This window comes from Streptomyces sp. NPDC017448 (assembly GCF_044330565.1).
Classification (GTDB): Bacteria; Actinomycetota; Actinomycetes; order Streptomycetales; family Streptomycetaceae; genus Streptomyces.
On the sequence record NZ_JBIRLM010000001.1, the window covers coordinates 57,672 to 283,341 of the forward strand.

Here is a 225,670-nt window from a genome sequence, read left to right on the forward strand (position 1 = left end):
AGTGTCGACCGGATGACCGGCGGCGGGCGTATACCCGGTGAAGCGGAAGACCCGGGAGCGATTGTTGACCGTCGAGGAGTTCGAAGAGTTCTACGCCCAGGCGGTCGCGCGTCTCACAGGCCAGTTGTACGTGATGACCGGCGACCTCCAGGAGGCGCAGGACGTCGTGCAGGAAGCATTCGTCAAGGCGTGGGTCCGGCGCGGCCGACTGGAGCGTGAGGGGCAGCCCGAGGCGTGGATCCGTACGGTCGCCTGGCGGCTCGCGGTGAGCCGCTGGCGGTTCCGGCGGCGTTCGGCGGACGCGTGGGGGCGGGGGAGCGGAAGGCCTCCGGAGCACGTCGCCCCGCCGGGCCCGGACCATGTGGCGCTGGTCGCCGCGCTCCGGGAACTGCCCGCCCAGCAGCGGCGGACGCTGACCCTGCACTACCTGTGCGACCTCACGGTCGAGCAGATCGCGGGGGAGACCGGGCTTTCCACCAGCACGATCAAGACGCATCTGGTCCGCGGCCGGGCGGCGCTCGCGCATCGGCTGCGAGACCCCCGCATCGAGGAGGCACGTGATGTCTGAACGGCGGGATCCGTTGCGGTCCCTGTTCCGGGAGGCCGGTGAGTTCGGGCAGATCCGCGCCGACGCGGGCGACGCGTCGAGGATCGCCCGGCGCGGCATGCGCGCCCGGCGCCGGCGGATGGCCGCGGTGGCGGTGGGCGTCTGCCTCGTCGTCGGCGGGGGCGGGGCGGCGGCGGTGGGCATGATGCCGGTACGGCCGGAACCGGTCGCCCCGGCCACGGCCCCGACCCCCGCCCACCCGTCGCCCGGCCACCCGGCGCCCGTACCGTCCGACCGGCTGCCGACCGATCCGCCCTCCCCGCCGTCACCGGCCACGACCCTGCCGGGGGGCACGGGGGGCCCGGAGGGCACGGGGGGCCCGGGGGCGGAGGACCCGTCCGGCCGCCCCACGCGGACGAGTACGGGCATGAGCACGACCGGGTTGCCGCGGACCCCGCCGACGGCCACGGCTCCGGCGACCCGTGCGGCTTCCGCGACGACGGACGGGGCGGAGTCGATGCCCTGACCCCGAGCGGAGGGCGGCCCCCGCCCTCCGCCTTCCTCCCCGCGCCCCCGCCCCGGTGGTTTCCCCGGGCGATCCCGTACGTCTACGCCTCGGCGCGTCCGCGAGGCGCGCCCGAAAGGTGCCTGAGTTGACCACGCTTTCCCCCGGGCCGCGGCCGTCCGCCGCCCTCCCGGCGGCCCCCGGGCCCCGGACCCCCGTGCGCTCCGGGCCCCGGGGCCCCGTCGTACCCCCGGAACACCAGGGGCCCGACGGCGGTCCCGGGCCCGCGCCCGACCCCCGGGCGGGGTGGTTTCGCCGGGCGGCGGGGCGGGTGACCCCTGCCGACCGCACCGTGCTCGGGCTCTACCTCCTGACCCGAATATCCCTGGGGATCACGGCCCACCTGGCCCGGTGGCTGTTCCCCGCCCGGTCCGGCGCCCGGGAGGCGGCCCCGCTCCTGGCTCCCTTCCAGCAGTGGGACGCGAACCACTACCTCCACCTGGCGCGCGACGGTTACTTCCCGGCGGGCACGGGGCCCTGGACGGACGGCTGGGACAACCGGGAGGCGTTCTTCCCGGGCTATCCCCTCACCCTCCGGGCCGTGCACACGGTCGTGCCCGACTGGACGGCGGCCGGGCTGCTCATCTCGTTCGTCGCGGGGGCCGTCGCGGTCGTGGCCCTGGCCCGTATCGCCGGGGCGTACCTGCCTGCGGAGGCGGCGGGCTCCCGTACCGCGGTTCTCTTCCTCCTCTCCCCCTGCGCGGTGTTCCTGGCGGCGGGTTACACGGAGGCGCTGTTCCTGGCGTTCGCGCTGCCCGCCTGGCTGGCGGCGATGAGGCACCGGTGGGCGCTCGCCGCCGTACTGACCACGCTGGGGACGACGGTGCGGATCAGCGGCCTGTTCCTCGCGGCCGCCATCGGGCTGCTGTTCATCCTGACGGCGGCGCGGGAGCGCGAGGGCCGGCGGAGCTGGCGGGCGGTGGGCTGGACGCTGCTTCCGGCGCTGCCCCCGGCCGCGTACAGCTGGTACCTGCACGCGCACACGGGCGACTGGATGGCCTGGAAGCACGCGCAGGAACGGGGCTGGTACCGAACGTTCCACACGCCCTGGGAGGCGTGGGCGAACACGTGGACCGGGGCGTTCGGCCACACCCAGACGACCGGCTACGCGCTGATGTTCCAGGCGGAGTTGGCGGCGATGCTGGTGGGGCTCGCGCTGGTGGCCGTACTCCTGTACCGGCGCCACTGGCCCGAGGCGGTGTACGTGGCCCTCAGCCTGTGGGCGCTCGGCACCTCGTACTGGTACACGTCCATCCCGCGCGCGACGCTGCTGTGGTGGCCGCTGTGGATCGGTCTGGCGGCGCTGAGCCTGCGCCACCCGTGGTTCAGGACGGCGTACCTGTGCGTGGCGGCCCCGGTGACGACGCTGGTCGCGCTGACGTTCCTGACGGGGAGGTGGGCGGGGTGAGGCGCGAGCGGCCCGTGGCCGCCCCTGACCTGCGGGGTTCGGTGTGGACGGCTGGCTGCTGCGCCAGGTGGTGACGGCGGGGAAGGGGTGCGGCCGCAACGTGCTGTGGGCCGGCGCGGCCGGCGACGGAGAAACGGCCCGCCTCTGGCACTGACCGCTTCTGACTCGCGCAGCGGGCGGCTGGGGGCATGGCCCAGAGGAGCCCCGGGGGGCGCCCTCCCGTGCGCGGGGGCTCACTTCTGGGACCGGGAGCCTGTCCATCTGATGGAGTGACAGCCGCACGCAACCCGGAAACTTTGGTTTACGTAGACGGCTCCGTAAACTAAAGTTGCCGCATGGCAGCCTCTGAGATCACCCCAGAAGAGCAGGCAGAGCTCGACAAGGCCCTGTACGACGCCTTGAACCCCCTGGCCACGGCCCTCCGCTCCCGAGAGACCGGGTTGTCCGCCGACCGTATGTGGGACGCGAACCCCGTCGAAGTGGCACTGTCCGTCCTGGCCGCTTGGAAGGTGGTGGACGGTGAGGTCAAGCGGCTTACGGAGCGGGCGGCAGTGACCGCCGGCTCCTACGGCGCGAGCTACGAGCAGTTGGGAGCGGTCTGGGGCATCACCCGGCAGGGCGCCCGTAAGAAATGGCCCGATGCGGTAAGCCGACCGGCGTCCGCGTCGGCGGGCAAGAGCACGCTTGCGCTGTTCGGAGGGGCTGCCGAGCTGGTGCAGTCGCCTTCCGGTAGTTGGGACTGGACCGGCCGAGGCGCTGACGGGGCGCCCGGCGCGGGCGGCGAAGGGGCGCCGTACGCGACCGCAGAGGAAGCGGCGGCCCACGCGGGCGCGTTCCTCAAGGAACACGCCACCGGCACCGACGATCGGTCCTAGAACCCCCCAGACAAGTCACCTGCGGGCCCAGATGGGGGTCGCAGCGAGGCGAGGTGGGGCGGGGTGCGGTTCGGTAGGCGATGGCGAGCCTGGCGGCGCGCATGGCCGGGCCGTGCCCTTGCTTGAGTTGGCTGGCGCATCATTCGGCTGCGTTGCGCTGCTCGTACGTCTCGGCATCGAAGGCGGGCGGACGGCCTCCGGTGCGACCTTGCCGCGGAAGGTGGCCGAACCGGCCGAACCGGCTGAGCTGGTCGGACTGGTCGGACGGCCGGGGGATGACAGCAAGGATGCCGCGTCGACGGAGGTGGTCCCGGAACGCGCGGGCGCAGTACGCGCGTTCCGCCAGGACAACTTCTGGCCGAGTCCTTGACCTTCCGGGGTTGCCGCGCGGAACACGGACACCGGCTGTGACGGCCCCGAAGGCCGGGGTGCCACCCGCCTGACCGGCGGGGGTACGGGGGGCCAGGGACCGGGCACGGCTGTCGCTGACGGGGTGGACCTTCGTGCTCGGACCGCCGGACCACCCCCGCGCACGCGGGGAGCACACCACCGAGTAGCCGCCGGCGTTGTTGCCGAGGGGGCCACCCCCGCGTGCGCGGGGACCACACGAAGTTCTCCACGAACGACTACACCGCCCTGGGGCCACCCCCGCGTGCGCGGGGACCACTCCTTGCTCCGGGGCTCCGGGAGGTTGAGAACCGGACCACCCCCGCGTGCGCGGGGACCACGGCGTCGACATCACCCTCGACGGCGGACGCCTGGGACCACCCCCGCGTGCGCGGGGACCACCCGGCGATGCGGTGGCCGCGGACGCGGAAGTCGGGACCACCCCCGCGTGCGCGGGGACCACCTGCGGTGGCGGGCGGCGGCCCGGGCCTGGACGGGACCACCCCCGCGTGCGCGGGGACCACAGTTCGTGACCTGCGGATTTAGGTTGCCAGATAGCGGTTTTTGCTTACTTCTTGAGATACGGGCATATCGGGCCTGTCATGGTGAAACGGTCACGTTCGGGGTTTGGTAGCTGCAATTCTGCCTGCTGCTGGCTGAGTGGTGTGGCTTCCGTAAAAGAGGCCGGGGCGGCGTTGTGCTGACGTGGGCCCGGGTGCGGCGGTAGGCCGGGTGGCGGGCCCGGACGCTCAGACGGGTTTGAGGAGGTTGCGCAGGTTGGCCATGTGGGCTTTTACGGCGGCTACCTCGGTTGGGGTGGGTGTGGTTTCGCCACCATCGGCGTGGGTTTGGCGGCAGGGGCGGCAGAGGCCGTCCGGCAGTGCTTCCGGAGTGCCTGGGCGGCCGCAGTTGGTGCATTCCATGAGGAGGCGGCGAACCGGGGCGGGGGCTTCTGGAGCGGGTGACGTGGGGCCCGTCGCCGGGAGTTGGGGCGGGATCTTGTCGGTGAGGCGGCGGCGGAGGAGGCCGGCGGGGGAATCGACCTGCGCGGGGATTCCTGCGGTGAGGGCGCTGGTCAGGTAGTCGACGCTCACGCCTCGTGCGAGCCATTGCGCTGCCAGTGGTTCAAGGACGGTGCAGTCGGAGGCGGAGAGGGCGAGGCGGTGGTCGTTGCGTCCGAGGCGGGCCAAAGCCAAGTAGGCGGGAGATGGAGCAGGTTCGGAGGCGGTGCGGAACGCCTCAAGGGCTGCGCCTCGGGCGGGCTGCGCGGCGGCGACGGGCTGGGCGGTCGAAGTGTGGACCCCGTCCTGGGCGGACGGCGCGGGAGCCGGGTCCTGGAGGGGTGGTGTGTGCGTCATGGGCCGCGTGGGCGGTGCGGGTTCGGCGTCGCGGGTCCGGGGCGCATCGAGTACCGGGAGCAGGGGACGTTGCTGCGGGACGGTGGCGGGCTCGGGGGACAGGTCCTCGGCCGAGTCCTCCGGCTGTGAGGGCGGCGACAATTCCTCGGCAGGGGCCCACGACGGCGGTGCCACGGCGGGAGGCACTACAGGACCGGCAGGGGTAACGGCCCGTACGGCGTTCTCCGTGGCGAGGTAGGTGTTCCACCATTCGTTGTCGCGTGCGGTGCGGGACCAGAACGTGCGGTAGGCCCAGCGGACTTGGTCGCCCGTGCCGATCGGGCACCGTACGCGGCGGAGGTGGCCCGCGACGGAGAGGGCGGACAGGGAGGTGCTGATGGCCTGCTGGCCGTAGAGCGGGAGCTGTTTGGCCAGTTGCTTCACGCTCATCGCCGCGCCCTCGGGGAGGTGGTCGATGAATCCGGCCACGTACCGCTCGCGGGTGGGGAGTAAGGCGAAGTCCTCACGGCTGCGAGGCTGTTGGTCCGGCGCGGAGCGTTTGCCGTACCCCGGTTTGGCCATCGGGTAGGCGTGTGGGGCTGCTGGCGCGGGCGGGGCAGGGCTAAGGTGCTGAGTAGCCACGGGATCGGCTTTCTAGGTGAACGATCTTGCGGTTAGACCCTGGCGTGGTGGTGATGACACCGCGTTGGGGTCGTTTTGGTTCTCGCACCGTAGACAGTCGTCACGCTGCGCCGCAAGCCGTCACCATTAGTCATACTTGCTGGCCGCGACGGGGTAGGGAGGGCGGGGAGGTTTTCTCTACCCCCCCTGTTTTTCCCGCCGGTTAAAGAAGGCGCTCGGGTCTCGGGGCTCGTATCCCGACGTCTGAGACCCAGGACCCGAGCTTCGGGCCGCAGTCCCCGTTCCCGTACCCCGAACGAGCGACCCACCCAGCCCAACCCGTCTCGAACCCTGTATCCCGAAACTCGGGTCCCGAAGCTCAGACGCAGACGTGCTGGGGCCACCCCCGCACGCGCGGGGACCACAACCGGCGGATCGCGGACTTAAGCCATATGTCGGGACCACCCCCGCACGCGCGGGGACCACCCCATGTCGAGCACCTGCTTCAGCAGGTTCCTGGGACCACCCCCGCACGCGCGGGGACCACCTTCTGCTGAGCCCGGAGCAGCGAGCCCAGGCGGGACCACCCCCGCACGCGCGGGGACCACAGAGCGACGACGCCAAGCCGAAGCGGACCGTGGGGACCACCCCCGCACGCGCGGGGACCACGCTCCGCCGACGGTGAGGTAGCGGGCGATGACGGGACCACCCCCGCACGCGCGGGGACCACAGCCTGTCCCGGTCACCGACCTGCCCGTTGCCGGGACCACCCCCGCACGCGCGGGGACCACCTCCCAGCGCTTCCACTGCCGCACCAGGTCCTGGGACCACCCCCGCACGCGCGGGGACCACAATGCGGGTGCCCGCCTCGATCAGCCGACGGAGGGACCCCCCCGCACGCGCGGGGACCACACGCCGACAACCGGCACCTGGCCGCGATGAACGGGACCACCCCCGCACGCGCGGGGACCACCCGCCGCCGGTCGACTCGGAGGCCGCAGAGGAGGGACCACCCCCGCACGCGCGGGGACCACCCGACGCTGCTGATCATCCCGGAGGCGGCGGAGGGACCACCCCCGCACGCGCGGGGACCACGCAGCGCTGTCCCGCCGCACCGTCGCCTGGATGGGACCACCCCCGCACGCGCGGGGACCACCCCGCCCGGCGGCATCACGGTGCCGCAGGTCTGGGACCACCCCCGCACGCGCGGGGACCACAGTTCGTGACCTGCGGGTTTAGGTGGTGGGGTAGCGGTTTTTGCTTACTTCTTGAGATACGGGCATATCGGGCCTGTCGTGGTGAAACGGTCGTGTCGAGAGTCTGGAGGTTTCGATTCTGCCTGCTGTCGGCTCCACGAGGGGGGCTTCCGAGGAAGAGGGGTTCGCCGTCGTCCTGACCGTGTTGATGCTTGCTCCCGCTGAGCGTGGGCGGTGGTGTGCCGCTGTGGGACCGGGCGCAGCAACGCGTTGGTTGCGGGGGTTGAGGGTGGTCCTGGGGGCTTCCGCAAGGCGTTCAGGTGGCCCCCGGGCCGGCTTTCACGGCTTCTTGAGGGGTGGGTGCTCCCTCTTCCGCTTCACCTCGGCGGGTCTTCGCCCGTCAGGCCGTCGACCGATTCGCGGATGAGGTCGGCGTGGCCGGTGTGGCGGGCGTACTCCTCCAAGAGGTCGAGGAGGATGCGGCGGAGGTTGGGGCGTTCGCCGGTGCGGGTGGTGTAGGCGCCGGGTTGGTCCAGGCCGCCCTTGGTGAGTGCCTCGGCGACGGTGGCGCGGGAGCGGGCGACCGCTTCCTGCCAGAGTGCGTGCAGCTGCTCCGGTGTGTCGTCGGCGGCCGAGCGGTAGTCCCAGTCGGGCGTGGACTCCCAGTCGACGGTGTCCCAGGGGGAGCCGACCGGGCGGTTCAGCCACAGCCGGGCGAAGTGGCTGTCCTCCACGTGCGCCAAGTGCTTGAGGAGGCCGCCCAGGGTGATCGTGGACGTGCCGAGCGTGGCGCGGAGGCCGGAAGCGTCCAGACCGGAGCATTTCCAGGCCAGGGTGGCCCGTTGGCGTTCGAGTGCGCCCAGGATGGCTGCTGCCTCGGTGCCGGCGAGGGGAGGTTCCGGCCATGCTTCGGTGGGAGTCTCGGTCATGGATGCTGACCTTAACGACTCTGGTTGTCGGCGGTGCCGGGAGGTCATCCTGGAGCGACTGCCGACTGCCGACTGCCGACTGCCGACTGCCGACTGCCGACTGCGAAGTGCCGATCGGTCCGGGTCTGCCGTGGGTCGTTCCTGATGCGGAGCACGCCGGGACCGGTGGCGGGCGGGGCCGTCAGATGGCGCGCGGGACGGGCTCGTCGCGCTGGGCGGACCAGTGGGCGACGAGTGGCTTGTCCGCGGTGGGGCGTCGGGCGGCTCGACCTCGGCCGGGTTCGGGTCGTCCTCGGCGGGGGCGGGGCTCAGGCCGAGCCGCCCCGCCTCCTCGGGGGCGCTCCTCACGGACCATGGGCCCTTTCCGTCGGAAGCGTGGGCCTCCTGGGCGGGAGAAGGCCCATCCGTTTCCGACCGGCCCGCCGTGGGCCGTGAAGACGGCGGTGGCAGTGTCGGCGTCGGGGTTCGTCAGGGTGCGCCGGGGCCCCCGTCCCGCCCGTGCGACCGGTCCCCGCGGCTCCACTCGTGCGCGGCCACCACCAGGCACACCGCCACCAGGACCACGTTCTTGACGACGTACTGCCCCTCCATCGTCGGAGCGGGGGAGTGGGGTTGCCACATGGCGTCGGGGAGGAGGAGCAACGTGGAGAACACGCCGCCCATGTGGAGGAAGAACGCGACGAGGGCGGGGCGCAGCAGTCGACGGCCGATGGTCAGGCCGAGGCCGATGGCCGTCTCCAGTGCCGCGAGCGAGAGCAGCAGCACCGTCTCCGGCACCAGTCCCAGCGTCATCTTCGTCGCCGCGTCCACGGCCAGTTGTTCCGCCGGGCTCGCCGAGGGGAACAGTTTCAGGACGCCGAAGCCGACGAAGACGATGCCTACCGTCGCCCTCAGCAGGACGAGGGCGTGGGTGTTGACGTGGTCGGCCAGTCGTTGGAGCGCTCGTGCGCCGGATGCCGCCACAGCCATGCGCTCGCGGCCGACGCCGGATCGTGCACGGCCGGTTCCGGGGCGGTGTGCCGGGGCGTGGGGCGTTCGGCCGGGCGGGGGCGGGCTCGGCTCTGCCGTGTAGCTCCTCATGTGCGATCTCCCGCTGTGTCCGTGGGGGGTGGGAAGAAACGTGCATGACGGCGGCCCGCGCAGGCCCGCGGGGCGTCGGTGGGGCAGCGCGGGGAAGTGGCGGCTCTGCCGCTTCGCTGCGCGGGGTGCGTACGGGGCCGTGTGCGCGGGGTGGGCGCGGCCGACCGGGGGCCGTGGGCGAGGCGGGGGCGGCTCGGGTACGCGCCGCCGACCGCCTCTCACTGCTTGGTCTAGACCATAAGGGTGGGGGCTGGGAGGTCAAGAGGTGGGGAAGTCGGCTGCGGTCGGAGGGCATGCATTCGCGCCACGTTGCACCGGGGGAAAGGGAGTTGATCGGTGGGCGCTCGCGCGGCCCGCGACCGGTCGTCTCATCGGGGCGAGGGGTGCGACCCGCGGTCAAATTGCCGACCGGACCGACCGGACCCACCTCGGGCCAGCGCCGGGCCCACCCCGGACCGGCCCCGGGCCGCCCCTCGCTGATCAGCTCCGTTTCCTCGACGACACATCTGTCGTGCTCGGCCGGTCGTCGCCCTGCGGCCGTTTCCGGCCATACCGGCGGCCCCGCCGCCCGCCGGGTCTGCCCGCCGCCCACGCGCCGGGCGCCGCCGGGGGATTCATCCGGCCGAAAGTCGTCCGCACCATTCCGGGAGGAAACGCGCATCACCCGTACCGTTCATCCGGCCGCGTGGAGGAGCCCGTACTGTTCCCCCCGGCCGCGTGGGGGAGCCCGTACCGTTCCCCCGGCCATGGGGAGAAGTCCGGTGCCCTGCGCCCGGACATGCGGAGGGCCCGGAACAGACGTTCCGGGCCCTCCGCAGCCCCCCCGGCCCCAGGCCGCCCCGCCCTTCAAGCCGCCCCGCCTCTCAGCCGGCACCCCTCGGGCACCCCGGGAGCGGCCCTCCGAATCGGCGGCCCCCCCCCGCCTCAGCCCTCCAGGCCGCCGCGTGCGATCACATCGGCGTACCACCGCGCGCTGTCCTTCGCCGTGCGTCGCTGGGACGCGAAGTCCACGTGCACGATGCCGAACCGCTTGCTGTACCCGTACGCCCACTCGAAGTTGTCCAGCAGCGACCACAGGAAGTAGCCGCGTACGTCCGCCCCGTCCGCGATCGCCCGGTGCACCGCCGTCAGGTGCGCGTCCAGGTACGCCACCCGCTCCGGGTCGTGCACGTCGCCCTCCGGGTCCGCATAGTCGTCGTACGCCGCCCCGTTCTCCGTCACCAGCACCGGCAGAGCCGGGAACTCGTCGCGCAACCGCGTCAGCAGCTCGTACAGGCCGTTCGCGTCCACCGGCCAGTCCATCGCCGTGCGCGGGCCCTCCGCCGGGGTGAACGCCACATGCCGCTCCGCGCCCGCCCACGGCGACGGAGACTCCGAGGAGCCCGCCGAAACCACGCTCGGGGAGTAGTAGTTGATGCCCAGCGAGTCGATCGGCGTCGACGTCACCTCCAGGTCGCCGTCCTTCACGAACGACCAGTCCGTCACCGCCTCCGTGTCCGCCACCAGGTCCTGCGGCAGCCTGCCGTGGAAGACCGGGTCCAGGAAGATCCGGTTGGCCACCGCGTCGATCCGGCGCACCGCGTCCCGGTCCGCCTCGGTGTCGCTCAAGGGCCGCAGCGCGTGCAGGTTCAGGGTCAGCGAGATCTCCGCCGTCTCCGGGAGGAGGTCGCGCAGCACTCTCGCCCCCGCGCCGTGCGCCAGGTTCAGGTGGTGGGCGGCGCGCAGGGCCGCCAGGTCGCTGGTACGGCCCGGGGCGTGGACCCCGTTCCCGTACCCGAGGAACGCCGCGCACCAGGGTTCGTTCAGCGTCGTCCAGGTCGGCACCCGGTCGCCCAGCGCCCCCGCCACCAGGCCCGCGTACTCCGCGAACCGGTGCGCCGTGTCCCGGTCCGGCCAGCCGCCCGCGTCCTCCAACTCCTGGGGCAGGTCCCAGTGGTAGAGCGTCGCGACCGGCCTGATGCCGGCCTCCAGCAGCTCGTCCACCAGCCGGCGGTAGAAGTCCAGGCCGCGTTCGACCGCCGGGCCCCGGCCGGTCGGCTGCACCCGGGGCCAGGAGACGGAGAACCGGTAGTCGGTGACGCCCAGCTCCTTCATCAGCCGTACGTCCTCGGGCATCCGGTGCAGGTGGTCGGCGGCGATGTCACCGGTGTCGCCGTTGCGCACCTTGCCCGGCGTCCGGCTGAACGTGTCCCAGATCGACGGCGTACGGCCGTCCTCGGCGGCCCCGCCCTCGATCTGGTACGCGGCGGTGGCCGTGCCCCACCGGAACCCGGTCGGGAAGCGGAGCACCGTACCGGTCTCGGGGAGGGCGCCCGGGGAGGTCGCCGGGCGGGAATCGACAGCGGTCATGAGACGGACACTCCAGAGTGAGGGGAGGAGGGACGACGGGCAGAGGGTGAGGAAGCACTTGCGAGGGGGAGCGGGAGCGGGAGCGGGGTGAGGGCCAGGAGGGGACGGGAGGGAGCGGGACGCAGGCGGGAGAGGCGCCGGGGCCTGCGGGCGGGAGCCCAGGGGCGGGAAGGGGCCGCGGGAAGGGGCCGCGGGAAGGGAGCGGGCGGCGGCGGATGAAGCCGCGGATGAGGCCGCGGTCAGCCCTTCACCGCGCCCTGCATGATCCCGCCGACGATCTGCCGACCCAGCAGACCGAACACCAGCAGCACCGGCAGGGTGCCGAGCAGCGTGCCCGCCATGATCACCGACTGGTCGTTCACGTACCCGCCGCCGAGCTGCCGCAGCGCCACCTGCACGGTGGGTTCCTGCGAGGACAACGCGATGATCGGCCAGAAGAAGTCGTTCCACGCCGTCATGAACGTGAGCATCCCGAGCACCGCCATCCCCGGCCGCGCGATCGGGATCACGATCGACCAGAAGATGCGGGCCGTCGACGCCCCGTCCACCCGGGCCGCCTCGATCAGCTCGTCCGGCAGCGACTGCACCAGGTACTGGCGCATGAAGAACACCCCGAACGCCGAGACCAGGCCCGGCAGGATCACCGCCTGGAGCTGGTTCACCCACTGGAGCTCGGCGATCAGCATGAAGAGGGGGATCACACCGAGCTGCGGCGGGATCATCATCGTCCCGATCGTCAGCGTCAGCAGCGCGTTGCGCCCCTTGAACCTCAGCTTGGCGAAGGCGAATCCGGCCAGGGTGCAGCACAGGACCGTGCCGAGCGTGATCGACCCCGACACGATCAGCGAGTTCAGCAGCGCGGTGCCGATGTCCGCCTCTTCGAGGACCTGCTCGAAGTTCTTGATCAGGTTCGGCCCCGGCAGCAGGCTCGGCGGCACCTTCGCCATGTCGGCGTTGGACCGGCTGGCCGTGACGATCGTCCAGTAGAAGGGGAAAGCGGAGATCAGCAGCGCGAAGCCGAGGATGACGTACGAGAGCCAGCCGGCCTTCATCGTGCGGCCCGCGCCTCCTCTGCGGAGCCGCCTGCCGGGCGGCGGGCTCTGCGGCGGACCGTCCTTCTCGGGTGCGGTCGGCGGTGCGGCGAGCGCGGTCATCGGCCGGCCTCCTTGCGTGCGCGGCGGCGCACGAGCAGGGCGTTGGCCCCGACGAGCACCACGATCAGGACGAACATCACCCAGGCGATGGCGGCGGCCCGGCCCAGGTGGAAGAAGCCCCAGCCCTGTTCGTACATGTACAGGCCGAGGGTCTGGTACTGGTGCGAGATCCCGCCCGAGATCGACCCTTCGAACAGCAGGGGTTCACCGAAGAGCTGGGTCGCCCCGATGGTCGAGATGATCACGGTGAAGACGATCGTGGGACGCAGGCCGGGCAGCGTCACGTGGACGAACTGCCGCCAGCGCGAGGCCCCGTCCATCTCCGCGGCCTCGTACAGCTCGTGCGGGATGGACTGCATGCCCGCCAGGTAGATCAGCGCGTTGTAGCCGGTCCACCGCCAGATCACGATCGACGAGACCGCGATCTGCGAGGCCACCGTGCCGGTCTGCCAGTCCACGGGGTCGAAACCGACCAGCCCGAGCACGTAGTTGATCAGCCCGAAGTCCTTGCCGAAGAGTTGCGCGAAGACCAGGGTGGCGGCGGCGACGGAGGTGGCGTACGGCAGCAGGATCGCGGTCCGGACGAAAGTGCGCCCGCGCAGCTTGTAGTTGAGCAGGTGGGCGAGGCCCAGCGCCATCGCGAGCTGGGGGACCGTGGAGAGCACGCCGATGGTGAACGTGTTGCGCAGCGCGGTCCAGAAGTACTCGTCGGTGAACAGCGCCGTGTAGTTGGCGATGCCTCGCCACTCCATCTCGCCGCTCGTCTGGAGCTCGACCCGGTAGAGGGAGACGAACGCGGTGTAGAGGAGCGGGAAGAGGCCGAAGGCCAGGAAGAGCGTGAAGAACGGGGCGATGTAGGCGTACGGGGACGCCTTGCGCCAGGTGCGCCGCAGGGCGGCGGCCCGGCCGTCGTCGGGGCCGGGACCGGTTCCGGCGGGGCTGTGGGGCCCGGCCTTCGCGGTGGCGGTGAGGGACACGGTACGGCCCTTCGGGATCGGGGGCGGGAGCGGGCTGGTGGCGGGGGAGAGAGGCGTACGCGGGGGCGGCGCGCCGGCCGGGAGGGGGACGGGGGCGGGGCCGGTCCACCGCGGGGTGCACCGGTGGACCGGCGCGGGGAAGGAGCGGCGGAACCGGGCGGGCGGATCGGTAACCCGCGCCCGGACCGGCCCCGGAAAAGGGCGGCGGAACCGGGCGGGCGGGCCGGGAACCCGCGCCCGGACCGGCCCCGGAAAAGAGGGGCAGGGCCGCGACCGGCGTCCCCTCCCCGAGCCGTGACCGGCATCCCTCCCCGGGCCGTGACCGGCACCCCTCCCGGGCCGCGACCGGCGTCCCCTGCCCCCCCGCCGCAACCGGTGCCCCTACCCGGCCCGCGACCGGCGCATCAGCCGATCACGTTGTCCACGCCCTTCTTCGCCGTCCCCCACGCCTTGTCCGACGACACGCCCTTGCGCTCGACCTCGCTCAGCGCGTTCGTGATCTGCTGCATCACGTTCTGGTCGTGCACCCCCAGCACCTGCACCGGGGACGCCTTGGCCGCCTCACCGAAGATCCGGCCGATCGGGGCGCCCGAGAAGTACGCGTCCGTCGCGCCCGCGATCTTCTCGATGGCGCCCGTCGAGGACGGGAAGTTGCCCTGCTTCTGGAAGACCTTGGCCTGCTGCTCGGGGGCGGTCAGCCACTCGATGAGCGCGTACGCCTCCTTCTTGTGCTTGGCCGCACGCGGGATGGAGAGGTACGAGCCGCCCCAGTTGCCCGCGCCGCCGGGCAGCTTCGCGATGTCCCACTTGCCCTTGCCCGCCTCGCCGGCCTGGCCCTTGACGTAGCCGAGCATCCAGGCGGGGCACGGGATCGTCGCGAACGAACCGGCCGCGAACGCCTGGTTCCACTGCGGGGACCACTGGTCGAGCTTGGCGCTCAGCCCCGCCTCGGCCGCCTCGACGGAGGTGTCCCAGGCCGCCTTGACCGCCGGGTTCTTCTCGTAGATCAACTCGCCGGAGGCGTCGTAGTACCGCTCCTCCTCCTGGCCGATCATGATTCCGTAGAGCGAGCCGACGCTGTCCAGCCAGGCGCTCTTGGCGGGGGCCTTCTTCTTGTACTCCTTGCCCAGCTCCAGGTAGCCGTCCCACGTGGCCCACTTCTTCGCGAGCTCCTCGCGGTCCGTGGGCAGCCCGGCCTGCTTGAAGAGGTCGGTGCGGTAGCACATCGCCTCGGGGCCGACGTCCGTGCCGAGACCGAGGATCTTGCCGTCCTTCGTGGTCGCCGCCGACCACTTCGCCTCGGCGAACTCGCCCTTGAGCTTGTCGGCCCCGAACTCCTTCAGGTCCTGGAACTTGTCCGCCTGCTGCTGGGTGACCGAGGCGATGCGGCCGACCTCCACCCCCTGCACGTCCGCCAGACCGCCGCCGCCCGCCAGCCGCGTCTGGAGCGACTTCCAGTAGTCCGCCTCGTCCTGGGTGTCGCTCTGCTTGATCGTGATGTTCGGGTTGAGCTTCTGGTACTCCTCGTACAGCCCGGCCTCCTTGAAGCCGAAGGAGCCGAAGAGGTCGACGTTGAGCGTGACCTTTCCGCCCGCTCCGTCGGAGGAGTCCGCCGGGTCGCTGGATCCACAGGCGGCGAGGAGGGCCCCGGCGAGGACGACCGCGCCGAGGCGGGCGGTGGCTCTCTTGGCGGCTCGGGCGATGGGCATGGGAAGCCTCCCTTGGCTTCGGGATGAACCGAGCGCCTTGAGAGCGCTCTCAAAACCTGCGTCTGGAGCGTCCCCCACCGCCCCCGCCCCGTCAAGACTCGAACGCATAACGGCTTGGCTTTGCCCGGACGCCCGCCCAACTGCCGTGCGTGTGCGTTCTCTTGACACTCACGTTTCAGGAGTTTTACGTTCCTTGGCACTTGAGAGCGCTCTCGAACGCGCTCTCTCCCCCCATGATCGAGGTGCTGCTCGTGCGAACCTCCCTCTCCCGACCCGCTTTCCGCACCACTCCCAGACCTGTGGCCGCGACGCTCCTCGCCGTCGCCGTGGCCGCCGTGGGCCTGGGGCCCGCCGCCTCCCCCGCCGCCGCCGCCACCCTCCCCGCCGGCGCCGGCAGCTACACCGACTCCCGCCCCGCCGGCACCTCGGGCCCGACCACCAACACCGGCGCGCCCGTCACCCCGAAGCTCACCACTGCCGCGCGCGACAAGCCGGTCCCGACCAACGACTGGTGGTCCTCGCTCGCCTTCCAGCGCTACGGCGACAACCCGTACAGCACCCCCATGTACGGCCACCCGCTCACCTACCAGGCCAAGGCGTCCGGCCTGGAGGTCGGCTACCCGACCACGCCCGCCATCGTCGGCGACGGCCGCCAGTACGAGTACGCCCACAAGGCCGACCTGACCGTCGGGCTGAGCGGGCTGAACTCCCCGGACACCAAGGCCGACGCCTGGTCCGACTGGACGGTCACGCCCTACTGGGCCGACGGCTCCCGCACCTTCCGGGCCACCATCGGCCACGGCATGCCCTTCGTGTACGCCAAGGGCTCCGGTGGCGACGCCCGCGTCACCACCGCCTCCACGCCGACCGTCTTCTCCGACCAGGGCAACGTCCTCGGCATCACCGTCGCCGGGCACCACTACGCCCTCTTCGCGCCGAGCGGCAGCGACTGGAACGTCTCCGGCACCGCGATCACGGCCGGGCTCGGCGGGAAGGACTACTTCTCGCTCGCCGTGCTGCCCTCCCCGGACGCGCTCGCGACCTACCGGAAGTACGCCTTCAGCTTCGTCACCGGCTCCCAGGTGGCCTGGCAGTCCACCGGCGGAACGGTGAAGGCGACCTACAGCCTGACCACCGAGGCCAAGGAGGGCACCGAGCGCTCCACGCTCCAGGCCCTCTACCGCCACCAGTGGCTGCACACCACGGACGCGCTCACCCCGTACACGTACGTATCGCCGCGCGGCACGATGAAGGTGCGCGAGTCCGCTTCCTTCACCACCAGCCAGAAGAACAACGGGGTCGTGCCCGCCCTGCCCGCCTCCAGCGGCGTCGACAAGGCCCGGCTGACCGGCTACCTCAACGAGGTGGCGAACGCCGCCGACCCGTTCTCCGGCGCCTCGGACACCTACTGGACCGGCAAGGCGCTCGGCCGCCTCGCCCAACTGGTGCCCGTAGCCGACCAGATCGGCCAGACCGCCACCCGCGACAAGCTCCTCGGCCTGATGAAGGGCCGGCTCCAGGAGTGGTTCACGGCGGGCGGGCCCAGTGAGTTCAGCTACGACAAGGACTGGAAGACCCTCACCGGCTACCCGGCCTCCTACGGCAGCGACACCGAACTCAACGACCACCACTTCCACTACAGCTACTACGTGTACGCGGCGGCGATCATCGCCCAGTACGACCAGGCGTGGGCCGCCGACCCGGCCTGGGGCACGATGGTCAAGCACCTGATCCGCGACACCGCCAACCCCAGCCGCACCGACTCCGCCTACCCGTTCCTGCGCGGTTTCGACGTGTACGCGGGCCACAGCTGGGCCTCCGGCCACCAGGGCTTCGCGGCCGGCAACAACCAGGAGTCCTCGTCGGAGTCCATCAACCTCAGCGCCGGGCTCGTCCTGTGGGGCGCGGCCACCGGTGACAACGCGCTGCGGGACCTGGGCAGTTACCTGCTGACGACCGAGTCCGAGGCGATCACCCAGTATTGGTTCGACGCGAACCAGCAGGTCTTCCCCGCCTCCTTCGGCCACGACACGGTCGGCATGGTCTGGGGCAGCGGCGGCGCGTACTCCACCTGGTGGACCGCCAACCCCGAGGAGATCCACGGCATCAACGTCCTTCCCGTGACCGGCGGTTCGCTCCACCTGGCCCGGGAGAAGGCGGCCATCAAGCGGAACATCGCCGAGATGGAGCGCGAGAACGGCGGACCGGCCCAGGAGTGGCGCGACCTGCTCTGGGAGTTCGAATCGCTCTCCGACCCGGCGGCGGCCAAGGCCAAGTGGGACGGGGTGAACGGGAACTACACCCCCGAGCAGGGCGAGTCCAAGGCGCACACCTACCACTGGCTCTCCACCCTCGCCTCCGTCGGCGCGCCCGACATGGCGGTCAGCGGCGACCTGCCGACCTCCGCGGTCTTCTCGAAGGACGGCGTCCGCACCTACACCGCCCACAACCACGGCTCCACCGCCCGCACGGTCACCTTCTCGGACGGCAAGACCCTGTCCGTCCCCGCTCGTTCGACCGCCACGAGCACGGGGCCCGGCGGTACCGACCCGGGCCCGGGGGAGCCCGGCGAGCCGTCCACCGGGAACACCTTCCGGCTGAAGTCCGGGGGCCTCCTCACCACCTCCACCACCGACCCGGCGGGCGTGGACACCATCGCGTCGGCGGACGGCGTCAACCGGGACGGCACCCCGTACCGTCCGAACGTCTACGAGGTCAAGAAGGTCAACGGCAAGGTCGCCGCGGGCGCGGCCACCGCGTTCCGCCTCCGGGTGGACGCGGGCACGAAGGTCGGCCTCGCCCCGCAGGTCCGGGTCAGCTACGACCTGACCGGCGACGGCACGTTCGACCGGGCCGAGACCTTCCGCTACTTCGCGACCGACCCGGTCAACGGGTGGGAGGAGTACACCCAGGCGTCCGGCACGAAGGCCGTCACCGGAAGCCTGGGCGAGCTGAGGAACGGAACGGTCCGGCTGGAGATCTGGAACGCGCTGGGCAACGGCACGTCCCAGGTGCAGACCGGCACGGACGCGGCGGTCCTCAGAATCCCGTACGTGTAGGTCCTGTGCGGGACGGCATCCCGTACGCGTAGAACGACGGCGTACGGGCACGATCGGTGCGGCGGGTCTCCGGCTCCTCAGGGCGGCGGCCCGCCGCACTCGTGTCCGCGCACCCGTGTCCGCCGGGCCGCACCCGGCCAGGGGCCCCGGGCCCTCTCCCTCGGCGTCCGGTGTCCGCCCGGTCGGGGGAGGGCCCCTCAGGCGGAGGGCCCTCTCAAGGGCGCCCCCTCAGGCCGAGGCGCGGCGCACCAGGGTGGTCGGGGTGATCACCGACTCCGGGGCCTCGCCGTCGCCCGTACGGTCCCGGTCCAGGGCGCGCAGCAGCAGCCGGGCCATCAGCCGCCCCTGGCCCTCGACCTCCTGGGCCACGGTCGTCAGCGGCGGATCGGTCTCCGAGGCCACCGGGTCCATGTCGTCGAACCCCACCAGCGCCACCTGCTCCGGCACCGCGATCCCCCGCTCGCGCAGGACCCGCAGCGCGCCCGACGCCATCAGGTCGTTGGCGGCGAACACCGCGTCCAGGTCGGGGTGGCGCTCCAGCAGCTCCGCCATGGCGCGCGCCCCGCTCTCCACCGTGAACGCGCCGTCCGCGACGAGCGTGGGGTCCGCGCCCGGCAGCACGTCCCGGTAGCCGTCGAGGCGGTCCACCGCCGAGGTCTGGTCGGCGGGCCCGGCGATGTGCGCGATGCGCTTGCGTCCCAGGTCGCGCAGGTGGCGCACGGCCAGCCGCGCCCCGCCCCGGTTGTCCGCGTCGACGTACGGGACGGCTTGGTCGCCCGGGTCGGCGGTCCAGCTGGGGCGGCCCCCGTACACCGCCGGAATGCCCGCCCGCCGGGTGATCGCGGGCACCGGGTCGTCGGTGTGCAGGGAGAAGGCGAGCGCCCCGTCGACGTGTCCGCCCGCCAGGTAACGCGCTATCCGGTCGAAGTCCCCCGGCCCCTCCACCAGCAGCAGGACGAGCTGGGTGTCGTGGGCGGTCAGCTCCTTGCTGATGCCGCGGATCTGCTGGGAGAAGAAGGGGTCCGAGAAGAACCGGGTCTCGGGCTCGGCGACGACGACGGCCACCGCCCCGGTGCGCCGGGTGACGAGGGTCCGCGCCGCGTGGTTCGGGATGTACCCCAGCTCCTCGACCGCCTGGAGCACCTTGTCCACGAGCGGCTTGCGGACGCCGTCGCCCCCGTTGACGACCCGGGAGGCGGTGGCCCGGGAGACCCCTGCGCGCGCGGCGACGGCTTCCAGGGTGGGCCGGGATCCGCGGGACTGCTCGGGCAATGCGGTCGCTCCTTGTCGACGGGGCGGCGATACGCGGGCGGGTGCGGGGTGCGCAGCGGTGCGCGGGGCGGTGCGTGTGCTCGGTGTCGTCGCCGGACCTCCTACAGCCTAGCGCCGGGTGCCGACCACGTTGAGAGCGCTCCCAACCGCCCTGCCCGGGGTGCCGGGAAGCGGCGGGGCGAGCGCCGTTGCGGAGAGGGTGACGGTCGGTAGCGGTGAGGAGGTTGCCGGAAGTGCGCCTCTTCCGGGCGACCTGCGCGTTGGACACGCTGGGTATGCATGTCCATCACGCAGAGTGGAAGGTGTGCGGCATGGAAGCGATGGAGCGGCGCAGGACGGCGGCCGAACGGGTGCGGACGGCGGAGGACGCCGTGGAGCGGTTGAAGGCGGGGTTCGCGGGGCTCGGGGTGAAGCTGCCGTCCCTGCGGGTCGATCCGGTCTCGTGCGCGGGCGACGAACCCACGCCCCTGGTCGACCTGGGGCGCTGCAACATCGACACCGCGCTGCGGCTGTGCGAGGTGCTGGCGGAGAAGGAGAGCGGTCATGACGGGTGAGGAATGCGCACCGGGTGCTTCCGGGGCGGGTGCTCCCGAGACGGGTGCGCCCGGGGTGGGAGCGTTCGCGGTGGACGCGCGGGACGGCCGGGTCGGCCGGGTGGTCGGCCGGGCCGGGCCGACCGTACGGTTGCGGCCGCCCGGGGGCGGACCGGAGTGGGAGTGCCCGTCCGACGCGGTGCGGCCGGCGTCCCCGGGCGTGGTGCTCAGGGCCCGGGTGGCGGAGGCCAACAGGGAGAGTCAGCTGCCGCGTTGAGGCGGGCGCGCCCGGTGCGGAGGCGACGCGACGCGGCGGGAGGCGCGTGCGCCGCGTCGTCCGGAGGGCTGAGCCGGGTCGTGCGCCCGGCGCCCCGGACGGACGCGCGGGACGGCGGAGCCGACCCCTCCTCGGGGCCGGGCCCGCCGCCGTTCGTGGGCGCGCGCCGGATCACACGATGCGGAACGCCATGTAGTACGCGGACAGTTGCTCGTGGTAGGCCGGGTCCTCGGTCTGCTGGTGCCGGTCGAACTCCGGGGAGTCCTTGACCTGCTCCTTGGTGAGGTCGACGTAGACCTTCCGGTCCTCGGTGTCGATGCGCTTCACCGTGCCGGCGGGGAGCAGGACGTCCTTGCCGAAGATCCAGACGCCGGTGTCCACGAGCAGATAGGCCGAGCCCACCTCTTCGGAGTGCTTGTCGACCTTTCCGATGCTGCCGTCGGTCGCCTCGACCGAATAACCGGTCAGGTCGATGCCTGCGATATGACCGCTCGACGGCGGGTAGCCCCACAGGGAGTCGCTCATTGTGGCTCCTTTCGCGACGCCGCTCAGCTCGTTCTCTGCGGCGGACCATCGATATGGCCTTGATATCTCCGCTGACCTCCGTGTGCCCGTGAAGGGACGGCCCACACCTCGGCGGCGCCCCGGAGGGAGCGGGGCGGGCAGGGGTGGGACGGAAAGGAGCGCGGTGGATAGAGGCACGGGATGGAAAGGAGCGGGAAAGGAAGGCGCACGCCGGTTCCCGGTGTTTTCGGGCGCGGAAAATACGCGGCTGATTTCCGCCCCGACCGGTCGCCGCCGACCGGAACCGGAATGGTAGGAAGGGCTGACCCCGAAGGACGGAGAACAGACGGTGTCCGATGACGTACGGGGTTGGCTGACCCCGAGGGCGGTCGCGGCCGAGGCCGGTGTCAACCAGGAGTTCGACCTCTCGCAGTGCGTGCGCGAGCCGATCCACCTGCTGGGCGGCGTCCAGTCGTATGGGGCGCTGATCGCCGCGCGGCTGGACGACGCGGTCGTGGACACCGTGAGCCGGAACGCGGCGGACGTGCTGGGCCGGGCGGCCGGGGAGCTGCTGGGCCGTCCGCTCACGGAGCTGATCGGCGACGAGCAGTGGGCCCTGGCCCGGGAGAGCACGTCGGTCCTGGAGGCCGCGGTGGACCCCGCCTCGCCCGGGGCGGACCCGGACGGCGGTGCGCAGGACGGGCCCGCCTCCGCCGGTGTGCTGTCCCTGACGGTGGGGGGCGAGGGCGGGCCCCGGACGTACGACGTGACCGTGCACCGCAACGGGGACCTTCTGGTCCTGGAGTTCGAACCCCGTTCCGGGGGCGGGCCGTTCGTGTTCCAGAACTTCTACCCCAAGGTGCGGCGGGCCCTGCAGAAGCTCCAGGGGGCGTCCGACGTCACCGCGTGCTGTGCGGCCGCGGTCCGCGAGGTCCAGGCGCTCACCGGGTACGACCGGGTGGTGGCGTACCGCTTCGACGGCCGCGACGGGCCCGGCCAGGTGATCGCGGAGGCACGCGTCGAGGGACGTGAACCCTGGCTCGGGCTGTGGTTCCCGGCCGTCGACATCCCGCCGCAGGCCCGCCGCCTCTACGCCCGCAACTGGATCCGGGTCATCGGCGACGTGGACGACCGCACGGTGGGGCTCGTCCCCGAGCTGCGGGAGGAGACGGGGCAGCCGCTGGACCTCTCGGCGTCCGTGCTGCGCACGGTCTCCGGCTACCACCTGGAGTACCTGCGCAACATCGGGGTGGCCTCCTCCATGTCCGTATCGCTGCTGCACGACGGGGAGTTGTGGGGGCTGATCGCCTGCCACGGCGACGAGCCGAAGCGGCTGACGCCCGAAGTGCGGGCGGCGTGCGAGTTCTTCGGGATCGCGCTCTCCCTGCAACTGGCCGCCGTCGCCGGGCGCGAGGAGGCGGACGAACTGGCCCGCAGCCGGCGGACGCTCGCCACGCTGCTGGCCCGGTCGGCCTCCCTGGCGCCGGACGCGTTGATGCGCCCGGGGTCCGGAACGGCGGAGCTGCTCGACGCGGACGGGGCGGTACTGCTGCGGGGCGCGGAGACGCTGACGGTGGGCGATCCCGTGCCCGAGGCGCTGCCCGGCCTGCTGGCCCGGCTCGCACGGGAGGCGCCGGTCGGGGAGGTGTGGAGCACCGACCGGCTCCCCGAGGTGCTGGGCCTGGAGCGGGAGCAGGCGGAGGAGGCGGAGGAGCGGGGGGTTCCCGCCGGGCTTCTCTTCCTGCCGTTCAACCGGGAGGGCGACCTGCTGGCCTGGTGGCGCCACGAACAGCCCGCGCCCCGGGAGTGGGCCGCTGACCCGGCCCGCCCGGTGCGGACGGGGCCGGGCGGCGAGCGGCTGACCCCGCGCGGTTCGGCGGCGGTCTACCGGGCGACCGTACGGGGGCGGAGCGCCCCGTGGAGCCCGGCCCAGCGGATGGTCGCCGCCGAGCTGTGGCGGGAGGTGTCGGGGCTGCTGTCCCGGCAGGTGGTGGAGTTGGAGGCGCGGAACACGGAGCTGTCCCGGACCAACGAGGACCTGGACTCGTTCGCGCACGCGGCGGCCCACGACCTCAAGGAGCCGCTGCGGGGGATCTCCAACGCCGCGGCGTTCATCGTCGAGGACGCCGGAGCCGTACTGGACACGACGTCCCTGCGCCGCCTGACCACCGTGCGGCGGCTCGCGGAGCGCATGGACGGGCTGCTGGACTCCCTGCTGCACTTCTCCCGCCTGGGACAGGTGGGCCTGGTGCGGGAGACGCTGTCGGTGGACGAGGTGCTGGACGACGCGCTGGAGGTGGCCGGGGGGCGGCTCGCCGAGCGCGGGGTGACGCTGGTGCGCCCGGCGGCCCTGCCCCGGCTGCGGGCGGACCGGGAGCGGCTGCGCGAGGTGCTGGAGAACCTGCTCGTGAACGCGGCCAAGTACGCGGCGGACGAGGGCACGGGGGAGCGCCGGGTGTGGATCGAGGCGGTACGGGTTCCGGCGCCGGCCGAGGACGGTACCCGCGGAGAGGGCGACGGCGGCACGGACGCGGGCACGGGCGGCGGCGGGAACGCGGGCACGGGCGGCGGCGGGAACGCGGGCACGGGCGGCGGGAACGCGGGCACGGGCGGCGGCGGGAACGCGGGCACGGACGCCGGTACGAACGCCGGTACGGTGACGGCTCTCGTCGTCCGGGACAACGGCATCGGCATCCCGGCCGGGCAGCAGGCGGACGTCCTCCAGCTGTTCCGGCGGTTGCACCGCCGCGACGAGCGGGGCGGCGGTTCGGGCGTCGGCCTCGCCGTGGTCAAGCGGATCGTGGAACGGCACGGGGGCCGCCTGTGGCTGGAGAGCCCGGCTGCCGCACCGGACCCCGACTGCGGCGGCGGTCCGGGCACGGCCGTCTGGTTCACGCTGGGGGAGCAGTCCGAGGAGGGCCGGTGACCTGGGGTGCGTCCGCCTCGCGCGGCAGCCAGAAGTCGACCGCTCCCTGGAGGACGGTCCGGAACAGCTCGAAGTTGACCGGTTTGTAGATGTAGCTGTCCGCGCCCGCCGCGTAGCAGGCGTCCTCCTCGGCGGAGGCCGTGGAGGAGGTGAAGACGACCACGGTCAGCGACGCGAACGCCGTGTGGGCGCGCAGCTGCGACAGCAGCGTCAGGCCGTCCACGCCCGGCATGTTGAGGTCGAGGAGCAGCAGGTCCGGGGTCCGGGCGGCCGGGTCCAGGAGGCGCGGGAGCACCGCCTCGCTGCGCGGGGCGAACTCCAGGTCCACCAGGGGGCGCGAGCGGGACAGGGCGCGCTGGATGGCCTCGGTGTCCTCCTCCGAGTCCTCGACCACCAGGATCAGTCCGTCACCGGTCATCGCGTCGCCGCCTGTTCGAGCAGGGTGTCCAGAAGGTGGGGGCCCTCGGAGGGCGGGACGCCGTTCCAGCGGGCCACGAGCAGGGCGATGTCGTCCTGCCCGGAGGCGCGGAAGGCCCTGGCCTGCCGGGCCAGGGTCTCCGCGATACGGGCGGCGTCGCCGCCGCGCAGGGCGGAGAGGCGCTGCGGCAGGACGCTCTCGAAGAACGTGCCGTCCGCCTCCCGCGACTCCGTCAGCCCGTCGGTGAACAGCACGAGGGCGTCGCCGGGGCCCAGGGAGTCCTCGTGGCTCTCGTACGCGACGTCGTCCAGGACGCCGAGGAGCAGGCCGCCGGAGACGATCTCCCCGGTGGAGCCGTCCGCGCGGAGCACCAGGGGGCGCGGGTGGCCGGCGCTGCACGTGGTGAGCAGGGCGGTGCCGTCGGGGCGGGGCGCCATCGTCACGACGACCGCGGTGAGGAAGCGGCTCGCCCCCTCCTGGCGCAGCGCCCGGTTGAGGCGGCTCAGGGCGGTGCCCGGATCGGTGCCCTCCTCCAGCAGGGTGCGCAGGGTGTGCCGGGCCAGCCCGGTGAGGGCGGCGGCCTCCGCGCCGCGCCCGCAGACGTCGCCGATGAGCACGGCGAGGCTGCCGTCGGGGCGGACCACGGCGTCGTAGAAGTCGCCGCCCACGTCGAGCATCGGGTCGCCGACCTCGTAGCTCGCCGACAGGTCCCACCCGGGGGTGGCCGGAAGCGTCGAGGGGAGCAGGTGCTCCTGGAGCGAGAGGACGGCGTGGCGGCGCATCTCGTACAGCAGGGCGTTGTCGATGGCGAGGGCGGCGCGGGAGGCGAGGCTGTCGAGGAAGGCGCTGCCGGGCAGCCGGTCCTCGGCGCGCTGGTAGACGAAGGCGATGGTGCCCACGACGCGGCCGCGCGCCCGCAGGGTGCTGACGCTGACCACCGTGGGGTGCCGGCCGGCCGGTCCCGACCCGGCGGGGCCGGACACGGCGAACGGAGAGCCTTCGAGGGCGGCGCCGCTCAGGAAGACCGCCTGGTCGGCGTCGTCGCGGCGGTCGAGCAGGGCCGCCAGCCACGGGTCGTCGCGGCCCACGGCCTCCAGTGCGCGCTGCTGCCGGACGGCCACGTGGGTGGCGGCGACGAACTCGGGCCCGTCCTGGCGCAGCAGGTGGACGAGGCATCCCTCCGCGACGGCCGGGACCGCTATCCGGGCCACCCGTCTGAGGGTGTCCTCGATGTCGAGCGACGAGTCCATCTGGAGCGACGCCTCGGCGAGCAGCGCGTCGGAGGCGGCCCGGCGGGCCTCGCGGCCGCGCTGGAGGATGCCGGTGTGGCAGGCGACGATGACGTCGACGGCCTGCGCCAGGCGGCGGGCCACCTCTTCCGTGTCGGCCGAGGGGTCCACGGCGAGGCTGAGGGCCGCCCAGCCGCGACGGTCCAGCCGGAACGTGCACGCCACCACGGCGGCCCCCGGCGACTGCCGCAGGAACTCCGCCTCCGGCCACGCCCCCTCGTCGAGGTCGGCGACGGCGGTCCGGACCACGACCGGCTCCCCGTCGGGTTCGCGGGCGGCGGCCCCCGGCATCGAACGGGCCGCCGCGACGATCACCGGGGTGTCGCTCCCGGCGCTGAGGGCCCGCATGTACCGCAGGGTCGCGTCCTCGTCCCATCGGGTGCCCACGACGAGGTGGACGCCCGGGGTGGCGAGGAGCGGCGCGTAGACGTCGTCCGCCAGCGCGCCGACCTCCTCGGCCCGCGAAGCGGCCTGCCAGAGCCGGTGCAGCGCACCGGACCAGGCGTCGTCGTCGCCCATGCTCCCGCCTCCGCTTCCGTGGCTTTCGCGTCTCCACGGCCAGTATGACCGGAGGGTCGGACTCTCATACGTGGAGCCGGGGGCCGTACGGGGACCGCTCCGGCCGTTCGGCGGCGGCCCGGGGCCCTGGGTGTTACGGGTGCGGACCGGGGGCCCTGGGTGTACGGGCGCAGCCCGGGGGCCCTGGGTGTTACGGGTGCGGGCGCGCGGGACCGGACCGTCGCCGGGGCTTGAGGGGGCGGGGCGGAGGGGCGGACCGTCGGAGTCGCCGGTTTCCCCTCCACCGCCCGGTTCGAGAGCGGCGGGGCGCAGGGGGCCCGAGATGCGCCCCGGGGCGTGCTGCCTGCGCGGGGCCACTCGTCCGTGGGACGCTGGGGGAGAACGGCCGGCGGCCGTGACCCCCGGATCTAGCCTGCTCGGCAAGGCCACGGAAGAAGGGACCCGCGATGACCGCAGCGTTTGTCGAGAACGGCCAGGCATCGGATGGGCGCGCGTGGGACTACCTCCTGCAGACATGGCGTGAACTGGACGTGCCCGAGGGATGGCGCGCCGAGATCGACGAGGGGCGGATCGTTTTGGTACCGCCGCCGCACGCACATCACAACGGCATTGCTGCCAAGGTTCAACGCAGGCTCTACGCGACGCTGCCCGAGGATCTGGAGGTCTACCAGACCCTCGGAATCCACATCGCGCCCCTCGGCAGGCTGTACGTCCCCGACCTGGTCGTCATGCCCACCGAGCTGATCGCCGCCGCCGATCCGGAGACCAGCGACCCGATGGACGCTTCGGAGGCGCTGCTCGTCGTCGAGATCACGTCGCGCGGCAACGCCCGGGAGGACCGGACCAAGAAGTACCGCGCCTACGCCCGCGCGAGCATTCCGATGTACCTGTTGATCGATCGGTTCGACACCCGGGGGCCGATGGCCACCCTGTTCTCCGAGCCGAACGAGGACGGCACCTACAAGCACACGGACGCGGTGCCGTTCGGCAAGCCGCTGACGGTGCCGTCCCCGTTCGACGTCGAGCTGCCGACGGGGGAGTTCCCGGCGCCCGCCTGAGACGTGGCGCGATCACGGGCGGGCGACCACCTTGATGTTGAAGGTGTGGGATCCCACCCCGCCCGCGATCCCCATGAACAGGAACGCGAAGTGCTCCTGCCCGCGCGCGGTCGTGATGCCGCCGATGTCGAGCTGGGAGGAGACCGGCCAGCCGAGGTCGGTGAGCAGCTTTCCGGTGGTGGCCTTGGCCCCGGGGTCGTCACCGGAGAGGAAGACGGTGCCCGGTTCGGTGAGGTCGCCCGGCGCGACCATCGTGGTCGCGTCCATGGTGCAGAGCGTCTTGACGACGGGGGTGAGCGGGAACGCCTCCTGGATCAGTTCGCCCAGGCTGCTGTTGGGGTGGGTGAGGGCGCTGAAGTCGTCGGAGAGGCCGACCCCGACATCGATCAACACCGTGCCGGCCAGGGCCGGCGCCCCGATGGAGCGGAGCAGGTCCAGGGAGACGCCGCCGGGGGTGGCGTTGACGAGGACTTCCGCGTGCGCTGCGGTCTCGTCCAACCCGGCGACGGGCAGACCGAGTTCGCCCCGCTCCCGTGGATGACGCGATCCGAGGAGGACGTCGTGCCCTGCGGCGCGCCAGCGGTGGGCCAGCGCGCGGGCGACATTTCCGGTGCCGAGCAGTCCGATTCGCATGAGGGCGACGCTAGTTGGCGGGGCGGGCGGGCGTATCGGGCCGAGGGCGGGGGCGCACCGGACCGAAGACGGGGGCGCACCGGCACCTGAGACGTAGTCCACCGGTCACCGGGCGGGGCGAGCGGGGTGGGGCGGGCCGGGCGACCGTGTTGGGGGCATCCCGCGCGCGGGGACCACAAGGCCCTCGAACTCGGACGGATCATCGCGCCGGGACCACCCCCGCACGTGCGGGGACCACCCGAACTCCCCATGGTCGGCGACGCGCCGCCCGGGACCACCCCCGCACGCGCGGGGACCACCTTGACCACCTGGCGGACCTTGCGGACGTCCAGGGACCACCCCCGCACGCGCGGGGACCACAGTTCGTGACCTGCGGGTTTAGGCGGCGGGGAGGCAGTTTTTACTTACTTCTTGAGAAACCGGCATATCTGGCTCTCTGCTACGAAAAGGTCACGGGCGTGGTTCGGTCAGTGCCATTCTGCCCGCTGTCGCCGTGGCCGGTCTGGCTTCGGCGTAAGAGGCGGACTCCGCGTCCCGGAAGTGCAGTCCTGGGCGTGCGTTGTGGACACCTGACCTGCCCCCGGGGTATGGCGGCGGGTCGATCTGCTGGTCGGGGTTCACACGGGTTTGAGGAGGGTGCGGAGGGTGGCCATGTGGGCTTTGACGGCGGCGATTTCGGCGGTGGTGGGTGTGGTGTCGGCGGATCCGTTGTGGGTGTGGTGGCAGGGGTGGCAGAGGCCGTCCGGGAGCGCTTCCGCCGGGCCGGGGCGGCCACACGTCGTGCATTCCATGAGGATGCGGCGGGAGGGAGCGGGGGCTTCGGAGGCCGGTGACATGGTTCCCGCCGTAGGGAGCTGGGGCGGCATCTTGTCGGTGAGGCGGTGACGGAGGAGTCCGGCGGGGGAGTCGATCTGTTCGGGCAGCCCTGCGGTGAGGACGTTGGTCAGGTAGTCGACGCTGACGCCTCGGGCGAGCCATCGCGTTGCGAGGGGTTCGAGGGTGGCGCAGTCGTTCGCGGAGAGTGCGAGGCGGTGGTCGTCGCGGCCGAGGCGGGCCAACGCCAGGTAGGCGGGGGAGGGCTCCGGCCCGGTGGCTGCGCGGAGGGCCGCCGGGACTTCACCAGGGGCGGGTGGCGGGGGCGTCGGGGTGACAGGGGCTGCGGACACCGCGCCTCGTGAGAGCGGCCCTTGCTTGGTGTGCTGGGGCTGGGGGGCGTCGGAGGTCGGAAGCGGGGTGCGTTGCTGGGGGACGTCGGTGGGGTCAGGGGCCCATTCCGCGGTTGCGTCGTCCGACTGCGCGGGCGGCTTTGGGGGTTCCTCGGCGGTTGCCCCGGGCGTCGGGGGCTCCACTGTCGGGGCCCACGGCGGCGGGGGCGCGTCGGAACGGGGCGTTTCCGGCCCGGCCGGGGCAACCGCCTGTACGGCGTTTTCGGTGGCGAGGTAGGTGTTCCACCACTCGTTGTCGCGTGCGGTGCGGGACCAGAACGTGCGGTAGACCCAGCGGACTTGCTCCCCGTCTCCGACCGGGCACCGTACGCGGCGCAGGTGGCCGGCGACGGAGAGGCTGGACAGGGAGGTTCCGATCGCCTGTTGTCCGTACAGGGGCAGTTGCTTGGCTAACTGCTTCACGCTCATCGCCGCACCTTCGGGGAGATGGTCGATGAACCCGGCCACGTACCGCTCACGGGTCGGAAGTAGAGCGAAGTCGTCTCGCGATCGGGGTTGTTGGCCCGGGGCCGAGCGTTTGCCGTAGCCCGGATTGGCCATCGGGTAGGCGTGTGGGGCTGCTGGAGCGGGCGGGGCGGGGCTAAGGTGCTGAGTAGCCACGGGATCGGCTTTCTTGGTTGACGATCTTGCGGTGAGACCCTGGCCCGGTGGTTGCTACACCGTGTCGGGGTCGTTTAGTTCTCGCACCGTAGACAGTCGTCACGCTGCGCCGCAAGCCGTCACCATTAGTCATACTTGCTGGCCGCGACGGGGAGGGGAGGGTGGGGAGGTTTTCCTTAACCCCCTTATTTCCCTACCGGTTAAAGAAGGCGCTCGGGTCTCGGGGTTCGTATCCCGACACCTGGGACACGGGCCCCGAGCTTCGGGCCCGCACCCCCTTCCCGTACTTCGAACGAGTGACCTGCCCCGCCCGAAGCCCGGGGCTCGGATCCCGAAACCCGGGCCCCGAAACTCGGGTTCCGGGCTGTCAGAGGAGATGGCGGTTGGGGGCCTGTGCGGCGCTCGCGTACTCGGGTAGTGCAAGGACCGCTACTCCGGCGGCTTCGAAAATCGCACTGCCTTCCGCACCCGCGACGAAGGTGGCGGGCTCGCTCCAGGCGGTGACCACGCGGCCCAGGCCGGCGTCCTTTTTCCGACGCACCTCCACGGGGCCACCCCCGCGTGCGCGGGGACCACGCGCAGACGTGGTACCTGGAAACGACGACCATGGGACCACCCCCGCACGCGCGGGGACCACCCGCATTTGCGGAGGTGTTCCCAGTCTTTTTAGGGACCACCCCCGCACGCGCGGGGACCACCCACGCGGGCCCCGGCAGGAAGGACCCATCATGGGACCACCCCCGCACGCGCGGGGACCACAGCGCGGTCGCCGCCGTACGGGCCCGCTCCGAGGGACCACCCCTGCACGGGCGGGGACCACGTGGCGCCGCCGGGCCGGGTCGCCACGATCGAGGGACCACCCCCGCACGCGCGGGGACCACAGTTCGTGACCTGCGCGTTTAGGCGGCGGAGCGGCAGTTTTTACTTACTTCTTGAGAAACCGGCATATCTGGTCTTCCGTTACGAAGCGGTCAAGCGCATGGTTCAGTCGGTGCCATTCTGCCCGCTGCCAGTTTGGTTGGTCCGGCTTCGGCGTAAGAGGCGGGGCTCCACCTCTCGTAGGGCGTGGTCCCGGTCGGTGCGCACGCCGCGAGCGAGCCATGCGCTTCCGAGAGGCTCGAGGGCCGCGCAGTCGTGAGTGGAGAGGGCGAGACGGTTGTGGTCGCGGCCCAGGCGGGCGGCAGGACATGCAGGCGAGGCACGCTGTCTCCAAAAGGTGTGCTGAGGGGCAGACAGGTTGCAGGACGATGCAGTCGAGCGGAACGCGGCGACGTCGTCCTTGTTGCCCGCAGGGGCCGGGCCGGACTGCCGGGCGGGCGCACTCGTTCGAACTTGTGCGGCCTGGTGCCGGGCCGGGGGCCGGGATGAGGCGAACAGGTCCATCGGCCCGCACGTCGCGCCCCGGTCACTACGGAACCGGCCTGATTCGTAGCACTTGCGTGGTGTCGAGGCCGGGGTGCGTCAGACAGCCGCATGTCGTCCAGCGCCTCCTCGAAACGGGGCGGCCACCCGGCACGCAGGGAAGCGGTGCGTCCGCAGAGGAGCGAGCGAACGCCGACCGTGCTTCGCGTGACGGGGTTTGCCGCATTCCGGCATGGGGGGCGACGGGGTCGCCCCGGTTTCCGGATGGGTGTCATGCGGCCTTGAGCCGGGCCACTGCCTGGATGCGGTCCTGGAGCTTGCGTACGGCAGCCGAAGGTCGTGGTGTGCTCAGGCTGCGCAGCTTGTCGAAATGCTCGTCACCTCGTGCTGTCGACAGCCCCTCGTAGTCGTCGAGGAAGCGACCCCACGATGCGCATGCCTCTTCCACGTGCCCGTACTCGTGCTGTCGCTGCGCCAGCACCGCGTTCGCATGAAGCCTTCCCTGTCGCTCCAGAGGGGGCATGACCCGGATGGAGGACCGAAGTGCCTTGATGGAGGCCGCGAGTTCGCGCGATTCGTAGTGCACATGGGACACGTGGAAGAGGAACGCGGCCTGGTCGTACCCGCCCACGGCGTCCCGCCGGGAATCCGCCTGGGCCAGGGCTGTTTCCGCTTCTTTGAGCCGTGCGATCGCTCCGTGCCGATCACCCACCATGGCCGAAGCGTGAGCCTGCTGTCCACGCAGGAACGCAACGAGTCGCGGGCCCGCCTGGGGGGCCGCCTCGGCTGCTGAATCGGCGTAGTCCAGCGCCTTTTGTCCATACCGCAGGTGGGATGCCTGCAAGCTCATGCCGCGCAGGGTGCGGCTGTAGGTGAGCTGGTCACCCGACTCCTGAGCCAAGTCCAGCGCCCGCAGGTAGTAAGTCTGGCCGAGCCCGTGGGCGCGTTCGTACATCGCCATCCAGCCAGTGAGATACGTAAGGTCCGACGCGGCCGAAAGCATGTCGCGATGAACCTTCTCCGAGGCGGCGGCGCGCAAGTAGCCCGCGACTGTATTCACCATGAACGCGGCGGCCATCGGCCGGGCGTGCCCACCCCCCAGTTCATCGAGGATATCGGCGATCTTGCCCGTCATCCGGCGGACGGTCTCGACTTCTCCGGGACCAATTCTGCCGGTCGGCCGGGTGAAACGGTCGCGATCATCAGCATCCGCAGCGGAAGTGAGAGCAGAAAAGGCTGGAACGGTGAGGGCGGCGGAGTACAGGCCAGTGGTCAACAGTTTGCGGCGGGAGGGGTTCATGTCTTCCTTCCCCAGGTTGATCAGGGACTCCACGGTGTCGCGCCGAGATCCGCTCCGGCCGCCTTCCGGCGGTTGCAGCCCTGCTTCCGCATAGGTCACCGGCCGCCCCAGCCGGCGTTCGAGAACGGCCAGAATCACGGCTCTCACCTGTGGCTTCGGCTGTGTCCCCTGTTTCCACTGAGACACGGAGGGCTGCTTGTAGGCCAGAACCAGTCCAGCCTCAGCACCCACACGATTCACAGCGCGGGCGAATTTGGTTTCCGAGTATCCGGCCTGCTCAAGCAGGGTGCACAGTTCTTGGTTACGCCGTGCTCCTGGCTCTGCGACCATCCCAACCCCTAGGGCTTATGGATCTTATGATCCGGCGTCCTCTCAACGGTACCGGGCAACGTGGCTCGCACGGTTAGCTCAGCGTGCACGAACGAGGTGCACGGATGCAATCAAGCAAGTTCCCACGAGGGTGAAAAATGGAACAGAAAGCGAGTTCGCTGCCGAGGGTCGGCACGCTCGTGGTGGACACGGGCCGCTCCGATGGCGTGGGCGCCTTCCGTGGAGTCGCTGGTCCGTACTGGTCGTTGCGGCCCGTGTGCGGTGGTGTCGAGTGGGAGGCGGTGCCCGAGCGCGTGCGGCCTGCGACGGATGCTGAGCGTCTGCGTGCTCAGATCGCTCGTGTGAACGCCCGAAGCCGGGGCGAGGTGCTGTGACCGAACAGCGCTGGGTCCCCTGCAACCTCGCTGCGTACGGGCGTTGTTCCCCGGCGTGCTCGTGCGGGATGCGCCGTGTCGAGCCGGCCCGTATCGAGGCCGACCCCGCTTCCCTGGGCGCGGTCGGCGGCATGTTCTGACGACTTCTCCCGTGCGTGGCCAAATGAGGCCCGGGCGGGCGGTACCCACAGAGAGATGGATCGCGTGATGCTTCACCGCAACCCCGTGGATGGACTGGTCGTATGCGATCCGGTCGGCCCCGAGTACTTGGACGACCCGGACCGGGATGTGGCGGTGGAGGCCGGTGTCCGGCTCGTCAACGCGCTGCTGCGGTTCGGCGTGAACCTGGAGCAGGTTTCGGCCGAGAAGGTCTGTCACGCCTGCACCGACGTCAAGGACGCCTACCGCATCACGCTGGGCGTCTTGGCCGTGGACGAGACCCGTGCGATGGCGGCTCAACTCGAATCGTTCGCCCTGGAGTTCGAGCGGATGCGGGAACTGCTGTGTTCCCTCCCGCCCGGTCGGTCCGACACCGGAGAGGGTTTCTCCTGATCGGACACGTCACGGCAGGGAGCGTGCCCCGCGCGGGTGCCGGGCGACTGCCTGGCGCGGTGAGGGGGCGGGGCCTGCCGACGTACTGGCCCACGTACGCGTCGGCGGGGCATCGCGCTGCGCCGGCATAGACGAAAGAGATCCGACTCACCGTGCTGCAATGCACTGCCGTCACCGCCCTTCCGCCCCACCAAGCACTCGCAGCTCTCGTGGGCATGGAAGGAGGCCCCGACGACGCGGGCGATCTTCTTGGCGACCATCCTTACGTGCTCTGCGAGTTGGGCGAGCATGGCGAGGCGATCGAGCATGCCGCGCGCCTGTGGACCGCTGAGACTCAACCGCCCGCAAGCCTGTGGTTTCTGTGGACCGACAGTGCGGGCGGCCACCGCGTCCACCACCGGCTCGTCACCCTGCCCCTGTGCCCCGTCCGCATCCACCACGTCAGAGAGAGCTACCGGCAGTGGTGCGGCCTGTACGACGGCCACCCCGGCAACCACAGCTTCCACATCACAGACCCCCTGCGCGACGCCCACCACGCACAGATCCGGAGCGACGCCGAGCGGGCGCACGGAAGCGCCACCGATGACCCCGGCCCCCACGGCGACTGCGACGAGCGCTGACCCCTTGGGGATCATCCGTGTCGGGAGGTTCGGCCCCCCCGGCGTCCGCGACCGCCGTACAGGCGCGGGAGGCGCTTCAGGCGCACTTGGACGGCCGCAGCGGTGAGGGCGGCTGCCGGGATGCCGCAGGTCGGCTGCGGGCGCTGCCGCCCCGGCCCGACGACGTGTCCGTTCACGTCTCCGGGCGAAGCTGGTACGTCCGACCGGCCCACCAGGGGGCCCGGGTCTTCGCGGGCGACACCGTCCACACCTTCCGCCGCCCCGTCGCCCCGTCGCCGCCGAACCGGTCGGGCCGCAGCCCCCGAAGCCGCGCGGGAAGTGGCGGGCGGCGGCGGCCGACGCCGGGCCCGGCCAGATGCGCGGGCAGGTTCTCGGCTTCGTCGTGGGTGCCCTCGGCGGTGCGTCCGTCCTCGTCTCCGGCGGCGCCTCCGCGGGCAGCCGGCTCTTGGGGCCGGTCCTCGTCGCGGCCGGGGTCGCCCTCGTGTTCAACCGGGCGATCCGCGCGAAGCTGGGCGGGCCCAGGAGCTGAGCCCGGACCCACCGGGTGGATCCGGGCTCAGCTCGGTGCCGGCCCCCTGCCGGAGGCTGGTGTCAGCCCCTCACCGCTGCCCCGGTGTGGAGCGCGGTCACCGGGTGGCCAAGGAGTGTGCTCAGTGGTCGCCGTGGTCGCCGTAGCCGTAGTCCGGCTCGTGGCTGGGTCCGGGCTTCGTCGGCGTGGGGCTGGGCGTCGGGGGCTTGGTGGCCGGCGGCTGCGTCGGCGGGAGGGTGATCGGGGGGACCGTGACGGGCGGGACGGTGACGGGAGGGACCGTGACCGGCGGGATCGTGATGGGCGGGTCGGTCACCGGCGGCACGGTGATGGGCGGCACGGTGACCGGGGGCACGGTGATGGGCGGGATGGTGATGGGCGGTTCCGTGGGCGGAGGCGAAGTGACCGGTGGCGGCGAAGTGACCGGCGGTGAGGTGGGCGGGGGTGTCGTGACCGGCGGTGAGGTGGTGCCGTCGCAGGTGACGTCCACGTGCCCGAGCTCCACGTCGACCAGGGGCCCGTCGTACAGCTCTTGGCCCTCTTCGTCGCGCAGGACGCCCGAGATGGTGATGTCGAGGCCGGCGCGGGCGGAGCTCTGCGGCTGGTAGCCGCCGCCCGAGGGATCCTCGACCTGGTCGTACTGGATGGTGAGGGTGGCCGTGCTGACGCCGGCGGCGCCCAGTTCCGCTCCTGTGACCTCGATCTGCGTCGTACCGGTGGGCACCCGGCGTCCCAGGACGCCGATGGTGTTGGAGTCGGTGCGCGCGTAGGCCAGGGCGAGCGGGCCGATGGGAGCGGGGATGCACTCGGCGTAGGCGTCCAGGGACCCCACGGCGAGGAAGTCCCGCTCGTTCAGCGACAGGGTGAACCCGGACGCCTGCGCCTGGGCCCAGTTCCTCGCGGCCTCGGCGTTCGTTCTGACCACTGCCTGGCCGCGTACGGTCAGGTAGTTCAGGACCCCCGACGGGTCGGAGAGGTCTCCGTTGTCGAGCCCCCCGTTCGGAGGGGAGCCGGCGGTGCCGAAGACACCGTTGAAGGCGTCCAGTCCGGCCGCGGGTACGTCGGAGATGGTGAGGTCGGCCAGGACGCTGGTGGCCACGTCGCCGTCGGCGGCCCGGGCGCCGGTGCTGGTCACCGTGAAACCGGCGGCGGTCAGGGTCGCGGCCGCGGTGACGGCCAGCGCGGCACGGACGGCGGACCGTCGTACGTCGCGGCGCACGCCAGGGGGGAGGGGCAGGGTTTTCGGCATGCAGTAATGGGAGCGGACCGATGCCGCGAGGCGGGGGATTCACCGCCGAATAGGTGTGTTGCGCGGCGCCGCTCCCCGGGCGGCCACGCTCGTGGCCCGGTGGAGCCGCCCCGTGCGGTGCTCGGAACCGCCTTGTCGCGAAAGTCGAACGGATGAGGCTTCGCTGCTGCGTCGGGGTGAAACCGTCGCTGCGCTGTGCCTTGTGCGCGGACGAACCGGTGCGGCGGGACACGCAACCGGACGGGTCCGGACGGGTCAGGACGGGTCAGGGCCGGGGCGTGCGGGGCTGGGGGGCGGGACGGGCTTCTGGGTCCCGGGGCCGGACACAGGTGAGTCCGGACCCGCCGTGCGGATCCGGGCTCACCTCGGTCTCGGCCCCCTGCCGGGCCCGGCGTCAGACCCCCGCCGGAGCCTTCGCCGGGTCGGAGCCCGGGTCCCGGCGGTCCGGGTGGTCCGGGCCGGTCGCCGTCGGGGCCGAGGGCGTGCCGCCCGTCGCGGCGACCGTGGACCGGGACGGTTCCTGGGAGACGTTGAACTCGGCCAGCAGCTCCTTGCCGAAGCCGAAGAAGTACGTGGCCAGGAAGCCGGCGACGTACCCCACCAGCAGGCCGCCCCCGTAGATCGCGATCGTGGAGCCCAGGCCGTGGTTGCCGTCCAGGAGCGGGAACAGGGCCCAGCCGGACGGGCCGATGGCCGTCGAGCCGACCGTGTCGCCGAGCTGGTTGAACAGGCCGATGAACCCGCCGCCGAAGGCCCCGCCGACGCACGCCGTGATGAACGGGCGGCCCAGCGGGAGCGAGACGCCGTAGATCAGGGGCTCGCCGACGCCCAGCAGCCCCGCCGGGAGCGCGGACTTGATCGTGCGGCGGATCGACTCGTTGCGGGGGAGGCGGAAGTACACCGCCACCGCCGCGCCCACCTGGCCGGCCCCCGCCATCGCCAGGATCGGGAGCAGGACCGTGTAGCCCTGCTGCTCGATGAGCGTCGTGTGGATGGGGATCAGCGCCTGGTGGAGCCCCAGCATGACCAGCGGGAGGAACAGGCCGCCGAGCACGAAGCCCGCGCCCGCGCCGCCGGTGGACAGCAGCCAGTCCGCGAACGTCCCGATCGCGGACGAGACCTCTCCCGCCACGTACATCAGGCCGAAGATCGTCACCAGGCCGGAGATCAGCACCGTCAGGGTCGGGGTGACCAGGACGTCCAGGGCCTCCGGCACCCAGCGGCGGCACCACTTCTCCACGTACACCGCCAGCACCGCCGCGCCCAGCGCGCCGAGCACCCCGCCCTGGCCGGGCGAGAGCGTCTGGCCGAAGGCGTCGATGTTCGCGACGCCGGGGAAGACGATGATCGCGGCCACCGCACCGCCCAGGATCGGCGTGCCGCCGAACTCCTTCGCCGTGTTGTAGCCCACGAACACCGCGATCAGCGCCATGAAGCCGGACGCCATCGCCGCCAGCGCGGGCGTCACGGCGGGCAGCCACTCCAGGTTCACCAGCAGGCCGTTGAGGCCCGCGATGATGCCGCAGCCGATGAGGGCGGGGATCAGCGGGACGAAGATGTTGGCGATCTTCCGCAGGAACAGCTTGAACGGGGTGGCGTTCTTCGCCTTCCGCTCCGCCCTGATCGCGGCGCCCTGGGCCGCCAGCTCCTCCGCCGTGGCGGGAGCCGCGCCGGGCTCGGGGGCCGGCGCGGGCGCTGCGGCCGGGGCGGCCTCGCGGCCCTCCTCGACCAGCTGCTCGAACTCCGGGGTGACGCGGGCGACCGTCCCCGGACCCAGCACGATCTGGTACGTGTCGTCCTCGACGACGCCCATCACGGCGGGCAGGGCCTTCAGCGCCTCGTCGTCGACGAGGGACCGGTCGTGCAGCCCGAGCCGGAGCCGGGTCATGCAGTGGGCGACGGAGGCGACGTTCGCCGCCCCGCCGACGAGCGGCAGGATCGCGGCGGCGGTGGCGCGGTTCTTGTCTTCAGTGGCCATGGTGCTCGGTGCCTTGCTGTGCGGGGGGTGGGGGGTGCCCCTGGGGTGGGTCAGGTGGTGCGGACGGCCGTGAGGGCGGCGCGGAGGTGGCCGTTCGCCTCGGCGAGGCGGGCCGCGGCGGTGGGGCCGTCGACCTGGCCGAGGACGACGAGGATCGCGTTCTTGACCTCGCCGTCGGTGGCCGCGAGGGCGGCCTCGATCTCGGCGTCGGACGCGCCGGTGGCCAGGGAGACGATGTGCCGGGAGCGGGCCCGCAGCTTCTCGTTGGAGGCGCGGACGTCGACCATGAGGTTCCCGTACGTCTTGCCGAGCCGGATCATCGTGATCGTCGAGATCATGTTGAGGACGAGCTTCTGCGCGGTGCCCGCCTTGAGCCGGGTCGAGCCGGTGAGCAGCTCGGGTCCGGTGACGACCTCCAGGCCGTGTTCGGCGGCGGCGCCCAGCGCGGAACCGGCGTTGCAGGAGAGCCCGATGGTCAGGGCGCCCCGGGCGCGGGCGTGCTCGACCGCGCCGATCGCGTACGGCGTGCGGCCGGAGGCGGAGATGCCGACCACCGTGTCGTCGGCCGTCAGCTCCAGCCCGTCCAGGTCGGCGGCGGCCAGCTCCTTGCTGTCCTCCGCGCCCTCGACGGCGGTGACCATGGCGGAGGGGCCGCCCGCGATCAGGCCGACGACCTCGGACGGGTCGGTGTTGAAGGTGGGCGGGCACTCGCTGGCGTCCAGCACCCCGAGGCGGCCCGCCGTGCCCGCGCCCGCGTAGATCAGCCGGCCGCCGCGGGCCATGCGCTCGGCGGTGGCGTCGATGGCGGCGGCGATCTGCGGCAGCCGCTCGGCGACGGCGGCGGGGACGGTGGCGTCCTCGCCGTTCATGATCCGCGCGATCTCCTCGGTGGAGAGCCGGTCGATCTCGGCCAGCTCGGGGCGGAACGCCTCGGTGGCGAGGGTGGCCAGCTGGGCGCGCAGCTCGCCGTAGCTCCCGGAGGCGTCGGGGGCGCCGGGGGCGGGGGTGTTGGCGTCGGTGGTGGAGGTCATGGGGTGCGGCTCGGCTTTCTCGGAGTGCTGGGTCTGTTCGGGGGTGCTGGGATGCGTACGCGTACGGGTGCGGGCCCGGTCAGCGGGCGCGCGGGGTGTGGCGGTGGGCCAGCGCCTCGTAGGAGGCGGCGAGGGCGGGCGCGGCGGTCTCGTACGTCCGCTGCGCGACGCCTATGAACAGGCAGTCCACGACGAGCAGCTGGCTGGTCCGGCTCGACATGGCGGCCGGGCGCAGCTCGCTCTCGCGCGCGGTGGACGTGGTCAGTACGTGGTCCGCGTACTGCGACACGGGGCCGTCGGGCCGCCCGGTGATCGCGATCGTGGTCGCCCCGCGGTCGAAGGCGACCCGCAGCGGCTCGATGACGTCGCCGGTGGAGCCGGAGTGCGTGATCGCGATGGCCACGTCGCCGCTGCGGAGCTGCACGGCGTTGGTCACCGCGAGGTGCGGGTCCATGTGGGCGTGGGCGATGAGGCCGATCCGGAGCAGCTTCTGTGCCAGGTCCTGGCCGACGAGGGAGGAGGCCCCGACGCCGTAGACGTCGATGCGGCGGGCGGTCGCCGCGGCGGCGACGGCGGCCCCCAGCTGTACGGTGTCGAGCCCGGCGGCCGTGTCGGCGAGGGTCTGCTGCTCGTCGTGGGCGAGCTTGGCGACGACGTCGGCGATCGGGTCGTCCACCGCGATGTCGGCGGTGACGGCGGGGGGCCGGCCCGACTCCTGGTGCGCGGCGAGGCCGGCCAGCGCGAGGCGCAGGTCCCGGTAGCCGGGGTAGCCGAGGAGCCGGGCGGTCCGGACGACGGTGGCCTCGCTGGTGCCCGTGCGCTCGGCGAGGCCGGTGACGGTGAGGGCGGCGCAGCCGGCCGGGTCGCCCGCCACGGCTTCGGCGACCAGCTGCATCGAGCGGGTCATGGAGGGGGCGAGGGTCCGGACCTTGGCGGCGAGCGCCGCGGGGGCGGGCGGAGAGTCACCGTTGAAACTTTCCTTCACGTCACTGGTCACATGTGAAAGATATTTTCAACCCCGGGGGTCGTCAAGCCCCCGCGGTCTCCACCTCTGGCGGAACCCCCGGCGGGACGTTCCGCGTGCGGGCGCACAATGGGGGCATGGAGCTGAACCCCCTGGAGCAGGCACTGCACACCGCCCGCGCGCTGGTCATGGCCGACCTGGCGGCGGCCGACGTGGCGGAGGCGGACATCGTCTCGCTGGTCGAGGACGCGGTGACGCACCGGCGCTGGTGGGTGGAGCAGTGGCCGCAGGGCACGGAGTTCGTGGCCGGTCTGATCGCCCAGGACGTGCAGGACGCGCTGCTGGAGCGGTACGGGCGGTGGCCGCTGTGCCCCGCGTGCCCGGCGGAGGACGAGCCGCACGCCCTGGACGTGGAGCCGGAGCTGGGCCCCGACCCGCACTGGGTCTGCACGAAGGCGGCCGTGGCGGTGGCCCCCGTGGGGGCGCTGAGCGAGGTCCTGCGGCGGTGACGCTCTACATCGACCCGCCCACCTGGCCCGGCCACGGCCGCCTCTGGTCGCACCTGGTCAGCGATGTCTCGTTCGAGGAGCTGCACGCCTTCGCCGCCGCGATCGGCTGTCCGCCGCGCGCGTTCGAGCGCGACCACTACGACGTACCGGAGGCGCACTACGCGGACGCGGTGCGGGCCGGGGCGCGGGAGGTCGGATCGAAGGAGCTGGTCCGGCGGCTCACGGCGGCGGGGCTGCGAAGGCCGAAGGGGCGGCCGGCCCCGGGGTGATTCCCGGGGCCGGCCGCCCCTCCGGCCGGGAGCGGCGTCACGCCGGGGCCGCGCCGCCCGCCGCGCAGTCGGCCGCCCGGGTGTGCTCGGCCTGCTCGACGGGGTCCGCGACCCGGGTCCGCCCGCGCGGATCGGCGTCCGCCGCGCGGCCCGTACCGTCCGCCGCGCGGTCCGTGGAGCCCCCTGTGCTCTTCGCGATCAGCCGCGACCGGGAGCGGCCGCTGCCGCTGCCGCCCGGGGCCCCACCGCGCTGGAGACGCAGGGCCACGCCGACCGCCGCCAGGGCCACGGCCGTCATCGCCGCGCCCGCCCAGGCCGTGGACGCGAAACCGAAGTCGAGGTCGATCACCGTGCCGCCGAGCCAGGGGCCGGTCGTGTTGCCCAGGTTGAACGCCGCCGTCGTGGTGGCACCGGCCAGCGTGGGGGCGGCCCCGGCCACGTTGAACATCCGGGCGTTCAGCGCGGGGGCGGTGAAGAAGGCGGACAGGCCCAGCAGGAACGAGAGCGCGACCACCGCGACCTGGCTGGAGGCGAACAGCGCCAGCGCCACCAGGAACACCGTGGACGCCGTGATGCCGCTCAGCAGCACCCCGAAGAGGTGCGCGTCCGCGACCCGGCCGCCGGCCATGGTGCCGATCAGCGCACCCGCCCCGAACAGGCCGAGGATCCACGGCACCCAGCCGGACTCCAGCCCCGCCACATCCGTGAGCAGCGGGGCGAGGTAGCTGAACGCGCAGAACACGCCGCCCGCCGCGAGCGCGGTGATCACGATCGCCAGCCAGACCTGGCGGTCCCGGTAGATCGCCAGTTCCCGCTTCAGCTCGGGCTTCTTCTCGGGCAGCGGGATGGAGGGGATGCGCGTGACGACGCCGACCAGCGCCACCGCCGAGGCCGCGCCCACCGCCCAGAACGCCGAACGCCAGCCGAAGTGCTCGCCGAGGAAGGCTCCCAGCGGCACGCCCAGCACGTTGGCCACGGAGAGGCCGCCGATCATGACGGCCATCGCGCGGGCCCGCGCGTTCACCGGGACCATCGCGATGGCCACGGCCGCGCCGACCGCCCAGAACCCCGCGCACGCGAGCGCGCTCAGCACCCGGGAGGCGAAGAGGATCTCGTACGTCGGGGCCAGCGCACCGGCCACCTGGCCGACGCCGAACACCGAGATCAGCCCGATCAGGGTGGTGCGGCGCGGCAGCCGGAGGGTGGCGACGGCCAGCAGCGGGGCCCCGACCACCATGCCGATCGCGAACGCGGATATGAGGAGCCCGGCCTGCGGGATCGACACGTCCATGTCGTCCGCGATCGGCGGGAGCAGGCCCGACAGCATGAACTCGCTGGTACCGAGGGCGAAGACCGAGAGGCCGAGAATGTATACGGCCAGGGGCATGGGAGTGCGGCGTGAGGGAGAGTCGGGCATGACTCGTCCCAACGCCGGGGAACGTGTCCGCATTCCCGGTACCGGGACGGGACCGCGCCTGTTCACGGCCCTGTGATGACCCTGGGCGGACCCGGGCCGCAGGCCACCGCCACCGAGCAGAGGCTGGTGTCCGGCGTCGGCCTGACCCCGTGCCGCGACGGCCGTGCACCGCAGGACCTCCCCCGGGAACAACCGGACGGCGTCAGCACGGTGCGCCGGGACGTCACCGGCGTCATGCCGGCGACCTCGGCGGTGATCCTCGCCGTGTCCACCGCCGTCACCCGGTTGGTCGCCGGGCGCCGGGAACAGCTCGCCGGGCACCCGTGCCGGTCCGCCGCGTTCCTGTCTCAGGAGCTGCCGGGCCGGTCGGCGTCGTTCGTGCCGTCGGGCAGGCCCGGACCGTGCCCGAGTTCCGGCCGGTACGTCCGTGCCGCAGCCGCCTCCCGGCGTCGTGGCGCCCCTGCCGCTCATCCGCGGACGCCTCGTCCGGCGATCGGGTAGGGTCGCCGAACTGCCAAAGGAGGAACGGGTGTTGGACTCCGAGATGGAGCGCTTCCTCGCACAACCGCGCTACTGGTTGATGTACGCGCTGCCGTGGCCGACGACGGACCCGAACGTCGGGATGGCGGAGGCGGCGCACGTCATCGCGCCCTCGACCGTTCCCTCCGGGCAGCGGGACCGTCTGCCTCAGGACGTGGCGGATCTTCTCGGGTACGTGGATGTGTACGCGAGCGAACATCCGGATCAGCGAGTGGTCTGGTTCACGGACGTCACGCGGTGGCTGGAGTGGGAGAAGGACAGCAGCTGGAGCGCGCTCGGCGTGGAGTGGGAGGACGCGCTCGCAGAACTGGCGCGACTCCCGCTCCTGGGGTTGTACATGACGGTCAACCGCCGGGCCTACCACCATCTGATCAACACGGCCGAGCGTTTCCGGGTGACCTACACGGACGGGCACAGCGAGGTGCTGACCGATGGGGAACGCCGAGCGGTTCATGAGGCGTTCGAGCACAAGCTGGACGAGGACTGGCCGGCGTACGTCCGAGACATGGTGGCGAGCGGTCACCTCACCGTCGGCTAGCTCCTGGCGATCCGGCCGGCAGCGGGGCCGCTCACCGGCCTGCCGTACGGAGTCGATGACGTGCGAGAGCCGGTCAACGTCGAGATCCCGCGCATCCAGGCCGAGCCGGTCTTCCGCCACCCCCGCCGCCGTCCCCGCGGCCCCGGCGATCTCCCCGGTGGCGCGGAGCCGGCTGATCGCCCCGCGGTCGCGGTGCGGCCGGAGGACGTCGCGCACGTCGGCGTCGCTGACGTGGGTCACGGCTCCACGGCGGAGAAGGGGCTGTGCGCCACGGGCTGGTCCGCCACACTGGGGGTGTGAAGCTTCCCCGGGTGGAGTGCCCGAAGTGCCGTCGGCCGACGGCTGTCGCCCCCATGGCCGGATCGCTGACGAAGGGCCGCCTGTGGCGGCACGACGATGCGGACGCACGCCGCGACCCGGAAGGGTTCCTCGTGTCCTGCTCGGAGTCCCTGAGCACCGTGGACCTGCCCGAGGCCGGCCGCCAGATGGAGCTCGACCTCGACGCCCCGGACCCCGCCGACGCACCCGAGCCCGATCCCCTGGACACTCTCGCCCTGTTCTGACCCCTTCTGCCCCTCCTCCCGCCTCGCGGAGCACCGGCTTCCCGGTGCCCGTTCGCGAGCGGACCCCGTTCGGCCTACGCGGGCAGCGCGTGCAGCTTCTTGCCGTGCAGGGCGAAGACGTGTTTGCCGTCCGTGGCCACCAGCCACGCGTGGTGGTCGCCCGTCCCGTCGTTGAACGTCCACCGCAGGGCGCCGGTCTTCGCGTCGAAGGCGTGGACGCCGCCCTCCGGGTCGAGGTCGGTCGCCCCGTACAGCGTGCCGCCCACCCTGACGAACTGCCGGGGCACCTGCACGCTCGCGTCCCGGAGCGCCGTGGACTGCCAGACCTTCTTCCCGGTCGCCGGGTCGAGGGCCCACAGCGTGCGCCCGCTGTCCGCGATGTACAGCACACCGTCCACGAGACTCGGCTCCCGGAACAGGGAGAACTCCTCCGCCTCCACGGACCACTTCTCGGAGCCGTCCGCCAGCGCGAACGCCTGGAGCCGGGAACCCTGCGGAACGATCACCAGGTCCTGGTGGACGGCGAACGGCCCGTAGCTCGTCTTCGTCGTCTTGTGCGTCCACACCTGCTTGCCGGTGGCGGTGTCGCGGACCGTGAGGTTCTTCTTGTAGTCCGTGTAGACGAGGTGGCGGCCCTCTACGGCGGCGTGGATGCCGTTCTGCTCGGTGCCGAGGTCGCGCTGCTCCTTCCAGGCGACCTTGCCGGTGGTGCTGTTCAGCGCGGCGATCACGTTGGTGTGGGACGAGCCGTCCGCCTCCAGGATCTCCGCGACGACGTACACCTGCTCCGCGTCCACCGCGATGGGCCGCGGCTGCCGGTACTCCTTGCCCAGGTGGCTGCGCCAGGATTCCTTGCCCGTCCCCGGTACGAAGCCGATCACGCTGCCGTCGTACTTGCCGCTGGCCAGGTACAGGGTGCCCGCGCCGAGCAGCAGCGGCGCACCGGGCGTCGCCCCCTCGGCCAGGGACCAGCGCTCCTCGCCGGTCGCCCCGGCGAGCGCGGCCAGCGGATCGCCGCTCGCGATCACCACGCCGTCCACGGCGACGAGTTCGTCGTTGTCGCCGTAGGTCTGCGCCGAGGTGGTCTTCGTCCAGAGCGGCGCGGGGGCCTTGCCGTCCTTGCCGCCCCCGCCCCCCTTGCCGTTCTCGGGAGAAGTACCGCGCGGCGACGGGACGCTGCCCTCGCCGCCGGTCGCCGACTCGTCCTCGCAACCGGTCAGGCCGGCCCCGACCACCGCCATCGTGATCCCGCCCCCGGCCAGCCGCAGGATGCGCCGCCGGGACGTGTTTCCGGCCCTCGTGCCGAGACCCTTGGACATGTCGCCTTACCCCCGTGGAGTTGTTCGAAGCGGAAAGATCGGCGGATCGCCGTCGCAGAAGGCGTGTGCATCTGCGATGCGAGACGTTAGCCCCTGGCGCCCTTCACCGGTCGGGCCAAGGTGCGACCGGGACGACACCGTGAACGAACCGGAACATTCACGGAGACACGTTGACACGTTGACGGGACGACGGGGGGACGACGGGGGAGGGCGACCGCCGACCGGTCCGGCGCCTCCGGTCAGCCGGGGGCGGAGGCGGTCAGCAGCTCCAGCTCCGCCGCCAGGTTGTGCCGGGCCCGCGCCTCCCACTCCGCAGCGCCGTACGGGGTGCGGAACAGCCGGGGCAGGCCGACGAGGTGCCGCAGCACCGCCGCCCTGCCCTCCCGGAAGGCGGCGTCCGGGACGAAGGCGTACTCCTCCCGCACCCGGGCCGCGTACGCCCCGTACTCCTGCGGGTCGCCCGCCAGGACCGCCAGGTCCGCGTCGCACAGCACCTCGCCGTTGCGGTCGCCCGGCGCCGGATCGTGGGTGACGGTGAGCCGGACCAGCCGGGCGACCTCCGCCGTCACCGCGTCCGGCACCCCCGCCTCGGGCAGCGCGCGCTCGGCCAGGGCGGCGCTGCGCTCCTCGTTCTCGCTCCGGTCGGGCCGGTAGACCGCGTCGTGGAACCAGGCGGCGAGCCGTACCGCCCGCACGTCCTCCGCGTGGTCGGCCAGCGTGTCGATCCGCTCCAGGACAGTCCGCAGGTGGGAAGTCGTGTGGTAGCGGCGCTGCGGCTCGGCCCAGCGGGCGAGCAGGTTCTCGGCGTACGGCAGCGGGTCGGGGCCCTCCGCCCCGCCGCGCGCGGCCAGCAGCGTCTCGTGCCAGCGGTCCCGGAGACCGGTCTCGGCGTCCTGCGGCGGGCGAGGGCGGGGGCCGGGATTCGTCATGGGGCGACTCTAAGACGCGTCGGGGTGTGATGTGACGGGGCGTGCGCGGGGGCGGCCGGACCCCGGGGGCTTCCACCCACCGGACCGGCCCTTGTCGTCCGGCCCGGCCGGGCCCTACCGTGCGCCCGTGACGATGGATCTCAACGCGGACCTCGGCGAGGGCTTCGGCCGCTGGACCCTGACCGACGACGACGCCCTCCTCGCCGTCGTCACCAGCGCCAACGTGGCCTGCGGCTTCCACGCGGGCGACGCCTCCGTGATGCGGCGGGTCTGCGACGCGGCGGCGGCCGGCGGGGTACGGATCGGGGCGCAGGTCTCCTACCGGGACCTGGCCGGGTTCGGGCGCCGCCCGATGGACGTGCCGGCCGCCGAGCTGACCGCCGAGATCGCCTACCAGATAGGCGCGTTGCGGGTCTTCGCGGAGGCCGCCGGCGCCACCGTCTCGTACGTCAAACCGCACGGCGCGCTCTACAACCGGACCGTCCGGGACGACGAGCAGGCCGCCGCCGTCGTGGCGGGCGTCCGGCTCGCGGGCGGCTCCCCGGCCGTCCTCGGCCTGCCCGGCTCCCGGTTGCTCGCGCACGCCGCCGAGGCCCGGCTCCCCGCCGTGGAGGAGGCGTTCGCCGACCGCGCGTACACCCCGCAGGGCACCCTCGTGCCGCGCGGCGAACCGGGCGCGGTGGTGCACGACCCGGACGAGGTCGTACGCCGCAGCGTCGGGATCGCCGTCGAGCGGGCGGTGACCGGGGCGGACGGCAGCCGCGTCCCGGTCACCGCCCGCTCGCTCTGCCTCCACGGCGACACCCCGGGCGCGGCGGACCTCGCCCGCCGGGTGCGCGCCGCGCTGGAGGAAGCGGGCATCGCGATACGGGCGTTCACATGAGCGCGCCGGGGGGCGTGGGGGAGACGCGTGCTCCCGCCGGCCCCGGCCCTCTCGCGGCCCCCACGCACGCGCGGCAGGTCCGCGTCCTGCCCGCCGGACCGCACGCGCTGCTCGTCGAACTGGCCGACGGCGAGCACGCCGAGGCGTTCCACGCCGAACTGCTCCGCCGCCGCGAGCGCGGCGAACTGCCCGCCGTACGCGACATCGTCCCGGCCGCCCGCACCGTCCTGCTCGACGGGATCGCGGGCCGCGCCCCCGGGGCCCGTGACCGGCTGGCCCGGGAGCTCGCCTCCTGGCGGGTGGAGACGACGCCCCGCGCGGACCGCGATCCGGTGGAGATCCCCGTCGTCTACGACGGGCCCGACCTCGACGCGGTCGCCGCGCTCTGGGGCGTCGGGGCCGCCGAGGTGGGGGCGCTGCACTCCCAGACCGCGTTCCGGGTGGCGTTCTGCGGGTTCGCCCCCGGGTTCGGCTATCTCGCGGGGCTGCCCGAGCGGTTGCACGTGCCCCGGCGCGCGACCCCGCGCACCCGGGTTCCGGCCGGGGCGGTGGCCCTCGCCGGGCCCTACACGGGGGTGTACCCGCGCCCCTCGCCCGGCGGCTGGCAGCTCATCGGGCGGATGCCGGACCCGGGGCCCCTGTGGAATCCGGGCCGGGAGCCTGCCGCGCTGCTCTCCCCCGGGACGCCGGTCAGGTTCGTACCGGTGGAGGCCGAGGGCGGCGGGGGCGCGGGCCGTGCGCCCGCGCCCCGGACGCACGGCCCGCGCGCGCACGTCCCCGGGGCGGGCGCGTGACGTCGCCCGCCGCCCGCCTCTACGTGGTCCGGGCCGGCGCGTTGACCACCGTGCAGGACGCGGGCCGTCCCGGCCGGGCGCACCTCGGCGTCGGGCGGGCCGGGGCGCTCGACGCGCCCGCCGCCCGGCTGGCCAACCGGCTGGTCGGCAATCCGCCGGACGCCGCCGTCCTGGAGACCACGCTCACCGGGTGTGCGGTCCGACCGGACCGTCCGGTCCTGGCCGTCGTCGGGGGCGCGGGCTGCCCGGTGACGGTGGACGGGCGGCCGGTGGCGTGGGGCGCGCCGGTACGGGTACCGGCGGGCGCGGTGCTGGAGGCGGGCCCCGCCGCCACCGGACTCCGGAGCTATCTGGCGTTCGCGGGCGGGCTGACACCGGACGCGGTGCTGGGCAGCCGTTCGACGGACCTCCTCTCGGGGCTCGGGCCCGCCCCGCTGAGGGAGGGGGACCCCGTCCCGCTGGGTGATCCGGCCGGGTGCGGACCGCTGCCCGCCGCCGGGCCTGTCCCCTGGCCGGGCGCCCCCGCCGAACTGGTGCTGCCGGTCCACCTCGGGCCGCGCCACGACTGGTTCACCGGGTCCGCGCTCCGCACCCTCCTCACCGCTGCCTACCGCGTCTCGCCGCACAGCAACCGCATCGGCCTGCGGACGGAAGGGCCCGCGCTGGAACGGTTCCGTACGGAGGAACTGCCCAGCGAAGGCGTGGTGGTGGGCGCGATACAGGTCCCGGCGGACGGACGGCCCGTGGTCTTCCTCCACGACCACCCGACGACCGGCGGCTACCCCGTCGTCGGCGTCGTCCCCGAACACGCCCTCGCCGGGGCCGCCCAGGCGGTGCCGGGAACCCGGCTGCGCTTCGTACGGGCCTGAGCCCCGCCTGGCGACCCGTCTGCCGTTCCGGCCGGTCGCCGGACGGTCGGGGCATGGACTCGCGGGGGGTGACGCATCGCGCGGAGGGCAGGCCGGGAGCGGCCCCCGGCCTGCCACCTCACCGGCGGGGGCCCGCTCCCACCCGGTGCGACGACCAGCCGTGGGTCAGACGCACGGCCGGGAGCGCGACGGCGTGATCAGCAGCTGACGTGATCAGCAGCAGTTGGGGAAGTCCCAGGGCAGCCAGCCCTGCCCGGTGTCGAGGCGCATCTTGCCCACGGTGGCGCCGTTGGTGTTCTTCAGCGCCATGCTCGTCCGGAGTTCGCCACCCGAGTACCAGTCCGTCACGGTGATGGAGCTCGCCGCGTTGGCCTGGCCGCCGGCCGGGTCGGGCTTGCCCATGGACGTCCAACGGCTCCAACTGCCGTTCGTGGTGATGCGCCACCACACCGCGTAGTCGGTGCCGACCAGGAACTGCTCGTCCTCGCCGTTGGGCAGGTCGTGCTTGGTCACGCCGTACTTGCATATGTACTTGCCGTTTCCACCGGCCGTGCAGATGTCGGCGGCCTGGACCGGCGTGATGGACACGGCCAGTCCCGCCATGGCGGCGACGGCGACGACGGCGGCCTTGATTCTCTTCACCCTGGGCATCCTGTTCTCTGACGTACTCCGCCGTACCGGACTTCTTCCGGTACGGCGGTGAATCGCCGTCACCCTACTGGCCGTCGGTGAACGGCTCTCACGCCTCCCGACCCGCCCCTCCCCGCCACCGGTACGGCGTCGAGCCGGTGGGAGGGTCGGCGGAAGTCCTCGTGGCCCGGCGCGAGTTCACCCACTGTTCAGCCGATGGTGGTGAACACCGGACATTCCCCGCCTCCCCGCGCACACACGAGCGCGGCGGGGCCCGGAAGGCCTCCCCGCGCTCGATTCCGTCACCGCGCCGGTCTCACGCGCCCTTGAAGGTGCGCAGCCGCAGCGAGTTGCCGACCACGAAGACCGACGAGAAGGCCATGGCCGCCCCGGCGATCATCGGGTTGAGCAGCCCGGCGGCGGCCAGGGGGAGGGCCGCGACGTTGTAGGCGAAGGCCCAGAAGAGGTTGGTGCGGATGGTGGAGAGGGTGCGGCGGGAGAGGCGGATCGCGTCGGCGGCGGCGTTGAGGTCGCCCCGGACGAGGGTGAGGTCGCCCGCCTCGATCGCGGCGTCCGTCCCGGTGCCCATCGCCAGTCCGAGGTCGGCCTGGGCGAGGGCGGCGGCGTCGTTGACCCCGTCCCCGACCATCGCGACCGAACGGCCCTCCGCCTGGAGGCGCTTGACCACGTCGACCTTGTCCTGCGGCATGACCTCCGCGTACACCTCGTCGATGCCGACCTCGGCCGCGGCCGACTCCGCCACGGCCCGGTTGTCGCCGGTCAGGAGGATCGGGGTGAGACCGAGGGCGCGGAGCCGGCGGATGGCTTCGGCGCTGGTGTCCTTCACCGCGTCGGCGACCTCCAGCACGGCGCGTGCTTCGCCGTCCCAGGCGACGGTGATCGCGGTGCGCCCGGCGGCCTCCGCCGCCCGCTTCGCCTCGGCGAGTGCGGCGGGGAGGCGGATCTCCCACTCGGCCAGGAGCTGTTCGCGCCCCACGAGGACGGCATGGCCCTCGACGATGCCCTGGACGCCGAGTCCGGGGATGTTCTGGAAGTCCTCGGGGGTGGGGAGGGGGCCGGTGGCGGTGGTGGCGGCGGTGGCGACGGCTTGGGCGATGGGGTGTTCGGAGGCGTTCTCCAGGGCGCCGGCGAGGCGGAGGACTTCGGTTTCGGTGGTGGTGGGGGCGGTATGGGTGGTCTGGAGGGTCATGCGGCCGGTGGTGACGGTGCCGGTCTTGTCCAGGACGATGGTGTCGGCGCGGCGGGTGGTCTCCAGGACTTCGGGGCCTTTGATGAGGATGCCGAGTTGGGCGCCGCGTCCGGTGCCGACCATGAGGGCGGTGGGGGTGGCGAGGCCGAGGGCGCAGGGGCAGGCGATGATGAGGACGGCGACGGCGGCGGTGAAGGCGGCGGTGAGTCCGGCGCCGTTGCCGAGCCAGTAGCCGAGGGTGGCGAGGGCGAGGGCGATGACGACGGGGACGAAGACGGCGGAGATGCGGTCGGCGAGGCGTTGTGCGGAGGCTTTGCCGTTCTGGGCGTCCTCGACGAGTTGGGCCATGCGGGCGAGTTGGGTGTCGGCGCCGATGCGGGTGGCTTCGACGACGAGGCGGCCGCCGGCGTTGAGGGTGGCTCCGGTGACGGGGTCGCCGGTGGCGACCTCGACGGGGACGGACTCGCCGGTGAGCATCGAGGCGTCCACGGCGGAGGAGCCCTCCACCACCGTCCCGTCCGTCGCGATCTTCTCCCCGGGGCGCACCAGGAAGCGGTCCCCGACCTGGAGTTCGGCGGTCGGGATCGTCGACTCGACGCCGTCGCGCAGGACGGTGACCTCCTTGGCGCCCAGCTCCAGCAGCGCCCGCAGCGCCGCCCCGGCCTTCCGCTTCGAACGGGCCTCGAAGTAGCGCCCGGCGAGGATGAACGCCGTCACCCCGGCCGCGGCCTCCAGATAGATGTTCCCGGCGCCGTCGCTGCGGGCGATGGTGAACTCGAACGGGTGCGTCATCCCGACCATGCCCGCCGTCCCGAAGAACAGCGCCCACAGCGACCAGAGGAACGCGGCCGACGTGCCGACCGAGATCAGCGTGTCCATGGTCGCCGCGCCGTGCTTCGCGTTGGTCCAGGCGGCCCGGTGGAAGGGCCAGGCGGCGTAGGTGACGACCGGCGCGGTCAGGGTCAGCGAGAGCCACTGCCAGTAGTCGAACTGGAGCGCCGGGACCATCGCCATCGCGATCACCGGTACGGCGAGGACGACGGCGGTGATCAGGCGCTGGCGCAACGTGGTCAGCCCGGCGTCCTCCGCCTCCTGCGCGGGGGCGTCCACCGCGTCCGCGCCGCCCCCGGCCGGGCGGGCGGTGGCGGGCGGGGCGGGCCGGCGGGCGGTGTAGCCGGTAGCCTCGACGGTCGCGATCAGGTCGTCGACGGAGACCTCGGAGCCCTGGTACGTGACCTTCGCCTTCTCGGTGGCGTAGTTCACGGTGGCCTCGACGCCGTCCATCCGGTTGAGCTTCTTCTCGATCCGGGCCGCGCACGAGGCGCAGGTCATCCCGCCGATCGCGAGCTCGACCGCGGCCGTGCCGGCGTCGGAGCCGACGGCGCTGGTGTCGGTGGTGGCGGAATGCGCGGACACGGGGTCCTCCCTGGGGCCGTCCTCTGTCTTAGATACCCCTAGGGGGTATCACCATCTGCTTCATGTATACCCCCCTCCCCTATGAATTGCAAGGGGTGATCGCGACGGAGGGCGCGGGTCGGCTCGCCCCCAGCCGCCCTCGTACGTTCCTATAGAGGGCTGCGCTGTCCAGTCGCCGCCCCGTAGGCTGGCCATTGGACTAGACCTATAGCTGTGCATCGGAGGAATGGAGACCCATGAGCAACCGTGCAGTCCTGGAGGTGATCGCTCTCGACGCGGAGGACGCGGTCGCCGCCCAGGCCGGAGGCGCAGACCGCCTCGAACTGGTCACCGACATGGCCGCCGACGGTCTGACGCCGTCCCGGGAGACCTTCGCGGCGATCAGGTCCGCCGTGGACATCCCGCTGCGCGTGATGCTCAGGGTGGCGGACGGGTTCGCCGCCGGTGACATCGATGTTCTGGTCGGCAAGGCCCACGAGATGCGGGAGGCGGGGGCCGACGCGTTCGTCTTCGGCTTCCTCGACCAGGAGGGCCACGCCGACCTCGTCGCCGTCGAGCGGCTGGTCGCGGAGCTGGACGGCTGCGCGTGGACGTTCCACCGGGCGATCGACCGGGCCGCCGACCGCGACGCCCTCCGCAAGCAGCTCGCGGACCTGCCCGGCCTCGACACGTTCCTCACGGCGGGCTCCCCGGCCGGGGTGGACTCCGGCATCCCGACCCTGGTGGCCGAGGCGGCCCGGAGCGGCGAGCCGGGGTACGAGGCGCAGGTCCTGGTCGGGGGCGGCCTCCACCTGCACCACCTGCCCGAACTGCGGGCGGCGGGCATCGACGCGGTCCACATCGGCGGCGCGGCCCGGCCGTCCGGCTGGTCGGGCCCGGTGGACGCGGCAGCCGTACGGCAGTGGCGCGAGGCGCTGGACGGCTGAGCCCCGCCCGGGGCGGGCGGAAGCCGGGGCACGGGCGGGACGGGCGGAAGCTGTGGCACGGCCGGGAGCCGTGGGCGTCCGGGACGGGCGGGAGCCGTGGCACGGCCGGGACGGGCGGGAGCCGTGGCACGGCCGGGACGGGCGGGAGCCGTGGCACGGCCGGGACGGGCGGGAGCCGGGGCTCGCTCGCCCGGCCCCTCGCCCCCGCCCTGCGCCAGCGCTCCCGGCCCCCGCCCCGCCCCGGCCCCTCGCGCCCCCGCCCTACGCCAGCGCCCCCGGCAGCGGCGCCGCGTGCAGCACCGTGAGCCCCGAGACCGCACGCGTCAGCGCCACGTACAGCCGCCGCAGCCCGGTCCGCTCGTCCGGTTCGCCGTCGACCACCGCCGCCGGTTCGTCCAGCACCACGTAGTCGTACTCCAGCCCCTTGGCGAGCGACGCCGGCACCAGCGTCAGCCGGGACTCGGCGGTCGTCTCCTCGCCCGGCGAGAGGTACGCGTGCCCCGCCTCCGCCAACGCCGCACCCAGCGCCGGAATCCGCGCGTCGGCGGCGATCAGCCCGATCGACCCCTCGTGGCGCAGCGACTCCTCGCAGGCGGCGACCACGGCCGCGTCCAGCCCGTCCGCACCGCCCGCCACCTCCCGTACGACCAGCGAACCGGGCGACTCGCGCACCGACTCCACCGGCGCCAGCCCCGGCGAGATCGCGGGCAGCAGCCGGGAGGCGTACGCGATCACTTCGCGCGGCACGCGGAAACCGGCCGTCAGCTCCTCCACCACCGCGTCCGCCTTGCCCAGGTGGAACAGCGCCTCGGCCCAGCTCTCCGTGGACCACGGCGTCGTCCCCTGCGCCAGGTCGCCGAGGACGGTGGCGGAACCGGTCGAACACCGCCGCCCCACCGCCCGGTACTGCATGGGGGACAGGTCCTGCGCCTCGTCGAGCACCACATGGCCGAGCGAGTGCGTACGGGTGATCAGGTCGGTGGCCTCGTCGATCAGCACCGCGTCCGCCGCCGACCACTTCGCCGACTTCACGCTGCGGGCGGGCTTCGCCCACAGGAGCCGCTCCTGCTCCTCCTCGCTCAGCAGCCCCTCGGCGTGCGCGGCCAGGAACTCCGCGTCGGACAGCAGCCGCAGTACCAGTTTGGCCGGGTCCACGGCGGGCCAGACCGCCTTCACGGCCGCCTTCACCGCCGGGTTCCGGGCCACCGCGTTCTGCACCCGGTCGTCGGGGGCCTCCCCGGCCTCCTCCATCCGGACGAGGACGGCGTGCGCGATCCGCTGCGGCAGCGCCTCGTGCGCGGCCCCGTACCGCATGTCGCGGGCCAGCAGCTCGTCGACCATCTCCTGGATCTCGTGGGCGGGCACCCGCCAGCGGCGGGAGCCGCGCACCACGACGACGGGCTCGACGGGGGCGGTGACATGGGAGCGGACCGCCCGCCGCAGCACCTCCGCCATCCGGGCGTCGCCCTTGACGACGGCGGTGGCGGCCTCGTCCTCGCCCCGGACCTCGACCCCGGCGCGCACCAGGTCGTCGACGGTGGCCTGCTTGACCTCCAACTCCCCGAGGGCGGGCAGGACCTGCTCGATGTAGTGGAGGAAGGAACGGTTCGGCCCGATGACCAGGGTGCCGGTACGGGCCAGGCGCTCGCGGTGCGCGTACAGCAGGTACGCCACCCGGTGCAGGCCCACGGCGGTCTTCCCGGTGCCGGGCCCGCCCTGCACGCAGACGGTCCCGCCGAGGCCGCTGCGGACGATCTCGTCCTGCTCGGGCTGGATGGTGGCGACGATGTCGCGCATCGGGCCGACGCGCGGCCGCTCGATCTCCGCCTGGAGGAGGCGGCTGGTGTGCTCGGCCTCGGCGGGGTCGGTGAGGTGCTCGTCCTCGTACGCGGTCAGCTCGCCGCCGGTGTAACCGAAGCGGCGGCGCAGCACCACGTCCCGGGGGTCGGTGCGGGACGCCTGGTAGTACGGCTGCGAGACCGGCGCACGCCAGTCGATGACCATGGGGTCGCCGACGGCGTCGTGGACGTGGCGGCGGCCGATGTAGAACCGCTCGCCGTCCGCGCCCTCGGCCAGTTCGCCGCCGACGGCGTGCAGATAGTCGAGGCGGCCGAAGAACAGCGGGGTGTGCGAGAGGTCGGCGAGCGCCTTGATGCGGTCGTCGATCTGGGACTGGAGGACGGCGGCGTTGACCCAGTTCGCGGTGACGTCGCGGATGTCGAGTGCCTGGACGTCCTCGCGCATCCCGCGCAGGGCGGCGCGGGACGCGGCGAGGTGGGCACGCTCGTGCGCCAGGGGGTCGGTGGTTCCGGTGGGGTCGGGCGGGGAATCGCTCTCTGCTACGTGCGCGGGCACGGTGTTGCCTCCGGCTCTTCAACGCAGGACGGCGGACCGCGTCCTGCGACCGGCTGGGGAGCCGGGGCGGCGGTCCGCTCGGAAGGTTGGTTCGCATGGGTGCAGGCCGGTTTCCGTCCGGCCGGCGGCGCTCCCCCGGCTGCCGGCGGTGAAGGGCCGGTACCACGGTTCGGGAGGCGGGCAGAGCGGCGATTGTAGTCACAGGGCGGGGCCCGGGCGAAACGGAATACCGATCTCCACGGGGCGGAGGCCCGGGGGCGCGGGGGCGCCGGTCCGGTCGGGGGACGGCCCGGGCGGACCGGGGCGGGGAGCGGCCCGGACCGTCCCCCGACCGGGGAGGGCGTGGGCGAGCTCCCGGACGGAGAGGGCCGGGGGATACCCGTAGGGGGCGTGGGCGCCCGGGCGGTACCGGAGGGCTACGCGCCGCACCCGGGCTTCCGTCTGCGGACCGACCCGGTCGGCGTACGGGTTCCGTCTGCGGGCCGACGCGCCCGAACGGGTGACAGGAGCACCATGGATACATGAGCACAGCCACCCTGAACCCCCGCACGACCGGCCCCGCGCACGGCGCGACCGCGGCGACCGGTGACCACCGACCCCACCGCGTCGGGGACGCGATGCGCGCCGTGAAGGTGTTCGTGACCACCGCGTTCGGCGTCGTCGTCCTGGGAGAGTACGCGGAAGAGGCGGGCGTCGTCGGCCGGAGCCGCTGACGCCCGCCCCACCGGGCGCCTCAGTCGCCGGCGAGCAGTTCGTCCGCGTCGACGATGCGGTACGCGTACCCCTGCTCGGCCAGGAACCGCTGGCGGTGCGCCGCGAAGTCCTGGTCGATGGTGTCGCGGGCGACGACCGAGTAGAACCGCGCCTCGTGCCCGTCGGCCTTCGGCCGCAGGACGCGGCCCAGCCGCTGGGCCTCCTCCTGGCGCGACCCGAAGGTGCCGGAGACCTGGATGGCGACGGTGGCCTCGGGCAGGTCGATGGAGAAGTTGGCGACCTTGGAGACGACCAGAACGCTGATCTCGCCCTGGCGGAACGCCTCGAACAGCTTCTCGCGCTGGGCGTTGCTGGTCTCGCCCTTGATGACCGGGGCGTCCAGGTGCTCGCCCAGCTCGTCGAGCTGGTCGATGTACTGGCCGATGACGAGGGTCTGCTCGCCCTGGTGCTTGCGCACCAGCGCCTCGGTCACCTTCCGCTTGGTGGCGGTGGTGGCGCAGAACCGGTACTTCTCCTCCGTCTCGGCGGTCGCGTACGCCAGCCGCTCGGAGTCGGTGAGGTTGACCCGGACCTCGACGCAGTCGGCGGGCGCGATGTAGCCCTGCGCCTCGATCTCCTTCCACGGGGCGTCGAACCGCTTCGGCCCGATGAGCGAGAAGACGTCGGACTCCCGCCCGTCCTCGCGCACGAGCGTCGCCGTGAGCCCCAGCCGCCGCCGGGCCTGGAGGTCGGCGGTGAACTTGAAGACGGGCGCGGGCAGCAGGTGGACCTCGTCGTAGACGACCAGGCCCCAGTCGCGGGAGTCGAACAGCTCCAGGTGCGGGTAGACGCCCTTCCGCCGGGTGGTCAGCACCTGGTAGGTGGCGATGGTGACCGGCCGGATCTCCTTCCTGGTCCCGCTGTACTCGCCGATCTCGTCCTCGGTCAGCGAGGTCCGCTTCACCAGCTCGTGCTTCCACTGCCGGGCGGAGACGGTGTTGGTGACCAGGATCAGGGTGGTGGCCTTGGCCTGCGCCATCGCGCCGGCCCCCACCAGCGTCTTCCCGGCGCCGCAGGGCAGCACGACGACCCCCGAGCCACCGTGCCAGAACCCCTCCACGGCCTGCTTCTGGTACGGCCGCAGCGACCAGCCGTCCTCGGCCAGCTCGATCGGGTGGGCCTCCCCGTCCACGTAACCGGCGAGGTCCTCGGCGGGCCACCCCAGCTTGAGCAGCGTCTGCTTGACCTGCCCGCGCTCGGAGGGGTGGACGGCCACGGTGTCCGGGTCGATCCGGGCCCCGACCAGCGGCTGGACCTTCTTCGACCGGAGGATCTCCTCCAGCACGGGCCGGTCGGTGGTGGTGAGGACGAGTCCGTGCACGGGGTGCTTGGACAGGGTGAGCCGCCCGTACCGCGCCATCGTCTCGGCGATGTCGACCAGGAGCGCGTGCGGCACGGGGTAGCGGGAGTACTCGACCAGGGCGTCGACGACCTGCTCGGCGTCGTGCCCGGCGGCACGGGCGTTCCACAGCCCGAGCGGGGTGACCCGGTACGTGTGGATGTGCTCGGGCGCACGCTCCAGCTCCGCGAACGGCGCGATGGCACGACGGCAGGCGTCCGCCAGGTCGTGGTCGACTTCGAGGAGCAGCGTCTTGTCGCTCTGGACGATGAGGGGTCCGGTCACGCGCTTCGGCCCTTTCTGCGGGGTACGGCCACGGCTGCGGCCAAACGTCCAGTGTGCCGCATCGGGGGCGGGACGGGGCGGGCGCGCGGTCAGCCTCGGAGGCGGGGCCTGCGCTGCGGCCCGAACCGGACCGGGACGCCGGGGGAGTACAGCACGCTCATCGGCTCGCCGACCGGTGCGGGCAGCCCGCCCGCCGCCACCAGGTCCTCGTCGCACTCCAGCAGCTCCGCCCGGTGGAGCGGCCAGCGGGGGTGGACGTTGGGCAGACAGGCGGTCCGTCCGAAGAAGAACGAGCTGTGCAGCGCCCAGCGGGCCGTCAGGAAGTGCTCCAGGGGCGTGGGCTCCCCGATCGCCTCCCCCGGCCGCAGCACGATCCGGCTGCGTGCGCCGCGCGGGCCGGGCCAACGGCGGCCGCTGGTGTACGTGAGAGTGTCACCGGAGCGCTCGACGCCCATCCGGGACCACACGTACGGCAACCGGAACGCGGCCCGCGCCACGAGGACCGGGATGAGCCGCGAGGCGTCGAGCGACCGGAAGACGACACCGCGGCGGCCCTGCCCGTCCACGGAGTAGAGCCGCACATTGGTCTCGGGAAAGGTGCCGAGGTAGGGGAACCCCGGCAGCCCGAGCACCCCCACCCGGTACATCCGGAACGCCACCAGCCCCACATACGTCGTCGCCCCGTCGAACGTGTCCGGCACGGTCCCCGGCGGCAGCAGCGGCGCCACGTCCGCCGGATCGACCGCCCAGTGCAGGAACGCCAGGTCCAGCCAGGACTGCGTGAGCAGCGGGGGCATCGGCCCGGCGGGCGGGTGGGGCGACACGGGCTCGGGGCTCCGGCGGGAGAAGGACATGGCCGCAGCATCGCAGAACGCGGTCGGGGCGGCACCGCGCCCGGGCGGGGGCGACGGGCGGGCCGGTGCGGGCTCGGTGTCCGGTCTCGCCCGGTCGGCCGCGGCGCCCCGCCCCTACCCCTCCCCGTCCTCCGCCAGCTCCGCCACCCCCGTGATCCGGTGCAGCGGGTAGGTGCGGACCTCGTCGGCCGTGTGGTCGTACGCCGTGACGAAGCCGCCCTCCACGCGGACCGGGGCGATCACGCGCTGGCTGGCCGCGCCGTCCGCGTTGACGTAGCCGATCCAGACCGTGGAGCCCGTCATCGCGGCCGCCTGGACCGTGGCCAGGGTCTCGGCGGAGGTGGTGCGGGGGAGCGAGCCGGAAGGGGTGGGGGACGACGCGTCCTCGGACGTGTCCTTGCGGATCACCGTGGCGGCCGTGTCGCCCGCGCGGATGGCCCGGACCGCCGCGCCGAGCAGGGTGTCGTCCGGGGTCGGCGGGCCCTCGGGGACCGGGACCGGAGGCGTGCGGGGAGGGGTGCGGCGGGCGCCGGCGCGGGTGATCAGGACGTCGCCCTCGGCGGACTCGGCGGCCGGGGCGTACCCCATGTCGCGCAGCGCTTCGAGGAGCGGTCCGGGATCGGACTGGGAGGCCAGGACCGTGGGCGCGAGGCGGCGCAGGCGCAGGCCCGTGGAGCGGCGGTCGGCCAGGATCTCGTTGAGGACCGCCTCGTCGTCGCACCGTACGTACGCGGACGCCGCCCCGATCCGCAGGTGCCCGTGGCGGCGGGCCACGTCGTCGATCAGGTAGCTCAGCGGCTGCGGTACCGGCGTGCGGCTGTGCGCGGCCAGGAACGCGTGCAGGTCGGACGCCGACTGCCCGGCGTCCAGGGCGCGGCGCACCGAGCCGGGCGTGAAGCGGTACACCGTCGCCCCGCCCTTCGACTCGACGTCGGCCAGGACGGACAGCGTCTCCGCCAGCGGGCGTTCCAGCGGCCCCGGCGCCACCGCCGTCAGGTCGGCCTGGAGCAGCACGTGGTCCAGGGGGTCGGGGAGGAGAGGGGCGAGGAGCGCCGCCGCGGCTCCCTCGCCCTCCTCCAGCAGCGCCCGGGCCTGTGAGGACAGTGCGCCCCGGCCCGTGATGCCCAGCAGCTCCGCCTCGTTGAGCGTCCACAGCGCGAGCCGCGAGCGGAGGTCCGTCCCCTCCGCGGTACCGGAGCTCCCCGGGGCGGGGCCGCCGCGCAGCGGGCGTTCCCAGCGCAGCCGCCGCAGCAGCGTCTCCGGGTCCGGCGCGGCGCCCGGCGGCAGTTCGGCGAAGAGGGCCAGCACCCGGCGGCGTACGTCGGGGGCGGCCGAGCGGTCCAGCTCCGGGCCGAGCGCGGACAGGGCCCGGCCCTTGGCGTCCTGGCCGCCGACCAGGCCCGGCGTCCGGGTCGCGGCGAGCCAGGCGGTGGCCAGGTGCGTCCAGCGGTCACCGGCGGACAGGTCGAGCCATTCGTCGGAGGCGGGCGTCGGCGCGTACCGCTCGTCGCTCTCCCCGTCGGACGCCACCAGCCCCGCGCCGTAGGCCAGTTCGACCCAGAAGGCGGCGATCGGCTCCGGCACGTCCAGCGCGGTCGCGGTGCGCTTCAGCTCCCGTACGCTCAGGCCGCCCGCGCGCAGGATCGGCGGGCCGCCGCCGTTCCAGTGCTTCAGCAGCTCCTCGACCGTGGCCAGCGCCGTGAACGCCTGGCCCGCCGCCGCCCTGTCCACAGCCTGGGGATCGCGTTCGGCGGCCGTCGCGACGGCCGGGGGCGCCGGCTCGGGTACGCGGTGGGCGCGGCCGGCGCGCAGGTGGAGGGCGGCCTCGCGCGGCAGCACCACCGTGCGGGTGGAGACCGGCAGCAGCAGGCCCCGGTCGCGCAGCCACTTCACGGGCGGGGTCGGGTTCGGCGTGACCTCTCCGTACGGCGGCCCCCACACCAGCCGGTCCAGCACCGACAGCGCCTCCACCGGCGCGGTGTCCAGCAGCTCCGCCATCCGCGTCCGGTCCGTGAACAGGGAGGACAGCGCGGCCACCGCCGAGACCGGGTCGTGCGTGGCGGGCAGGCCGGTCGCCGCCAGGATCTCCTGGAGGCGGCCGGGCGACATGCCCGCCGTCGCCTCCGCGACCGTGGGGCCGAGACCGGTGGGGGAGGGGTGCTGCGGGGACGGAGCGAGCAGTTCGCGGGCGGTGCGCACCAGCCGCAGCCGGTCGTCCTCGCCCCAGACCAGGGCCTGTTCGCGCAGCGTCGCCAGCGCGCCCGGGAGCGCGGCGGTGATCGCCGCCCCCGCGTCCTCGCGCTGCTCCCCGTCGTCGAGCCCGTCGCCGGTGAGGAGGGACAGGAGCGTGCCGTACGGGGCCGGGTCCGGGGCCACCGCCAGCGCCTCGGCGGTCTGCAGCGCGAACCGGTCCAGGTGCTCCAGCGCCCGGACCACCGACGCCCGGGTGCCGGCGCGGGTGGCGAGCTGGGTGATGTCGTTCGGCACCGGGTTCAGGAGGTCGGGGCGGGCACGCAGCAGCCCGGCCAGCGATTCGTCGCCCCGGGCGCGCAGGGCTTCGGCGAGCGTGCGCGGTGGTGTGGTCGTCCCCATCCGTCCCACGGTAGCCGCTGGAACGCTACCGTCGGGGCAGGGCCGGTAGAGGGGATGCACCGCAGTGGGGATCGAGAGCGACCAGCTCGTCTACGACTACCTGAGCCGGGTCGGCGACCTGGCCCAGCGGCAACAGCTGTCCTCGGCCGCCCGGATGCGGCTCGTCTCGTCGCTCCGGGGCGAGATCGACCGGCAGCGCGGCAGGGCGGGCGCGGACTCCCCGGCGGCCGTGCGGCGCATCATCGGCAGGCTGGGGAGCCCGGACGAACTGGTCGCCGCGGCGGCCGAGTCCGGCGACGGCACGGTTCCGCCGCCGCCCGCCCGGCCCGGCGCGGGGGCGGGAGCGGGCGAGTCGGCACGGCGGAGCCTCCCCCGGCCCCGGAGCGGGCTGCTGCGCAAGGAGCCGGGAGCGCCGAAGGAGCCGGAGGGACGCGGTGAACGGCCGGGCGCCCCGGGGCCGGGGAAGCCGAAAGCCGGTTTCGGGTGGGGCGCGTCGCGCCGTGCCGCCGGGGCCGCCCCGCGGCACGGTGAGCGTCCTGCGGATACGGGCGCGGGCGCGGATACGGGCGCGGGCACGGGCACGGATGCGGGCACGGGGGCTTCCCGCGCCGCCAGGGACGGTGGCGCATCCGTGCCCCCTCCGGCCCCCGCCCGCGACGACGACGGGACGGCGGCCGGGGACGACGGCGTCCCCGTCCGCGCCTGGCCCGACCCTTCCGCCCCGCACATGCTCGGCCAGGATCAGCAGGGGGGCTCCGGCGACGCGACCGACTGGTGGCGGCTGGAGCCGGGGCCCTTCGACGAGGGGACCGCCGTTCCCGGCTTCTTCGGCGGCATCGAGGCCCCGGAGCTGCTCGGGAGGCGGCCGGGGCCCGGCGGGAAGGAGCCGGCGGGCGCGGAGGGGGACGACGAGTCGGCCGACGCGGAAGCCGCCGCCGGGAAGGCCGGAGCCGGGGCCACCGCGGGGAAGGCCGGAGCCGGGGCCGGGAAGGCCGGAGCCGGGGAGGGCACCGCCGTTCGCCGCCGCGCCCTGCGCCTGGTCAAGCTCCGCCGCCGCAAGGCCGCCCCCGCCGTCGCCGAGCCCGCCCTCGCCGAGCCCGGCCCCCGGGGCGGCTTCGCCCACCCGTTGCTGCTCCTGGCCGCCGTCCTGCTCGTCGCCGGTGTGGTCACCGGTTCCTGGCTGCCGCTGGCGGGTGGCTGGCTGATCGCGTACAGCTCGCGCACCCTCTCCCGCAGGGAGGCCAAGTGGGCGGCCCTCGGTCTGCCGGCGGTGGTGGCGGCCGGGGCGCTCGTGTGGGTGTGGGGGCGGATGGACGGGCGCTGGGGCGATGCGATCCGCGAGGGCACGATGCGGGAGGTCATGCTGGGCATGTGGCCGTGGGTGGTCCGCATCGCCGCCGTCGCCTCCGCGCTCTACCTGGTGTGGCGCGCGCGGAGACGGACGGGGTGAGACCCGGCCGCGCGCCGTGGACGGGCGGGTGGCGGCTATGTCCGGGCGGGGGCGGGCGGCGGACTGCCCGGCCCCCGCGCGTGGTGGCTACTTCGTCAGCTTCGTGCGCAGCTCGTCGAGGATCTTGTCGGCCGCCGTGTACCCGATGCCCTGGATCCACAGCTGGTCGTCGACGGCGAAGACCTTGCCGTTCTTCACGGCGTCCATGTTCTTCCACAGGCCGCCGCCGGTGGTCTCCGTCTCCTTGGCCTTCTTCGGGTCGCCGTAGGTCGAGTGGAAGACCACGTCCGCGTCCGCGAGGTCGATCTTCTCGGGGCTGACGTCGTACGAGAACCCGTCCGCGGCCTTGTCGGTGATCGCGGGGCGGCCCAGGCCCACGTCGGCCAGGATCGTGGCGATGTAGTTCTTCTTGCCGTAGATGCGGATGTCCGCGCCCTCGATGAAGCGGACCATGTTGACCTCGGTCCCGGCGGCCTTCGCCTTGCCGCCGAGCGCCTTCGTCACCTCCGCCACGTGGCGGGCGTAGTCGGCGGTGACCTTCTCGGCCTCGTTCTTCTTGCCGAGGGCCTCCGCGTGGAGCTGGAAGTTCTCCTTCCAGGGGTAGCCGGTGTTCTCCGTCATCACGGTCGGCGCGATCTTGGACAGCTCCGCGTACTTGTCGCCGTGCCGGACCTTGCTGGTGAGGATGAGGTCGGGCTTCAGCGCGGCGATGGCCTCCAGGTTCGGGGTCATCATCTGGCCGACGTCCTCGATGCCCGCGACCCGGTCCTCGGGCAGGTAGTTCAGGAACCCGGACTTCACGTCCGCGTGGGTCGAGCCGACCGGCTTCACGCCGAGGGTGAGGGCCGAGTCCAGTTCGGCGGTGTCCAGGACGACCACCCGCTCGGGGGCCTCCTTGACCTTCACGTCGCCCATCGCCGTCTTGACGGTACGGGTGGAGCCGGCCGACCCGGCGTCGGAACCGGAGCGGGAGTCGGAGTCGCCGGACGACGAACCACAGGCGGCCAGGGTCAGCGCGGCGGCCGTCGCCAGGGAGACGGCGGCCAGGGCGCGGGGGCGGGAGCGGTGCGGAGCCATGGGTCAGAGGACCTTTCCGGGAGGGGAGACGGAGGAGGAGGGTGAGCCGGCGGCGGAGCCAGAACCGGTAACGGGAACAGAAGGGGAGCCGGAGCCGGGGCCGGAAGCGTGATCGGTCGCGGGCGCTGCCGGGCCCCGGGGGGCCGCGGGGGACGCCGGGGCCCAGGGCGCGCCCGGTACGACGAGCGGCGAACCCGTCACCGGGTCCGGGACGACCACCGCCTCCAGGCCGAAGACCTCGCGGACCAGGTCGGCGGTGACGATGTCCCCGGGCCGCCCCTCGGCGACGATCCGGCCCTCCTTCATCGCGACCAGGCGATCCGCGTACCGGGCGGCCTGGTTGAGGTCGTGCAGCACGGTGACGACCGTGCGGCCCCGGGTGCCGTCCGCCGCCGGGGAGGCCAGCTGGCGCACCAGGTCCAGGACTTCCACCTGGTGCGCGATGTCGAGGTAGGTCGTCGGCTCGTCGAGCAGCAGCAGGTCGGTGTCCTGGGCCAGCGCCATCGCGATCCACACCCGCTGGCGCTGGCCGCCCGACAGCTCGTCCACCGGCCGGTCGGCGAGCGCCGTCACGTCCGTACGGGCCATGGCGTCGGTCACCGCCCGCTCGTCCTCGTCCGACCACTGCTGCCACCAGCTCTGGTGCGGCTGGCGGCCCCGCGCGACCAGGTCGGAGACGGTGATCGCCTCGGGCGCCACCGGGGTCTGGGGGAGCAGCCCGATGGACCGGGCGATCTGCTTCGTCGGTATCCGCGCCAGCTCCGTGCCGTCCAGCAGGACCGCCCCGCCCTGCGGCTTCAGCAGCCGGCCGAGCGCCCGCAGGGTGGTGGACTTGCCGCAGGCGTTCGGGCCGACGATGACGGTGACCCGGCCGTCGGGCACGGTGAGGTCGAGTTCGCGGACCACGGTGCGGTCCTCGTACGCGAGGGTCAGGGAGCGGGCGGCCAGCCTGCCGCCGGTCCCCGTCTCCGCCCCGGTGCCGGTGCCGGTGCCTGCGTCGGTCGTCGGGCTCATGCGGTGCCTCCACTGCGGCCGCGGTGACCGCGGATGATCAGCCAGATCAGATACGGGGCGCCGACCGCCGCCGTGAGGACTCCCACGGGCAGTTCGGTGGGCGAGAACAGCCTGCGGGCGAGCAGATCGCCGCCGACGACGATCACCGCGCCCAGCAGCGCCGAGGACAGCAGGGGGATCTGCGCGGTCCGGGTCGTGCGCCGGGCGATCTGCGGGGCGAGCAGCGCCACGAAGTCCACCGGACCGGCCGTGCCCGTCGCCACGGAGGCCAGGACCACGCCGAGGGCGACCAGTCCCAGCCGTACGCGCCCCAGCCGCACGCCCAGCGCGGTGGCGGTGTCGTCGTCCATCGTGACGGTGCGCTGCGCCCGGGCCGCCCAGACGACGGCTGGCAGCAGGACCACCAGCGTCCACCCGATCGGGGCGGCCTCGGACCAGCCGCGCCCGTTGAGCGAACCTGTCATCCAGATCTGCGCCTGCTGGGCGACGAGGTAGTCGCCCTTGGTCAGGAACAGTGTGGTCACCGACCGCAGCGCGATGGCGAAACCGATGCCGATGAGGACGAAGCGCGCGGCGTGCAGGCCGCCGCGCCACGCGAAGACGTAGACGAGGGCCGCCGCCGCGATGCCGCCGGCGACGGAGAGGTAGGGCAGGACGGTGTACGAGGTGATGCCGAAGGTCATCGCGCCGACGGTGAGCGCGCTCGCGCCCTGGCTGATGCCGATGATGTCGGGGCTGGCCAGCGGGTTGCGGGCCACCGTCTGGATCAGCGCCCCGGCGATCCCGAACGCGAGGCCGACCAGCAGCCCGACGACCATGCGCGGCAGCCGCAGCGTGCCCACGACCAGCTCGGCCGACGACGGCTGCCCGAGGATCACCTTCACGGCCTCGCCGGGTGCGACGAAGCTCTCCCCGACGCAGAGGTAGGCGACGCAGACGGCGGCCAGCAGGACGGTCAGGGCCGCCGCGACGAGGGAGGCCCGCCGGTGCAGCAGGAACCGGCCCCGCGGCCCGGCCTTCACGACGGCGTACCCGGCGGGCCGGACCCGTACGGGCGCCTCCCGCCCAGGCTTCTCGCGCTTCTCGGGCGCACGCGTGGCGCTCATGCCGGCACCCCCTTCCGGCGTACGAGGGCGACCAGGAACGGCACCCCGATCAGGGCCGTCATCACACCCGCCGGGACCTCGCTCGGCGGGAACACGATCCGGCCGACGACGTCCGAGACCAGCAGCATCACCGGCCCCAGCAGCGCCGCCATGGGCAGCACCCAGCGGTGGTCGCTGCCGACGACGGCGCGGGCGATGTGCGGGACGGCGAGCCCGATGAACGCGATCGGCCCGGCGGCGGCCACCCCGACGCCGGTCAGCACGGTCGCGCCGACCCCGCCGACGATCCGGACCGCGGCGACGTTCTGCCCGAGCCCCTTGGCCACGTCCTCGCCGAGCGCGAGCGCGTCCAGGCCGCGGGCGACGGAGAGCACGAGAACCGCCCCGACCAGGAGGAACGGCCACACCTGCTGGGCGACGTCCGCCTCCCGGCCCGCGATCGAACCGACCTGCCAGAAGCGGAACTCGTCGAGCGCGGACGCCTTCGTCGTGAGCACGCCCATCGTGACCGACACCAGCAGCGCGTTGATCGCCGCGCCGCCGAGCGCGAGCTTCACCGGAGTCGCCCCACCGCGTCCGCGGGCCGCGATGGCGTACACGGCGACCGAGGCGACGGCCGCGCCCGCGAAGGCGAACCACACGTATCCGGTCAGCGTGTGCACCCCGGCGAACGCGATGGCCACCACCACCGCCACCGACGCGCCCTGGCTGATGCCGAGGATGCCGGGGTCGGCGATGGGGTTGCGGGTGATGCCCTGGAGCACCGTGCCCGCGAGCGCCAGCGCCGCACCGACCATCAGGCCGATGAGCGTGCGCGGCACCCGCATCGTGCGGATCACCTGGGCGGCGTCGGAGTCCCCGCCGTGCAGCAGGGCGTCGACCACCTCGCCCGGAGGGATGGAACGCGCCCCCACGGCGAGGCTCAGCAGGACCGCCAGCAGCAGGGCGACGACCGCCGCGGCCGTCGTGGTCGCGCGTCGGGAGAGGCGTGGGGGCCGGGGCGCCCCTGGCGGCGCGGCGGCGGCCCGCACCGGTGCTGATGCTGACGCTGACATCTGATCCCATCGAGAACGGCCCGGACACGGACCCGGCACGTGGGAGAACGAGACGGGCACGAGCCGCATTGGTAAGGCTTGGCTAAGTGCGCGCCTCAGTCTAGGCGGCGGTTTCTCGCCATGGGCGGGGGCTCCGGGGTGGCCTCGCGCACAGGGGGCCGGGGCGGCTTCCGCACGGGCCCCCGCTCGCGGGCTCCGGGCGGCTTCCGCGACCGGGGCTCCGGGCGGCCTGCGGCCGGTCGGCACAATGGCAGGCATGGCTTCCACGGTTCAGCGCCCCGATCGGCATCCGCACGCGCAGCGGCACCCTCTGACGGTCGGCTTCGACCTCGACATGACGCTTGTCGACTCCCGGCCCGGCATCGCCGCCGCCTTCCGCGTCCTGGCCGCGGAGACGGGGGCGTCGATCGACGTGGACCTGGTGGTGAACCGGCTCGGGCCGCCGCTGGAGACGGAGCTGGCGCACTGGTTCCCGGCCGGAGAGGTGCCCGCCGTGGCCGCCCGCTACCGGGAGCTCTACCCCGACCACGCGATAACCCCGAGCACGGCGCTCGCCGGGGCGCGAGAGTCGGTGGCCGCCGTCCGGGCGCTCGGCGGCCGGGCGATCGTCGTCACGGCGAAGCAGGCGGCGCACGCGAAGCTGCACCTGGACCACCTCGGCATCGAACCGGACGCGGTGATCGGCCGGCTGTGGGCGGAGGCCAAGGGCGACGCCCTGCGCGAGCACGGGGCGCAGGTGTACGTCGGCGACCACCTCGGCGACGTGCGCGGGGCACGGGCGGCCGGGGCGCTGTCGGTGGCGGTGACGACCGGGCCGTGCGACGCGACGGAGCTGCGGGCGGCGGGCGCGGACGTGGTGCTGGAGGCGCTGACGGGCTTCCCGGCCTGGCTGGCCTCCTTCGACGCGGCCCGGGCGGGGTGAGGCGGACGCACACGGCCCGGGCGGGGTGAGGCGGGCGTTACGCGGTCCGAGCGGCGTGAGGCGGGCAGGCGTACGCGGTCCGGGCGGCGTGAGAGGACGCACGCGGCCCGGGCGGCGTGAGCGGACGCACGCGGCCCGGACGGCGGGAAGCGGGCGTACGCGGACCGGTTACGGGTTCGCGGCCCGTTTCGGCGAGTTCGCCCAGACCGAGCGCACGACGCCGGCCGCGGCGATCAGGAACCCGACGCCCATCAGCATGGAGACCGCGTACGCGATCGACGGGAACGGGTCCGTGCCCAGGAACAGGGGGGCGACGGTGACCAGGGTGGCCACGGCGCCGATGAAGAAGACGATCGCGCCGACCTGAACAAGCCGATCGCCCGCGCCTGAAGGAGTAGTACTCACCCGACCAGGGTAGTTCCCAGCCCTGAGGAACTCTCCGGCGACGTCTTGTCACCGGCCCCAGGGCCATTAGCCTGGGACCGAGCGGGCCACGGTGACCCGCTGCTTTGCTATCCGGAGCCGTACCCCGGCTCTCCCGCACACCGACGAGTACGAGGACGAGGACAGACGTGCCCACCGGCAAGGTCAAGTGGTTCAACAGCGAGAAGGGCTTCGGCTTTCTCTCCCGCGACGACGGCGGCGACGTCTTCGTCCACTCGTCGGTACTCCCTGCCGGAGTCGACGCACTCAAGCCGGGCCAGCGCGTGGAGTTCGGCGTGGTCGCGGGCCAGCGCGGCGACCAGGCCCTCTCCGTGGTGGTCCTCGATCCCACCCCCTCCGTCGCGGCCGCGCAGCGCCGCAAGCCGGACGAGCTGGCGTCGATCGTCCAGGACCTGACGACGGTCCTGGAGAACATCACCCCGCAGCTGGAGCGCGGCCGCTACCCGGACAAGGCGGCCGGTGCGAAGATCGCGGGGCTGCTGAGGGCGGTCGCGGACCAGCTCGACGTGTAGACGTACGGACGTGCGGCGCGGCCGGGGCCGAGCCCGGCGGGAAGGCCCGGGCACGGGCACGGCCGCCGGCCCGGGCACGACCGCCCGGCCCGGTTCCGGCCGCCGCCCGCCCCCCGCCCCGTCGCGTCACGCCTGGCTCTCCGCCCAGAGCCGGGCCGACCGTCCCAGGGCCGCGCGCACCGCGCCCGAGCGGGTCAGGGGCGCACGGTCGATCCCGGCGAACAGCACGACGAGGGAGATGTCCGCCGCCACGGCCCGGCCCGACGTGCGGACCGCCAGCCGCCTGCCGCCGCCGAACCCCGACAGCTTCGCCGTGAGCGTGACCCCGGGGTCCTCGTCATCGGCGCGCCGGACCAGGACGAACCGCTTCCGGTTCACCGCCCGCAGCAGATAGTGGTCGCCGCCGTACCGGAAGCGCAGGGCACGGGCGCGGTGCGTCAGGCCGAAGCGGTTGCGCCGCAGGTAGACCATGGCGTCGCCGACCCGGAGCGTCGAACCGTTGAGGGTCGGCAGGTCGGTGGCGTCCGTGTGGATGCCGCGGGTCTCGAACACCGCCGTGGGTATCGAGGGGCCGCGCACCTCCGAGACCACGCTGCCCGGCGTGTGGTTGAGGGGCAGCGGCGCGGTGAGCACGACCTCCCCGAACTCCGGCACCGTGCCCCGGAGGCCGGAGCGCCGTTCGTGGGTGCGGCCCTCCTTCCAGAACTCCAGCGTGAACGGGCCGATCGAGGTGTGCACCGGGGTCGTCCTTCCCGGCGGCCGGGAGCCGGCCGCGCGTCGCTCAGGGAAACGCCAGCGCGTCCGGGCTCAGCGGCGGGACCAGGCCCTCGGCCGCCGCGCGGGTCAGCAGGCCCCGGACCGCCGCGTAGCCCTCGTCCCCGAGGTCGGCGGTGAACTCGTTCACGTACAGCCCGATGTGCTGGTCCGCGACGGCCGGGTCCATCTCCTGGGCGTGCTCCAGGACGTACGGTCGGGAGACCTCCGGGTGGTCCCAGGCCAGCCGGACCGAGCCGCGCACGGAGTCGGCCAGGCGGCGCAGCGTCTCCTCGCCCAGGGAGCGCTTGGCGATGATCGCGCCGAGCGGGATCGGGAGGCCGGTCGTGTCCTCCCAGTGGCGGCCCATGTCGGCGAGGTTGTGCAGCCCGAAGTTCCGGTACGTGAAGCGGGCCTCGTGGATGACCAGGCCCGCGTCCACCCTGCCGTCCCGGACGGCGGGCATGATCGCGTCGAACGGCATGACGACGATCTCGCCGACCCCGCCCGGGACCATGTCCGCGGCCCAGAGCCGGAACAGCAGGTACGCCGTCGAGCGCTCGCTCGGCACGGCGACCCTCCGGCCGGTCAGGTCGAGCCCCGGCTCCCTGGTGAGGACCAGCGGGCCGCAGCCCCGGCCCAGCGCCCCGCCGCACGGCAGCAGCGCGTACTCGTCGAGCACCCACGGCAGCACGGCGTACGACACCTTCAGGACGTCCAGCTCGCCGCGTTCGGCCATGCCGTTGGTGAGGTCGATGTCGGCGAAGGTCACGTCCAGCGCGGGCGCGCCGGGCACCCGGCCGTGCGCCCAGGCGTCGAAGACGAACGTGTCGTTGGGGCAGGGCGAGTACGCGATCCGGATCGCGTCCCCGGACGGGCTGCCGCCGGGCGCGGTTTCAGTGGTCATGCCGGTTCCAACCTTCCAGTACGGGGGCGCTCTTCCCGAACGCGTCCGTGAGCGCCGCCAGCGCGTCGCCGATGCGCCAGGCGTCCCGGTCTCGGGGGCCGACGGCGTTCGAGACGGCCCGCAGCTCCAGTACGGGCACGTCGGCGCGGGCGGCGGCCTCCGCGACCCCGAAGCCCTCCATCGCCTCGACCAGCGCCCCCGGATGCGCGGCGAGCAGGGCCCCGGCGCGTTCGGCGGAGCCGGTCGCGGTGGAGACGGTCAGGACGGGGCCGGCGGCGGCGCCGGTGGCGGCCGCCACCTCCCGTACGAGCGCGGGCGGCGGGGTGAAGCGGTCCCGTCCGAAACCGAGCGCGGTGACCGGGAGGAAGCCCTCGGGGGACTCGGCGCCCAGGTCGGCGGCGACGATGTCGCTCGCCACGACCGGAGTGCCGAGCGGGGTCAGCGGGGTGAACGCCCCGCCGATGCCGGCCGAGACGACGAGGCCGTACGGGGTGGGGGCGCAGGCCAGGGCGAACGCGGTGGCCGCCGCGGCGGCGGCCGGGCCGGCACCGCCCGCCAGCACGTCGAACGCCCCGCTGCGGTGCAGCTCGGCCCCCGGCGCCGCCACCGCCTCCGGGACGCCCCCGAACGCACGCGTGACCGCGTCCCGTTCCACCGGGACAGCGGTCACGACCAGCACACGCACGGATTCAGCCTCAGGGTCGAGGACGGGGAGGACGCTCGGCGGACCGGTCCTGCCCGGCCCGGCCGGTCAGTCCTTCTTGAGCTCGAACTGCCAGATGCCCGTGAGCTTCTTGCCCTTGGTCTCCACGATGGAGATGGTCGTCTTCTCGGCGGGCTTGCCCGTCTGGCTGGCGAAGAAGGCGCTGCCGGGGATGGTCCGGTAGGTCTTGTCGTACGGCTCCTGCTCGGCCTGCTGGCCGTTGATGAAGAGCGTCCAGCCGTTCTCGGCGATCTCGGGGTCGACGCCGAAGCGGACCTTGTCGTCCATGGCGACCGTGACGGACTTCTCGGCCTTCTTGTTCAGGCAGTCCTGGACGAGGGATTCCTTGATCGCCTCCCCGTCGTTGTAGCAGGTGGCCTCGGTGTTCACCGAGTCGCTGCCGACCGTCACGGTGGCGAGCGGCGTCGGCTTGTCGCAGGCGGACAGGACAAGGAGTCCCGCGGACACGGCACCAAGAGCTACGCCGATTCGACGGCCCTTACCGGAGAAGAACGCAACGGTCATGGGCCGAAGGCTATCGGTCGCTTCCGTTCACGCCGCGCGGGGGTGCGGCGTGCCGCGCCGCGCGGCCCCCAGGAGGCCCCGTACGGAGGCCGCCGCGCCGAGCGCCAGAAGGCCCGCGGCGACCGACATGCCGAGCACCGCGTTGAGCGGCAGGGCGATCCCGATGCCGCCGCCGACCACCCAGGCCATCTGGAGCAACGTCTCCGACCGCGCGAACGCCGACGTGCGGACCTCCTCCGGCACGTCCCGCTGGATCATCGCGTCGAGCGACAGCTTGGAGAGGGCCTGGGTGAACCCGGCGACCGCGCCGAGGGCGGCGACCAGGGCGGTGGAGAAGAAGACCGTGGCCAGGACCGCGGTGCCCAGCGCCAGCCCCAGCACCGTGGCGATGATGACCTCGGGGCCGCGCGCCCTGAGCCAGGAGCCCACCGCCGTACCGCAGGCGTTGCCCGCCCCGGCCGCCACGCCGACGATGCCGAGCGAGACCGCCGCGCTCTGCCCGGCCAGCGGGTGCTCGCGCAGCAGGAAGGCCAGGAAGAAGATGAGGAAGCCGGAGAGGGCCCGGTGGGCGGCGTTGGCCTGGAGCCCGTGCAGGACGGACCCGCCGACGGACCGCAGGCCCGGTGGCCGCTCCTTGGCCGGTTTCCGCCCGTTGCCCTTCCTGTACAGGCCCGCCCGGGTGCTGCCCTTCCCGGGGGCGGGGCGCGGGGCGGGCTGCTCGTGGTGCGGGTCGATCAGCCGCGCCCGGCGCTCGCCCTTCGCGGAGTCGACCTTGGGCGGCAGGGTGAAGGCGAGGAAGGTGCCCGCGACGAAGATCGCGCAGGCCCCGTAGAGCGGCCAGGCGGAGCCGACGGTCTGGAGGCCGGCCCCGATCGGGGCCGCCACCCCCGTGGCCAGCAGCCCCGCCAGGGTGACCCGGGAGTTCGCCTTCACCAGGGAGAACCCGGGGGGCAGCAGGCGCGGCACGACCGCGCTGCGCACCACGCCGTACGCCTTCGAGCAGACCAGGACGCCCAGTGCGGCCGGATACAGCTCCAGGCCGCCCGTGGCGACCGCACCCGACATGGTGATCGCGAGCAGCGCACGGGCCAGCATCGCCCCGGCCATCGCGGCTCGGCGGCCGTGCGGCAGCCGGTCCAGCAGCGGGCCGACCACCGGGGCGAGGAGGGTGAAGGGGGCCATCGTGATGGCGAGGTAGAGCGCGACCCGGCCGCGCGCCTCGTCCGTGGGGACGGAGAAGAAGACCGTGGAGGCCAGGGCGACCGTGATCATGACGTCGCCCGCGCCGTTCACCGCGTGCAGCTCGATCAGTTTGCCGAGGCCCGACTCGCCCGCCCCGTGGGCGTGCGTCGCCTTGCGGATGGAGCGCGCCGTGCCGGTGAACGGGGCGCGCAGAGCACGCCCGGTCGCCCGTCCCGCCCTGCGGAGCGGGCCGGGGCCGTCGTGCGACCTGGTGCCAGCCACCTCGTCATAGTGCCCCAACCCCGGCAGGTTCGAACGGTGATCGGCCGCGGACTCGCACGGGGCGCTCCGGCCGACGCCCTGTCGGGGGAGCGGGGCGCCGGCGTCCGCCGGGGAACGGATACGGCACGTTTGGGACGGGCAGGTGGGCGCGGAGCGGCGGAGAGGGTAGCGTGCTTAACGCGCCACCGGCGTTTGTTCTTGGCCGCACGCTCTCCGCGATCCCGCAGAATGGATGGCAGAAGGCGCGCCCGAGGCAGGCACACCGGGTGTGGACGTCGACGCGGCCCCCAGGTCCGCTCCGCCCCGACCCGTCTGGCTTGTCCGGCCGCAACGACAATCGTCCAGCAGCTGGCGCGCTCGTGAGACTGGCGTATGGAGAGAAGCGAAGACCTGTGAGTGCTGCGACGACGACGCGAAGCCGTACGGCCCGTCCCCCCGTTCCCGACCGTCTGTGCGCCGAGGCGGTGGACCTCGCACGCGAGGCCGCCGAGGAGGCCGCCGCACCCGGTGTGGTCGGTGAGCATGTCGGCGTGGTCTCCGAGGGGGACCGCGTCGTCACGCACTACTTCGAGGCCAAGGAGCCCGGTTACCGGGGCTGGCGCTGGGCGGTGACGGTGGCGCGGGCCTCCCGCGCGAAGAACGTCACCCTGGACGAAACGGTGCTGCTGCCGGGGGCGGACGCGCTCCTCGCGCCGGAGTGGGTGCCGTGGAGCGAGCGGCTGCGCCCCGGCGACATGGGCCCCGGCGACCTGCTGCCCACCGAGGCGGAGGACCTGCGGCTGGAGCCCGGCTGGAGCGGCGAGGACGAGCCGCCGCCGAACTCCCTGGTCTCCGAGGAGATGGCGCAGCTCGTCGACGCGGAGGACGCCGAGCTGACCGCCCGGCCGGTGGCCGCGACCAGCCGGGGTTCGATCGCCGCGGTGGCCGAGGAGCTGGGCACGCGCCGGGCGCGGGTGCTGTCCCGGTACGGGCTGATGGAGGCCGCCGACCGGTGGGACGAGGCCTTCGGCCCGCGGACGCCGATGGCGCAGGCGGCCCCGGCGACCTGTGTGAGCTGCGCGTTCCTGATCCCGATGGCGGGGTCGCTGAAGCAGGCGTTCGGGGTGTGCGCGAACGAGTTCGGCCCGGCGGACGGCCATGTGGTGTCGTTGGCGTACGGGTGCGGCGGGCACTCGGAGGCCGCGGTGATGCCCACCCCGCCGAAGCCGGCGCCGCACGCGCTGGACACGATGCGGGTGGACGCGTACACGCTGCGGGCGGAGCGGGGCGGCGGCTCGGTCCCGGACGAGCCGGACGGTTCGTCGGAGGACCTGGGCCACTCCTGATGCTCCTGACCGCCGGGGGCCCGGGCGTGCGGCGCCCGGGGACCGCCGGGGGCCGTAGGTAGCGGGATGCCGGGGCCCCGCCTGTGCGCCGCCCGCCCCGCCGGGGGTTCCGTCCTCGGACGCCGCACGCGCTTGAAACGCCCCCGGGGGTTCCGTCCTCGGACGCCGGACAGGCCGGATCGCCCTGGGCGCCGTGAGCGCCGGGCCGGCCGGAAAGGCCAGGGTCACCGAGCAGCGGGCGGGCGTCGTACGCCCTCGGTGCGGCACGCGCGGTACCTTCGGGCGCACACTGGGCCGCAGGGGCACCACGGCCTCCCCTCACCGAACGGAGTCGAGAGCGTGAGCATGAAGGCGACCGAGGGGGCCGATCCGTTCGGGACGGCACGGCTGCGGCGCGGCGTGCTCGACGCGTGGGGCGCCGGGCCCGCCCGGTTCCGGGAGGACGCCAACGCCGAGGAGGACCTCGCGCTCGGCGGCTACCGCGACCGGCTCGTCGTCGAGCTGGCCCAGAACGCCGCCGACGCCGCCGCCCGCGCCGGCGTGCCGGGCCGGCTCCGCCTCACTCTGCACCCCGCCGCCCCCGGCGACCCGGACGGACGCTGCGTCCTGGCCGCCGCCAACACCGGGGCCCCGCTCGACGCCACCGGCGTGGAGTCCCTGTCCACCCTGCGGGCCTCCGCCAAGCGCGAGGGCCACGAGTCCGCCGTGGGCCGCTTCGGCGTCGGGTTCGCCGCCGTCCTCGCGGTCAGCGACGAGCCGGCCGTCCTCGGCGTCCACGGCGGGGTCCGCTGGTCGCTGGCCGAGGCGCGCGAGCTGGCCCGCCAGGCCGCCGTGGGCTCCCCCGGCCTCGGTGACGAACTGCGCCGCCGCGACGGGCACGTACCGCTGCTGCGGCTGCCGCTGCCCGCCGAGGGCTCGGCACCCCAGGGGTACGACACCGTCGTCGTGCTGCCGCTGCGCGACGGCACCGCCGAGGACCTGGCGACCCGGCTGCTGGCCGCCGTGGACGACGCGCTGCTGCTCACGCTGCCCGGCCTGGACGAGGTCGTCGTCGAGACCCCGGACGGGACGCGGACCCTGACCCGCTCGGTCCACGGCCCGTACACGCACATCGACGACTCCGCGCGCGGCCTGAACCGCTGGCGCACCGTCTTCCGCCACGGGCCCGTCGGGCCCGCCCTGCTCGCCGACCGCCCGGTCGAGGAGCGGCTGCGCCCGCACTGGTCGGTGACCTGGGCGGTCCCGGTCGACGAGGAGGGCGCCCCGCTCCGCCCCCGTACGACCCCCGTCGTGCACGCCCCGACGCCGACCGACGAACCCCTCGGCGTCCCCGCCCTGCTCATCGCCTCCTTCCCGCTGGACACCGCCCGCAGGCACCCCGCGCCGGGGCCGCTCACCGACTTCCTGGTGGAGCGGGCGGCCGACGCCTACGCCGAGCTGCTGGGCGGCTGGCGGCCGGTGTCGACCGGGACCATCGACCTGGTGCCCGGCCGGCTCGGCAAGGGCGCCCTCGACGGGGCCCTGCGCGCGGCGGTCCTGGACCGGCTGCCCCGGGTCGCGTTCCTGGAGCCCGCCGCCCCCCGCGACCCCGAGGCCGACCGGGAGGGCTGGGCGGGCGACTGGGAACAGGACCGCGACCGGGTGGAGGAGACCGCCTCCGCCCTGCGGCCCGTGGAGGCCGAGGTCGTCGAAGGCGTCGGGGCCGAGACCGTACGGGTGCTCGCCGAGGTGCTGCCCTGCCTGCTGCCCGCCGGACTGGAGCGGCGCACCGAACTGCGCACCCTCGGGGTGGCCCGCGTCCCGCTGACCGAGGCGATCGACCGCCTCGCCGGACTGGAGCGCGACCCCGCCTGGTGGCGCCGGCTCTACGACAGCCTGGCGGGCACCGACCCCGACCGGCTCACCGGCCTCCCCGTCCCGCTGGCGGGCGACCCGGAGGACGAGCGGACGGGCCGCCCGCCGCGCACCGTGATCGGGCCGCGCCAGATCCTGCTGCCCCTCCCGGACGCGCTCACCGGCCCCCTGCTCGCCCGGCTCTCCCGGCTCGGCCTCAAGGTCGCCCACCCGGACGCCGCCCACCCCCTGCTGGAGAAGCTCGGAGCCCTGCCCGCCACCCCCCGCGCCGTACTGACGACGCCTCAGGTGCGGGCGGCCGTCGCGGGATCGCTCGACGCGGGCGAGATCTGGGACGAGGACGCGCTCGACGCCGACGAGCTGGCGGAGACCGTCCTCACCCTGGTGCGCGACGCCGAACTCGGCCCCGGCGACGAGCCCTGGCTCGGTGCGCTCGCCCTCCCCGACGAGGACGGCGAACCGACTCCGGCGGGTGAACTCGTCCTGCCCGCAAGCCCGTTCGCGCAGGTCATGCGCGAGGGCGAACTGGGGTTCGTCGACCAGGAGCTGGCCGACCGATGGGGCGAAGGCCCGCTCACCGCCTGCGGGGTGCTCGCCACCTTCGCTCTCGTGCGGGCCACCGACGTCGTCCTCGACCCGGACGAACTGGAGCCCCGCGACGGCGACTTCGCCGAACCCGACGACGCCGGACTGCTGGACGCCGTCGACGTGTGGTGCGAGGACCTGCTCGACCAGCTGCCCGAGACCCCGGTGCCGCCCGTCGCCACCGAGCTCGTCGCCGTACGGGACCTGGACCTGGTGGACGACGACGCCTGGCCGCAGGCGCTCGCGCTGCTGGCGCAGCCGCCGTTGCGCGACGCGCTGACCCAGCCGGTACGGGTGCTCCTCCCGGACGGCACCACGCAGTCCGTGCGCCCGTACACCGCGTGGTGGCTGCGCGACCACCCCGTGCTGGACGGCCGCCGCCCGGCCGGACTGCGCGCCGCGGGCGGCGACCCCCGGCTGGCCGGGTTGTACGACGCGGTGGACGCCACCGGCTTCGAGGACACCGAGGTGCTGCGGGCCCTCGGCGTGCGGACCTCGGTGGACGCCCTCCTGGACGAGCCGGGCGGCGCGGCCGAACTGCTGGGCCGCCTCGCCGACGAGGACCGCCCCGTCACCCCCGTACACCTGCACGCGCTCTACACGGCGCTGGCCGGACTGGACCCGGACCGGGTGACGCTGCCGGACGAGCTGCGGGCGGTGGTGGACGGCGAGGTGACCGTGGTCGACGCGGCCGACGCCGTGATCGCGGACGCCCCCGACGTGCTGCCGCTCGCCGAGGGCCTGCCCCTGCTCCCGGTCGCCCCGTCCCACGCCGCCGACCTGGCCGACCTGCTCCAGGTGCGCCGCCTCGGGGAGACGGTCGAGGCGGACGTCACCAGTGAGGGCGAGGAGCACCGCGTACCGGAGTCCGTCCGCGTCCTGCTCGGCGCCCGCACCCCGGACACGTACGTCGAGCACGCCGAACTGCGCGCGGGCGGCGTCGAACTGGACTGGCGCCGCACCCCGGACGGCACCGTCCACGCCGCCACCCTGGAAGGCGTCGCGGCCGGCCTGGCCTGGGCGGCGGGCCAGTGGCCCCGCCGCTTCGAGGTCGCGGCCCTGCTGGAGGACCCGTCCCGGACGGAGGAACTGGCCCGGGACCGCTGGTTCGACTGACCGGCCGCCGGGAGGGGGCCGGGGCCGGGCGGGACGTGGATCAGGGACTTCACAGAAAAGTCATGGACGTGTACAACCGTTCACCTGGTTCGCATGTCTGTTCCAGTGAGCCAAGAGGCTCATGGATCAGATGGGCCCCGCCGGGCTGACGACGCAAGCGCGCCCCGGGGCCCCTTCTCCACTTGGGGACACATGCGTATTCGTGCCACCGTGGCCGCCGTCACCGGCGCCCTGGCCCTTTCCGCTTTCGCAGTACCGGCCGCTCAGGCCGATGACGGTCGCTCCTGGAACCCGGAGAGCGGCTTCACCGCCATCCAGCCCTCGGCCGGGGAGAAGTCGCAGCGCGCCTTCGCCGCCACCGAGTACGGCAACGGCACGATCACCTCGGCGGTCGTCAACGGCGGCAAGCCGATTCCGGTCGGCACCAAGTCGAAGCAGACGGTGCCTTACACCGTGACGGCCACCGACGACTCCGGCATCGCCGGGGCCGCCGCGTTCATCTGGATCGGCTCGTCCCTCGACGACGAGGACAGCTTCGGCTTCGACCCGAACGAGAAGTCGATCTCCTGCAAGGTGGTCAACGCCACCACCACGACCTGCAAGGGCACCATCACCCTCGACCCCGCCTTCCTGATCAACTCGGACGCGACCTGGTGGCGCGTCGGCGCCGTCGCCGTCGCCAACGACGAAGAGGAGGTCTTGCGGGAGACCGCCTCCAAGGTCCGCGTCCAGCGGTTCTCCAAGCTGACCGTGAACGCCTCGCCGGAGCCGGTGAAGAAGGGCAAGACCATCACGGTCACCGGCAAGCTGACCCGTGCGAACTGGGAGACCGGCACGTACAAGGGCTACAGCGGCCAGTCCGTGAAGCTCCAGTTCAAGAAGAAGGGCGCCACGAGCTACACGACGGTCAAGACCGTCAAGACCAGCTCGACCGGCACCCTGAAGACCACCGTCAAGGCCTCGGCCGACGGCACGTGGCGCTACAGCTTCGCCGGCACGCCGAGCACCCCGGCGGTCTCGGCCAAGGGCGACTACCTCGACGTGAAGTAGTACCGGCTTACGGAAGCCCCCGGGAGGACGACCGTCCTCCCGGGGGCTTCCCGCTGTCCGCGGCCTACGCCCCGAAGCGCCGCCCCACCCAGCGCCAGACGAACTCCAGCAGGACGGCCGCCGCCGCCGCGACGCCGACCGCCGCCCACGGCATCACCGAGCCCACCAGCTTCAGCGCGAAGAAGTCCTGGAGCCACGGCACCACGAGCACGATCAGGAAGCCGAGCCCCATCGCCGCCACCAGGGCCACGCGCCACCAGGTGTAGGGGCGGGCGATGATCGCCAGGACGTACATCGAGACCAGGAAGAGCGTCAGCGTCGCCGCGCTCGTCTCGGCCTCCAGCGCGCCCGCCCCGGAGTAGTGGTGGCGGGCCAGCAGGTACGTGGCGAAGGTGGACGCCGCCGCGAGGACGCCCGAGGGGATCGCGTACCGCATGACGCGTCGTACGAAGTGGGGCTGGGCGCGCTCCTTGTTCGGCGCGAGGGCCAGGAAGAACGCCGGGACGCCGATGGTCAGCGTCGACAGCAGGGTCAGGTGCCTCGGCAGGAACGGGTACTCCACCTGGGTGCAGACCACCAGGATCGCCAGCAGCACCGAGTAGACCGTCTTCGTCAGGAAGAGCGTCGCGACCCGGGTGATGTTGCCGATCACCCGGCGGCCCTCGGCCACCACCGAGGGCAGCGTCGCGAAGCTGTTGTTCAGCAGGACGATCTGCGCCACCGCGCGCGTCGCCTCCGAGCCCGAGCCCATCGAGACGCCGATGTCCGCGTCCTTGAGCGCGAGGACGTCGTTCACCCCGTCGCCGGTCATCGCGACCGTGTGGCCGCGCGACTGGAGGGCGGCCACCATCTCCCGCTTCTGCTGCGGGGTGACCCGCCCGAAGACCGCGTTCCGCTCCACGGCCGAGGCCATCTCGTCCGGGTCGCTCGGCAGCCGGCGGGCGTCCAGCGTGTTCTCCGCGCCCGCGAGGCCCAGCTTCCCGGCGACCGCGCCGACCGAGACCGCGTTGTCCCCGGAGATGACCTTGGCGGCCACGTGCTGGTCCGCGAAGTACGCGAGGGTGTCGCCCGCGTCCGGGCGCAGCCGCTGCTCCAGGACGACCAGGGCGGTGGGGGAGGCTTCGGCGGCCGCTCCGGGGGCGTCCAGCTCGCCGCCCGGGACACGGGCCAGCAGTAGCACCCGCAGGCCCTGCTCGTTGAGCTGTTCGATCTGTCCGAGGACCGGGTCGCCCTCGGACAGCAGGACGTCGGGGGCGCCGAGCAGCCAGGCGGAGGGCGTTCCGTCCGCCTCGGTGAACGCCGCGCCGCTGTACTTGCGCGCCGAGGAGAACGGCAGCGCGTCGGTGACCGTCCACGCCTCCGCGCCGCCGGTCCCCTTGGTGCCGCCTTCCGCGCCGCCGGTCCCCGCGGTGCCGCTCTCCGCGCCGCCGCCGTCCGCGTTTCCGCCGTCCGCCGGGTACGCGTCGACGATGGCCTGGAGGCTGGCGTTGGGCCGGGGGTCCGAGGAGCCGAAGGCCCGCAGCACCCGCTGGACGTACGCCTCGTCGCCCCCGTTCAGCGGCCGGACCTCGCTGACGTCCATGCCGCCCTCGGTGAGCGTGCCCGTCTTGTCCAGGCAGACCACGTCCACCCGGGCGAGCCCCTCGATGGCGGGCAGCTCCTGCACCAGGCACTGCTTGCGGCCGAGCCGGACGACCCCGATGGCGAAGGCCACCGACGTCAGCAGGACCAGCCCCTCGGGGATCATCGGGACGATGCCGCCGACGGTCCGGGCGACGGAGTCCTTGAAGTCGGTGTCCTTCACGACGAGCTGGCTGAGGATCAGCCCGATCGCCGTCGGAACCATCATCCAGGTGACGTACTTCAGGATCGTGCTGATGCCGCTGCGCAGCTCGGAGTGGACGAGCGTGAAGCGCGACGCCTCCTCCGCGAGCTGCGCCGCGTACGCCTCGCGGCCCACCTTGGTCGCGGTGAACGCCCCGCCGCCCGCGACGACGAAGCTGCCGGACATCACCTGGTCGCCGGGCCGCTTGACCACCGGGTCGGCCTCGCCGGTGAGCAGCGACTCGTCGATCTCCAGACTGTCGGCCTCCGCGACCGTGCCGTCCACGACGACCTTGTCGCCCGGGCCCAGCTCGACCAGGTCGCCGAGGACGATCTCGGAGGTGGAGATCTCGGCGGCCACCCCGTCACGGCGCACGGTCGGCTTCGCCTCACCGATCACCGCGAGGCTGTCCAGGGTCTTCTTGGCGCGCCACTCCTGGATGATGCCGATGCCGGTGTTGGCGACGATCACGAAACCGAAGAGGCTGTCCTGGATCGGCGCGACGAACAGCATGATCACCCAGAGCACGCCGATGATCAGGTTGAACCGGGTGAGGACGTTGGCCCGGACGATCTCGGTGACCGAGCGGGAGGAGCGCACGGGGACGTCGTTGACCTCGCCGCGCGCGACCCGTTCGGCGACCTCGGCGGCGCTCAGCCCCGTGGGCCGGTGGGCCGGCGGCGGCGGGTCCACGGGGTGGACGGGATCGAGTTCCGCCCCCGCGTCGATCTTGGCCTGCCGCGAGGCCGGGGAGTTCCGGGAGGGCCGGGAGGTGCCGGGGGAGTGCTCCCCGGGGCCGGGGGTCTGTCCTCCGGAGGAATCGAGTGCCCGCTGCGTCATGGCTCCGACGTTACGGGCGTCCCCGGGGAACCACCCACCGGGAGGGGTGAAGATCCGACCACGGGAGGACGAAGTCGGGCCTGTGGTCGTACGGGGGTGAGCGTGCCCCGGTCAAGGCGCCGGGTACGCCCGGGCGCCGTGGGCGGCCGAACCGGCGGGAGCGTCCCCGCGCGCGCCTCGGCCGAGCCGACCGGGTGCCCTGCGTGCCTCGGCCGAGCCGGCCGGGTGCCCTGCGTGCCTCGGCCGAGCCGGTCGGGTGTCCTGGGCGCCTCCGCCGCATCGGTCGGGGCCACCGGCGCGCCTCCGCCGCATCGGTCGGGACGCCCTGGGTGCCTCAGCCGAGCCGGTCGGGGCGGCCCGTCCGGCCGATGCCCAGCGCGCTGCCCTCGGCCTCCGCCCCGGCGGCGTCCTTCGCCGCGGCCCGGGCAGCGTGCCGTTTGAGGGCGGCGTCGCGCCCCCGCACGTACCAGATGCCGATCAGGCCGAGTCCGGCGCCGGCCAGCGGGGTCCACACCCACCACGTGTGGCCGCGGTCGGCGAACCAGCCGTAGAAGGGGAGCTGGACGAGGAAGAGGACGAACCAGAGGATCGTGCCGCCGACGACGGTGGCGACGACCGGGCCCTCCAGGGGTTCGGGTGCCTCGTGCTTCGGGGTCCACTTCTCCATGCCCTCAGTGTATGGGGCGGGCCCGCAGGCCCTCCGCTCGGCGGACCCGAGCCCCGGGGAGGCCGCGGGAAGGCGCCCGGGCCCCGGCGGCGCCAGGGGTCTACGCGCGGAGATAGCGATCTTCGCTTGATGTATTCATACTGAATCTGCTTTGGGTTGGCTCGAATTCTTCGTCTGAACATCCAAATTCGGTCACCTTTCGTCCCTTTGTTTCCCCCTGGTAGCGCCCCGCCTTACCTCCCTACGTACGACTGAGGTCACCCATGCCCCCCTCGGCCACCGCTCAGGTCGACTCCCCGCCCCCGTCGGCTCCGCAGTCCCAGGGCAGCCTGGACCGGTTCTTCAAGATCTCCGAGCGGGGGTCCACCGTCGCCCGGGAGTTCCGCGGCGGGTTCGCCACGTTCTTCGCGATGGCGTACATCATCGTGCTCAACCCGATCATCCTGGGCAGCGCGAAGGACATGTACGGTCACCAGCTCGACAACGGGCAGCTGGTCACCGCCACGGTGCTCTCCGCCGCCTTCTCCACGCTGCTGATGGGCGTCATCGGCAACGTGCCGATCGCGCTCGCCGCCGGCCTCGGCGTCAACACCGTCGTCGCGCTCCAGCTCGCCCCCCGGATGAGCTGGCCCGACGCGATGGGCATGGTCGTCCTCGCGGGCATCGTGGTGATGCTGCTGGTCGCCACCGGGCTGCGGGAACGCGTGATGAACGCCGTGCCCAAATCGCTCCGCAAGGGCATCGCGATCGGTATCGGCCTCTTCATCCTGCTGATCGGCCTGGTCGACTCGGGCTTCGTCTCGCGCATGCCGGACGCCGCGCACACCACCGTGCCGCTCCAGCTCGGCGGCGACGGCCACCTCAACGGCTGGCCGGTGCTGGTCTTCGTGCTCGGCACGCTGCTCACCCTCGCGCTGATCGTGCGCAAGGTGCCCGGCGCGATCCTCATCTCCATCGTCGCGATGACGGTCGTCGCCGTGGTCATCGACGCGATCGCCGGCCTGCCCGAGGGGGCCTGGGGCCTGACGACGCCCTCGTGGCCGGGCAGCCCGGTCTCCACGCCGGACTTCGGCCTCCTCGGCCAGGTCAGTCTGTTCGGCGGCTTCGAGAAGGTCGGCGTCCTGACGGGCGTCCTGTTCGTCTTCACCGTGCTGCTGTCCTGCTTCTTCGACGCGATGGGCACCATCCTGGGCGTCGGGGACGAGGCGAAGCTGATGGACCGGGACGGCAACTTCCCCGGCATCAACAAGGTGCTGCTCGTGGACGGCGTCGCGGTCGCCGCGGGCGGCGCCAGCTCCTCCTCCGCCACCACGTGCTTCGTGGAGTCCACCGCGGGCGTCGGCGAGGGCGCCCGGACCGGGCTGGCGAGCGTGGTGACCGGCCTGCTCTTCTCGGTGGCGCTGTTCCTCACGCCGCTGGCGACCATGGTCCCGTCGCAGGCGGCCACGCCCGCCCTGCTGGCGGTCGGCTTCCTGATCATCGCGGGCTCGGTGCGGGACATCGACTGGAGCGACCACACGCTCGCGATCCCGGCGTTCCTCGCGATGCTGATGATGCCGTTCACGTACTCGATCACCAACGGCATCGGCATCGGCTTCATCGCCTTCGCCGTGCTGCGGCTGGCGGCCGGCCGCGGCCGTGAGGTCCCGGTGGCCATGTACGCGGTGGCGGCGGTGTTCGTCTTCTACTACGCGATGCCGGCGCTCGGCCTCACGTGACCCGGGGCGTCGCCCTCATCGGGTGACCGGTGGAGCCACCCCCCGTCACGTGACCGGCGGTGTCACCCCCATCACGCGGGCCGCGGCGTCGTCCACCCCGCCGGCCGGGGGCGTCACGCCCCCGCCGGAGTCGCCGTAGAACTTCTCCGTCTCCTCGACGGCCGCGGTGAAGCGTTCGTCGAAGTCGTCGCGAATGAGCGTCCGGACCACGTAGTCCTGGACGCTCATTCCGCGTTTGGCGGCGTGCTGCCGGAGCCGGTCGAGCAGCTCACTGTCTATCCGCAGGCTGAGTACTGTCGATCCCATGCCCAGCAGGGTCGCCGCCCCGGAGTGTTTCCCGCGTCACTTTCCGCTCCGAACTCACTCGTTCGGGTGAGCAGATTTCCGCACCTGCACTACCGGGTGGTATTTAGGTAGGGTAATGAGTTACGCTAACAAACATGCCTGACCTGATCCACGACGGTGACAGTGCCGCCGCCGTGAGCTCCCTCCGCTCCGCCGTGATGCTGCTGGGCCGCCGCCTCAAGCACCAGCGGGTCGACGAGTCGCTGAGCCCCACCGAGATGTCGGTGCTCGGCACCCTCGCCCGCTGCGGCTCGGCCACCCCCGGCGAGCTGGCCCGCAAGGAGCACGTCCAGCCTCCGTCGATGACCCGCATCGTCGCGCTGCTGGAAGCGAAGGGCCTGGTCAGGCTGGAACCGCACCCCGATGACCGTCGGCAGAAGATGGTCAGCCAGACCGAGCAGGCCGAGGCCATGCTCGCGGAGAGCCGCACCAAGCGGAACGCCTGGCTGACCCACCTCGCCGAGGGCCTGGACGAGGACGAGTGGGAGACGCTTCGGGCCGCCGCGCCCGTGTTGGAGAAGCTCGCCCACCTGTGATCCCACGGGCGCGACGACGGTGACCCGCCGCCGGACCGGACGTACGCCGTCCGGTTGGCGCCGGGCCCCCGCCGGAGCGCCCGTCGTCACGTCCTCGTCGGACCGAACACCGTAGACGCCCGAGGAGATGAACCCTTTTGAGTACGGGATCCGGAGCAGACTCCGCCCCCGCACCGACTTCCACCCACGAGAGCACGACCGGCGGGACCTTCTCGTCGCTGAAGATCCGTAACTACCGCCTGTTCGCCACGGGCGCCGTGATCTCCAACACCGGTACCTGGATGTCCCGCATCACGCAGGACTGGCTCGTTCTGAGCCTGACGGGTTCCGCGACGGCCGTCGGCATCACCACGGCCCTCCAATTCCTTCCCATGCTGCTGTTCGGCCTGTACGGCGGCGTCATAGCCGACCGGCTCCCGAAGCGGCAGATCCTGCTCGTCAGCCAGGCCATGCTCGGCCTGTGCGGCATCGCGCTCGCCGTCCTGACCCTGACCGGGGTCGTCGAGGTCTGGCACGTCTACCTGGTCGCCTTCCTCCTCGGCATGGTGACCGTCGTCGACAACCCGGCCCGGCAGTCGTTCGTCTCCGAGATGGTCGGCCCCGCGCACCTGCGCAACGCGGTCAGCCTGAACTCGGCGAACTTCCAGTCCGCCCGGCTCATCGGCCCCGCCGTCGCGGGCGTCCTGATCACCACGGTCGGCAGCGGCTGGGCGTTCCTGCTCAACGGCCTCTCCTTCCTGGCCCCGCTCGTCGGCCTGCTGCTGATGCGTACGGACGAGCTGCACGCCTCGGTGACCGTGCCCCGCGCCAAGGGCCAGCTCCGCGAGGGCCTGCGCTACGTCCGGGGCCGCCCCGACCTGGTCTGGCCGATCGTCCTGGTCGGCTTCGTCGGCACGTTCGGCTTCAACTTCCCGATCTGGCTGACCGCCTTCGCCGACGAGATCTTCGACGGCGGCGCGGGCATGTACTCGTTCTTCAACATCCTCATGGCGGCCGGTTCGCTGGCCGGCGCGCTGCTCTCGGCCCGCCGCCGCTCCTCGCGGCTGCGGATGCTGGTGGCGGCGGGCACGGCGTTCGGGCTGCTGGAGATCGCCGCGTCCCTCTCCCCGTACGTCTGGCTGTTCTCGCTCCTGCTGGTCCCGATCGGGATGCTGGGGCTGACGACGAACATCACCGCCAACACGAGCGTCCAGATGGCCGCGGACCCGGAGATGCGGGGCCGGGTGATGAGCCTGTACATGATGGTCTTCGCCGGGGGCACGCCGGTGGGCGCCCCGATCGTCGGCTGGATCAGCGACACGTACGGCGCCCGCGTCGGCTTCGCGGCCGGCGGCGCGATCTCGGTGATCGCCGCCCTGGCCGTCGGTTTCGCCCTGGCCCGTGTCGGCGGACTCCGCCTGAAGGTGGACCTCCGCCCGGGCCGCCCGCACGTCCGCTTCGTCCCGCGCGAGCAGCTGACGACGGCGGCGTAGAGCGGCGGGCACGGCCCCGCACGCGCGAAACGCCCTCCTCCCGGTCTCCCGGGAGGAGGGCGTCCTTCGTGTGCGGGGCGTCAGTCGCGGGGGAAGGCGTCGGTCGCGAGGACGAGGCCGACGACGGTCGAGGTGAGGTCGATCGGGGTGCCGAAGTCGAGGCTCAGGACGCTGCGGTACTCGTCTTCCTTCGGGAGCGTGTGCAGGTGCCACGTGCCGGTGTACGGATCGACGATGAGGTAGACGGGGACGCCGGCCACGGCGTAGGTGGCCTTCTTGGAGCCGTAATCGTTGGCGGCCGTGCTCCTGGAGATCACCTCGGCGACGAATTCGATGTCCTGGTAGCGCCAGCGACCGTCCTCGCCCCTGACGGCGTCCGCAGCGAGCGCCGCGACGTCTGGGGCGAAGCCGTTGAGAAGGCCGGGGAAGTCGATGCGCACGTCGGTCTTCAGCTGTCGGCGTTCGTAGGTGGTGCGCAGCTGCTCCAGGATGTTGAACGTGATCTCCCAGTGCGTGTCCCGCTGCGGCGACATGTGGACGGTCCCCTCGACGATCTCGACCTTGAATCCCTCGGGGACGGGCTCAAGCCACTCGAACATCATGTCCAGGGTGCGCTCGTCGCTGGTGTCGGCCATGTCGATCCTGTCGGTGTCTACGACGGTCATCGTGCCGCTCCTCCCCGCCGCCGCACGGGCGTGCGGGCAGCCGCGTAGTCCAACGATAGGCCGGGCCCGCCGGACACGCCCGGGCCTGCGGACGCACCATGTCCGGAGCGGAGGCCGGGCGGTGGTCCGGGGCTGGCCGCAGGCCCCGGGGCCGGAGCCGTTACGCTCGAAGGGTGGACCCGAAGACCAGGAACCGCGTCATGGCGGCCGTGCTCGTGCTGATGTTCGTCGTCGTCGCCGTGGGGGCAGCCCTCGGCGGCTGACCCGGCGCGCCGCGTCGGCGGGCGGGCCGCCCGGCCCGCAGCCCCGACGCACGTGCCCGCCCGGACGTGCGTGCTTGCCTGAAGCGGCCTCGAAGGAGTTGGCTGGGGCGTCATGGAGTACACACAGCTCGGACGTACGGGACTCAAGGTCAGCCGGCTCGTCCTCGGGACGATGAACTTCGGCCCGCAGACCAACGAGTCGGACAGCCACGCGATCATGGACTCCGCGCTCGGCGCGGGCCTGAACTTCTTCGACACGGCCAACGTCTACGGCTGGGGCGAGAACAAGGGGCGCACCGAGGAGATCCTCGGTACCTGGTTCGCCCAGGGCGGCGGACGGCGCGACAAGGTGGTCCTGGCCACCAAGATGTACGGGAACATGGGCGCCGACGGTGAGGCCTGGCCCAACCACGACAAGCTCTCCGCCGCGAACATCCGGCGGGCGGTCGACGCCTCGCTCAAGCGCCTCCAGACCGACCACATCGACCTGTACCAGTTCCACCACGTCGACCGGGACACGCCGTTCGAGGAGATCTGGCAGGCGATCGACGTCCTGGTCCAGCAGGGCAAGATCCTCTACGCCGGCTCCTCGAACTTCCCCGGCTACAAGATCGCCCAGGCCAACGAGCAGGCGGCCCGCCGGGGCTCCCTCGGCCTGGTCAGCGAGCAATGCATCTACAACCTCGCCGAACGCCGCGCCGAGATGGAGGTCATCCCGGCCGCGCAGGAGTACGGACTCGGGGTCATCCCCTGGTCGCCGCTGCACGGCGGTCTGCTGGGCGGCGTCATCCGGAAGACCGCCGAGGGCGGCCGCCGCGCCTCGGGCCGCGCGGCCGACGCCCTGGCCGACCCCGCCACCCGTCAGCAGATCCAGGCGTACGAGGACCTGCTCGACAAGCACGGCCTGGAGCCCGGCGAGGCGGCCCTGGCGTGGCTGCTGACCCGCCCCGGCGTCACGGGCCCGATCGTCGGCCCGCGCACCGCCGACCAGCTGGACAGCGCCCTGCGCGCCCTGGAACTGGACCTCCCGGAGGCCGTGCTCACGGGGCTGGACGAGATCTTCCCGGGGCCGGGCCCGTCGCCGGAGGCGTTCGCCTGGTAGCGCCGCGGACGGAGAGGAAGGGGCCTCCCGCCGTCGTGGCGGGAGGCCCCTTCCGGCGCTCGTGCGCCGCCGGGGTGTCGGACCGGCGTTCCGTGCGTCGCGCCGGGGCTCAGAACGGCATGTGGCCGCGGGCGCGGCGACCGGCCGACCCGCTGCGGCCGACCGCCTTGGAGCTGCTGCGGAACGGCTTGCTGAAGAGGCGTCCCAGGACGCCGGGGGCCTTGCCGCCGGCCCGGGAGCCCGCGCCCAACGTGCGCTGGGTGCCGCGCTCCGGGTGGCGGGAGAGGCGCGGTACGAGAAAGGCGAGTACGGCGAGAACGACGCAGACGGCGACTATTCCTACGACCATCATGGCGGCTCCTTGTCCTGGTGCGGTGACGGGGCGGTGATGTGGTGGTGACGTGGTGTCCTGGAGCTGTGTCCTGGGTGGTCCGTCGTCGTGGGGTGTCGTCCGGAGGGGTGCCTGCCACGTGTGCCCCGTCCCCGGCCGCTGAATCCCGAGCGCGTCCGGGCGGCATTCCGTACACCCGTGCGGGCCGGCCCGTCTGCCCCGGGAATCCCCGGGCAGGAGATGCTGCGCCGAGCGGCAATCGACGACAAGGAGGCACCGATGACCCCGGTGGCCGAACAGTGGGGCGAGGCCCTCCGTACGCACCTGACCCTCGGCGAGACGCGGTCGCCCGTGCGGGCGGCCGCCGCGTTCTCCGCCGAGGCGGGGTTCTTCGCCGTGGCGGGGCGCGGCGACGAGGACGGCCGTCCGTACTTCAGGTCGGTGACGAGCGACCCGGACGGCGGGGGCCCGGTCGAGGGAGGCCCGGACGGCGGGGGCCCGGTCGAGGGGGGCCCGGACGACGTCGAGGCCCTGTCCACGGTGTGCGAGGAGACCGTCCATCCGAGGGGCCTGCGGATCGCGGGCGTCCTGTGGCGGCGCGAGAGCTGCGAGGCGGTGTCCGACGCCGTCACCGGGAGCGAGCTGGAGCTCGCTCTGCTGCGGGACGGCGACCGCGCCCTGTGGGTCGTGCGGGCGGAGCGGGACGTCTGCGTGTTCGTGCTGGTGGACGGGGAGGACGGGGCGAACGTGTCCGAGGCCCGGTCCCTGACGCTGGACTTCGCGTCCTTCCTGGCCGGTCAGGGGTACTGACCCCGGGTCGGCGGGGCCGGGGCGCCCGGTCGAGCCGGGGTACCCGGCCGACCCGGGGCGCCCCGGCGGGGCCCGGCCGGGCCGGGAGCACCGGCTTCGCCCCCGCCGGCCGGGGGCGGTGATCGCGTACCTCGACCGCCCCGGGACGGTGATCGTGCGCCCCGGCCGCTCAGGGGTGCTGATCGTGCACGCCGGCCGCTCAGGGGAGCTGATCGCGTCCCCCGGCCGCTCAGGGGTGGTGCTCGCGGGCGCCGCTCGCCGGGTCGTTCGGCGCGCTGTACGCCTCCGGCTCCGGGCGGTCGTCGGCCAGTTCGGGTTCGAGCCCTTCCGACACCTCCGCAGGGGGGCGGCCCGCATCCCTCCGCCACGCCGCGAAGGCCCAGCCGGTCAGGACGACGACCGCCCCGCCCAGCAGCCACCCGCCGACGACGTCGCTGAACCAGTGGACGCCGAGGGCGACCCTGGTGAACCCGACGCCCAGGACGGAGACCCCCGCCGCCGCCCAGCACGGCCCGCGCCACCCGCGCGGGACCAGCGGCAGCAGGACCAGCAGGAGGACGGCGCACGACGTGACGGCCGTCATCGCGTGGCCCGAGGGGAACGAGTAGCCGGGCGCGTGGGCCACCGGGTCCGGCAGCGAGGGCCTGGCCCGCTCCACCGCGACCTTGGCGAGCACCCCGATCAGCGCGCCGCCGATCGCGGTGGCCGCCGCCCACGCCGCGAGCCGCCACGCCCGCCGGTACAGCAGCCACCCGGTGAGCAGCGCCACCGCCGTACGCAGCGTCGCGGGATCCCACACCCAGTCCGAGAGGACGCGCAGCGTCGCCGTCCACGCCGGATGGTCCAGCGCCACCGCGTGCAGCCGCTGTGCCGCACCCGCGTCCACGCGCCGCAGCGGCGGCCACGCCCCCTCGACGAGGACCGCCAGCAGCGCGAACGGGACCGCGGCGGCCGCGCCGGCCGCGAGCGCGGCCGCCAGCCGCACGCCGAAGCGGCGGTCCGCACGACGGGTCCGGTTCGGTCCGGCGGGGGGTGGTTCGGCAGGGCCGGGCCCGGCGGGGGGTGGTTCGGCGGTGGGTCGTGGCACGTCATGCTCCGGGGTCGGGGGTGATCGGTCCGGGCCGGCGGGCCCGGACGGCCTCCAGCTGGGCGGCGAAGGCCAGCCCGACGAAGAGGGCTATGGAGGTGAGGTAGGCCCACAGGAGCAGCGACATGAACGCGCTCAGGGGCCCGTAGACGGTGTCGAAGGAGCCGCTGATCCCGAGGTAGAGGCTCAGGAGCCAGGTCAGCACCGTCCACAGGGCGAGGTAGACGGCCGCTCCGAAGGCCAGCCACGTGTAACCCGGCTGTTTGCGGCGCGGGGAGCGGCGGAAGACCGCGCTCGCGGCGATGAGCGCGAGCAGGAAGCCCACGGGCAGACGGAGCAGGTCCCCGGCCTCCCGGGCCGTGTCCCCCAGCCCGTACACGGAGGTGACGGCCGCGACGAGCTCCCCGCCCGCCACCATCATCACGGAGCCGATGCCGAGCGGGATGCCGGCGCTCAGGGCCATCACCAGTCCGCGCAGGTACTTGCGGTGGAAGACGCGGTCCCGCTCCACGCCGTAGATCCGGTTGGCTCCGCGCTCTATCTGGCACATCGCGGTGGTGACGTTGGCGAGGGAGAAGGCGAGCCCCAGCCAGAGGGCGATCTCGGGGCCGTCGCCGTCGCTCCGCCGGTGGCGGCTCAGCGCGTCGTCCACCACGTCGGCGCTCGGGCCCTCGCTGAGGCCGCGGATGGTGAGTTCGGCGATCCTGCCCACGCTCTCGGTGTGCAGCTCGGCCGACAGCCCGACGAAGGCGATCACCAGGGGAACGGTCGCCAGGATCGTCTGGAGGGCCAGCGCGCGGGCGTGGCTGAAGCCGTCGGCGTACCGGAAGCGGGTGAAGGCGTCCCGCATCAGGGCCCAGCGGCCGTACCGGCGCAGGGCCGCGAACGCCTCGTCGCCGGAGAGTTCGTCCCCGCTCATGTCACGGGTCACCGGAACCCGGGTCGCCGTCCCCATCAGCGTCCCCGCCCCGGGAGCATGACGGTCAGCGCGCCGGGCCGGACCTCTGCGGCGAGGCGCAGGCCGGGTCCCACCGGGTCGCCGTCCACCTCGCGCGGCTGGGGCCGGGTGAAGGACAGTTCGGCGCGGCGGAAGGTGTGGAACTCCACCGGCCGCCCCTCGCCCGCACCCCGGCCGCCGCCCAGCAGCACTCCCGCCGCGCGCAGCCAGCCGCCCATGCCCCTCGGGTCGAAGACCGCGAGATCCAGCAGCCCGTCGTCGGGCCGGGCGGCGGGGACCGGCGCCGCGCCCGCCTGGACGGCCCCGACGTTGGCGAGGAGGACCATCCGGGCGGTGCGGTGCAGCTCCGGCCCGCCGTCCAGGCGGACGGTCAGCCGCATCCGGGGCGCGCGCAGCGCCTTCACCCCGGCCAGGACGTACGCGGGCCAGCCCAGGGCCGACTTGGCGCGGTCGGACGTCTCCTCCAGCATCGCCGCGTCCAGCCCCGCCCCGGCCATCGCCGTGAAGTGGACGGCGGGGAACCCGTCGCCCTCGACCCGGCCCAGGTCCAGGGCGCGGGGCTCCCCGGCCAGCCCCGCCGCCAGGGCCTCGGCGGGGGCGAGGGGCAGGCCCAGGTTGCGGACCAGCAGATTGCCGGTGCCGCACGGTACGAGGACCAGCGGGACGCCCGTGCCGGCCAGGGCGTCCGCCACCGCGCGGACCGTGCCGTCGCCGCCGCAGACCACGATCAGCTCGGCCCCGGCGCGCAGGGCCTCGGCCGTCCGGCCGCCGCCGGGGTCCTGCACGGTGGTCTCGACGAACGGGGCGTCGCGGTAACCGTGTTGGGCGAGGACCAGCCTCAGCCGCTCCCTGGTGGCCCGGTCGGTCACGGTCGGGTTGACGATGACGGTGGCGTGCTTCCGCGCGGGGGCGGGCCGGTGCCCGGCGGCGGCCACGGCGATGTCCAGGGCGTCGGCGGGGGGCCGGGCCGCCCAGGAGTGCCCGGGGAGCACGGCCCGTCCCACGACGAGCAGGGACAGCGTGCCGTTGGCCAGCCCTCCCGCCACGTCGGTGGGGTGGTGCATGCCCCGGTACAGCCGTGCCAGCCCCACGAGGAGCGGAAGGAGCAGCAACAGGGCGGCCAGCGGCCTGCGCCAGGAGGTGCGTACCCGGGACAGGGCCAGGACGGCGAGACCGGCGTACAGGGCGGTGGCCGCTCCGGTGTGCCCGGAGGTGTAGCTGGAGGTGGGCGGGGAGCCGTCCAGGCGCTCCAGATCCGGGCGTGCCCGGTCCACGCAGGCGGTGATCAGGACGAACACCGCCGACTGGAGCGCCACCGCCGCGGAGAGGAAGACGGCCTCGCGCCACCGGGGCAGCCGGGGCGTCAGGACCAGCGCCAGGCAGACGAGGGAGGTGAGGCCGACCACGGTGGCGGTGTCCCCGAGGGCGGAGACGACCGTGGAGAGCGCGTCGAGCGCGCCGGTGCGGGCGTCTGCGAGGGCCTCGACGACCGCGTCCTCCGCCGTCACCGGCCACAGGCCCCGGGCCGGCCCGGTGATCAGCAGGCCGGCGCCGACCATGAAGGCTGCCTGGCAGACGGCGAAGGCGGCGACGCGGGCCGCCGCACGGCCGGCACCGCTGGTGAGGGCGGGGGAGCGGCCGGGCCGCCGGGGGCGGGGCGCGCCCCGGCCACCGGTCTCTCCCGGTTCCCGCGTACCGCGCGGCTCTCTTCTCGTAACGGTGGTGTCCATCGGGTTCCCCCGTCTGCTCCGCCCGGTGGCGGCTCGCGGGAGCCTGTTCTCCCCCGGCGTTTCGCCGTATGCCCTCTCGTGCGCGGGTCAGGCTTCCCGGTGGCGTACGCGGTCCGGCTGTGCGGTGGCACGGGCGGTCGGGCGGGCGGTCGGACGCGTCCGGTACGGCGGCGGGTCGGGAGGCCGGCGGGACGGAGGGCCAACGGGCCGGCGGGTCGGCAGGCCGAGGGGCCGGGGGTCGGCGGGTCGGCGGGCCGGGGGTTGGCGGGTCGGCGGGTCCGCGGGGTGGCGGACCGGGGGCTCCGGGCTGCCGGATCACCGGGGGTCAGGGTCCGGAGAGCGGCACGGCCGCGGTGATGGACCGGCCCCCCTCGGGCAGCCGCACGACGTCGACGTGGTCGGCGAGGTGGTGGACCAACCACCAGCCCATTCCCTCCAGCCCGCCGCGCCGCGGGTCCGGGGCGACGGGGGAGGCGGGCAGGACGTCGTCGCAGGGGTCGGTGACGCTGATGGTGATCTCGCCGCAGTTCAGTGTGCAGACGAGGAAGCAGTCCCGGGAGACGTCCGCCCGGTGGTGGAGCACATGGCCGACGAGCTCGGAGGCGACGATCACGGCGTCCCACACACCGTCCTGATGGGCCGTCCGGTAGCGGGCGTCGGGCGCGCAGCGCAGGGGGTAGAGGGCGAACTCCACCTCTTGGCGCGCCTCGGCGGCCGTCCTCGGCCGGCATACGGGGCTTCCCCTGTCGGCTCCCTCGTTCTCCACGAGCCGACTCCTTTCGTACGGTACGGGTCAGAGGGCCCGCGGCTTCGGAATGGCCGGACGCGCAGCCGTCGTGCGCGGGTCCGCCATGGACCGGCCCGTCGTGCGCGGGCCCGTCCTGGGTGGGGCGGGGGCGCCCGACGCCGCCTCCTCCTCGGCCGCCGACCTCCGCAGGATCGTGTCGGCGGCGAGCAGGGCGTCGTGGACGGTACGGGTGCCGGTACTCACACAGAGCGTGTACGTCACGTCCTCCAGGCTCCGCTGCAGTTCGTAGTCGGAGTCCTGGGAGTGGCGCAGCTGCAACTCGTTGTAGCGGGCCAGCAGGGTCCGCATGGCGTTCGGGCTCGGGATCAGCATCGTGTCCTCACCAGCCGTCGCAGGGGCGATGTGGCACACCTTGTGCCCAGGGCGCCCCCTGCCATGTCTTCTTCCTGCGGCCGTTTTCGGGGGGAATGGTCCGCACGGGTGACCCGGGGCTCGAAGAGGGCGAGCGGGCCGGGGACGACGCCTGCCGGACAGAGCACGAGACCCGCCGGACAGAGCACGAGACCCGCCGGGCCGAGGGCGGTGCCCGCCGGGCCGAGGGCGGTGCCCGCCGGGCCGAGGAGAAGGCCGAGGAGGCCCTGAACGACCGACGCCCTCCTCACCTTGCGTCGCCGGGCCCCGCGGAGGCGAACTCCGCGGGGCCCGGCGGCGACCCGCCCCGGCCGTTGGCCGGGCCCGGCGCCCCGGGCCCGGGCAGCCGACTCACCCCGCGAACCCGTCCAGCGCCTCCAGTACCGCGCGCCGGGTCTTCGGGCCGCCCATGTGGCCCGCGTTGTCGATGACCGTCAGGCGGGCGTCCGGCCAGGCGCGGTCGAGTTCCCAGGCGGTGACCAGGGGGCCGGCCAGATCGAAGCGGCCGTGGATCAGGACGGCGGGGATGCCGGTCAGGCGGTGGGCTCGGGCGAGGAGTTGGCCCTCCTCCAGCCAGGCCCCGTGGGCGAAGTAGTGGGCGCAGATCCGGACGAAAGCCTGCTGGTCGCGGTCCGGGCGGCCGCTGTACGGGGGCGGGCCCGTGATCGCCTCCATCGAGACCACCGCGTCCTCCCAGGCACACCAGTCCGCCGTGGCCTTCTCCCGTACGGCGGCGTCCTCGCTCTCCATGCGGCGGGCGTACGCGGCGACCAGGCCGGCGGGGTCGCTCGTCTCGGGAACGCCCGCGCGGAAGGCGTCCCACGCCTCGGGGAAGAGGTGGCCGACGCCCCGGTAGAGCCAGTCGATCTCGCTGCGGCGGGTCGTCGTCACCGAGGGGATGACCACCTCCGTGACCCGCTCCGGGTACTCCTCCGCGTACGCCAGAATCAGCGTCGATCCCCACGAGCCCCCGTACAGAAGCCACTTGTCGATGTCCAGATGCTCCCGCAGGCGCTCCATGTCGGCGATCAGGTGGGCCGTCGTGTTGTACGCCATGTCCGTCGCCGGATCGCTCGCGTGCGGGGTCGAGCGCCCGCAGCCCCGTTGGTCGAAGAGGACCACCCGGTAACGGTCCGGGTCGAAGTACTGCCGGGAGCGGGGGGTGCTCCCCGAGCCGGGGCCGCCGTGCACCACGAGGGCGGGTTTGCCGTCCGGGTTGCCGCACGCCTCCCAGTACACGAGGTTGCCGTCCCCGACGTCCAGCATGCCGCTCTCGTAGGGTTCGATCGGCGGGTACGGGTCGTTCGGCTCGCGACGCACGGCGGCCTCCCTCTCGGTGTGGTGGGCGGTGGGGGAGGGGCCACGTTACGCGGATGCGCCGAGCGGAGGCATCCCCTACGGTTCCGGGCATGCCGGTACGCATCGATCTCACCCTGGACTGCTCCGACGCCCAACTCCTCGCCGCCTTCTGGAAGTCGGCCCTGGGGTACGTGGACCAGCCCCCGCCGCCCCCGTTCGCGACCCGGGAGGAGTGGCTCGCCCAGTTCGAGCTTCCGGAGGGCGAGACGGTGGACGACGGAGCGTGGCTCTGCGACCCCGAGGGCGTCGGCCCCCGGCTCTCCATCCTCAAGGTGCCCGAGCCGAAGACGGCCAAGAACCGGTTGCACATCGACGTGCGGATCGCGGGCCACGGCACCCCCGCCGAACGGTGGGCCCGTATCCGGGCGGAGGCCGCGCGGTTGGTGGCGGCGGGCGGGTCCGTGGTGGCGGAGGTCGATAAGCACCATGTGGTGATGGCCGACCCGGAGGGCAACGAGTTCTGCGTGGCGGCGGCCCCACCGGCCTCCAACTCGTAGCGCGCCAGGGGGCGTAGGACCCCAAGAAGCCGTCCGCGCCGGACCGTTTCCGCGCCCGTGCATCAGATCCGTGCACGGGCGCCCCCCGCCCAAAGGGCTTCGTGGTGGCTGTGGAACGGGCATGGACAACGGCCCGCCCCGGCGGCCTCCTCATGTGTGGGGAGGCTTCACCCCGCTGCCCCAGGGGCCGCCCGTTTCGATGGCGAGGTGGATGAACCGCGCATGCTCTGCCTGACGCATCCGGCCCTTGACGGCACGGAAGCGCTCACGAATCCGGCCGGTACCGTGGTGATCGGGGCGCGTCGCGCCTTACGGTGAGCTGGAACCGGGTTGCGCGGGCAGACCTGGTTCCCACCCGCTGACCGTTCACGCCCAGGGGGAGCGGCGATGCCGTGGAATGTGGAAAAGGTGGGGTATGCCGGTTTCTCAAGAAGTAAGTAAAAACCGCTACCCCGCCCCCTAAACCCGCAGGTCACGAACTGTGGTCCCCGCGCACGCGGGGGTGGTCCCACCCTCCAGGGGGCCCCGGGCGACACCATCCAGTGGTCCCCGCGCACGCGGGGGTGGTCCCGCCGGACTGCGGTTCTTTCGAGTTACGGGTGGCCCAAAGTTCAGTCCTTGCGGGTGACTTTTCCCCGGGGTGGCAACACTGTTGTCAGTGGTCCCTGCTTGACTGTGGCCATCGAACCCGGGGAGCGAGTTATGCCGACTGTGATCCATAGGACGCGCAGCGAGCTTGAGGTCCAGCGTGAGCAGCTGCTGGCGAGCGTGAACATGAGCTACGACGAGCTCGCTGAGCGTGCCGCGACGTACAGCCTCAGCATGGATGAACTGGATGTGTGGCACACGATCGAGGGGCTCGACTACCTTCTCGAAGGTGACTGCTGAAGAGGCGAAGGCCCTCGATGAGTCAGCGGCTGGTTTCGCTGACCAACTGACTGCTTTGACGCGGGGTGTTCTCGGTGAGAACACCCCGCGTTTCCATGCGATCAACATGGGTTCCAAGATCAGGGTCTCACCGATACGAGAAGACGAAGTTCTCCAGCGGATCCCTGTCAGCATCGACGGCGAGCAGCGGCTCAGCCTCATGGTGCGTTTCTACTGTTGCTGGGACGGCTCCAGCACGTTTATGGCCACCGATCAGGCCGATGTTCACGTTTTCTACGCCGGAAGCCCTGACCCCCTGTTCCGCTTCGAGTACGTCCGGCGGACCAAGGAGCCGCCTGGCGCCCACGTGCAGGTGCACGCGCATCGAGACGAGGTGGCCTACCTGCTCCGGCTCGCGGAGAAGGGCCGACCGAAGAAGAAGTTCAATCGGCTGCCGCGCCTGTCGGAGCTGCATCTACCGGTGGGTGGCCACAGGATGCGGCCGGCCCTGGAGGATGTGCTCCTGTTCCTGAAACGGGAGTTCTCCATCGACACGGTAGACGGCTGGAAGGCGGTGATCGACGAGCACTTGCGGAGCTGGCGGTTGATGCAGTTGAAGACCGCGGTCAGGGACTCTCCTGATTCGGCGGCCCAGGTGCTGCGTGACCTTGGGTACACGGTGATCGAACCGACTGTGCCAGGGGCGCGGCCTGCCCCGGAAGACGTCAAGCTGTTCTGGCCGTAGAGCCCGCACACCGAAGCAGCTCCTACCTCCCTGGGTGGGGGCCGCAGTGCGTCCGGGGTCGGGATGCGGGCGCGAGGTCAGGTGTTCTTACGGTCGGCGTACAGCCCGGCACGGTCCTTGTGGGCCCCGGTGGGGTCGGGCCGCGACCTGCGTAGTGGCCGATGCGACGGGCCTCCTGGGGTGAGGGGAGGTTCCGAGGGCAATGAGTTCTGCGTGGCGGCGGCCCCGCGTAGCCTGGACGCCGTGAACGCCACTCCTGAGATTCTCGCCGTGCTCACCGACATCCTCGCCGCCGTCGAGGACGAGGAGCGCGGTGCGTTGTGGCATCTGGCCGAGCCCGGGCGGGAGTTGGACGCCAACCTGGTGCGGCTCCCCGCCGGTGCCGAGGTCGGGGAGCATCAGGAGGACGTGCTCGACGTGCTCCTCGTCGTCCTGGAGGGCGGGGGGACGGCCCGGGCGGGCGGCCGCGATCTGGTTCTGGAGGACGGCACCGTCCTGTGGCTGCCCCGTACCTCCCGGCGCGCGCTGGTCGCGGGGCCGGACGGGCTCGGCTACCTCACCGTCCACCGCCGCCGCCCCGGCCTCACGATCAAGCCGCCCAGCGGGGCGGACGAGGGTGGCGAGGGGCCCTGCATGCTGGACCGGGTCTGCCCCTCGTGCGGACGGTTGTCGCAGGACCCCGCCCCGGTCTTCTGCAGCCGGTGCGGGGAGCGTTTCCCCGAGCGGTGAGCCGGGGAGCGGTGAGGCAGCAGGCGGCGGGCCGGGCCGGTCAGACCATCCGGGCCGCCGGCCCGTCGCTCAGAACCCCGCGCACTCCGTCAGGTCCGGGCGCCCCGGTGGGTTCTCGTTGCCCACCAGGCCCGCCAGGTTCTCCTTGTACATGTCCTCCCAGATCCGGCCGGCCAGGATCGTCCGCAACGCTGAGCACACCTCGCCCTTGAGCCCCCGGGACTTCGGCCGCATCGCCACGCCGTAGCCCTCCGCGCCCTGGATGTTCTCCAGGCGGCGCACCTTCCCCGGGTTGGCCTCGACGTACCCGGCGAGGATGATGTCGTCCGAAGCCACCGCGTACACGTCGGACTTCGGGTCCAACAGCTTGTCCAGGCAGTCCTGGTAGGTGTTGGGCTGCGACTTCGCCATGGTGAAGCCCTGCTTCGGCAGCGCCTTCTCGTACGTCGACTCCCGCGCCGTGCACACCTCCACGTCCAGCTCCCGCAGGTCGCTGGAGTCGTTGATCGTGTACTTGGCCGACTTCTCCCGGACCAGGAAGCCCCGGCTCGCCTCGTAGTACGGGCCCGCGAAGTCGACGCTGTAGCCGCCCGGGGAGGCCGTCTTGCGGTCGTCGGTGATGCTGTACGAGGCGATGACCAGATCCACCTGCTTGGTCTTCAGCGCGGTGCTCCGGTAGTCCGTGGCGACCGTGGTGAAGGCGACCTCGCCCTTCCCGTACCCCATGCTCTCCGCGATGGCGTAGGCCAGGTCGATGTCGTACCCCTGGTACGTGCGCGACTTCCGGTCGAAGATGCTCAGCCCCGGCTGGTCGTCCTTGACGCCGATCTTCAGGGTGGGGTGGGTGTCCTTCCACCGCTCCTGCGTGCCGCTGCCGGCCGTGCCCCCGCCCCCTCCTCGGCCCCCGTCCTCTCCCTGGCCCTGCGTGGACGCGGCTCCGCCGCCGCTCCCTCCGCCCTCACCGTCGCCCTGTGAGACCAGCCAGCCCGCGCCGGCCAGCAGCGCCAGGCACACGGCAGCCGCCGCCGCCTTCCAGCCCCGCCGCCCGCGGCCTCCACCGTTCGCCGCCGCCGCACGAGGGGCGGGCGGGGGCGTGGGGCCGGGGGCGGGAGGTGCGACGGCCGGGGCGGGGGAAGGGGGCGACGGGTTCGGCGTGTTCGGTGTCGCGGCCGCCGTCGGCGGGTGCGTCTCGGGGCCGGCGGCGCCGGCGTGCGGTGCGGCCGGATCCCCGAGCACCTCGCGGAGCATCGCCTCGGCCGTGGCCGCGTCCAGCCGTTCGCGCGGGTCCGTGATCAACAGCCCCTGGATGACCGGGGCGAGGGGCCCGGCGTACCGGATGGCCGGGTCGGGGGACTGCCGGATGTTCTCCTGGACCTCCCACACCTCGTGCCCGGCGAAGGGCGCCCGGCCCTCCACCATCTCGTACAGCGTGACGCCGAGCGCCCACAGGTCGGAGGCGGGCGTGGGGCCCGGGGAGGCGGGGGCGAACAGTTCGGGCGCCAGGTACGGAGGGGTGCCGATGACACTGCCGGACCGGGTCACCCGGTCCGCGCCCTCGAAGGTGGCGATGCCGAAGTCCACCAGGATCACGAGACCGTCGTCCCGTACGAGGACGTTGCCCGGCTTCACGTCACGGTGCACCACCGACGCCGCGTGGACTGCCCGCAGGCCCTGGACGATCTGGAGGCCGATGTTCGCCGCCCTCGGCACGGCGAGGACCCGTTCGCTGGTCAAGAGGTCGCCCAGCGAACGCGCTTCGAGCAGCTTCATCACGATCCAGATCTGGTGGTCGGTCTCCACCTGGTCGTGGACCGTCACCACGTTCTGGTGCTCGATCTTGGCGATGGCCTCCGCCTCGCGCCGCGCCCGCTGCATCGCCGCCGCCTGCGTGCTCGCGGTCATGGCGTTCCGGTCGAGCAGCCCCTTCACGGCGACGAACCGGCGCAACCGCAGGTCACGGGCCTTCCAGACCTCGCCCATCCCGCCGCTGCCGATCGGCTCCAGCAGCTCGTAGCGGCCGTCGATCACCGTCCGGGCGGCGGGCGGACCGGCTTCGTGGGCCGGGGAGCCGTGCGGCCGGCCCTCGTATGCCCGTCCGCCGTCCGCGCGGCCGTCGTATGCCCGTCCGTCGTATACCCGTCCGTCGTCAGCGCGGCGGTCGTGTGCCCGGCCGTCGTCCCCCTGCCCGCCGTATGCTCGGTCGGCCCTGTCTTCGTTGTGCATACGACCCCCTGTGCACTGCATGGACCAGGCCAGATTAGACGTGTTGCAACGCGTTCGGTCGTGCTGACGGTACGTCATGTTCCCGAGTGCGACCTGCCGGCACGCATCGGCGCCGGGGAGCACTCCCGTACGGCGTCAGGACGCCGCGCCGCCGTTGCTCTTGAGCAACTGGCCGTTGATCCACTGGCCTTGGGGGGAACAGAGGAAGTCCACCAGGTGGGCGGTGTCGCGAGGGGTGCCGAGGCGACCCAGGGGAGTGCCCCGGACCAGGGCCTCGCGCAGGCCGTCGCTCATCCAGCCGGTGTCCACCGGGCCGGGGTTGACGACGTTCGCCGTGACCCCCAGGTGGGCCAGCTCGTGCGCGGCGGCCAGCGTGATGCGGTCCAGCGCGCCCTTGCTCGCCCCGTACGGGAGGTTGCCCACGGTGTGGTCGCTGGTGAGCGCCACGATCCGGCCGGTCGCGGGGCGTGGGGCGGAGGTGGTCTCCGAGGAGCGGGTCGGAGCACCTGGCGCGCCTACCGGGACGCCGCTTCCCGCCTGGCCCGGGACGCCTTCGCGTGCGCCGCCCGGAACGTCGTCCGTGCCCCCTTCGCGCGCGCCCCGGAAGCGCAGCCCGTACTCGCGGATCAGCAGCCAACTCGCCCGCGCGTTCACCGCGAAGTGCCGGTCGAACGCCTCCACGGTGGTGTCCAGCAGCCCGGAGTCCACCGACTCCGCGTGGGAGAGGACCAGCGCGGTCACCGGACCGCCGAGGCGCCGCTCCACCTCGTCGAAGATGCGCGCCGGGGCGCCGGGATCGGTCAGGTCCGCCTCGATCGCCGCCGTGCGGGCGCCCGCCCCGGCGAGCTCGGCCGCGATGGCCGCGGCGGCCCCGGGCTCGGCGCCCCACTCCATCCGGCGGTCGTACGGCGTCCAGTAGGTGAAGGCCACGTCCCAGCCGGAGGCCGCCATCCGGCGTGCGATGCCCGCGCCGATGCCGATGCTGCGGCCGACGCCGGTGATCAGCGCGAGGGGACGGGGCGGGGCCGGCCGGGGGGTGGTCGAAGGCTGCTCGGCGGTCGTCACACGGTGATCCTTCGGGGCCCGTACGCGTACGTCAACAGGCTTTCCGGACGCGCCCGGGCAGCCGTCTTCACACCCGTTCCGACCTGCGGTGACGGGTGAGGGGCGGGGTGCGGGGAGCGGGTGCCCGACATGCGGGGGGCGGGGCTCCGACAGAGACTCGGGGGGAATCCCGGGACATCCGCTCCCGGACCGGCAGCCGAGGAGGAGCACGATGACCCCATCGATCAGCGACCCGGTGGTGGAGAGGTTCGTCGCCACGGTGAACGCGGGCGACAAGGACGCCTTCTTCGCCGACGTCCTCACCGAGGACGCCACCATGTCCGACGACGGCAGCGAACGGGACCTGGCGGACTGGACGGAGAAGGAGATCTTCTCCCCGCGGGCCAACGGGCGCATGGAGGTCGTGGAAGCCTCCGACGACGGCCGCAGCCTCGTCGTCGACTACACCAACGACACCTGGGGCACGATGCGGACCCGGTGGATCTTCACGGTCACCGACGACCGCGTCAGCCGCTTCGAGACGGGCCAGGCGCCGTCCTGAGACCGCGTACGGGGGCGGGCGCGCGGCCCTTGCCCACGGCGCCGGGGCCGGGCGGGGCCGTTCACATGCGGCGGTAGGTGCGTCCGCCGCGCCGGGGCAGGTCCGCCGGGTCGTCGGCGCCGTTCCGGGTGATGCCCAGTGCGAGGTGGACCTCGGCGCGCACGGTGGCGTCGGCGAGATTCTGCGCGAGGTGTTCGGCGCACTGGCCGATCCAGTTGGCCAAGGTGGTGCGGTGGACGTGCAGCTCGGCCGCGGCGGGGGCGGTACGGGCGTGGTGGCGCAGCCAGCAGGTCAGGGCGATCCGCAGGTGCGGCTCCAGGCCGTCGACGAGCCCGCCGGCCCAGGCCCGTACCGCCTCGGTGTCCAGGAGCCCGCCCGGCAGCGCGTCCAACCGGGACGGGCCGGGCGGCACAGGAGCGCCCCGGCCTCCGGCGGTCGGCGTCCGGGGGGCCGTCACGCACGCCTGACCCGGTCCCCAGGCCCCGGCCCTGGCTCTGCCTTCCTCCCTGGCCCCGGCCCCGCCCTCGTCCCCGGCTCCGCCTTCGTCCCCGGCCCCGGCTCCGCCCTCGCCCCCGGAGCCGTTCCCCTCCCCCTCCCCGGCGGGCGCGCGGAGGGCGAGCAGCAGGCGGGCCCGGACGGTGGCGTCCTCCAGGTCCGCGTCGAGCAGGCGCGCGGACTCGCGTACCCGGGCCCGTACCGTTCCGGCGGACAGGCCGAGGGCCGTGGCGGCGCGGGGAGTGCTGCCGGTGCGGAGCCACACCAGGAGCAGGTGCCGGTGGGCCGGGTCCAGCGGGCGCAGCGCGGACGCCGCCCACCGCGTGTACGGGGCGGTCGGCAGGAGCGGCGCGAGCCGGGGCGCGCCGATCGCGTCGGCGGGGGCGATGCGGTGGGCGGGGGTGGCGCTGTGCCGGGCGGCGGCCGCGTCGCCGTAGGCGGTGGGCATCTCGGCCAGCGGCAGGGGCCCAGCCATGCCCGCCAGCATGCCGTGCCGCTCGCACACCCGGGAGACCAGGCGCAGGATGCGGCCGTCGTCGGCGCCGCGGTGCACCTCGGCGACGACCAGCTCGCCGTCGATCCGGCCCAGCAGTGTGCAGGCGTCGGTGTGCGGGGCGAGAGCGGGGCGTACGGCCCGCCAGAGGACCTGGTGGGCGGCGGGGGCGTCGTCGCCGGTGAGCCGGTAGACGGTGACGTGCGAGTACCCGCCCCCGCCCAGGGCGTCCACGACGGCGTCGGCGTGTCCGGCCAGCAGCAGCCGCAGAAGGGTGGTGTGCAGCCGCATCTGTTCTCCGCGCAGCTCCGCCGCCCGCTGCCCGCGCACCTCCAGAAGCGCGGCCGTGGTCGTGGCGACGTGACTGGTGTGCCCGGCGGGCACGGCCGGTGCGGGCGTCAGGACGAGAACGGCTCCGGCGGCGGGGAGTTGGACGCTGTACGGATGTTCCTGCGGGGCCGCCGCCACGCGGACGCCGTCGGCGGCCGCGGCGGCAGGGGTGCTGTAGACAGCCCCGGCGATCGGGTCGGCCAGTACGGCCCACCCCTGGACCAGGGACGCGGCCTCGGCGATCAGCCCGGCCCCGGAGCCGGTCGCCGCACGCAGCAGCCGGGCCGCCGTGTCCCGCCCGTCGCGGGCGCCCCACGGGCCGGCGGCCCCGTGGTCGGTCGTGCCTGGGGTGCTCATGCGCAAGCCTCTGCGGCCGTGCGCACCGCGGCCGGGCAAGCCCCGGGCGCGGTGCGGCGGTTGCGTACGTGGATCGTGGACCGTGGATCAGGGGATGCGGGCGACCGCGCCCCACCCGGCTCGGGCCGTGGTGGTGCCGGTGTTGGCGTCGGGCCGCCAGTTCGGCCAGGACACCATGCCCGGCTCCACCATCTCCAGCCCCTCGAAGAACGCGACCGTCACCTCCGGCTCCCGGAAGATGTAGGGGATCGCGCCGCTCGCGTTGTACTCGTCCTGGACGGCCCGGTGGGCGTCGTCGGAGGCGGTGGAGTGGCTGAGCGAGAGGTAGCTGCCGGAGGGGAGGCGGTCCACCAGGCGGCGGACGAGGGAGAGGGCGTCGTCCCAGTCCACGATGTGCCCGAGGACGTCGCTGATCACGAGGGCGACCGGCCGGGTCAGGTCCAGGGTCTTCGCCGCCCCGGCGAGCACGGCGTCGGTGTCGCGCATGTCCGCCTCGACGTACGCGGTCGCGCCCTCGGGGGTGCTGGTCAGCAGGGCGTGGACGTGCAGGAGCACCAGCGGGTCGTGGTCGACGTAGACGATCCGGGAGTCGGGGGCTATCCGCTGGGCGACCTCGTGGGTGTTGTTGGCGGTCGGCAGCCCCGCGCCGACGTCGAGGAACTGCCGGATCCCCGCGTCCCGGGCGAGGTAGGTGACCGTGCGGCGGAGGAAGTCGCGCGACTCCCGGGCGAACGTCTCGATCAGCGGGTACTTCTCCCGGTACGCGTCGCCCGCCGCCCGGTCCGCGGGGAAGTTGTCCTTGCCGCCGAGCCAGTAGTTCCAGACGCGTGCGGAGTGCGCGACGCTCGTGTCGATCTGGGCGGGCAGTTCCGGCCCATTTCCGTCAGGCCCATTTCCGGTCGTACTCATCCTGCAACACCTCTCCTGTTCGAGCCGGCCGCATCGCCATCACGCACGACACGTCCAGCATTCCCTGATACGTCTGCACCGGGTGCGGACTGTCCCACACCTCCGCCGTTCCGGGGAGGCCCCCCTCCCGCACCACATGGTCCGCGATCTCCCGGACCTCCACCCGGTACAGGCTCAACGCCGGTATGCCGGTCAACGGGTGCGGGGGTGCGTACTCGGGGTGCAACTGCACGGTCACATCGCCCCGTTCGGCGATCCGGCGCAGGGCCTGCACCTGCTCGCGCATCACCTCGTCGCCGCCCACGCGGCAGCGCAGGGCGGTGACGGGAAACAGCGCCCAGAGCCGCGTCTGCTGCTCCTGGAGCCGTTTTTGACGCTCCATCAGGAAGTCGGCCCGTCGGCGCCGTACGGACTCGTCCCGATCGGGATGCGTGACCGCGTCGACGGCCATCGCGTACGCGGGGGTGCGCAGCAGCGACGGCACCAGCGCCGGGTTCCAGGTGCGCACGACGCCCGCGGCGGACTCCACGCTCATCACGTCCATCTGCCAGGGGTCCATCGCGTCCCGCCACGGATGCCACCAGCCGGGCATGTTGGCGGAGTTGAGTCGCCCCATGATGTCGTCGGTCTCGGCCGCGCCCGCCCCGTAGACGGCGAGCAGGGCGGACACCTGGCCCACGTCGAGGGAGGTCTGCGCCTGTTCCAGCCGCCGCAGCGTCGAGGGGTGCCACCCCAACTGCGCGGCGGCCTGCGGCACGGACAGCCCGGCACCCTCCCGCAGACGCCGCAGGCGAGCCACCAGGACCAGATGCCGCGCCGTCCGGCCCGATCTCTCGCGCGCCACCGCGCCCCCCGATTCGGCTCGATCTACCCGACACTCCGCGCAGTCTGCGCGGAGTGCACACAGCGCACCTTGCGACGTTCGCACGGCGCTCCCAAGGTAAGCATGTCCGACCGGATTCCACGCCAACTGGGCAGGACCGTATCGATCTTGTCTCCGTCCTCGACCCCGACCCTGCTACCACCCCGTGGTGAGGCCCGCCCCCGACCCTTCCGTACAACCCGCCCCTTCCGTAAAACCCGCCCCCCGGGCCCTTCCGAAAGCCCGGCCCCGTCCCGCTCCGGAACCCCGCCCCGCTCTGAAAGCCCGCACCACCCGGCCCGCCCCCGCCGTCCTTCCGTCCGCCCCGCTCCCGGCTCCGTACCGCCTCTACCTCCGCCCCGCCCGTAGCTCCGTACCGCCCCGGTTGTTCCGTGCACTGCCGTTCCACGCACCGTCGTTCCGGCGGCCCGTTCTCTGGAGCCCACCTCATGAACCATCTGACCGACCTGACCGATCCGGCCCCGCACCCCCGCCCGAAACTCCGGTCCGTCGTCGCCGCCCCGAGGTCGGCTCCGCCCCGCCCGCTCGACCTGCGCGTCCGTGCCCAGCGCATTCAGATCGACGAACTCGTCGTCGACGACCCGCACCAGGTGCTCGCCCACGCGCAGCAGGCCGCCCTCGACGACCCCGACATGGCCGCCCAGTTCGGGCACGGCCCGATGGACACGATGTCGCTCTCCGAGGCGGCGGCGCTCCTGTGCGCCCTGTACGACACCGACGCGCTCACCACCATGGGCCTGCGCCTCACGCGGGAGACCACCCGCGTCTCCGCCTCCAACCAGCAGTCGGAGCCGGTGTCGCTGGTGCGGACGACCACGGTGGGGCAGGGCGACTGATCTCCCGGCGGGAGGCCGGGGGCGGCTGCGGGCCGGGCGCTGAACTCGGTAATCCAGGCCGGATTCAGCTCCAGGTCCAGGCCCAGAGCTGCGGAAACCGCTACCGCCTCTACCTCTACCCCCGGCAACGGCGCGGGTGGCGTTACCGGATCTTCGATTGTCGGCGCTGGATGGAACACCATCCGCATGCTGGCTGCTGGGGACTTCAACGGTGACAAGGAGGGGGGACCTGATGCCGCCCGTGGCGCCGGGCGACACGATGCCGCCCGTGGTGCCACGGACGCCCGTCGCCTACCGCACCTCCACCCGATCCCCGGCCGACGAGTTCGCGCCGGATGTGGTGTTGCCGAAGTACGTCCACCGCCACGACCCGGACGCGCCCGCCTTCACCGTGGCCTTGAGCGCCCCCGTACGGTTCGACACCGCCTTCTTAACCGTCTTGTACGAGGAGGCGCCCGCCGCCTTGAACTGGAGGCTCACCGTGCGGCCCGCGTACCCCTGGTACGTGTGGGTGTCCCAGTTCGCCCGCGTGACCCGTCCGGTCACGGTGATCGTCCTGCCCTTCCCGACCGGCTCCGGGGAGGCGTTGACCGTGACGCGGGTGGCTCGCTTGACCTGGAGCGGGAGCTTCTGGTCGTCGACGTCCTCGGCGCCCTTGGGGAGGTACACCCTGGCCGCGGTCTTCCAGGCGCCCGCGTCCTCGTTGCCGAAGTCGTAGTGCCGCGGATCGATGGTCAGCCATTCCTCGAAGTCGCAGATGCCCTTGGCCTTGTCCACGACCAGGCAATCGTTGGTGATGATGGAATTCCACAGCGTTTCGCTGGAGCCCACCTTGCCCCGGTAGGGGAACACGATCGGCCCGGACTTGTACTTCAGCTTGGTCGTCATCCGGAAGGTCACGTACAGCTCGACCTCCTTCTTCACCCCGAGCACGATCGGTTTCCCGCCGTTCACCGTGACCCGGCTGAAGGAGACCCCGCCCTCCGCCGCCCCGGCCGGCACCGCCGCCACCCCGGTGAACACGGCCGCCGCCCCGCCGGCCACCGCCGCTCTCCACACCGTCTTGCGCATCTTCTGCCCCCGCCCCTGCTTCTCTCCTGCCGGAGGCCCTCCTCGCGGCTGACTGTGTGACCGGGGAGGGCTCTCCTCGGTTGTACGGAGAGCGGCAACGATCTGATCACCGCGGCATGGGCCGGACCGGTGACCCGGAAGCCGCCCTCGACGGATACCCCTTGCACCGCACTGCGAGGTCAACCCTCGGATTCCGGACTGCACGTAATTCCAACGTCCAGGGCCGAGCGGCCACTTCGGGCCACGTTACGGGTCACCGCCCAGGAAGACGATCAAGAGTTTTCGGCCTGAGGAGTGCACTCTCCGGTCTACCGCTGCTCCACAGGCAGACCGGTCACATGCTTTCCCCGGATCCTCTGCACGCTGCGGCCACCAGGCCCTCTGCGGGGACTTTCGCTGGTTCCTTTCTTATGGGCAGGGGGCCTGCCTGCGGAATGGAGGTACGAGTCGGCGGAGACGGAGGACTCGATCCGCTGATCACCCGGCTGTATCGCAGGCGCGGGGGAAAGGGAGGCTCGTCGTCCGCCGGCGGATTCCGTGGGTGACCGCTCCTTCGGAATCACGATTCACGCCCGGGCAAGGCTGCCGCGGGACAGTTTCGTTCTGTCCGGAACAGAGCAGGGCTTCTGGTGGCCATTTCCTTGCCGTGCCAATGTGTCGCCGCATCAGCCCGACTCGGTCTGATTCATGACAAACCGCACCGACCAAGGAGAAAACATGAGCATGCGGTCATCGACGCGGTTCCGTGGCGCGTTCACCGGCGCAGCCGTCTGTTCGGCCCTCGCTCTCGGGACCGTGCTGGCCGGCCCCGGCACCGCGGCCGCCTCGACGGAGACGGGGCGGAACGCGACGGCCGTCTCGGCGCAGGCCACGTGCTCGGTCTACTGGAAGGTGGGCGTGGACTACGCGGGGCTGACCGCGGGCTACAGCTGGGCGTGGAATGTCGTGATCAGCCAGGGAGCCACCGGCGACCGGGTCCGGGAGATCCAGTGCCTCCTCGGCTACCACGGTCACGGCGTGACGGTCGACGGGCAGTTCGGCCCGGCGACCAAGAGCGCGGTCACCGCGTTCCAGCGCGCCCGGGGAATCGGAGCGGACGGCATCGTCGGGCCGTCCACCTGGCGCCAGCTCCGTAAGTAGGGAGCCCGGCCCCACGGCCCCGGCGCCGCCCTCGTGGCGCCGGGGCCGTGTGCAGGGAGCCGTGTGCAGGGAGCGGTGTGCGGTGGGACGCCTGGGGTGACGCGCCTCCCCCCGATCCCGCTGCCGCGTTGACCGGTGCCGGGACGGCAGCCGAAGATCGCTGGTGTGAACCCGCCTCCCGACGTACCCCCGAACCAGCCCCCGTCGCCCTGGTCCCCGCCCCCGTCGCCCTGGGCACCGCCGTCGGCCCCGGCCGACCCGTCGCGTCCGGCCGGCTCGGTGCCCCCGCCCCCGCCCCCGGCGTCCTGGCAGGGCGGCTGGGACGCGCCCCCGCCGTGGGGCCGCCCCCCGTCCGGCCCGGTACGCGCGCCCTCGGGCTCCCGCTACGACGAGCAGGGGCGCAACGGCCAGGGCGGGCGGTTCGGCTGGCTGGGCGAGCTGGTGGTCGCCCTCCTGCTGGTCGTGGTGGGCATCCTGGGCATCAGCCTGATCGGCATGATCATCGCCGAACTGCTGGACGCGGGGCCCGCCTCGGCCGACAGCGAGGTCTTCTTCGAGGACCCGGTCGCGGAGCTGGTGGTCTCGCTCCTCGGCATCGCGATCGGCATACCCGTCGTCATGGGCGTCGTCCGGCTCCTGGGCCGGCGGCCCGCCGGAACCCTGTCCTCCGTCGTCGGGCGGCTGCGCTGGGGCTGGCTCGGGTGGTGCGCCGCCGTGGGCGTTCCGCTGATGATCCTGCAGATCGGGCTGCTGATCGCGTGGACCTGGGACTCCGAGCCGCTCACCCAGTCGGACGGAGGCTTCCCGGGCTGGCCCTACTTCCTGCTGAGCCTGGCCGTGATCCTGGCGCTCGTCCCGTTCCAGGCCGCAGCGGAGGAGTACGTCTTCCGGGGCTGGCTGGTCCAGGCGATCGGCCGGACGGTGCGTTCACCGTGGCCCGCCATCGTCGTGGCGTCCCTGCTGTTCGCCCTGGCCCACGGGTTCGGCGAACTCTCCGGATTCCTCCTGCTGTTCTACTCGGCCCTGTGGTGGGGCTGGCTGGTGATCCGCACCGGCGGCCTCGAAGCGGTGATCGTGCTGCACACCGCCAACAACCTGCTGGCCTTCGGCCTGGCGGCGGGCTTCGGGGAACTCGACGACAGCAGCACCGCAGCCGACGCCCCCTGGCAGGCCCTCGTCCTGGAACTCGTCTTCGCCCCGCTCTACTGCCTGACCGTCGCGAAGCTCGCGGAACGGCGCGGTGTCGAGCGGGTCACCCCCTGAGGCGGGCCCGCACCGTTCCCCACGGCCCGCCTCCTCCGCGTGGTCGCCGCCCCGCGCGGTTGCCCCCGCCCCGCGCGGTTGCCCCCGCCCCACGCGTGGTCGCCGCCTCACGCCGTAACCGCCCGGCACCGTAACCGTCCGGTGCCGTAACCGCCCGGCACCGTAACCGTCCGGTGCCGTAACCGCCCGGCACCGTAACCGCCCCGCCCCTCAGGTCGCGTTCAGCGCCGCCGTCGGGTGCAGACGGGCCGCGCGGACCGCCGGGTAGAGGCCCGCGACGACGCCGATCAGCAGGGTCGCGGCCAGGCCGCCCGCCAGGGACCAGGGCGGGACCACCGCCGTCCACCCCTGCACCCGCGCGAACCCGTACGTCGCGCCCGCCCCCAATAGCGCTCCCGCCGCCCCGCCCAGCGCGGACAGCAGCAGCGCCTCGGTCAGGAACTGGAGCCGGATCGCGTTGCGCGTCGCCCCCAGCGAGCGGCGCAGCCCGATCTCCTGGCGGCGCTCCAGCACGGAGACGACCATCGTGTTGGCGACACCCACCCCGCCGACCAGGAGGGCCACCGCGCCCAGCCCGAGCATCAGGGTCGTCAGCCCCTTGTCGGCCGCCGCCCGGGCCGCCAGCGCGTCGGAGGGGCGCGAGACCCGGACGGCGGCCTCGTTGCCGGGGCTGACCGTACGGGCCAGCACCGCCCGCACGTCCTCCACCGAGGCGTCCGTGGAGCGCTCGAAGACGGTGGTGGGGCGGCCGTCGAAACCGAAGTGGCGTTCGGCGGCCGGGAAACCGACCAGCGCCACCCGGTCCAGGGTCGGGACCAGCTCGACGGGTTCGAGGATGCCGACGACGACCACGCGCACGTCGTTCATCATGATCGTCTCGCCGGGACGGGCAATGCCGAGCCGGTCCGCCGCCACCGCGCCCAGGACGGTCGTGGGCAGCCGCTCCCCGGCCCGCGTCAGCCAGGTGCCCCGGGCGACCCTGCCGCCGAGGGTGGAGAGCAGATCGGTCCGGGCCGCCTGGGCGGTGACCCCGGCGGTGCGCTCCTCGGGGACGACGTCGCTGCGGCGGATCCGGGCGTCGACCTCGGCGGTCGCCGTGGCGTGGAGGACCGGGCCGATCCGCTCGACCATCGCCACCGCGTTCTTCGGCAGCTCGACCGTGCCGCCGAGCGGGGTGTCGCCGGCCTCGGCGGTGAGGAGATTGGTGCCGAGGCGGTCGAGGCGGGACATCAGGTCCGCGCGGCTCGACTCGGACAGGCCGACGACCGCGACCATCGTCGCGATGCCGATGGCGATGCCGAGCGCCGAGAGCACCACCCGGGCGCGGCGCGCCCGCAGCCCGACCGCGCCGAGGCGCAGGACGTCCCGGGCGGAGAGCCGGGCCGGTCTCAGTCCGGGGGTCATGCGCCCTCCCTCGTGCGTTCGGCGGCGGGGCGTTCTGCCGTACGTACGGGGGTGGGGCCCGCCGTACGCCCGGGGGAGCCCCCACCCCCTGCGGGGGAGCCCCCACCCCCTGCGGGGGAGCCCTCGCCCCCTGCGGGGGAGCGCTCGTCCGCCACCACCTCGCCGTCCCGGAAGCGGACCCGGCGCGGCAGCGAGGCCGCGATCTGCTGGTCGTGGGTGATCACGCAGACGGTGGTGCCGGAGGCGTTCAGCTCGTGCAGCAGCTCCATGACGACGGCGCCGGACGCGGTGTCCAGGGCCCCGGTCGGCTCGTCCGCCAGCAGCAGCCGGGGTGCGCCGACCAGGGCGCGGGCGATGGCCACGCGCTGCTTCTCGCCGCCGGACAGTTCGTTCGGGGTGTGCGAGGTCCGGTGGCCCAGGCCCACCCGGTCCAGTGCTCGGCGCGCCCTCTCGCGCCGCTCCCGGAGGGCGGCGCCCGTGTACAGCAGCCCGTCGGCGACGTTGTCCACCGCGTCGCGGCCCGCCGCCAGGTGGAAGTGCTGGAACACGAAGCCGATGTGGCGGGCGCGCAGGGCGGAGAGGCGGGCGTCGGAGAGCGCGGACACGTCGTACCCGGCGAACCGGACCGTGCCCGTGGTGGGCCGGTCCAGGGTGCCCATGACGTTGAGCATCGTGGACTTGCCGGAGCCGGACGGGCCCACCACCGCGAGGAGTTCGCCCTCGTGGACGGTGAGGTTCACGGAGCGCAGGGCGTGGACGCCACCGGGGTAGGACTTGGAGGCGTCACGGAGTTCGACCACGACCGGCCGTGGCACGGACGGGTCCGGACGGTGTGCGGACGGGTCCGGCCGTGGCACGGATGGGTCCGGGCGGTGTGCGGACGGGTCCGGGCGGTGTGCGGTCACGGCTTCGCCACCCCGACCTTCATGCCCTCGCGCAGCCCGTCCCCGCTGACCTCGATCCGCCCGTCCGCCGTCATGCCCGTCTCCACCCGGATCATCTCGGACGTCTTGCCGCGGACGACCTGGAGTCCGTACCCGCCCCTCTCGCCGCGCAGGGCCACCACCGCCTCGACCGGCACCGCGAGGACGCCCTCGCGGGCCTCGCTGACGAAGGTGACGCTCGCCGTCGCCTCGGCGTCCTCGCCGGACACGGCCCGGGAGCCGCCGTCGAGGACCACCTCCACGGTGATGCCCTCCTGGCCGCCGCCCCCGGCGGCGTCGTCCCCCTCCGGGCGTACCGTCCCGGCGACCTTCCCGGCCTCGGTCCGCCCGCTCGGCAGGGTCACCTCCACCTTCGTGCCGCGTGCGGTGAGCGCCCCGTCCGTCTGCTCCAGTTGCGCCCGTACGACCGGCTTGGTGGAGGCGATCGTCAGGACGGGGGCGTCCGGGCCGACCTGGTCGGCGAGGGCCGCGTCGGCGGAGACCACCGTGACCTCGTCGGGCTGGAAGACGACGTCGCCCCGGCCGACCCTGCCGGTGGTCTCGCGGTTGAGCTGCTTCTGCCACCGCTTGACGGCGGCCTCGGTGTCGGAGCCGTACTCCGTGTCGACGTACAGCCCCGCTCCGTACCCCAGGTCCCGGAGGTTGCGCTCCAGTTGGAGGACGTCGCTGCCCCGGGCGCCCGTCTTCATCTCGCGGAACGCCGGGACCGGACCGTAGAGGAGCGTCACCGGCTTGTCGTTCAGCTCGTACAGGGCCTCTCCTCTCCGTACGGTCGTCCCTTCGGCGGCCGCCACCGTGACCGTGCCCTCCACGGCGGCCTTGACGGCGCGGCGCTGGGCGAAGTCGATGCGACCGTCGACGGTCTTGGAGAGGACGAGGTCGGTGCGGACGACGGTGGCCGTGGCGGGCGGCAGGCCGTCGCCGTCCCGGTCCTCCGCGCCCGCCCCGCCGCCGACGCCGAGGAGCAGGACGCCCCCGGTGACGGCGGCGGTCACCGAGCCCAGGGCGAGGAGGGCGATGGTGGAACGCTTCACTGCATTCCGTCCAGTCCGTCGAGGAGCTTCGACGCGCACGCCTTCCGGGCCTGCTTGTACGCGGGCGAATCGGGGTCGATGACCGGGGAGCCCGGGTTCGGGTCGCCGCCGGGGACCGCGTTGCCGCCCGACATCACCGGGTTGGTGAACCGGCTGACGCCGTTGTCCCGCATGCACTGGGCGTGCGCGAGCATCGATTCGTAGGACTTCTGCTGGTCGCGCTTGGGCTCGGCGGCCATGGACGCCTGGAGTTCGGTCAGGCAGGCGTTGTTCTTCCCGGCCTTGATGCCGTCGTTGCGGCCGGGCTGGGAACCGAGCTCGTTGACCTTGGACCAGTCGAGGTGGCCGCTGAGCTTGGGGTCGGGGTACTCCGGGTAGCCGCCCTTGGCGCGCATGCACTGGACGAAGGCCACCTGGGCGTCGTAGAAGGCGCTCTTCCCGGCGGGCTTGGCGCTCGGCGTGTCCTCCTTCCCGGTGTTCCCGTCCCCGGAGGGCTCGGTCTTCGCGGGCGGTGCGTCGGCGATCGCGCCGTGGCCCTCGGTCCCGGTGCCGTCGCCGCCGCAGGCGACGGTGAGGGCGAGGACGGGCACGGCCACGAAGGCGGCCAGGCGGAGCCCGGCGGTGGTGGTGGGGAAGCTCATGGGCCCCACGCTGGCCGCCCTGCGTGATGGCCGGTGCATGGGCACATGATGGGAACGTAACAATGCCTCCCACCTGGGCCTGAGCCCCGAGGAGGGGAGGCGGGGAGACGCGGGGCGTGCGCATAATCGGGCCCATGCCGCATGTGCTGCTCATCGAGGACGACGCCTCCGTACGGGACGGGATGGAGCTCGTGCTGCGCCGGCACGGGTACGGCGTGGAGACCGCCGCCACCGGCGAGGAGGCCCTGGCGCTGCTCGCGGGGGAACGGGGCGCGCCGGTCGAACTGGCCGTCCTGGACCTGATGCTGCCCGGCATGGACGGCTTCGAGGTGTGCCGCCGCATCCGGGCCCGTACGGCGGCCCTGCCGATCATCATGCTGACCGCGCGCGGCGACGATCGGGACATCGTGACCGGGCTGGAGGCGGGGGCCGACGACTACGTGGTCAAGCCGGTCACCGCGCCCGTCCTGGAGGCCCGCATCCGGGCCGCCCTGCGCCGCGCGGAACCGTTCTCGGGCGGCGGGCCCGGCGCGTCCGGCACGGGGACGGGCACGGGGGCCGGTCGCGCGGATCACGGCGACCGCACCGACCACGGCGGCCTGGTGATCGACCGGGCCGGGCTGACCGTCACCAAGCGCGGCACGCCCATCGCCCTGCCGCCCACCGAGCTGCGGGTCCTGCTGGAGCTGTCGGCCGCGCCGGGCCGGGTCCTCACCCGGGAGCAGCTCCTGGCGTCGGTGTGGGACCACACGTTCCTGGGCGACTCCCGGCTGGTGGACGCGGCGGTGGGCCGGCTGCGGGCCAAGATCGAGGACGTGCCGGCCCGGCCCCGGTACGTCCAGACCGTGCGGGGTTTCGGCTACCGCTTCGGCCCGTGGTGAAGGGCCGCCCGCCGGGACACGGCCCCCGGCGGTCCGGGCCCGTGCGGTCCGGGCTCGTGCGATCCGGGCCCTTTCGGCTCGGTCCCCTGCGGCTCGGCCCCCGGCGGCGCGGACTCCTTCCCCCCGGCCCCCGGCGGTCCGGGCCCCTTCGCCGCGGCCCCCGGCGGTTCGTCGGCGGGCTGCGGGTCCGACTCGTCGTCACCTTCGTCCTGGTCGCCCTGGTCAGCGCGGTGACCGCGACCGCCCTCGCCTACCGGGACGCCCGCACCGCCGTCCTCCAGCGCACCCAGAACACCGCCGTGAACGACCTGCGGGAGCGGGTCGCGGTGGTGGCGGCGGGGTTCGACCTGCCGCCCGACCAGCGGTCGCTGTCCCGGTTCGCGGCGGAGGTCTCCGAGGGCCTGGGCGCGCGCATCGTGGTCGCCCGCCATGAGGACCTGTCGGCGGTCTCCGACACGTACGCGGACACGGAGGGCCGGGTCACCGCCGAGCTGCGGGCGGCCGTGCGGGCCGGGGACGGGGCCCGGTTCCAGCGCGTGGAGTGGCGCGGCGAGCCGTACCTGGTGGTCGGCACGCCCGTGACGTACGCCGACGGGGACCGGCGCGCCTCGGGCCTGGAGGTCTTCGCCATCACCGACCTGCGGGCCGAGCGCGACGACACCGCCGCCCTGCTGGACTCCGTACAGGAGGGGATCGTGCCCGTGGTGGTGGCGGCGGCCCTGCTGGCGCTGCTGGCCGCCGGGACGGTCCTGCGGCCGGTACGGAAGCTGGGGCGGGCCACCCGCGAACTGGCCGCGGGCGACCTCGGCAGCCGGGTCGCGGTGCGCGGCCACGACGAACTGGCCGACCTGGCACGGACGTTCAACCGGACGGCCGACGCCCTCCAGTCGTCCGACGCGGAGTTGAGAGCGCAGGAGGCGAAGGCGCGGCGGTTCGTGGCGGACGTGTCCCACGAACTGCGCACCCCGCTGGCGGCGATGACGATGGTGGCGACGGTCCTGGAGGAGGACGCGGACCGGCTCCCGGCGGACGCCGCCCGGGCGGCCCGCACCGTGGGCGCGGAGACGGCCCGGCTCTCCCGGCTGGTGGAGGACCTGATGGAGATCTCCCGTTTCGACGCCGGGGCGGTCCGGCTCAACGCGTCGGAGACCGACCTCGCCGACACCGTACGGGCGTCGTTGGCGCTGCGCGGGTGGACGGACCGGGTGACGCTCCGGCTGCCCGAGGGCGTACGGGCCGTGGTGGACCGGCGGCGCATCGACGTGATCGTGGCCAACCTGGTGGGCAACGCGCTCAAGCACGGGGCCCCGCCGGTCACGGTCACCCTGGCCGCGCCCGGGGGCGGCCGGGTGGTGCTGGAGGTCGCGGACTGCGGTCCGGGCCTGCCGCCGGAGGCCCGGGAGCGGGTCTTCGACCGGTTCTACAAGGCGGACGAGGCGCGCACCCGGACCGCCGCGGCCGGGCACGACGGCCGGGGCGGGGGGCAGGGCGGAGAGCAGGGCGGCGGGCCGGCCGCCGGGTGGGAAGCCGGGCCGGGGGCCGGGCTGGACGGCGGTCAGGGCAGCGGCCTCGGCATGGCCATCGCGCTGGAGAACGCCCGGCTGCACGGCGGCTCCATCGACGTCGCCCCGCGGCCGGGCGGCGGTGCGCTGTTCACGCTGGTCCTGCCGGCGGCCCCGCGCCGTACGGACGAGGAGGGGGACCGATGAGCCGCCGCCGGGGCGTCGCCGCCCTCGCGGCGCTGGCGGCGGCCCTGACCGCGCTGACCGGCTGCGGGGTCGGGGTGCGGCCGACCGGGGTGATAGACGCGGGCGAACCCGCTTCCGGGCTGACGCGCGGGAAACGGCTCTACTACGCCTCCGACGCCGGGCTGCGGGCCGTGCCCCTGCTCGACCGGGAGAACGACACGCTGGAAGCGGTGATGAAGCTGCTGGCCCAGGGGCCGACGGACGCCGAACGCCGCGAGGGGCTGACCACCCTGCTCCACGCGCCCAGCGGTTACACCGTGACCGGCGACGGGGCCCGCGTCACGGTGGGGCTGGAGGGGCCGTACTGGGCGGGGGCCCGGGACCAGGTGACGGGTCAACTGGTCTGCACGCTGGCCAGCTTCCAGTCCGCCCGGGAGTCGGCGGTCCGGGCGGACGAGGTGGAGGTGACGATTCGCCCGGGGGAGGGCCCGGTGGTGGGGCCGTTGCGTTGCGCGGAGTTCCTGGACCGCTGAGAGGCGCGGGTGCGACGGCCGCTGAGAGGCATGGGCAACGGGCGTGGAGAGGGACGGGCGCAAGGACCCCTGCGAAGCGCGGGCGCGTCGACCGCTGAGAGGTGCGGGCGACCGGTTCGTGAAAAGCTGCCGCCACGGGCCCGGCGCCGGGCCGGCCCGATCGGAAACGGGGGGTCCGTGGGACGTACGCGGCTGTGGAAGACCTTCGTCCCGGTGACGGCCAACCTGCTGCTCGGGATACCGGCCGTGGTGCCGCTCTTCCTGATCTGGTACCTGCTCTCCAACTGGCCTCTGGCTGAGATGGGTTGGACCCAGCGGGAGCCGACCGAGAACGACGGGGTCCTGCCGGGGCTGGTCATCGCCGTGCCGGTGGTGGGCGTCTTCGGCATCGTCTGGGCCCTGCTCAACCTGTGGATGCGCCGCCGTCTGATCGGCGGGGCGCCCTCGTACCCGTACTGGTCGCTGGCGGTGACGCTGACCCTCGCCCCGTTCCTCCTGGGCGTCGCCTTCGGCTGAGGGGCGCCGGACTTCCCGCAGAGCGCCTTCCGGCCGGACGGGCGTCCGGCCGGACGGGCGCGGACAGACGTCAGCGGGCCTCGAAGAGGGCGTGGGTGGCGAGGGTGCTACAGCGGGACCGCCGATACCGGCCCGGTGGCTTCCCCGCCGTGTCCTGCCGGGCTCGCCGAGGCCGGTAGGGGCCCGGATGGTTTCAGCGGGGTGTCTGGGAACGGAAGCTGTGGCCGAGCTCGGGGCCGAGTCCGTAGTAGTGGCGGAAGTTGTAGATCAACGGGCTCCACCTGGCCGGGTCGACGTGCTGAGAGCCGGGGACGACGATGCGCGGATCGGCGTGGACCTTGAGCACCTGGGCTTCGACGATGAGGAACACGCCGGTGACGTCAGGCCGGACCCGGGCGGCGCGGGCCTCCAGCTGCAAGGGGCATGCGGCGACCCGGGGCGGCCGGACCAGCTCGGAGGGCTCGGGCCGCAGCCCGGCGGCCGCGAACTTGTCCCGTTCGCAGCGGAAGCTGCCCTGTTTGCTCAGGGGCACGGGAACGCGCCCGGTGAGCGGTGCGAGCCGTTCCACCGCCGGCCACTGGGTCGGCGCGGGCAGGTTGATCACCAGCTCGGGTCGACTGCGGAGATTGTGCGCGGTCTGCCCCTCGACCCCCACACCCAGGACGATCACCTGTCCCAAGGCCCAGGCCGAGGACATCGGCGCAAGGTTGGGGGAGCCGTCCTCGTTCTCCGTGGAGAGCAGTACGACCGGTGTTCCGAAGTACAGGATGCTCGGCGTGATGGCCACGTGAGCCGCCGAGGTGTCGGCGGGCACGCTGCCCGGCGTCAAGGTGTTCATGGGGCTCGAAGGTAGGGCGGGGACGCTTCGGCGCGCACCGAAGGATCCCCGGTGCATGATGGACGGCGATGAACAGCCGTGACACGCATTCCGAGGGCCCGGACCTGGCCGCCCTGGCCGGTCTTCTGGCCGACGGCACCCGGGCGGGGTTCTGCCTTGCGCTGCTGGACGGCCGGGCATGGACCGCGAGCGAGCTGGCCCGCCATGCCGGGGTGGCCGCCTCGACGGCGACCGAGCACCTGAACCTCCTGGTCGCCGGAGGGTTGCTGGCACAGGAGCGTCAGGGCCGTCACCGCTACGTCCGCCTGGCCGACCCCGCCACGGCGGAACTGATCGAGAACCTCGCTTCGATGGCTCCTCGACGCGCTGCCTCGGCCCCCTCGCTGCCGGCGGTCAACCGCAGCCGGGCGCTGGCACGCGCCCGCACGTGCTACGACCACCTCGCCGGCGCCCTGGGGGTCGCGATCACCACGGCCATGACCCAACGGGGGCTGCTGGACTGGGAACAAGGGCTGACGCTCACCGGCAACGGGACCGCCTGGCTGCACGAGCTCGGCATCCCCCTTCCGTCCGACAAACGGCGTCCGCCCGTCCGTTCCTGCCTGGACTGGACGGAGCGCCGCCCGCACCTGGCCGGGACCGTCGGCGCCGCCGTATGCCGTCACGCCTTCGACTCCGGCTGGATCACCCGGGTGGGCACCGGCCGCGCCGTCGCTCTCACCGACACCGGCCGACGCGCGCTCCGGGAACACCTCGGCCCGTCCGACGACTGGCCCGACACCGACGCACGCTCCTAGGGGGCGTCCGGTCCCGCTGAGGCTGAAGTCGTGCCCGCTGTTCCTGCAGGAGGCTTCCGACCGTCTTCGTCCGGCCTCTGCCACTACGGCGCATGACAGCACCCCGATGCCGAAGACGACGCCGAACAGGGCAAGCAGAGCGAGAAGCACGGCTGCGGCAGGGTGGGGAAGGGCCGAGTGACCGGCAGCTGATACCCGCGTGGACCGGTCTCCGCCGGGTGGGGGAGTACGGGTTCGTCCGGCGGACCGATCCGCACGAGGGGGTTGGTCGGGAAGACTCGGTTCACGGCGGGAACGTCGAACTGCCGCCCGAACCCGAGTGTCCTGGAGGACCTGATGGCGATGGAGAACGCGACCTCACTGCCCGCCTCGCAGCCCGCGTGGCCCGGTTACGTGGCCGCGGTAGCGGCCCTGGGATATGCGGCGCCCCACTTCTGGTGGGGCGCCGATGTCCCGGCGATGTTCCCCGGGGACTTCGCCACGGCACCGCAGGGAAACCTGGAGGCCGCCATCGGCTACTGGGTGATGGGCGCCGTGGCCGTGTTCGGCGCCGTGCTCTCTCTCGCCCTGGTGCGCCCCTGGGGACGCCGCGTCCCAGCCTTCCTTATCGCCGTCCCGTCGGGACTCGCCGCGATCGGCATGGCTCTCTGGGGCTTCACGTACTTCGCGATGCAGTACCTGATCAACGCCGGCCGCGTGGTCTCGGCCCCGGCCTTCGCAGCCCAGGACGCCCACCCGCAGGCGGCCTGGGGACTGTTCTGGTACGCCCTTTTCCTGATCTGGGGCATCACCCTCGGAATCGCGGCTTGGCAGCGTCTGCGCGCGCGCCGGGCAGGACTCTGACGATCACTGTCATCGCCGCAGCTCTTGTCTTCCGGCGCTGCGTACGACCGGCCGGGTACGTCCCGGAAGGCACTCCGGTTCCGACCGTGGGAGTCCGGAAAGCCGAACTCGCGCTGAAACAGCCGGTGCGGTTCGTCCTCGTCTGCGGCCGGAGCCACGTCGATGGTCACCACGGCCTCCTCGCAGCCACCGGCCGAGACCTCAGAGACGGCAGACCCGACCAGCACTACCAGCCGCTCGCCTCCACCTTCCTCAGCCTGTACAGGTCCCCGGAGTCCGGGTCGCCGATGTACTGGTAGAGGGTGGGCCGGGTCTCCGTCCCGCCGACGTTCCAGTAGTCGAACGCACAGGAGTCGACCGTGACGTGCACCTCCTGGGACCAGCGGCCCGGACCGGGTTCGTACGTCCAGGCGCCCTGTCCGGAGCAGCGGTCGTCCCCACCCTTCGGGTCCGCCTCGGTGAAGTCGTCGTGGGCGTCGAGGTCCTCGTCGATGTCCACGACGGTGACGCGGCCGTCCGGCGTGAAGGTGACGGTCCCGCCGCCTCCGTCGGTCCAGCGTCCGACGACGTCCGCCGAGGTGAGAGCGGGCGGGCGGTACTCCTGGAGCAGCCCTGCCCAGAAACCGACGCCGCCGAGCACGGTGGTGAGGACGACGGCGACCACTCCCCAGAGGATCACCGGCCCGAAGACCCGCTCCCGGCGCGACCGCCAGAGCAGCGCCGGAACGGTGAGCGCGGCCGTCGTCAGCACCCACCCCACCGCGAAGGCGACGGCCCCCGACCCGCCGGCCAGGGCGACGGCGACGCCGACGACCGCGAGCGAGACGGCTCCCGCCACCACGGGCGTCCACCACCACGCCCCCTGCCCGCCGAACCGGCGGCCCAGCACCTCGCTCAGCCGGACGGTGGGGAGGACGAAGGCCACGGAGAGCAGGCCGGCGACCAGGGTGGCGAACATGCTGATGACGGGGAGGGCCAGGAGGAGCAGCACGGACGAACCGCCCCCGGCGTTCGGGGACTCCTGGGTGAACCCGTAGTACACGCTCACGACGAGCGCGATCGCCGCTTCCAGGAGCAGCGCCAGCATCGAGAGCAACAGGGACAGGCCCCAGGGCCGCTTCTTCTGCACCGTTCATTCCCCCTCGCGCACGTGGATGTACGCCCCACGCCTGGTGGGCGGCGGCTCCGGCCATCGTGCCAGAGCTGTTTGAACGCGTTCAACGCGGGGTCGGCGGCATGTGGGACACCTGTGCGGGCGGATGACGGGGGACCGGGAGCGGCGAACCGGAAGTGGCTGGACCGGAAGTGGCTGGACCGGAAGCGGCGGACCGGGACGGATGTGCGGGGGCGTCGGGGGCGCACGAAGAAGAAGCGTTTCCGCGTGCGGGTATTCCCCCGTATGGGTGTGGCGAGGCCGCCCGCACCTCGCAGGGGCGAGCACAATGGGCCCGCGGTTCGTGCAGAGGCGCTCAGGCGCCTCTCCCGCAGCTTGCGCTCAAGGAGGACCGGTGGCGGACAGCTGGACGGTTCAGCGGACCGGGCCCGGGGGTGCCGCGCGTACGCAGGCGCGGGAACAACTCCTCGAAGCGGCCAGAGAGTTGTACGGCGTCAACGGCTACCGGGCGACCGCCGAGCACGATGTGTGCGAGGCGGCCGGAGTGCCGGTCGAGGTGCTGCGCCAGGAGTACGGCTCCCGGGAAGGGCTGCTCATCGCCCTCCACAACCGGGTCACCACGGCCGGTCTGCGGGCGATGGAGCGCGCCCTGCTGACCGAGGGCATCGAGGACTGCTCGATCGCGGAGCGGGTCCGGCTGCTCTTCGACGCGTACGTGGAGGCCGTCACCGCCGACCCGCGCGAGGCCCGTGTGACGTTCGTCGAAGTGCTGGGCGTCAGCGCCGTGGTGGACGAGCACTGCAAGCTCTGGCGGGCGCTGTGGACGGAGTTCCTGACCGGCGAGGCGGAGCGCGCGGTGGAACGCGGCGAGGCGGAGGACCGGGACCACCGGGTGGACGTGATGGTGATGGTCGGCACGGTCCACGAACTGATGGCCCACCACACCCGCCGCAGCCGCCGCGCCCGCCCCGGCGAGGTCTCGGGCGAACTGACGGAACTGGCCCTGACCATGCTGGGGTCGCCGCGGAGCGGGGAAGGGTGACACCGGTCAGCAGCCCCTCGGCCCTGCGGGCGCACACATGACGGCCGAAGGCTCGCCGGGACTGTCGGAGACCGGCGCCGGCATCTTCGACGCCATCGAGCGGGCGGTGGCACCGGCCACCGGCTGAGCGGGGCGGACCGGATCAGGCAGGCAGCGGCTGGGCCTCCATGGCCGGGGCCGGGATCGCTGCCGAAGCTGTGGAGGGCATCGTGTACGGCCCGCCCAGGCCCCACGCCCGGTGCATCGCGTCGGCGAAGGCGGCGGCCAGTCTGTGTTCGCCCGTGGGGCCCGGGTGCGTGCCGTCGTAGGTGTCCGTGCGGAGGTCGTACGCCGGGGGGTGCGAGGCCAGCAGGAGCGGGGACGCGGGGGCGTCGAGGACCGCCACGGTCTTGGCCAGCAGCTCGTTGAAGCGGGCGCAGGAGGCGGCGAAGGGGGCGTCCGTCTCGGCCCGGACGTTCGGTATCACCGGGAGCAGCACCATCCGCACGCGCGGGTTCGCGGCGCGAGCGGCCGTGATGAACGCGCGGGCGTTGGCCGCCGTCTGCTCGGCGTCCGTGTAGAACCCGAGGTCTATCAGGCCGAGCGAGACCAGCAGCACATCCGCCTCCGCCTCGCGCACCGCGTCCGCGATGGCCGGGGCCATGTGCAGCCAGCCCTCGCCCCAGCCGGCCAGGTGCCGACGCGCGGCGGGCGGGAAGGACGGGTCGGCGTAGGCGTGGGAGAGCGGGGCGTTCGCCTCCTTGTCGTACAGCGTCGTGCGCGGGCCGACGATCTCGTACGGGAGGCCGGGGTGCGCCTCCAGGTGCTGCCACAGGCGGTAGCGCCAGGTGAAGTCCCCGGCGGCGCCGATGGTCATGGAATCGCCGACCGGAAGAAAACGCATGCCGCCATCATCGCCGATCACCTCTCCGGCCTGCGACGTGACGATGGACACTGGGGTCATGCGCTCGTATCCGACCGGCCCGGGGGGCCGCGCCGCCGCCGCCCTCGCCGCCGCTCTCACCGTCGCCCTGCCGCTGTTCGCCGGGGCCGGTCCGGCCGCGGCCGACGAGGGGCGGCCCGACCGCGACTTCACGATCGAGGACCCCCGGATCACCGAGTCCAGCGGCCTCGCCGCCAGCCGGGCGCACCCCGGCGTCCACTGGACGCACAACGACAGCGACGACGGCCCCTACGTCTTCGCCGTCGACTCCCGCACCGGGAAGACCCTCGCCACCGTCACCCTGCGGGGCGTCGGGGAGCCGAGGGACGTCGAAGCCATCTCGATCGGGCCGGACGGAGACATCTACGTCGGCGACATCGGCGACAACCTCGACGGCAGCTGGGACCACGTCTGGATCTACCGCTTCCCCGAGCCGAAGACCCTGCGCGACGCGACCGTCACCGCCGTCCAGTACGACGTGAAGTACGCCGACGGGCCCCGCAACGCCGAGGCGATGATGGTCCACCCGAAGACCGGCCGCGTCTACATCGCCTCCAAGAACGAGGACGGCGGCGGCCTCTACGAGGGCCCCGCCGCGCTCGACGCCGGGTCCGCGAACACCTTCCGCCGGGTGGACGAGGTGCCCTGGGTCACCGACGGGGCCTTCTCGCCGGACGGGAAGCGCCTGGTGCTGCGCTCGTACTTCAGCGCCCGCGAGTACGCCTTCGAGGACGGCCGCCTCGGCGAGGACCGGTCGGTCGCCGCCCCGTTCCAGCGGCAGGCGGAGTCGGTGACGTACACGGCGGACGGCTCCGCCCTCCTGTTCGGCTCGGAGGGCGAGCGCAGCGAGGTCGTGCGGGTGGAGGTGGAGGGCGGCGGTCCCGGGGGCGGCCGGGAGCGGGGGAAGCCCTCGGGGAGCGGCGGCGCCGCGGGCGAGGCGGGGAAGGACGAGGGCGACGGTCCGGGCGACGGCGAGGGCGGCGCCGGGCTCGGTGCGGCGGTCGTCGTGGGGGCGGCCGTCCTGTGGTTCGCGCTCCGGCGGAAGCGGGGGCGGGGCTGAGCCCGCCCCGGGCCCCTCAGCCCTCGTCCGTCACCGGCCACACCTCGTAGTGCAGCGTCCGGTCCCGTTTCAGGCGGTGGGCGAGCGGGACCAGGACACCCTGCACGATCGGGTACTTGCGCGACATCATCCGCGCCGCGTGCGTGTTCTCCTTCGTGCCCGGCCGCAGCAGCCGCGCGTGCGCCCTGATCTGCGGTCCCGTGGGTCTGCCCCGGACCGTGCAGGGGGCGATCTCCACGCGCGGGTGGTTGCGCATCCGCTCGACCTTCCACGCGGACGAGAACGTGCGGATGAACGCGTGGTCGCCCTCCACGACGATGTTGACCGGGGTGCCGACGGAGGTCCCGTCCTGGCGGTGGGTGCTCAGCAGGACGGCGTACTGCTTGACGAAAGGAGCGAGCTCCCGGCTGGCGTCCATACCTCCATTGGGACACGCGTCGGGCGCGCTGTCATGTCCGGGCCGCCGCCCCTTCCGCGGTCCCTTCCGAAGCCCCTTCCGCGGTCCGTTCGGCGGTCCCTTCCGCGGCCCGCTCCCGGACCAGCGCCTCGAAGCCGGCGATCAGCCGGCCCAGCCCGAACTCGAAGTGGTCGAACTCGGCGCTGAAGGCGTCCTCCGCCATGTTCGCCATCCTGGGGTACGCGCCGCTGAGCATGGCCCGCTCCAGGTAGGGGCGCTGGCGGTCCCGGAACTCCTCGTCGCTCAACCCGGTCTGCCGTACCGCCTCCGCCGCGTCCGCCCGACTGCGGGCGAGCCCCTCCACGAAGCTGTTCACCGTGGTGATCACGCCGATCAGTTCGGAGTCGCGCAGACCCGTGCCCCGCAGGCCGGCGAGCGCCAGCTCCAGCCCTCGCAGGGCGCTGGGGCCGAGCACCGTACGGGCCTGGTTGATCTTCAGCAGCCAGGGGTGGCGGTGCAGGTTGTCCAGGTGGGACCGGGCCATGGTGTGGATCGCCGCGCGCCAGTCGGCGGGGTCGGCCCCGGACGGCCCGGAGGGGTCGGCCCCGGCCGCTCCGGCGGCTTCCTCCGTCGCGGCGGGCAGCGGTTCGCCCAGGACGCGGTCGAACATCAGGTCCAGCAGCTCCGCCTTGCCGGGGACGTAGCGGTAGAGCGACATCGTGCCCGTGCCCAGCTCGGTGGAGAGGCGGCGCATGGAGACGGCGGCCAGCCCCTCCGCGTCCGCGACGGCGACGGCGGCGGTGACGATCCGCTCCAGCGTGAGGCCGGGCTTGGGGCCGCGGCTCGGGCGTTCCCCGGCGCCCCACAGGAGCTCCAGGCTGCGCGCGGTGTCGTCGCTCCCGGTGGCCGTGCCGACCGTCGCCGGTGTCGTTCCGTCTTTCGCCATGGGGCCAGCGTAATGCGCCGGATCAGGCGTGGGTACGCCGTACTCGTATCCCGGTACGGTGTACCCAACGGGGTGCGGGAGGCTGTGTCCCGTACGGGCCCGGAGTCCTCGTCCGGCCGTGAGCGGCGGACGGCATGCGGTACGCGGTACGCGGCGGACGGCATGGGGTAGGGGGCGGACGGCACGCGGCGGACGGCATGGGGCCGGGGACCGAGGGCCGGTGGTCGGCATAGGGTCGGGCACCGTGCCGACGACTCCCGCGCCCCCGCCCCCGCCCTTCACCACCGCCCGCCTCGACGCGCTCCCGCTCGCACCGGCGTACGCCGAGGAGATGGCGGGCGTCCTGGCGGACCCGGCGCTGTACGGGTTCACCGGCGGCGAGCCGCCGTCCCCGGCCGCGCTGCGCTCCCGCTACGAGCGGCAGTGCGCCGGTCCGCCCGGTGCGGGGGAGCTGTGGTGGAACTGGGTGCTCCGGGTCCGTGCGGACGGGAACCTCGCCGGGTACGTGCAGGCGACCGTGCGGGGCCCCCGCGCCGAGATCGCCTGGGTGATCGGTACGCCGTGGCAGGGCCGGGGGTACGCGGGCGAGGCGGCGAAGGGCCTCGCGGCGCACCTGGTGTCGGCCGGCGGTGTACGCGAGGTCGTCGCCCACATCCACCCCGACCATGCCGCGTCCGAGGCGGTGGCACGGGCGGCGGGGCTCCGGCCGACCGGGGAGTGGGAGGACGGCGAGCGGCGGTGGGCTGCCCGCACCCCCGTGCCGGACGTCCCCTAGGGTTCCGGTCCATGCCCGGACCTGACTTCCTGCACACCACCCGGACCTCGTACGACGCCATCGCCGCCGGCTACGCGGACTGGACCCGCGACGAGTTGGCGAGCAAGCCCCTGGAGCGGGGCCTGCTGACCGCCTTCGCGGAACTCGCGGCACGCACGGCGGAGGACGGCGGCGGGCTGCCGCTGGCAGACGTCGGCTGCGGCACGGGCCGGGTGACCGGGTACCTGCACGGACTCGGCCTGGGGATCGAGGTGTTCGGGGTCGACCTCGCCCCGCGGATGCTGGCCGAGGCGCGCAAGGACCACCCCGGGCTGCGTTTCGAGGAGGGTTCCATGCTCGCCCTCGACCTGCCGGACGCCTCGCTGGGCGGGCTGCTCGCCTGGTACTCGACGATCCATGTACCGGACGAGGAGCTGCCGCTCGCCTTCGCGGAGTTCCGCCGCGTCCTCGCACCGGGGGCGCCCGTGCTGCTGGGCTTCCAGGTGGGGGACGAGGCGTTGCGGATGACGGAGGCGCTCGGCGAGGAGGTCGCGCTCGTCTTCCACCGGAGGCGGCCGGAACGGATCGCGGACCTCCTGCGGGAGGCGGGGTTCGGCCTCGTGTCCGTGACGCGGCGGGAGCGGGAGACGGACGGGCCATTCCCGGAGCGGACGCCGCAGGGGTTCGTCCTGGCGCGCAGGCCCGTTGTCAGTGGCGGCTGTGAGGATGGGGAGACCGGCACAGCGAACTGAGGGGGATTCCGTGGGCGCCTGGGACATCGGCTACTTCGACAACGACGCCGCGGCCGACTTCGGCGGGCGGGTGGACGACGCGGAGACCGAGAAGAAGGCGGACGTGCTCCGGGAGGTCCTGGCCGCCGTCGCGGGCACGGCCCCCGACGACTACGCGGAGGGCGAGGAGGCGGTCGCCGCCGCCGCGCTGGTCGCCGCCCAGTGCCCCGGGGGCGAGGCCGTCACCACCGCGTACGGTCCGAAGAAGCCGCTGCCCCCGCTCCCCGCCGATCTGCGCCCGCTGGCCGTCCGCGCCCTGGACCGGCTCACCGCGCCGAACGCCGAGCCGCTGGACCTGTGGGCGGAAGCCGGCGAGGACCAGGCGTGGCTGGCGGGGACAGCCGCCCTGCGCGCGGTGCTGGCGGCGGCGCCGGGGGAGTAGACGCGGCGGGGGAGCGGCGGGGCGTGGGCGGCCTCGGGCGCGGGGAGCGCCGTCAGCGTTTCGAGCGGCCCGCGCGCACGATCTCGTCCACGTCCAGGGCGAGTTCGGCGCCGAGGGAGGCGGGCAGCGGGGCCTGCTGGCCGGGGGCGTAGACCTCGTGCCGGTCGTAGCCGCCGGGGAGCGGTTCGGTCAGGACGTGGACCCGGCTGTGCTTGCGGTCGACGATGACGTACACCGGGATCTTGGCCTGGGCGTAGGCGGTGACCTTGTTGCGGAGGTCGTTCTGGTAGTTCCCGGAGGTGACTTCCAGGACGAGCCGGAAACAGGCGGGGTCGTAGCAGTTGTTCTCGGCCGGGTGCTCGTCGAAGTCGGCGTCGACGATCGCCAGATCGGGGATCGCGAAGTCCTGGGGGCCGCCGGGGAGCCAGAGGCCGACGCCCTGGAGGACTCTCGACTCCTCGCCGTGGAGACCTGCTGCGAGGAAGGGGACCATGAGCGTGGTCAGCGCGTCGGCGTGCGGGCCGTCCGGGGGTGGTGCCACGGTGATGACGCCTCCGATGATCTCGACGCGATGCCCCGGAAGCTGCTCAGCGAGACGGTTCGCCGTTTCGAGCAGCGTTTCCGGCTGGTCGTCACAGGGGTGCTCGACTGCTGCTGCAGACATTGCGGGCCTCCTGGAAGGGGCTGGTGTCGAGACCGTCATCGTAGGGCGGAGCAGCCGGAGACCGCGCTTCTGGCATATGCCACCCGGTGGAGTGAAGCAGAAACGGCCCGGCACACCACGCGGGTGCCGGGCCGTCTCCGTACAACGGAAGGTGCGGGGGACTACAGCTTCTCGATCACGTAGTCGACGCACGCCGTCAGCGCCTGCACGTCCGCCGGGTCGATCGCCGGGAACATCGCCACGCGCAGCTGGTTGCGGCCCAGCTTGCGGTACGGCTCGGTGTCCACGATGCCGTTGGCGCGCAGCACCTTGGCGACGGCCGCCGCGTCGATCTCGTCCGCGAAGTCGATCGTGCCGATGACCTGCGAGCGCTTCGCCGGGTCCGTGACGAACGGGGTCGCGTACTTCGACGCGTCGGCCCAGCCGTACAGGTGCTGGGAGGACGCGGCCGTGCGGCCCGTCGTGAAGTCCAGGCCGCCCTGGCCGTTCATCCACTTCAGCTGTTCGTTCAGCAGGAAGAGGGTGGCCAGCGCCGGGGTGTTGTACGTCTGGTTCTTCAGGGAGTTGTCGATCGCCGTGGGCAGCGAGAAGAACTCCGGGATGTGCCGGCCCGAGGCGTGGACCCGGGCCGCGCGCTCCAGCGCCGCCGGGGAGAACACGCCGATCCACAGGCCGCCGTCCGAGGCGAAGGACTTCTGCGGGGCGAAGTAGTAGACGTCGGACTCGGTGATGTCGACCGGCAGGCCGCCCGCCCCGGAGGTCGCGTCCACCAGCACGAGGGCGCCCTCGTCGGCGCCCGCGACGCGCTCGACCGGGGCCGCGACACCGGTGGAGGTCTCGTTGTGGGTGAAGGCGTAGACGTCGACGCCCGCCTCGGCCTTCGGCTCCGGGTGGGTGCCCGGGTCGGAGGTGATCACGCTGGGGTCGGACAGCCAGGGCGCGAGCTTCGCGGCCTTGGCGAACTTCGACGAGAACTCGCCGAAGGTCAGGTGCTGGGACTTCGACTCGATCAGACCGTGCGTCGCGATGTCCCAGAAGGCGGTGGAGCCGCCGTTGCCGAGGATCACCTCGTACCCCTCGGGGAGGGAGAAGAGGCTGCGTACGCCGTCCCGTACCTCGCCGACCAGGTTCTTGACCGGGGCCTGGCGGTGGGACGTGCCGAGGAGGGAGGTGCCGGTGGCGGCCAGCGCGTCGAGCGCCTCCGTCCGCACCTTGGAGGGACCGGCGCCGAAGCGTCCGTCTGCGGGCTTGATGTCAGCGGGAATCTGGATGTCGGCCACGGGACGGAGCGTAGTCCCTCGGTGGCACGGCTCCGTAACCGTGTCCGTCCGATGAGACGTGCGCTCCGGCCCGTGGACACCCGGCGCGGGGTGGACCTCTCCGCCGGCGGGCCGCCCGGCGGGAGGCGGCGCCTCCGCTTCGCGGGCCGCCCCGGCCGGGCGACGGCCTACGCGTCGTGGCCGAGCGGGCAGCCCAGCTTCACCGGCAGCTCGTACAGGTCGTTCTGGGTCACGATCGGCTTGTTGCGCAACTCGGAGGCGGGGACCGCGAGGTCCAGCTCCGGGAACCGCTCGTACAGGGCCGGCAGCGCGATCCCCGCCTCCAGGCGGGAGAGGGCGGCGCCCGGGCAGATGTGCGGGCCGTGGCCGAAGGCGATGTGGCGGTTCGGGGTGCGGGTGGCGTCGAACTCGCCCGCCGTCGGGCCGTGCTGCTCCTCGTCCCGGCCCAGCGCGCCGAACGAGACGATCAGGGCCTCCCCCTTCGGGAGGACCTTGTCGCCGACCTCGATGTCCTCCGTCGCGAAGCGGATCAGGACGTGCGAGGTCGGGGTGTTCCAGCGCAGCGTCTCCTCGATCACGCCCTCCCACGGGATCTCCCCGCTCACCACCTTCTTGCGCTGCTCGGGGTGGAGCGCGAGGGCTTCCACGGCGTTGACGATCAGGCTGATCGTGGTCTCGTGCCCGGCGGCGATGATCAGCTGGAGGGTGTTGACGATCTCCTCGTCGGTGAGGTGGTCGCCGTTCTCGGAGGCCGCGATCAGCGCGCTGGTCAGGTCGTCGCCCGGGTTCGCCTTCTTCTCCTCGACGATCTTCGTGAAGAGGGTCCCGAGGTCCGCCATCATCTGCGGGACCTCCTCCGGCGGGGTCTGCGTCGAGAAGAACTTCTCGAACAGCTCCTTCAGCCGCGGGTGGTCCGCCGCGTCCACGCCCATCAGCTCGCTGATCACGTTCATCGGCAGCGGGTAGGCGAACTCGGCCTTCAGGTCCACCGGCTCCCCGGCGGGCAGGGCGGCCAGCCTCTCCAGGCTCGCCTCCGTCAGCGCCTCGATCCCGGCGCGCAGCTTCTCCACGCGCTTCACGGTGAGGGCCTGCGCCACCAGCGTACGGAGACGGCGGTGGTCCGGGCCGTCGACCGTCAGCATCGAGCGGCCCGGGTTGGCCAGGCCGATCAGCGGCCAGTCCGCCGGTATCTCGCCGCGCCGCCAGGCGTTCCAGACGTTGATGTCCTTGACCACCCGGCCGTCGGTGAGCAGTGCGCGGGCCTCCTTGTGGTGGGTGACGGCGTAGACGTGCACCCCGCCCGGCAGCTCCACCTCGGCCAGCGGTCCGGCCGCCCGCAGCGCGGCGCTCTCACCGTCGAGGTCTCTGACGAAGGGGTCGAGCGCGATGCGGGTCATGCGGGGCCTCCGTGGTGTCCGGGTCTGCCGAGGGCAGGGGTGGGAGTGAAGAGAACCGGCAGATCCGTCAGACCGCGCAGCCACGGCGACGGACGGCGGGTGAGCTGCTCGGCGGGGACGGCGAGGTCCACGTCGGGCAGCCGGTCGAGCAGGACCTCGATGCCGGTACGGGCGATGACCTCGGCGGTCTCCTGGGCGGGGAACGGGCAGCGGTGCTCCCCGTGGCCGAAGGAGAGGAAGGCGTTGTTGCCGCCGGTCAGCGCCGAGCCGTCGGTCCGCACCTGCGGGTCGCCGTTGGCGGCGGCGAGGCCGAGGAGCAGCATGTCCCCGGCGCGGACGTGCCGGCCGCCGATGTGGGTGTCGCGGGCGGCCCAGCGGCCGGCCACGTTCTGCGTCGGCGTGTCCTCCCAGAGGACCTCGTTCATGGCCTCCGCGACGCTGTGCCGGCCCCCGGAGAGGGAGGCGGCGAACCGGTCGTCGGTGAGCATCAGCCGCAGCGAGTTACCCATCCAGTCGGCGGTCGGCTGGTGGCCGGCGGCCATCATCACCATGAGGTCCTGGACGATCTCCTCGTCGGTGAAGCCGCCGGGGTCGGCGAGCATCCGGCTGGCGACGTCGTCGCCGGGCTCGGCGTGCTTGTCGACCAGCAGCTGGAACATCGAGGCGCCCAGGTGCTCCGCTCCGGCGAGCGCCCGCTCCTTGCCGTCGATCATGTCGTTGATCGCCCCCACCAGGGGGTGGGCCTTCTCGTCGGAGAAGCCGTAGATCCTGGCCAGGACGAGGGCGGGCAGCAGCTTGGCGTAGTCCGCGATGATGTCGACCGAGCCCTTGGTGCAGAACCGGTCGATCAGCTCGTCGGCGAACTCCTCCGCGTACCGCTTGAGGGCGAACGGGTCGACGCCCTCCAGCGCGTTGCTGATCATCATGGCGCGGACGCTGTGGCGCTCGCCGACCGTGTAGAGGATCGAGTTCTGCTTGCGCCCGATCATCGGCAGCAGCGGCCAGTCGTCGGGGATGCGGTCCCACTGGTTCCACAGGTCGGAGTCCCGGCTGAAGAGGGCCGGGTCGCCGGCGACCTGGTGCAGTTCGCGGTAGCCGAGGACGAGCCAGGCGGGGATGTCGCCGTCCAGGACGACGGGGGCGAGCGCCCCGTGGTCGCGCCGCAGCTCCCGGTAGAGCTGCACGGGGTCGCTCTGGAAGCGGGGCCCGGACAGGGGGACGGACCCGTGGGAGACGGGGCAGCCGGAGACAGAGGTCACGGGGCGGGCTCCGGGGTCGGGCCGGCCGCCGCCAGCGCCGCCTCCGGGGTGCGGAGGCGGGCGGCGGAGAGCGCGGCGAGGTGCTCGACGAGCGTGATGAGCACGTACTTGCTGGACGAGCGGTCGCGGGCGTCGCACTCCACCAGCGGCACGTCGTCCGAGAGGTCCAGGGCCTCGCGGATCTGCTGCTCGCTGTGGAGGGGGCCGCCGAAGTCGTTGCACGCCACGATGAACGGCGTGCCGTGGTGCTCCAGGCGGTCGATGGCGTACCAGGAGTCGGCGAGGCGGCGGGTGTCGACGAGGACGACCGCGCCGAGCGTGCCGGAGAACAGCCGGTCCCACAGGAACCAGAAGCGCTCCTGGCCGGGCGCGCCGAAGAGGTACAGCACGGACCGCTCGTCGAGGGTGATGCGGCCGAAGTCGAACGCCACGGTGGTGGCCGACTTGGCCTGGATGCCGTCGAGGTGGTCGACGGCCTCGCCCGCGCGGGTCATGGTCTCCTCCGTGTTGAGCGGACGGATCTCGCTCACGGATCGGACCATGGTGGTCTTGCCGACCCCGAAGCCGCCGACGACGACGATCTTGAGACCGTTGTCGGCCGTCGCGCTCAGGGCGGCGCGGTCAGAGGTTGCGGAGTCCAACGAGCACCTGTTCCAGGATGTCGGGGTCGGGGAGCCGGTCCGCGACACGGGCTGTACGGGGGTGGCGGGCGCTGATCCGGCCGGTGTCGAGCAGGTCGCACAGCATGATGCGGACGATGCTGACCGGCAGGTTCAGGCTCGCGGCGATCTCGACGACGGCCACCGGGCCCTGGCACATCCGCAGGATCGCGACGTGCTCGGACTGCATCCCGGGGGCCGGGTCGCACTCGGCGACGACGAGCGTCACCAGGTCGAAGGCGGCGGAGTCGGAGCGGCTGCGGCCCCCGGTGAGGGTGTACAGCCGGTCCGGATCGTCGTCGCGGCCCGGTCGGGGACGGGGCGCCGTGGTCATACGGCCGGAGTCTCGGCGGGTTCGCGCGGCGGCGCGACGAGGTGCTCGCCGAGCTGTTCCACCAGCTCGCTCATGTTGTGGCCGACCAGGCCCACGTCGGAGTCCTCGTCGGCGACGACGGCCAGGTGGGCCCCGGCCCCCGCCTCGACGATGAACAGCACGCCGCCATAGAACTCGGCCATCGCGGACCGTACGCCGCCGGTGCCGTCGCCGAACTCGATGGACGCGCCGTGCGACAGGCTCTGGATGCCGGCGGAGATCGCGGCCAGCTGGTCGGCCTGGTCGACGGAGAGCTCGGGGGTGCGGCACAGCTTGAGGCCGTCGCGGGACAGGACGAGGGCGTGGCGGGTACCGGGGGTGCGGTCGAGCAACCCCTCCAGCAGCCAGTTGAGCTTCTCGTCGGTGGTCGCGGTCATCGGGTGTTGCCTTCCGGGAGCGGGGAGTTGGCTCGGACCGCCTTGCTGAAGGTGCTGAAGCGCGCTGCCTGGACCTTCGGGTCGGTGGTACGGGCCCGGGGGTGGTCGGCTCCGCCGGGGGTGACGTTGCCGGTACGGGCTTCGGCGGCGGCCAGCGTGCGGCCGCGGCGGCGCTTGGGCAGGCCGCTCTCGCCGAACTCGGGCACGCCGCCGGTGGACTCGGAGACGGAGTCCGCCGAAGCCGGGAACTCCGTCTCCGCCGCCGGGGTCGGGGACGCGGGGGCGTCGCTCCCGGCGGAGGACCGGGCCGCGGGGGTGGTGGCCCGGTCCGTGCCGGCTGCCGAGGCGTGGGAGGGCTCGGGCTCGGCGGGTGCGGAGGTGGACGCCGCCGCACCCGGGGCCGTCACGGCCGGAGCGGCGGAGTCCGGTGCGGTCGGCGCGGGGGCGCGGGAGATCAGCTCCTGGGGGAGCATCATCAGCGCGCCGGTCCCGCCGCGGGCGGACGGCCGGAAGGAGACGGTCAGGCCGTGCTTGCGGGCCAGCCGGCCGACGACGGCCAGGCCCAGGCGGGTGCCGGAGAGGTTGGTGAGGTCCTGGTGGTCGGCGGAGACCGCCTTCTCGGCACGGCGCAGCTGCACCTCGCTCATGACGAGCCCGCTGTCCTCGACGGTGATGACGATGCCCGCCGGGACCTCCTCCACGTACACGTGGACCTCCGCGGTGGGCGGCGAGAAGTTGGCAGCGTTGTCGAGGAGTTCGGCGAGGGCGTGCATGACGCCCTCGGCGGCGTGGCCGGCGATGGCGACGTCGCTGGTGGAGTGGAGGCGGACGCGCTGGTAGCTGCCGATCCGGCCCATCGCGCCGCGCAGGATCGACTCCATGACGATCGGCTTGGCCCAGCGCCGCCCGGAACGGGCGCCGGTCAGCACGGCGATGGAGTCGGCGAGGCGGCCCGCCTGGGCGGTGCGGTGGTCCAGGTGGAGCAGGTCCCCGAGCACGGACTCGTCGGAGTGCCGGTGCTCCATCTCGCGGAGGTCGGCCAGCATGCTGGTGGAGAGGGCCTGCATCCGGCCCGCCGCGTTGGCGCAGGCCGCGATGGCGGCGGACCGCTCGGTCTCGGCGCGGGTGGCGCGCGCGGTCAGCCGGTCGACGGTGACGCCGAGGCGGGCCTGCTCGGCGGCGGCGGCCGCGGTGATCCGCTCGTTCTCGGCCCGTGCCTCGGAGACCAGCCGGGCGGTCTCCGACGCGGCGGCGGCCTTGATCCTGGCCGTCTCCGCGGTGAAGCGCTGGGCCTCGACGGCGGAGGCGGAGACCAGGCGCGAGGTCTCGGAGGTGAACCGCTCGGCATCGGCGGCAAGCCGGGCGCGCAGGGCCCGCGCGGTCCCCAGGGCGTGGACGGTGACGGCCACGCAGACGCTCAGCAGCACGGCGGCTGCGCCCGCGCCCCAGGCCAGCGGGGTCCGTGCCGCGTCGGGGGCCGCGGCGACGCCCCACAGGGTCAGCGTGCCGGTTGCGGCTGCCGATATCAGCAGGGCGAGTGCGGTGGGCCGGTGTGAGGGGCGCAATCGGAGTCCTCGGTGGCGGACGGTGCTGGACGGTAGGCGGTGGTGCCGGGCGGTGCGGGGTGTGCGAAGGTGATGGGTCGAATTCCGGACACTTCGTCACGGGTGCGGGCGATCCTGCACAACTGGAACTGATAGTTCCTGCGCAAGTCCTGGTCACTATAGGAGACTTGACGGTCTGTTTGGGAAGATCTTGTGGGCCTTTTCATGGCTCTTGCGGGATTTTGTCCGGTCGCATCCCAAGAGTTCACCTGACGCGACGGCATGCTGAGGCCATGGCCGAACAACATCGACCGCCTCCCGGACGGTCCGCCCTGCCGCCCGCGCCCGCGCCCTCGGCCTCTCCGGCCTTCGTCACCGCCCTCCGCTCCGCCGTACGCGGCGCGAGCGACTTCGGGGCCGGGGCGCGGGCGTTGAGGACGATGGACGCCTCCAACTACCGCCGCGTCCCGCTCGGGGTGTGCGCCCCGCGCGACGCGGACGACGTCGCGGCCGCGCTGGCGGTCTGCCGGGAGCACGGGGTGCCGGTCGTCCCGCGCGGCGGCGGCACCTCCATCGCCGGGCAGGCCACCGGCACGGGCCTCGTCCTCGACCTCACCCGCCACCTGCGCGCCGTCCTCGACCTGGACCCCGCCGCCCGCACCGCCGTCGTCCAGCCCGGCGTGGTCCTGGACGACCTGCGGGCCGCCGCCGCGCCCCACGGCCTGACCTTCGGCCCCGACCCCTCCACCCACAGCCGCTGCACCATCGGCGGCATGATCGGCAACAACTCCTGCGGCGCGCACTCGGTCGCCTGGGGCACGACCGCCGACAACATGCGGAAGCTGACGGTGGTCCGGTACGGAGGGGAGGCGCTGCGCCTGGAACAGGGCGGCGGCCCCGAAGGCGTACGGGGCGCGCACGGGACGACGGCCCGCGGCCCCGGAGACGTGAGCGTCACCACGGCCCACGGCCCGGCGGGCGTACGCGAACTGATCGCCTCCCACCTCGCCCTCCTGCGCACCGGCTTCCCCGACCTCCCGCGCCGCATCTCCGGCTACGCGCTCGACGCCCTGCTCCCCGAACACCCCGGCGGCCCCGACCCGGTCCGGGCGTTCTGCGGCAGCGAGGGCACCCTCGGCGTCGTCACCGAGGCCACCGTGCGGCTGGTCGAGGCCCCGCCCGCCCGCGCCTTGGCCGTCCTCGGGTACGCCGACGAGACCGCCGCCGCCGACGCCGCCCCGGGCCTCCTGCCGTACGGCCCGCTCACCGTCGAGGGCATGGCCGCCGACCTCGTCCCCGAGGCGGCCGGGCTGCCGCGCGGGGCCGCCTGGCTGTTCGTCGAGACCGGCGGCGCCACCCCGGCCGAGGCGGAGGCGGGCGCCGAACGCGTCCTGCGGGCCGCCGACGCGGTGGACGGGGCCGTCGTCACCGACCCGGCGCGCCGACGCGCGCTGTGGCGCATCCGCGAGGACGCCGCCGGGACCGCGACCCGGATGCCCGACGGCGGTGAGGCGTGGCCCGGCTGGGAGGACTGCGCGGTGCCGCCCGCCCGGCTCGGCGCGTACCTCCGCGACTTCCGGGCCCTGCTCGCCGCGCACGGCCTGCGCGGCGCCCCGTACGGCCACTTCGGCGACGGCTGTGTCCACGTCCGCATCGACTTCGACCTGGTCACCGACGCCGGGGTGGCGCGTTTCCGCCGGTTCTCCGAGGAGACGGCCGCCCTCGTCGTCGCGCACGGCGGCTCCCTCAGCGGCGAGCACGGCGACGGGCAGGCGCGCGCGGAGCTGCTGCCCCGGATGTACGGGGACGAACTCGTCGCCCTGTTCGGCCGGTTCAAGGACCTGTGGGATCCGGACGGCGGCCTGAACCCGGGGATGCTGGTCCGCCCGGCCCGCCTCGACGAGAACCTGCGCTTCGCGGTCCTGCCGAAACGCCCGGTGGACGTGGAGTTCGGCTACCCCCGGGACGGCGGCGACTTCGCGGGCGCGGTCCGCCGCTGCGTCGGCGTCGCCGCGTGCCGGACGACGGAGACGGGCGGCGCGGGCGTCATGTGCCCGTCCTTCCGCGCGACCGGCGAGGAGGCCCACTCCACGCGCGGCCGGGCCCGGCTGCTGCACGAGATGCTGGCGGGCGAGGTCGTGACGGACGGCTGGCGCAGTACGGAGGTCCGGGACGCGCTCGACCTCTGCCTCTCCTGCAAGGGCTGCCGCAGCGACTGCCCGGTGGGCGTCGACATGGCCACCTACAAGGCGGAGTTCCTGTACCACCACTACCGGGGCCGGCTCCGCCCCGCCGCCCACTACGCGATGGGCGGCCTCCCGCTCTGGCTGCGCCTCGCCGCCCCCTTCGCCCGGCCGCTGAACGCCCTGGCCCGGGTGGGCCCGCTCGCCGCGCTCGTGAAACGGCTGGCGGGCATCGCGCCGGAGCGCACGCTCCCGGTGCTGGCGACCCGGACGTACAGCCGGTGGCTGCGCGCGCGGCGGGGCGGGGGCACGCACATCCTCTCCAGCGGCGGGGGCACGCACGTCCTCTCCAGCAGCCGTGTGGTGCACCTCTGGGCGGACACCTTCACCGAACACCTGTCCCCCCAGGTGGGCCGGGCGGCGGTCCGGGTCCTGGAGGAGGCGACGGGGCGTACGGTGCTGCCGCCCGCCCCCGGACTGTGCTGCGGCCTCACGTACGTGTCGACCGGCCGGCTCGACGCGGCCCGCCGGGTGATGCGCCGCACCCTGGACCGGCTGGACCTCTCCCCCGGACAGCCGCTCGTCGTCCTGGAGCCGAGCTGCGCCGCCGCCCTCCGCACCGACCTGCCCGAACTCCTCCCCGACGACCCGCGTGCGGCCGGACTCGCCGCCTCGGTGCGGACCTTCGCCCAGTACCTGGAGGAGTACGCCCCCGACTGGACGCCGCCCCGCCTGGACCGTCCGGTGGCCGGGCAGACGCACTGCCACCAGCACGCGGTCCTCGGCGACGCGGCGGAGCGCCGGCTGCGCGAGCGCCTGGGCCTGACCGGCGAACTCAGCGGCGGCTGCTGCGGCCTCGCCGGGAACTTCGGCTTCGAGAAGGGCCACTGGGAGGTCTCCGTCGCCTGCGCGGAGGAGGGGCTGCTCCCCGCCGTACGGGAGGCGGAACCCGGCACGGAACTCCTCGCGGACGGCTTCTCCTGCCGTACGCAGCTCGACCGGCTCGCCGGGCGGCGGGCCCGGCACCTGGCGGAGGTCGTTGCGGAGGCGATGGAGGCGGGGGGCCGGCGGCCCGGGGCGGACGGCCCGGGGCGTGCGGAGGAGGAGGCGGACCCCGGCTGAGCGGTGCGGACCGCCGGCGCCGGGCGGCGGCGTGCGACGGGAGCGTGAACGGTAGGCCACGGCCTGCGCGGGCCTCCGTACGGTGTCCGTACGGTGGAGGGGGCCACGGACCGGACAGTGCGTCTTCTCGTACTGTCCAGTCCATTACAGTGGACTGGTCCGGTGGGTCGGCGTTCCGGCCCGCCGCCCGCCCCGCCGGGCTCCCGCTTCATCCACCCCCCTCGGAAGGTCCCCCGTGAACGACCAGCGCAGCGCCGCCGCCGAACCGGCCGCCGCGGCCGTCGCCGTACCCGAAGCGGTGACGGCCCTCGACGGCGCCGGCCCGGCCCCCGACCCGCGCGGCGCCGACGCGCCCACCGGGGGGAGCCGGGCCGCCCGGCGGGCGGCGCTGGCGCCGATCGCGCTGGTCGTCGCGGGCGGGCTGTCCGTCCAGTTCGGCTCGGCCGTCGCGGCGCTGCTGATGCCCAAGGCGGGCGCGCTGGGCGTCGTCACCCTGCGGCTGGTGGCCGCCGCGCTGATCCTGCTGGTGGTCTGCCGCCCGAAGGTGCGCGGGCACTCGCGGGCCGACTGGGGCACGGTGCTCGCCTTCGGCGTCGCGATGGGCGGCATGAACACCCTCTTCTACCTGGCGCTGGACCGTATCCCGCTCGGCATCGCCGTCACCCTGGAGGTGCTCGGCCCGCTCGCCCTGTCGGTGTTCGCCTCCCGCCGCCTGATCAACGTCGTCTGGGCGGGGCTCGCCCTCGTCGGCGTCGTCCTGCTCGGGGGCGGGGGCTTCGACCGCCTCGACCCGGTCGGCGCGGCGTTCGCGCTGGGGGCCGGGGCGATGTGGGCGGCGTACATCGTGTTCAGCGCCCGCACCGGGCGCCGCTTCCCGCAGGCGGACGGGCTGGCGCTGGCGATGGTGGTCGCGGCGGTCCTCTCGCTGCCGCTCGGCGTCATGGAGTCCGGGGCGAAGCTCACGGTCCCCTCCACCGTGGCGCTCGGCGCGGCGGTGGCGGTCCTCAGCTCGGTCCTCCCGTACACGCTGGAGCTGATGGCCCTGCGCCGGCTGCCCGCGCCCACGTTCGCCGTGATGATGAGCCTGGAGCCGGCCATCGCCGCCGGGGCCGGTTTCCTGATCCTGGACCAGGCCCTCTCCACGACGGACGCCCTCGCCATCGCCCTCGTCATCGGGGCCAGCATCGGTGCGGTGCGCAGCCGGTCGGGCCGCACGCGACGCGAGGCGTGAGGGGCCCGGCCGGATGCGGGGACAGCTCGCGAAGGCCGCCGCTATAGGCTCCGCCGCATGAAGACGGACGCATACCGCGGATGGGACTCGGAAACGAGGTTCCGGTACCTGTTGGACGATCTGATGCCGCTCGACCTCGGCGGCTGGCGGCTGCCGGAGATACGGGCCGCGCTCTCCACGCTGGGGTGGGAGATCCAGCCCGTGAACCCCGCGAACCCGCCGGACCTGGCGCGGAGGGACCGGCCGGAGGTGGCGTGGGAGCTGGGCTGGCACCCCCGGGGCCCCCGCCAGGGCGTCGGCGTGCTGACCGTGGCGGCCGAGGACCCGGAGCAGGTGCTGGGGCTGGAGATCAACGTCTCGTACGGCATCGCGTACGACGACGACCACGCCCACGAGCTGCACTTCGCGCAGACCGCCCGCGAGGTCGCCGAGGAGGTTCTCGGCGGGCCGCCCACCCGGCTGTCGGGTCCGGGCCCCCGAGCGGTGTGGCACCGGCCGGGAACCAGTGTCGCCGTCACGCTGGACGAGGGCTGCGTGGTCCTCCAACTGCTCTGCACCGACCAGGGCGCCGAGTTCCGCCGGGGCCACCCGGACCTGTGGCGCGCCTCGGCCCGCGCGGACCTCTCCGGGCCGGAGCCCTCGCAGCCGGTACGGGACTGGGAGGAGTTCCAGGAGCGGCTGGGCGCGGCCCTGGCGGTACTCTGCGCCGAGGTGAACACCTTCCCGGGCGACTTCACCCTCCGCTTCTCCTCCGTCCGCGACCCGCTCCGCTCCATCGCCGCCGTCGGCGTGGCCTGGGACAACGTCCTCCGTCTGCAGGCCCCCGCCGAACGTGCGGGCCTCCCCGGCGCCGACCGGCTGACCGCTTCCGGCTGGCGGCACGACGACGGACTGCGGCAGCACCTGGTCCTCGACGCCCTGGCCATGGGCGACCGGTCCCGCGACCCGGCCCGCGAGGCGGCGGCCCTCCTGGTGGACGCCCTCCGTGCCCTGGAGGTGGACCTCGCCGACCTGGTGTACTCCGGCGAGGTGGCCGTACCCAAGGGCGCGCACCACCTGGAGTTGCCGTACCTCGGTGTCCCGCGCGCGGTTCAGGAGCCGGAAGGGGCTGCGGAGGCGGGGGCGTCGGCGTAGGGCGGGCGGGACACGGGCCTCACCACCCGCACGGCGGTCCCAGCTCCGTGATCGAGTCCGCCAGTTCGGCCGGACGCTCCGGCCACCCCGTCCGGTGCCAGTGCTCGATGCGCCAGGACAGCCGCCGGGGCCACAGCGGGGTGGCGGGCAGCTCCTCCACGGGCACCCAGACCGGGACGCCGCCGTAGGTGTCCAGCGTCTCCGGCGGGCCGACCTCGCCCGTGGCGGCCACGAGGAAGTAGTGCTCGTGCCGGCCGTCCTTCCAGACCCGCGCGATCTCGGGCCCCACGGTCCCGGCGAGCCCGGTCTCCTCGTCCAGCTCGCGCACCACCGCCGTCTCCGGCGTCTCGCCCTCCTCGACCCCGCCGCCCGGGATCTCGTAGTGCGATGCGCCGTCCTCCTCGGTGAAGCGGATCAGCAGGACGGCCCCGTTCCGGATGACGACCGCCCCGGCCCGCACCCGTACCGGCGGCGCCGCCGAGGGATCGGCCAGGGCCACCGCACCCCGCGGGGCCGCCCCCTCCGCCCAGGCGCGCAGGACCGCCTCCGCCGTTCCGGCCGGGCGGATGCGGGCGTGCAGGGCCTCCTCCAGGGACAGGGCGACGCGCGGTGCGCCGGGGGCCCCGGGTCCGTCGTCGGGGAAGGCGTGGTACGCGCCTTCGGCGTCGTGGCGGAGCTCCAGGACCAGCTTGTCCGCGTCGAAGAGGACGGCCGCCGAGGTCGGCGGGCGGGTTTCGGGAGTCATCGACGGAGGCTAACGCGGACCGCCGTCCCACCGCCGCCGGAATGCCCCGGTCCGCACTCCACGGCCGCCGCGGGGTTCCTCCTCCTGGACCAGGCCCTGTCCACCATGGACGCCCTCGCCGCCGCCCTGGCCGTCGGGGCGAGCATCGGCGCGGTGCGCGGCCGGCCGGGGGGTGCGGCGCGAGAAGCGAGGGGCCCGGCGCCGGCTCCGCGCGGCCCGTCCCGGCTGGCGGGCTCCGGCCCGTCCCGCGTGGTGCGGGCCCCGGCCCCGTGGGGCGCTGCCCCCGCCCGGCCGGGTGCGGATGGGAGGCGGTCGGCCGGAATGCCGCCGTCCGCTCCGCGCCTTCGGGCAGACTCCGATGGTCGCCCACCCGTCGATCAGAAGGACACCGCGATGGCATCGCCCGGCACCGCCCTCCCCCAGTCCGTGGAACGCGAGGACCTGTTGTCCCTGGTCGCGGACCAGCGCACCAACTTCCTCTACACCGTCGCGGACCTCACCGAGGAGCAGGCCCGCATCCGTACGACCGTCAGCGAGCTGACGCTCGGCGGTGTGGTCAAGCACCTCGCGCAGGTGCAGAGCAGTTGGCTGGAAGTGATCGAGGGCAAGGGGCCGGCCGTGGTGGAGTGGTCCGACCTCGACCCGGACGGCAACCGGCTGACCGAGGACGAGACCCTGGCCGGCGCGGTCGAGGCGTTCCGCGCCGCCGCCGAGGCGTTCGACCGCACGGTCCGCGAGGAGGCCGACCTCGACCGTACGGTGACGCTGCCGCGCTACCCGTGGTCGCCGCCGGAGCCGGTCGTCTGGACCGTCCGCCACGTCCTGCTGCACGTCTTCCGCGAGATCGCGCACCACAGCGGCCACGCGGACATCGTGCGGGAGGCGCTGGACGGCGCCAGCACCACGGCCCGGATGGGGGAGGCCGCCTCGCGCCAGGAGTGAGGTGGGCGGGGGCCGGGGGCCGGGGTCCCCGTCCCCGCCCGGCAACTCCCGCCCCGCCCCGGCCCGTTCGCCCCCGCCGCTGCCGGTCATAAAATCATGCAAGCATGCTTGATTGTTTCTCGGCGCGCTGCCATGCTCCTGGACACCACACCCGGTCCCGAGGGGAGCGCACGTGTCCGCTGTCGTAGCCGTGATCGACGATCTGCGCGAGGAGGGCGACGAGCTCGACGCCCTGGTGGGGTCGTTGGACGGACCGGCCTGGCTCGGTCCGACACCCGCCGAGCGGTGGACCGTCGCCCACCAGATCGCCCACCTCAGCTGGACCGACGAGGTGGCGCTGCTGGCGGCCACCGAGCCGGACCGGTTCGCCGACGAGGTGACCAAGGCCCTCGCCGCCCCCGAGGCGTTCGTCGACGAGGCCGCCGACGCCCTGGTCGCCGCCCACGCCCCGGACGCCCTGCTCGCCCGCTGGCGGGAGGGGCGGCAGCGGCTGGAGAAGGTCCTGCGGGAGGCCCCGGACGGCGCCCGGATTCCCTGGTACGGGCCGCCGATGAGCGTCGCCTCCATGGCCACCGCGCGGCTCATGGAGACCTGGGCGCACGGCCAGGACGTCGCGGACGCCCTCGGTGCGACCCGGACCCCCACCGCCCGGCTGCGCCATGTGGCGCGGATCGGCGTACGGGCCCGGAACTACGCCTACGCGGTACGCGGGATCACCGCCCCCGAGGAGGAGTTCCGCGTCGAACTCCACGCCCCCGGCGGCGAGACGATCGCGTACGGGCCGCCGGACGCCGCCCAGCGGATCACCGGCCCGCTCCTCGACTTCTGCCTCCTGGTCACCCAGCGCGCCCACCGCTCCGACCTCGCGGTCACCGCCGAGGGCCGCGACGCCGAACAGTGGCTCGGCATCGCCCAGGCGTTCGCCGGGCCGCCCGGACCCGGCCGGCCGCCCCGCGCCGAACAGGACGGCCGCCGGTGAACGCCGCCCCCGGCCCCGCCCCCCTCCGCATCGGCAACGCCTCCGGCTTCTACGGCGACCGCTTCGACGCCCTGCGCGAGATGCTCACCGCGGGCCCCCTCGACGTCCTCACCGGCGACTACCTGGCCGAGCTGACCATGCTCATCCTCGGCCGCAGCCGCCTCAAGGACCCGCGGAAGGGCTACGCGACCACCTTCCTGCGCCAGTTGGAGGACGGACTCGGCCTCGCCCACGAACGCGGGGTGAAGATCGTCGCCAACGCCGGCGGTCTCAACCCGGCCGGCCTCGCCGACGCGATACGGGAGTTGGCCGACAAGGTCGGCGTGCCGGTCCGCGTCGCCCACGTCGAGGGCGACGCCCTGCCCGTCCCGGACGGGTTCCTCACCGCCAACGCCTACCTCGGCGGCTCCGGGATCACCGCCTGCCTGCGGGCCGGGGCCGATGTCGTCGTCACCGGGCGGGTCACCGACGCGGCCCTGGTCACCGGGCCCGCCGCCGCCCACTTCGGCTGGGGCCCCGCCGACCTGGACGCGCTGGCGGGGGCCGTCGTCGCCGGCCACGTCCTGGAATGCGGCACCCAGGCGACCGGCGGGAACTACGCGTTCTTCCGCGAGCACGACCCCGGCCTCCTGCGCCGCCCCGGCTTCCCGCTCGCCGAGATCCACGCCGACGGCTCGTCCGTCATCACCAAGCACGACGGGACCGGCGGGGTCGTCGACATCGGCACCGTCACCGCCCAACTCCTGTACGAGACCGGGGGAGCGCGGTACGCGGGCCCCGACGTCACCGCCCGCCTCGACACCGTGCGGCTCAGCCAGGACGGGCCGGACCGGGTCCGGATCGACGGCGTACGCGGCGAGGCCCCGCCGCCCACCCTCAAGGCCGGACTCACCCGGCTCGGCGGCTGGCGCAACGAGGTCGTCTTCGTCCTCACCGGACTCGACGTCGAAGCCAAGTCCCGTCTCGTGCAGGACCAGTTCGCCGACGCCCTGGAGCGCGGCGGGGCCCGCCCGCCCGCCGAGGTGCGCTGGGAGCTGGCCCGCACCGACCACCCCGACGCCGACACCGAGGAGCGGGCCAGCGCGCTGCTCCGGCTCGTCGTCCGCGACCAGGACGCCGAGGCGGTCGGCCGCGCGGTCTCCGGGGCCGCCGTGGAGCTGGCCCTCGGCAGCTACCCCGGCTTCCACGTCACCGCCCCGCCCGGAAAGGGGTCGCCCTACGGGGTGTTCGAGGCGATCCACGTACCGGCGGGCGACGTCCGGCACACCGCCGTGCTCCCGGACGGCACCCGGACGGTCATCGAGCCCCCGTACCGCACAAGGGAGTTGGAATCGGTCGAGACGCCGGAGCTGCCCGAGCCGTACCCCGCGACCGCCACCGGCAGCGCGCCCCTCGGGCTGATCGCGGGGGCCCGCAGCGGCGACAAGGGCGGCGACGCCAACGTGGGCGTATGGGTGCGCGACGACGACGCCTGGCGGTGGCTCGCCCACGAACTGACCGTGGACCGGTTCAAGGAACTCCTGCCGGAAACAGCCGGGTTGGGAGTTGTCCGCACCGTCCTGCCGAATCTGCGCGCCCTGAACTTCACCGTCCACGGTCTCCTGGGCGAGGGCGTCGCCGCCCAGGCCCGGTTCGACCCGCAGGCCAAGGCGCTGGGGGAGTGGCTGCGGTCCCGCCGCCTGCCCGTCCCCGTACCGCTGCTGGCGGACGTCCCCCACCCGGAGGTGACCGCATGACCGTCCTGCCCACCGCGCTCGACGCCCACGGCCCCGAGTACGCGGCCAACCGCGCCGCCATGCTCGCGAAACTGGCCGAGCTGGAGGACGCGCACGCCAAGGCGCTCGCCGGCGGCGGCGAGAAGTACGTGACCCGCCACCGCAAGCGCGGCAAGCTCCCGGCCCGCGAGCGGATCGAGCTGCTGGTCGACCCGGACACCCCGTTCCTGGAGCTGTCGCCGCTCGCCGCCTGGGGCAGCGAATACGCCGTCGGCGCGTCGCTCGTCACCGGCATCGGGGTGATCGAGGGCGTCGAGTGCCTGATCACCGCCAACGACCCGACCGTACGCGGCGGGGCGTCGAACCCCTGGACGCTGAAGAAGGCCCTGCGCGCCAACGAGATCGCCTTCGCCAACCGGCTGCCCTGCGTCAGCCTCGTGGAGTCCGGCGGGGCCGATCTTCCTTCCCAGAAGGAGATCTTCATCCCGGGCGGGGCCCTGTTCCGCGACATCACCCGCCTCTCCGCCGCCGGAATCCCCACCGTGGCCGTCGTGTTCGGCAACTCCACCGCCGGAGGCGCGTACGTTCCCGGCATGTCCGACCACGCCGTGATGATCAAGGAGCGGTCCAAGGTCTTCCTCGGCGGCCCGCCCCTGGTGAAGATGGCGACCGGCGAGGAGAGCGACGACGAGTCCCTCGGCGGGGCCGAGATGCACGCCCGCACCTCCGGGCTCGCCGACCACTTCGCCGTCGACGAGCACGACGCGATCCGGCAGGCCCGCCGCATCGTCGCCCGTCTCAACTGGCGCAAGGCGCACGCCGATCCGGGCCCGGCCGAGCCGCCGAGGTACGACGAGGACGAACTCCTCGGCATCGTCCCCGGCGACCTGAAGGCCCCGTTCGACCCGCGTGAGGTCATCGCCCGGCTGGTCGACGGCTCCGACTTCGACGCCTTCAAACCGCTCTACGGGACGAGCCTGGTGACGGGGTGGGCGCGGCTGCACGGCTACCCGGTCGGCATCCTCGCCAACGCGCAGGGGGTGCTGTTCAGCGAGGAGTCGCAGAAGGCCGCCCAGTTCATCCAGCTCGCCAACCAGCGCGACGTCCCGCTGGTCTTCCTCCACAACACCACCGGCTACATGGTCGGCAAGGAGTACGAGCAGGGCGGCATCATCAAACACGGCGCGATGATGATCAACGCGGTCGCCAACTCGAAGGTCCCGCACCTCTCGGTCCTCATGGGAGCCTCGTACGGGGCCGGGCACTACGGCATGTGCGGCCGCGCCTACGACCCCCGCTTCCTCTTCGCCTGGCCGAGCAGCAAGTCCGCCGTCATGGGACCGCAGCAGCTCGCGGGCGTCCTCTCCATCGTCGCCCGCGCCTCGGCCGCCGCGAAGGGGCAGCCCTACGACGACGAGGCCGACGCAGGGCTGCGCGCCATGGTGGAGCAGCAGATCGAGGCGGAGTCCCTGCCGATGTTCCTGTCGGGCCGGCTCTACGACGACGGGGTCATCGACCCCCGCGACACCCGGACCGTCCTCGGGATGTGCCTGTCCGCGATCCACACCGCACCGGTCGAGGGCGCCCGCGGCGGCTTCGGCGTCTTCCGGATGTGACCCGCCATGAGGACCCTGCCGGACGTGACCCGCACATGAGGAGAGACGTGATCCACTCCCTGCTCGTCGCCAACCGGGGCGAGATCGCCTGCCGGATCTTCCGCACCTGCCGCGACCTGGGCATCACCACCGTCGCCGTGTACTCCGACGCGGACGCCGGCGCCCTGCACGTACGGGAGGCGGACCTCGCCGTCCGCCTGCCGGGCGCGGCCCCCGCCGACACCTACCTCCGCGGCGACCTCGTCGTCGCCGCCGCACGGGCCGCCGGGGCGGACGCCGTCCATCCCGGCTACGGCTTCCTCTCCGAGAACGCCGCCTTCGCCGCCGCCGTCCAGGAGGCGGGGCTGGTGTGGGTGGGCCCGCCGGTGAAGGCCATCGAGCTGATGGCGTCCAAGACCCGGGCGAAGGAGCTGATGGCCGGGGCCGGGGTTCCGCTGCTGGCCCCCGTCGACCCGGCGACGGCCGGGGAGGGGGACCTCCCGCTGCTGCTCAAGGCGGCGGCGGGCGGCGGCGGACGCGGCATGCGCATCGTCCGCGAACTCAGCTCGCTGCCCGGCGAGTTGCTGGCGGCCTCCGCCGAGGCGGCGTCGGCGTTCGGCGACGGCGAGGTCTTCGCCGAGCCGTACGTGGAACGCGGTCGGCACGTCGAGGTCCAGGTGATGGCGGACGCGCACGACACCGTCTGGGCGCTCGGCACCCGCGACTGCTCCCTCCAGCGCCGCCACCAGAAGGTCGTCGAGGAGGCCCCCGCGCCCGGTCTCGACGACGAGCTGCGCGAGCGGCTCCACGAGGCGGCGGTCGCGGCGGCGCGCGCGGTCGACTACCGGGGCGCGGGCACCGTCGAGTTCCTGGTCTCCGCCGAGGGCCGCCCGTACTTCCTGGAGATGAACACCCGCCTCCAGGTCGAACACCCGGTGACGGAGGCCGTGTTCGGGCTCGACCTGGTCGCCCTGCAACTGCGCGTGGCGGAGGGAGCCCCCCTGCCGAGCCCCGCGCCTCCGCAGCCGTCCGGCCACGCCGTGGAGGCCCGGCTCTACGCCGAGGACCCCGCCCGCGACTGGCAGCCGCAGACCGGCACGCTCCTCGCGCTGGAGGTGCCGGACGCGCCGGGGCTGCGCCTGGACGCCGGGTACACCGGCGGCGACACCATCGGCGTGCACTACGACCCGATGCTCGCCAAGGTGATCGCCCACGCCCCGACCCGCCCCGAGGCCGTCCGGCTGCTGGCCCGCGCGCTGGAGCGGGCCCGCGTCCACGGCCCCGTCACCAACCGCGACCTGCTCGTCCGCTCGCTGCGCCACCCGGACTTCGCGGCGGCGCGGCTGGACACCGGCTTCTACGACCGGCACCTGGCCGACCTGACCGCCCCCGGGCCCGGCGACCCCGCCACCGCGGCCCTCGCCGCCGCCCTCGCGGAGGCCGTACGCCCGGCAACCGGAAGCCGAGTTCCCGCCGGAAGCCGTGCCGAGGCCGCCGGCCCGCCCCCGGCCCGCTTCGGGGCCTGGCGGAACGTGCCCTCGGGCCCGCAGCTCAAGCGGTACCGCGGCGAGCCCGACGGGACCGAGTACGAGATCGCCTACCGCACCCCGCGCACCGGCGCCCCCGAACCGCACGAGGCCCCCGGCGTCCGCGTCCTGGTCGCGGCCCCCGACCGCGTCACCCTCGACGTGGACGGCGTCACCCGGCACTTCACGGTCACCGCCGACGCGGGCGGGGACGCGGGCCTCGGCGGCGGCGGCCGGGTCTACGTGGACGCCGCCGAGGCCTCGTACACGTTCACCGCCCTGCCCCGCTTCACCGACCCCGCCGCGCACACCGCACCCGGCTCCCTGCTCGCCCCGATGCCCGGCACCGTCGTCCGCGTCGCCGAGGGGCTGGCCGCCGGGGCGACCGTCGAGGCCGGGCAGCCGCTGATCTGGCTGGAGGCGATGAAGATGGAGCACCGCATCCTCGCACCCGCCTCCGGCACCCTCACCGCCCTGCACGCCGTACCCGGCCACCAGGTCGAGGTCGGCGCGCTCCTCGCCGTGGTCCAGGAGGACCCGGCCCCCGCTTCCGCACCGGAGGAGACCGCATGAGCACCGCACGCACCGTCCTCGAAACCGAAGAGCACCAGGCCCTGCGCGCCGCCGTCGCCGCCCTCGGCAAGCGGTACGGGCGCGAGTACATGACCACCGTCGTCCGCGAGGGCCGCCACACCGACGAGTTGTGGGCGGAGGCCGCCAAGCTCGGTTACCTCGGGGTCAACCTCCCCGAGGAGTACGGCGGCGGGGGCGGCGGCATGGCCGAACTCTCGATCGTGCTGGAGGAGTTGGGCGCAGCCGGATCGCCGCTCCTCATGATGATCGTCTCCCCGGCGATCTGCGCCACGGTCATCGCCCGCTTCGGCACCGAGGAGCAGAAGCGGACCTGGCTGCCGGGCCTCGCGGACGGCAGCCTCACCATGGCCTTCGGCATCACCGAACCGGACGCCGGCTCCAACTCCCACCGCATCACCACCACCGCCCGCCGCGACGGCGACGACTGGCTGCTCACCGGCCGCAAGGTCTTCGTCTCCGGCGTCGACATAGCCGACGCCACCCTGATCGTCGGCCGCACCGAGGACGCCCGCTCCGGGAAGCTGAAGCCCTGCCTGTTCATCGTCCCGCGCGACGCCGAGGGCTTCGGCCGCAACCAGATCGACATGGAGCTCCAGGCCCCGGAGAAGCAGTTCGAGCTGGTGCTCGACGACGTACGGCTGCCGGCCGACGCCCTGGTCGGCGACGAGGACGCCGGGCTCCTGCAGCTCTTCGCCGGACTGAACCCCGAGCGGATCATGACGGCCGCCTTCGGCATCGGCATGGGCCGCTTCGCGCTGGCCCAGGCCGTCGAGTACGCCCGTACCCGCCAGGTGTGGAAGGCGCCGATCGGCTCCCACCAGGCCATCGCGCACCCGCTCGCCACCGCCCACATCGAGCTGGAGCTGGCGCGCCTGATGATGCAGAAGGCGGCCCGGCTGTACGACGAGGGCGACGACATCGGAGCGGGCGAGGCGGCCAACATGGCGAAGTACGCGGCGGGCGAGGCGTGCGTGAAGGCGGTCGACCAGGCGGTCCACACCCTCGGCGGCAACGGCCTGACCAGGGAGTACGGCCTCGCCTCCCTGATCACCGCCTCCCGGGTGGCCCGGATCGCCCCGGTCAGCCGCGAGATGATCCTCAACTACGTCTCGCACCAGTCGCTCGGCCTGCCGAAGTCGTACTGAGCCCCCGCCCCACCTCGAACCGCTCGCGTCCGACCCCTCCCCATCCCTCCCCCACAGGGGTGATTCTGACCTTCCGCACTCCACACCCGCACGGCGTCCCGCGCCGCCACCCGGGCGGCGCGGGCCACCGCGACGACAGGGGACCGCCATGGTGTTCCGCAGCGAGTACACAGAGGTACCGGCCCTCGACACGCCCATCCACGAAGCGGTCCTCGGCGGGGCCGCCGAGTTCGGTGACACCGCCGCCCTGATCGACGGGGTGAACGGCATGTCCCTCACCTACGCCCAACTCGACGGCTTCCACCGGCGGATCGCCGCCGCGCTCGCCGAGGCCGGGCTCGGAAAGGGCGACGTCCTCGCCCTGCACAGCCCCAACACCATCGCCTACCCGGCCGTGTTCTACGGGGCGACCCGCGCCGGGGCCTCCGTCACCACGGTCCACCCGCTGGCCACACCCGAGGAGTTCGCCAAACAGCTCACGGACAGCGGGGCCCGGTGGATCGTGACCGTCTCCCCGCTCCTGCCGACCGCCCGTCGCGCGGCCGAACTCGCGGGCGGCGTACGGGAGATCTACGTCTGCGACCAGGCGGAGGGACACACCTCCGTCCTGGACATGCTGTCCTCCACCGCCCCCGAACCGGAGGTCGCCATCGACCCCGGCGAGGACGTCGCCGCCCTCCCCTACAGCTCCGGCACGACGGGCGCTCCCAAGGGTGTGATGCTGACGCACCGGTCGATCGCGACCAACCTGGAGCAGCTGAGACCGTTCATCCCCATGGGCGAGGGCGACCGCATCCTGGCGGTCCTCCCCTTCTTCCACATCTACGGCCTCACCGCGCTCATGAACGCCCCGCTGCGCTGCGGCGCGACGGTCGTCGTGCTGCCCCGCTTCGACCTGGCGCAGTTCCTGGAGGCCATCCAGACGCACCGGATCTCCGGCCTGTACGTGGCCCCGCCGATCGTGCTGGCGCTGGCGAAGCACCCGCTGGTGGGGGAGTACGACCTCTCCTCGCTCCGGTACATCGTCTCCGCCGCCGCCCCGCTCGACGCCGAGCTGGCCGCCGCCTGTTCGGCCCGGCTCGGCCTGCCGCCGGTGCGGCAGGCGTACGGGATGACGGAGCTGTCGCCGGGCACGCACGTGGTGCCGCTCTCCGTCGAACAGCCCCCGCCCGGCACCGTCGGCAAGCTGCTGCCCAACACCGAGATGCGGATCGTGTCGCTGGAGGACCCGGCGAAGGACGCGGAGCCCGGAGCGGACGGCGAGATCCTGATCCGGGGCCCGCAGGTGATGAAGGGCTACCTGAACCGCCCCGACGCCACCGCCGCCATGGTCGACGCGGACGGCTGGGTTCACACGGGCGACGTCGGGCGGGTCGACGAGGACGGCTGGCTGTACGTCGTCGACCGGGTCAAGGAGCTGATCAAGTACAAGGGGTACCAGGTCGCGCCCGCCGAGCTGGAGGCCCTGCTGCTGACCCACGAGCAGGTCGCGGACGCGGCGGTGATCGGGGTGTACGACGCGGAGGGCAACGAGGTCCCGAAGGCGTTCCTGGTCCGGGCCCCGGGCGCGGACGGACTGAGCGAGGACGACGTCATGGCGTACGTCGCCGAACGCGTCTCCCCGTACAAGAAGGTGCGGCGGGCCGAATTCATCGAGGCGGTGCCCCGGGCCGCCTCCGGCAAGATCCTCCGGCGCGAACTGCGCGACCGGGAGAAGACGGAGGAACCGTGACGCTGATCGTACGTACGGGAGAGCGGGGCATCGCCACCCTGACGCTGGACTCCCCGGCCAACCGCAACGCGCTCTCGGCGGAGCTGGTCGGCGCGTTGCGGGAGGCGCTGGCGGCCTGCGCGGCGGACGACACCGTACGGGCGGTGCTGCTCACCCACACCGGCACGACGTTCTGCGCCGGGGCGGACCTGACGGCCCCGCCGGACCCGGAGGCGTTCGTCGGCCTGATGCGGGAGATCGTGGCGCTGCCGAAACCGGTGGTGGCCCGGGTGGACGGCCACGTCCGCGCGGGCGGCCTCGGCCTGCTGGCGGCCTGCGACATCGCGGTGGCGGGCGGGGCGTCGTCGTTCGCCCTGACGGAATCGCGCCTGGGCCTGGCCCCGGCGGTGATCTCCCTGACGCTGCTCCCGCGGCTGGACCATACGGCCGCGCACCGCTACTACCTCACCGGCGAACGGTTCGACGCGGCGGAGGCGGCCAGGATCTCGCTGATCACCGAGTCCGCCGAGTCCGCCGAGGGCGTGGACAAGGCGCTCGTCCCCATCCTGGACGGGCTGCGGCGGGCCTCCCCGCAGGGGCTGGCCGCATCGAAGGAGCTGGTCACGGCTACGGTGCTGAGGAGCTTCGACCAGTACGCCGAAGACCTCATCGCCCGCTCAGCAGCGCTGTTCGCCTCCGACGAGGCGAGGGAGGGGATGACGGCCTTCCTCGAACGACGGGATCCGGAATGGGTGCGGTGACTTCCTCCTCCTCCACTCCCAAAGCGGTGCACGCGCCCAAACAGGACCGCAGCCGGGCCACCCGGCAGCGGCTCCTGGAGGCGGCGGTGGCCTGCCTGGCCGAACACGGCTGGGCGGGCTCCACCGTCTCCGTCGTCGCGGAACGGGCCGGCGTCTCGCGCGGCGCGGCCCAGCACCACTTCCCGACCCGGGAGGACCTGTTCACGGGGGCGGTGGAGTACGTCGCCGAGGAGCGGTCCGCCGCCCTGCGCGCCCTCCCCGTCCAGGGCCGCGCCGAGGTGGTCGCCGCCCTGGTCGACCTCTACACGGGCCCGCTGTTCCGGGCGGCGCTCCAGCTCTGGGTGGCCGCCTCCAACGAGGCCCAGCTCCGGCCGCGCGTCACGGAGCTGGAGGCGCGGGTGGGCCGCGAGACCCACCGGATCGCCGTCGAACTCCTGGGCGCGGACGAGTCCCGCCCCGGCGCCCGCGAAACGGTCCAGGGCCTCCTGGACATGGCCCGCGGCCTCGGCCTGGCCAACCTCCTCACCGACGACACGGCCCGCCGGGCCCGGGTGGTGGCCCAGTGGGCGGCACTGGTGGAGGAGGGGCTGGGGTGAGACGCGCTCCGGCGCCGGGCGGGGCGGGGCGGCCGGTACGCACGCGGGCCGGAAGCCCTACAGGTCCCGGGCGGCCGGTACGCACGCGGGCCGGAAGTCCTACGCGTCCCGGGCGGCCGGTACGCACGTGGGCCGGAAGTCCTACGCGTCCCGGGCGGCTGCGCCTTCGGCGTCCGCGTCCGGTACAGGCGTCCCCTGGTGGTAGTACAACCGCCAGGAGCCTTCACCCTCCCCGCGACGCCACAGCGAACTCCGCCGGGAACGCGCCCCGCCGATGACGCACTCGTACGTGAGGTGCACCAGCCCGGGCCCCAGCACCACCCCGGTCATCCCCGAGGGCTCGAAGCGGGGCCCGCCCCCCTCCCCGCCGTCCAGCTCGGGAAGCGCGGCGAGCATCTCCTCGTACGTCCACCGCCTCCCGGAAGCGCCGACCTCCACGAACTCCGGATCGAGCAGCGCCTCGGCGGCCGCCCGGGAGAGGCGCACGGCGGGGTCGAGGAGCCGCAGCTCACCCTGGATGGCGGCGTTCACGTCTGCGGTGTCCTGACTCATCCGTTCATGATCACCGATGAAGCCCCGGCAGCGCGCCTCGATATCGGGGAGGATTCACCCTCCCTCGGGGCGGCGATAGGTGGTGATCAGCACCCCGGACGGCGTCGCCCGGGTGCCGGTGAGCGTCAGGCGGCGGGGGTCTACGCCTTCGGTGAAGAGCCGCTTGCCGCTGCCGAGGAGGAGGGGGAAGACCAGGAGCCGGTACTCGTCGACGAGGTCGTGCTCGATCAGCGACGCAAGCAGCCCCCCGCTCCCCAGCACCACCGTCTCGCGCGCGGAGGCACCCTTGATCCGGCGGACCTCCGCCGGCAGATCGGGGCCGAGGAGGGCGGAGTTCGCCCAGCGGAGCCCGTCGTTCCCCAGCGTGCGGGAAGCAACGTACTTGGGCATCGCGTTCATCGCGGCCACCGCCGGGTCGCTCCGGTCGGCGTAGGGCCAGGTGGCGGCGAAGATCTCGTACGTCCTGCGCCCCAGGAGCAGGGCACCGGCGCCGGTGGTGGCGTCGCTCATGAACCGTTCGACCGTCGCGTCGACGTAGGGCAGCACCCACCCGCCTTGGTCGAAACCACCGTCCCGGTCCTCGTCGGCGGAGAGGACCGACTGCATGACGCCGTCGAGCGACACGAAGTTGACCACGGTCAGCTGTCCCATGTGCTGCTCCCATTCAATGCGTTTGCCGCTCGGAGACGGACCGTTCACCGAAGTAGCTCACACCGGCCCCGGCCGCCCTGCCCACGTCACTGGTCACTTCGTTCTCGCGCTGTCCGTTTTCCCCAGACTGTCACGCGGGGGCAGGGCGCCGGACGGGACCACCCGGGTGGACGAGCGCGGTGACCCCGGAGAGGGGAACAGCCGGGCGGGGTGAGGACCCCCCAGCGCTCGTCGGCGCGGAAGGTTGAAACGCCGTGCTCCGAGGGGCCACCCTGGCACGCGAGGGGACGACGAGTCCAGGGCGAGGGAATCGTCGGTCTCATCGGGGGAACCCCGGCGTGCGCGGGGACCACTCGCTGGGCTTGGCCCCGGCGACCAGGCGCAGGGGAACACCTCCGCACGCGGGGGCCACTGCTCGCCTGTCACGTCGGTGCACGGCTTGCCGGGAACACCCCCGCACGCGCGGGGACCACGGGATGCCGGTGATCCGAGGGATCGCGGGGTCGGGAACACCCCCGCACGCGCGGGGACCACTGACCCGCACGGTCCCCTGGGGCGGCGGAGAGGGAACACCCCCGCACGCGCGGGGACCACGGCATATGCCGATCCGAGTTGCGTCTCCGGACCGGGAACACCCCCGCACGCGCGGGGACCACAGTTCGTGACCTGCGGGTTTAGGCGACGGGGAGGCCGTTTTTACTTACTTCTTGAGAAACCGACATACCTGGCCTCTCGTTACAAAGCGTTCGCGAATGTGGTTCGGTCGGTGTCATTCTGGCTGCTGCCGGTCTGGTCGGTTTGGCTTCGGCGTAAGAGGCGGGCTCCGCGTCCCAGAAGCGTGGTTCTGGGCGTGCGTTGTGGGCATCTGACCTGCCCCCAGGGGCAGGTTGGTCTGCCGAGGTAGGGGTTCACACAGGTTTGAGGAGGGTGCGGAGATTGGTCATGTGGGCTTTGACGGCGGCGATTTCGGTGGGGGTGGGTGTGGTTTCGCTGGTTCCGGTGTGGTTGTGGTGGCAGGGGCGACAGAGACCGTCCGGGAGCGCTTCCGGTGGCCCGGGGCGGCCGCACGTCGTGCATTCCATGAGGATGCGGCGGGCCGGTGCGGAGGTGTCGGGCCTGGGCGGGTTGGCTTCCGCTGTGGGGAGGTGGGGCGGCATTTTGTCGGTGAGGCGGTGGCGGAGGAGGCCAGCGGGGGAGTCAATCTGCGCCGGGAGCCCTGCGGTGAGGGCGCTGGTCAGGTAGTCGACGCTCACGCCTCGTGCCAGCCATGCGGTTGCCAGCGGTTCCAGGGTGGCGCAGTCGTCGGCGGAGAGTGCGAGGCGGTGGTCCTCGCGGCCCAGGCGGGCCAGGGCGAGGTAGGCGGGGGAGGGGGCGGCGGGTTCAGGGGTGCTGCGGAACGCCGCCGGGGCGGGTGGCGCGGGGGCAACGCCTCGGGTCCGTGCCGCGTGAACTGCGCTCCGGGTGGGTGCCGCCTGAGCCATGCCGTGCGCGGGCGGTTCAGGTTCGCTGCCCTGGAGTCGATGTGCTTCGGGTGCTTGCTGCGGAGCCCACTCCTGCGGGGTGGTGATTTCAGTAACCTGCTCTGCGGCCGGAGTCTCGGGGAGCGAGGGGGACGGTGGTTCCCCGGCGGGGGCCCACGGCGGCGGCACCGTATCGGAGGAAGGCGTTCCCGGCCCGGTCGGAGCCATGGCCTGTACGGCGTTCTCGGTGGCGAGGTAAGTGTTCCACCACTCGTTGTCGCGCGCGGTGCGGGACCAGAACGTGCGGAAGGCCCACCGCACTTCGTCGCCCGTACCGACCGGGCACCGTACGCGGCGGAGGTGGCCCGCGACGGACAGGGCGTTGAGCGCGGTGGAGACGGCCTGCTGGCCGTAGAGCGGGAGTTGTCGGGCCAGTTGCTTCACGCTCATCGCCGCGCCCTCGGGGAGGTGGTCGACGAAGCCGGCCACATACCGCTCACGGGTCGGAAGCAGGGCGAAGTCGTTGCGCGTGCGGGGCTGTTGGTCCGGCGCGGAGCGCTTGCCGTAACCCGGACTGGCCATCGGGTAGGCGTGTGAGGCTGCTGGAGCGGGCGGGGCAGAGCTAAGGTGCTGAGTAGCCACGGGATCGGCTTTCTGGGTTAACGATCTTGCGGTTAGGCCCCGGCTCGGTGTGCGAAACCGTGTCGGGGTCGTTTGGTTCTCGCACCGTAGACAGTCGTCACGCTGCGCCGCAAGCCGTCACCATTAGTCATACTTGCTGGCCGTGACGGGGTGGGGAGGGTGGGGAGGTTTTCCTTAACCCCCCTTCTTTCCCTACCGGTTAAAGAAGGCGCTCGGGTTTCGGCACTCGTGGCCCGACGCCCGAGTCCCGGAACCCGAGCTTCGGGCCGCAGTCCCAGTTCCCGTACTCCGAACGAGTGGCCCGACCAACACCTGACCCCGAAGCCCGAAGCTCGAAACTCTGATCCCGAAGCTCGGGGCTCACGATCCGAGCTTCGGGAGGCCTACCGTTTGCCTTCGCCCACGGCGTTGCGGAGCCAGTCGAGGCTGTTCTGGGCCAGGAGTTCGTCTGCCAGGCGGTTGGCCGTGGCGGTGATGAGTCTGCGGCGGCTGTTGTCGATCCACCGCTGGGCGTTCTCGTAGCCCTGGGCCTTGTACTCGATGCCCTGGAGCAGGCACTCCAGCTTGTCGGCGTCCCGGGCGCAGACCGCCTCCGGTGACTCCTTCGCCTCGTACTCCGCGACCAGTTCGCGTACCGCCGAGGCCAGCACCTCCGGCATGCCCGCCGTTTGGTCGGCGGTCACCTCCTCGGGGTCGCCTGCGGGCGCGTACTTCTTGCCGAGGTGGTTCACATCCCCGGTCCGGCTCTCCTGGGTGTCGTGCCAGACAGCGAGGTACGCGGCGCGGGCGGGGTCCGCGCCCTCCAGCTTCGCGATGATCGTGGCGATCAGCGCCGTACGCCAGGAGTGCTCGGCCACGCTCTCGGGGTCGCGTACCCCGGCCATCCACCAGCCGGTGCGCCGCGCCTGCTTGAGCGTGCCCGCCTCGTACAGGAAGCGGCCCACCGCGGACAGGTCATCGCTCACGACCCTCTCCTCTCAGGTCTCACGCCTCAGCGAGGCGGATTGCGTACCGGATGCTCTCCAACTCCCGGCGTGCCTGTGCCGACAGCTCCCGGCTATCCAACATCACCGGCAGGGATGCGCGCAGTTCGTTCCCGCTCATGGTTCCGGGACATAGCAGGTTCGGACGAGCGGTGAGAAGGGACCACAGGGTATGAACGTTCAGGTCGAAGAATCCGTGTTCCGGGGTCAGCCCCCGCACCAGGTGGCGCATCAGCTTGTCGCCGGGCCACGGCCCCGGCGACGAGGCGGCGATGAAGTCATCGGACAGTTGGATATGGGGCGCTTCGCCGATCCAGTACGCCCAGTAGTTCAGGTTCGCGACCTCACTTGCGTCATCCTCGGCCAGCGTCCCCTTGATGAAGTGCCTCATCCGATCCCGGTCGCCCTGCCGGGCGGCGACGGCCGCGACCGAGCGCCCGTTGAGCCAGCCGGTCAGCCAATCGTCCGGGTGCTCGGCCCGTTGCTGCTGGGCCAGCCAGTCGGATGTATCGGACGCGTCGTCGTAACCAGCCAGGTAAAGGGCCTGCCGTCGCAGCAGGAAGCCGTCCCTACCATGTGCTCGTTCCGCTGCTTGGCGCATTCGGTTGAAGAAGAGCCTGCGGTCACCAGCGGAAAGCTCCGGACCCAGGGGTACGGGGCCCCTGCGTGGTCGCGGAGGGCCAGGCAGGTCTCGTAACGGTGTCGGAGTCACACCATTGAGCGGCCAGCACAGCACCTCCACCAGTTCCCGCTGCATGACCCACGCGCCGATCGGACTGTCCTCACTGAGGGCGTCCGCGCTGAGGGCGGACGCCAGCAGTACGTCGGCCTCCGTCGCCCGCTCCAGCGCCAGGAGTAGCGCCGGTGAACTGCCCAGTCGTAGGAGCCGATGGCGGTGGACGAGCATCTGCCCGACCGGCACTGCGGTCAACGGGCGACGTCCCGATTCCCAACCTGCCACGGTGTCGGGCGAAATCCGCAACCGCTCCGCAAGGGCCTCCTGAGTGTGAGCCAACTGCTCTCGGATCAGCCGGAATACATACCCCGACACGATGCCGTTTCGGTGGCACGCCGGCATTCCCCGACCACTGGTCAGCCCTGTGGGTGGTCCGGTGCCCATAGTGCCCCCCTTTGCCCGTCGACCCCGACTGGGCACCCGTACTCGCGGTCAGTTCAAGCGGCAGTCCCTGCTCCGTACCGTCTAGGAACAGTGACGAACCGCAACTGAGGGTAGTGGAAGGCGTCTGTCGTGCCGATGACGATCAAGGTGTACGAGGTGGACCGTGAGGGCCGTACGCAGGTGCTCCGACCGGAAACCGAGGTGATCCCTCTCGACGAACCGGAGTACACCCACCAGTTTCCCGCCTGTGAGTGCCCCATCTGCGCCGGCGGTACCCCGTGAAGACCGCCCCCCAGGAAGACGGTGTCTATCGGAGGTGGGTCGGGCACACCCAGCACTGCCCCACGTGCCGTGCCGGGGTTTCGTGTGCGACCGCTGTGCGGTTGGGGCGGGCGTGGCGGGAGGCGAGGCGCGGGTGAGGTGTGGTGTGGACGGGGACGCGCACGGCTTCGCGGTCGAGGATGGGTCGGCGGCGTACTGCGCCGAGCGTGGGGTGACGTTGTTGTGGCGCGGTGATCCGGTCACCGCTGCCGAGGCGCCCGGAGGGGCGGTCGTGGCCCTGGACGCGTTGTCGGCGGGGGCGGACGGGCCGTGCAGTGTGGTGTGCCGCAGTGGGTCGGTCACGGATCTGGCCGACGTGCATGCGGTGTGCCGTCTTCCGGAGCGCGTCTGTCCGTGTCACGTGGCGGCGACGGCCCTGCGGGATGCCGGATGAGCGTGAATTTGTCGGTGACGGATGTGCGTACGTGTGAGGCGTGTTGGCGTGCGCCGGTGTCTGCTGTGCGGCGCACGGATCGTGGGCGGGACCTGTTGTGCCGGGCGTGTGCGGAGGGTGGTTGTCCGTGCCGGGTCGACCTTTTTCCGCCGTACGGGATCTATCGGCTCGGCCGTTCCGCGAGCCGGTCGGATGAAGTGAACAACAGAGGAGATGGACGATGACTGCTCAGAGGGTTCCGGCCGAGGCGGGGAAGCACGGTGGGCCTCCGTCGGACAAGCCGTGGACGCCGCCCCAGGAGCCGAAGCCGTCTCCGGACGGCAGCCGCCCGCAGTTCGTCCCGCAATCGTGATCGGCGGCCCTGGGGTGCGTACGTATGCGGATCTGGTGCGGGAGTTGGTCGATCGCGGCTTGCTGACCGGCCGGTGGCGGCAGGTGTTCGAGGCCGTTCCGCGTAGCGGGTTCGTCCCGGCCGATGTCTGGCGTCAGCTGCCCGACCGGTGTGTGCCGGTAGTGGGGCCGGACGCGTGGTCGGCGTTGGTGAACAGCGACGAGCCGGTGGTGACGCAGCTCGACGACGGCGCGGAGGGCGGGCCCGGGGTTGCGACGTCGTCGAACTCGATGCCGTCGATGGTGGCCCGGATGCTCGGGTTGCTCGATGTGGAGGACGGCCACCGAGTGCTGGAGATCGGGACCGGCACGGGGTACGTCGCCGCGTTGCTGTGCGAACGGCTCGGGGACGACCTGGTCCACAGTGTCGAGGTGGATCCCGTCGTGGCCCGGCAGGCGGCCGACGCCTTGGGCCGAGCCGGGTATCGGCCGCGTCTGCGGGTCGGGGACGGTGAACAGCCGTGGCCGGGGCTGGGGTTGGTGGACCGGTTGATCGCGACGTGTGCGTTGCGGTTCGTCCCGTACACGCTACTGCGGCAGGTACGGCCCGGTGGAGTGGTGGTGGCACCTCTGGCGCGGGAGTTCTGGTCGGGGGCGTTGGTCCGGCTTCGTGTTCAGGATGACGGTACGGCGATGGGGCCGTTCTGCGGTGGGGCCACGTACATGCCGATGCGGTCCCACCGTGTGCCGGATCTTCATGAGGTGCGGGGGAAGGGGCGAGCGCGTGCGGCTGGCTTGGACCCGGCCCGTCTGCTGGATCTCGGGTTCGCGCTGTTCGCGGGGGCACGGCTTCCCGGAGTGCGGATGATCCACCAAGGGCTTCCTGATGGTGGGGTGCGGGTGTGGGTGACGCGTGAGGGCGGCGGCGGAGCGACGGCCGCTTCGGGGGAGGAGGTGTGGCAGTACGGGGTCGGGTTGGTGTGGGAGGAGATCGAGCAGACCTGGTGGGAGTACGAGTCGGCGGGCCGGCCCACCGCCGAGGAGTTCGGGCTGACCGTGACCGACCGGGGCCAGCAGGTGTGGCTGCGGGATCCGGCCGAAGTCATCGGGGCCGGGAAGGGGGAGTATCCACGCGGGACGCGTCCGGTACCACGCGTACGGGCCCGCGTGCGCGACGAACGCGACTGACCGCGCGAGGGGGCCTTGCCCGCCCAGGACCGTTCCCGCGCGCGGGGAGCACAGGTGGCGCCGCGTCGTCGCGCCGATCTGCACGGGGCTGTCGCCGCGCGTGTGGGGATCACGTGCCCCTCGGGAAGCGGGTCGTCAGGGGGCCTGGGAGTGCCTGCGGGGCGTCCGGGCCGGTGAGTACAGGGGGAGAGAAGCGTCCGGCCCGAGAGCTCTGTCCGGTCTACTGGAGACTCCATCGGTGCGGGTGCCCCGGGTCGGCCGGGCAGGCGAAGATGTTCAGCAGTCCGTCTCGACCGAACGTGAGCTGGGTGGGGCGGCTGTCCCGTAGGTGCTCGGCGACGGTCCATTCCTCGTGGGGCATCCAGCTGCCGTGGGCACCGCTCCACTCCCAGCTGTCGAGGGCCAGGAGCAGGACCATCGGCGTGGCACAGGCCTCGCAGTCCATCGCGCGGGGGCCGGTCGTGTGCCAGGAGGGGAAGCCGCCCACGCGACAGCCCTGCGGAATCGACAAGTCGTGGTGGTAAGTGGCCGGTTCGTCGTCCAGGCCGCGTCGGTCCGCCTTACGCGCCTCCGCCTCTTCCCAGGAGTCGATCTTTCTCCACAGCCTGGGCGGCAGCGAGTCGGCGTACGGGTAGGTGACGACCTGTTCGGGGTGCAGCACACAGGGTTCGGCGACCGAGCCCTTGAAGCCGACCAGTGCCGGCTGCGGCGGAGTGTCCAGCGCCACGGCGACCTGGTCGGAACGGCGCCAGCGCACGTGCAGGGCCAGGCCGTAGCGGGTTGGCCCGTGCGCCTCGAACGGGCACCAGAAGACCTGGAGCAGGTCGCGTCCGTCCGGGCCGGGCGGGAGGCCGGGCACGTCTCGCCGGTACAGCTGGGCCACGCCGATCAACGGGATCGGATCGGTGTCGGCGATCTCCCGCTGCCGGTGCCTGCGGCCGAGTTCTTTGAGGAGGTCCCGTTCCTCGTCGGTGGGCCGGTCGCGGGCCCAGGCGTCCGCGAGTACTCGGCGCTCACGCCGAAGGTCCGCGATGCGGTACCCGCTGCTGCGCTTGTGCGGCTCGGTGCAGACCGGCCACGGTTCGTCGGCCGGCCACAGCAGGGGGCCGCCGACCGAGCTGGCCGACGCGTCCGGACGTCCCGGCCGCGGGTGCAGCCGGGTCGTCGTACCGCGGAACGCGCCCAGCTTCGGGAAGAGCGCCTCGATGTCCACCGGGCGGGGCGGCGTGGTTCGGTTCACGGATGGAGACCTTAAGCCACCGCACCGGCCGCGCCGCCGGGTGTGACGCGGCCCGAACCTGCCGTGCTTTCCCATGCGGGAGGACGGCCGGGCGGCCCGGGCCCGGGGAACACGTGCTGCCCGGTCGTGCGTGCGGAGGCACCCGCCTGTGGACCGTGACGCGCGGCCTCTCCCCGGGGCCCCGCACGCGCAGGAGTACCCGAGGCAGGGCGGTGCGCCACGCGAAGCCCGGTGACCACCCCCGCATGCGCGGGGACCACTACCCGGCATCGGGAAGCACGGTCGGGCCGCAGGGACCACCCCCGCACGCGCGGGGACCACAGGCTGTCCGTCCCGTACAGGCTGGAGCGCTCGGGACCACCCCCGCACGCGCGGGGACCACTCCACTCCCAGCTGGGCGGCGGACATCGCCACGGGACCACCCCCGCACGCGCGGGGACCACGCCGACTTCACCTGCTCGAACTGGGGCTCCTCGGGACCACCCCCGCACGCGCGGGGACCACCCCAAATACGGCTACCAGCAGGCCCAGATCATGGAACCACCCCCGCACGCGCGGGGACCACGAAGGCCCTCGAACTCGGCCGGATCATCGCACCGGGACCACCCCCGCACGCGCGGGGACCACCCTTCGTGACCTGCGGTTCTACTGGGCGAAGAGGCTGTTTTTGCTTACTCCTTGAGAATCGGACATGTGTGGTCTTCTGCTTCAAAGGGGTCATTTTCAAGGGAGCGGTTCGACAGACCTCATTCTGCCTCCCGGTAGACCCGCCAGGAGCCCGGATCGCCCATCGCGTTGTCCCGTACAGGGGTCGCAGGCAAGGCTGTTGGGGACGGCTGGTCCCGCGCCTCCGGACCGGCCGCTCCGCGCGGTACTCGGTCCGAAGGGGGACGCCGGTCGGTAGCACTTCCGGCGGGTGCGGACGGGCGGGCTGTGGCACTTTCGGGGAGTTTTCGGTTCGGCTCCCTGGGGGACGACGCCGGGGGCGGGGCGCGGCCAGACTTCAAGGCGTCAACTTCGGCCACCCGTCAGCCGAGGGCTTGCCGGTAACGCGCAGCCATCGCCCGGTGCTTCCCTCCCGGGCCCCTCGGTCGGCCGTCCCCGTGTTCGTCCCAGGAGCCACCACGCATGCCTGCCCTCGTCGCGCCCGGCCCCCGCCCGCCCCACACCGTCAGGAAGGCTCGGTGGTGGGCGAGAGGGTGGAGGAGGCCCCGCCCCGCGCACGGGGACGGGCGCCTGGCCGCCGTCGACGGGCTGCGGTTGCTGGCGGCGATCGCCGTGGCGGCCTACCACTTCGTGGGCACCCCCACGCCTGACTTCTGGGGCGCGGACAGCGCCCACGACCTGTCCGCCGTCGCCCCCACCCTCCATCCGGTCAGCGGGTACGGCTGGCTCGGGGTCGAGGCGTTCTTCCTGATCAGCGGCTTCGTCATCTGCATGTCGTGCTGGGGACGCTCCCCGGCGCAGTTCGCGGTCTCCCGCATCTGCCGGCTCTTCCCGGTCTACTGGGCCGTGGTCCTGCTCATCGTCGCCGCCGGGGCCGTCGCCACGTTGGCGGATCAGCGCTGGGGCGCCCCCACCGACCTGCGCACGACCCTCGGCAACCTGACGATGATCCCGAGCGCCCTCGGAGTCCCCTTCACCGCCGGCGTGGCCTGGACCCTCTGGGTGGAAGCCCGCTTCTACCTGCTCATGGGCGGCCTGCTGCTGATCGGACTGACCTACCGGCGCGTCGTGGCCTTTGGGTTCCTCTGGCTCACGCTCGCCGCCATGGGCCGCGAACAGGACTCCGCCGTCCTCGACGCCGTCCTCCTCAGTGAGTACGCCGGACTCTTCGTGGCCGGTATCGCCGTGTACCTGATGTACCGCTACGGGCCGAACCTGCTGCTGTGGCTGCTGCTCGGGTTCGCCTGGTGCTACGCCCTCACCGTCCTGAACGACCGCGTCGTCGCGCACCCCGGTACCAGCTGGGCCGTCAGCGCGGCGGTCCTCACCGGCTGCCTCGGGCTGCTCCTCCTGGCCGGTCCCGGGCCCCTCCGCCGTCTGCGGTGGCGTCCCCTCGTCTACGCGGGAGCCCTGACCTACCCCTTCTACCTGGTCCACCAGAGCCTGGGCGTCCCCCTCACCCGCGGCATCCTGGAGAACGTCTCCGGGATCGGCCTGCTCCCCGCCGTCGCCCTCGGTCTGACTCTCTGCATGTTGCTCGCCGCCGCTCTGGAGCGCTTCGTGGACCGCAGGCTCGGCCGCCGGTTCCGCCGCCGTCTCACGGCCGCCCTGCACCCCGACGAACAGGGCCGCGGGGCGGGCCGGTCGAGCGGTACGGGAGATGAGCCCGGGAAGCCCGGGGAGCGAGGGCGTGCCGAGCTGGTGGGGGCGGGAGCGGGAGCGGACGGAACGGATCGGTCATGACCGGCCCGGCCAGGGCCGCCTCGCCCCGGACCGCCATGCCCCGGGCCGGTGGGGCCCTGATCGGTTCGGCGGTCCGAGCTTGCCCGGGTCCGGAGCGGCCGCCGGGAGACCGAGACCGGAACCAGGTGTTCCGCTGCGTTCACGGCGTTCCCCGTACCTCCCCGTACGCCCTCCCCGTACGCGTCCCAAGTCGCCGAAACGGCATGGGAAGTTGCAAGGGTGGCAGGGCGGGGCGCACGGTCGTCACGAAGGCGGGGAGCGCCCTGCGGAACCGGGGTCGCATCCGCCGCCCCACCCACCCGAAAACCGCAAGGGGACCGCCATGAGCAGCGACATCGCCCGCCCCTCGGGCGCTACCGGTACCACCGACTCCGTCACGTTCTGGGAGAACCACTACGCCGGCGTCGATCCGCAGTGGGGCACCCGCCCCAACGCCGTCCTCGCCGAGGTCGTCACCGCCCTGGCCCCCGGGCCGACCGGCGGCGGCGGCCGTGCGCTCGATCTCGGCTGCGGGCACGGCGGCGACGCACTCTGGCTCGCCTCGCGCGGCTGGGACGTCACCGCCGTCGACGTCTCCGCGACCGCCCTGGACCGGGTCGCCGCCGGCGCCGCAGCGGCCGGGCTGACCGACCGCGTCCACCCCGATCGGCACGACCTCGCCCAGTCCTTCCCCGAGGGGGCCTTCGACCTGGTCACCGCCAGCTATTTCCACACCCCTGTGGAGACCCCCCGCGACCGGGTCCTCCGCCGCGCCGCCGAAGCCGTCGCCCCCGGCGGCCTCCTCGTGCTGGTGGAACACGCCTCGCTCGCCCCCTGGTCGTGGCGGGACGGTGAGAAGGGAGAGGAGGACGTACGGTTCCCCAGCCCCGACGAGGTACGCGCGTCCCTGCGGCTCGACGACGGATGGCGCACCGAGCGCTGCGACGCGCCCCGGCGCACCGCCAGCGGGCCCGGCGGCCGGACCGCGACCGTCACCGACAACGTCATCGCCGTCCGCCGCCTCCGCCGCCGGGGCGAGGTCTGAGCCGCGCCGCTACGACCGCGTGTCCGGCTCCGCCTGCCTGGCCGGGCCCGCCGGGCGGTCCGCAGGGTCCGGGGCCACCGCGTCCTGGATCGTCACCCGGTCCTGCTCCGCGATCTCGCGGGTCTGCTCGGCCACCCACTCCGGGCTGATCGCGGGCGGCTCGCCCGGCGTCCCGTCGCTCACGAACAGGCAGAACGGATGGCCCGCCGGGTCGAACAGCACCCGTACGTCGTGCTGCGGCTGGAACTCCGCCGGCCTCGCGCCCTCCGCGACCGCGTGGGCCACGCCCGCCTCCAGGTCGGTCACCTCGAAGTCCAGGTGCAGCATCATCAGCTGGTCGCCCGGCGAGGCGGGCCAGACCGGGGGCGCGTACGGCTTCGCGGTCTGGAAGCCCAGGCCGGAACCGCCGCCGGGCGGGAGCAGCTTCACCCAGCCCGGTTCGTCCTGCACGGTCTCCCACCCGAGGAGGCGGCGGTAGAAGTCCGCCAGCTCGGCCGCGTCCGGCGCGTCGAGCACCGTGCTGGACAGGGTCAGGGACGGACGGGGCGTGGTCATGGTCTGCCTCCTCGTGCCGGGAACGCGGCGGAAACGTGCCGGTACGTCTACCCCGTACCGGCACGTTCACCGGCGACCGCGCCGCCCCCCGGACCGGCCTGATCCGGACGCGTCCGACGGGGCCCGATGGAGCCCGACCGAGCGGGGCCGGGCCCGCGCCCCTCCGCCCGAACCCGCCCGCCCGAACCCGCCCGCCCGGGCCCGCCCGGCCGGACCCGCCCGATCAGGCCCGCCCCCATCCGATCGGGCCCGGCCGCCCCGCGGGCCTCAGCCGACGATGTCCTCGTATCCGCTGATCTCCCGCGGATCGCGCGTCCCCGGGCCGATGTACGTCGCCGAGGGGCGGACCAGGCGGCCCGTGCGCTTCTGCTCCAGGATGTGCGCCGACCAGCCCGCCGTACGGGCGCACGTGAACATCGACGTGAACATGTGCGCCGGGACCTCCGCGAAGTCCAGCACGATCGCCGCCCAGAACTCCACGTTGGTCGCCAGGACCCGATCCGGGCGGCGGTTGTGCAGCTCCTCCAGGGCCGCCTTCTCCAGCGCCTCCGCCACCTCGAAGCGCGGGGCCGCCAACTCGCGGGCGGTGCGGCGCAGGACGCGGGCGCGCGGGTCCTCGGCGCGGTAGACGCGGTGGCCGAAGCCCATCAGGCGCTCGCCCCGGTCCAGCGCCTGCTTCACGTACGCCGTCGCGTCGCCCGTCCGCTCGATCTCCTCGATCATGCCGAGGACCCGGGAGGGGGCCCCGCCGTGCAGCGGGCCCGACATCGCCCCCACCGCCCCGGACAGCGCGGCCGCGACGTCCGCGCCCGTCGAGGCGATGACCCGGGCCGTGAACGTGGAGGCGTTCATGCCGTGCTCCGCCGCCGACGTCCAGTACGCGTCGACCGCCTTCACGTGCTTCGGGTCCGGCTCGCCGCGCCAGCGGATCATGAACCGCTCGACCACGGAGTGAGCCTTGTCGATCTCGCTCTGCGGGACCATCGGCAGCCCCTGGCCGCGCGCCGACTGGGCGACGTACGACAGCGCCATCACCGCCGCCCGCGCCAGGTCGTCGCGGGCGGTCGCCTCGTCGATGTCCAGCAGCGGTTTCAGCCCCCACACGGGCGCGAGCATCGCCAGCGCCGACTGCACGTCCACGCGGATGTCACCGGAGTGCACGGGGATCGGGAACGGCTCGGCGGGCGGCAGACCCGGGTCGAACGCCCCGTCCACCAGCAGGCCCCACACGTTGCCGAAGGAGACGTGACCGACCAGGTCCTCGATGTCCACCCCGCGATAGCGGAGCGAACCGCCTTCCTTGTCCGGTTCGGCGATCTCCGTTTCGAACGCGACGACTCCCTCAAGACCGGGTACGAAGTCGGACATCAGGCGGCTCCCTCAGTTCGGCGGGCGGCGGGCGGCAGACCGGGTCGGCGGCCGTGGCGCACGTGCCAGGAGCGCCCGGCGTCCGCAGAAGGGCGGTCGGCCGTTGTGCGAAGGCCACAGGGGCCTGCCCCACGATATTGGCGGGTTCCCACGGGGCGGGGAAGCGTGACATCCGGCACAGGGGCCCCTTTCGACGACGTACGGTTACGGGCCCTGGCTACGGGGCACACTGCACCGCTGGGGCAGGATGGGCCCGTGCCCACACCAGATCACTCCGTGCCCACTCCGGATCACGCTGTGCCCGCACCGAACGAGCGTGCCGTACCCGCACCGAACGAGCGTGCTCTGCTCGCACCGAACGAGCGTGCCGTGTCCGCGCCGGGCCACGAGGTCCACGCCGAGGCCGACGCCGTCCATCAGGCTCCTTCCGCCGGGGGACCGGCCCCCCGCGGTGCCGCAGGGGCCTCCCGTATCGATTCCACCACCGATCCGGCGGCCATGCGCGAGCAGTACCGCTCGGAGGACTTCACCGAGCGCGATCTCGCCGCCGATCCGATGGAGCAGTTCGCCCGCTGGTTCCGCCAGGTCGCCGTCGGCGGGGTGCTGCACGAGCCCAACGCGATGGTCGTCTCCACCGCCTCCCCGGACGGCCGCCCGTCCTCGCGGACCGTGCTCCTCAAGCAGTACGACGACCGGGGCTTCGTCTTCTTCACCAACTACGACTCCCGCAAGGGCCGCGAGCTGGCGGCGAACCCGTACGTCTCGCTGCTCTTCCCCTGGCACGCCATGGCCCGCCAGGTCATCGTCACCGGAACCGCCGCCCGCACCTCGCGCGAGGAGACCGTCGCCTACTTCCGCACCCGCCCGCACGGCTCCCAGCTCGGCGCGTGGGCCAGCGCCCAGTCCACCGTCGTCGACTCCCGCGAGGAGCTGATCGGCCGGTACGAGGAGCTGGCCGCCCGCTATCCCGAGGGCGAGAAGGTCCCGGTCCCGCCGCATTGGGGCGGTTTCCGGGTCGTGCCCGCGACGATCGAGTTCTGGCAGGGGCACGAGAACCGGTTGCACGACCGGCTGCGGTACGTGCGCGACGGCGACGGGCCGGACGGCCGGCCGTGGCGGGTGGAGCGGCTCTGCCCGTAGGGCCTCCCGTCGGGGTCACGCCGGGCTCGCGCGGCCCGGAGGAGGCGGGGGCCGGACAACGCAGAGACCCGCAGGCTCTGGGTCCTCCGTGCACAGAGGAGCCGGCCGGACTTACCGGCGAGCCTGCGGGTCGGTGACTGCTGGGAATTGGCCGGCGTCCGGCCTTGCACTGCAAAAGAGTGCGACGACGGGCGTCAGCCCGCAGCCACCTCACGAGTCCGAAGAGAAATCACTTCCGGAACACCTCCTTTCCTGTGTGCTCCACAGCCTAGGAGCCACCCGGATCGCGGTTCAACCGATTTATTCGCCGGACCGGGCCGATGTTTTCGGAGAAGTCTGGGAGAAGTCGATGTGCGGTGGGTCACGTTCGAGTTGAATGGTCTGACGTGCGGTGATACACGCGGCGACGCGTGGGGAAACGGCCGGGACGTTCTGCGAGACGGACGACACGTTCTGCGGGGGGTGCGGAGTGGGTGCTTCCAGGAGCAGCGGGACCACCGACGAGATCGGGCCTGACGAGGACTCCGGGGGCGGCCCCCCGGGGCGCTCCGCGGTCCCCGGACCCCCGGCCGGCGAGGACGGGCTCCCCGGCGCGCCCGCCGGGTCCGAGCTGCTCGCCGCCCTGCTCGACGGCATGGACGCGGCGCTCTGCGCGTTCGACGCGGCCGGCACCGTCACCCACTGGAACCGCGAGGCCGAACGGATTCTCGGCTGGTCGGCCGAGGAAGCCGTGGGCCGGAGCGGTTTCGCGGGGTGGGCGGTGCGCCGGGCCGACGCGGACGAGGTGCGGACCCGGCTGATGTCGGCCATGGAGGCGCCGGGGCGGCAGGTGCACGAGTTCGCGCTGCTGCGCAAGGACGGCGGGCGGGTGCTGGTGCGGACCCAGTCCGCCGGAGTGCGCGGCGCGGACGGGAAACCGGCCGGGGTCTACTGCGCGTTCAGCGAGGTGCACGCCCAGATCGACCTGGAACGGGCCATCGCGCTGAGCGAGGCGCTGCTGGAGGACGCGTCCTGGGGCGTGGTCCTCGTCGACGTCGACCTGCGCCCCACGGTCGTCAACGTGTACGCCGCCCGCGCGCTCGGCGGGAGCCGCACCCGGCTGCTCGGCCGCCCGCTGGGCGACCTGGTGGTCCAGGGCGTCGAGGAGCTGGAGGCGGCCCTGCACCACGTCCTCGCCGAAGGGGCCCCGAGCGCTCCGGCCGAGCTGTGGGTGACCCTGCGGACGGCCGAGGGCGAGCGCCGCCGGTGCTGGCGCAGCGGGTTCCTGCGGCTGGCGTCGCCGCTGGCGGAAGAACCGGTTCCGCTGGGGGTGGGGTGGCTGTTCCGGGACGTCACCGCCGCCAAGCTCGCGGAACAGGAGGCCGACCGGCTGCGGTTCCGGGCGAGTCAGCTGCACCGGGCCGCCCGTACGGTCTCCGAGTGCGAGGAGCCGATGGAGGCGGCGACCTCCCTGCTGGACTTCGCGCTCGCCGGGTTCGCCGACCACGTCCTGCTCGACCTGGTGGCGGGCGAGCGCCTGGTCCGCACGGCCGCCACGCCCTTCGACGCCCCGGGCCCCTGCCTCCCGGTCTCCACCGGCGCGATCCCGACCCGGTACGCCCCCGGCCACCCGGCGCTCCAGGCGGTCGAGCGCGCCGGCACCGTCCGCGCGAGCGGGGCCGCCGGAGCCGCCGACCCGGCCGAGTGGGCGGTGGAGCGCCGCTGGCCCCGGGACGCGGCGCACGCGCTCTGCGCGGTGCTCCGGAGCCGGGGGCGGACACTGGGCGTGCTGACGTTCCTCCGCGCGGCCAACCGGGCCGCGTTCGAACGTACCGACACGGCGTACGCGGAGACGGTCGCGGCCCGGGTCGCGGGAGCGGTGGACCTGGCGCAGGCGACGGCGCGGGAGCGGTAGGCCGAGGACACGGGCTCTACGGCCACGGGCTCCACGGACCCGGCTCCCGCACCTCCGGCCCCCGGGCCTCACGGCCCCATGTCCGCCGCCGGGCTCCGGGCCTCCCGACCCCCGGACTTCCCGGTCCCCGTGTCTCCGGCTCCCGCGCCTCCAGTCCCCGCGCCTCCCGGCCCCATGCCCGCCGCCCCGGGCCCTCCCCGCTCACGCGTGCTTGCGGCGGCGCCTCGACCCGGCGCAGTCGAAGGGGCGGGGAGCAGCAGCTTCCGGGGCCTCTGACTCCCGCGGCCCCTCCACGGCCGCCGCCAGTGCCTCGTAGTACCGCTTCGGCCGGGCCTCGAAGTCCGCCCAGGTGGCCAGTTCCTCCGCGTCCGGGCCGCGCAGCAGGTCGACCGATGCCTGACCGAACCGCTCGGCCAGGCCCGCCTGTTCGGCCTCGGCCAGCACGAGGCGCAGCTCGTTCGACGCGGCCAGGACGTGCTCGCGCTCGTGGGGCGAGGTCCGCAGCATCTCCCGTACCCCGGCAGCGGGTTCAACGGCGATGAGCAGCGGTTTCAGCCGCGCGGCCAGCTCCGCACCGGCGCGCGCCGCGCTGGGCGCGTCCGGGCCGGCGTCCACGAGGACGCGGAGCGCGGCGAGGAGGGCGGTGGTGCGTGGTTCGGGCGGGAGCGCGTCGAGCCGGACCGCCACGCTCCGGCCCACCTCGTCGGCCGTCCGGCGGGCGGCGGCCACCGTCTGCTCGGCCGTGCCCCTCTCCATGCCGAGGAACTGGGCCAGCGCCCACGTCCCGGCGTCGAGCACGTCCCGTACGGTCCGGACGCCGCCCTGCTCCAGCTCCCGGGCCCGTAGCCGCTGCTCGGCCGCGCCCCGCAGCCGGCTCACCGGAACGCGGGCCAGCTCCCCGTCCACCAGTTCCCGGTGCAGGGGGGCCCAGGCCGTCCGCACGGCCTCCACGGCCCGGCGGTGGTCCTCGGCCACCAACTCGGCGGCGTCCTTGAGTCGGACCGCCCGGCGGTGGAGCCGGGGGCGCACGCCGCGCGCCCGTCGCAGCGAGCGGACGTTGCCGCCGACGACGCCGAGAGCGGCCAGGGGCAGCCCGACCGCCACCAGCACGTCGGAACGTTCCGTCTGCCGGCCGTTCTTCTCGTCGTACTCGTCCATGGAGAACAGTTCGCCCCGGTCCGGACCTTCGGCGACCACCCACCCGCTGTCCCATCCGAAACCGGTGATCTCGTCGTACTCCGGGGCTTTCAGCGAGGAGCTGCGGCGCGCGTCGCAGCGGTACGGCGCCTCCCGCTCGTCGTCGAAGGCGAAGGGGTTGGCGTAGGCGACCTTGCACGACCCGTCGGGTTTCTCCTCCAGAACGGTCAGTTCGACCTGCTCCAGCTCGGGAAGGTCCGGCGCGCCGGCGTACAGGACCGCCGAGTACGCGGTCAGCGCCAGCCCGGCGGCCAGCAGCCACCGGAACACGGGCACATGTCTCATCCCGCCCCCCTGAACGTCTCGTGAGCGGGCCGCCCCTACGGCCCGCTCACAGCTTGTGCCGGGAGGGATCGGAAGGACAAGGGCAGCGGCGGGCAGCGGCAGAGGCCGGCGCCTGCCGGGTTCCGGCAACGTGTCGCACGGCTCTCCGCGGCTGCCCGCCCCTGAAGGCCGGGGCCGGGGAAGCCGCGCCGGGAGCCGTCTCAGTGGCGGTAGAAGATCCGGTCCCGGTACTCCGTCATGACCCGGCCGTTCCACTCGTGGCCGCCGTCGACGTTGCCCGAGCGCAGCATGGGCGGCTCGACACCCCGGTCCACCAACCGCTCCACGGCAGCGGCCAGCATCGCCTGCATGATCGCGCTGGTCACCACGGTCGAGGCGGGGGCGAAGGGGGCGTCGACGCCGGGGGCCGTCAGCTCCGCGTCGCCGATCGCGATCTTGCTGTCCAGCACGATGTCGCAGTGGTCCCGCAGGAAACCGCCCGAGGCGTGCCGGGACCGGGTGTTCTCCGCGTAGGCGACCGAGGTCAGGCCGATGACCTTCAGGCCGAGCGCGCGGGCGTTCTGCGCCATCTCGACCGGCAGGGCGTTGCGCCCGGAGAGCGAGACGATCACCAGGAGGTCCCCGGCGGTGGCCGGGCTGGAGTCCAGGACGGCCGAGGCGAGCCCGTCCACCCGCTCCAGCGCCGACCCGAGCGTGGCGGGCATGACGTCCACGCCGACCGTGCCGGGCACGGTGAGCAGGTTCATCAGGGCGAGGCCGCCCGCCCGGTAGACGACGTCCTGGGCGGGCAGCGAGGAGTGGCCCGCGCCGAAGGCGAAGAGCCGGCCGCCCGCCTCCACGGTGTCCGCGATCGCGGCGCCCGCCGCGGCGATGCTCTCCGCCTCCTCGTCCCGTACCCGCGTCAGCAGGCCGATCGCCGCATCGAAGAACTGACCGGCCAGCTTGCTGTCGCTCATCGGGGAGGACCCTCTCGACGGGGATGGGGACGGGGTGGGACGGGGCCGTGCGGGGTGGGGCGGGGCGTGTTCGACGGGCCGGGAATGCCGGTGCCGCCGATCACGTTGCGGTCTGGACCAGTGGACTGTCAATACCGTCCGGCAGCCGGGCCCGCGCCCTCTTCCGGCGGTCTTCCGCGCGGGCGGCACGGTTGTCGGCCCTATGCGTCAGAATTGGCGCAGGGCCATCGCACGACGTTTTCTAGTCACAGCATCGAGGGGCACGAATGTCCGGACTGATCGACACCACGGAGATGTATCTCCGCACCATCCTCGAACTGGAAGAGGAAGGCGTGGTCCCCATGCGCGCCCGCATCGCCGAACGGCTGGACCAGAGCGGTCCGACCGTCAGCCAGACGGTGGCCCGTATGGAGCGCGACGGCCTGGTCCAGGTCGCGGGCGACCGCCACCTGGAGCTGACCGAGGAGGGCCGCCGGCTCGCCACCCGCGTCATGCGCAAGCACCGGCTCGCCGAGTGCCTGCTCGTGGACGTGATCGGCCTGGAGTGGGAGCAGGTCCACGCGGAGGCGTGCCGCTGGGAGCACGTGATGAGCGAGGCGGTGGAGCGGCGGGTGCTGGAGCTGCTGCGCCACCCCACGGAGTCGCCGTACGGGAACCCCATCCCGGGCCTGGAGGAGCTGGGCGAGAAGGCCGAGGCCGACCCGTTCCTGGACGCCTCCATGGTGAGCCTGGCCGAGCTGGACCCGGGCACCGAGGGCAAGACCGTGGTGGTGCGGCGGATCGGGGAGCCGATCCAGACCGACGCCCAGCTGATGTACACGCTGCGCAGGGCCGGGGTGCAGCCCGGGGCCGTCGTCAGCGTGACCGAGTCGCCCGGCGGGGTGCTGGTCGGCTCCAGCGGCGAGGCCGCCGAGCTGGGCGCCGACGTCGCCTCGCACGTCTTCGTCGCCAAGCGCTGACACCCCGTCGGGCGGCGTCGGGGCCGGGAGGTGCGGCCCCGACGCCGCCGCCCGGTGGTGAGGCGTGGTGAGGCTCTGTCGCCGGGTGCGACCCCTCCCTCGCCCGCGGCCGACGCCCCGTCGGGCGGCGCCGGTGTCCCTCGCCGCCGGGCGCCCCGCGCCGCCGCCGCGGGGCGGCCCTCAGCGCACCGCCCGGCGGCGCTGCGGTCCGTGCTCCGGCGGCAACACAACCGTGATGTGCGGACACCGATTTCCCGGCCGAAGGGGCAGCGGGGCGGGCGGCTCCCGTGCCAGGCTGAGGCCGGACAGAGGACCTGAGGGTGTCGGCCGGCTCCGGTCGGCACGGTCGGGGAGGGAGCGGGGAATGCGCCCGTCGTACCGTCACGCGAACCGCGCGGTGCCCGGCGCGCTGCCGAACGCCCTGATCCCGGCCGGCACGCGGCGGGCTGCTCCCACCCGTACGAGGACCGCCGCCCCGGCCGGTACGGGACCGGTCGCCCCGGGCCGTGCGTGGCTCTTCCTCGCCCGTGCGGAGGCCGTCCCCGCCTATGAAGAGACCGAGGCCGAGGCCGAGGCCGTTCCGGCCCGCCCCGAGGCCGCCGGGCCGTCGCCTGCCATCGTTGTCGAAGCCGCCGGAAGCCGCCGTGCCGGGCGCCGTCCCCGGGCAGGGGGCGGCCCCGGCGTCCGAGGGCGCCGGGGCCGTTCCTCCCCTGTGCTGACCTGGAGCCCCGAGCTCTCAAGGTCAGTTCCCGCAGGCCCCTGTCCCCGAGCGGCCCGCCTCCCGATGAAGATCTCCCCACCTCGATCGGCACCAATCCTTGACCGGTGTCACCCGAACGTGGGGTCTTGGATGACGAAACCCCGTTTTCGAATACAAGTTCGATAGCCTGGCGGCGCGACCACACGGTGATCGCGGCCAGACCGAGGACCAGAAGGGGGTGCCAGGACGATGGTGCGGCGCATCGACGTGACCGGTACCGACGGCGTACGCCTTGCGGCATGGGAGTTCGCCGAGCCGCCCAAGGGGCCCACCGAGGCGGACCGGCCGCCCGGGGTCTTACTGCTGCACGGGCTGATGGGCCGGGCCTCGCACTGGGCCCCGACCGCCCGCTGGCTCTCCGAGCGGTACCGGGCGGTCGGCCTCGACCAGCGGGGCCACGGCCGCAGCGACAAGCCCGTTGACGGTCCGTACACCCGCGACGCCTACGTCGCCGACGCCGCGGCCGCGATCGAACAGCTCGGGCTCGGCCCGGTCACCGTCATCGGCCACGCCATGGGAGCGCTCACCGGCTGGCAGCTCGCCGCCAAGCGCCCCGACCTCGTCCGCGCCCTCGTCGTCTGCGACATGCGGGCCTCCGCCCTCGGGGCCGCCTCCCAGCGCGAGTGGAGCGACTGGTTCGACGCCTGGCCGCTGCCGTTCGCCACCCTCGCCGACGTACGGAAGTGGTTCGGCGAGGACGATCCCTGGGTGGAGCGGCCCTGCCCCTCGCGCGGCGCGTTCTACGCCGAGGTGATGGCCGAGCGGGAGGACGGCTGGCGGCCCGTCTTCTCCCGCCGCCAGATGCTCCACACCCGCGCCGGCTGGGTCTACGACGCCCACTGGGAGGAGCTGGCCCAGGTCCGGTGCCCCACTCTGGTCCTGCGCGGCATCGACGGGGAGCTGGGCCGGGCCGAGGCCCAGGAGATGGTCCGGGTCCTGCCGCGCGGCCGGTACGCGGAGGTGCCGGACGCGGGGCACCTCGTCCACTACGACCAGCCGGAGGGCTGGCGGGCCGCGGTGGAGCCCTTCCTGGACCAGCTGGCCGAGGCCGGGCACGACGACCGGGGCGACCGGGACGGCCCGGGCGACCGGGGCGACCGGGACGACCGGGAGCCGGCCGCCCCGTAGGTCCGAGGCCGCCCGGTAGTTCCGAGGCCGCCCTGTAGGCCCGAGGCCGCCCCGTAGGGCCGGGACCGCTCCGGCGGCTCAGCCCTTGCTGACCGCCGCCAGGATCTCCGGCAGCCGGTCCGCCGTGCGCGGGGCGGCGATCCTCAGCCCCGCCCAGCCGATGAGCACCCCGTACGCCAGCCCGCCCGGGACCATGAACCACAACGCGTCGTGGTGGTCCGAGAGGTGCATCCAGACCGTCGCCGCGATCACCGGCGACGCCAGCACCGCGGCCGCCACCATCCCGCCGAGGATCGAGATCCAGGCCAGGCCGCCCTGGCCCGGCACCACGTTCTTGAACGCGCCCTCCTGCGGAATCGAGTAGGGGAACCGCGCCGACGCCACCGCCCCCGTCGCCAGCATCGCGCTCAGCAGCGCGAACGAGAGGCCGAGCGCCCCCGGCAGCGACCGCCAGTCACCGATCAGCGCCGCCGTCGCCACGCAGACGACCAGCGTGAACGGCAGGGTGAGCAGCAGCAGGACGAACGCCCGCGCCCGCAGTTCGACGTACGCGTCCCGGGTCGAGGAGATCGTCAGCGCCACCATCCAGAAGGCCGAGGTGTCCTGGCCGAACTGGTTGTACATCTGCATGCCGAGCATCCCGGCGGCGAAGCACGCGAAGTAGACCGAGCCGGTGCCCTGGACCGCGTTGAGCAGCGGCACGATCGCCCCCACCGCCAACGCGGTCACCCAGGCGGCCTTCGTCTTCGGATCCCGCGCCACGTACCGCAGGCTCCGCTGCATCACCGTCGCCGTACGGCCCTCGGGCAGCACCGCCGAGAGCCCGCGCCGGCCGGAACCCGTGCGGTCCGGCTCCGCCGCCGTCAGGGTCGAACCGTCCGGCGCGGTCATCAGCTTCACCAGGCTCCGCTGCCAGAGCCGCATCAGCACCGCCAGGGCCGCCGCGGTGATCAGGAGCTGCGCGGCGGCGGCCCCGTACGAGCCGTCCGAGGCCGCGTCCACCGACGCCACGGCGGAGGCCCCGGGCAGCCAGCGCACCACGTCCGCCACCGGTTCCAGCGTGGAGAGCCCGCCGGCCTGACCGAGCCGCTGCGCGCCGAAGTTGACGAACTGGAGGCCCACCGCGATCACCAGCCCGCTGAGCACCGCGAGGTCGCGGCCCTTGCGGGAGTTCAGCAGCCGTACGTTGGCCGTGGTCACCGCCCGGGACAGCGCCACGCACAGCAGCATCGTCAGCGGGACGGCGACCACCGCGAACAGCACGCCCGCCGTCCCGTGCGCCAGCGCGAGGACCGAACCGACCACCAGGCACAGGGTGAACAGCGGCCCGATGCCGATCATCGAGGAGACCAGCAGGGCCCGGATCAGCGGCTCGGGCCGCAGCGGCAGCATCACCAGCCGGGTCGGGTCCAGGGTGTCGTCCCCGCTGGGGAAGAACAGCGGCAGCACCGCCCAGCCGAGCGCCACGAGGCCGGTGAGCAGCACCACGACGGCGCCCGCGTGCTCGTTGCCGCGCAGCAGGACCAGGCCGAGCACTTGGCCCGCCGCGAGCAGGAGGGCGAAGACGAGGGAGGCGACGAAGGCCGCCCGGCGCCCGGAGGACTGCCGCAGCCCGTTGCGCAGCAGCGTCAGCTTGAGGCGGACGAAGATCGGGGTCAGCCCCGTCGTGGGGGCGGCCGGGGCGGCCGCGGAGACCGGGGCGTCCAGCACGCTCATCGGGCGCCGCCCAGCCAGTCGAGGGAGTCGCCGGTGTCCCGGCCGCCCGCGCCGACCAGTTCGAGGAAGGCGTTCTGGAGGGTGGAGGCGTCGCCGCGGACCTCCTCCAGCGTGCCCTGCGCCTTGATCCGGCCCGCCGCCATCACCGCGACCCAGTCGCACAACGACTCGACCAGCTCCATCACATGGCTGGAGAAGACCACGGTCGCCCCGGACCGGGTGTAGCGCTCCAGCACGCCCCGGATGGTCTGCGCCGAGACCGGGTCGACGCCCTCGAACGGCTCGTCCAGGAACAGCACTTCGGGGTTGTGGAGCAGGGCGGACGCGAGCCCGATCTTCTTCCGCATGCCGGTCGAGTAGTCCACGACCAGCTTGTGCTGCGAGCCCGCGAGATCGAGGACGTCCAGCAGCTGCGTGGCCCGCTTGTCGACCTCGTCACCGGGCAGTCCGCGCAACCTGCCGTTGTAGGCGAGGAGTTCACGCCCCGAAAGCCGCTCGAACAGGCGGAGCCCCTCGGGCAGGACGCCGATCCGGGACTTCACCTCGACCGGGTCGCTCCACACGTCGTGGCCCGCGACCTCGATCTTCCCCATGTCGGGCCGCAGCAGACCGGTGACCATCGAGAGCGTCGTCGTCTTGCCCGCCCCGTTGGGCCCCACCAGACCGATGAACTTCCCCGCGGGCAGCTCCAGATCGATCCCCGAGACGGCGACCTGCTCCCCGAACCGCTTCCACAGCCCCTGGACGCGCACGGCGGGCAGCGCTTCCCGCGCACCGTCCGCCCCGGCGCCGTCTGTCTCCGTACGCGCATCCGCCCGGTCCGGCATGGCACAGCCTTTCGATATCCCCACGTGGTGAGGACACCTTACGAAAGGCCCCGGACGCCCTGTGAGGCCCGGCTGCCCGGCAAGGGGCGACGGGCCCCGGTTCCGGCCGGTCCGGGTGGTCCTGATGTTTCGGACGGTTCGGTTGTTTCGGATGGTTCGGTTGTTTCGGATGGTTCGGTTGTTTTGGGCGGTTCTGATGTTTCGGACGGGCCGGCGGCCCGGGCGCTACGCGGTCCGGGCGGTCCGCGGCCCGGGTGTTACGCGGTCCGGGCGCGGGCGTCGGCGGCCTCGCGGGCGCAGGCGTACGCCAGCGGGCTGATCAACTCCCCCGCCTCGGGCAGCCATCGGTTGGCGTGGTTGGGCCTGCGGGCCCACTGCACGGCCCCCCTGCCGCCGACCCGGGTGGGCGGGGCGGCGACGTAGTGGCCCTCGCCGCGACCGGTCAGGTCGATCGCCTCCGCGTTCCAGCCGAGCGCGCGCACCAGGTCGGCGACCTTGGCGGCGGCCCCCGGCTGCACGAAGAACAGCATCCGGCGGTCGGGGGTGCGGGTGACCGGGCCGAGCGTCAGGTCCATCCGCTCCATCCGGGCCAGCGCCAGGAAGCCCGCGGACTCCGGCACCTCCAGCGCGTCGAACGCGCGCCCGGTCGGCAGCAGCACCGAGGAGCGGGGCTGCCGCGTCCACATCCGCCGGGCCGCCGCCCCGCTGCCGGTCGCCCGGCCCGCCCAGTCCGGCCGGTCCGCGTGGGCCCCGGGCAGGGCGCAGCCGGCGTCGCCGCACGAACACCGCTCCGCACCGTCCACCGCCTCCAGCCAGGCGCCGGGGAACACGTCCCAGTGACGCTCTTCCGCATACCGCACCGCGGCGTCGAGCAGCGGCTCGCTCCGCTGCTGGGGGACCTGCGCGGCTTCCGTGACTCCGATGGGCTCTTCCACGACCAGCACAACTCCCTTCGTCACCAGGGGTTACGGCCTGCCCTGAACCGGGGACCGGCGCACCGCCCCCACACGCGGGGCGCATCGGAGCACGGGCGGGGGCGCGCATGAGGCGTGGCGCCGAAGTCCGGGTAACCACCCCCAGGACCGAGACCGGGCCCGCACCGGACCCGGCGCCGTGGTGCGACGCGCCACGTCCGTACCGAATGACGAAGGAATATGCGCATTTCTTGTGTATGTGCCGGGCAGTGATCCCTTCCACCGATCACCGCGCATAACCGATGTTTCAGGGGGACATATGGCTGCAAGGCCTCTCGTAGCCCGCCAGCCCAACGAACGGCTCCAGACGCTCATCCAGGAGGCCGCCTGTTCCAACGCGGGCCTCGCGCGCCGCGTGAACATGGTCGGGGCCGAGCGCGGGCTCGACCTGCGCTACGACAAGACCTCCGTGGCCCGGTGGCTGCGCGGACAGCAGCCCCGCGGCCGGGCCCCGGGGGTCATCGCCGAGGCGCTGGGCCGCAAGCTCGGCCGGACGGTCACGATCGACGAGATCGGCATGGCCAACGGCAAGAACCTGGCGTCCGGCGTCGGCCTCCAGTACGCGCCGACCGTCGCCGGGGCCGTCGAGCAGGTCTGCGAGCTGTGGCGCAGCGACGTGGGCCGCCGCGACCTGCTCACCGGGTCGGCGGTCGCCGCCTCCGCGCTGGTCGAACCCAGCCGGGACTGGCTGATCTCGGGCCCGGACGCGCAGGTCGAGCGGACGGCGGGGGCCCGGGTCGGGATGGCCGACGTCGAGGCGGTGCGTGCGATGACCGCGTCCCTGACCGACCTCGACCACCGCTTCGGCAGCGGCCATGTGCGGCCGGTGCTCGTGCACTACCTCAACAGCGTGGTCTCCGGGCTGCTTTCGGGGTCGTACCGCGAACAGGTGGGGCGGCGGCTGTTCGCCGCGGTGGCCCGGCTCACCGAGCTGGGCGGCTACATGGCGGTCGACACCGGCCAACCGGGGCTGGCCCAGCGCTACTACATCCAGGCGCTGCGGCTCGCGCAGGCGGCGGGCGACCGCGCGTACGGCGGTTATGTGCTCGCCGCGTCGATGAGCCACCTCGCCGCCCAGCTCGGCAACCCCCGCGAGATCGCCCAACTGGCCCGCGCCGCCCAGGAAGGGGCCCGGGGGCAGGTCACCCCCCGCGCGCAGGCGATGTTCTACGCGGCGGAGGCCCGGGGCCACGCACTGCTCGGGGACGCCCGGACCTGCCAGGCGGTGGCGGCGCGCGCGACCGCCGCGCTGGAGCAGGCCGACCCGGACACCGGCGACGACCCGGTCTGGATCCGGCACTTCGACGCGGGGTACCTCGCGGACGAACTGGCCCACTGCCACCGGGACCTGGGGCAGGCGGCCGAGGCGGCCCGGCGGGCCAAGGAGGCGCTGGCGGCGCTGCCGGAGACCCGCGCCCGGCGCCGGGGCATCGCGCTGGTGCTGCTGGCGTCGGCGCAGGTCCAGCAGCGCGAGGTGGAGCGGGCCTGCCACACGGGGACGAGGGCGATGGAGCTGCTGGCGACGGTGCGCTCCAGCCGGGGCGCCGAATACCTCGACGACCTCCAGCAGCGGCTGGCCCCCTTCGGCGAGGACCCCGCGGTACGGGAGTTCGGCGAGCGCCTGGAGCTCCAGGCGGCGTGAGGAAGAGGTGGCCGCCGGCGCTGTCCGGACCGTGCCGGCGGCGGTCCGGACATGAACAGCGCCGTGGGGCCGAGGGATGTTACCCGCCCTGTGAAGGGGCGGTGAGGGGCACCACGCGCTTGGCGGAGGCGGGCGGGCACCCGATAGCGTGAGCCGACGATTCCGTAGGTTCACACGTAGGAGTCCCGGTGACGCAGAGCGGACAGGACGGCGAGCAGCGGCTCCCCGCCGCACGACCCGCGCACGAGGGTGTCGTGCTGCCCGCCGACGGCGGACCCCCCTGGACCCCGGGAGCGGCCGGGCGGGAAGGCCGGGGCGACCAGGCGACGCCCGCCGGCGGGCAGCCGTGGGGGCAGCCCTGGGGCCCGCAGTCCACCGCGCCCCAGCAGCCCCAGCAGTCGGACCAGCAGCCACAGGGGGGCTACGGCTACCCGCCGGCGCAGCCCCTGCCGCCCGTGCAGCAGCAGGGGGACCGGGGGGCGTACCAGCAGCCGGGGCCCGCGGAGGGGTACCAGCAGCCCGGCGCGTACCCGCAGGCGCAGCAGCCCGGCGCGTACCCGCAGCCTCAGCAGCACGCCCCGCAACCCTCCTCGCCGTACGCCCCGCAGTACCAGCAGCACGATCCCTCCCAGCCCCCGTCCCAGCCGCTGCCGTACGCGCAGCCGCTGCCGCCGGAGGCCGGGCCGGGGGCGCAGGGGGGACCGGGAAGCTACGGGGGCCAGGGCGGCCATGGCGGTCAGGGGGTTCCCGGCGGGGACGCGGACGCGACGCAGTACATCGCGCCCGTCCCCGGCGGTCCCGGCCCCGTGGCGCCCCGGCCGGGCGGCGGGGACGCCGACGCGACCCAGTACATACCCCCGGTGCCCGGCGGCGCCCCGTACGGGATCAGGCCGGGCGCGCCGGAGGACCGGCAGCCGCCCGCGGAGTTCGACAACCTGTTCCGTTCGGAGCAACCGGCGGGCGCCACCCAGCAGTTGCCCCAGTTCGACGCGGGCCACCCGTCCCCGCCCCCGTACCAGCGGCAGAGCCCCCAGCCCCAGGGCGGTCCGCCGCAGGGGCCCGGCGGCGGTTACGACTCCGGGGCCCAGGGCTTCCAGGGCCGCCCGGAGCAGGCCGGGGCGGCCCACCACGACGGGGGTGCCCCGCGCCGGCGGTCCGCCCACATCCCGCTGATCGCCGCCGTCGTCGTCGGCTGCGCGGTCATCGGTCTCGGCGCGGGCGCGCTGATGAGCGGCGGCGACGGCCCGGACGACGACAAGCAGCCGGTCGCCTCGCAGAGTTCGCAGGCCGCCGACCCCACCACCGAGGCCGCGCCCCCCGACCCGGCCGAGCCGCAGGCCAAGGAGCTGGACAAGCTGCTGGCCGACAGCAACGACAGCCGGGCGGCGGTGATCAGCGCGGTGGAGAAGATCAAGTCCTGCAAGGACCTGGACCGGGCGAACGCCGACCTCCAGGGCGCCGCCCGGCAGCGCCGCGACCTGGTGACCCGGCTCGACGGGCTGACCGTGGACAAGCTTCCGCAGCAGGCGGAGCTGGTCGCCGCGCTGAACCGGGCATGGAAGGCGTCGGCGGCGGCCGACGAGCACTACGCCACCTGGGCGCGGCAGGCCAAGAAGAACAAGTCCGTCTGCAAGGGCGGCCACGCCCGGTCGACGAACGAGACGGCCAAGGGCAACCAGCAGAGCGGGGTGGCCACCCAGGCCAAGCGCGAGGCGTCCCGGCTCTGGAACGCGATCGCGGGGAAGTACGGCCTCACCAAGCACGCGTACACCGAGCTGTAGACGGGGGCGGGCGCCGCGCCTCGCGCGGTGCCGCGCCCGCGCCGCCGGGGCGCGCCGGAGGCCGGGGGAGGCCGGGGGAGGGGGCCCGGCGGGCCTCGCTCCCGCGCGGCCCGGCGCCGTGCGCGCCCGACGCGTCCTAACCGCGCGGGGCGTCCGTCAGGGCTTCCTGGACGTCCACGAAGCCCTTCCTCTGAGCGGTGAGGCGGCCGTCCCGGACCACCTGGAACGTCACCTTCGTATTGACGATGCGCGGATAGCCCGACGTGCCGACCAGGTCCTCGAAGCGCCACCGGAGCTTCGGGGTGAGGCCGCCGGTGTCCACCTCGACGCCCCGGTTGAGGGCGGCGGTGAGCCGGCCCGGGGTGACGTCCTCGTCGCCGACCGCCCGGACGGCCGCCCGCAGCGCCGTGTACGCGATCCACGTCGTCTGCACCGCGGTGTCGTCCGGGTCGATGCGGTTGTCCCCGAAGGCGTACGTGGCGACCACCTCGCGCATCTGCTTCCAGCGCGGGTTCTTCGCGTCCGGGTACCAGCCGGTGACGTAGGCGCCCTCGAAGGGGCTGTTCCGGCCGCCCGTGCGGTTGATGAGCGGCTGGCTGACGCTGCCGAGCACGGAGGAGATCCTGACCCGCCCGCCGTCCGGCTCCAGCCGCCGGAAGGAGTCGAAGAAGGTCTCCGTACCGGCGCCGAGCACCGCCGTCACACAGCCCCCGCCGGACCCCCGCAGCGCCTGGGCGGCCTGCTCGTCGTAGGACGTGGCGTCCAGCGGGGCCACGATGTCGGTGGAGGCGGGCCGGTCGGCGGCGAGCAGTCCGTTGTTCAGGAGCGGCGGCATCCCGTCGCCGCCGATCGAGTCGGGGCGCACCAGCGAAACCCGCTCGCAGCTGCGTCCCAGCTGCCGCCCGTGACCGGCCAGCAGGGCCGGCTGGCCGCCGTTGACGGGGTACGAGAGGTAGCTGCTGAACTCCTCGGGGGAGGCCCCGTACCCGCCGATGTACGGGACGCCGCCCGCCTCCAGCGCGGGCATGAAGCTCTGGCCGTGGCGGCTGTAGGAGCCGACGACGGCGGCCACCCTCTTCTCCACCGCCTCCCGGGCGCACCGCTCCGCGCCGAGCGTGGTGTCGCCCTCGTCGCAGACGACCACCCGCAGCTCGCGGCCGTCGATGCCGCCGGTGTCGTTGACCCAGCGGGCGTACGTCTGCGCCATGGCGGGAACCCCGGCCTCCTTCGCCGCGTTGATGTTCTCCGCGCGGTCGGGGGCCCAGGTCATCACCGTGACGGGCTCCCTGGATCCCCCCGAGGTCCCAGGGAGCACGCCACAGCCGGACAGCAGCACCGCCCCCGCCGCCGTCGCGCTGATGACGCCCGACAAGGGGCGGGAGGAGGTGGGGCGTCGCCGTCCGCTCATGGGCCCCGACTGTTCCCCCCTCCGGGTAACGGCGCGGTGTGCGACCCTCAACGCTCGGTGACGTCGAGGTGAATTGCGGGGGCCCGTACGGAGGAGGCGGGAAGGAACGTACGATCGACGACCGTGCAGCAAGGTTCGGAGAACTCTTCCCGTCGCGGCCGTCGCTCCTCCACCATGGGCGGCATGCCGCTCACTGACATGCCGTGGTGGCGCTGGCGCACCAACGTGCGCTCGGCGCTGCACATGCTCTCCGACCCCGCCTTCCACCACGCGTGCTGGCTGGCCGGCCGGGAGGGGTACGGGGACGTCACCGACGCCGTGTACCGCCTGGTCGAGGACACCTGGCTCGACAACTGGTCCGCCGAGAAGTACGTGGGCACCATATTCAGGGACTCCGCCGAGGCCGCCGCGGTGGACGCCGCGGCCCTGCGGGTGCTGCGGATCATGCACCAGGTGGGCGCGGACGCCCCCGTCTCCGCCTACCTGGAGCACCCCGGGTGGGCCGAGGCCGTCCACGCGGCGCGCGAGGCCCATGTGATGCTCGCCACCAACGACGCGGAGGATCCGGACATACCACCGCACTCGTTGGACGTCATCCGCATCATGACCAGGGCCGCCTAGCCACCGGCGGGTGTGGCACCCTACGAGGATGACCGCGCCGCAGCCCGCCCCCTCCGCCGCCCCCTCGGACGCCGCCGCCGCGACCGAGCAGTACGTCCTCACGCTCTCCTGCCCGGACAAGCAGGGCATCGTGCACGCCGTGTCGAGCTACCTCTTCATGACCGGCTGCAACATCGAGGACAGCCAGCAGTTCGGGGACCACGACACGGGCCTGTTCTTCATGCGCGTCCACTTCTCGGCGGACGCGGGGGTCACGGTGGACAAGCTGCGCGCCAGCTTCGCCGCGATCGGGGACGCCTTCGGCATGGAGTGGCAGATCCACCGGTCGGCGGAGCGCATGCGGATCGTGCTCATGGTCAGCAAGTTCGGCCACTGCCTCAACGACCTGCTGTTCCGCTCCCGTACCGGGGCGCTGCCGGTCGAGATCGCGGCCGTCGTCTCCAACCACACCGACTTCGCCGAGCTGGTGGCCTCGTACGGCATCCCCTTCCGCCACCTGCCGGTGACCAAGGAGAACAAGCCGGAGGCCGAGGCGGCGCTGCTGGAGCTGGTCCGCGAGGAGAGCGTCGAGCTGGTCGTCCTGGCCCGCTACATGCAGGTCCTCTCCGACGACCTGTGCAAGCGGCTCAGCGGCCGGATCATCAACATCCACCACTCGTTCCTGCCGAGCTTCAAGGGCGCCAAGCCCTACCACCAGGCCCACGCGCGCGGCGTGAAGCTGATCGGCGCGACCGCGCACTACGTCACCGCCGACCTCGACGAGGGCCCCATCATCGAGCAGGAGGTCGAGCGCGTCGGCCACGAGGTGACCCCGGACCAGCTGGTCGCCATCGGCCGGGACGTGGAGTGCCAGGCGCTGGCGCGTGCGGTGAAGTGGCACGCGGAGCGGCGCATCCTGCTCAACGGCCGCCGCACGGTGGTCTTCGCCTGACCGGGCCCCGAGAGCGGAGGCCGGGACGCGAGCGGGCCCCGAGGCCGGCGGCCGGAACCTAGAGCCGGCTGAGCGAGGCCGTCGCGAACAGCACGTCGCGGATGGCCTCGCGGTCGCCCTCCTGGCCCGCCGCCGCGTCCACCGGGGAGATGCGGCCCGCGGCGAGCCGGCAGAACTCGACGCCGTCCAGGGCCACCTGCGCCACCGCGCGCTCGGGCGAACCGGCGGCGTCCGTCGAGTCCAGCGCGATGTACCAGTCGCCTCCGCCGTGGCCCTCGATCTCCAGATGGAGCGAGCGGCCCGGCTTCCCGGCGGCGGGGCCCCTCGCCCCTCCGGCGCGGCGGGCCGCGAGGGCGGCCGGGAGCATGCGGACCGCCACCTCGATCATCAGGTGCAGATGGGCCGCCGAGGGGGCCGGGTACGGGTAGTCGACGGCGTCGGCGATGTCCCCGCCGTGCACCCAGCACTCGAAGGCCCGCTCCACGGCGGCGTCCTGGAGCGGCAGGGCGAAGGCCCCGTAGGGGACGGAGGTTCCGGCGACGTCCCGGGCGTGGAAGGAGGCCGTACGGATCAGCTCGTGGCTCTGGGCCCGCCAGGGCCCGCGGACGGCCCGGGTGAGCGGTCGGCCCGCCCCCGACCAGTACGCCTCGGTGCGCAGGGCGGGGTCCAGCGGGGCGTCGCCGCCGAGCGGGTCGTCGAGGCCGAGCGCGGCGGAGAGCAGCCCGTCGACCGCCGTCAGATGGCCGATCACCCCGGCGACCGTGGTCCTGCGGTCGGCCTCGCGCTCCCGTTCGAACCAGCGCAGCCGCACCGGCGCGTGCCAGTCGGCGTCCCCGATGTCGCGGAGCAGTGCGTCGAGCCGGGCGGTCTCGGCGTCGTAGGGGGCGGCCCACGCCGGTATCGGGATCCGGGCCGGCCGACGGCTCAGGCAGCCGTCCACCACCCGGGACCGCAGGGTCGGATCGACGTCCAGGGAGCCGTCGGGGTGCAGGAGCCCCACCGCCTCCCGCAGCCGCACCGCCTCGCCCGCGCACGGGCCGCACCCGGTGAGGTGGTCCTCCACCGCGGCGGCTTCCTCGGCCGAGCACACGGAGAGCGCCCAGGCGCCGAGCAGGGACTGGAGGACGCGGTGGGGAAGGACCGGCCCGGCGCTCATGAACGGCTCCGGGGCATTGCCGGGAGCCGCCCCCACGACCGGGCCGGGCTCGTCCGGAGCGGAGGACGCGGGCTCGTCCGGGGCGTCCGGACCGGGTTCCCCGGGTGCGTACGGCCCGGCGGTCGCGGGCTCTCCGGCCTCGGGAGCGCCCCGGTCGGCGGCGTCCCCGGCCTCCGGGGCGGGTGCGTCGGCGGCGTCCCGGATCTCCAGGTCGGATGCGTCGGCGGTGTCCCGGTCGGAGGCGTCGCCCGGGTCCGGCCCGCCCGCGTCCGGCCCATCCGGGTCCGGAGCGGACTGCTCCGGTACGGCCTCGCCGGGGGTGCCGGCGCCGGGCGGCGGCAGGGGAGGGAGCGGTACGGACGCCAGGTCGAGGTCGTCCGCCGCCCCGCGCGGCCCCGGTATCCGGCGGGCGCCGCGGACGCCCTCCTCGTCCCCTTCGCCCGCCCGTCCGTCGCCGCTCACCCGGCCCGTCCGTAACCGGGCGGCGCGGCCCCTTCGCGGGGGCGGTCGTTGGCGGTGGAGAGCAGTTGCAGACCGAGCCGGAGCCTGCGGCGCGCCTCGTCCTCGGTGACCCCGAGGTCGGCGGCGGTCCGCCGGTAGTCCCGGCGGTCGACGTAGGCCAGCTTCAGCGCCTGCCGCAGCGGTGCGGGCATGGAGGAGACGATGTAGTCGGCGCGGGCGGCGGCCGTGGCGCTGCGCACGCGCTGCTCCAGCTCCTCGGGGTCGGGCGCGGAGCCCTCGCCGTGTTCGGCCGCGTACGAGGAGGCCGCGGCGTGGCGCAGCCGCCGGACGGACCGGTGGTGGGTGAGGTGGGCCACCCAGGCACGCATCGACCCCTGCTTCGGGTCGTACTCCTCGGGGCCCTCCCAGATCTGGGCGAAGACCTCGCGGGTCACCAGGTCGGCGGCGTCCTCGTCGTCGAGCATCCGGTGCGCCTGGCTGTGGACGAGGGAGGCGAACCGGTCGTACAGCTCACCGAGCGCCGCCGCCTCCCCGCGGGCCAGCCTCTGCTGCATCCTGCGGTCCCAGCGGGGTGCCGTGTCCTTCGCCATGAACCCCCCAGCCCCCGGCCTGTCGCCCAGCTCCGTGATCCATCCTGCCCGTGCCCGTGCGGACCGAATGTAGTCCGCCGGACGAACGGCGCACGCGCCTTTGCCGTATCCGTCCCGCTGCGCACGTGGCCGACGACGGTAGTCGATTTTCGGCCGGGACGCCTCCTCGGCCGTTCTGAACGGCAAAAACGGGCCGAAGCGCGCCTTTCGCCGGAAACCTCCTGGGCCTTTGCGGGCGTGTCGGTGTTTCATGGAGGGGCGGTCGGGCAGCCGCGAGGAGGAACGGAAACTTCCGGATCATCGCCGGGAGCCCCGGAACGAGAGGTCCAGTCGCGTGACGCTCACTGTGGACGAGGCGGAACAGGGCGCGTGGACCGTGCTGCGCATGAGCGGCGAACTGGATCTGGTGTCCTCGCCCGTCGTACGGCAGTCCGTCCACGACGCGGTGGCCGAGGGGCAGCACGACGTGGTGCTCGACCTGTCCGAGGTGTTCTTCTGCGACTCCAGCGGCGTCGGCGTGCTGATCGCCTCGCGCCGCCTGATGAAGTCCTGCGGGGGGCGGCTGCGGCTGATCCTTCCGGCCCGGGGCGCGGAGGACGGGTCGCACGTCAACAAGGTGCTCGGCGCGCTCGGCGTGCGCCGCCTCTTCGACGTCTACCCCGACGCCCGGTCCGCGACCGACGAGGAGTGCAGGCCGCTGAGCGCGTGAGGCGGCCCGGTGATGCGAGGTTGTCACACGGGAAGCGCCGCACGGTGACACGTGGACGTTCCCGGCGACGTACGCTCCCCGCATGGACAGCGCAGAGTACGAGCGCAAGATCGCGCACCGTTTCGCCGCCTTCGACCAGGACGGCAACGGTTACATCGATCGCGCCGATTTCAACGCAGCGGCCGCCCGTCTGCTCACCGAGTTCGGTACGACGGCCCGCTGCGACAAGGGACAGGCGCTCTACACCGGTGCCGAGGCCTTCTGGCAGGGCATGGCGGGGATCGCCGACGTGGACGGGGACCAGCGCGTCACCCGGGAGGAGTTCGCGGGCGGGGCGGTGAAGCGGCTCCGGGACAATCCGGAGCGGTTCGCCGAGATCGCCCGCCCCTTCCTGCGGGCGGTCGTCGCGCTCGCCGGGGAGGGGGACGACGGCAGAGCGGCGGTGGCGGACGTGGAGCGGGCGCTCCGGGTCCTCGGGGCCGGCGCCGACATCGCGGGCGCGGCCGCCCAGAGCCTGGACACGGACCGGGACGGCAAGATCGCGGAGAGCGACGTGGTGTCGGCGTTCGCCGTGTACTTCACGGTGATCGAGCCCGACGCGTAGCGGCCGTACGGGCGTCAGGGGCGGTGCGCCGTCCCCCTGGCGCCCGTCCGGGGCCGTTCCCGCGAGGCGGTGCGCCGTGCTCGTCGGCGATCCGGCTCTCCCCGCCCTCCGGTGGCCGGCCCTCCGCCGACGCCGGGTGCTCCGGTACGGGGGTGCGCTCCTCGTCGCCGCCCAACGGCTCGGCAGCGCCGCCCGGGCCGCTGGGGCGGCCGTTCAACACGCCCGGGAGCCCGAGCAGTTCGGAGCGTCCTTCGGATCGTTCCGGGTGGTCGAACATCTCTGCGCCGGCATGCCCGCCCGCGCCGCGGTGTACGGGGCGGCCGTGACCGGCGACCGGGCGGGGATCGCGGCGGCGGTGCCGCCCGCCGACGGGGCCGCCGTCCGCCGCACGCGCGCGACTGCCCCCGGATTCACGGGGGGCGGGCTTCACCTGGGAGGCAGATGTTCACCTCCGCCTCGAACGCTCCCGGCTCCGGGCCGCGGGCGGGGTCGCGGGGCTGGGGCGGAGGAGGCGCCGGCAGCCGTCCCGGGGGCCGCGCGCCCGGGTTCCGGCAGCTCGGGGGCGTACCGGCCGGGGAGGGCCCGGGCCGGGGGCGGAGCGTGACGCAGCGCATCCGCCCGGTCCCGGCCCGGGTGTGCGGCCCGTGCGGGGTTGGTCACCGGGCGGAGTCGGGGCCCGCCTCGGGTACCCTCCGTGGGATGCGAGTGGTTCTGGAACCGGGCGATCCGGGGGCGGCCTGTGCGGCGGCTCCGGTCCCGGGCGAGGGCGCTCGCCGGAGATGTGCCGGGCCTGCCCGAAGAGCGTTTCTCGCGGTCTCTGCGCGCTCCTGTTCGACTCCCCGCAATGTGCGTCGCACAGTATGCACTACGCGTACTCCTTCGCGCTGGAATATGCCCGAAGCGCTTGTTGCGGTGACTGTACGTCAACCATGCTGTCGCGTAAGGGAATCACGTTCCGTGACCCTGAGGAGGCGCGAGGCGATGTGTCCGCCGGTTCGGATGGTGTGAGCGGTGCAGGTGCTTCAGGTTCAGATGGAGGTCGGTCCGGATCCCGCAGAGGTGGGGCGGGCCCGCAGGTGGGCGCGGTCGCGTCTGGCCGGTTCCGGGATAGGGGAGGACGAGCCGCTCGCCGAGACGCTCATCCTGCTGATCTCGGAGCTGGTCACCAACGCCGTCGTCCACACGGGCTGCCCCGCCGTGCTGCGCATGCTCTTCGGCTCCGCCGGGGCGACCGGCGGGGCCGGGACGGTCCGGGTCGAGGTCGCGGACGCCAGCGACCGGCCGCCGCTCCAGCGGCACGCGGAGGGCGAGGACACCAACGGCCGGGGCCTGGAGCTGGTGGACGGCCTCGCGGACCGCTGGGGCTGGCTGCCGGAGGGCCGGGGTAAGCAGATCTGGTGCGAGGTGGACCGCAGCGGGCCGGTACGCATCCCGGCCCCGGTCGTCGGTCTGGGCGCTCGGGTGGGTGAGGTCCGCGAATCGCCCGCCTGCCTGTTCACCGACAACCTGTCCTGAGCCGCGCCCCCCGGCCGCCCGCCGCCGTGCCCGCGCCGGGGCCGCGCCCCCTGGGGGGCCGTACCCCTTCGGCCCCCGCGCGGCCGTGCCCCTCCGGCCCCCGTGGGGCCGTGCCCGCGCCGGGGTCGTTGCGGACGGCACCGCCCCGCGGCTCAGGACGCGGTGTCCGCCGAGCTCCGGAACGTGCGCCGGTAGACCGTCGGCGGCACGCCCAGGGCCGCCTGCAGGTGCTGGCGCAGTGAGGTCGCCGTGCCGAAGCCCGCGTCCCGGGCCACCTGGTCGACGGGCAGGTCCGTCGACTCCAGCAGGTGCCGTGCCCGCTCCACCCGCTGCTGGGCGAGCCACTGGCCGGGGCTGATCCCGACCTCCTCGCGGAAGCGGCGCGTGAACGTGCGTACGCTCATCGCCCCCTGCTCCGCCATGTCCCGCAGCAGGATCGGCCGCTCCAGCCGGGCCAGCGCCCAGACCCGGGCGGCGGTCGTGGTCGCGGACTGCGGTTCGGGGAGCGGCCGGTGGATGTACTGGGCCTGTCCGCCGTCCCGGTGCGGCGGGACGACGGTCCGGCGGGCGATCTCGTTCGCGACCGCCGTCCCGTGGTCGCGCCGCACCAGGTGCAGGCAGAGGTCGATCCCCGCGGCGACCCCGGCCGAGGTCAGCACGTCGCCGTCGTCGATGAACAGGACGCCCGGGTCCACCCGGACCTGCGGGAACGTCCGCTGGAAGTGGTCGGCGGAGGACCAGTGCGTGGTGGCGGGGCGGCCGTCGAGGTACCCGGCCGCCGCGAGGACGTAACTGCCGGTGCAGATGGAGACCATGCGCGTGCCGGGCCGGACCAGGGCGAGGGCGGCGGCCAGCTCCTCGGTCAGCCTGCCCTCCTCGAAGACCGGGCCCAGTTCGTAGGAGGCGGGGACGACCACCGTGTCGGCGGTGGCGAGCGCCTCGGGCCCGTGCTCCACGAGGATGGAGAAGTCCGCGTCGGTTCGGACCGGCCCCGGCGGACGGACCGAGCAGGTCACCACGGTGTACAGCTTCCCGGCCGGACGGCCCGGCGCGACGCCGACGGACCGGCCGAAGATCCGCTGCGGGATGCCCAGTTCGAAGGGGAGCAGCCCGTCAAGGGCCAGGACGACGACGCGGTGCGCCATGACGGTCTCCTCGAAGATCACAGAGATATCCCGTAGTGGTATAGACCACGAGCTGATACAGGTTAGCGACGTGATGGAGAAGCCGACAGAGTGCGCGTCCCTTCCCGGCGCCGCCCCCGACACCCCTGAGTCCCCGACCCCGCCCCCGCTCGGGCCGCAGGTCCTGCCCGCGCTCCCGGCGCCGCCCGGGCCGGTGGACCCGCTCGCGGCCCTGCCGCCGCTCGGCCCGGCCGGACCCCGGGGCGCGGGGCTCTGGAACCGCAACTTCCGCTACTTCTTCGTGGCCCGTACGGTCGCGCTCTTCGGCGACGGCATGATCCCGGTGGCGCTCACCGCCGGGCTGCTGGGGGCGGGGCGGCCCGCCTCGTCGGTCGGCTTCGCGCTCGCCGCCTGGATGGGCCCGCTCGCGGTGTTCGTGCTGTTCGGCGGGGTCCTCGCGGACCGGTTCACCCCGCGCCGCATGATGATCATCGCCGATGCCCTGCGGCTCGGCGGGGCCTCCGTCCTGGCGGTGGCCTTCGCCACCGGCAACCCGCCGCTGTGGGCGGTCTACGTGCTCAGTTCGGTGGCCGGCGTCGGCGCGGCGCTCTTCCAGCCCGGCGTCGCCTCGACCGTGCCGCGCGTCTCCACCGACGTCCAGCGCGCCAACGCCGTCCTGCGGGTCTCCGAGGCGCTGATGACGATGGCCGGTCCGGCGTTCGCGGGGGCGCTGGTGGGAATCGCCAGTGCCGGCGCGGTCTACGCGGCCAACGCGGCCACCTTCGCGGTCTCCGGGGCCTGCCTCTTCCTGATGCGGCTGGCCCCGGCCCCGCACGACCACGCGGTGCGCGGCACGTTCGTCGCCGAACTGGTGGACGGTTGGCGGGAGTTCCGGGCCCGCTCCTGGCTGTGGGGCGTGATCGCGGTCTGGACGGTGTACGGCTTCGCGGTCCTCGGCCCGATGCTCCCGCTGACCGCCGTCCTGGTCACCGAGGGGCACGGTTCGGGGGCGTACGGGATGCTCATGGCGGTGAACGGGGCGGGCAGCGTCGTCGGCGGCCTCCTCGCCCTGCGGCTGCGCCCGGCGCACCCGTTGGCGGCGGGGGCGGTCGCGCTGCCGCTGGTGGCGGTGAGCCTGGTGGTGCTGGCGCTGGGGGTGCCGCTGCCGGTGCTGGCGGCGGGACAGCTCCTGGCGGGCGGGGCCGCCGCGTTCTGGCTGGTGATGTGGTCCACGACGGTCCAGACCCACGTCCCGCCGGAGGCCCTGAACCGGCTGCACGCCTACGATGTGGCGGGCTCGCTCCTGATGGTCGCGGCGGGCCGCGCGCTGGCCGGCCCGGTGGCGGAGGCGGTGGGTGCGTCGGAGCTGCTGGTGGCGGCGGCCGTGGTCAACATGGGGGTGGTGGCGGTGCTGTTGGCGGCCCGGCCGATCCGGCGGCTGAAGAGGGCGGGACTCGCGTGAGGGGCCGCGCTTCCCCGGACCGCGCCTCCCGGGTCCGCGCCTCCCGGGTCCGCGCTTCCCCGGACCGCGCCTCCCGGGTCCGCGCGGTCGCCGCGGCGGCGGCCGTCGCCACTGTCGCCACCGGCCTCGCCGTGCGCGCCGGGACGGACGGGGCCTTCGCCAAGTACGCGGGGAGCGCGCTCTACACGGTGCTGCTCTGCGCCCTCGTCGTGCTCTGCGCACCCCGCGCGCGGCCCGCGGTGGCGGCCTCCGCGGCGTTGGTCCTGAGCTGGGCGGTGGAGTTCGCCCAGCTCACCGGCGTACCGGCGGAGCTGTCGGCGCACAGCACGGCGGCCCGCCTGGTCCTCGGCTCGACGTTCAACGCCCCCGACCTCTTCTGGTACGCGGTGGGCGCGGCGGTGGCCTGGTCCGTCCACGCGGGGGCCCGGCGGCTCCGCTGACCGACCGGCGGCGGTGCCGCGTTCGGGGCTCCGGCCCGCCGTGAGCCAGTGGTAGCGCCGCGTTCGGGGCCCCGGCCCGCCGCGAGCCGGTGGTGGCCCGATCCCTGCGAACCATGTCCTTCCGGCCACTCGTGGCGCCCGCCGGGGGCCGGGAAGCTGGTCCGCGTGACCGAGACCATCGAGAGCGCCACCCGGGACGACCGGCCGCCGCACCGCGACGCACGTCGCCGACCCCGCGTCCACCGCGCGTGGATCGTCGCGGGCGTCACCTTCGTGACGATCATCGGCGGGGCGGCGTTCACCTCCCTGCCCGGACTGCTGATCGACCCGCTGCACACCGAATTCGGCTGGTCCCGGGGCGAGATCGGGCTCGCCGTCTCCCTCAACATGGCGCTGTACGGGCTGACCGCGCCGTTCGCGGCGGCGCTCATGGACCGCTTCGGCATCCGGCGGGTCGTGGCGAGTGCGCTCACGCTGGTGGCGGCCGGGGCGCTGGCCAGCGCCTGGATGACGGCGTCCTGGCAACTGATGCTCTACTGGGGCCTGTTGGCCGGGCTCGGCGCCGGGTCCATGGCGATGGCGTTCGCCGCGACCGTCACCCACCGCTGGTTCACGGCCCGCCGGGGCCTGGTCACCGGGGTGCTCACCGCCGCCGGGGCCTCCGGGCAGCTCGTCTTCCTCCCGTTGTGCGCCTGGATCATCGACGAGCACGGCTGGCGGCCCGCCTCGGTCACCACCGCCCTCGCCGCCCTCGTCGTCGTCCCGTTGGTCTGGCTCCTGATGCGCGACCACCCGGCCGACGTGGGGCTCGCCCCGTACGGCGGTACGTACGCGGCGAAGCCCCCGCCCGCCCGGGGAGCCGCCCGGCGGACGGTGCGGGTGCTGCTCGACGCGGTCCGCACCGGGCCGTTCTGGCTGCTGGCGGGCTCCTTCGCGATCTGCGGCGCCTCCACCAACGGCCTGATCCGCACGCACTTCGTGCCCTCCGCCCACGACCACGGCATGCCCATCACGGTGGCGGCCTCGCTGCTCGCGGTCATCGGGGTCTTCGACGTCATCGGCACGGTCCTCTCCGGCTGGCTCACCGACCGCTTCGACGCGCGCAGGCTGCTCGCCGTCTACTACGCGCTGCGCGGGATCTCGCTGCTCTTCCTGCCGCTGCTGATGGCCCCCGACGTACGGCCCCCGATGATCTTCTTCATCGTGTTCTACGGCCTCGACTGGGTCGCCACGGTCCCGCCGACGCTGGCGCTCTGCCGCGAGCAGTACGGCGAGGACGCCGCGATCGTCTTCGGCTGGGTGCTGGCCTCGCACCAGGTGGGTGCGGCGGCGGTCGCGTTCCTCGGCGGGGTCGCGCGGGATGTGTTCGGCGACTACGACGTGGTCTGGTACGCGTCGGGGGCGCTGTGCGCGGTGGCGGCCCTGATGGCGCTGGTGATCCGCCGGCCGCGAGTGCCGCGCGTCGGGGACGGCGGCTGAGCCGGCCGAGCGGCCCCCGGGGGAAGAGCGGCGGCCCGCCCTCCTCCGTCGCGCCCGGCGGTGGCGGCGGGCCGCCCGCGGTCACCGGGAGGCGTTCCGTGGCGTAGGGTGGGGTTCACCGACGCGGGGTGGAGCAGCTCGGTAGCTCGCTGGGCTCATAACCCAGAGGTCGCAGGTTCAAATCCTGTCCCCGCTACTGATGATCACGAAGAGGCCCGGATCCCGAGGATCCGGGCCTCTTCGTGTGCCCGAGCCCCGCCCGTGCCGGACGCTCGGACATCTCTCCCGGACGCTGGGCCATGGGCGGGGGCGGCCCCGCCGCGTGAGGCTGGTGCCATGACTTCCACAGATACGCGTACCGACACGACCTCGGCGCGGGGCCCCGTCCTCGTGATCGGGGGCACCGGCAAGACCGGCCGCCGGGTGGTGGACCGGCTCCGCGGGCTGGGGGTGGAGACGCGGGCGGCCTCGCGGTCGGGGGAGACCCGGTTCGACTGGGCCGAGCCCGCCACCTGGGGCCCCGCCCTGGACGGGGCCGCCGCCGTCTACATCGTCCCGCTCGACACCTCGCCCTCCCCGACCCCCGCCTTCGTCGAGCAGGCCGTCGCCCGGGGGGTGCGCCGGCTGGTGCTGCTCTCCGCCCGGGGCGTGGACGTGCCCGGCTACTTCGGCCCCGGCCACGACGTCGGCGGCCCGCACGGCGAGGGGGAGCGGGCCGTGCGCGCCTCGGGGGTGGAGTGGACGATCCTGCGGCCGGGCTGGTTCGCCCAGAACTTCAGCGAGGGCGTCTTCCTCGACGGCGTACGCACCGGTGAACTGGCCCTGCCCACCGGGGACGGGAAGGCCGCGTTCGTCGACGCCGACGACATCGCGGCCGTCGCGGTGGCCGCGCTGACCGAGGACGGCCACGCGGGCCGGGAGTACGGACTGTCGGGCCCGCGCGCGCTCGGCATGGAGGGCGTCCTGGACGAGATCGCGCGGGCAACGGGGAAGCGCGCCGCGTACGTTCCCGTCGAGGCGTCCGCCTTCCGGGCCGCGCTCGTCGCGGACCAGGGCTTCACGGACGAGGAGGCCGGTCTGTGGACCGACGCGCTCATCCCGATCACGACGAGCCGGGAGGCACCCGTACTGGACGGGGTGCGCCGGGCGCTCGGCCGGGAGCCGCGCGACTTCACGGAGTTCGTCCGGGACGCGGCGGCGGAAGGCGTCTGGGGCTGAGGGGCGGCCGGGCCGGGGGAGGAGCGAGTCACTCCGCAGGACCGGGCGGGAGCGAGTCACTCCGCAGAGCCGCGCGGGAGCGAGTCACTCCGCAGGGCCGGGCCGGGCGGGGCGGGACCGGGACGAGCCGGGGCGTCTCGCTCCGGCGGCTCACCCCGCCGGGGCGGCCGTCTCCACCGGCCCCGCCGCCGCGGCCTCCCGCCGGTACGCGCTCGGGCTCTCTCCGCGCAGCCGCTTGAACGCCGCGCTGAAGCCGAACGCGTCCGCGTACCCCACCCGGCGGGCCACCGCCGCGACGGTCAGCTCCGGGCGGGTCAACAGGTCGGCCGCCAGCGTCATCCGCCACTCGGTCAGGTAGGCCACCGGCCCGTCCCCGACCAGTTCGGTGAACCGCTTCGCCAGGGTCGTCCGGGACACGCCCGCCCGGCTCGCCAGCTCCGCCGTCGTCCAGGGGTGCGCCGGGTCCTCGTGCATCGCCCGCAGAGCCGGTCCGGCGACCTCGTCGCCGAGGGCCCCGTACCAGCCGGGCGGATTCGCCTCGGGCCGACCGAACCAGTCCCGCAGCGTGCACACCAGCATCCAGTCGAGCAGCCGGTCGAGCACGGTCTGGTCACCCGGCCGGCCCCGGCCGATCTGGGTCTCCAGGTAGCCGCGCAGCGGCGCGCAGTCCTCCTCGTCGGGGACCACGAGCGCCGGCGGGAGCGCCCGCAGGAGCCGCTGCGGCACGTGCGCCTGTACGTCGTAGGTGGCGGCCAGCAGCACGGTGGGGGAGTCGAGTTCGGGGCCGCCGTCCGGCGCGACGGCGACGGAGCCGGTGCCGGTGGCGTCCTGGAGGTGTCCCCGGTGCACCTCCCGGACGTCACCGGACCGGCCCGTCCCCGTACCGTCCGCCGGGTCGTCGGTGAAGACGAACGGGGCCGGGCCCCGCACGATCGCTCCATCGCCGACCTCCACCCGCAGCGGCTCGCCGCCCTCCGGGACGATCCACCCGGCGCCCCGCAGCGGCAGGCACAGGGTCAGGTACGCCCCGTCCGTGAACCGCAGCGACCAGGGCGCGGTCAGCACCGACCGCCCGAACACCGCGCCCCGGCCCCGCACGCCCCGCAACAGCTCGTCGAACACGTCCATGGCGCCCAGCCTAGGCAGAGCGCCGGCCGCCCCGACGCCGCGCGGACCGCCCCGATGCCGTGCGGACCGCCCCGATGCCGTGCGGACCGCCCCGACGGCGTGCGGACCGTCCCGACGGCGTTACGGCAGGTGCGCGAGCTGACCCACCTGGTAGCCGCCCGCCGGCTGCCGGAGGATGACGTTCAACCGGTTGAAGGTGTTGATCAGGGCGATCAGCGAGACCAGGGCGAGGAGCTGCTCCTCGTCGTAGTGCTGGGCCGCGTTCGCCCAGACCTCGTCCGGAACCCCGCCCGCCGCGTCCGCGATGCGGGTGCCCTGCTCCGTCAGCTCCAGCGCCGCGCGCTCGGCGTCGGTGAAGACGGTGGCCTCCCGCCAGGCGGCGATCAGGTGGAGGCGCAGCGGGGTCTCCCCGGCCGCCGCCGCCTCCTTGGTGTGCATGTCCAGGCAACCGCCGCAGCCGTTGATCTGGCTCGCGCGGATCTTCACCAACTCCTGGGTCGCGGCGGGCAGTCCCGTGCCCTCGACCACCTTTCCGGCGGCGATCAGATGTTTGACGAGCTTCCCCGTGACGGGGCTGGCGAAGGCGTTGAGTCGGGCTTCCATGGCGGGCTCCTCCGTGGTGTCGTCGATGGCTCCACACACAGGACGGGCCAGGCCCCCGCGGTGTGACATCACTGGAGGTGACGGGCGTCACACCCTGGGGGCTCCTTCAGCGGTGGCTCAGCACGTTGACCACCCGGCCGTCCGGATCCCGTACGAAGAACCGCCGCACCCCCCACTCCTCGTCCTGGAGCGGGTGGACGATCTCCGCGCCGCTCTCCCGTACGACCGCGTACACCGCGTCCACGTCGTCCACCTCGACGCTCAGGTCGGGGACGACCGGGCCGGTCAGGTCGCGGGTCATGAGGCTGACCTGGTCCCGGGGGCTCGACGGCGGGGCGAGCGTGGTGATCCAGCCGAGGTTCATGACCTCCTCGAAGCCGAGCAGGCCGTAGAAGTCCCGGTTCTCCTCGACCGCCTCCGTCCGGAGGTTGGGCACGACACGGCGAACGGTCATCGTCGACTCCTGTGCGGTGGTTGCGGTACGGGGCCCAGTCGAGGTGAGCCCCCGAGGGGCAGTGCGATGATCTGGGCGCATCGGCAGTGTGTCCGGCGACAACATCCTCGGTCGGTCCGTGTTCGTCTTCCCGGCTGTCCTGATGCGGATCTCGGGGCGGACGGCGGCTCCGGCGGCCAGGAGTTCGAACCGGGCGGCTTCACGTGGCGTGCCCACGCTCGAAATGCTGTCAGAAAACGGTGTCGGAGGTTGGTGAACCGCTCGGGTTCTTGAAGGACTCTGTGAAGGCCCCGGGCCCTCTGACCGCCCACCCGGCGGTCTTCGCCAAACGGTGTTCTGTGAAGTTCGTCAGGGCTGGATCGGGCGGGGGGCCTCGCTTCCCAGGCGGCTCAGCGCCCGCATGGCCTCATGCTCTATGCGTGCCAGGTCGCCAAGGACCGAGCCGGCCTGGACGAGGCAGTGCGCATCGCCCGATTCACCGGCTCTCCTGATCAGTGCCGCCGCTTCCGTCCACAGGCCGGCTGCCTCGGTGTACAGCGTGTGGCCGGTGCGCAGATGGCTGCTGTCGAGCAGCTCGGTGCATTCGGCGAGGAAGTCGCGGTAGAGGTTGCGGAACAGGGCGCCGCCGGTGCCGGCCTTCTCCATGAGGAGGGAGGCCTGCGGCAGGTCCCGCTGCGGGGCGTCGGTGCGCTGGAGCCAGGTGCGTACCAGCTTGCCGGTCTTCTCGATGCCTCGGTGGCCCAGGTTGGCGATGGGCGGGTTGAGGAAGGCGTCGGCGCAGGCGGTGATGGCCGGGACGATCTGTCGGTGCGGGGCGGGCGGGTTTCCCGGGGCGGTGAGGGTGAAGGAGCGGTGCTTGGCGGTCATCGGGCCGCGCGCGGCTCGGGCCTGGGCGAGGCTGGTCAGGCTGGTGGTCACCGCTCCGCCTTGCTGGTCGGTGTCGACCAGGTAGGCGTTGTGGTTGTCGTAGCCGTACATGGCGACGACGTGGCCGCCGAAGTGGACCTTCGTCCCGAAGTAGTCCAGGTAGTAGCTGTCGAGCTGCAGTCCGACGGGGCGGCCGGCGTTGATGGGGGCGGTCACGTTCTCCCATGCCCTGCGGGGGGAAACGGTCTCCTGGACCAGGAGCTCCAGCCCGAGCCGGGTGGCGAGGTTTCCCGTGAGCTCGAAGGGCTTGACCCGGCCCCCGAGGAAGGGGAAGCCCATGTTCTTGCTGTCCCAGTAGATGAAGGACAGACCGGAGCCGAGGCCGAACAGCATGGGCTCGGACAGATCGAGTCCTTCGTGCCGCAGCAGCACCCCGAGCGCTGTCGTCTCGCAATGCTGGGTACCGCGGGCTTCGACGTCTCCTACCGTGGTCACGTCGCGTTCTCCTCCTCTGCGGGGGTGATCGGCCGAGTCGGCAGTCCTTCTCGTGGTGCCTCTGCCGGGCCGACGGGATACGCCTCGCGTGCTGGTGCTCGCGGGCGCGGTCCGCGCTCGTGGGTGGACTCTCCCACAGGGGGAGAGCCCAGCGCTGTGGCGATGGGCTCGGGAACGCCCCTTCCGCCGCCGTCATCGTTTCGGGCGCCGGGGTTGTCCAGCGGGGCGCCCCCCGGCCGGGCCCGCGTCGCCCGGCCGGCCCCGTACGGGGCTCCGGCATCGGGCGTACGGCGGCGGAGGCGCGGGGTCAACGCGCCGCCCGTGCCTCCCTCTTGGCGATCCGCCGGGCGATCTTCCCGGCGTCCCGGGCCATTTCGCGGAGCATTCCGCTGATCGGGTTGGTGAACCCGGTGAAGTAGAGGCCGGGGGCCGACCTCGGTGAGCGGCCCCCGCGGGCGACCGGGCGCCCCCGCCCGTCCAGGACGCCGAGGTGGCCGAGCAGCGGCTCCAGGGCCCGGTCGTAGCCGGTGGCGGCGATGACGGCGTCCGGGGCGATCCGGGCCCCGTCCGTCAGGACCACCGTCTCCCCGTCGAACGAGGCGACCGCCGCCACCGGGGTCACCCGGCCGGACCGCACCGCGTCGATCAGCCCCACGTCCTGGACCGGGATCGCCCCCTGGCGGGCCCGGGAGGCCAGGCCGCTGTCGGGGCGCGGGAGGCCGTGGGCGGACAGGTCGGGCACGGAGATCCGGGAGACCGCGGCCGCCGCGCGGTCCACGAGCCGTACCGGCAGGCGGCGGACCAGAATCCCGGTGGCCTGGGCCGGCCAGCCCGCGGTGGAACGGCGCACGATGTGCGGGGCGGTGCGCACCGCGATCCGCACCCGCGCGGCCCCGCCCTCCGCCAGGTCGGCCGCGATCTCCGCGCCCGTGTTGCCGACGCCGACGACGAGGACGTCCCGGTCCGCGTACGGGGCGGGGTCGCGGTAGTGCGCCGCGTGCAGCAGCTCGCCCGTGTACGTGTCGCGGCCCGGCCAGTCGGGGACGCGCGGGGTGTGGTTGAACCCGGTGGCGACGACGACCGCCCGGCCGCGCAGGACCCGCCCGCCCGTCGCGGTGAGCTGCCAGTCCCCGGAGCCGTCGGGGGCCGGGTCGACGCGGGTCACCTCGACGCCGGTCACCACTTCCAGCTCGTGGTGCTCGGTGTACTTCTCCAGGTACCGCACCATGTCGTCCCGGGCCACCCAGCGCCCGAACCCGCGCGGCATCTTCAGCCCCGGCAGCGCCGACCAGCGGCGGGTGGTGTGCAGGTGCAGCCGGTCGTAGTGGCCGCGCCAGGACGCGCCGACCCGGTCCGTCTTCTCCAGGACCACCGCCCGTACGCCCCGGGCGCGCAGCGCGGCCGCGGCGGAGAGCCCGCCGGGGCCTCCGCCGACGACGTAGACGGGGCGGTCGTCCGTGCGGTCGGTGGCGGCGACGGCACGACTGCCTGCGGAGGAGGGGGCGTTGGGCATGGTTCGGAGCGTAATCGTCCGCTCTGTTGATGGGTCTCGGTCAAGAGGGAAATCGATTGCGAATTGATCACGGGGCGACGTGCCGCGACGCCCGCCCACGCTCAGCCGTGCTCCTCCCCCGCCGCCGGGGCGGACGGGACCGGCGCCGGCCCGTGCGGCAGTTCCGCGTCCACGGACCGGTCCTCCTCCGGCGCCGCCACGCCTCAGCGGGGTTGCAGCCCCAGGGTGAGACCGGCCGGGAGCAGCGTCGTCCGCACGTCCGGGAGCGGGTCCATGCGCTCCACGGTGAAGCGGAACCTGGCCACGAGCGTGGCCAGGACGGTCGCCAGCTCCAGGTCCGCCAGCGCCTTGCCGACGCACCAGCGGCTGCCGATGCCGTACGGGAGGTACTCCCCGGCGGCCGGCTGGAGCGACGCCCAGCGGTGCGGACGGAACGCCGAAGGGTCGCTGAACACCGGTGCGGTGCGGTGCATGACGTACGGCGAGATCATGACCGCCGCGCCCGCCGGGAGGCTCCAGCCGCCACAGGTCTGCTCGCCGTCGGCCGTGCGCAGGATCAGCCAGTTGGGCGGCCACAGGCGCAGTGACTCGGCGATCGTCCAGCGCAGGACGTCCGGGGTGGTGTCGCCGCTGACCTGGTCCACGGCGGCGGCGCACTCCTCGGCCACGTCCGGCTGGCGGGCCAGCGCCACCAGGGCCCAGGTCATGGCGGCGGCCGGAACCCGGTAGGAGGCGAGACCGTTGGAGACGAGCATGCGGACCGTCTCCTCGCCGTCCAGGCCGGAGGCGGCCAGCGACGCGACGAGACCGCCCTCGCCCGGCCCGTCGAGCACCCGGCGCAGCTCCTCCTCAAGCTTCTTCTGCGCGGCGACCGACCGGCGATAGCGGGGCAGGAGACGGCGTACGGCGGGCGGGAAGTGGAAGGGGCTGCTGATCAGCGGGGTGAGCGCGTTCAGCAGGTCGCCGGTGCGCGGGGCGGCGGCCCCGGCGTCGCGGGTGCCGAAGCAGAACCGGGCGAAGGAGCGGGCGGACAACTGCTCCAGCTCGGCGACGGGGTCGGGGACCGACGAGCGGGTCCGCCAGCGGTCGCACAACCGGCCGGTCTCTTCCGCCAGCCAGCTCCGATGGGCCTCCAGCGCCGGAGGAGACATGCCCTTCTGGGTGGCGCGCCGGCCCCGCATCCACGCTTCGGTGGCCGGATCGCCGCGCACACCGCTGACCTCGTCGCGCCGGATGTTGCCGGTGACGAGGAAGTCGGTGTTCGTACGGCGGAGCACGTCGTGGACGGCGGCCGGGTCGTTCACCAGGACGGTGCCCCTGGTCAGCTCCACCACCGGGCCGTGCCGCTCGACCGAGGCCAGGAGATGGCCGAGGCGGTCCTTCTCGTACTGCTCCATCAGCCCGGCCTGTGTCACGCCCGTGCGGACCGGGCGGCGGGGCATGGTCTGTTCGGTCAACGGGACACCCCTGGATCGGAGAACGGCCCGGCCCCGGCATGCGGGGCCGGGCCGTCATCGGGCCTGACGTGCTACGGGATCCAGGGGTAGGCCCCCGCGGCTCCCTTGGTCGTGAAGCCGAACTTGCTCGCTGCCTTGTAAAGAATGCGCTTGGCCATCAGACACCTCCTCTTACATGGGGAACATCGACGGCGTGACCGCCGTCGTCAGCGGTAGAAACCTAGACCAACGTGGCGACTCAAGAACAGAGTTGGGGAGAATTTTCGGCAACTCGCCGTTACGGCAGGAAGTTTGGCGGGTTAGGGTGACGGAGCGATCCGCCGGGCTCGCGGCCCCGCCCAGGGTGTACCGGCCCCGCCCAGGGTGTACCGGCCCCGCCCAGGGTGTACCGGCCCCGCCCAGGGCGTACCGGCCCCGGCCGGCCTCCGGGCCGCCACCACCACGACTCGTCAGGGGAGCTGTTGTGACGGAGCCGGCCGCGGTCGATCTGCTCGACATCGACCCCGCCTTCGGGTCCGACCCCTACCCCGCCTACGCCGTGCTGCGGGCCAGAGGGCCCGTCCACGAGATCCGCGGGGGCGGCGAGGAGCGGTTCTGGCTCGTCGTCGGCCATGACGCGTGCCGGGAAGCGCTCACCGACCCCCGGCTCAGCCGGGACTGGCGGCGCAACGGCCATCTGGCCACCGGCCTCGACGCACCGCCCGCCACGGACGGCCCCGGCAACGCCCACATGCTGCTGAGCGACCCGCCGGACCACACCCGGCTGCGGCGGCTGGCCGCCCGCGCGTTCACTCCGCGCCGGGTCGCCGCTCTGGCCCCGCGCATCCAGGAAGTCACCGACGGGCTGGTGAGTGACATGCTCGCCGCCGAGGACCGCCGGGCCGATCTGGTGGACGCGCTCGCCTACCCGCTCCGGATCACCGTCATCTGTGAACTGCTCGGCATTCCGGACCTGGACCGGGACTCCTTCCGGCGGTGGTCCGACGAGATCACCGCCCCCACCGGTGCGGAGGCCGCGCGGGCCGCGCAGGCGGAGGCGGTGCCGTACCTGGGTGGGCTGATCGCCGCCAAGCGCGATGCGCCGGGGGACGACCTGCTCAGTGACCTGATCCATACGGTCGACGACGGCGGGGACCGGATGAGCGAGGACGAGCTGCTCTCGATGGCTCTCCTGCTGCTCCTGGCAGGGCACGAGTCCACGGTGAACTTCCTCTGCAAGGGCTTCCGCGCCCTCTTCGCCCACCCCGATCAGTTCGCCCTGCTCCGCGCCGACCTGGACGGCCTCGTGGAGGGGGCGGTGGAGGAGATGCTGCGCTACGACGCCCCGGTGGAGACCGCACCGCCCCGGGTGGCCGTCGAGCCGGTGGAGATCGGCGGCCGGGTCGTCCCCGCGGGCGCCGTGGTCCTGATCGCTCTGGCCGACGCCGACCGGGACCCGGCCCGCTTCGCCGCCCCGGACCGCTTCGACATCCGCCGCACGGCGGCCGGGGGGCGGGGGCATCTGGCGTTCGGCCACGGCGTCCACTACTGCCTGGGCGCACCGCTGGCCCGTCTGGAAGGGCGCATCGTCTTCCGCACCCTGCTCGACCGCTGCCCGACGCTCGCCCCGGACGGGACCGTGGGGGAGGGTCGGATGCCGGGGCTGCTCCTGCGCGGGGAACGGAAAGTTCCGGTCCGGTGGTGAGGCGCCGGAGAGTCGGCGCGGGCTTTCACGGCCCCGGCGCCCCTTTACGGCGAGAACCGGAGAAGCATGCCGTGTGCGCCGCTCAGGGCCAGAGCAGTTCGCGGGTCCAGCCGCCGCCCTCGGCCCCGGCTCCGGTACGGCGGTAGCGCAACCGGATGTGGCGGCGCCGGGCGTCACCCTGGAAGAACTCCACCTCGGCGGGGTCGACCACGTACCGGGTCCAGGTCGGGGCCTCGGTGTCCGGCTCCGCCGTCGCCCGCTCCCAGGCCGCGTCCGCAGCCCGGTGCAGCTCCGCCACCGAGCCGACCACCTCGCTCTGCGCGCCGGTCAGCGCCGCGGCGAGCGCCCCGGTGGACCGGACGTGCAGGTCGGCGTGGCTCTCGGCGGGCGTACAGCGCACGACCGGGCCCCGGACCCGCACCTGCCGGCCCTGCGCGGGCCAGTAGAAGCCGAGCGCGGCGTAGGGGCGGGCGGCGAGCTGGCGGCCCTTGGCGCTGGTGGCGTGGGTGGCGAAGTGGAAGCCCCGCTCGTCCGCGTCGTGCAGGAGCAGCGTGCGGACGTCGGGCAGGCCCTCGGCGTCCGTCGTCGCCAGGGACATCGCGTGCGGCTCCGTCTGCCCGGCCGCCACGGCCCCGGCGAACCAGGAGCGGAAGAGCGCTAGGGGCGCGGGCGGTGCGGCCGCCGGATCGAAGTCCGGCAGCTCCGTGTCCCACACGCGCTGGGCGTGCAGCAGGTCGGGGAAGGCCGCGGCGGGGGAGGGGTGCTCGGTGTGGTCGCTCATGCGGCCATTGGACCGTACGCGGCCCCGTGTCCCGGCACCGTCGTCGGGCCGTGGGGCGGGGCTCGGCCTCCCGCGGCCGGAGCGTCGTCCGGGTACGCCGACGGCGGACCGCCCGCCGGGTGCGGGGGCGGTCCGCCGTCGGAGAGACAGGACGGGGACGGAGCGGCGGCGTGGCCGTCCGGGTGGGCGGGCGCCCGCCCGGTGGCCGGGGTGGACGGGACCGATGGGCCCCGCGCCCCGGCCCGCCTACTTCGTCGGCTTCTTGCCGGTGATGCCGAGGTGGACCAACAGCGCCAGGTTCGGGCGCAGTTCGGTCTGCTTCACGCCCCAGGTGGTGAAGCCCTTCTGGTGCGAGGCGACCCCGGCCAGCATCACCACCAGGGAGCCCGCCACCGCCGCCGGACTGACGTCCTTGTCGACCTTGCCCTTGCTCTGGAGCTCCTTCACGGACTCCGTGAGGGAGTTGGTGACCGAGTTCAGGATCTTCATGCGGATCTTGTAGAACCGCTTGTCCCCCTCGGCCGCGCCGAGGTCGATCACGCGGAGGATCGCGTCGTTGTTCCGCCAGAAGTCGAGGAATCCCTCGACGAGTTGCTCGGCGGTCGTCCAGCCGGCCTTGCCGACCCACGAGCGTCCGGCGACCAGTTCGGTCAGCCCGGAGCCCTCCTTGGCGACCTCTTCGGCGATTTCGAGGACGGCGCCCTCCACATCGGGGAAGTACTGGTAGAAAGTCGCGGGTGAAGTCCCGGCCTTCCGGGCGACGTCGATGACTTTGACGTCCCGGTACGGCGAGGAGCTGAGCATCTCGCTGAGGCAGTCGAGCAACTTCTGCCGCGTCGCCTGACCGCGTCGGCCGGCCACACGGCCGTCGACGGTGCGTACTTGTCCTGTCATGCCGTCAGCTTACCGAGGGGTGTCGGGAGCGCGATTCGGCCGACTGCAAATGGGGAACGCCGCAGGATCAGCGGGGTCCACGGGGTGCGCGGCGCGATGAACGACGATTTTCGGCCACCCCGGGAAGGGGTCGGGAGCGGGCCTCGTCGAGGCCGGAAGGCGGGGCCGGGGCTCTCCGGGCCGGGGGCGAGGAGCGGGGCGGTGCCGATCGGAGGAGCGAGGGGCCGTCAGAGATAAATGCTATCAACAGCCTGTGGACAACATCGGTGGACAACTTCTGTCCACGGAGTGGACGCGTCCTCACTGACCGGGCATATGTTCCCTATGGGTGCGTTCGGGGCGCGCCTGACCGGGGGTGACGCTACGTTGACGGTGACGGGCGTCACCGCGTCTCCGCTACGGAAGGATCCGGTCCCATGGCCGCATTCGCGCATTCCGCGCCGTGCTGGGCGGACGTGCAGCTCCCCGACCTCGAAGCGGGCAAGCGCTTCTACGGGGGGTTGTTCGGCTGGACCTTCCGGGCGGACGACGGCATGCCCTTCGCGGACGCGCTGAGCGACGGCCGCCTGGTCGCCGGGCTCGCCGCCAAGAAGGACGGGCGGATGCCCACGGCCTGGGGCGTGCACTTCACCACCGACGACATGCGGGCCACCGTCGCCGCGATCCGCGAGCACGGCGGCCGGATCATCACCGACCCGGTCCGGGCGGGGCGCGCCGGAATCACGGCCCAGGCCGCCGACCCCGGGGGCGCGGTCTTCGGTCTCTGGCAGCCGGAGGAGCGCGAGGGCTTCGAGAAGCGGAACGAGCCCGCCTCCTTCTGCTGGACCGAGGTCCACACCCGGCAGCCGGACCGGGTGGACCCCTTCTACGAGGAGGTCTTCGGCTTCCGCGGCACCGATCTGGACGAGGCGGGCCATGACGTCTCCGACGACGCGGAGGCGCTGGTCGACTTCCGGATGTGGTCCCCCCGGGGTGCCGAACCGGGCCCGGACACCGCGATCGGCGGACGCAGCGTCATCACGGACGCGTTCCCCGCCGAGCTGCCCAGCCACTTCCTCGTCTACTTCGCCGTCGCCGACTGCGACGCCGCCGCCGAACTCGCCGTGCGGCTGGGCGGCCGGGTCGCCCAGCCGCCCAGCGGCATCCCCTACGGCCGGATGGCCGTCCTCCACGACGACCAGGGAGCCGTCTTCGCCGTCCTGCAGCCCCGCGAACTGCTCCCCTGAGCGACGAACCGCCCGGGGACCAGCCGCGAGGAGACCGGTGACCGGCCGGGAGGAGCCCGGTGTGCGGCCGGGAGGAGCCCGGGCGCGCGGCTGCGAGGCCCCCGGGCGGCCGGCTGTGGGAGGCCCGGTGTGCGGGGATACGGGACGAAGTGACATGGGACACCCCGTTCCGCCCCCGGGTTCGCAACCGGGGGCCGGGCCAGGAAGAATCGGGGTGCGTACCGCCAGGCGATGCCCAGTGGTGAGACCCTGCACGGGGGCGCGCTGAACAGGGCGGGATTCGACCGGCGGTAATTCGCGGACTTCGTCGCCGAGGTCCGTTACGGGGAGGTGGCAGGCAAGTGGTGGAGCAGCTGACGCAGCACGACCCGAGACGGATCGGCCCGTTCGAGGTGCTGGGACGGCTCGGGGCCGGCGGCATGGGGCTGGTCTATCTCGCGCGCTCGGCGTCCGGCCGGCGCGTGGCGATCAAGACGGTGCGGACCGAGCTCGCCGAGGACCAGCTCTTCCGGGTCCGCTTCACCCGCGAGGTCGAGGCCGCCCGCGCGGTCAGCGGCTTCTACACCGCCGCCGTGGTCGACGCCGACCCGCGCGCCGCCGTGCCCTGGCTCGCCACCGCCTACGTGCCGGCCCCCTCGCTCGAGGAGATAGTGAACGAGTGCGGGCCCATGCCGACCCAGGCCGTGCGCTGGCTGGCCGCCGGCATCGCGGAGGCCCTCCAGTCCATCCACGGGGCGGGCCTCGTCCACCGGGACCTGAAGCCGTCCAACGTCCTCGTCGTCGAGGACGGCCCCCGGGTGATCGACTTCGGCATCGCGTCCGGCGTCTCCAACACCCGGCTGACCATGACGAACGTCGCCGTGGGCACCCCCGCGTACATGTCGCCCGAGCAGGCCCGGGACTCCCGCAGCGTCACCGGGGCCAGTGACGTCTTCTCGCTGGGTTCCACCCTCGTCTTCGCCGCCACCGGACACGCGCCCTTCCACGGGGCCAACCCGGTCGAGACGGTGTTCATGCTGCTGCGCGAGGGCCCCGACCTGGAGGGGCTGCCCGACGACCTGCGGCCGCTGATCGAGTCCTGCATGCAGATGGACGCCACCCGCCGGCCGAGCCCCGCCGACCTCCAGGCCCAGCTCGCCCCGCACCTCTTCGCCTCCGGCGGCGACGACAGCGGGACGGCCTCGGCCTGGCTGCCGTCCCGGGCCACCGCGATGATCGAGACGCGCCGGGGCGGCGGGCGGACCGCGCCGCCCGCCCCGGTCTCGCCCCCGCCGCCCCCGAGGCAGCCGCCCCGGGCCCCGGCGCTGGACAGCGGCTGGCGCAGCGGGACGGATCTGCGCTCGACCTCTCCGCTGGCCTCGCCCTCGCCGCTGGCCGCCGCGCCCGGCCCGGCCTCCGCCGCGGCCCCCACCGCCGCACCCGACGGCGGGCCCGTCCGGCTGGCCGGTGCGAAGGTGCCCATCGGCCCCGGCCCGCGCGCGGGCGATGTGCGCGGGGCCGCCGCCGCGCACCCGGCCGCCGCGACCGGCTGGGTCCGCGCCCCCGCCGGAGTGAACGGTTCCTCGCCCGCCACCGGCCCCGCCGCCGCCACCGCGGCCACCGCTCCGGTCCCGGCCCCCGGGACCGCCCCGGACGGCGCGGCCCCGGTCCCGGACCGCTGGCGGCCCTGGCGGTTCCGCATGTCCAACGACGTGTGGGGCACGCCCGTCGTCTCCGGCGACCTGCTCTACGTGACGTCCTTCGAGGTCCACGCGCTGGACGTGGGCAACGGACGGCGCCAGTTCAAGACCCGGGACGTGGCCTGGGCGATGGCCGTCGACGGCGGCCGCATCCACGCCTCGGACGGCCCGTCGCTGTACGCGCTGGACGCGGCGAGCGGCGCCGAGCAGTGGCGTCTGCCGACCGACGCCTGGGTGTACGCGCTCAAGGCCGACCGGGGCACCGTCCTGACCGCGACCCGGGGCGGCGGCGTCCAGGGCTGGGAGGCGTCCAACGGCGACAAGCTGTGGGAGGTCACCGGGGCGCAGAGCGACTTCGAGACGGCGGAGGCCGGGCCGGTCATCCACGACGGCACGGTGTACGTCTGGCAGGACGCCCGGCTGCGCGCGCTGGACGCCCGTACGGGCATCGAGCGCTGGTCGTACCCCATCGGCGACGCGGCCTCCTGCGGCGGCGTCCCGGTCCGGGTCACCCCCGCCCAGGACGGGTACGTCTACATCGCGGCGGGCACCCGGGTGCTGGCGGTGGAGACCGGCTCCGGGCGGGTGCGCTGGCACTTCGAGGCCCCGGCGGTCTTCCTGTCGCCGCCCGCCTTCGCGCCGGGCCCGGCGGTGACCGGCGGCGGGGTGTACCTCGCGGACTACCTCGGCACGGTGTACGCGCTGGACGCGACGACCGGCAAGGACCGCTGGCGGATCGCCACGGAGGCCCGTTCCTCCATCGAACCGGTGCTGGTGGCGGTGGGCAACGTGCATGTCGGCAGCGGCAGCGCGCTGTACACCCTGGACGCGGTCACCGGCACCCCCAAGTGGCGCTTCGCGGCGGGCGGCGACGTGGTGGGCGCCCCGGTGGTGGCGGACGGCCGGGTCCACTTCGGCTCGGCGGACCACGTGCTGTACACCCTGGACGCGGCGGGCGGCCAGCTCCGCTGGAAGCTCGCGACGGGCGGGGAGATCACGGGGTCGCCGGTGGCCCAGGCGGGTGTCGTGTACGCGTGCAGCAAGGACCGCTGCGTGTACGCGCTCGACGCGCTGAAGGGCACGGGCACGGGGAACAGGGCGCGGAGCTGAGCTGAGCCGCCCTCTCCCCTTCCCTTGCCGGAGAGGCTTGAACAAGTCCGTCCGGCAAGGGGAGGCGGAGGCGGCCCTCAGCCCTGCGGAGGCGGCGGCCGGTGGGGCGGGTGCACCGGATCGCGGGGGTCGTCCTCCGGGTGCGGCGCCTGCGGATACGGCCGCGTACGGGGGTCGCGCGGATCGGGCCCCGTGTACGGGTCCACCTCCGGCTCCGGCCAGGGCGACGTCTGCACGGACATTCCCGGCTCCCGCGTCGGCGGCCACGTGTCCACCCGGTCCGGGGCCGGCGCGGCGGACGGCTCCACCGGCTCCCGCCCCCGCCCGGGCCTCCGCCCCAGTCCCGGCCTCCGCTCCCGCCCGCTCCGCCGGCCCCTCATCAGCAACGCCCCGATCAGCATCAGCACCCCGCCCGCCAGCGCGTTCACCACCCCCACCTGAAGCCCCGACCCGTCCCCGGCCACCACCAGCGACCCCGACGCCTGTCCCTGGCGGACCATCCACAGCACGGTGAAGCCCAGCACCACGAGACCGGCGAACGCGACCACCGGCCGCGAGCGGAGCACCACGCCCAGGACCACCAGCGCCGCGGCCGCCAGGAACGGCAGCAGGACCGAGACCAGCACGCCCGACTCCGTGGGAGTGATCCCCTCGAAGAGGTCCCGCACCCGGTAGTCGCGCCCGGCCCGCCCGTCGTACCAGGCGCGGAACGGGCTCAGCACGGCGGAGGCCGCTCCGGCCAGGGCGACGGCGGAGCCGAGGACGTTGCGGATCATCGTCGGCCTCCAGGCGTCGTCCGGCGTGTGCACGGGCCTCCGCAGCCGACGCTACGCCCGGACGATCGCCCCCGCCACGCGGACCATGACCGGACCGTGACAGGGTCATGACCCAGACAGGGGGTCGCGTACGGCACGCTGAAGGCGACGACGCGCGCCAACGGCGCGGCCCACGACCGACAACAAGCAAGGGGGGCTGCATCCATGATGCGGCGACAGATGAAACTCGCGGCGGTCCTGGTCGTGGTGGTGCTCGCGCTCACCGGGTTCTCGACCGCCAGCAGCGGCGGCAAGGGCAGGAGCGGCAAGAGCGGCAGCAGCTCGGGCGGCGGCTGCTCCAGCTCGAAGAAGAGCAACAACGGCTACCGCCACGCGGATTACAGCGACGACGACTACGGGGACTCCTCGTCCTCCGGTTCGTCCGACTCCTCCTACGGCACCCCCACACCCACCGCCTCCGACGCCCCCGCCGTGCGGGTGGTCCGCTGCGCCGTCCCCCGCAAGGGCAAGCGCAGGGCGGTCCCCTCGTCGCTGGTCGAGCTGCGGGCGAACGAGCCGGGTTCGCAGGCGTACGAGATCGACGTGCGGTTCGTCGACGCCCGGGGCCGGACCGTGGACACCGCCGAGATCACCACGAACCTCGACGGCGGGGAGGTGCGCACGCTCACCGTGCGGATGGAGAGCCCCGGCAAGGTCTCCCGGGTCAAGCGCTGCGAGGTGACCGCGGTGGCGCTCTGAGCGCGCTGCGAGGGGAGCCGCGAGGGGGGCCGCGAGGGGGGCGAAGGAGGTTGCACAGGCGGGCCTTGCCCTGCTGAACCAGTGGTGTCACCATTGGTTCAGAATAGTCGGACGAGCTTCTGCGAGGTGTGCTGCCATGACGGGCGACAGGAAATGGGCGACCGGGGCCGGGGTGGTCGCGGCGATCGGAGCCGCCGCCGGCGCCCGGTGGGTGTGGCGCCACCAGGACGAGCTGATGCTGCGGCCTCCGCTCAACGAGTGGACGTTCACGCACATGTCGCTGCTGCTGCCGACCGAGACGGTGCCGCGCGCCGCCCGCCCGAGCGTCCTGCCGCGGGCCCCCCGTCCGCTGGACTTCACGTACGAGTGGGACGGCGCGCGGCGCACGGTGGCCGACCTGCACGCCCGGACGCGGACGACCGGGTTCGCGGTGGTGCACCGGGGGCGGCTGGTGCACGAGGAGTACCCGGGGCGCTTCGCGGGCCCGGACCGCCGGTTCCAGCTCTTCTCGCTGACGAAGTCGGTGACGTCGGCGCTGGTGGGGATCGCGCTGGAGGAGGGGGCGATCGGCTCGACGGACGACAAGGCGGTCGGGTACTGCCCGCAGCTGGCCGGTTCGGCGTTCGACGGCCCCACCATCGACGACCTGCTGCACATGAGCAGCGGGGCGGGCGGGGTGGAGGACTACGAGGACCCGGACGCCCCCGTCAACCGGCTGATGCGGGCGGTGGCCGGGCAGGGCGGCACCGTCCTGGAGGCGGTCCGGTCGGTGCCGCCGCACAGCGCCCCGGGCACCTGGTTCAACTACTCGACGCTCGACACCCAGGTGCTGGGCTGGGTGCTGGAGGCCGCCACCGGCCGGACGCTGGCGCAGTACGCCGCCGAGCGGCTGTGGGGTCCGATCGGGGCGGAGTCGGACGCGTACTACGCCCTGTCGCGCGGGCTGCCCCGTACGGCCGTCGGCGGCGGCTCGTTCAACGCGGGGGTGCGGGACCTGGCCCGGTTCGGGCTGATGATGGCCCGGGGCGGCCGGTGGGACGGGGAGCAGGTCGTACCGCGGGCGTGGGTCGAGCGCGGCCGCGGGGTGGGCCTGCCGCATCTGGAGACCGGCGCGCTCGGCGAGGGGTACCCGGAGCACTACGGGTACGCCAACCAGTGGTGGACCCTCGGCGGGGAGCGCCGCGCCTTCACCGGGCTCGGCATCTACGGCCAGGCCCTGTGGATCGACCCGGAAGCCGACGCGGTGGTGGTGAAGACCAGCGCCTGGCCGGTGGCCGACGACCCCGCCCTCGACGGGGAGACCGCGGCGGCGCTCACCGCACTGGTGGACCACCTCGCGGCGGACGCGTAGCCCCTGGTGCGAGGGCGGCCGGGAGGTGCGGAAGGGGCCCGGCCGGCCCCGCCGCGGACTCCCTAGGATGAGGGGCATGACGGACGATCCCGACAGCCCGGCCCCCCGACCCGCCGGCGCCAGGCGAGGGCGTCCCCCCTCGAACGCCCTCACCCGGGAACGCATCCTGGACGCGGCGCTGGCGCTGCTGGAGCGGGAAGGGCCGGAGGCGCTCACTCTGCGCAGGCTCGGCGCCGACCTGGGGTCCAACCACACGGCGGTGCTGCGCTACTTCGCCGGCAAGGACGACATCCTCCTGGGCCTGGCCGAGCGGCTGATCGCGGAGGCCGTCGAGGGCTTCGAGCCCGGCCCGACCTGGCGGGCCACCCTGGCCGGTCTGGCCCGCCGGGTCCGCCGTGCCTGCCTGGCGCACCCGGCCCTGGCCGTCCTGGTGGCCTCCCGGGTCTCCCGGCGCGACGCGGAGTTCCGGGGCGCGGACCTGGTGATCGGCGCCCTGCTGGACGCGGGTTTCGCTCCCCGGGAGGCAGCCCGCCACTACCGCGCGCTCGTCGACGTCACCCTGGCGATGAGCTCCTTCGAGGCGGCTTCGGCGGTCCTGGACGGCGCCGACCGGGAGGGCGACCGGATGGCCTGGCGGCGCGAGTACCTCGCGGCCTCCCCCCGCCGCTTCCCGCACCTCGCCTCCGTGGCCCCGCATCTGGCGGGAGCCGACGAGGACGACCAGTTCGAGTTCGTCATGGAGCTGCTGCTCAACGCGGTGGAGACCCGTCTCGGGGGCGGGGCGTGACCTCCGCCCCGGGGGGAGGGGAGGCGTCTGTGCGGATCGCACCCGATGGGGTGAGGGCGGCTTGGGGCCGGGCGCTCCCGACAGTATGGTCGAGAGTATGGCAACCAAGAAGTACACGGTCACCCTCCCCGAGGAGCTGGCGGAGGAGATCCGTGCGGAGGTCGGCCCCGGGGCTTTCAGCGCCTACGTCACCCGCGCCATAGAGCGCCAGCGCGAGCACGACCGGCTGGGGGAGCTGGTGGAGCGCCTGGAGGGCGAGTTCGGCGCCGTCACCGACGCCGACCTGATGGTGGCCGAGGCGGAGCGCCGTGAGATCGAGCAGTGGTTCGCCGACCAGGAGTCGGACGGGCCCGAACAGCACAGCGCGGCGGCCGCCTGATGCCGGAGATCACGTACGTACTGGACTGCGAGGCCCTTTCGCGGGCGGCCCTCGGCAACCCGGAGATGAAGGGGCGGCTCAAGGACGCCCACCGGGCGGGCATCCGTGTGGTAACCAGTTCGATGACACTCGTCGAGGCGTACCACGGCAAGATCCGGCGGCCGGTATGGGAGTGGGCGATGTCGGGGATCGTCGTCGAACCCGTCACCAAGGACATCGCCGACGAGGCGATCCGCCTCCTGCGGGAGACCGGCCTGCACGGCCACGAGTACGCCATCGACGCGACGCTCGCCGTGATCGCGAACCGCCGGTCCGGCCGGACCGCGCTGTTCACGTCCGACGCGGACGACCTGGGCAAGCTGTGCGGCAAGCGGGTCCAGGTACGGGCCCTCTGAGCGGCCCGGCTCCGTACACGGGAGCGGCCCGGCTCCGGACACGCGGGAGGGGCCCGAGCGTTTCCCCCGTCTCGGGCCCCTCACACATCCCCCCGTACCGCGGCCGCGACGACTCCCCCTCGGCGTCGCCTCGGCCGCGTCCCCCGTCTCCCCGTCGAAAAGGTCTAGTTGAGGGGCTCGCCCGTGGCGTGGGCGTCGGTGGGCTTGGCCACCGGCTGGGACGTGGCGTGGGCGTCCTGCGGCTTCAGGGGGCCGCCGGTCGCGTGGGCGTCCTGGGTGGTGATCTCCTCGCCGGTGGCGTGCGCGTCCATCGGCTTGAGGCTGTCCTTGCTGGCGGCCATCTGGCTCAACTCCTGATCGTGGTGGCGTGATGATCGGGCGGGGGCCGCCCGGCTGTTCCCCCGTGGACTGCCGGGCGGTCCCTCCAGGGCCGTTCACCATAGTGGTGGGCCGCTGAGCCGACCCGTCTGCCCCCCGATGCGACGGATCGATGACTGAAGGGTGCAGGGCGGCGATAAACGATTGATGAACGACCCTGCGGCGTCAGGTCACGCCTGCCGGATCCAGAAGCTGGCGCACTGCTTCCGCTTCCGGCGATCCCAGCTCCTCGAAGACGGTCAGAGCCTCGCCCCAGCAGACCTGGGCCCGGTCGGTCTGCCCTATCACCGCGAGGGCCTGGCCGAGCACGGTCAGGATGTTGGCGCGACGCCACTCCCCGCCGATGCCCCGCAGGACGGCCAGGGACTGTTCCGCGTGGGCGGCCGCCTGGGCCCCCTCCTGTTCGGCCAGGTGGAGCTCGGAGAGGCGGAAGAGCGTCATCCCGTGCCACAACTGCTGCCGGCTCTCACGGAATATCTGCAGAGCCTCCAACAGCACGTTCCGGGCGTGATCCGTCCGGCCGCTGCCGATGAGCGCCAACCCGAGAGCGTACTTGCCGTTGGCCAGCCGGAGTGCCAGCCCCGAGGCGTCGTCCTCGTAGATGGCGACGCCTTCCCCGGCCAGCTGGACGGCGGTGGCGGTCCGGCCGGTCGCGAGGTGCACACGCGAGAGGTTGCACAGGGCGGCGGCCTCGCCGGGCTTGTTGCCGTCGGCCCGGAACGCGATCATGGCCTGCGTCAGGTGGGCTTCGGCGTCGTCGTGCCGGTTCTCGTAGAGGGCGATGATGCCCCGCTGGTTGGGCGCCTGCCCCTGGGACACCGCGTCCTGTGCCAGCCGCCCCAGCTCCAGCGCCCGGATCGCCTCGGCCTCGGCCTCGGCGAACCGCCCCGAGACGCTGTGCACATGCGACAGCATCGTCCGCGCCCTGGCCTCCGCCCGTGGCACACCCGCTGTCTTCGCCGCATCGCTGACCGTCTTCGCGGCCGTGGCGAACTGATGGGAGTTGGCACCGGATTCCCCCAGGTCGACCACGGCCATCAGCAGATCCGCGGCGCGCTGCGGCATACCGATGGCCGCCGACTGGCGCGCACAGGCCAGCAGCCCGCTCGATTCGGTGAACAGCCAGTCCAGTGCGGCTTCCCGCGTCGGGAAGGAGAGCCCCGGGTACTCGGTGGGCGTGAAGTGGTCGAGTACGCGCTCCCCGGGGCGCTCCAGCGCGTACACCCCCGCCGCCGTCGCCAGGTAGAAGTCCAGCAGCCGCGACAGCGCCGCCTCCCGCGCCGCCGGCTCCTCGTCCCGCTCCGCGCACGCACGCGCGTAGAGGCGGACCAGGTCGTGGTAGCGGTAGCGGCCGGGGGCGGCCGACTCCACCAGGCTCGTGTCGACCAGCGCCTCCAGCAGGTCCTCCACCGTGTGCGGATCCCGGTCCAGCAGGGCGGCGGCCGCGGCGAGGGAGATGTCCGGGCCGTCCGCCAGGCCCAGCAGGCGGAAGGCGCGGGCCTGGGCCGGTTCCAGCTGGCCGTAGCCGAGTTCGAAGGTGGCCTTCACCGCGAGGTCGCCCGCCTGCAGCTCGTCCAGGCGGCGGCGCTCGTCGGCCAGCTTGGCGGCGAGGACCGAGACCGTCCAGGTGCGGCGGGCCGCCAGCCGGGAGGCGGCGATACGGATGGCCAGCGGCAGGAAGCCGCACGCGGCCACCACGTCCAGGGCCGCTTCGCGCTCCGCGCCCACCCGCTCCGCGCCGACGATCCGGGTGAAGAGCTGGAGCGCCTCCTCCGGCGACATCACGTCCAGGTCCACCAGGTGCGCCCCGGCCAGGTCCACCATCCGCACCCGGCTCGTCACCAGCGCCGCGCACCCCGGCGTACCGGGCAGCAGCGGGCGGATCTGGGCGGCGTCGTGCGCGTTGTCCAGGAGGACCAGGACGCGCCGCCCGTCCAGCGTCGAGCGGTACAGCGCGGCCCGCTCGTCCAGCGTGTCCGGGATCGCCGAGTCCGCCGTCCCGAGCGCCCGCAGGAACGAGCCGAGCACGGTCTCCGGTTCCGCCGCGCGCGCCCCCGCCCCCTGGAGGTCCACGTAGAGCTGCCCGTCCGGGAAGTGCGGGCGGGCCTGGTGGGCGACGTGGACCGCCAGCGTCGTCTTGCCCACGCCGCCGATCCCGGCCACCGCGGAGACGGCCATCACCGAGCCCTCGGCGGTGGCCAGCCGACCGCCCAGCTCCGAAACGAACGCGTTCCGCCCGGTGAAGTCGGGGACCGTCGCCGGGAGTTGCGCGGGCCGCAGCGGCGCGGGGGCGGGCGCCGGCCGGTCGGCCGGGCGGGCCAGTTCCTCGTCGGCGGACAGGATGCGCTGCTGGAGCTGGGCCAGTTCGGGGCGCGGGTCGACGCCCAGCTCCTCGGCGAGGAGCCGGCGGGTGTCCGCGTACACCGCGAGGGCCTCGGCCTGCCGGCCGCTGCGGTACAGCGCCACCATCAGCAGCTCCCGCAGCCGCTCCCGCAGCGGGTGGGCGGCGGTGAGCGCGGTCAGCTCGGAGACGGCCTCCGCGTGGCAGCCCACCTCCAGGTCCAGATCGAGCCGGGCCTCGGTGAGCTGGAGCCGCCACTCCTCCAGCCGGGTCCGCTGGTTGTCCGCGTACGGCCCCGGCACCGAGGCCAGCGCCTCGCCGTCCCACAGGCCCAGCACCTTGTTGATCAGGGTGCGCGCCTGGCGGCGGTCGCCGGAGGCGCGGGCCTTCTCCGCCTCGACCGCCAGGTCCTGGGCCAGCGTCAGGTCGAGCGCGCCCCGGTCGATGCGGATCGCGTAGCCCCCGGACTCGCTCACCAGGGTGTCCTGGCCCAGCGACTTGCGCAGCCGGGAGGCGTACGTACGGATCGTGGCCAGCGCCTGCGAGGGCGGGTCCTCGCCCCAGAACGCGTCGATCAGCTCGTGCGCCGTGGCCGTCCGGCCCTCGCGCAGCAACAGGGCGGCCAGCAGGGCGCGCTGCTGGGGGGAGCCGGGGGGGAGCAGTTCGGAGCCCCGCCACACCCGTACGGGGCCGAGCACGGTGAACCTGAGGGTGTCCGCCGTACCCGGTCGCTCCGGGGCGCGCTGCTCCGGTACGCGCACGCGTGGCCCGTTGTCACGGTCCATTGATGCCCCCTGTCCTGCTCGCCTGCCGGTCCCGCTCGTCCGCGGACCCTGCCGGTGGTGCCCGCGGTCCGCCCACCCGCCCGCGCGGGGAGGGGCGTCGACGCATACGGACGGCGCGGTAGCGCCGGTATCGCGCTCAACAGTCTGCCTTGTCCCGGCCTGACTCGTCAGCAGTGGGTGACGCTCTGCACAAGCCCTCGACAACGATTCGGGAACCACGCGCCGGGCCGTGCGCCGCGTCCACGCGCGCACCGGGGTTGACGATCTGTCAGATCGGCGCCGCCGTGGGAGGGGTGGCGGCCTTCCCGGAGACCGCCCCGGGGGAGGGGGGAGGGCGGCGGCGGGGCGGCCGGCCGGCCCCGCCGCGGGGGCGTGGGCGTCCGGGGCGGCGGCGCCCGTACGGGAGGGGGGCCGTTCCCTCCCGCACGGGCGCGCCCGTCAGCCCCTCGCCACCGGCTCCTGGAGCTCCGTCACCCAGGCGCTCCGGTCCGGCGGGCACTCCAGGCTGACCTCGCGGGCGTACCCCGCGGAGCGGTAGCCGTGGGCGTCCAGCCAGCGGGCCAGGGTCTGGGCGGTCGGCAGGACGTCGTCCATCGCGCCCCGGTGCACGATCGTCGCCGCCTCGAACGCGGGCAGCTCCACCACGTTCACCCCGGTGTCCCCGACCGGGCCCACCGGGGCGGAGACGGTCACCCCGGCGTGCACGGTGATCGCGCCGCCGCCATCGGGGGCGTTCTCGTACCGGGCGATCCCGGGACCGGCGGGCCGGACGCCCGCGCCCTCCAGGAGCGGGAAGAGCCGTTCGTACAGCGGGCCGATGACCGGCCCGATGTGGTGCGGCTCGTAACTGTCCGCCGTCCCGGTCAGCTCGGCCACCCGGACCGCGGGAACGGTCTTGATCACGACGTCGTCGGCGGGCATGCGCCCCTCCCTCTCGATCGACCGGAGCCTCGCCTCGACCCCGGCCAGCCGCGTCGCCGCGGCGGCCATCGCCTCCTCCAGCTCGGCCCGGCGCAGCCGCAGCATGCCGCGCAGCTCCTCCGGTCCCACCTGCTCGTCCAGGACGGCCGCCACCTGCCGGAGCGTGAAGCCGAGGTCCTTGAGCGCGATGATCCGGTTGAGCCGGGCGAGCTGGGCCGCGCCGTACAGGCGGTAGCCGGTGGCGGGGTCGGTGCGGTCCGGGTGCAGCAGCCCCACGGCGTCGTAATGGCGCAGCATGCGGGGCGACACCCGCCCGTACCTGGCGAAGTCTCCGATGGTGAACATGATGGCTCCACTGCACCCCTTCACACGGGGTCAAGGTCAAGCGTCGTCGGACGCGCCCGGCGCTATCCGTGCCGTTTCGGGTCCAGCAGCTGTTCGCGCAGGGCCGTCAGCTGGTGCGACGAGCCGACCGCCCGATCCTCGTCCAGGGTGGCCAGCGCCAGGAGCAGTGCGTCGGCCACCAGCAGGCCGGTCAGCGACTCCGCCGTGATCCCCGTGGGGGTGTGCGGCGCGGTGAGCACCGCCTCGACCCGGTCCGCGTACGCCTCGCCCAGCTCGTCCGTCACCAGGACCACCTTGGCCCCGACCGAGCGGGCCCGCTCCATCAGGACCGACAGCTCCATCAGCCGCCGTCCCGGCTGGAAGACGACCACGGCGTCGCCCTGCCCGAGGGCGAGCAGCTGGTCCGCCAGGGCGAAGCCGGTCTCCGAGACCGCGCGGGCGCGGCGGCCGATCCGGCCGAGCGCCAGCGCCAGGTGCCGCGCGCCCGGTTCGGAGGCGGCGACCCCGTACGCGAAGACCTCGCGGGCCTCGGCGAGGACGGCCACCGCCCGCCTGAGGGAGTCCGGGCCGGTCAGCCGGCGGGCCTGGTCGATGCGCTCCTGGGCCTCGTCGAAGACGTCGGTCCAGATGGAGTCCAGGTCCTGGCCCACGTGGGCGATGCGCCGCTTGAGCCGCACCTCGGGGGCGACGGCCGAGGTGAAGTCGTTGGCCAGCTCCCGTTTCAGCGCGGGCAGACCGGCGTAGCCGAGGCGCTGCAGGGCCCGGACGACGGTGGCGTTACTGGTGGAGCTGACCGTGCCGAGCTGCTGGGCGCTGGCGAAGAGCAGCTGCTCGACCGGGGCGTTCACGAGGTACTGGGCCACTGCCCGCTCGGATGCGGACAGATCGTTCCATTGGTCACGAATGGCGGCACGGAGGCGCGTCACTCCGGTCTCGTTCTCTGGAATTTCCATTACAAGCATTGACTTCCGTGTGACCGGCGTTACTGTCCTGGGCAGAACGTTCCAAGGGGAACGCTTTCTGAAATCGACGTTACAGGACCGTTCCGGGCCCCGTCCGCCGGTAGCCGAAGCGTTCCGTCGCGAGGAGAACAATGGCACCCCTGCCCACGGAATCAGCCCCCGTCCCCGCCGGTTCCGCACCCCCGCCCGGGAATCCGGCCGCCCGGTCCCTCCCCGTGGTCGAGATCTCCGGCACCCCGCTGGAGCGCGGCCGCCAGTACGGCGAGGCCGTCCGCCCCCTCCTGCACGCCTCCCTCGCCTACTACGAGGAGGCGTTCGGCCGCTCCGCCGGACTCACCTGGGAGAAGGTCACCGCCCGCGCCGCCCGCTGGCTGGCGCCCGTCACCGCCTACGCCCCCCACCTCGTCGAGGAGATGCGGGGCATCGCCGACGGCGCGGGCGCCGGCCTGCTGGACGTCCTCGCGCTGAACGCCCGCGGCGAGGTCATCTACGACAAGTCCTTCGCCGAGATCACCGCCGACCGGGCCGGCCGGCCGGCCGAGGAGGAACCCGCCGAAGGCTGCACCTCGTTCGCCGCGTACGGCCCCGCCAGCGGCGACGGCCACGTCTACGCCGGGCAGAACTGGGACTGGCGGGCTGGGGTCGCGGACACCGTCGTCATGATCCGGATCGTCCAGCCGCCCAACCCCACCCTGATCATGCAGGTGGAGGCCGGACAGGTGGGCCGCCAGGGCGCGAACTCGGCGGGCATCGCCTTCAACGCCAACGGCCTCGGCGGCCGGTTCGACGACCGGATCGGCCTGCCCCAGACCGTCGTCCGGCGCACGGTCCTCGACCAGGGCAACATCGCGGACGCGCTCGACGTGCTCTGCCGCACCCGGGCCCACATCGCCAGCAACGCCCTCCTCACCTGCCGCGAGGGGTTCGCCATCGACCTGGAGACCACCCCCGCCGGGCACGGCTGGATGTACCCGACCGACGGCCTGCTGGTGCACGGCAACCACTACCAGGCCGGCGTCCCCGCCCCGCTGGCCGCCGCCGGATACCGCCCGATGTCCCCCGACTCCCTGGTCCGCGTCCCCCGCGCCGAACAGGGGCTGGCCGCCCTGCGCCACTCCACCGGCCCCGCGGAGTCCCGGGAGCTGATCCGCCGGGCGATGTCCGACCACCTCGGCCACCCCGAGTCCCTGTGCACCCACCCCGACCCGCGCCGCCCGGCCGTCGAGCACTGGACCACCCTCGTCTCCTCGCTTGCCGACCTCACCACCGGCGAGTACCTCGTGACCGCCGGAACCCCCTGCGACCGCGCGTACCAGCACCTCCCCTGGAACCTCTACGACGGACCGCACGGCGGCCCGGAAGCGACAGGAACCCAACCATGACCCACACCGCGCCCTCCCTCCGTTCCCCCGCCACCGCGCCCCGCCGGGCACGGCGCCGTACCGCCCCCGTCGCCGGAGCCGTCGTCGCCGCCCTGCTCGCCGCCGCCGGGTGCGGCGGCGCCGCCGAGCCCGCGGGCGGCGGCCCGGCAGCCGACGCCTCGAAGCTCACCCTCACCCCGACCACCCCCGCCGCCACGGGCGAACTGGCCGAGGCCCGCTGGCTCCTGGAGGACGAACCGGACTCCCTCGACCTGGACACCCAGGGCTCCAGCGCCGGCCGCGTCGTCCTCACCAACGTCTGCGAACGGCTCTACCAGCTCCAGCCGGACATGACCACGAAGCCGTTCCTCGCCGAGCGCGCCGAGACCCCCGACGACCGGACCCTCGTCCTGACGATCCGCTCCGGCGTCACCTTCCACGACGGCGCCCCGATGACCGCCGACGACGTGCTGTGGAGCCTTCGGCGGCACGCCGACCCGGAGATGGAGCAGGGCGACGAGTTCGAGAACGTGGCCTCCATGGAGAAGACCGGCGAGAAGGAGATCACCGTCTCCTTCAAGGCGCCCGACGCCCTCTTCCTCAAGGCGCTCGCCGGGGACGCGGGCATCGTCTGGAACCGGAAGCAGGTCGAGAAGGCGGGCCGCGACTTCGGCACCCCCGGGCAGCCCGACGCCTGCACCGGCCCCTACCGGCTGGCGAACTGGAAGTCCGGCGACTCCATCACCATCGAGCGCCACGACGGCTACTGGGGCGACGAACCGCTGACGAAGCGCGTCACCTTCCGCTGGGCCACCGACAGCGCCCTGGTCAACGCGCTGACCACCGGGGCCGCCGACGGCGCGTACGCCGAATCGCCCAACACCGCCGCCGCCCTCGCCGGCAAGAAGGGCCTCGCCCAGTACTACGGCCCCTCCACCTCCTCCCTCGTCCTCATCCCCACCGCACGCGGCGGACTGAAGGACCCGGCCGTGCGCCGCGCGCTCTCCCTCGCGCTCGACCGCAAGGGCATCGCCGCCTCCGGCTACGGCGGGATGGTCCAGCCCTGGTCCACCCCGGTCGGCTCCGGCGCCTGGGGCTACGGGAAGCCGGTCTTCGAGGCCGCCGCCCGCGCCGCCGACGCGGTCGCCCCCGCGAGCCCCGACGCCGACGACATCGCCGCAGCCAAGAAGCTGGTGAAGGACTCCGGCGTGGACGCGGGCGCCCCGATCGTCATCGGCACCGACGCGAGCCAGGGCCGCACCGTCGTCGCCAACGCCGTCCGCGCCGCCCTCCAGCGGATCGGGCTCACCGGGCGGATCAAGACCGTGCCCCCCGCCCAGTTCGAGCAGTTCTACAGCGACCCCGAGGCCCGGAACGAGATCGACGTCCTGGTCGGCGACTGGTACATCTCCAAGGCCGACCCGGTGGGCTTCTACGACAACGCGCTCACCGGCTCCTCCAACAACTGGGTCGGCTTCGCGGACCCCGGCTACGACGCCACGGTCAAGAAGGCGCTCGCCACCCTCGACGACGCCGAGCGCGCCGAGCTCGCCGCCGAGATCCAGAAGAAGTTCACCGACGCCGCCGTCTGGATCTCCGTCGCCCAGGTCCCCTCCGTCCTCGTCCTCGACGAGAAGCTGACCGGACCGCCCGCCTCCATGGCGTACCTCTACTACCCCTGGGCCGCCGACCTCGGCGCGCGGAAGGGCTGAACCGACGATGCTCGCCCGGATCTCCCGGCGGCTGGCCGGACTGCTGGCCACCCTCCTCACCGCCTCCTTCGTCATCTTCGCCGCCGTGTACGCGGCCCCCGGCGACCCCGCCGTCTTCCTGGCCGGCGACCGCGACAAACTCACCCCGGAGAAGCTGGAGCTGGTCCGGGCGCAGTACCACCTCGACGAACCCCTCGTCATGCAGTACGGCCGCTGGCTCGGCGACTGCCTCCACTTCGACCTCGGCCGCTCCTTCAAGTACAGCGACCAGGTGGCCGACCTGATCACCGCCCGCTTCCCGACCACCCTGGCCCTGGTGGCGTACGCGACCGTCCTCTTCGTCGTCCTCGGCGTCGGCGCGGGCATCCTCGCCGCCGTCCGGCGGGGCACCTGGGTGGACTCGGCCGTGGTCGGCGGCACGACGCTGGCGGCCTCGGTCCCCTCGTTCGTCTCCGCCATCGCGCTCGCCGCCGTCTTCGGCGTCCAGCTCGGCTGGTTCCCCGTCACCGGGGGAGGCGAGGGCTTCACCGGCACCCTGCACCACCTGACCCTGCCCGCCCTGGCGCTGGCGCTCGGCGCGCTCGCCGTCATCAGCCGGGTCACCCGGCAGGCGATGGCCGACGCCGGGGCCGCCGACCACGTGGAGGCCGCCCGCTCCTCCGGCATCCCGGAGCGCGAGATCGTCCGCCGCCACATCCTGCGCAACGCCCTGGGGCCGATCGTCACCATGTGCGGCCTGGTCATGGCCGGGATGCTGGCCGGGACGGTCGTCGTGGAGACCGCGTTCGGCATCAGCGGCATCGGCTCGCTGCTCGTCGGCGCGATCAACACCCACGACTTCCCCGTCGCCCAGGCGGTCCTGCTGCTCATGGTCACCGGCTACATCGTGGTCACCACCCTCGTCGACCTCGTCCACCCGCTGCTCGACCCGCGCGTGAAGGAGGCCGCCGTATGACCGCCCCGGCACTCGCCCCGGCCCTGGTGGAGACCCCACCCGCCCGCCGCCCCTACGGGACGGTCCTGGCGGGCGCGGTCCTCGGCCTGGTGGTGCTCGCCGCCCTCCTCGCGCCGCTGATCGCCCCGTACGCCCCCGACGCCATCGACCTCTCCGCCTCGCTGGCCGGGACCACCGGCGACCACCTCCTGGGCACCGACTCCTCCGGCCAGGACCTGCTGTCGCGGGTGCTGTACGGGGCCCGCACCAGCCTCGTCGCCCCGGCGCTCCTCCTCGGCGTCGCCGCGGTGCTCGGCATCGCGCTCGGCACCCTGGCGGCCTGGCGCGGCGGCTGGGCCGACACCGCCGTCTCCCGGCTCACCGACGTCATGTACGCCTTCCCGGGGCTGCTGTTCACCGTGCTGATCATCGCGGTCTTCGGCGCCGGGATGACCACCTCCGTACTGGCGCTCGGCCTCGCCTACACGCCGACCGTCGCCAAGTACACCCGGTCCGTGGCCCTTTCCGAGCGCCGCAAGCCCTACATCGACGCCTACCGCGTCCAGGGCATGGGCGGCCTGCGGATCTGCGCCTTCCACCTCGTCCCCAACCTCGGCCGCTCCGTCATCGGCTATCTGGTGGTCCTCTTCGGCGAGGCCCTGATGTCCCTGGCCACGCTCTCCTACCTCGGCTTCGGCGCCCAGCCGCCCAGCTCCGACTGGGGGCTGATGGTGCAGGAGGGACAGGCCGCCGTCGTCCAGGGGGCGCTGCTGCCCGCCCTGGTGCCCGGCGTCGCCATCGCCCTGGTGGTCGTCTCCTTCAACGTCGTCGGGGTCCGGGCCGCCGACCGACTCGCCCACGGGAGGTAGCCGCCATGCCCGACCCCACCGCGCGCCGCGCCGCGGCGCGACCCGCCGCACCGGGAAGTGACACCGTGCTCCTCGACATCGACCGCCTCACCCTCCGCCTCCCCGGCGCCGCCCGCCCCGTCCTGGACCAGGTCTCCCTGCGGGTCGCGAGCGGCGAAGTCGTCGGCCTGGTCGGCGAATCCGGCTCGGGCAAGTCCACGACCGCCAAGGCCGCCCTGCGCACGCTCCCCGAGGGGACGGTCCTCGACGGCTCCGTCCGGGTCGAGGGGAGGGACGTCCTCGCCCTGAGCGGCGAGGAGCTGCGCGCCCACCGGGCCCGGACCGTGGCCCTGGTCCACCAGGACCCGCGCGCCGCCCTCAACCCGGTCCGCCGCGTCGGGGACTTCCTCGTGGAACGGCTCGCCGCCGCCGGGGCCGGGGCGACCGGCCGGGCCGCCCGGGAGCGCGCCGTCGGACTCCTCGACGCGGTCGGGCTCGACGACCCGGAGCGCCGGGTCCGCCAGCGCCCGCACGAACTCTCCGGCGGCATGCTCCAACGCGTCGTCATCGCCGGCGCGCTGGCCGCCGAACC

At 73.6% G+C, this 225,670-nt stretch carries 201 protein-coding genes, 1 tRNA gene, 1 pseudogene and 4 CRISPR repeat arrays (1 of these 207 running past the window's edge); of the genes and pseudogenes, 100 read left to right on the plus strand and 103 right to left on the minus strand.

The features are described from left to right. Positions 1-64: 64 nt before the first annotated feature. The 4 genes from ACH4K1_RS00180 to ACH4K1_RS00195 all read left to right on the plus strand — a co-directional run bounded on the left by ACH4K1_RS00180 (position 65) and on the right by ACH4K1_RS00195 (position 3,395). A complete protein-coding gene (locus tag ACH4K1_RS00180; protein WP_398084760.1) occupies positions 65-568 on the plus strand; it encodes a SigE family RNA polymerase sigma factor in 504 nt (167 codons plus the stop codon). Next, entirely contained in the window at positions 561-1,073 is a 513-nt protein-coding gene (locus ACH4K1_RS00185; RefSeq protein WP_398084762.1) for a hypothetical protein, read from the plus strand. The genes ACH4K1_RS00180 and ACH4K1_RS00185 overlap by 8 nt, the downstream gene beginning before the upstream one ends. A gap of 127 nt (positions 1,074-1,200) precedes the next feature. Next, positions 1,201-2,520, plus strand: a complete 1,320-nt coding sequence (locus ACH4K1_RS00190; RefSeq protein ID WP_398084765.1) for a mannosyltransferase family protein — start codon at positions 1,201-1,203, stop codon at positions 2,518-2,520. 335 nt (positions 2,521-2,855) lie between these two features. Continuing rightward, positions 2,856-3,395 carry a hypothetical protein gene (locus ACH4K1_RS00195; RefSeq protein ID WP_398084767.1) on the plus strand — a complete coding sequence of 180 codons (540 nt, stop codon included), beginning with the start codon at positions 2,856-2,858 and terminating at the stop codon, positions 3,393-3,395. A 64-nt stretch (positions 3,396-3,459) separates the two neighbouring features. Here ACH4K1_RS00195 and ACH4K1_RS00200 read toward each other — a convergent pair. From ACH4K1_RS00200 to ACH4K1_RS00235, 8 genes and pseudogenes are all read right to left on the minus strand, one after another. Further along, positions 3,460-3,912: pseudogene (locus ACH4K1_RS00200) on the minus strand (IS5/IS1182 family transposase); the annotation flags it as partial. A 3-nt stretch (positions 3,913-3,915) separates the two neighbouring features. Then, a CRISPR array of direct repeats spans positions 3,916-4,306; the repeat unit is 25 nt; unit sequence CCACCCCCGCGTGCGCGGGGACCAC. Positions 4,307-4,531: 225 nt separating this feature from the next. Continuing rightward, a complete protein-coding gene (locus tag ACH4K1_RS00205) occupies positions 4,532-5,701 on the minus strand; it encodes a MarR family transcriptional regulator (protein WP_398084770.1) in 1,170 nt (389 codons plus the stop codon). 435 nt (positions 5,702-6,136) lie between these two features. Continuing rightward, positions 6,137-6,957: a CRISPR direct-repeat array (repeat unit 29 nt; unit sequence GGGACCACCCCCGCACGCGCGGGGACCAC). Between the two features lie 356 nt (positions 6,958-7,313). Then, positions 7,314-7,865, minus strand: a complete 552-nt coding sequence (locus ACH4K1_RS00210; protein WP_398084773.1) for a DinB family protein — start codon at positions 7,863-7,865, stop codon at positions 7,314-7,316. Positions 7,866-8,333: 468 nt separating this feature from the next. Continuing rightward, positions 8,334-8,834 carry a DUF417 family protein gene (locus ACH4K1_RS00215; protein ID WP_398084776.1) on the minus strand — a complete coding sequence of 167 codons (501 nt, stop codon included), beginning with the start codon at positions 8,832-8,834 and terminating at the stop codon, positions 8,334-8,336. A gap of 1,035 nt (positions 8,835-9,869) precedes the next feature. Beyond that, positions 9,870-11,294 (minus strand): GH1 family beta-glucosidase, encoded by a 1,425-nt coding sequence (locus tag ACH4K1_RS00220; protein WP_398084778.1) that lies wholly within the window; start codon positions 11,292-11,294, stop codon positions 9,870-9,872. A 239-nt stretch (positions 11,295-11,533) separates the two neighbouring features. Next, a complete protein-coding gene (locus tag ACH4K1_RS00225) occupies positions 11,534-12,448 on the minus strand; it encodes a carbohydrate ABC transporter permease (protein ID WP_398084781.1) in 915 nt (304 codons plus the stop codon). Beyond that, positions 12,445-13,425, minus strand: a complete 981-nt coding sequence (locus ACH4K1_RS00230) for a carbohydrate ABC transporter permease (RefSeq protein ID WP_398084783.1) — start codon at positions 13,423-13,425, stop codon at positions 12,445-12,447. Before ACH4K1_RS00230 ends, ACH4K1_RS00225 begins: the two co-directional genes overlap by 4 nt. 404 nt (positions 13,426-13,829) lie before the next feature. Then, positions 13,830-15,134: an ABC transporter substrate-binding protein gene (locus ACH4K1_RS00235; protein ID WP_398084785.1), complete on the minus strand. Its 1,305-nt coding sequence runs from the start codon at positions 15,132-15,134 to the stop codon at positions 13,830-13,832. Between the two features lie 233 nt (positions 15,135-15,367). Here ACH4K1_RS00235 and ACH4K1_RS00240 point away from each other — a divergent pair, with 233 nt between their 5' ends. Next, positions 15,368-18,193: a glycosyl hydrolase gene (locus tag ACH4K1_RS00240; protein ID WP_398084788.1), complete on the plus strand. Its 2,826-nt coding sequence runs from the start codon at positions 15,368-15,370 to the stop codon at positions 18,191-18,193. A 228-nt stretch (positions 18,194-18,421) separates the two neighbouring features. Here the strand turns inward: ACH4K1_RS00240 and ACH4K1_RS00245 are convergent, their stop codons facing one another. Next, positions 18,422-19,465, minus strand: a complete 1,044-nt coding sequence (locus tag ACH4K1_RS00245) for a LacI family DNA-binding transcriptional regulator (RefSeq protein ID WP_398084791.1) — start codon at positions 19,463-19,465, stop codon at positions 18,422-18,424. Positions 19,466-19,776: 311 nt separating this feature from the next. On the opposite strand from ACH4K1_RS00245, the gene ACH4K1_RS00250 reads away from it, so the two are divergent. Beyond that, positions 19,777-20,019: a hypothetical protein gene (locus ACH4K1_RS00250; protein ID WP_228989552.1), complete on the plus strand. Its 243-nt coding sequence runs from the start codon at positions 19,777-19,779 to the stop codon at positions 20,017-20,019. After that, a complete protein-coding gene (locus ACH4K1_RS00255; RefSeq protein ID WP_398084794.1) occupies positions 20,009-20,275 on the plus strand; it encodes a hypothetical protein in 267 nt (88 codons plus the stop codon). Before ACH4K1_RS00250 ends, ACH4K1_RS00255 begins: the two co-directional genes overlap by 11 nt. A 171-nt stretch (positions 20,276-20,446) precedes the next feature. Here the strand turns inward: ACH4K1_RS00255 and ACH4K1_RS00260 are convergent, their stop codons facing one another. Beyond that, complete coding sequence (locus ACH4K1_RS00260; protein WP_398084797.1) at positions 20,447-20,800, minus strand: PRC-barrel domain-containing protein; 354 nt, start codon at positions 20,798-20,800, stop codon at positions 20,447-20,449. Between the two features lie 328 nt (positions 20,801-21,128). Here ACH4K1_RS00260 and ACH4K1_RS00265 point away from each other — a divergent pair, with 328 nt between their 5' ends. Then, entirely contained in the window at positions 21,129-23,705 is a 2,577-nt protein-coding gene (locus ACH4K1_RS00265) for an ATP-binding protein (protein WP_398084800.1), read from the plus strand. Here the strand turns inward: ACH4K1_RS00265 and ACH4K1_RS00270 are convergent. Further along, complete coding sequence (locus ACH4K1_RS00270; RefSeq protein WP_398084803.1) at positions 23,671-24,123, minus strand: response regulator; 453 nt, start codon at positions 24,121-24,123, stop codon at positions 23,671-23,673. The two genes, ACH4K1_RS00265 and ACH4K1_RS00270, sit on opposite strands and share 35 nt — an antisense overlap. Then, positions 24,120-25,931, minus strand: a complete 1,812-nt coding sequence (locus ACH4K1_RS00275) for a PP2C family protein-serine/threonine phosphatase (RefSeq protein WP_398084808.1) — start codon at positions 25,929-25,931, stop codon at positions 24,120-24,122. Before ACH4K1_RS00275 ends, ACH4K1_RS00270 begins: the two co-directional genes overlap by 4 nt. A gap of 446 nt (positions 25,932-26,377) precedes the next feature. Here ACH4K1_RS00275 and ACH4K1_RS00280 point away from each other — a divergent pair, with 446 nt between their 5' ends. After that, a complete protein-coding gene (locus tag ACH4K1_RS00280; RefSeq protein WP_398084811.1) occupies positions 26,378-26,989 on the plus strand; it encodes a Uma2 family endonuclease in 612 nt (203 codons plus the stop codon). Between the two features lie 12 nt (positions 26,990-27,001). Here ACH4K1_RS00280 and ACH4K1_RS00285 read toward each other — a convergent pair whose 3' ends face one another. The 3 genes from ACH4K1_RS00285 to ACH4K1_RS00295 all read right to left on the minus strand — a co-directional run bounded on the left by ACH4K1_RS00285 (position 27,002) and on the right by ACH4K1_RS00295 (position 32,440). Further along, positions 27,002-27,658 carry an NADPH-dependent F420 reductase gene (locus ACH4K1_RS00285; RefSeq protein WP_398086524.1) on the minus strand — a complete coding sequence of 219 codons (657 nt, stop codon included), beginning with the start codon at positions 27,656-27,658 and terminating at the stop codon, positions 27,002-27,004. A gap of 581 nt (positions 27,659-28,239) precedes the next feature. Next, the gene (locus tag ACH4K1_RS00290) at positions 28,240-29,388 is read right to left on the minus strand and encodes a MarR family transcriptional regulator (RefSeq protein ID WP_398084814.1); all 1,149 of its coding nucleotides are present in this window, start codon (positions 29,386-29,388) and stop codon (positions 28,240-28,242) included. Positions 29,389-31,081: 1,693 nt separating this feature from the next. After that, positions 31,082-32,440: a hypothetical protein gene (locus ACH4K1_RS00295; protein ID WP_398084817.1), complete on the minus strand. Its 1,359-nt coding sequence runs from the start codon at positions 32,438-32,440 to the stop codon at positions 31,082-31,084. A gap of 137 nt (positions 32,441-32,577) precedes the next feature. Here ACH4K1_RS00295 and ACH4K1_RS00300 point away from each other — a divergent pair, with 137 nt between their 5' ends. From ACH4K1_RS00300 to ACH4K1_RS00315, 4 genes are all read left to right on the plus strand, one after another. Continuing rightward, complete coding sequence (locus ACH4K1_RS00300; RefSeq protein ID WP_398084820.1) at positions 32,578-32,814, plus strand: hypothetical protein; 237 nt, start codon at positions 32,578-32,580, stop codon at positions 32,812-32,814. Between the two features lie 207 nt (positions 32,815-33,021). Then, positions 33,022-33,366, plus strand: a complete 345-nt coding sequence (locus ACH4K1_RS00305; protein ID WP_398084821.1) for a hypothetical protein — start codon at positions 33,022-33,024, stop codon at positions 33,364-33,366. Positions 33,367-33,518: 152 nt separating this feature from the next. Continuing rightward, positions 33,519-33,986, plus strand: coding sequence for a hypothetical protein (locus ACH4K1_RS00310; protein ID WP_398084824.1), 468 nt, complete (start codon positions 33,519-33,521; stop codon positions 33,984-33,986). A 355-nt stretch (positions 33,987-34,341) separates the two neighbouring features. Beyond that, on the plus strand, positions 34,342-34,515 hold the full coding sequence (locus ACH4K1_RS00315) for a hypothetical protein (RefSeq protein WP_398084827.1): 174 nt from the start codon (positions 34,342-34,344) through the stop codon (positions 34,513-34,515). A gap of 121 nt (positions 34,516-34,636) precedes the next feature. On the opposite strand, the gene ACH4K1_RS00320 is transcribed toward ACH4K1_RS00315, so the two are convergent. From ACH4K1_RS00320 to ACH4K1_RS00335, 4 genes are all read right to left on the minus strand, one after another. Then, on the minus strand, positions 34,637-35,764 hold the full coding sequence (locus tag ACH4K1_RS00320) for a hypothetical protein (protein WP_398084830.1): 1,128 nt from the start codon (positions 35,762-35,764) through the stop codon (positions 34,637-34,639). Between the two features lie 394 nt (positions 35,765-36,158). Further along, positions 36,159-37,742, minus strand: coding sequence for a PTS transporter subunit EIIC (locus ACH4K1_RS00325; protein WP_398084833.1), 1,584 nt, complete (start codon positions 37,740-37,742; stop codon positions 36,159-36,161). Between the two features lie 50 nt (positions 37,743-37,792). Further along, complete coding sequence (gene murQ / locus ACH4K1_RS00330; protein ID WP_398084835.1) at positions 37,793-38,773, minus strand: N-acetylmuramic acid 6-phosphate etherase; 981 nt, start codon at positions 38,771-38,773, stop codon at positions 37,793-37,795. A 79-nt stretch (positions 38,774-38,852) separates the two neighbouring features. Beyond that, on the minus strand, positions 38,853-39,770 hold the full coding sequence (locus tag ACH4K1_RS00335; protein ID WP_398084838.1) for a MurR/RpiR family transcriptional regulator: 918 nt from the start codon (positions 39,768-39,770) through the stop codon (positions 38,853-38,855). Positions 39,771-39,874: 104 nt separating this feature from the next. Between ACH4K1_RS00335 and ACH4K1_RS00340 the strand changes: the two genes are divergently transcribed. Together ACH4K1_RS00340 and ACH4K1_RS00345 are read left to right on the plus strand one after the other, a co-directional pair. Next, positions 39,875-40,246: a hypothetical protein gene (locus tag ACH4K1_RS00340; protein WP_398084840.1), complete on the plus strand. Its 372-nt coding sequence runs from the start codon at positions 39,875-39,877 to the stop codon at positions 40,244-40,246. Continuing rightward, positions 40,243-40,515, plus strand: a complete 273-nt coding sequence (locus ACH4K1_RS00345) for a DUF4031 domain-containing protein (RefSeq protein ID WP_093812814.1) — start codon at positions 40,243-40,245, stop codon at positions 40,513-40,515. The genes ACH4K1_RS00340 and ACH4K1_RS00345 overlap by 4 nt, the downstream gene beginning before the upstream one ends. A 37-nt stretch (positions 40,516-40,552) precedes the next feature. On the opposite strand, the gene ACH4K1_RS00350 is transcribed toward ACH4K1_RS00345, so the two are convergent. Next, positions 40,553-41,902, minus strand: coding sequence for a Cmx/CmrA family chloramphenicol efflux MFS transporter (locus ACH4K1_RS00350; protein ID WP_398084843.1), 1,350 nt, complete (start codon positions 41,900-41,902; stop codon positions 40,553-40,555). Positions 41,903-42,461: 559 nt separating this feature from the next. Here ACH4K1_RS00350 and ACH4K1_RS00355 point away from each other — a divergent pair. From ACH4K1_RS00355 to ACH4K1_RS00365, 3 genes are read left to right on the plus strand one after another with little or no spacing between them, the layout of a single operon-like run. Further along, positions 42,462-43,010: a hypothetical protein gene (locus tag ACH4K1_RS00355; RefSeq protein WP_398084845.1), complete on the plus strand. Its 549-nt coding sequence runs from the start codon at positions 42,462-42,464 to the stop codon at positions 43,008-43,010. A gap of 60 nt (positions 43,011-43,070) precedes the next feature. After that, positions 43,071-43,310 (plus strand): hypothetical protein, encoded by a 240-nt coding sequence (locus tag ACH4K1_RS00360; protein ID WP_398084848.1) that lies wholly within the window; start codon positions 43,071-43,073, stop codon positions 43,308-43,310. After that, a complete protein-coding gene (locus ACH4K1_RS00365; protein ID WP_398084851.1) occupies positions 43,307-43,573 on the plus strand; it encodes a hypothetical protein in 267 nt (88 codons plus the stop codon). Before ACH4K1_RS00360 ends, ACH4K1_RS00365 begins: the two co-directional genes overlap by 4 nt. A gap of 74 nt (positions 43,574-43,647) precedes the next feature. Here the strand turns inward: ACH4K1_RS00365 and ACH4K1_RS00370 are convergent, their stop codons facing one another. Then, positions 43,648-44,892 carry a PQQ-binding-like beta-propeller repeat protein gene (locus ACH4K1_RS00370; RefSeq protein ID WP_398084853.1) on the minus strand — a complete coding sequence of 415 codons (1,245 nt, stop codon included), beginning with the start codon at positions 44,890-44,892 and terminating at the stop codon, positions 43,648-43,650. A gap of 239 nt (positions 44,893-45,131) precedes the next feature. Next, positions 45,132-45,821, minus strand: a complete 690-nt coding sequence (locus ACH4K1_RS00375) for a hypothetical protein (protein ID WP_398084855.1) — start codon at positions 45,819-45,821, stop codon at positions 45,132-45,134. A 133-nt stretch (positions 45,822-45,954) separates the two neighbouring features. Here ACH4K1_RS00375 and ACH4K1_RS00380 point away from each other — a divergent pair, with 133 nt between their 5' ends. From ACH4K1_RS00380 to ACH4K1_RS00390, 3 genes are read left to right on the plus strand one after another with little or no spacing between them, the layout of a single operon-like run. Continuing rightward, entirely contained in the window at positions 45,955-46,704 is a 750-nt protein-coding gene (locus tag ACH4K1_RS00380; protein ID WP_398086526.1) for a LamB/YcsF family protein, read from the plus strand. Further along, a complete protein-coding gene (locus tag ACH4K1_RS00385; protein ID WP_398084858.1) occupies positions 46,701-47,498 on the plus strand; it encodes an allophanate hydrolase subunit 1 in 798 nt (265 codons plus the stop codon). The genes ACH4K1_RS00380 and ACH4K1_RS00385 overlap by 4 nt, the downstream gene beginning before the upstream one ends. Beyond that, positions 47,495-48,367, plus strand: coding sequence for a biotin-dependent carboxyltransferase family protein (locus ACH4K1_RS00390; protein WP_398084861.1), 873 nt, complete (start codon positions 47,495-47,497; stop codon positions 48,365-48,367). Before ACH4K1_RS00385 ends, ACH4K1_RS00390 begins: the two co-directional genes overlap by 4 nt. A 213-nt stretch (positions 48,368-48,580) precedes the next feature. On the opposite strand, the gene ACH4K1_RS00395 is transcribed toward ACH4K1_RS00390, so the two are convergent. Together ACH4K1_RS00395 and ACH4K1_RS00400 are read right to left on the minus strand one after the other, a co-directional pair. Continuing rightward, entirely contained in the window at positions 48,581-49,009 is a 429-nt protein-coding gene (locus ACH4K1_RS00395) for a hypothetical protein (protein ID WP_398084864.1), read from the minus strand. A gap of 304 nt (positions 49,010-49,313) precedes the next feature. Then, positions 49,314-51,623, minus strand: coding sequence for a heavy metal translocating P-type ATPase (locus tag ACH4K1_RS00400; protein WP_398084867.1), 2,310 nt, complete (start codon positions 51,621-51,623; stop codon positions 49,314-49,316). 236 nt (positions 51,624-51,859) lie between these two features. On the opposite strand from ACH4K1_RS00400, the gene ACH4K1_RS00405 reads away from it, so the two are divergent. Further along, complete coding sequence (locus ACH4K1_RS00405; RefSeq protein ID WP_398084869.1) at positions 51,860-52,549, plus strand: copper homeostasis protein CutC; 690 nt, start codon at positions 51,860-51,862, stop codon at positions 52,547-52,549. 261 nt (positions 52,550-52,810) lie between these two features. On the opposite strand, the gene ACH4K1_RS00410 is transcribed toward ACH4K1_RS00405, so the two are convergent. Next, positions 52,811-54,904, minus strand: a complete 2,094-nt coding sequence (locus ACH4K1_RS00410) for a HelD family protein (RefSeq protein ID WP_398084872.1) — start codon at positions 54,902-54,904, stop codon at positions 52,811-52,813. Between the two features lie 521 nt (positions 54,905-55,425). Between ACH4K1_RS00410 and ACH4K1_RS00415 the strand changes: the two genes are divergently transcribed. Then, positions 55,426-55,617 carry a hypothetical protein gene (locus ACH4K1_RS00415; RefSeq protein ID WP_398084875.1) on the plus strand — a complete coding sequence of 64 codons (192 nt, stop codon included), beginning with the start codon at positions 55,426-55,428 and terminating at the stop codon, positions 55,615-55,617. A 20-nt stretch (positions 55,618-55,637) separates the two neighbouring features. Here the strand turns inward: ACH4K1_RS00415 and ACH4K1_RS00420 are convergent, their stop codons facing one another. The 3 genes from ACH4K1_RS00420 to ACH4K1_RS00430 all read right to left on the minus strand — a co-directional run bounded on the left by ACH4K1_RS00420 (position 55,638) and on the right by ACH4K1_RS00430 (position 60,727). Beyond that, complete coding sequence (locus ACH4K1_RS00420; protein WP_398084877.1) at positions 55,638-57,281, minus strand: DNA repair helicase XPB; 1,644 nt, start codon at positions 57,279-57,281, stop codon at positions 55,638-55,640. Between the two features lie 89 nt (positions 57,282-57,370). Further along, a complete protein-coding gene (locus ACH4K1_RS00425; RefSeq protein ID WP_398084880.1) occupies positions 57,371-58,135 on the minus strand; it encodes a YqjF family protein in 765 nt (254 codons plus the stop codon). A gap of 114 nt (positions 58,136-58,249) precedes the next feature. Next, entirely contained in the window at positions 58,250-60,727 is a 2,478-nt protein-coding gene (locus ACH4K1_RS00430; RefSeq protein ID WP_398084883.1) for a helicase C-terminal domain-containing protein, read from the minus strand. 64 nt (positions 60,728-60,791) lie between these two features. On the opposite strand from ACH4K1_RS00430, the gene ACH4K1_RS00435 reads away from it, so the two are divergent. After that, on the plus strand, positions 60,792-62,177 hold the full coding sequence (locus tag ACH4K1_RS00435; protein ID WP_398084886.1) for a hypothetical protein: 1,386 nt from the start codon (positions 60,792-60,794) through the stop codon (positions 62,175-62,177). Positions 62,178-62,264: 87 nt separating this feature from the next. On the opposite strand, the gene ACH4K1_RS00440 is transcribed toward ACH4K1_RS00435, so the two are convergent. Genes ACH4K1_RS00440 through ACH4K1_RS00455 form a run of 4 tightly spaced genes read right to left on the minus strand, consistent with a single transcriptional unit; the run spans position 62,265 to position 66,429 of the window. Next, entirely contained in the window at positions 62,265-63,254 is a 990-nt protein-coding gene (locus ACH4K1_RS00440) for an ABC transporter substrate-binding protein (RefSeq protein WP_398084889.1), read from the minus strand. Between the two features lie 3 nt (positions 63,255-63,257). Further along, positions 63,258-64,268 carry an ABC transporter ATP-binding protein gene (locus ACH4K1_RS00445; RefSeq protein ID WP_398084892.1) on the minus strand — a complete coding sequence of 337 codons (1,011 nt, stop codon included), beginning with the start codon at positions 64,266-64,268 and terminating at the stop codon, positions 63,258-63,260. Beyond that, complete coding sequence (locus ACH4K1_RS00450) at positions 64,265-65,374, minus strand: FecCD family ABC transporter permease (RefSeq protein ID WP_398084895.1); 1,110 nt, start codon at positions 65,372-65,374, stop codon at positions 64,265-64,267. The genes ACH4K1_RS00445 and ACH4K1_RS00450 overlap by 4 nt, the downstream gene beginning before the upstream one ends. Then, the gene (locus ACH4K1_RS00455; protein WP_398084897.1) at positions 65,371-66,429 is read right to left on the minus strand and encodes a FecCD family ABC transporter permease; all 1,059 of its coding nucleotides are present in this window, start codon (positions 66,427-66,429) and stop codon (positions 65,371-65,373) included. Before ACH4K1_RS00455 ends, ACH4K1_RS00450 begins: the two co-directional genes overlap by 4 nt. Positions 66,430-66,685: 256 nt before the next feature. Here ACH4K1_RS00455 and ACH4K1_RS00460 point away from each other — a divergent pair, with 256 nt between their 5' ends. Beyond that, a complete protein-coding gene (locus ACH4K1_RS00460; RefSeq protein WP_398084899.1) occupies positions 66,686-67,351 on the plus strand; it encodes an HAD family hydrolase in 666 nt (221 codons plus the stop codon). A gap of 168 nt (positions 67,352-67,519) precedes the next feature. Here ACH4K1_RS00460 and ACH4K1_RS00465 read toward each other — a convergent pair whose 3' ends face one another. After that, entirely contained in the window at positions 67,520-67,756 is a 237-nt protein-coding gene (locus ACH4K1_RS00465) for a hypothetical protein (RefSeq protein ID WP_228989595.1), read from the minus strand. A gap of 167 nt (positions 67,757-67,923) precedes the next feature. Here ACH4K1_RS00465 and ACH4K1_RS00470 point away from each other — a divergent pair, with 167 nt between their 5' ends. Next, a complete protein-coding gene (locus ACH4K1_RS00470; RefSeq protein WP_006126557.1) occupies positions 67,924-68,307 on the plus strand; it encodes a cold-shock protein in 384 nt (127 codons plus the stop codon). Positions 68,308-68,433: 126 nt separating this feature from the next. Here the strand turns inward: ACH4K1_RS00470 and ACH4K1_RS00475 are convergent, their stop codons facing one another. The 5 genes from ACH4K1_RS00475 to ACH4K1_RS00495 all read right to left on the minus strand — a co-directional run bounded on the left by ACH4K1_RS00475 (position 68,434) and on the right by ACH4K1_RS00495 (position 72,659). After that, positions 68,434-69,045: a hypothetical protein gene (locus tag ACH4K1_RS00475; RefSeq protein ID WP_398084904.1), complete on the minus strand. Its 612-nt coding sequence runs from the start codon at positions 69,043-69,045 to the stop codon at positions 68,434-68,436. A 43-nt stretch (positions 69,046-69,088) separates the two neighbouring features. Next, complete coding sequence (locus tag ACH4K1_RS00480; RefSeq protein ID WP_398084907.1) at positions 69,089-69,967, minus strand: 1,4-dihydroxy-6-naphthoate synthase; 879 nt, start codon at positions 69,965-69,967, stop codon at positions 69,089-69,091. Further along, positions 69,957-70,652, minus strand: a complete 696-nt coding sequence (locus ACH4K1_RS00485) for a futalosine hydrolase (RefSeq protein ID WP_398084909.1) — start codon at positions 70,650-70,652, stop codon at positions 69,957-69,959. Before ACH4K1_RS00485 ends, ACH4K1_RS00480 begins: the two co-directional genes overlap by 11 nt. A 66-nt stretch (positions 70,653-70,718) precedes the next feature. Beyond that, entirely contained in the window at positions 70,719-71,195 is a 477-nt protein-coding gene (locus tag ACH4K1_RS00490) for a DUF2771 domain-containing protein (protein WP_398084912.1), read from the minus strand. A gap of 27 nt (positions 71,196-71,222) precedes the next feature. Then, positions 71,223-72,659: an MFS transporter gene (locus ACH4K1_RS00495; protein ID WP_398084914.1), complete on the minus strand. Its 1,437-nt coding sequence runs from the start codon at positions 72,657-72,659 to the stop codon at positions 71,223-71,225. A gap of 392 nt (positions 72,660-73,051) precedes the next feature. Between ACH4K1_RS00495 and ACH4K1_RS00500 the strand changes: the two genes are divergently transcribed. The 3 genes from ACH4K1_RS00500 (at position 73,052) to ACH4K1_RS00510 (ending at position 78,589) form a co-directional block, all read left to right on the plus strand. Further along, positions 73,052-73,984 carry a DUF3027 domain-containing protein gene (locus ACH4K1_RS00500; protein WP_398084917.1) on the plus strand — a complete coding sequence of 311 codons (933 nt, stop codon included), beginning with the start codon at positions 73,052-73,054 and terminating at the stop codon, positions 73,982-73,984. Between the two features lie 345 nt (positions 73,985-74,329). Then, complete coding sequence (locus tag ACH4K1_RS00505) at positions 74,330-77,539, plus strand: sacsin N-terminal ATP-binding-like domain-containing protein (protein WP_398086527.1); 3,210 nt, start codon at positions 74,330-74,332, stop codon at positions 77,537-77,539. Positions 77,540-77,731: 192 nt separating this feature from the next. Next, entirely contained in the window at positions 77,732-78,589 is an 858-nt protein-coding gene (locus tag ACH4K1_RS00510) for a DUF5707 domain-containing protein (protein WP_398084919.1), read from the plus strand. 64 nt (positions 78,590-78,653) lie between these two features. On the opposite strand, the gene ACH4K1_RS00515 is transcribed toward ACH4K1_RS00510, so the two are convergent. Beyond that, positions 78,654-81,254 carry an HAD-IC family P-type ATPase gene (locus ACH4K1_RS00515; protein ID WP_398084922.1) on the minus strand — a complete coding sequence of 867 codons (2,601 nt, stop codon included), beginning with the start codon at positions 81,252-81,254 and terminating at the stop codon, positions 78,654-78,656. A 334-nt stretch (positions 81,255-81,588) separates the two neighbouring features. After that, on the minus strand, positions 81,589-81,921 hold the full coding sequence (locus tag ACH4K1_RS00520) for a DUF2530 domain-containing protein (protein ID WP_398084925.1): 333 nt from the start codon (positions 81,919-81,921) through the stop codon (positions 81,589-81,591). Between the two features lie 263 nt (positions 81,922-82,184). Here ACH4K1_RS00520 and ACH4K1_RS00525 point away from each other — a divergent pair, with 263 nt between their 5' ends. Further along, positions 82,185-83,639 carry an NCS2 family permease gene (locus ACH4K1_RS00525; RefSeq protein WP_398084928.1) on the plus strand — a complete coding sequence of 485 codons (1,455 nt, stop codon included), beginning with the start codon at positions 82,185-82,187 and terminating at the stop codon, positions 83,637-83,639. Positions 83,640-83,684: 45 nt separating this feature from the next. Here the strand turns inward: ACH4K1_RS00525 and ACH4K1_RS00530 are convergent, their stop codons facing one another. Continuing rightward, the gene (locus ACH4K1_RS00530; RefSeq protein WP_398084930.1) at positions 83,685-83,945 is read right to left on the minus strand and encodes a ribbon-helix-helix protein, CopG family; all 261 of its coding nucleotides are present in this window, start codon (positions 83,943-83,945) and stop codon (positions 83,685-83,687) included. 134 nt (positions 83,946-84,079) lie between these two features. Between ACH4K1_RS00530 and ACH4K1_RS00535 the strand changes: the two genes are divergently transcribed. Then, on the plus strand, positions 84,080-84,520 hold the full coding sequence (locus ACH4K1_RS00535; protein ID WP_073765320.1) for a MarR family winged helix-turn-helix transcriptional regulator: 441 nt from the start codon (positions 84,080-84,082) through the stop codon (positions 84,518-84,520). A 137-nt stretch (positions 84,521-84,657) separates the two neighbouring features. Further along, entirely contained in the window at positions 84,658-85,992 is a 1,335-nt protein-coding gene (locus ACH4K1_RS00540; protein ID WP_398084933.1) for an MFS transporter, read from the plus strand. Between the two features lie 80 nt (positions 85,993-86,072). Here ACH4K1_RS00540 and ACH4K1_RS00545 read toward each other — a convergent pair whose 3' ends face one another. Beyond that, positions 86,073-86,657: a Uma2 family endonuclease gene (locus tag ACH4K1_RS00545; RefSeq protein WP_398084936.1), complete on the minus strand. Its 585-nt coding sequence runs from the start codon at positions 86,655-86,657 to the stop codon at positions 86,073-86,075. 375 nt (positions 86,658-87,032) lie between these two features. Here ACH4K1_RS00545 and ACH4K1_RS00550 point away from each other — a divergent pair, with 375 nt between their 5' ends. Beyond that, positions 87,033-88,022 (plus strand): aldo/keto reductase, encoded by a 990-nt coding sequence (locus tag ACH4K1_RS00550; RefSeq protein WP_398084940.1) that lies wholly within the window; start codon positions 87,033-87,035, stop codon positions 88,020-88,022. Positions 88,023-88,131: 109 nt separating this feature from the next. Here the strand turns inward: ACH4K1_RS00550 and ACH4K1_RS00555 are convergent, their stop codons facing one another. Beyond that, entirely contained in the window at positions 88,132-88,374 is a 243-nt protein-coding gene (locus tag ACH4K1_RS00555; protein ID WP_228989609.1) for a DUF6411 family protein, read from the minus strand. A gap of 258 nt (positions 88,375-88,632) precedes the next feature. Between ACH4K1_RS00555 and ACH4K1_RS00560 the strand changes: the two genes are divergently transcribed. After that, entirely contained in the window at positions 88,633-89,163 is a 531-nt protein-coding gene (locus ACH4K1_RS00560; protein ID WP_398084943.1) for a hypothetical protein, read from the plus strand. Between the two features lie 229 nt (positions 89,164-89,392). Here the strand turns inward: ACH4K1_RS00560 and ACH4K1_RS00565 are convergent, their stop codons facing one another. The 6 genes from ACH4K1_RS00565 to pip all read right to left on the minus strand — a co-directional run bounded on the left by ACH4K1_RS00565 (position 89,393) and on the right by pip (position 95,417). Beyond that, the gene (locus ACH4K1_RS00565) at positions 89,393-90,250 is read right to left on the minus strand and encodes a phosphatase PAP2 family protein (protein WP_398084946.1); all 858 of its coding nucleotides are present in this window, start codon (positions 90,248-90,250) and stop codon (positions 89,393-89,395) included. Position 90,251: 1 nt separating this feature from the next. Further along, complete coding sequence (locus tag ACH4K1_RS00570) at positions 90,252-91,205, minus strand: YihY/virulence factor BrkB family protein (protein WP_398084949.1); 954 nt, start codon at positions 91,203-91,205, stop codon at positions 90,252-90,254. Further along, entirely contained in the window at positions 91,205-92,938 is a 1,734-nt protein-coding gene (locus ACH4K1_RS00575; RefSeq protein WP_398084951.1) for a diacylglycerol kinase family protein, read from the minus strand. Before ACH4K1_RS00575 ends, ACH4K1_RS00570 begins: the two co-directional genes overlap by 1 nt. A gap of 325 nt (positions 92,939-93,263) precedes the next feature. Then, the gene (locus ACH4K1_RS00580; protein WP_398084954.1) at positions 93,264-93,704 is read right to left on the minus strand and encodes an ATP-binding protein; all 441 of its coding nucleotides are present in this window, start codon (positions 93,702-93,704) and stop codon (positions 93,264-93,266) included. A gap of 27 nt (positions 93,705-93,731) precedes the next feature. Next, positions 93,732-94,058, minus strand: a complete 327-nt coding sequence (locus tag ACH4K1_RS00585; RefSeq protein ID WP_398084956.1) for a DUF5133 domain-containing protein — start codon at positions 94,056-94,058, stop codon at positions 93,732-93,734. Between the two features lie 390 nt (positions 94,059-94,448). Next, positions 94,449-95,417, minus strand: coding sequence for a prolyl aminopeptidase (gene pip, locus ACH4K1_RS00590; protein WP_398084958.1), 969 nt, complete (start codon positions 95,415-95,417; stop codon positions 94,449-94,451). Between the two features lie 89 nt (positions 95,418-95,506). On the opposite strand from pip, the gene ACH4K1_RS00595 reads away from it, so the two are divergent. The 4 genes from ACH4K1_RS00595 (at position 95,507) to ACH4K1_RS00610 (ending at position 98,294) form a co-directional block, all read left to right on the plus strand. Beyond that, entirely contained in the window at positions 95,507-95,953 is a 447-nt protein-coding gene (locus tag ACH4K1_RS00595) for a VOC family protein (protein ID WP_398084961.1), read from the plus strand. Positions 95,954-96,655: 702 nt separating this feature from the next. Then, positions 96,656-96,841 (plus strand): hypothetical protein, encoded by a 186-nt coding sequence (locus ACH4K1_RS00600; protein WP_398084964.1) that lies wholly within the window; start codon positions 96,656-96,658, stop codon positions 96,839-96,841. Then, the gene (locus ACH4K1_RS00605; protein WP_398084967.1) at positions 96,831-97,565 is read left to right on the plus strand and encodes a hypothetical protein; all 735 of its coding nucleotides are present in this window, start codon (positions 96,831-96,833) and stop codon (positions 97,563-97,565) included. The genes ACH4K1_RS00600 and ACH4K1_RS00605 overlap by 11 nt, the downstream gene beginning before the upstream one ends. Positions 97,566-97,808: 243 nt before the next feature. Next, the gene (locus tag ACH4K1_RS00610; protein ID WP_398084970.1) at positions 97,809-98,294 is read left to right on the plus strand and encodes a hypothetical protein; all 486 of its coding nucleotides are present in this window, start codon (positions 97,809-97,811) and stop codon (positions 98,292-98,294) included. Between the two features lie 69 nt (positions 98,295-98,363). Here the strand turns inward: ACH4K1_RS00610 and ACH4K1_RS00615 are convergent, their stop codons facing one another. Together ACH4K1_RS00615 and ACH4K1_RS00620 are read right to left on the minus strand one after the other, a co-directional pair. Next, on the minus strand, positions 98,364-100,517 hold the full coding sequence (locus tag ACH4K1_RS00615) for a serine/threonine-protein kinase (RefSeq protein WP_398084973.1): 2,154 nt from the start codon (positions 100,515-100,517) through the stop codon (positions 98,364-98,366). A gap of 135 nt (positions 100,518-100,652) precedes the next feature. Further along, the gene (locus ACH4K1_RS00620) at positions 100,653-101,582 is read right to left on the minus strand and encodes an SDR family oxidoreductase (RefSeq protein ID WP_398084976.1); all 930 of its coding nucleotides are present in this window, start codon (positions 101,580-101,582) and stop codon (positions 100,653-100,655) included. Between the two features lie 211 nt (positions 101,583-101,793). Between ACH4K1_RS00620 and ACH4K1_RS00625 the strand changes: the two genes are divergently transcribed. After that, positions 101,794-102,123: a nuclear transport factor 2 family protein gene (locus ACH4K1_RS00625; protein ID WP_398084979.1), complete on the plus strand. Its 330-nt coding sequence runs from the start codon at positions 101,794-101,796 to the stop codon at positions 102,121-102,123. Between the two features lie 61 nt (positions 102,124-102,184). Here ACH4K1_RS00625 and ACH4K1_RS00630 read toward each other — a convergent pair whose 3' ends face one another. The 3 genes from ACH4K1_RS00630 to ACH4K1_RS00640 all read right to left on the minus strand — a co-directional run bounded on the left by ACH4K1_RS00630 (position 102,185) and on the right by ACH4K1_RS00640 (position 105,551). Further along, the gene (locus ACH4K1_RS00630) at positions 102,185-103,798 is read right to left on the minus strand and encodes a helix-turn-helix domain-containing protein (RefSeq protein ID WP_398084982.1); all 1,614 of its coding nucleotides are present in this window, start codon (positions 103,796-103,798) and stop codon (positions 102,185-102,187) included. A gap of 87 nt (positions 103,799-103,885) precedes the next feature. Beyond that, complete coding sequence (locus ACH4K1_RS00635) at positions 103,886-104,707, minus strand: SAM-dependent methyltransferase (RefSeq protein WP_073765267.1); 822 nt, start codon at positions 104,705-104,707, stop codon at positions 103,886-103,888. After that, positions 104,682-105,551 (minus strand): helix-turn-helix domain-containing protein, encoded by an 870-nt coding sequence (locus ACH4K1_RS00640; RefSeq protein WP_398084986.1) that lies wholly within the window; start codon positions 105,549-105,551, stop codon positions 104,682-104,684. The genes ACH4K1_RS00635 and ACH4K1_RS00640 overlap by 26 nt, the downstream gene beginning before the upstream one ends. Before the next feature lie 467 nt (positions 105,552-106,018). On the opposite strand from ACH4K1_RS00640, the gene ACH4K1_RS00645 reads away from it, so the two are divergent. Next, positions 106,019-106,426 (plus strand): hypothetical protein, encoded by a 408-nt coding sequence (locus ACH4K1_RS00645; protein ID WP_398084989.1) that lies wholly within the window; start codon positions 106,019-106,021, stop codon positions 106,424-106,426. Between the two features lie 291 nt (positions 106,427-106,717). Here ACH4K1_RS00645 and ACH4K1_RS00650 read toward each other — a convergent pair whose 3' ends face one another. Continuing rightward, the gene (locus ACH4K1_RS00650; RefSeq protein WP_398084991.1) at positions 106,718-107,497 is read right to left on the minus strand and encodes a hypothetical protein; all 780 of its coding nucleotides are present in this window, start codon (positions 107,495-107,497) and stop codon (positions 106,718-106,720) included. Between the two features lie 717 nt (positions 107,498-108,214). Here ACH4K1_RS00650 and ACH4K1_RS00655 point away from each other — a divergent pair. Together ACH4K1_RS00655 and ACH4K1_RS00660 are read left to right on the plus strand one after the other, a co-directional pair. Then, positions 108,215-108,637: a peptidoglycan-binding protein gene (locus tag ACH4K1_RS00655; RefSeq protein WP_398084994.1), complete on the plus strand. Its 423-nt coding sequence runs from the start codon at positions 108,215-108,217 to the stop codon at positions 108,635-108,637. 165 nt (positions 108,638-108,802) lie between these two features. Further along, entirely contained in the window at positions 108,803-109,900 is a 1,098-nt protein-coding gene (locus ACH4K1_RS00660) for a lysostaphin resistance A-like protein (protein WP_398084997.1), read from the plus strand. Positions 109,901-110,110: 210 nt separating this feature from the next. Here ACH4K1_RS00660 and ACH4K1_RS00665 read toward each other — a convergent pair whose 3' ends face one another. Genes ACH4K1_RS00665 through ACH4K1_RS00680 form a run of 4 tightly spaced genes read right to left on the minus strand, consistent with a single transcriptional unit; the run spans position 110,111 to position 113,923 of the window. Continuing rightward, a complete protein-coding gene (locus tag ACH4K1_RS00665) occupies positions 110,111-111,304 on the minus strand; it encodes an ABC transporter permease (protein ID WP_398084999.1) in 1,194 nt (397 codons plus the stop codon). Beyond that, positions 111,301-112,161, minus strand: coding sequence for an ABC transporter ATP-binding protein (locus ACH4K1_RS00670; protein WP_398085002.1), 861 nt, complete (start codon positions 112,159-112,161; stop codon positions 111,301-111,303). The genes ACH4K1_RS00665 and ACH4K1_RS00670 overlap by 4 nt, the downstream gene beginning before the upstream one ends. Positions 112,162-112,205: 44 nt before the next feature. Beyond that, positions 112,206-113,282, minus strand: coding sequence for a peptidoglycan-binding protein (locus tag ACH4K1_RS00675; RefSeq protein WP_398085005.1), 1,077 nt, complete (start codon positions 113,280-113,282; stop codon positions 112,206-112,208). Next, a complete protein-coding gene (locus ACH4K1_RS00680) occupies positions 113,279-113,923 on the minus strand; it encodes a hypothetical protein (protein ID WP_398085007.1) in 645 nt (214 codons plus the stop codon). The genes ACH4K1_RS00675 and ACH4K1_RS00680 overlap by 4 nt, the downstream gene beginning before the upstream one ends. Positions 113,924-114,057: 134 nt before the next feature. On the opposite strand from ACH4K1_RS00680, the gene ACH4K1_RS00685 reads away from it, so the two are divergent. The 4 genes from ACH4K1_RS00685 (at position 114,058) to ACH4K1_RS00700 (ending at position 117,541) form a co-directional block, all read left to right on the plus strand. Next, positions 114,058-114,804, plus strand: coding sequence for a response regulator (locus ACH4K1_RS00685; protein ID WP_398085009.1), 747 nt, complete (start codon positions 114,058-114,060; stop codon positions 114,802-114,804). A gap of 179 nt (positions 114,805-114,983) precedes the next feature. Continuing rightward, entirely contained in the window at positions 114,984-116,513 is a 1,530-nt protein-coding gene (locus ACH4K1_RS00690; RefSeq protein ID WP_398086529.1) for an ATP-binding protein, read from the plus strand. After that, entirely contained in the window at positions 116,510-117,025 is a 516-nt protein-coding gene (locus ACH4K1_RS00695; RefSeq protein ID WP_398085012.1) for a GerMN domain-containing protein, read from the plus strand. Before ACH4K1_RS00690 ends, ACH4K1_RS00695 begins: the two co-directional genes overlap by 4 nt. A gap of 177 nt (positions 117,026-117,202) precedes the next feature. Then, positions 117,203-117,541: a hypothetical protein gene (locus ACH4K1_RS00700; RefSeq protein ID WP_398085015.1), complete on the plus strand. Its 339-nt coding sequence runs from the start codon at positions 117,203-117,205 to the stop codon at positions 117,539-117,541. A gap of 193 nt (positions 117,542-117,734) precedes the next feature. On the opposite strand, the gene ACH4K1_RS00705 is transcribed toward ACH4K1_RS00700, so the two are convergent. Then, entirely contained in the window at positions 117,735-118,379 is a 645-nt protein-coding gene (locus ACH4K1_RS00705) for a flavin reductase family protein (protein ID WP_398085017.1), read from the minus strand. A gap of 68 nt (positions 118,380-118,447) precedes the next feature. Here ACH4K1_RS00705 and ACH4K1_RS00710 point away from each other — a divergent pair, with 68 nt between their 5' ends. Next, positions 118,448-119,176, plus strand: a complete 729-nt coding sequence (locus ACH4K1_RS00710) for an ArsR/SmtB family transcription factor (RefSeq protein ID WP_398085020.1) — start codon at positions 118,448-118,450, stop codon at positions 119,174-119,176. A gap of 336 nt (positions 119,177-119,512) precedes the next feature. Beyond that, positions 119,513-120,019 (plus strand): DUF3995 domain-containing protein, encoded by a 507-nt coding sequence (locus ACH4K1_RS00715; RefSeq protein ID WP_398085022.1) that lies wholly within the window; start codon positions 119,513-119,515, stop codon positions 120,017-120,019. A 226-nt stretch (positions 120,020-120,245) separates the two neighbouring features. Here the strand turns inward: ACH4K1_RS00715 and ACH4K1_RS00720 are convergent, their stop codons facing one another. Continuing rightward, complete coding sequence (locus ACH4K1_RS00720) at positions 120,246-121,148, minus strand: hypothetical protein (RefSeq protein ID WP_398085025.1); 903 nt, start codon at positions 121,146-121,148, stop codon at positions 120,246-120,248. A 379-nt stretch (positions 121,149-121,527) separates the two neighbouring features. Here ACH4K1_RS00720 and ACH4K1_RS00725 point away from each other — a divergent pair, with 379 nt between their 5' ends. Next, a complete protein-coding gene (locus ACH4K1_RS00725; protein WP_398085027.1) occupies positions 121,528-122,175 on the plus strand; it encodes a TetR/AcrR family transcriptional regulator in 648 nt (215 codons plus the stop codon). Between the two features lie 142 nt (positions 122,176-122,317). Here the strand turns inward: ACH4K1_RS00725 and ACH4K1_RS00730 are convergent, their stop codons facing one another. Then, complete coding sequence (locus tag ACH4K1_RS00730; RefSeq protein WP_398085030.1) at positions 122,318-123,118, minus strand: GDSL-type esterase/lipase family protein; 801 nt, start codon at positions 123,116-123,118, stop codon at positions 122,318-122,320. Between ACH4K1_RS00730 and ACH4K1_RS00735 the strand changes: the two genes are divergently transcribed. Then, entirely contained in the window at positions 123,117-124,157 is a 1,041-nt protein-coding gene (locus ACH4K1_RS00735) for a YncE family protein (protein ID WP_398085033.1), read from the plus strand. The genes ACH4K1_RS00730 and ACH4K1_RS00735 overlap by 2 nt on opposite strands. A 16-nt stretch (positions 124,158-124,173) precedes the next feature. Here the strand turns inward: ACH4K1_RS00735 and ACH4K1_RS00740 are convergent, their stop codons facing one another. Beyond that, positions 124,174-124,575, minus strand: a complete 402-nt coding sequence (locus ACH4K1_RS00740) for a PPOX class F420-dependent oxidoreductase (protein WP_398085035.1) — start codon at positions 124,573-124,575, stop codon at positions 124,174-124,176. A gap of 31 nt (positions 124,576-124,606) precedes the next feature. Then, a complete protein-coding gene (locus ACH4K1_RS00745; protein WP_398085037.1) occupies positions 124,607-125,500 on the minus strand; it encodes a TetR/AcrR family transcriptional regulator in 894 nt (297 codons plus the stop codon). A gap of 244 nt (positions 125,501-125,744) precedes the next feature. On the opposite strand from ACH4K1_RS00745, the gene ACH4K1_RS00750 reads away from it, so the two are divergent. The 3 genes from ACH4K1_RS00750 to ACH4K1_RS00760 are packed head-to-tail and all read left to right on the plus strand — an operon-like array spanning position 125,745 to position 127,427. Beyond that, on the plus strand, positions 125,745-126,275 hold the full coding sequence (locus ACH4K1_RS00750) for a GNAT family N-acetyltransferase (RefSeq protein ID WP_398085040.1): 531 nt from the start codon (positions 125,745-125,747) through the stop codon (positions 126,273-126,275). Between the two features lie 11 nt (positions 126,276-126,286). After that, on the plus strand, positions 126,287-127,006 hold the full coding sequence (locus ACH4K1_RS00755; protein WP_398085042.1) for a class I SAM-dependent methyltransferase: 720 nt from the start codon (positions 126,287-126,289) through the stop codon (positions 127,004-127,006). A gap of 10 nt (positions 127,007-127,016) precedes the next feature. After that, the gene (locus ACH4K1_RS00760; protein WP_398085045.1) at positions 127,017-127,427 is read left to right on the plus strand and encodes a DUF4259 domain-containing protein; all 411 of its coding nucleotides are present in this window, start codon (positions 127,017-127,019) and stop codon (positions 127,425-127,427) included. Positions 127,428-127,479: 52 nt separating this feature from the next. Here ACH4K1_RS00760 and ACH4K1_RS00765 read toward each other — a convergent pair whose 3' ends face one another. The 8 genes from ACH4K1_RS00765 to ACH4K1_RS00800 form a co-directional block, all read right to left on the minus strand. Further along, positions 127,480-128,091, minus strand: coding sequence for a Uma2 family endonuclease (locus ACH4K1_RS00765; RefSeq protein ID WP_398085047.1), 612 nt, complete (start codon positions 128,089-128,091; stop codon positions 127,480-127,482). A gap of 161 nt (positions 128,092-128,252) precedes the next feature. Then, positions 128,253-129,371, minus strand: coding sequence for a phosphoserine transaminase (gene serC / locus ACH4K1_RS00770; RefSeq protein ID WP_398085049.1), 1,119 nt, complete (start codon positions 129,369-129,371; stop codon positions 128,253-128,255). 167 nt (positions 129,372-129,538) lie between these two features. After that, complete coding sequence (locus ACH4K1_RS00775) at positions 129,539-130,768, minus strand: cytochrome P450 (RefSeq protein ID WP_398085052.1); 1,230 nt, start codon at positions 130,766-130,768, stop codon at positions 129,539-129,541. After that, positions 130,765-132,027 (minus strand): cytochrome P450, encoded by a 1,263-nt coding sequence (locus ACH4K1_RS00780; RefSeq protein WP_398085055.1) that lies wholly within the window; start codon positions 132,025-132,027, stop codon positions 130,765-130,767. The genes ACH4K1_RS00775 and ACH4K1_RS00780 overlap by 4 nt, the downstream gene beginning before the upstream one ends. Further along, positions 132,024-132,668, minus strand: coding sequence for an ATP/GTP-binding protein (locus ACH4K1_RS00785; RefSeq protein WP_073765211.1), 645 nt, complete (start codon positions 132,666-132,668; stop codon positions 132,024-132,026). The genes ACH4K1_RS00780 and ACH4K1_RS00785 overlap by 4 nt, the downstream gene beginning before the upstream one ends. Continuing rightward, complete coding sequence (locus ACH4K1_RS00790) at positions 132,649-133,020, minus strand: DUF742 domain-containing protein (protein ID WP_073765209.1); 372 nt, start codon at positions 133,018-133,020, stop codon at positions 132,649-132,651. Before ACH4K1_RS00790 ends, ACH4K1_RS00785 begins: the two co-directional genes overlap by 20 nt. Continuing rightward, a complete protein-coding gene (locus ACH4K1_RS00795; RefSeq protein ID WP_228989666.1) occupies positions 133,017-133,436 on the minus strand; it encodes a roadblock/LC7 domain-containing protein in 420 nt (139 codons plus the stop codon). The genes ACH4K1_RS00790 and ACH4K1_RS00795 overlap by 4 nt, the downstream gene beginning before the upstream one ends. Beyond that, the gene (locus ACH4K1_RS00800; RefSeq protein WP_398085059.1) at positions 133,433-135,001 is read right to left on the minus strand and encodes an ATP-binding protein; all 1,569 of its coding nucleotides are present in this window, start codon (positions 134,999-135,001) and stop codon (positions 133,433-133,435) included. The genes ACH4K1_RS00795 and ACH4K1_RS00800 overlap by 4 nt, the downstream gene beginning before the upstream one ends. 272 nt (positions 135,002-135,273) lie before the next feature. Between ACH4K1_RS00800 and ACH4K1_RS00805 the strand changes: the two genes are divergently transcribed. The 3 genes from ACH4K1_RS00805 to ACH4K1_RS00815 all read left to right on the plus strand — a co-directional run bounded on the left by ACH4K1_RS00805 (position 135,274) and on the right by ACH4K1_RS00815 (position 140,650). Further along, positions 135,274-138,285 carry an FAD-binding and (Fe-S)-binding domain-containing protein gene (locus tag ACH4K1_RS00805; RefSeq protein WP_398085061.1) on the plus strand — a complete coding sequence of 1,004 codons (3,012 nt, stop codon included), beginning with the start codon at positions 135,274-135,276 and terminating at the stop codon, positions 138,283-138,285. Between the two features lie 235 nt (positions 138,286-138,520). Continuing rightward, positions 138,521-139,516: an EamA family transporter gene (locus ACH4K1_RS00810; protein WP_398085064.1), complete on the plus strand. Its 996-nt coding sequence runs from the start codon at positions 138,521-138,523 to the stop codon at positions 139,514-139,516. A gap of 57 nt (positions 139,517-139,573) precedes the next feature. Then, the gene (locus ACH4K1_RS00815) at positions 139,574-140,650 is read left to right on the plus strand and encodes a hypothetical protein (protein WP_398085066.1); all 1,077 of its coding nucleotides are present in this window, start codon (positions 139,574-139,576) and stop codon (positions 140,648-140,650) included. Positions 140,651-140,669: 19 nt separating this feature from the next. Here ACH4K1_RS00815 and ACH4K1_RS00820 read toward each other — a convergent pair whose 3' ends face one another. Beyond that, complete coding sequence (locus ACH4K1_RS00820) at positions 140,670-141,395, minus strand: NUDIX domain-containing protein (protein ID WP_398085068.1); 726 nt, start codon at positions 141,393-141,395, stop codon at positions 140,670-140,672. A 393-nt stretch (positions 141,396-141,788) separates the two neighbouring features. On the opposite strand from ACH4K1_RS00820, the gene ACH4K1_RS00825 reads away from it, so the two are divergent. The 9 genes from ACH4K1_RS00825 (at position 141,789) to ACH4K1_RS00865 (ending at position 152,959) form a co-directional block, all read left to right on the plus strand. Continuing rightward, complete coding sequence (locus ACH4K1_RS00825) at positions 141,789-142,337, plus strand: DinB family protein (protein ID WP_398085070.1); 549 nt, start codon at positions 141,789-141,791, stop codon at positions 142,335-142,337. 172 nt (positions 142,338-142,509) lie between these two features. Then, the gene (locus ACH4K1_RS00830) at positions 142,510-143,316 is read left to right on the plus strand and encodes a TIGR03084 family metal-binding protein (RefSeq protein WP_398085073.1); all 807 of its coding nucleotides are present in this window, start codon (positions 142,510-142,512) and stop codon (positions 143,314-143,316) included. Next, the gene (locus ACH4K1_RS00835) at positions 143,313-145,052 is read left to right on the plus strand and encodes an acyclic terpene utilization AtuA family protein (RefSeq protein WP_398085075.1); all 1,740 of its coding nucleotides are present in this window, start codon (positions 143,313-143,315) and stop codon (positions 145,050-145,052) included. Before ACH4K1_RS00830 ends, ACH4K1_RS00835 begins: the two co-directional genes overlap by 4 nt. Then, on the plus strand, positions 145,049-146,647 hold the full coding sequence (locus ACH4K1_RS00840; protein WP_398085077.1) for an acyl-CoA carboxylase subunit beta: 1,599 nt from the start codon (positions 145,049-145,051) through the stop codon (positions 146,645-146,647). Before ACH4K1_RS00835 ends, ACH4K1_RS00840 begins: the two co-directional genes overlap by 4 nt. 35 nt (positions 146,648-146,682) lie before the next feature. Continuing rightward, positions 146,683-148,725, plus strand: coding sequence for a biotin carboxylase N-terminal domain-containing protein (locus ACH4K1_RS00845; protein ID WP_398085080.1), 2,043 nt, complete (start codon positions 146,683-146,685; stop codon positions 148,723-148,725). Next, positions 148,722-149,891, plus strand: a complete 1,170-nt coding sequence (locus ACH4K1_RS00850) for an acyl-CoA dehydrogenase family protein (RefSeq protein ID WP_398085083.1) — start codon at positions 148,722-148,724, stop codon at positions 149,889-149,891. Before ACH4K1_RS00845 ends, ACH4K1_RS00850 begins: the two co-directional genes overlap by 4 nt. A 148-nt stretch (positions 149,892-150,039) precedes the next feature. Next, positions 150,040-151,623: a 4-coumarate--CoA ligase family protein gene (locus tag ACH4K1_RS00855; RefSeq protein ID WP_398085084.1), complete on the plus strand. Its 1,584-nt coding sequence runs from the start codon at positions 150,040-150,042 to the stop codon at positions 151,621-151,623. After that, positions 151,620-152,363: an enoyl-CoA hydratase family protein gene (locus ACH4K1_RS00860; RefSeq protein ID WP_398085087.1), complete on the plus strand. Its 744-nt coding sequence runs from the start codon at positions 151,620-151,622 to the stop codon at positions 152,361-152,363. The genes ACH4K1_RS00855 and ACH4K1_RS00860 overlap by 4 nt, the downstream gene beginning before the upstream one ends. Continuing rightward, positions 152,351-152,959: a TetR/AcrR family transcriptional regulator gene (locus tag ACH4K1_RS00865; protein WP_398085089.1), complete on the plus strand. Its 609-nt coding sequence runs from the start codon at positions 152,351-152,353 to the stop codon at positions 152,957-152,959. Before ACH4K1_RS00860 ends, ACH4K1_RS00865 begins: the two co-directional genes overlap by 13 nt. A gap of 141 nt (positions 152,960-153,100) precedes the next feature. Here the strand turns inward: ACH4K1_RS00865 and ACH4K1_RS00870 are convergent, their stop codons facing one another. The 5 genes from ACH4K1_RS00870 to ACH4K1_RS00890 all read right to left on the minus strand — a co-directional run bounded on the left by ACH4K1_RS00870 (position 153,101) and on the right by ACH4K1_RS00890 (position 158,367). Continuing rightward, entirely contained in the window at positions 153,101-153,511 is a 411-nt protein-coding gene (locus tag ACH4K1_RS00870; protein WP_398085092.1) for a DUF4440 domain-containing protein, read from the minus strand. 54 nt (positions 153,512-153,565) lie between these two features. Further along, the gene (locus ACH4K1_RS00875) at positions 153,566-154,162 is read right to left on the minus strand and encodes a dihydrofolate reductase family protein (protein WP_398085095.1); all 597 of its coding nucleotides are present in this window, start codon (positions 154,160-154,162) and stop codon (positions 153,566-153,568) included. Between the two features lie 326 nt (positions 154,163-154,488). Then, positions 154,489-154,818: a CRISPR direct-repeat array (repeat unit 29 nt; unit sequence GGGAACACCCCCGCACGCGCGGGGACCAC). Between the two features lie 252 nt (positions 154,819-155,070). Then, positions 155,071-156,204 carry a MarR family transcriptional regulator gene (locus ACH4K1_RS00880; protein WP_398085098.1) on the minus strand — a complete coding sequence of 378 codons (1,134 nt, stop codon included), beginning with the start codon at positions 156,202-156,204 and terminating at the stop codon, positions 155,071-155,073. A 443-nt stretch (positions 156,205-156,647) separates the two neighbouring features. Beyond that, a complete protein-coding gene (locus tag ACH4K1_RS00885) occupies positions 156,648-157,229 on the minus strand; it encodes an HD family hydrolase (RefSeq protein ID WP_398085101.1) in 582 nt (193 codons plus the stop codon). A gap of 19 nt (positions 157,230-157,248) precedes the next feature. Continuing rightward, on the minus strand, positions 157,249-158,367 hold the full coding sequence (locus ACH4K1_RS00890) for a helix-turn-helix domain-containing protein (protein ID WP_398085103.1): 1,119 nt from the start codon (positions 158,365-158,367) through the stop codon (positions 157,249-157,251). Between the two features lie 129 nt (positions 158,368-158,496). Between ACH4K1_RS00890 and ACH4K1_RS00895 the strand changes: the two genes are divergently transcribed. The 3 genes from ACH4K1_RS00895 to ACH4K1_RS00905 all read left to right on the plus strand — a co-directional run bounded on the left by ACH4K1_RS00895 (position 158,497) and on the right by ACH4K1_RS00905 (position 160,600). After that, entirely contained in the window at positions 158,497-158,649 is a 153-nt protein-coding gene (locus ACH4K1_RS00895; RefSeq protein ID WP_398086610.1) for a hypothetical protein, read from the plus strand. A gap of 653 nt (positions 158,650-159,302) precedes the next feature. Further along, positions 159,303-159,434, plus strand: coding sequence for a hypothetical protein (locus ACH4K1_RS00900; RefSeq protein WP_274535061.1), 132 nt, complete (start codon positions 159,303-159,305; stop codon positions 159,432-159,434). 35 nt (positions 159,435-159,469) lie between these two features. Further along, positions 159,470-160,600, plus strand: coding sequence for a methyltransferase (locus tag ACH4K1_RS00905; protein ID WP_398086530.1), 1,131 nt, complete (start codon positions 159,470-159,472; stop codon positions 160,598-160,600). A 220-nt stretch (positions 160,601-160,820) separates the two neighbouring features. On the opposite strand, the gene ACH4K1_RS00910 is transcribed toward ACH4K1_RS00905, so the two are convergent. Next, positions 160,821-161,840, minus strand: coding sequence for a hypothetical protein (locus ACH4K1_RS00910; protein ID WP_398085106.1), 1,020 nt, complete (start codon positions 161,838-161,840; stop codon positions 160,821-160,823). 231 nt (positions 161,841-162,071) lie between these two features. Next, positions 162,072-162,467: a CRISPR direct-repeat array (repeat unit 29 nt; unit sequence GGGACCACCCCCGCACGCGCGGGGACCAC). A gap of 501 nt (positions 162,468-162,968) precedes the next feature. Between ACH4K1_RS00910 and ACH4K1_RS00915 the strand changes: the two genes are divergently transcribed. Continuing rightward, on the plus strand, positions 162,969-164,249 hold the full coding sequence (locus tag ACH4K1_RS00915; RefSeq protein WP_398085109.1) for an acyltransferase family protein: 1,281 nt from the start codon (positions 162,969-162,971) through the stop codon (positions 164,247-164,249). Positions 164,250-164,571: 322 nt separating this feature from the next. After that, positions 164,572-165,273, plus strand: coding sequence for a class I SAM-dependent methyltransferase (locus ACH4K1_RS00920; protein WP_398085111.1), 702 nt, complete (start codon positions 164,572-164,574; stop codon positions 165,271-165,273). 9 nt (positions 165,274-165,282) lie between these two features. Here the strand turns inward: ACH4K1_RS00920 and ACH4K1_RS00925 are convergent, their stop codons facing one another. Continuing rightward, positions 165,283-165,828: a VOC family protein gene (locus ACH4K1_RS00925; RefSeq protein WP_398085114.1), complete on the minus strand. Its 546-nt coding sequence runs from the start codon at positions 165,826-165,828 to the stop codon at positions 165,283-165,285. 267 nt (positions 165,829-166,095) lie between these two features. Then, on the minus strand, positions 166,096-167,196 hold the full coding sequence (locus ACH4K1_RS00930; protein ID WP_398085116.1) for a citrate synthase 2: 1,101 nt from the start codon (positions 167,194-167,196) through the stop codon (positions 166,096-166,098). Between the two features lie 498 nt (positions 167,197-167,694). Here ACH4K1_RS00930 and pdxH point away from each other — a divergent pair, with 498 nt between their 5' ends. Further along, positions 167,695-168,336, plus strand: a complete 642-nt coding sequence (gene pdxH / locus ACH4K1_RS00935; RefSeq protein ID WP_398086532.1) for a pyridoxamine 5'-phosphate oxidase — start codon at positions 167,695-167,697, stop codon at positions 168,334-168,336. Positions 168,337-168,805: 469 nt separating this feature from the next. Further along, on the plus strand, positions 168,806-170,230 hold the full coding sequence (locus ACH4K1_RS00940) for a PAS domain S-box protein (RefSeq protein WP_398085118.1): 1,425 nt from the start codon (positions 168,806-168,808) through the stop codon (positions 170,228-170,230). 201 nt (positions 170,231-170,431) lie between these two features. Here ACH4K1_RS00940 and ACH4K1_RS00945 read toward each other — a convergent pair whose 3' ends face one another. Both ACH4K1_RS00945 and ACH4K1_RS00950 read right to left on the minus strand, forming a co-directional pair. Continuing rightward, positions 170,432-171,712 (minus strand): hypothetical protein, encoded by a 1,281-nt coding sequence (locus ACH4K1_RS00945; protein WP_398085121.1) that lies wholly within the window; start codon positions 171,710-171,712, stop codon positions 170,432-170,434. A gap of 200 nt (positions 171,713-171,912) precedes the next feature. Then, on the minus strand, positions 171,913-172,668 hold the full coding sequence (locus ACH4K1_RS00950; RefSeq protein ID WP_228989692.1) for an SIS domain-containing protein: 756 nt from the start codon (positions 172,666-172,668) through the stop codon (positions 171,913-171,915). 266 nt (positions 172,669-172,934) lie between these two features. On the opposite strand from ACH4K1_RS00950, the gene ACH4K1_RS00955 reads away from it, so the two are divergent. Both ACH4K1_RS00955 and ACH4K1_RS00960 read left to right on the plus strand, forming a co-directional pair. After that, positions 172,935-173,627 (plus strand): metal-dependent transcriptional regulator, encoded by a 693-nt coding sequence (locus tag ACH4K1_RS00955; protein WP_228989693.1) that lies wholly within the window; start codon positions 172,935-172,937, stop codon positions 173,625-173,627. 949 nt (positions 173,628-174,576) lie between these two features. Next, on the plus strand, positions 174,577-175,515 hold the full coding sequence (locus tag ACH4K1_RS00960) for an alpha/beta fold hydrolase (RefSeq protein WP_398085125.1): 939 nt from the start codon (positions 174,577-174,579) through the stop codon (positions 175,513-175,515). A 78-nt stretch (positions 175,516-175,593) separates the two neighbouring features. On the opposite strand, the gene ACH4K1_RS00965 is transcribed toward ACH4K1_RS00960, so the two are convergent. The 3 genes from ACH4K1_RS00965 to ACH4K1_RS00975 form a co-directional block, all read right to left on the minus strand. Further along, a complete protein-coding gene (locus tag ACH4K1_RS00965; protein WP_398085128.1) occupies positions 175,594-177,231 on the minus strand; it encodes a transporter in 1,638 nt (545 codons plus the stop codon). After that, a complete protein-coding gene (locus ACH4K1_RS00970; protein WP_398086534.1) occupies positions 177,228-178,058 on the minus strand; it encodes an ABC transporter ATP-binding protein in 831 nt (276 codons plus the stop codon). The genes ACH4K1_RS00965 and ACH4K1_RS00970 overlap by 4 nt, the downstream gene beginning before the upstream one ends. 257 nt (positions 178,059-178,315) lie before the next feature. After that, entirely contained in the window at positions 178,316-179,002 is a 687-nt protein-coding gene (locus ACH4K1_RS00975; RefSeq protein WP_228989868.1) for a bifunctional DNA primase/polymerase, read from the minus strand. Positions 179,003-179,291: 289 nt separating this feature from the next. Here ACH4K1_RS00975 and ACH4K1_RS00980 point away from each other — a divergent pair, with 289 nt between their 5' ends. Together ACH4K1_RS00980 and ACH4K1_RS00985 are read left to right on the plus strand one after the other, a co-directional pair. Further along, entirely contained in the window at positions 179,292-180,674 is a 1,383-nt protein-coding gene (locus ACH4K1_RS00980) for a transcriptional regulator (RefSeq protein WP_398085131.1), read from the plus strand. 188 nt (positions 180,675-180,862) lie between these two features. Continuing rightward, a complete protein-coding gene (locus ACH4K1_RS00985; protein WP_398085133.1) occupies positions 180,863-182,455 on the plus strand; it encodes a hypothetical protein in 1,593 nt (530 codons plus the stop codon). Positions 182,456-182,591: 136 nt separating this feature from the next. Here ACH4K1_RS00985 and ACH4K1_RS00990 read toward each other — a convergent pair whose 3' ends face one another. After that, positions 182,592-183,863, minus strand: coding sequence for an ABC transporter substrate-binding protein (locus ACH4K1_RS00990; RefSeq protein ID WP_398085135.1), 1,272 nt, complete (start codon positions 183,861-183,863; stop codon positions 182,592-182,594). A gap of 174 nt (positions 183,864-184,037) precedes the next feature. On the opposite strand from ACH4K1_RS00990, the gene ACH4K1_RS00995 reads away from it, so the two are divergent. Together ACH4K1_RS00995 and purU are read left to right on the plus strand one after the other, a co-directional pair. Then, positions 184,038-184,484: a hypothetical protein gene (locus ACH4K1_RS00995; RefSeq protein WP_228989869.1), complete on the plus strand. Its 447-nt coding sequence runs from the start codon at positions 184,038-184,040 to the stop codon at positions 184,482-184,484. A gap of 28 nt (positions 184,485-184,512) precedes the next feature. Next, on the plus strand, positions 184,513-185,415 hold the full coding sequence (gene purU, locus ACH4K1_RS01000) for a formyltetrahydrofolate deformylase (RefSeq protein ID WP_398085137.1): 903 nt from the start codon (positions 184,513-184,515) through the stop codon (positions 185,413-185,415). Positions 185,416-185,473: 58 nt separating this feature from the next. Here purU and ACH4K1_RS01005 read toward each other — a convergent pair whose 3' ends face one another. Together ACH4K1_RS01005 and ACH4K1_RS01010 are read right to left on the minus strand one after the other, a co-directional pair. Continuing rightward, positions 185,474-187,033, minus strand: a complete 1,560-nt coding sequence (locus ACH4K1_RS01005) for a zf-HC2 domain-containing protein (RefSeq protein WP_398085139.1) — start codon at positions 187,031-187,033, stop codon at positions 185,474-185,476. After that, positions 187,030-187,623 (minus strand): RNA polymerase sigma factor, encoded by a 594-nt coding sequence (locus ACH4K1_RS01010; RefSeq protein ID WP_398085142.1) that lies wholly within the window; start codon positions 187,621-187,623, stop codon positions 187,030-187,032. Before ACH4K1_RS01010 ends, ACH4K1_RS01005 begins: the two co-directional genes overlap by 4 nt. 334 nt (positions 187,624-187,957) lie before the next feature. On the opposite strand from ACH4K1_RS01010, the gene ACH4K1_RS01015 reads away from it, so the two are divergent. The 4 genes from ACH4K1_RS01015 to ACH4K1_RS01030 all read left to right on the plus strand — a co-directional run bounded on the left by ACH4K1_RS01015 (position 187,958) and on the right by ACH4K1_RS01030 (position 190,451). Then, on the plus strand, positions 187,958-188,332 hold the full coding sequence (locus ACH4K1_RS01015) for an STAS domain-containing protein (protein ID WP_073765139.1): 375 nt from the start codon (positions 187,958-187,960) through the stop codon (positions 188,330-188,332). 82 nt (positions 188,333-188,414) lie between these two features. Next, complete coding sequence (locus ACH4K1_RS01020; protein ID WP_398085145.1) at positions 188,415-188,936, plus strand: EF-hand domain-containing protein; 522 nt, start codon at positions 188,415-188,417, stop codon at positions 188,934-188,936. A 136-nt stretch (positions 188,937-189,072) separates the two neighbouring features. After that, on the plus strand, positions 189,073-189,540 hold the full coding sequence (locus ACH4K1_RS01025) for an acyl-CoA dehydrogenase family protein (RefSeq protein ID WP_398086536.1): 468 nt from the start codon (positions 189,073-189,075) through the stop codon (positions 189,538-189,540). 407 nt (positions 189,541-189,947) lie between these two features. Continuing rightward, entirely contained in the window at positions 189,948-190,451 is a 504-nt protein-coding gene (locus ACH4K1_RS01030; protein WP_398085148.1) for an ATP-binding protein, read from the plus strand. Positions 190,452-190,603: 152 nt separating this feature from the next. Here the strand turns inward: ACH4K1_RS01030 and ACH4K1_RS01035 are convergent, their stop codons facing one another. Continuing rightward, positions 190,604-191,596, minus strand: coding sequence for a GlxA family transcriptional regulator (locus ACH4K1_RS01035; protein WP_398086537.1), 993 nt, complete (start codon positions 191,594-191,596; stop codon positions 190,604-190,606). 73 nt (positions 191,597-191,669) lie between these two features. Between ACH4K1_RS01035 and ACH4K1_RS01040 the strand changes: the two genes are divergently transcribed. The 5 genes from ACH4K1_RS01040 (at position 191,670) to ACH4K1_RS01060 (ending at position 196,174) form a co-directional block, all read left to right on the plus strand. Next, the gene (locus tag ACH4K1_RS01040) at positions 191,670-193,037 is read left to right on the plus strand and encodes an MFS transporter (protein WP_398085151.1); all 1,368 of its coding nucleotides are present in this window, start codon (positions 191,670-191,672) and stop codon (positions 193,035-193,037) included. Continuing rightward, positions 193,034-193,477, plus strand: coding sequence for a DUF2809 domain-containing protein (locus ACH4K1_RS01045; protein WP_398085154.1), 444 nt, complete (start codon positions 193,034-193,036; stop codon positions 193,475-193,477). Before ACH4K1_RS01040 ends, ACH4K1_RS01045 begins: the two co-directional genes overlap by 4 nt. A gap of 165 nt (positions 193,478-193,642) precedes the next feature. Further along, positions 193,643-194,956, plus strand: a complete 1,314-nt coding sequence (locus tag ACH4K1_RS01050) for an MFS transporter (RefSeq protein WP_398085156.1) — start codon at positions 193,643-193,645, stop codon at positions 194,954-194,956. 122 nt (positions 194,957-195,078) lie between these two features. Then, positions 195,079-195,152, plus strand: a tRNA-Met gene (locus ACH4K1_RS01055). A 140-nt stretch (positions 195,153-195,292) separates the two neighbouring features. Continuing rightward, entirely contained in the window at positions 195,293-196,174 is an 882-nt protein-coding gene (locus tag ACH4K1_RS01060; RefSeq protein WP_398085159.1) for an NAD(P)H-binding protein, read from the plus strand. A gap of 150 nt (positions 196,175-196,324) precedes the next feature. On the opposite strand, the gene ACH4K1_RS01065 is transcribed toward ACH4K1_RS01060, so the two are convergent. The 6 genes from ACH4K1_RS01065 to ACH4K1_RS01090 all read right to left on the minus strand — a co-directional run bounded on the left by ACH4K1_RS01065 (position 196,325) and on the right by ACH4K1_RS01090 (position 202,691). Next, entirely contained in the window at positions 196,325-197,302 is a 978-nt protein-coding gene (locus ACH4K1_RS01065) for an AraC family transcriptional regulator (protein WP_398085162.1), read from the minus strand. A gap of 120 nt (positions 197,303-197,422) precedes the next feature. Further along, positions 197,423-197,905, minus strand: a complete 483-nt coding sequence (locus ACH4K1_RS01070; protein ID WP_398085165.1) for a carboxymuconolactone decarboxylase family protein — start codon at positions 197,903-197,905, stop codon at positions 197,423-197,425. A gap of 106 nt (positions 197,906-198,011) precedes the next feature. Continuing rightward, positions 198,012-198,359 carry a VOC family protein gene (locus tag ACH4K1_RS01075; RefSeq protein ID WP_073765679.1) on the minus strand — a complete coding sequence of 116 codons (348 nt, stop codon included), beginning with the start codon at positions 198,357-198,359 and terminating at the stop codon, positions 198,012-198,014. Between the two features lie 348 nt (positions 198,360-198,707). Further along, the gene (locus tag ACH4K1_RS01080) at positions 198,708-199,721 is read right to left on the minus strand and encodes a BtrH N-terminal domain-containing protein (RefSeq protein WP_398085168.1); all 1,014 of its coding nucleotides are present in this window, start codon (positions 199,719-199,721) and stop codon (positions 198,708-198,710) included. A gap of 307 nt (positions 199,722-200,028) precedes the next feature. Next, on the minus strand, positions 200,029-201,234 hold the full coding sequence (locus ACH4K1_RS01085; RefSeq protein ID WP_398085171.1) for a flavin-containing monooxygenase: 1,206 nt from the start codon (positions 201,232-201,234) through the stop codon (positions 200,029-200,031). 203 nt (positions 201,235-201,437) lie between these two features. Next, positions 201,438-202,691, minus strand: coding sequence for a cytochrome P450 (locus ACH4K1_RS01090; RefSeq protein WP_398085174.1), 1,254 nt, complete (start codon positions 202,689-202,691; stop codon positions 201,438-201,440). Between the two features lie 463 nt (positions 202,692-203,154). Between ACH4K1_RS01090 and ACH4K1_RS01095 the strand changes: the two genes are divergently transcribed. Beyond that, a complete protein-coding gene (locus ACH4K1_RS01095; RefSeq protein WP_398085177.1) occupies positions 203,155-204,375 on the plus strand; it encodes a cytochrome P450 in 1,221 nt (406 codons plus the stop codon). An 82-nt stretch (positions 204,376-204,457) separates the two neighbouring features. Here ACH4K1_RS01095 and ACH4K1_RS01100 read toward each other — a convergent pair whose 3' ends face one another. Continuing rightward, positions 204,458-205,156 (minus strand): pyridoxal 5'-phosphate synthase, encoded by a 699-nt coding sequence (locus ACH4K1_RS01100; protein WP_398085179.1) that lies wholly within the window; start codon positions 205,154-205,156, stop codon positions 204,458-204,460. A gap of 246 nt (positions 205,157-205,402) precedes the next feature. Beyond that, positions 205,403-206,050: a TetR family transcriptional regulator gene (locus ACH4K1_RS01105; RefSeq protein WP_398085181.1), complete on the minus strand. Its 648-nt coding sequence runs from the start codon at positions 206,048-206,050 to the stop codon at positions 205,403-205,405. A 416-nt stretch (positions 206,051-206,466) separates the two neighbouring features. Between ACH4K1_RS01105 and ACH4K1_RS01110 the strand changes: the two genes are divergently transcribed. After that, positions 206,467-207,276: a VOC family protein gene (locus tag ACH4K1_RS01110; RefSeq protein ID WP_398085184.1), complete on the plus strand. Its 810-nt coding sequence runs from the start codon at positions 206,467-206,469 to the stop codon at positions 207,274-207,276. A gap of 341 nt (positions 207,277-207,617) precedes the next feature. Further along, entirely contained in the window at positions 207,618-210,065 is a 2,448-nt protein-coding gene (locus tag ACH4K1_RS01115; protein WP_398085187.1) for a PQQ-binding-like beta-propeller repeat protein, read from the plus strand. A 77-nt stretch (positions 210,066-210,142) separates the two neighbouring features. On the opposite strand, the gene ACH4K1_RS01120 is transcribed toward ACH4K1_RS01115, so the two are convergent. Then, positions 210,143-210,841: a hypothetical protein gene (locus ACH4K1_RS01120; protein WP_398086539.1), complete on the minus strand. Its 699-nt coding sequence runs from the start codon at positions 210,839-210,841 to the stop codon at positions 210,143-210,145. A 204-nt stretch (positions 210,842-211,045) separates the two neighbouring features. Here ACH4K1_RS01120 and ACH4K1_RS01125 point away from each other — a divergent pair, with 204 nt between their 5' ends. The 5 genes from ACH4K1_RS01125 (at position 211,046) to ACH4K1_RS01145 (ending at position 214,491) form a co-directional block, all read left to right on the plus strand. Beyond that, positions 211,046-211,579, plus strand: a complete 534-nt coding sequence (locus ACH4K1_RS01125; protein ID WP_398085190.1) for a hypothetical protein — start codon at positions 211,046-211,048, stop codon at positions 211,577-211,579. Between the two features lie 136 nt (positions 211,580-211,715). Then, positions 211,716-212,930, plus strand: a complete 1,215-nt coding sequence (locus ACH4K1_RS01130; RefSeq protein ID WP_398085192.1) for a serine hydrolase domain-containing protein — start codon at positions 211,716-211,718, stop codon at positions 212,928-212,930. Between the two features lie 76 nt (positions 212,931-213,006). After that, positions 213,007-213,717 carry a TetR/AcrR family transcriptional regulator gene (locus tag ACH4K1_RS01135; RefSeq protein ID WP_398085194.1) on the plus strand — a complete coding sequence of 237 codons (711 nt, stop codon included), beginning with the start codon at positions 213,007-213,009 and terminating at the stop codon, positions 213,715-213,717. A gap of 97 nt (positions 213,718-213,814) precedes the next feature. Further along, the gene (locus ACH4K1_RS01140; protein WP_398085197.1) at positions 213,815-214,096 is read left to right on the plus strand and encodes a hypothetical protein; all 282 of its coding nucleotides are present in this window, start codon (positions 213,815-213,817) and stop codon (positions 214,094-214,096) included. Then, positions 214,096-214,491, plus strand: a complete 396-nt coding sequence (locus tag ACH4K1_RS01145) for a type II toxin-antitoxin system VapC family toxin (RefSeq protein WP_398085200.1) — start codon at positions 214,096-214,098, stop codon at positions 214,489-214,491. Before ACH4K1_RS01140 ends, ACH4K1_RS01145 begins: the two co-directional genes overlap by 1 nt. Before the next feature lie 164 nt (positions 214,492-214,655). Here the strand turns inward: ACH4K1_RS01145 and ACH4K1_RS01150 are convergent, their stop codons facing one another. The 4 genes from ACH4K1_RS01150 to ACH4K1_RS01165 all read right to left on the minus strand — a co-directional run bounded on the left by ACH4K1_RS01150 (position 214,656) and on the right by ACH4K1_RS01165 (position 220,223). After that, entirely contained in the window at positions 214,656-214,832 is a 177-nt protein-coding gene (locus tag ACH4K1_RS01150; protein ID WP_398085203.1) for a hypothetical protein, read from the minus strand. 202 nt (positions 214,833-215,034) lie between these two features. Continuing rightward, complete coding sequence (locus tag ACH4K1_RS01155; RefSeq protein ID WP_398085205.1) at positions 215,035-217,995, minus strand: AfsR/SARP family transcriptional regulator; 2,961 nt, start codon at positions 217,993-217,995, stop codon at positions 215,035-215,037. Positions 217,996-218,433: 438 nt separating this feature from the next. After that, positions 218,434-219,261, minus strand: coding sequence for a MerR family transcriptional regulator (locus tag ACH4K1_RS01160; protein ID WP_398085208.1), 828 nt, complete (start codon positions 219,259-219,261; stop codon positions 218,434-218,436). Positions 219,262-219,323: 62 nt separating this feature from the next. Beyond that, a complete protein-coding gene (locus ACH4K1_RS01165; protein ID WP_374228922.1) occupies positions 219,324-220,223 on the minus strand; it encodes a MurR/RpiR family transcriptional regulator in 900 nt (299 codons plus the stop codon). Positions 220,224-220,354: 131 nt separating this feature from the next. Between ACH4K1_RS01165 and ACH4K1_RS01170 the strand changes: the two genes are divergently transcribed. The 5 genes in view from ACH4K1_RS01170 to ACH4K1_RS01190 are tightly spaced (at most 7 nt apart) and all read left to right on the plus strand, a layout consistent with a single transcriptional unit that may run on beyond the window. Next, on the plus strand, positions 220,355-221,605 hold the full coding sequence (locus ACH4K1_RS01170; protein ID WP_398085211.1) for a C45 family autoproteolytic acyltransferase/hydolase: 1,251 nt from the start codon (positions 220,355-220,357) through the stop codon (positions 221,603-221,605). After that, positions 221,602-223,296 carry an ABC transporter substrate-binding protein gene (locus tag ACH4K1_RS01175; protein ID WP_398085214.1) on the plus strand — a complete coding sequence of 565 codons (1,695 nt, stop codon included), beginning with the start codon at positions 221,602-221,604 and terminating at the stop codon, positions 223,294-223,296. Before ACH4K1_RS01170 ends, ACH4K1_RS01175 begins: the two co-directional genes overlap by 4 nt. Before the next feature lie 7 nt (positions 223,297-223,303). Continuing rightward, positions 223,304-224,251, plus strand: a complete 948-nt coding sequence (locus ACH4K1_RS01180) for an ABC transporter permease (RefSeq protein WP_398085216.1) — start codon at positions 223,304-223,306, stop codon at positions 224,249-224,251. Then, entirely contained in the window at positions 224,248-225,099 is an 852-nt protein-coding gene (locus ACH4K1_RS01185) for an ABC transporter permease (protein ID WP_398085219.1), read from the plus strand. Before ACH4K1_RS01180 ends, ACH4K1_RS01185 begins: the two co-directional genes overlap by 4 nt. A 5-nt stretch (positions 225,100-225,104) precedes the next feature. After that, on the plus strand, positions 225,105-225,670 hold the 5' portion of the coding sequence (locus ACH4K1_RS01190; protein WP_398085222.1) for an ABC transporter ATP-binding protein. It continues 523 nt past the right edge of the window; the window shows 566 of its 1,089 coding nt (coding positions 1-566); it begins with the start codon at positions 225,105-225,107; the stop codon falls past the right edge of the window.

Excerpts from the sequence above, each read along its gene's own strand:
- ACH4K1_RS00185 (WP_398084762.1), top strand. The coding sequence starts at position 561 with ATGTCTGAACGGCGGGATCCGTTGCGGTCCCTGTTCCGGGAGGCCGGT.
- ACH4K1_RS00195 (WP_398084767.1), top strand. The coding sequence starts at position 2,856 with ATGGCAGCCTCTGAGATCACCCCAGAAGAGCAGGCAGAGCTCGACAAG.
- ACH4K1_RS00205 (WP_398084770.1), bottom strand. The coding sequence starts at position 5,701 with ATGGCCAAACCGGGGTACGGCAAACGCTCCGCGCCGGACCAACAGCCT.
- ACH4K1_RS00210 (WP_398084773.1), bottom strand. The coding sequence starts at position 7,865 with ATGACCGAGACTCCCACCGAAGCATGGCCGGAACCTCCCCTCGCCGGC.
- ACH4K1_RS00215 (WP_398084776.1), bottom strand. The coding sequence starts at position 8,834 with ATGGCTGTGGCGGCATCCGGCGCACGAGCGCTCCAACGACTGGCCGAC.
- ACH4K1_RS00220 (WP_398084778.1), bottom strand. The coding sequence starts at position 11,294 with ATGACCGCTGTCGATTCCCGCCCGGCGACCTCCCCGGGCGCCCTCCCC.
- ACH4K1_RS00225 (WP_398084781.1), bottom strand. The coding sequence starts at position 12,448 with ATGACCGCGCTCGCCGCACCGCCGACCGCACCCGAGAAGGACGGTCCG.
- ACH4K1_RS00235 (WP_398084785.1), bottom strand. The coding sequence starts at position 15,134 with ATGCCCATCGCCCGAGCCGCCAAGAGAGCCACCGCCCGCCTCGGCGCG.
- ACH4K1_RS00240 (WP_398084788.1), top strand. The coding sequence starts at position 15,368 with ATGATCGAGGTGCTGCTCGTGCGAACCTCCCTCTCCCGACCCGCTTTC.
- ACH4K1_RS00250 (WP_228989552.1), top strand. The coding sequence starts at position 19,777 with ATGGAAGCGATGGAGCGGCGCAGGACGGCGGCCGAACGGGTGCGGACG.
- ACH4K1_RS00255 (WP_398084794.1), top strand. The coding sequence starts at position 20,009 with ATGACGGGTGAGGAATGCGCACCGGGTGCTTCCGGGGCGGGTGCTCCC.
- ACH4K1_RS00260 (WP_398084797.1), bottom strand. The coding sequence starts at position 20,800 with ATGAGCGACTCCCTGTGGGGCTACCCGCCGTCGAGCGGTCATATCGCA.
- ACH4K1_RS00270 (WP_398084803.1), bottom strand. The coding sequence starts at position 24,123 with ATGACCGGTGACGGACTGATCCTGGTGGTCGAGGACTCGGAGGAGGAC.
- ACH4K1_RS00275 (WP_398084808.1), bottom strand. The coding sequence starts at position 25,931 with ATGGGCGACGACGACGCCTGGTCCGGTGCGCTGCACCGGCTCTGGCAG.
- ACH4K1_RS00280 (WP_398084811.1), top strand. The coding sequence starts at position 26,378 with ATGACCGCAGCGTTTGTCGAGAACGGCCAGGCATCGGATGGGCGCGCG.
- ACH4K1_RS00290 (WP_398084814.1), bottom strand. The coding sequence starts at position 29,388 with ATGGCCAATCCGGGCTACGGCAAACGCTCGGCCCCGGGCCAACAACCC.
- ACH4K1_RS00295 (WP_398084817.1), bottom strand. The coding sequence starts at position 32,440 with ATGGTCGCAGAGCCAGGAGCACGGCGTAACCAAGAACTGTGCACCCTG.
- ACH4K1_RS00300 (WP_398084820.1), top strand. The coding sequence starts at position 32,578 with ATGGAACAGAAAGCGAGTTCGCTGCCGAGGGTCGGCACGCTCGTGGTG.
- ACH4K1_RS00305 (WP_398084821.1), top strand. The coding sequence starts at position 33,022 with ATGCTTCACCGCAACCCCGTGGATGGACTGGTCGTATGCGATCCGGTC.
- ACH4K1_RS00315 (WP_398084827.1), top strand. The coding sequence starts at position 34,342 with ATGCGCGGGCAGGTTCTCGGCTTCGTCGTGGGTGCCCTCGGCGGTGCG.
- ACH4K1_RS00320 (WP_398084830.1), bottom strand. The coding sequence starts at position 35,764 with ATGCCGAAAACCCTGCCCCTCCCCCCTGGCGTGCGCCGCGACGTACGA.
- ACH4K1_RS00325 (WP_398084833.1), bottom strand. The coding sequence starts at position 37,742 with ATGGCCACTGAAGACAAGAACCGCGCCACCGCCGCCGCGATCCTGCCG.
- murQ (WP_398084835.1), bottom strand. The coding sequence starts at position 38,773 with ATGACCTCCACCACCGACGCCAACACCCCCGCCCCCGGCGCCCCCGAC.
- ACH4K1_RS00340 (WP_398084840.1), top strand. The coding sequence starts at position 39,875 with ATGGAGCTGAACCCCCTGGAGCAGGCACTGCACACCGCCCGCGCGCTG.
- ACH4K1_RS00350 (WP_398084843.1), bottom strand. The coding sequence starts at position 41,902 with ATGCCCCTGGCCGTATACATTCTCGGCCTCTCGGTCTTCGCCCTCGGT.
- ACH4K1_RS00370 (WP_398084853.1), bottom strand. The coding sequence starts at position 44,892 with ATGTCCAAGGGTCTCGGCACGAGGGCCGGAAACACGTCCCGGCGGCGC.
- ACH4K1_RS00375 (WP_398084855.1), bottom strand. The coding sequence starts at position 45,821 with ATGACGAATCCCGGCCCCCGCCCTCGCCCGCCGCAGGACGCCGAGACC.
- ACH4K1_RS00380 (WP_398086526.1), top strand. The coding sequence starts at position 45,955 with ATGGATCTCAACGCGGACCTCGGCGAGGGCTTCGGCCGCTGGACCCTG.
- ACH4K1_RS00385 (WP_398084858.1), top strand. The coding sequence starts at position 46,701 with ATGAGCGCGCCGGGGGGCGTGGGGGAGACGCGTGCTCCCGCCGGCCCC.
- ACH4K1_RS00405 (WP_398084869.1), top strand. The coding sequence starts at position 51,860 with ATGAGCAACCGTGCAGTCCTGGAGGTGATCGCTCTCGACGCGGAGGAC.
- ACH4K1_RS00415 (WP_398084875.1), top strand. The coding sequence starts at position 55,426 with ATGAGCACAGCCACCCTGAACCCCCGCACGACCGGCCCCGCGCACGGC.
- ACH4K1_RS00425 (WP_398084880.1), bottom strand. The coding sequence starts at position 58,135 with ATGTCCTTCTCCCGCCGGAGCCCCGAGCCCGTGTCGCCCCACCCGCCC.
- ACH4K1_RS00430 (WP_398084883.1), bottom strand. The coding sequence starts at position 60,727 with ATGGGGACGACCACACCACCGCGCACGCTCGCCGAAGCCCTGCGCGCC.
- ACH4K1_RS00440 (WP_398084889.1), bottom strand. The coding sequence starts at position 63,254 with ATGGCTCCGCACCGCTCCCGCCCCCGCGCCCTGGCCGCCGTCTCCCTG.
- ACH4K1_RS00445 (WP_398084892.1), bottom strand. The coding sequence starts at position 64,268 with ATGAGCCCGACGACCGACGCAGGCACCGGCACCGGCACCGGGGCGGAG.
- ACH4K1_RS00450 (WP_398084895.1), bottom strand. The coding sequence starts at position 65,374 with ATGAGCGCCACGCGTGCGCCCGAGAAGCGCGAGAAGCCTGGGCGGGAG.
- ACH4K1_RS00455 (WP_398084897.1), bottom strand. The coding sequence starts at position 66,429 with ATGTCAGCGTCAGCATCAGCACCGGTGCGGGCCGCCGCCGCGCCGCCA.
- ACH4K1_RS00460 (WP_398084899.1), top strand. The coding sequence starts at position 66,686 with ATGGCTTCCACGGTTCAGCGCCCCGATCGGCATCCGCACGCGCAGCGG.
- ACH4K1_RS00480 (WP_398084907.1), bottom strand. The coding sequence starts at position 69,967 with ATGACCACTGAAACCGCGCCCGGCGGCAGCCCGTCCGGGGACGCGATC.
- ACH4K1_RS00490 (WP_398084912.1), bottom strand. The coding sequence starts at position 71,195 with ATGACCGTTGCGTTCTTCTCCGGTAAGGGCCGTCGAATCGGCGTAGCT.
- ACH4K1_RS00505 (WP_398086527.1), top strand. The coding sequence starts at position 74,330 with ATGAAGGCGACCGAGGGGGCCGATCCGTTCGGGACGGCACGGCTGCGG.
- ACH4K1_RS00510 (WP_398084919.1), top strand. The coding sequence starts at position 77,732 with ATGCGTATTCGTGCCACCGTGGCCGCCGTCACCGGCGCCCTGGCCCTT.
- ACH4K1_RS00515 (WP_398084922.1), bottom strand. The coding sequence starts at position 81,254 with ATGACGCAGCGGGCACTCGATTCCTCCGGAGGACAGACCCCCGGCCCC.
- ACH4K1_RS00520 (WP_398084925.1), bottom strand. The coding sequence starts at position 81,921 with ATGGAGAAGTGGACCCCGAAGCACGAGGCACCCGAACCCCTGGAGGGC.
- ACH4K1_RS00525 (WP_398084928.1), top strand. The coding sequence starts at position 82,185 with ATGCCCCCCTCGGCCACCGCTCAGGTCGACTCCCCGCCCCCGTCGGCT.
- ACH4K1_RS00530 (WP_398084930.1), bottom strand. The coding sequence starts at position 83,945 with ATGGGATCGACAGTACTCAGCCTGCGGATAGACAGTGAGCTGCTCGAC.
- ACH4K1_RS00535 (WP_073765320.1), top strand. The coding sequence starts at position 84,080 with ATGCCTGACCTGATCCACGACGGTGACAGTGCCGCCGCCGTGAGCTCC.
- ACH4K1_RS00545 (WP_398084936.1), bottom strand. The coding sequence starts at position 86,657 with ATGACCGTCGTAGACACCGACAGGATCGACATGGCCGACACCAGCGAC.
- ACH4K1_RS00550 (WP_398084940.1), top strand. The coding sequence starts at position 87,033 with ATGGAGTACACACAGCTCGGACGTACGGGACTCAAGGTCAGCCGGCTC.
- ACH4K1_RS00555 (WP_228989609.1), bottom strand. The coding sequence starts at position 88,374 with ATGATGGTCGTAGGAATAGTCGCCGTCTGCGTCGTTCTCGCCGTACTC.
- ACH4K1_RS00560 (WP_398084943.1), top strand. The coding sequence starts at position 88,633 with ATGACCCCGGTGGCCGAACAGTGGGGCGAGGCCCTCCGTACGCACCTG.
- ACH4K1_RS00570 (WP_398084949.1), bottom strand. The coding sequence starts at position 91,205 with ATGGGGACGGCGACCCGGGTTCCGGTGACCCGTGACATGAGCGGGGAC.
- ACH4K1_RS00575 (WP_398084951.1), bottom strand. The coding sequence starts at position 92,938 with ATGGACACCACCGTTACGAGAAGAGAGCCGCGCGGTACGCGGGAACCG.
- ACH4K1_RS00585 (WP_398084956.1), bottom strand. The coding sequence starts at position 94,058 with ATGCTGATCCCGAGCCCGAACGCCATGCGGACCCTGCTGGCCCGCTAC.
- ACH4K1_RS00595 (WP_398084961.1), top strand. The coding sequence starts at position 95,507 with ATGCCGGTACGCATCGATCTCACCCTGGACTGCTCCGACGCCCAACTC.
- ACH4K1_RS00600 (WP_398084964.1), top strand. The coding sequence starts at position 96,656 with ATGCCGACTGTGATCCATAGGACGCGCAGCGAGCTTGAGGTCCAGCGT.
- ACH4K1_RS00615 (WP_398084973.1), bottom strand. The coding sequence starts at position 100,517 with ATGCACAACGAAGACAGGGCCGACCGAGCATACGGCGGGCAGGGGGAC.
- ACH4K1_RS00625 (WP_398084979.1), top strand. The coding sequence starts at position 101,794 with ATGACCCCATCGATCAGCGACCCGGTGGTGGAGAGGTTCGTCGCCACG.
- ACH4K1_RS00630 (WP_398084982.1), bottom strand. The coding sequence starts at position 103,798 with ATGAGCACCCCAGGCACGACCGACCACGGGGCCGCCGGCCCGTGGGGC.
- ACH4K1_RS00635 (WP_073765267.1), bottom strand. The coding sequence starts at position 104,707 with ATGAGTACGACCGGAAATGGGCCTGACGGAAATGGGCCGGAACTGCCC.
- ACH4K1_RS00645 (WP_398084989.1), top strand. The coding sequence starts at position 106,019 with ATGAACCATCTGACCGACCTGACCGATCCGGCCCCGCACCCCCGCCCG.
- ACH4K1_RS00650 (WP_398084991.1), bottom strand. The coding sequence starts at position 107,497 with ATGCGCAAGACGGTGTGGAGAGCGGCGGTGGCCGGCGGGGCGGCGGCC.
- ACH4K1_RS00655 (WP_398084994.1), top strand. The coding sequence starts at position 108,215 with ATGAGCATGCGGTCATCGACGCGGTTCCGTGGCGCGTTCACCGGCGCA.
- ACH4K1_RS00665 (WP_398084999.1), bottom strand. The coding sequence starts at position 111,304 with ATGACCCCCGGACTGAGACCGGCCCGGCTCTCCGCCCGGGACGTCCTG.
- ACH4K1_RS00680 (WP_398085007.1), bottom strand. The coding sequence starts at position 113,923 with ATGAGCTTCCCCACCACCACCGCCGGGCTCCGCCTGGCCGCCTTCGTG.
- ACH4K1_RS00685 (WP_398085009.1), top strand. The coding sequence starts at position 114,058 with ATGCCGCATGTGCTGCTCATCGAGGACGACGCCTCCGTACGGGACGGG.
- ACH4K1_RS00695 (WP_398085012.1), top strand. The coding sequence starts at position 116,510 with ATGAGCCGCCGCCGGGGCGTCGCCGCCCTCGCGGCGCTGGCGGCGGCC.
- ACH4K1_RS00705 (WP_398085017.1), bottom strand. The coding sequence starts at position 118,379 with ATGAACACCTTGACGCCGGGCAGCGTGCCCGCCGACACCTCGGCGGCT.
- ACH4K1_RS00710 (WP_398085020.1), top strand. The coding sequence starts at position 118,448 with ATGAACAGCCGTGACACGCATTCCGAGGGCCCGGACCTGGCCGCCCTG.
- ACH4K1_RS00715 (WP_398085022.1), top strand. The coding sequence starts at position 119,513 with ATGGCGATGGAGAACGCGACCTCACTGCCCGCCTCGCAGCCCGCGTGG.
- ACH4K1_RS00735 (WP_398085033.1), top strand. The coding sequence starts at position 123,117 with ATGCGCTCGTATCCGACCGGCCCGGGGGGCCGCGCCGCCGCCGCCCTC.
- ACH4K1_RS00730 (WP_398085030.1), bottom strand. The coding sequence starts at position 123,118 with ATGACCCCAGTGTCCATCGTCACGTCGCAGGCCGGAGAGGTGATCGGC.
- ACH4K1_RS00740 (WP_398085035.1), bottom strand. The coding sequence starts at position 124,575 with ATGGACGCCAGCCGGGAGCTCGCTCCTTTCGTCAAGCAGTACGCCGTC.
- ACH4K1_RS00745 (WP_398085037.1), bottom strand. The coding sequence starts at position 125,500 with ATGGCGAAAGACGGAACGACACCGGCGACGGTCGGCACGGCCACCGGG.
- ACH4K1_RS00755 (WP_398085042.1), top strand. The coding sequence starts at position 126,287 with ATGCCCGGACCTGACTTCCTGCACACCACCCGGACCTCGTACGACGCC.
- ACH4K1_RS00765 (WP_398085047.1), bottom strand. The coding sequence starts at position 128,091 with ATGTCTGCAGCAGCAGTCGAGCACCCCTGTGACGACCAGCCGGAAACG.
- ACH4K1_RS00775 (WP_398085052.1), bottom strand. The coding sequence starts at position 130,768 with ATGACCCGCATCGCGCTCGACCCCTTCGTCAGAGACCTCGACGGTGAG.
- ACH4K1_RS00790 (WP_073765209.1), bottom strand. The coding sequence starts at position 133,020 with ATGACCACGGCGCCCCGTCCCCGACCGGGCCGCGACGACGATCCGGAC.
- ACH4K1_RS00795 (WP_228989666.1), bottom strand. The coding sequence starts at position 133,436 with ATGACCGCGACCACCGACGAGAAGCTCAACTGGCTGCTGGAGGGGTTG.
- ACH4K1_RS00805 (WP_398085061.1), top strand. The coding sequence starts at position 135,274 with ATGGCCGAACAACATCGACCGCCTCCCGGACGGTCCGCCCTGCCGCCC.
- ACH4K1_RS00815 (WP_398085066.1), top strand. The coding sequence starts at position 139,574 with ATGAAGACGGACGCATACCGCGGATGGGACTCGGAAACGAGGTTCCGG.
- ACH4K1_RS00820 (WP_398085068.1), bottom strand. The coding sequence starts at position 141,395 with ATGACTCCCGAAACCCGCCCGCCGACCTCGGCGGCCGTCCTCTTCGAC.
- ACH4K1_RS00825 (WP_398085070.1), top strand. The coding sequence starts at position 141,789 with ATGGCATCGCCCGGCACCGCCCTCCCCCAGTCCGTGGAACGCGAGGAC.
- ACH4K1_RS00840 (WP_398085077.1), top strand. The coding sequence starts at position 145,049 with ATGACCGTCCTGCCCACCGCGCTCGACGCCCACGGCCCCGAGTACGCG.
- ACH4K1_RS00845 (WP_398085080.1), top strand. The coding sequence starts at position 146,683 with ATGAGGAGAGACGTGATCCACTCCCTGCTCGTCGCCAACCGGGGCGAG.
- ACH4K1_RS00850 (WP_398085083.1), top strand. The coding sequence starts at position 148,722 with ATGAGCACCGCACGCACCGTCCTCGAAACCGAAGAGCACCAGGCCCTG.
- ACH4K1_RS00855 (WP_398085084.1), top strand. The coding sequence starts at position 150,040 with ATGGTGTTCCGCAGCGAGTACACAGAGGTACCGGCCCTCGACACGCCC.
- ACH4K1_RS00865 (WP_398085089.1), top strand. The coding sequence starts at position 152,351 with ATGGGTGCGGTGACTTCCTCCTCCTCCACTCCCAAAGCGGTGCACGCG.
- ACH4K1_RS00870 (WP_398085092.1), bottom strand. The coding sequence starts at position 153,511 with ATGAGTCAGGACACCGCAGACGTGAACGCCGCCATCCAGGGTGAGCTG.
- ACH4K1_RS00875 (WP_398085095.1), bottom strand. The coding sequence starts at position 154,162 with ATGGGACAGCTGACCGTGGTCAACTTCGTGTCGCTCGACGGCGTCATG.
- ACH4K1_RS00880 (WP_398085098.1), bottom strand. The coding sequence starts at position 156,204 with ATGGCCAGTCCGGGTTACGGCAAGCGCTCCGCGCCGGACCAACAGCCC.
- ACH4K1_RS00890 (WP_398085103.1), bottom strand. The coding sequence starts at position 158,367 with ATGGGCACCGGACCACCCACAGGGCTGACCAGTGGTCGGGGAATGCCG.
- ACH4K1_RS00900 (WP_274535061.1), top strand. The coding sequence starts at position 159,303 with ATGACTGCTCAGAGGGTTCCGGCCGAGGCGGGGAAGCACGGTGGGCCT.
- ACH4K1_RS00915 (WP_398085109.1), top strand. The coding sequence starts at position 162,969 with ATGCCTGCCCTCGTCGCGCCCGGCCCCCGCCCGCCCCACACCGTCAGG.
- ACH4K1_RS00920 (WP_398085111.1), top strand. The coding sequence starts at position 164,572 with ATGAGCAGCGACATCGCCCGCCCCTCGGGCGCTACCGGTACCACCGAC.
- ACH4K1_RS00925 (WP_398085114.1), bottom strand. The coding sequence starts at position 165,828 with ATGACCACGCCCCGTCCGTCCCTGACCCTGTCCAGCACGGTGCTCGAC.
- ACH4K1_RS00930 (WP_398085116.1), bottom strand. The coding sequence starts at position 167,196 with ATGTCCGACTTCGTACCCGGTCTTGAGGGAGTCGTCGCGTTCGAAACG.
- pdxH (WP_398086532.1), top strand. The coding sequence starts at position 167,695 with ATGCGCGAGCAGTACCGCTCGGAGGACTTCACCGAGCGCGATCTCGCC.
- ACH4K1_RS00945 (WP_398085121.1), bottom strand. The coding sequence starts at position 171,712 with ATGAGACATGTGCCCGTGTTCCGGTGGCTGCTGGCCGCCGGGCTGGCG.
- ACH4K1_RS00950 (WP_228989692.1), bottom strand. The coding sequence starts at position 172,668 with ATGAGCGACAGCAAGCTGGCCGGTCAGTTCTTCGATGCGGCGATCGGC.
- ACH4K1_RS00955 (WP_228989693.1), top strand. The coding sequence starts at position 172,935 with ATGTCCGGACTGATCGACACCACGGAGATGTATCTCCGCACCATCCTC.
- ACH4K1_RS00960 (WP_398085125.1), top strand. The coding sequence starts at position 174,577 with ATGGTGCGGCGCATCGACGTGACCGGTACCGACGGCGTACGCCTTGCG.
- ACH4K1_RS00965 (WP_398085128.1), bottom strand. The coding sequence starts at position 177,231 with ATGAGCGTGCTGGACGCCCCGGTCTCCGCGGCCGCCCCGGCCGCCCCC.
- ACH4K1_RS00970 (WP_398086534.1), bottom strand. The coding sequence starts at position 178,058 with ATGCCGGACCGGGCGGATGCGCGTACGGAGACAGACGGCGCCGGGGCG.
- ACH4K1_RS00980 (WP_398085131.1), top strand. The coding sequence starts at position 179,292 with ATGGCTGCAAGGCCTCTCGTAGCCCGCCAGCCCAACGAACGGCTCCAG.
- ACH4K1_RS00990 (WP_398085135.1), bottom strand. The coding sequence starts at position 183,863 with ATGAGCGGACGGCGACGCCCCACCTCCTCCCGCCCCTTGTCGGGCGTC.
- ACH4K1_RS00995 (WP_228989869.1), top strand. The coding sequence starts at position 184,038 with ATGGGCGGCATGCCGCTCACTGACATGCCGTGGTGGCGCTGGCGCACC.
- purU (WP_398085137.1), top strand. The coding sequence starts at position 184,513 with ATGACCGCGCCGCAGCCCGCCCCCTCCGCCGCCCCCTCGGACGCCGCC.
- ACH4K1_RS01010 (WP_398085142.1), bottom strand. The coding sequence starts at position 187,623 with ATGGCGAAGGACACGGCACCCCGCTGGGACCGCAGGATGCAGCAGAGG.
- ACH4K1_RS01020 (WP_398085145.1), top strand. The coding sequence starts at position 188,415 with ATGGACAGCGCAGAGTACGAGCGCAAGATCGCGCACCGTTTCGCCGCC.
- ACH4K1_RS01035 (WP_398086537.1), bottom strand. The coding sequence starts at position 191,596 with ATGGCGCACCGCGTCGTCGTCCTGGCCCTTGACGGGCTGCTCCCCTTC.
- ACH4K1_RS01040 (WP_398085151.1), top strand. The coding sequence starts at position 191,670 with ATGGAGAAGCCGACAGAGTGCGCGTCCCTTCCCGGCGCCGCCCCCGAC.
- ACH4K1_RS01060 (WP_398085159.1), top strand. The coding sequence starts at position 195,293 with ATGACTTCCACAGATACGCGTACCGACACGACCTCGGCGCGGGGCCCC.
- ACH4K1_RS01065 (WP_398085162.1), bottom strand. The coding sequence starts at position 197,302 with ATGGACGTGTTCGACGAGCTGTTGCGGGGCGTGCGGGGCCGGGGCGCG.
- ACH4K1_RS01070 (WP_398085165.1), bottom strand. The coding sequence starts at position 197,905 with ATGGAAGCCCGACTCAACGCCTTCGCCAGCCCCGTCACGGGGAAGCTC.
- ACH4K1_RS01075 (WP_073765679.1), bottom strand. The coding sequence starts at position 198,359 with ATGACCGTTCGCCGTGTCGTGCCCAACCTCCGGACGGAGGCGGTCGAG.
- ACH4K1_RS01085 (WP_398085171.1), bottom strand. The coding sequence starts at position 201,234 with ATGCCCAACGCCCCCTCCTCCGCAGGCAGTCGTGCCGTCGCCGCCACC.
- ACH4K1_RS01100 (WP_398085179.1), bottom strand. The coding sequence starts at position 205,156 with ATGAGCGACCACACCGAGCACCCCTCCCCCGCCGCGGCCTTCCCCGAC.
- ACH4K1_RS01105 (WP_398085181.1), bottom strand. The coding sequence starts at position 206,050 with ATGACAGGACAAGTACGCACCGTCGACGGCCGTGTGGCCGGCCGACGC.
- ACH4K1_RS01110 (WP_398085184.1), top strand. The coding sequence starts at position 206,467 with ATGGCCGCATTCGCGCATTCCGCGCCGTGCTGGGCGGACGTGCAGCTC.
- ACH4K1_RS01120 (WP_398086539.1), bottom strand. The coding sequence starts at position 210,841 with ATGATCCGCAACGTCCTCGGCTCCGCCGTCGCCCTGGCCGGAGCGGCC.
- ACH4K1_RS01125 (WP_398085190.1), top strand. The coding sequence starts at position 211,046 with ATGATGCGGCGACAGATGAAACTCGCGGCGGTCCTGGTCGTGGTGGTG.
- ACH4K1_RS01130 (WP_398085192.1), top strand. The coding sequence starts at position 211,716 with ATGACGGGCGACAGGAAATGGGCGACCGGGGCCGGGGTGGTCGCGGCG.
- ACH4K1_RS01135 (WP_398085194.1), top strand. The coding sequence starts at position 213,007 with ATGACGGACGATCCCGACAGCCCGGCCCCCCGACCCGCCGGCGCCAGG.
- ACH4K1_RS01140 (WP_398085197.1), top strand. The coding sequence starts at position 213,815 with ATGGCAACCAAGAAGTACACGGTCACCCTCCCCGAGGAGCTGGCGGAG.
- ACH4K1_RS01145 (WP_398085200.1), top strand. The coding sequence starts at position 214,096 with ATGCCGGAGATCACGTACGTACTGGACTGCGAGGCCCTTTCGCGGGCG.
- ACH4K1_RS01150 (WP_398085203.1), bottom strand. The coding sequence starts at position 214,832 with ATGGCCGCCAGCAAGGACAGCCTCAAGCCGATGGACGCGCACGCCACC.
- ACH4K1_RS01155 (WP_398085205.1), bottom strand. The coding sequence starts at position 217,995 with ATGGACCGTGACAACGGGCCACGCGTGCGCGTACCGGAGCAGCGCGCC.
- ACH4K1_RS01160 (WP_398085208.1), bottom strand. The coding sequence starts at position 219,261 with ATGTTCACCATCGGAGACTTCGCCAGGTACGGGCGGGTGTCGCCCCGC.
- ACH4K1_RS01165 (WP_374228922.1), bottom strand. The coding sequence starts at position 220,223 with ATGCTTGTAATGGAAATTCCAGAGAACGAGACCGGAGTGACGCGCCTC.
- ACH4K1_RS01170 (WP_398085211.1), top strand. The coding sequence starts at position 220,355 with ATGGCACCCCTGCCCACGGAATCAGCCCCCGTCCCCGCCGGTTCCGCA.
- ACH4K1_RS01175 (WP_398085214.1), top strand. The coding sequence starts at position 221,602 with ATGACCCACACCGCGCCCTCCCTCCGTTCCCCCGCCACCGCGCCCCGC.
- ACH4K1_RS01180 (WP_398085216.1), top strand. The coding sequence starts at position 223,304 with ATGCTCGCCCGGATCTCCCGGCGGCTGGCCGGACTGCTGGCCACCCTC.
- ACH4K1_RS01185 (WP_398085219.1), top strand. The coding sequence starts at position 224,248 with ATGACCGCCCCGGCACTCGCCCCGGCCCTGGTGGAGACCCCACCCGCC.